The organism is Oenococcus kitaharae (genome assembly GCF_025758695.1).
In the GTDB taxonomy this organism is placed as follows: Bacteria; Bacillota; Bacilli; order Lactobacillales; family Lactobacillaceae; genus Oenococcus; species Oenococcus kitaharae_A.
Genome location: NZ_JANJQP010000001.1, coordinates 1 through 230,686, shown reverse-complemented (window position 1 = coordinate 230,686; position 230,686 = coordinate 1). Strand labels below are relative to the sequence as shown.

General features: G+C 42.8%; 232 protein-coding genes, 7 tRNA genes and 1 riboswitch (1 of these 240 cut by a window edge). Of the genes, 69 read left to right on the top strand and 170 right to left on the bottom strand.

The genetic code is table 11. The features are described 5' to 3' along the window. The 7 genes in view from NRF22_RS01195 to NRF22_RS01165 are tightly spaced (at most 36 nt apart) and all read right to left on the bottom strand, a layout consistent with a single transcriptional unit that may run on beyond the window. On the bottom strand, nucleotides 1-18 hold the beginning of the coding sequence (locus tag NRF22_RS01195; RefSeq protein WP_263778810.1) for a glycerophosphodiester phosphodiesterase family protein. It extends 735 nt beyond the left edge of the window; only the first 18 of its 753 coding nucleotides appear in the window; its start codon is at nucleotides 16-18; the stop codon falls past the left edge of the window. A gap of 36 nt (nucleotides 19-54) precedes the next feature. Then, a complete protein-coding gene (locus NRF22_RS01190; protein WP_263778809.1) occupies nucleotides 55-1,314 on the bottom strand; it encodes a glutamate-5-semialdehyde dehydrogenase in 1,260 nt (419 codons plus the stop codon). Further along, the gene (gene proB / locus NRF22_RS01185; RefSeq protein WP_263778808.1) at nucleotides 1,307-2,107 is read right to left on the bottom strand and encodes a glutamate 5-kinase; all 801 of its coding nucleotides are present in this window, start codon (nucleotides 2,105-2,107) and stop codon (nucleotides 1,307-1,309) included. The genes NRF22_RS01190 and proB overlap by 8 nt, the downstream gene beginning before the upstream one ends. Continuing rightward, nucleotides 2,094-2,870 carry a pyrroline-5-carboxylate reductase gene (gene proC / locus NRF22_RS01180; protein WP_263778807.1) on the bottom strand — a complete coding sequence of 259 codons (777 nt, stop codon included), beginning with the start codon at nucleotides 2,868-2,870 and terminating at the stop codon, nucleotides 2,094-2,096. The genes proB and proC overlap by 14 nt, the downstream gene beginning before the upstream one ends. A 9-nt stretch (nucleotides 2,871-2,879) precedes the next feature. Beyond that, nucleotides 2,880-4,223: a PFL family protein gene (locus tag NRF22_RS01175; RefSeq protein WP_263778806.1), complete on the bottom strand. Its 1,344-nt coding sequence runs from the start codon at nucleotides 4,221-4,223 to the stop codon at nucleotides 2,880-2,882. A gap of 11 nt (nucleotides 4,224-4,234) precedes the next feature. After that, on the bottom strand, nucleotides 4,235-4,507 hold the full coding sequence (locus NRF22_RS01170; protein ID WP_263778805.1) for an ACT domain-containing protein: 273 nt from the start codon (nucleotides 4,505-4,507) through the stop codon (nucleotides 4,235-4,237). Then, complete coding sequence (locus tag NRF22_RS01165) at nucleotides 4,504-5,364, bottom strand: bifunctional 5,10-methylenetetrahydrofolate dehydrogenase/5,10-methenyltetrahydrofolate cyclohydrolase (RefSeq protein ID WP_263778804.1); 861 nt, start codon at nucleotides 5,362-5,364, stop codon at nucleotides 4,504-4,506. The genes NRF22_RS01170 and NRF22_RS01165 overlap by 4 nt, the downstream gene beginning before the upstream one ends. 328 nt (nucleotides 5,365-5,692) lie before the next feature. On the opposite strand from NRF22_RS01165, the gene NRF22_RS01160 reads away from it, so the two are divergent. The 5 genes from NRF22_RS01160 (at nucleotide 5,693) to NRF22_RS01140 (ending at nucleotide 14,573) form a co-directional block, all read left to right on the top strand. Beyond that, nucleotides 5,693-10,216 (top strand): glycoside hydrolase family 70 protein, encoded by a 4,524-nt coding sequence (locus tag NRF22_RS01160; protein ID WP_263778802.1) that lies wholly within the window; start codon nucleotides 5,693-5,695, stop codon nucleotides 10,214-10,216. A 212-nt stretch (nucleotides 10,217-10,428) separates the two neighbouring features. After that, the gene (argH, locus tag NRF22_RS01155) at nucleotides 10,429-11,748 is read left to right on the top strand and encodes an argininosuccinate lyase (protein ID WP_263778800.1); all 1,320 of its coding nucleotides are present in this window, start codon (nucleotides 10,429-10,431) and stop codon (nucleotides 11,746-11,748) included. A 129-nt stretch (nucleotides 11,749-11,877) separates the two neighbouring features. After that, on the top strand, nucleotides 11,878-13,098 hold the full coding sequence (locus NRF22_RS01150) for an argininosuccinate synthase (protein ID WP_263778798.1): 1,221 nt from the start codon (nucleotides 11,878-11,880) through the stop codon (nucleotides 13,096-13,098). Then, nucleotides 13,099-13,776: an amino acid ABC transporter permease gene (locus NRF22_RS01145; protein ID WP_263778797.1), complete on the top strand. Its 678-nt coding sequence runs from the start codon at nucleotides 13,099-13,101 to the stop codon at nucleotides 13,774-13,776. After that, nucleotides 13,773-14,573 (top strand): substrate-binding periplasmic protein, encoded by an 801-nt coding sequence (locus tag NRF22_RS01140; RefSeq protein ID WP_263778796.1) that lies wholly within the window; start codon nucleotides 13,773-13,775, stop codon nucleotides 14,571-14,573. Before NRF22_RS01145 ends, NRF22_RS01140 begins: the two co-directional genes overlap by 4 nt. Before the next feature lie 31 nt (nucleotides 14,574-14,604). On the opposite strand, the gene NRF22_RS01135 is transcribed toward NRF22_RS01140, so the two are convergent. Genes NRF22_RS01135 through NRF22_RS01105 form a run of 7 tightly spaced genes read right to left on the bottom strand, consistent with a single transcriptional unit; the run spans nucleotide 14,605 to nucleotide 20,705 of the window. Further along, nucleotides 14,605-15,912, bottom strand: a complete 1,308-nt coding sequence (locus NRF22_RS01135; protein ID WP_263778795.1) for an FAD-binding oxidoreductase — start codon at nucleotides 15,910-15,912, stop codon at nucleotides 14,605-14,607. Then, nucleotides 15,905-16,750 (bottom strand): FAD:protein FMN transferase, encoded by an 846-nt coding sequence (locus tag NRF22_RS01130; RefSeq protein WP_263778794.1) that lies wholly within the window; start codon nucleotides 16,748-16,750, stop codon nucleotides 15,905-15,907. Before NRF22_RS01130 ends, NRF22_RS01135 begins: the two co-directional genes overlap by 8 nt. Before the next feature lie 5 nt (nucleotides 16,751-16,755). Beyond that, nucleotides 16,756-17,241 (bottom strand): FMN-binding protein, encoded by a 486-nt coding sequence (locus NRF22_RS01125; protein WP_263778793.1) that lies wholly within the window; start codon nucleotides 17,239-17,241, stop codon nucleotides 16,756-16,758. Between the two features lie 28 nt (nucleotides 17,242-17,269). Next, a complete protein-coding gene (locus NRF22_RS01120; protein ID WP_263778792.1) occupies nucleotides 17,270-18,682 on the bottom strand; it encodes a sensor histidine kinase in 1,413 nt (470 codons plus the stop codon). Nucleotide 18,683: 1 nt separating this feature from the next. After that, the gene (locus NRF22_RS01115) at nucleotides 18,684-19,370 is read right to left on the bottom strand and encodes a response regulator transcription factor (protein ID WP_263778791.1); all 687 of its coding nucleotides are present in this window, start codon (nucleotides 19,368-19,370) and stop codon (nucleotides 18,684-18,686) included. A 32-nt stretch (nucleotides 19,371-19,402) separates the two neighbouring features. Next, on the bottom strand, nucleotides 19,403-20,062 hold the full coding sequence (locus NRF22_RS01110) for a phosphatase PAP2 family protein (RefSeq protein ID WP_263778790.1): 660 nt from the start codon (nucleotides 20,060-20,062) through the stop codon (nucleotides 19,403-19,405). Beyond that, on the bottom strand, nucleotides 20,043-20,705 hold the full coding sequence (locus NRF22_RS01105) for a VTT domain-containing protein (RefSeq protein ID WP_263778789.1): 663 nt from the start codon (nucleotides 20,703-20,705) through the stop codon (nucleotides 20,043-20,045). The genes NRF22_RS01110 and NRF22_RS01105 overlap by 20 nt, the downstream gene beginning before the upstream one ends. A 209-nt stretch (nucleotides 20,706-20,914) precedes the next feature. Here NRF22_RS01105 and NRF22_RS01100 point away from each other — a divergent pair, with 209 nt between their 5' ends. Then, complete coding sequence (locus NRF22_RS01100) at nucleotides 20,915-22,912, top strand: ArnT family glycosyltransferase (RefSeq protein ID WP_263778788.1); 1,998 nt, start codon at nucleotides 20,915-20,917, stop codon at nucleotides 22,910-22,912. Nucleotides 22,913-22,938: 26 nt separating this feature from the next. On the opposite strand, the gene NRF22_RS01095 is transcribed toward NRF22_RS01100, so the two are convergent. Continuing rightward, nucleotides 22,939-23,967, bottom strand: a complete 1,029-nt coding sequence (locus NRF22_RS01095; RefSeq protein WP_263778787.1) for an alpha/beta hydrolase — start codon at nucleotides 23,965-23,967, stop codon at nucleotides 22,939-22,941. Between the two features lie 177 nt (nucleotides 23,968-24,144). Here NRF22_RS01095 and NRF22_RS01090 point away from each other — a divergent pair, with 177 nt between their 5' ends. Beyond that, a complete protein-coding gene (locus tag NRF22_RS01090) occupies nucleotides 24,145-25,122 on the top strand; it encodes a glycosyltransferase family 2 protein (RefSeq protein ID WP_263778786.1) in 978 nt (325 codons plus the stop codon). 171 nt (nucleotides 25,123-25,293) lie between these two features. Here NRF22_RS01090 and NRF22_RS01085 read toward each other — a convergent pair whose 3' ends face one another. The 33 genes from NRF22_RS01085 to NRF22_RS00925 form a co-directional block, all read right to left on the bottom strand. Then, the gene (locus NRF22_RS01085) at nucleotides 25,294-28,365 is read right to left on the bottom strand and encodes an MMPL family transporter (RefSeq protein WP_263778785.1); all 3,072 of its coding nucleotides are present in this window, start codon (nucleotides 28,363-28,365) and stop codon (nucleotides 25,294-25,296) included. A gap of 52 nt (nucleotides 28,366-28,417) precedes the next feature. After that, a complete protein-coding gene (locus tag NRF22_RS01080) occupies nucleotides 28,418-28,999 on the bottom strand; it encodes a TetR family transcriptional regulator (RefSeq protein WP_007746612.1) in 582 nt (193 codons plus the stop codon). Between the two features lie 93 nt (nucleotides 29,000-29,092). Then, nucleotides 29,093-29,653, bottom strand: coding sequence for a GNAT family protein (locus NRF22_RS01075; protein WP_318528695.1), 561 nt, complete (start codon nucleotides 29,651-29,653; stop codon nucleotides 29,093-29,095). 8 nt (nucleotides 29,654-29,661) lie between these two features. Continuing rightward, nucleotides 29,662-29,904, bottom strand: a complete 243-nt coding sequence (locus NRF22_RS01070) for a single-stranded DNA-binding protein (RefSeq protein ID WP_263778783.1) — start codon at nucleotides 29,902-29,904, stop codon at nucleotides 29,662-29,664. Nucleotides 29,905-30,152: 248 nt separating this feature from the next. After that, the gene (locus NRF22_RS01065) at nucleotides 30,153-30,560 is read right to left on the bottom strand and encodes a GNAT family N-acetyltransferase (RefSeq protein ID WP_263778782.1); all 408 of its coding nucleotides are present in this window, start codon (nucleotides 30,558-30,560) and stop codon (nucleotides 30,153-30,155) included. Nucleotides 30,561-30,691: 131 nt separating this feature from the next. Further along, nucleotides 30,692-30,775 (bottom strand) — tRNA-Leu (locus NRF22_RS01060). A 50-nt stretch (nucleotides 30,776-30,825) separates the two neighbouring features. Beyond that, nucleotides 30,826-30,899, bottom strand: a tRNA-His gene (locus NRF22_RS01055). Nucleotides 30,900-30,901: 2 nt separating this feature from the next. After that, a tRNA-Trp gene (locus NRF22_RS01050) sits at nucleotides 30,902-30,975 on the bottom strand. Between the two features lie 87 nt (nucleotides 30,976-31,062). Then, the gene (locus tag NRF22_RS01045) at nucleotides 31,063-32,034 is read right to left on the bottom strand and encodes an ROK family glucokinase (RefSeq protein WP_263778781.1); all 972 of its coding nucleotides are present in this window, start codon (nucleotides 32,032-32,034) and stop codon (nucleotides 31,063-31,065) included. Nucleotides 32,035-32,095: 61 nt separating this feature from the next. After that, nucleotides 32,096-32,800, bottom strand: coding sequence for a rhomboid family intramembrane serine protease (locus NRF22_RS01040; RefSeq protein ID WP_263778780.1), 705 nt, complete (start codon nucleotides 32,798-32,800; stop codon nucleotides 32,096-32,098). 59 nt (nucleotides 32,801-32,859) lie between these two features. Next, nucleotides 32,860-35,292: a phenylalanine--tRNA ligase subunit beta gene (gene pheT, locus NRF22_RS01035; RefSeq protein WP_263778779.1), complete on the bottom strand. Its 2,433-nt coding sequence runs from the start codon at nucleotides 35,290-35,292 to the stop codon at nucleotides 32,860-32,862. Beyond that, nucleotides 35,293-36,336 carry a phenylalanine--tRNA ligase subunit alpha gene (gene pheS, locus NRF22_RS01030; protein ID WP_263778778.1) on the bottom strand — a complete coding sequence of 348 codons (1,044 nt, stop codon included), beginning with the start codon at nucleotides 36,334-36,336 and terminating at the stop codon, nucleotides 35,293-35,295. It abuts the gene before it with no gap. A 233-nt stretch (nucleotides 36,337-36,569) separates the two neighbouring features. Beyond that, on the bottom strand, nucleotides 36,570-36,878 hold the full coding sequence (locus tag NRF22_RS01025; protein ID WP_007746620.1) for a winged helix-turn-helix transcriptional regulator: 309 nt from the start codon (nucleotides 36,876-36,878) through the stop codon (nucleotides 36,570-36,572). Between the two features lie 21 nt (nucleotides 36,879-36,899). Then, nucleotides 36,900-37,667 carry a TrmH family RNA methyltransferase gene (locus NRF22_RS01020; RefSeq protein ID WP_263778776.1) on the bottom strand — a complete coding sequence of 256 codons (768 nt, stop codon included), beginning with the start codon at nucleotides 37,665-37,667 and terminating at the stop codon, nucleotides 36,900-36,902. Next, complete coding sequence (gene yidC / locus NRF22_RS01015; protein WP_263778775.1) at nucleotides 37,667-38,692, bottom strand: membrane protein insertase YidC; 1,026 nt, start codon at nucleotides 38,690-38,692, stop codon at nucleotides 37,667-37,669. The genes NRF22_RS01020 and yidC overlap by 1 nt, the downstream gene beginning before the upstream one ends. A gap of 11 nt (nucleotides 38,693-38,703) precedes the next feature. Beyond that, entirely contained in the window at nucleotides 38,704-39,258 is a 555-nt protein-coding gene (locus NRF22_RS01010; protein WP_263778774.1) for a YceD family protein, read from the bottom strand. Next, on the bottom strand, nucleotides 39,255-40,388 hold the full coding sequence (locus tag NRF22_RS01005; RefSeq protein WP_263778773.1) for a nucleotidyltransferase: 1,134 nt from the start codon (nucleotides 40,386-40,388) through the stop codon (nucleotides 39,255-39,257). Before NRF22_RS01005 ends, NRF22_RS01010 begins: the two co-directional genes overlap by 4 nt. After that, entirely contained in the window at nucleotides 40,385-41,128 is a 744-nt protein-coding gene (locus tag NRF22_RS01000; RefSeq protein ID WP_263778772.1) for a class I SAM-dependent DNA methyltransferase, read from the bottom strand. Before NRF22_RS01000 ends, NRF22_RS01005 begins: the two co-directional genes overlap by 4 nt. A gap of 5 nt (nucleotides 41,129-41,133) precedes the next feature. Continuing rightward, a complete protein-coding gene (gene rsfS / locus NRF22_RS00995; RefSeq protein WP_263778771.1) occupies nucleotides 41,134-41,496 on the bottom strand; it encodes a ribosome silencing factor in 363 nt (120 codons plus the stop codon). Further along, nucleotides 41,497-42,066 carry a bis(5'-nucleosyl)-tetraphosphatase (symmetrical) YqeK gene (gene yqeK, locus NRF22_RS00990; RefSeq protein WP_263778770.1) on the bottom strand — a complete coding sequence of 190 codons (570 nt, stop codon included), beginning with the start codon at nucleotides 42,064-42,066 and terminating at the stop codon, nucleotides 41,497-41,499. It lies immediately after the preceding gene. After that, complete coding sequence (nadD, locus tag NRF22_RS00985; RefSeq protein ID WP_263778769.1) at nucleotides 42,066-42,719, bottom strand: nicotinate-nucleotide adenylyltransferase; 654 nt, start codon at nucleotides 42,717-42,719, stop codon at nucleotides 42,066-42,068. Before nadD ends, yqeK begins: the two co-directional genes overlap by 1 nt. Next, nucleotides 42,703-43,023, bottom strand: coding sequence for a YhbY family RNA-binding protein (locus NRF22_RS00980; protein ID WP_263778768.1), 321 nt, complete (start codon nucleotides 43,021-43,023; stop codon nucleotides 42,703-42,705). Before NRF22_RS00980 ends, nadD begins: the two co-directional genes overlap by 17 nt. A gap of 14 nt (nucleotides 43,024-43,037) precedes the next feature. Then, entirely contained in the window at nucleotides 43,038-44,192 is a 1,155-nt protein-coding gene (gene yqeH / locus NRF22_RS00975; RefSeq protein ID WP_263778767.1) for a ribosome biogenesis GTPase YqeH, read from the bottom strand. After that, nucleotides 44,179-44,700 (bottom strand): YqeG family HAD IIIA-type phosphatase, encoded by a 522-nt coding sequence (locus NRF22_RS00970; RefSeq protein WP_263778766.1) that lies wholly within the window; start codon nucleotides 44,698-44,700, stop codon nucleotides 44,179-44,181. Before NRF22_RS00970 ends, yqeH begins: the two co-directional genes overlap by 14 nt. Before the next feature lie 44 nt (nucleotides 44,701-44,744). After that, a complete protein-coding gene (locus NRF22_RS00965; protein ID WP_263778765.1) occupies nucleotides 44,745-45,707 on the bottom strand; it encodes a 3'-5' exoribonuclease YhaM family protein in 963 nt (320 codons plus the stop codon). After that, nucleotides 45,700-48,168 carry an ATP-binding protein gene (locus NRF22_RS00960; protein WP_263778764.1) on the bottom strand — a complete coding sequence of 823 codons (2,469 nt, stop codon included), beginning with the start codon at nucleotides 48,166-48,168 and terminating at the stop codon, nucleotides 45,700-45,702. Before NRF22_RS00960 ends, NRF22_RS00965 begins: the two co-directional genes overlap by 8 nt. Continuing rightward, entirely contained in the window at nucleotides 48,165-49,385 is a 1,221-nt protein-coding gene (locus tag NRF22_RS00955; protein ID WP_263778763.1) for a metallophosphoesterase family protein, read from the bottom strand. The genes NRF22_RS00960 and NRF22_RS00955 overlap by 4 nt, the downstream gene beginning before the upstream one ends. Nucleotides 49,386-49,428: 43 nt before the next feature. Next, complete coding sequence (locus tag NRF22_RS00950) at nucleotides 49,429-49,773, bottom strand: YlbF family regulator (RefSeq protein WP_263778762.1); 345 nt, start codon at nucleotides 49,771-49,773, stop codon at nucleotides 49,429-49,431. A 44-nt stretch (nucleotides 49,774-49,817) separates the two neighbouring features. Further along, entirely contained in the window at nucleotides 49,818-51,845 is a 2,028-nt protein-coding gene (locus tag NRF22_RS00945) for a transglycosylase domain-containing protein (RefSeq protein WP_263778761.1), read from the bottom strand. A gap of 2 nt (nucleotides 51,846-51,847) precedes the next feature. Further along, on the bottom strand, nucleotides 51,848-53,548 hold the full coding sequence (gene argS / locus NRF22_RS00940; RefSeq protein ID WP_263778760.1) for an arginine--tRNA ligase: 1,701 nt from the start codon (nucleotides 53,546-53,548) through the stop codon (nucleotides 51,848-51,850). Nucleotides 53,549-53,636: 88 nt separating this feature from the next. Continuing rightward, nucleotides 53,637-53,915 (bottom strand): hypothetical protein, encoded by a 279-nt coding sequence (locus NRF22_RS00935; RefSeq protein WP_263778759.1) that lies wholly within the window; start codon nucleotides 53,913-53,915, stop codon nucleotides 53,637-53,639. A 26-nt stretch (nucleotides 53,916-53,941) separates the two neighbouring features. Further along, the gene (locus NRF22_RS00930) at nucleotides 53,942-55,438 is read right to left on the bottom strand and encodes a Mur ligase family protein (protein ID WP_263778758.1); all 1,497 of its coding nucleotides are present in this window, start codon (nucleotides 55,436-55,438) and stop codon (nucleotides 53,942-53,944) included. A 44-nt stretch (nucleotides 55,439-55,482) separates the two neighbouring features. Further along, entirely contained in the window at nucleotides 55,483-56,619 is a 1,137-nt protein-coding gene (locus tag NRF22_RS00925) for an AAA family ATPase (RefSeq protein WP_263778757.1), read from the bottom strand. Between the two features lie 56 nt (nucleotides 56,620-56,675). Here NRF22_RS00925 and NRF22_RS00920 point away from each other — a divergent pair, with 56 nt between their 5' ends. The 5 genes from NRF22_RS00920 (at nucleotide 56,676) to gndA (ending at nucleotide 63,177) form a co-directional block, all read left to right on the top strand. Beyond that, complete coding sequence (locus tag NRF22_RS00920) at nucleotides 56,676-57,857, top strand: aminotransferase class I/II-fold pyridoxal phosphate-dependent enzyme (protein WP_263778756.1); 1,182 nt, start codon at nucleotides 56,676-56,678, stop codon at nucleotides 57,855-57,857. Beyond that, nucleotides 57,850-59,031: a pyridoxal phosphate-dependent aminotransferase gene (locus NRF22_RS00915; RefSeq protein WP_263778755.1), complete on the top strand. Its 1,182-nt coding sequence runs from the start codon at nucleotides 57,850-57,852 to the stop codon at nucleotides 59,029-59,031. The genes NRF22_RS00920 and NRF22_RS00915 overlap by 8 nt, the downstream gene beginning before the upstream one ends. A gap of 33 nt (nucleotides 59,032-59,064) precedes the next feature. Then, on the top strand, nucleotides 59,065-59,637 hold the full coding sequence (locus NRF22_RS00910; RefSeq protein ID WP_263778754.1) for a LemA family protein: 573 nt from the start codon (nucleotides 59,065-59,067) through the stop codon (nucleotides 59,635-59,637). After that, nucleotides 59,634-61,607, top strand: a complete 1,974-nt coding sequence (locus NRF22_RS00905; protein ID WP_263778753.1) for a DUF2207 domain-containing protein — start codon at nucleotides 59,634-59,636, stop codon at nucleotides 61,605-61,607. Before NRF22_RS00910 ends, NRF22_RS00905 begins: the two co-directional genes overlap by 4 nt. 136 nt (nucleotides 61,608-61,743) lie before the next feature. Then, on the top strand, nucleotides 61,744-63,177 hold the full coding sequence (gndA, locus tag NRF22_RS00900; protein ID WP_263778751.1) for an NADP-dependent phosphogluconate dehydrogenase: 1,434 nt from the start codon (nucleotides 61,744-61,746) through the stop codon (nucleotides 63,175-63,177). Nucleotides 63,178-63,239: 62 nt separating this feature from the next. Here gndA and arcA read toward each other — a convergent pair whose 3' ends face one another. Then, nucleotides 63,240-64,478, bottom strand: a complete 1,239-nt coding sequence (gene arcA, locus NRF22_RS00895; protein WP_263779260.1) for an arginine deiminase — start codon at nucleotides 64,476-64,478, stop codon at nucleotides 63,240-63,242. A 184-nt stretch (nucleotides 64,479-64,662) separates the two neighbouring features. Between arcA and NRF22_RS00890 the strand changes: the two genes are divergently transcribed. The 6 genes from NRF22_RS00890 to NRF22_RS00865 all read left to right on the top strand — a co-directional run bounded on the left by NRF22_RS00890 (nucleotide 64,663) and on the right by NRF22_RS00865 (nucleotide 69,870). Continuing rightward, nucleotides 64,663-65,403 (top strand): ABC transporter ATP-binding protein, encoded by a 741-nt coding sequence (locus NRF22_RS00890; protein WP_263778750.1) that lies wholly within the window; start codon nucleotides 64,663-64,665, stop codon nucleotides 65,401-65,403. Then, the gene (locus NRF22_RS00885) at nucleotides 65,400-66,515 is read left to right on the top strand and encodes an ABC transporter permease (protein WP_263778748.1); all 1,116 of its coding nucleotides are present in this window, start codon (nucleotides 65,400-65,402) and stop codon (nucleotides 66,513-66,515) included. The genes NRF22_RS00890 and NRF22_RS00885 overlap by 4 nt, the downstream gene beginning before the upstream one ends. Before the next feature lies 1 nt (nucleotide 66,516). Beyond that, nucleotides 66,517-67,167, top strand: coding sequence for a TetR/AcrR family transcriptional regulator (locus NRF22_RS00880; protein WP_263778747.1), 651 nt, complete (start codon nucleotides 66,517-66,519; stop codon nucleotides 67,165-67,167). Between the two features lie 70 nt (nucleotides 67,168-67,237). After that, on the top strand, nucleotides 67,238-67,702 hold the full coding sequence (locus NRF22_RS00875) for a nucleoside 2-deoxyribosyltransferase (protein ID WP_263778745.1): 465 nt from the start codon (nucleotides 67,238-67,240) through the stop codon (nucleotides 67,700-67,702). A 133-nt stretch (nucleotides 67,703-67,835) separates the two neighbouring features. Further along, complete coding sequence (locus NRF22_RS00870) at nucleotides 67,836-69,263, top strand: nicotinate phosphoribosyltransferase (protein WP_263778744.1); 1,428 nt, start codon at nucleotides 67,836-67,838, stop codon at nucleotides 69,261-69,263. Nucleotides 69,264-69,384: 121 nt separating this feature from the next. Continuing rightward, the gene (locus NRF22_RS00865) at nucleotides 69,385-69,870 is read left to right on the top strand and encodes a glutathione peroxidase (protein ID WP_263778742.1); all 486 of its coding nucleotides are present in this window, start codon (nucleotides 69,385-69,387) and stop codon (nucleotides 69,868-69,870) included. A gap of 49 nt (nucleotides 69,871-69,919) precedes the next feature. Here NRF22_RS00865 and NRF22_RS00860 read toward each other — a convergent pair whose 3' ends face one another. Both NRF22_RS00860 and NRF22_RS00855 read right to left on the bottom strand, forming a co-directional pair. After that, on the bottom strand, nucleotides 69,920-70,810 hold the full coding sequence (locus NRF22_RS00860; RefSeq protein ID WP_263778741.1) for an AEC family transporter: 891 nt from the start codon (nucleotides 70,808-70,810) through the stop codon (nucleotides 69,920-69,922). A 75-nt stretch (nucleotides 70,811-70,885) separates the two neighbouring features. Continuing rightward, on the bottom strand, nucleotides 70,886-71,839 hold the full coding sequence (locus tag NRF22_RS00855) for a DMT family transporter (RefSeq protein WP_263778740.1): 954 nt from the start codon (nucleotides 71,837-71,839) through the stop codon (nucleotides 70,886-70,888). A gap of 218 nt (nucleotides 71,840-72,057) precedes the next feature. On the opposite strand from NRF22_RS00855, the gene NRF22_RS00850 reads away from it, so the two are divergent. Next, nucleotides 72,058-72,318 carry a hypothetical protein gene (locus NRF22_RS00850; RefSeq protein WP_263778739.1) on the top strand — a complete coding sequence of 87 codons (261 nt, stop codon included), beginning with the start codon at nucleotides 72,058-72,060 and terminating at the stop codon, nucleotides 72,316-72,318. A 32-nt stretch (nucleotides 72,319-72,350) separates the two neighbouring features. On the opposite strand, the gene NRF22_RS00845 is transcribed toward NRF22_RS00850, so the two are convergent. Further along, entirely contained in the window at nucleotides 72,351-72,824 is a 474-nt protein-coding gene (locus tag NRF22_RS00845) for an S-ribosylhomocysteine lyase (protein ID WP_263778738.1), read from the bottom strand. A 351-nt stretch (nucleotides 72,825-73,175) separates the two neighbouring features. On the opposite strand from NRF22_RS00845, the gene NRF22_RS00840 reads away from it, so the two are divergent. Further along, nucleotides 73,176-73,463: a hypothetical protein gene (locus NRF22_RS00840; protein ID WP_263778737.1), complete on the top strand. Its 288-nt coding sequence runs from the start codon at nucleotides 73,176-73,178 to the stop codon at nucleotides 73,461-73,463. 109 nt (nucleotides 73,464-73,572) lie between these two features. Here NRF22_RS00840 and NRF22_RS00835 read toward each other — a convergent pair. Beyond that, nucleotides 73,573-73,656 (bottom strand) — tRNA-Leu (locus NRF22_RS00835). A 97-nt stretch (nucleotides 73,657-73,753) separates the two neighbouring features. On the opposite strand from NRF22_RS00835, the gene mscL reads away from it, so the two are divergent. Both mscL and NRF22_RS00825 read left to right on the top strand, forming a co-directional pair. Then, complete coding sequence (gene mscL, locus NRF22_RS00830; protein WP_263778736.1) at nucleotides 73,754-74,140, top strand: large-conductance mechanosensitive channel protein MscL; 387 nt, start codon at nucleotides 73,754-73,756, stop codon at nucleotides 74,138-74,140. Nucleotides 74,141-74,294: 154 nt separating this feature from the next. Beyond that, entirely contained in the window at nucleotides 74,295-74,960 is a 666-nt protein-coding gene (locus NRF22_RS00825) for a deoxynucleoside kinase (RefSeq protein WP_028291697.1), read from the top strand. A gap of 59 nt (nucleotides 74,961-75,019) precedes the next feature. Here the strand turns inward: NRF22_RS00825 and NRF22_RS00820 are convergent, their stop codons facing one another. From NRF22_RS00820 to metK, 11 genes are all read right to left on the bottom strand, one after another. Continuing rightward, on the bottom strand, nucleotides 75,020-75,856 hold the full coding sequence (locus tag NRF22_RS00820) for an undecaprenyl-diphosphate phosphatase (protein ID WP_263778734.1): 837 nt from the start codon (nucleotides 75,854-75,856) through the stop codon (nucleotides 75,020-75,022). A 9-nt stretch (nucleotides 75,857-75,865) separates the two neighbouring features. Continuing rightward, the gene (pepV, locus tag NRF22_RS00815; RefSeq protein ID WP_263778733.1) at nucleotides 75,866-77,284 is read right to left on the bottom strand and encodes a dipeptidase PepV; all 1,419 of its coding nucleotides are present in this window, start codon (nucleotides 77,282-77,284) and stop codon (nucleotides 75,866-75,868) included. 6 nt (nucleotides 77,285-77,290) lie between these two features. After that, nucleotides 77,291-78,967 carry a polysaccharide biosynthesis protein gene (locus NRF22_RS00810; RefSeq protein ID WP_263778732.1) on the bottom strand — a complete coding sequence of 559 codons (1,677 nt, stop codon included), beginning with the start codon at nucleotides 78,965-78,967 and terminating at the stop codon, nucleotides 77,291-77,293. Between the two features lie 29 nt (nucleotides 78,968-78,996). After that, nucleotides 78,997-79,917 (bottom strand): ABC transporter ATP-binding protein, encoded by a 921-nt coding sequence (locus NRF22_RS00805; protein WP_263778731.1) that lies wholly within the window; start codon nucleotides 79,915-79,917, stop codon nucleotides 78,997-78,999. After that, nucleotides 79,914-81,068: an ABC transporter ATP-binding protein gene (locus NRF22_RS00800; RefSeq protein WP_263779259.1), complete on the bottom strand. Its 1,155-nt coding sequence runs from the start codon at nucleotides 81,066-81,068 to the stop codon at nucleotides 79,914-79,916. The genes NRF22_RS00805 and NRF22_RS00800 overlap by 4 nt, the downstream gene beginning before the upstream one ends. Nucleotides 81,069-81,070: 2 nt before the next feature. Beyond that, the gene (locus NRF22_RS00795) at nucleotides 81,071-82,078 is read right to left on the bottom strand and encodes an ABC transporter permease (protein ID WP_263778730.1); all 1,008 of its coding nucleotides are present in this window, start codon (nucleotides 82,076-82,078) and stop codon (nucleotides 81,071-81,073) included. After that, nucleotides 82,078-83,001 (bottom strand): ABC transporter permease, encoded by a 924-nt coding sequence (locus NRF22_RS00790; protein WP_263778729.1) that lies wholly within the window; start codon nucleotides 82,999-83,001, stop codon nucleotides 82,078-82,080. The genes NRF22_RS00795 and NRF22_RS00790 overlap by 1 nt, the downstream gene beginning before the upstream one ends. Before the next feature lie 66 nt (nucleotides 83,002-83,067). Then, nucleotides 83,068-84,732: a peptide ABC transporter substrate-binding protein gene (locus NRF22_RS00785; RefSeq protein ID WP_263778728.1), complete on the bottom strand. Its 1,665-nt coding sequence runs from the start codon at nucleotides 84,730-84,732 to the stop codon at nucleotides 83,068-83,070. Between the two features lie 160 nt (nucleotides 84,733-84,892). After that, nucleotides 84,893-86,557 carry a peptide ABC transporter substrate-binding protein gene (locus NRF22_RS00780; protein WP_263778727.1) on the bottom strand — a complete coding sequence of 555 codons (1,665 nt, stop codon included), beginning with the start codon at nucleotides 86,555-86,557 and terminating at the stop codon, nucleotides 84,893-84,895. Nucleotides 86,558-86,788: 231 nt separating this feature from the next. After that, nucleotides 86,789-89,221 (bottom strand): leucine--tRNA ligase, encoded by a 2,433-nt coding sequence (leuS, locus tag NRF22_RS00775; protein ID WP_263778726.1) that lies wholly within the window; start codon nucleotides 89,219-89,221, stop codon nucleotides 86,789-86,791. A 220-nt stretch (nucleotides 89,222-89,441) separates the two neighbouring features. Next, nucleotides 89,442-90,608 carry a methionine adenosyltransferase gene (gene metK / locus NRF22_RS00770; protein ID WP_263778725.1) on the bottom strand — a complete coding sequence of 389 codons (1,167 nt, stop codon included), beginning with the start codon at nucleotides 90,606-90,608 and terminating at the stop codon, nucleotides 89,442-89,444. 187 nt (nucleotides 90,609-90,795) lie between these two features. Here metK and NRF22_RS00765 point away from each other — a divergent pair, with 187 nt between their 5' ends. Then, nucleotides 90,796-91,599: a hypothetical protein gene (locus NRF22_RS00765; RefSeq protein WP_263778724.1), complete on the top strand. Its 804-nt coding sequence runs from the start codon at nucleotides 90,796-90,798 to the stop codon at nucleotides 91,597-91,599. A gap of 1 nt (nucleotide 91,600) precedes the next feature. Here NRF22_RS00765 and NRF22_RS00760 read toward each other — a convergent pair whose 3' ends face one another. Further along, nucleotides 91,601-92,422 carry an HAD-IIB family hydrolase gene (locus NRF22_RS00760; protein ID WP_263778723.1) on the bottom strand — a complete coding sequence of 274 codons (822 nt, stop codon included), beginning with the start codon at nucleotides 92,420-92,422 and terminating at the stop codon, nucleotides 91,601-91,603. Nucleotides 92,423-92,556: 134 nt separating this feature from the next. On the opposite strand from NRF22_RS00760, the gene NRF22_RS00755 reads away from it, so the two are divergent. After that, nucleotides 92,557-92,808, top strand: a complete 252-nt coding sequence (locus NRF22_RS00755; RefSeq protein WP_263778722.1) for a hypothetical protein — start codon at nucleotides 92,557-92,559, stop codon at nucleotides 92,806-92,808. A 162-nt stretch (nucleotides 92,809-92,970) separates the two neighbouring features. On the opposite strand, the gene NRF22_RS00750 is transcribed toward NRF22_RS00755, so the two are convergent. Together NRF22_RS00750 and NRF22_RS00745 are read right to left on the bottom strand one after the other, a co-directional pair. Further along, entirely contained in the window at nucleotides 92,971-94,176 is a 1,206-nt protein-coding gene (locus NRF22_RS00750; protein WP_263778721.1) for a DNA/RNA non-specific endonuclease, read from the bottom strand. Between the two features lie 64 nt (nucleotides 94,177-94,240). Further along, a complete protein-coding gene (locus tag NRF22_RS00745) occupies nucleotides 94,241-95,248 on the bottom strand; it encodes a YeiH family protein (RefSeq protein ID WP_263778720.1) in 1,008 nt (335 codons plus the stop codon). A gap of 97 nt (nucleotides 95,249-95,345) precedes the next feature. On the opposite strand from NRF22_RS00745, the gene NRF22_RS00740 reads away from it, so the two are divergent. Further along, a complete protein-coding gene (locus NRF22_RS00740) occupies nucleotides 95,346-96,176 on the top strand; it encodes a LysR family transcriptional regulator (protein WP_263778719.1) in 831 nt (276 codons plus the stop codon). Nucleotides 96,177-96,261: 85 nt separating this feature from the next. Next, nucleotides 96,262-96,672, top strand: a complete 411-nt coding sequence (locus tag NRF22_RS00735; RefSeq protein WP_263778718.1) for a hypothetical protein — start codon at nucleotides 96,262-96,264, stop codon at nucleotides 96,670-96,672. Between the two features lie 33 nt (nucleotides 96,673-96,705). Here NRF22_RS00735 and NRF22_RS00730 read toward each other — a convergent pair whose 3' ends face one another. Next, nucleotides 96,706-97,608, bottom strand: coding sequence for a GNAT family N-acetyltransferase (locus NRF22_RS00730; protein WP_263778717.1), 903 nt, complete (start codon nucleotides 97,606-97,608; stop codon nucleotides 96,706-96,708). A gap of 70 nt (nucleotides 97,609-97,678) precedes the next feature. Further along, nucleotides 97,679-98,254 carry an NADPH-dependent F420 reductase gene (locus NRF22_RS00725; protein WP_263778716.1) on the bottom strand — a complete coding sequence of 192 codons (576 nt, stop codon included), beginning with the start codon at nucleotides 98,252-98,254 and terminating at the stop codon, nucleotides 97,679-97,681. A 151-nt stretch (nucleotides 98,255-98,405) separates the two neighbouring features. Here NRF22_RS00725 and NRF22_RS00720 point away from each other — a divergent pair, with 151 nt between their 5' ends. Both NRF22_RS00720 and coaBC read left to right on the top strand, forming a co-directional pair. Next, nucleotides 98,406-99,110 carry a type I pantothenate kinase gene (locus NRF22_RS00720; protein WP_263778715.1) on the top strand — a complete coding sequence of 235 codons (705 nt, stop codon included), beginning with the start codon at nucleotides 98,406-98,408 and terminating at the stop codon, nucleotides 99,108-99,110. A gap of 51 nt (nucleotides 99,111-99,161) precedes the next feature. Continuing rightward, nucleotides 99,162-100,358, top strand: coding sequence for a bifunctional phosphopantothenoylcysteine decarboxylase/phosphopantothenate--cysteine ligase CoaBC (gene coaBC, locus NRF22_RS00715; RefSeq protein WP_263778714.1), 1,197 nt, complete (start codon nucleotides 99,162-99,164; stop codon nucleotides 100,356-100,358). A gap of 4 nt (nucleotides 100,359-100,362) precedes the next feature. Here coaBC and NRF22_RS00710 read toward each other — a convergent pair whose 3' ends face one another. The 5 genes from NRF22_RS00710 to NRF22_RS00690 form a co-directional block, all read right to left on the bottom strand. Further along, a complete protein-coding gene (locus NRF22_RS00710; protein ID WP_263778713.1) occupies nucleotides 100,363-101,865 on the bottom strand; it encodes a MucBP domain-containing protein in 1,503 nt (500 codons plus the stop codon). 78 nt (nucleotides 101,866-101,943) lie between these two features. Next, entirely contained in the window at nucleotides 101,944-102,735 is a 792-nt protein-coding gene (locus NRF22_RS00705) for an energy-coupling factor transporter transmembrane component T family protein (RefSeq protein ID WP_263778712.1), read from the bottom strand. Then, complete coding sequence (locus tag NRF22_RS00700; protein WP_263778711.1) at nucleotides 102,728-103,618, bottom strand: ATP-binding cassette domain-containing protein; 891 nt, start codon at nucleotides 103,616-103,618, stop codon at nucleotides 102,728-102,730. The genes NRF22_RS00705 and NRF22_RS00700 overlap by 8 nt, the downstream gene beginning before the upstream one ends. Continuing rightward, entirely contained in the window at nucleotides 103,594-104,436 is an 843-nt protein-coding gene (locus NRF22_RS00695; protein WP_263778710.1) for an energy-coupling factor transporter ATPase, read from the bottom strand. Before NRF22_RS00695 ends, NRF22_RS00700 begins: the two co-directional genes overlap by 25 nt. Before the next feature lie 29 nt (nucleotides 104,437-104,465). Beyond that, a complete protein-coding gene (locus tag NRF22_RS00690) occupies nucleotides 104,466-105,065 on the bottom strand; it encodes an ECF transporter S component (protein WP_263778709.1) in 600 nt (199 codons plus the stop codon). Between the two features lie 253 nt (nucleotides 105,066-105,318). On the opposite strand from NRF22_RS00690, the gene NRF22_RS00685 reads away from it, so the two are divergent. From NRF22_RS00685 to NRF22_RS00670, 4 genes are all read left to right on the top strand, one after another. Then, nucleotides 105,319-106,377 (top strand): zinc-dependent alcohol dehydrogenase family protein, encoded by a 1,059-nt coding sequence (locus tag NRF22_RS00685; protein WP_263778707.1) that lies wholly within the window; start codon nucleotides 105,319-105,321, stop codon nucleotides 106,375-106,377. 158 nt (nucleotides 106,378-106,535) lie between these two features. Next, nucleotides 106,536-107,675, top strand: a complete 1,140-nt coding sequence (locus NRF22_RS00680; protein ID WP_263778705.1) for a cation:proton antiporter — start codon at nucleotides 106,536-106,538, stop codon at nucleotides 107,673-107,675. 36 nt (nucleotides 107,676-107,711) lie between these two features. Next, nucleotides 107,712-108,089 carry a fluoride efflux transporter FluC gene (locus tag NRF22_RS00675; RefSeq protein ID WP_263778704.1) on the top strand — a complete coding sequence of 126 codons (378 nt, stop codon included), beginning with the start codon at nucleotides 107,712-107,714 and terminating at the stop codon, nucleotides 108,087-108,089. Continuing rightward, the gene (locus NRF22_RS00670; RefSeq protein ID WP_263778703.1) at nucleotides 108,079-108,441 is read left to right on the top strand and encodes a fluoride efflux transporter FluC; all 363 of its coding nucleotides are present in this window, start codon (nucleotides 108,079-108,081) and stop codon (nucleotides 108,439-108,441) included. Before NRF22_RS00675 ends, NRF22_RS00670 begins: the two co-directional genes overlap by 11 nt. Before the next feature lie 31 nt (nucleotides 108,442-108,472). Here NRF22_RS00670 and NRF22_RS00665 read toward each other — a convergent pair whose 3' ends face one another. Both NRF22_RS00665 and NRF22_RS00660 read right to left on the bottom strand, forming a co-directional pair. Next, the gene (locus NRF22_RS00665) at nucleotides 108,473-109,207 is read right to left on the bottom strand and encodes a DUF4811 domain-containing protein (protein ID WP_263778702.1); all 735 of its coding nucleotides are present in this window, start codon (nucleotides 109,205-109,207) and stop codon (nucleotides 108,473-108,475) included. Next, complete coding sequence (locus NRF22_RS00660; protein ID WP_263778701.1) at nucleotides 109,204-110,706, bottom strand: MDR family MFS transporter; 1,503 nt, start codon at nucleotides 110,704-110,706, stop codon at nucleotides 109,204-109,206. The genes NRF22_RS00665 and NRF22_RS00660 overlap by 4 nt, the downstream gene beginning before the upstream one ends. Nucleotides 110,707-110,878: 172 nt before the next feature. Here NRF22_RS00660 and NRF22_RS00655 point away from each other — a divergent pair, with 172 nt between their 5' ends. Together NRF22_RS00655 and NRF22_RS00650 are read left to right on the top strand one after the other, a co-directional pair. Continuing rightward, the gene (locus tag NRF22_RS00655; RefSeq protein ID WP_263778700.1) at nucleotides 110,879-111,337 is read left to right on the top strand and encodes a MerR family transcriptional regulator; all 459 of its coding nucleotides are present in this window, start codon (nucleotides 110,879-110,881) and stop codon (nucleotides 111,335-111,337) included. A 55-nt stretch (nucleotides 111,338-111,392) separates the two neighbouring features. Then, nucleotides 111,393-112,310 carry a nucleoside hydrolase gene (locus NRF22_RS00650; RefSeq protein WP_263778698.1) on the top strand — a complete coding sequence of 306 codons (918 nt, stop codon included), beginning with the start codon at nucleotides 111,393-111,395 and terminating at the stop codon, nucleotides 112,308-112,310. 38 nt (nucleotides 112,311-112,348) lie between these two features. Here the strand turns inward: NRF22_RS00650 and NRF22_RS00645 are convergent, their stop codons facing one another. Next, entirely contained in the window at nucleotides 112,349-112,870 is a 522-nt protein-coding gene (locus tag NRF22_RS00645; protein ID WP_263778696.1) for a hypothetical protein, read from the bottom strand. Nucleotides 112,871-113,128: 258 nt separating this feature from the next. Between NRF22_RS00645 and NRF22_RS00640 the strand changes: the two genes are divergently transcribed. Then, nucleotides 113,129-113,782, top strand: coding sequence for an NAD(P)-dependent oxidoreductase (locus tag NRF22_RS00640; RefSeq protein WP_263778695.1), 654 nt, complete (start codon nucleotides 113,129-113,131; stop codon nucleotides 113,780-113,782). Nucleotides 113,783-113,846: 64 nt separating this feature from the next. Here the strand turns inward: NRF22_RS00640 and NRF22_RS00635 are convergent, their stop codons facing one another. Beyond that, nucleotides 113,847-114,401, bottom strand: coding sequence for an NADPH-dependent FMN reductase (locus NRF22_RS00635; protein ID WP_263778694.1), 555 nt, complete (start codon nucleotides 114,399-114,401; stop codon nucleotides 113,847-113,849). A gap of 72 nt (nucleotides 114,402-114,473) precedes the next feature. After that, entirely contained in the window at nucleotides 114,474-115,373 is a 900-nt protein-coding gene (locus NRF22_RS00630) for a magnesium transporter CorA family protein (RefSeq protein WP_263778693.1), read from the bottom strand. A gap of 151 nt (nucleotides 115,374-115,524) precedes the next feature. Here NRF22_RS00630 and NRF22_RS00625 point away from each other — a divergent pair, with 151 nt between their 5' ends. Next, a complete protein-coding gene (locus tag NRF22_RS00625; protein WP_263778692.1) occupies nucleotides 115,525-115,722 on the top strand; it encodes a hypothetical protein in 198 nt (65 codons plus the stop codon). A 37-nt stretch (nucleotides 115,723-115,759) separates the two neighbouring features. Here the strand turns inward: NRF22_RS00625 and NRF22_RS00620 are convergent, their stop codons facing one another. The 7 genes from NRF22_RS00620 to NRF22_RS00590 all read right to left on the bottom strand — a co-directional run bounded on the left by NRF22_RS00620 (nucleotide 115,760) and on the right by NRF22_RS00590 (nucleotide 121,686). Next, nucleotides 115,760-116,638: an N-acetylmuramoyl-L-alanine amidase gene (locus NRF22_RS00620; RefSeq protein ID WP_263778691.1), complete on the bottom strand. Its 879-nt coding sequence runs from the start codon at nucleotides 116,636-116,638 to the stop codon at nucleotides 115,760-115,762. Continuing rightward, nucleotides 116,635-117,075 carry a Fur family transcriptional regulator gene (locus NRF22_RS00615; RefSeq protein ID WP_263778690.1) on the bottom strand — a complete coding sequence of 147 codons (441 nt, stop codon included), beginning with the start codon at nucleotides 117,073-117,075 and terminating at the stop codon, nucleotides 116,635-116,637. The genes NRF22_RS00620 and NRF22_RS00615 overlap by 4 nt, the downstream gene beginning before the upstream one ends. 89 nt (nucleotides 117,076-117,164) lie before the next feature. Further along, entirely contained in the window at nucleotides 117,165-117,962 is a 798-nt protein-coding gene (locus tag NRF22_RS00610) for a metal ABC transporter permease (RefSeq protein ID WP_263778688.1), read from the bottom strand. A gap of 11 nt (nucleotides 117,963-117,973) precedes the next feature. Then, a complete protein-coding gene (locus NRF22_RS00605; RefSeq protein ID WP_263779258.1) occupies nucleotides 117,974-118,612 on the bottom strand; it encodes an ATP-binding cassette domain-containing protein in 639 nt (212 codons plus the stop codon). 84 nt (nucleotides 118,613-118,696) lie between these two features. Continuing rightward, nucleotides 118,697-119,611, bottom strand: coding sequence for a metal ABC transporter solute-binding protein (locus NRF22_RS00600; protein WP_263778686.1), 915 nt, complete (start codon nucleotides 119,609-119,611; stop codon nucleotides 118,697-118,699). Nucleotides 119,612-119,806: 195 nt separating this feature from the next. After that, nucleotides 119,807-121,204: an FAD-binding oxidoreductase gene (locus tag NRF22_RS00595; RefSeq protein ID WP_263778685.1), complete on the bottom strand. Its 1,398-nt coding sequence runs from the start codon at nucleotides 121,202-121,204 to the stop codon at nucleotides 119,807-119,809. Nucleotides 121,205-121,434: 230 nt separating this feature from the next. Further along, nucleotides 121,435-121,686 (bottom strand): GlsB/YeaQ/YmgE family stress response membrane protein, encoded by a 252-nt coding sequence (locus NRF22_RS00590; RefSeq protein WP_263778684.1) that lies wholly within the window; start codon nucleotides 121,684-121,686, stop codon nucleotides 121,435-121,437. A 123-nt stretch (nucleotides 121,687-121,809) separates the two neighbouring features. Here NRF22_RS00590 and NRF22_RS00585 point away from each other — a divergent pair, with 123 nt between their 5' ends. Together NRF22_RS00585 and NRF22_RS00580 are read left to right on the top strand one after the other, a co-directional pair. Continuing rightward, nucleotides 121,810-122,451, top strand: coding sequence for a dihydrofolate reductase family protein (locus tag NRF22_RS00585; protein ID WP_263778683.1), 642 nt, complete (start codon nucleotides 121,810-121,812; stop codon nucleotides 122,449-122,451). A 92-nt stretch (nucleotides 122,452-122,543) separates the two neighbouring features. Continuing rightward, nucleotides 122,544-123,056 (top strand): GNAT family N-acetyltransferase, encoded by a 513-nt coding sequence (locus NRF22_RS00580; RefSeq protein WP_263778682.1) that lies wholly within the window; start codon nucleotides 122,544-122,546, stop codon nucleotides 123,054-123,056. A gap of 4 nt (nucleotides 123,057-123,060) precedes the next feature. Here the strand turns inward: NRF22_RS00580 and NRF22_RS00575 are convergent, their stop codons facing one another. The 4 genes from NRF22_RS00575 to NRF22_RS00560 form a co-directional block, all read right to left on the bottom strand. Beyond that, nucleotides 123,061-123,465, bottom strand: a complete 405-nt coding sequence (locus NRF22_RS00575; RefSeq protein WP_263778681.1) for a VOC family protein — start codon at nucleotides 123,463-123,465, stop codon at nucleotides 123,061-123,063. A gap of 8 nt (nucleotides 123,466-123,473) precedes the next feature. After that, nucleotides 123,474-123,944, bottom strand: a complete 471-nt coding sequence (locus NRF22_RS00570; RefSeq protein WP_263778680.1) for an HIT family protein — start codon at nucleotides 123,942-123,944, stop codon at nucleotides 123,474-123,476. 79 nt (nucleotides 123,945-124,023) lie between these two features. Next, nucleotides 124,024-124,254 (bottom strand): glutaredoxin domain-containing protein, encoded by a 231-nt coding sequence (locus NRF22_RS00565; protein ID WP_263778679.1) that lies wholly within the window; start codon nucleotides 124,252-124,254, stop codon nucleotides 124,024-124,026. Between the two features lie 147 nt (nucleotides 124,255-124,401). After that, nucleotides 124,402-124,472: transfer RNA gene (locus tag NRF22_RS00560), tRNA-Cys, on the bottom strand. A 66-nt stretch (nucleotides 124,473-124,538) separates the two neighbouring features. On the opposite strand from NRF22_RS00560, the gene NRF22_RS00555 reads away from it, so the two are divergent. Next, entirely contained in the window at nucleotides 124,539-125,363 is an 825-nt protein-coding gene (locus NRF22_RS00555) for an HAD-IIB family hydrolase (RefSeq protein WP_263778678.1), read from the top strand. A 34-nt stretch (nucleotides 125,364-125,397) separates the two neighbouring features. Here the strand turns inward: NRF22_RS00555 and NRF22_RS00550 are convergent, their stop codons facing one another. From NRF22_RS00550 to typA, 7 genes are all read right to left on the bottom strand, one after another. After that, on the bottom strand, nucleotides 125,398-127,788 hold the full coding sequence (locus NRF22_RS00550) for a glycoside hydrolase family 31 protein (RefSeq protein ID WP_263778677.1): 2,391 nt from the start codon (nucleotides 127,786-127,788) through the stop codon (nucleotides 125,398-125,400). Nucleotides 127,789-127,825: 37 nt separating this feature from the next. Next, on the bottom strand, nucleotides 127,826-128,530 hold the full coding sequence (locus NRF22_RS00545) for a DUF624 domain-containing protein (protein ID WP_263778675.1): 705 nt from the start codon (nucleotides 128,528-128,530) through the stop codon (nucleotides 127,826-127,828). A 20-nt stretch (nucleotides 128,531-128,550) separates the two neighbouring features. Beyond that, nucleotides 128,551-129,432, bottom strand: a complete 882-nt coding sequence (locus NRF22_RS00540; RefSeq protein WP_263778674.1) for a carbohydrate ABC transporter permease — start codon at nucleotides 129,430-129,432, stop codon at nucleotides 128,551-128,553. 16 nt (nucleotides 129,433-129,448) lie between these two features. Next, on the bottom strand, nucleotides 129,449-130,348 hold the full coding sequence (locus tag NRF22_RS00535) for an ABC transporter permease (protein ID WP_263778673.1): 900 nt from the start codon (nucleotides 130,346-130,348) through the stop codon (nucleotides 129,449-129,451). Nucleotides 130,349-130,429: 81 nt separating this feature from the next. Next, nucleotides 130,430-132,079: an ABC transporter substrate-binding protein gene (locus NRF22_RS00530; protein ID WP_263778672.1), complete on the bottom strand. Its 1,650-nt coding sequence runs from the start codon at nucleotides 132,077-132,079 to the stop codon at nucleotides 130,430-130,432. A gap of 306 nt (nucleotides 132,080-132,385) precedes the next feature. Then, nucleotides 132,386-133,432, bottom strand: coding sequence for a LacI family DNA-binding transcriptional regulator (locus tag NRF22_RS00525; RefSeq protein ID WP_263778670.1), 1,047 nt, complete (start codon nucleotides 133,430-133,432; stop codon nucleotides 132,386-132,388). 159 nt (nucleotides 133,433-133,591) lie between these two features. Further along, on the bottom strand, nucleotides 133,592-135,427 hold the full coding sequence (gene typA / locus NRF22_RS00520) for a translational GTPase TypA (RefSeq protein ID WP_263778669.1): 1,836 nt from the start codon (nucleotides 135,425-135,427) through the stop codon (nucleotides 133,592-133,594). A gap of 108 nt (nucleotides 135,428-135,535) precedes the next feature. Here typA and def point away from each other — a divergent pair, with 108 nt between their 5' ends. After that, the gene (gene def, locus NRF22_RS00515; protein WP_007746785.1) at nucleotides 135,536-136,093 is read left to right on the top strand and encodes a peptide deformylase; all 558 of its coding nucleotides are present in this window, start codon (nucleotides 135,536-135,538) and stop codon (nucleotides 136,091-136,093) included. A 27-nt stretch (nucleotides 136,094-136,120) separates the two neighbouring features. Here def and NRF22_RS00510 read toward each other — a convergent pair whose 3' ends face one another. The 9 genes from NRF22_RS00510 to NRF22_RS00470 form a co-directional block, all read right to left on the bottom strand. After that, nucleotides 136,121-137,203: a C40 family peptidase gene (locus tag NRF22_RS00510; protein WP_263778668.1), complete on the bottom strand. Its 1,083-nt coding sequence runs from the start codon at nucleotides 137,201-137,203 to the stop codon at nucleotides 136,121-136,123. Between the two features lie 234 nt (nucleotides 137,204-137,437). Beyond that, entirely contained in the window at nucleotides 137,438-137,623 is a 186-nt protein-coding gene (locus NRF22_RS00505) for a 2-hydroxymuconate tautomerase (protein ID WP_007746789.1), read from the bottom strand. Continuing rightward, nucleotides 137,604-138,530 carry a YitT family protein gene (locus NRF22_RS00500; protein WP_263778667.1) on the bottom strand — a complete coding sequence of 309 codons (927 nt, stop codon included), beginning with the start codon at nucleotides 138,528-138,530 and terminating at the stop codon, nucleotides 137,604-137,606. Before NRF22_RS00500 ends, NRF22_RS00505 begins: the two co-directional genes overlap by 20 nt. A gap of 46 nt (nucleotides 138,531-138,576) precedes the next feature. Next, the gene (gene rplS, locus NRF22_RS00495) at nucleotides 138,577-138,963 is read right to left on the bottom strand and encodes a 50S ribosomal protein L19 (protein WP_263778666.1); all 387 of its coding nucleotides are present in this window, start codon (nucleotides 138,961-138,963) and stop codon (nucleotides 138,577-138,579) included. 98 nt (nucleotides 138,964-139,061) lie between these two features. Continuing rightward, nucleotides 139,062-139,811, bottom strand: a complete 750-nt coding sequence (gene trmD / locus NRF22_RS00490) for a tRNA (guanosine(37)-N1)-methyltransferase TrmD (RefSeq protein ID WP_263778665.1) — start codon at nucleotides 139,809-139,811, stop codon at nucleotides 139,062-139,064. Further along, nucleotides 139,801-140,304 carry a ribosome maturation factor RimM gene (gene rimM, locus NRF22_RS00485; RefSeq protein WP_263778664.1) on the bottom strand — a complete coding sequence of 168 codons (504 nt, stop codon included), beginning with the start codon at nucleotides 140,302-140,304 and terminating at the stop codon, nucleotides 139,801-139,803. Before rimM ends, trmD begins: the two co-directional genes overlap by 11 nt. Continuing rightward, nucleotides 140,273-140,806, bottom strand: a complete 534-nt coding sequence (locus NRF22_RS00480; protein ID WP_263778663.1) for a methylated-DNA--[protein]-cysteine S-methyltransferase — start codon at nucleotides 140,804-140,806, stop codon at nucleotides 140,273-140,275. Before NRF22_RS00480 ends, rimM begins: the two co-directional genes overlap by 32 nt. 45 nt (nucleotides 140,807-140,851) lie before the next feature. Next, nucleotides 140,852-141,139, bottom strand: a complete 288-nt coding sequence (gene rpsP, locus NRF22_RS00475; protein WP_007746800.1) for a 30S ribosomal protein S16 — start codon at nucleotides 141,137-141,139, stop codon at nucleotides 140,852-140,854. Between the two features lie 81 nt (nucleotides 141,140-141,220). Next, entirely contained in the window at nucleotides 141,221-142,081 is an 861-nt protein-coding gene (locus NRF22_RS00470; RefSeq protein WP_263778662.1) for a DUF3114 domain-containing protein, read from the bottom strand. A 31-nt stretch (nucleotides 142,082-142,112) separates the two neighbouring features. Between NRF22_RS00470 and NRF22_RS00465 the strand changes: the two genes are divergently transcribed. After that, the gene (locus NRF22_RS00465; RefSeq protein WP_263778661.1) at nucleotides 142,113-142,763 is read left to right on the top strand and encodes a prepilin peptidase; all 651 of its coding nucleotides are present in this window, start codon (nucleotides 142,113-142,115) and stop codon (nucleotides 142,761-142,763) included. On the opposite strand, the gene NRF22_RS00460 is transcribed toward NRF22_RS00465, so the two are convergent. The 12 genes from NRF22_RS00460 to NRF22_RS00405 form a co-directional block, all read right to left on the bottom strand. Further along, nucleotides 142,760-143,155, bottom strand: coding sequence for a DNA polymerase III subunit alpha (locus NRF22_RS00460; protein WP_263778660.1), 396 nt, complete (start codon nucleotides 143,153-143,155; stop codon nucleotides 142,760-142,762). The genes NRF22_RS00465 and NRF22_RS00460 overlap by 4 nt on opposite strands. Then, complete coding sequence (locus NRF22_RS00455; RefSeq protein ID WP_263778658.1) at nucleotides 143,133-144,428, bottom strand: Y-family DNA polymerase; 1,296 nt, start codon at nucleotides 144,426-144,428, stop codon at nucleotides 143,133-143,135. The genes NRF22_RS00460 and NRF22_RS00455 overlap by 23 nt, the downstream gene beginning before the upstream one ends. A gap of 61 nt (nucleotides 144,429-144,489) precedes the next feature. Beyond that, complete coding sequence (locus tag NRF22_RS00450; RefSeq protein WP_263778657.1) at nucleotides 144,490-145,323, bottom strand: XRE family transcriptional regulator; 834 nt, start codon at nucleotides 145,321-145,323, stop codon at nucleotides 144,490-144,492. A gap of 180 nt (nucleotides 145,324-145,503) precedes the next feature. Continuing rightward, nucleotides 145,504-146,694 carry an elongation factor Tu gene (gene tuf, locus NRF22_RS00445; protein ID WP_007746813.1) on the bottom strand — a complete coding sequence of 397 codons (1,191 nt, stop codon included), beginning with the start codon at nucleotides 146,692-146,694 and terminating at the stop codon, nucleotides 145,504-145,506. Nucleotides 146,695-146,852: 158 nt separating this feature from the next. Then, nucleotides 146,853-147,515, bottom strand: a complete 663-nt coding sequence (locus NRF22_RS00440) for a thiamine diphosphokinase (protein WP_263778656.1) — start codon at nucleotides 147,513-147,515, stop codon at nucleotides 146,853-146,855. Next, nucleotides 147,502-148,173 carry a ribulose-phosphate 3-epimerase gene (rpe, locus tag NRF22_RS00435; protein ID WP_263778655.1) on the bottom strand — a complete coding sequence of 224 codons (672 nt, stop codon included), beginning with the start codon at nucleotides 148,171-148,173 and terminating at the stop codon, nucleotides 147,502-147,504. Before rpe ends, NRF22_RS00440 begins: the two co-directional genes overlap by 14 nt. Before the next feature lie 45 nt (nucleotides 148,174-148,218). After that, nucleotides 148,219-150,165, bottom strand: a complete 1,947-nt coding sequence (gene pknB, locus NRF22_RS00430) for a Stk1 family PASTA domain-containing Ser/Thr kinase (RefSeq protein WP_263778654.1) — start codon at nucleotides 150,163-150,165, stop codon at nucleotides 148,219-148,221. After that, nucleotides 150,165-150,908: a protein phosphatase 2C domain-containing protein gene (locus NRF22_RS00425; protein ID WP_263778653.1), complete on the bottom strand. Its 744-nt coding sequence runs from the start codon at nucleotides 150,906-150,908 to the stop codon at nucleotides 150,165-150,167. Before NRF22_RS00425 ends, pknB begins: the two co-directional genes overlap by 1 nt. A 26-nt stretch (nucleotides 150,909-150,934) precedes the next feature. Then, a complete protein-coding gene (fmt, locus tag NRF22_RS00420; RefSeq protein ID WP_263778652.1) occupies nucleotides 150,935-151,885 on the bottom strand; it encodes a methionyl-tRNA formyltransferase in 951 nt (316 codons plus the stop codon). Continuing rightward, nucleotides 151,885-154,296, bottom strand: a complete 2,412-nt coding sequence (gene priA, locus NRF22_RS00415) for a primosomal protein N' (protein ID WP_263778651.1) — start codon at nucleotides 154,294-154,296, stop codon at nucleotides 151,885-151,887. The genes fmt and priA overlap by 1 nt, the downstream gene beginning before the upstream one ends. Continuing rightward, on the bottom strand, nucleotides 154,293-155,633 hold the full coding sequence (locus NRF22_RS00410) for a bifunctional metallophosphatase/5'-nucleotidase (protein ID WP_263778649.1): 1,341 nt from the start codon (nucleotides 155,631-155,633) through the stop codon (nucleotides 154,293-154,295). The genes priA and NRF22_RS00410 overlap by 4 nt, the downstream gene beginning before the upstream one ends. A 2-nt stretch (nucleotides 155,634-155,635) precedes the next feature. Then, nucleotides 155,636-156,250, bottom strand: coding sequence for a metallophosphoesterase (locus tag NRF22_RS00405; protein ID WP_263778648.1), 615 nt, complete (start codon nucleotides 156,248-156,250; stop codon nucleotides 155,636-155,638). A gap of 111 nt (nucleotides 156,251-156,361) precedes the next feature. Here NRF22_RS00405 and NRF22_RS00400 point away from each other — a divergent pair, with 111 nt between their 5' ends. The 4 genes from NRF22_RS00400 to NRF22_RS00385 all read left to right on the top strand — a co-directional run bounded on the left by NRF22_RS00400 (nucleotide 156,362) and on the right by NRF22_RS00385 (nucleotide 159,762). After that, a complete protein-coding gene (locus NRF22_RS00400) occupies nucleotides 156,362-157,660 on the top strand; it encodes an NCS2 family permease (RefSeq protein WP_007746829.1) in 1,299 nt (432 codons plus the stop codon). A gap of 134 nt (nucleotides 157,661-157,794) precedes the next feature. Further along, nucleotides 157,795-158,754: a thymidylate synthase gene (locus NRF22_RS00395; RefSeq protein WP_263778647.1), complete on the top strand. Its 960-nt coding sequence runs from the start codon at nucleotides 157,795-157,797 to the stop codon at nucleotides 158,752-158,754. A 24-nt stretch (nucleotides 158,755-158,778) separates the two neighbouring features. Continuing rightward, nucleotides 158,779-158,850 (top strand) — tRNA-Gly (locus tag NRF22_RS00390). 30 nt (nucleotides 158,851-158,880) lie between these two features. After that, nucleotides 158,881-159,762: a YitT family protein gene (locus NRF22_RS00385; RefSeq protein ID WP_263778646.1), complete on the top strand. Its 882-nt coding sequence runs from the start codon at nucleotides 158,881-158,883 to the stop codon at nucleotides 159,760-159,762. On the opposite strand, the gene NRF22_RS00380 is transcribed toward NRF22_RS00385, so the two are convergent. The 9 genes from NRF22_RS00380 to lysA form a co-directional block, all read right to left on the bottom strand. Next, nucleotides 159,745-160,293 (bottom strand): 5-formyltetrahydrofolate cyclo-ligase, encoded by a 549-nt coding sequence (locus NRF22_RS00380; RefSeq protein ID WP_263778644.1) that lies wholly within the window; start codon nucleotides 160,291-160,293, stop codon nucleotides 159,745-159,747. The genes NRF22_RS00385 and NRF22_RS00380 overlap by 18 nt on opposite strands. A 5-nt stretch (nucleotides 160,294-160,298) precedes the next feature. Beyond that, complete coding sequence (gene glyA, locus NRF22_RS00375) at nucleotides 160,299-161,543, bottom strand: serine hydroxymethyltransferase (protein WP_263778643.1); 1,245 nt, start codon at nucleotides 161,541-161,543, stop codon at nucleotides 160,299-160,301. Nucleotides 161,544-161,611: 68 nt separating this feature from the next. Then, nucleotides 161,612-162,796 carry an aminotransferase class I/II-fold pyridoxal phosphate-dependent enzyme gene (locus NRF22_RS00370; protein ID WP_263778642.1) on the bottom strand — a complete coding sequence of 395 codons (1,185 nt, stop codon included), beginning with the start codon at nucleotides 162,794-162,796 and terminating at the stop codon, nucleotides 161,612-161,614. Next, nucleotides 162,796-163,896 carry an aspartate-semialdehyde dehydrogenase gene (locus NRF22_RS00365; RefSeq protein WP_263778641.1) on the bottom strand — a complete coding sequence of 367 codons (1,101 nt, stop codon included), beginning with the start codon at nucleotides 163,894-163,896 and terminating at the stop codon, nucleotides 162,796-162,798. The genes NRF22_RS00370 and NRF22_RS00365 overlap by 1 nt, the downstream gene beginning before the upstream one ends. Beyond that, nucleotides 163,897-164,667, bottom strand: a complete 771-nt coding sequence (gene dapB / locus NRF22_RS00360; protein WP_263778640.1) for a 4-hydroxy-tetrahydrodipicolinate reductase — start codon at nucleotides 164,665-164,667, stop codon at nucleotides 163,897-163,899. Further along, nucleotides 164,664-165,542 carry a 4-hydroxy-tetrahydrodipicolinate synthase gene (dapA, locus tag NRF22_RS00355; protein ID WP_263778639.1) on the bottom strand — a complete coding sequence of 293 codons (879 nt, stop codon included), beginning with the start codon at nucleotides 165,540-165,542 and terminating at the stop codon, nucleotides 164,664-164,666. Before dapA ends, dapB begins: the two co-directional genes overlap by 4 nt. Beyond that, nucleotides 165,539-166,687: an N-acetyldiaminopimelate deacetylase gene (locus tag NRF22_RS00350; RefSeq protein WP_263778638.1), complete on the bottom strand. Its 1,149-nt coding sequence runs from the start codon at nucleotides 166,685-166,687 to the stop codon at nucleotides 165,539-165,541. The genes dapA and NRF22_RS00350 overlap by 4 nt, the downstream gene beginning before the upstream one ends. Further along, nucleotides 166,687-167,388, bottom strand: a complete 702-nt coding sequence (gene dapD, locus NRF22_RS00345; RefSeq protein WP_263778637.1) for a 2,3,4,5-tetrahydropyridine-2,6-dicarboxylate N-acetyltransferase — start codon at nucleotides 167,386-167,388, stop codon at nucleotides 166,687-166,689. The genes NRF22_RS00350 and dapD overlap by 1 nt, the downstream gene beginning before the upstream one ends. Then, nucleotides 167,381-168,664 (bottom strand): diaminopimelate decarboxylase, encoded by a 1,284-nt coding sequence (gene lysA, locus NRF22_RS00340; protein ID WP_263778636.1) that lies wholly within the window; start codon nucleotides 168,662-168,664, stop codon nucleotides 167,381-167,383. Before lysA ends, dapD begins: the two co-directional genes overlap by 8 nt. Before the next feature lie 55 nt (nucleotides 168,665-168,719). Then, a riboswitch (Lysine riboswitch) is annotated at nucleotides 168,720-168,893 on the bottom strand. A gap of 120 nt (nucleotides 168,894-169,013) precedes the next feature. Here lysA and rpmF point away from each other — a divergent pair. Beyond that, nucleotides 169,014-169,196 (top strand): 50S ribosomal protein L32, encoded by a 183-nt coding sequence (rpmF, locus tag NRF22_RS00335; protein WP_007746851.1) that lies wholly within the window; start codon nucleotides 169,014-169,016, stop codon nucleotides 169,194-169,196. Between the two features lie 75 nt (nucleotides 169,197-169,271). Here the strand turns inward: rpmF and NRF22_RS00330 are convergent, their stop codons facing one another. The 5 genes from NRF22_RS00330 to NRF22_RS00310 form a co-directional block, all read right to left on the bottom strand. Beyond that, nucleotides 169,272-170,933, bottom strand: a complete 1,662-nt coding sequence (locus tag NRF22_RS00330) for a formate--tetrahydrofolate ligase (protein ID WP_263778634.1) — start codon at nucleotides 170,931-170,933, stop codon at nucleotides 169,272-169,274. 80 nt (nucleotides 170,934-171,013) lie between these two features. After that, on the bottom strand, nucleotides 171,014-171,736 hold the full coding sequence (locus tag NRF22_RS00325) for a YebC/PmpR family DNA-binding transcriptional regulator (protein ID WP_263778633.1): 723 nt from the start codon (nucleotides 171,734-171,736) through the stop codon (nucleotides 171,014-171,016). 99 nt (nucleotides 171,737-171,835) lie between these two features. Next, nucleotides 171,836-172,681, bottom strand: coding sequence for a YitT family protein (locus NRF22_RS00320; protein WP_263778632.1), 846 nt, complete (start codon nucleotides 172,679-172,681; stop codon nucleotides 171,836-171,838). Between the two features lie 48 nt (nucleotides 172,682-172,729). Further along, the gene (locus NRF22_RS00315; protein ID WP_263778631.1) at nucleotides 172,730-174,349 is read right to left on the bottom strand and encodes an ATP-binding cassette domain-containing protein; all 1,620 of its coding nucleotides are present in this window, start codon (nucleotides 174,347-174,349) and stop codon (nucleotides 172,730-172,732) included. A 234-nt stretch (nucleotides 174,350-174,583) separates the two neighbouring features. Next, nucleotides 174,584-176,266: a glycoside hydrolase family 13 protein gene (locus tag NRF22_RS00310; RefSeq protein ID WP_263778630.1), complete on the bottom strand. Its 1,683-nt coding sequence runs from the start codon at nucleotides 176,264-176,266 to the stop codon at nucleotides 174,584-174,586. A gap of 181 nt (nucleotides 176,267-176,447) precedes the next feature. Between NRF22_RS00310 and NRF22_RS00305 the strand changes: the two genes are divergently transcribed. Both NRF22_RS00305 and NRF22_RS00300 read left to right on the top strand, forming a co-directional pair. Beyond that, entirely contained in the window at nucleotides 176,448-176,930 is a 483-nt protein-coding gene (locus NRF22_RS00305; RefSeq protein WP_263778629.1) for a GNAT family N-acetyltransferase, read from the top strand. 91 nt (nucleotides 176,931-177,021) lie between these two features. Beyond that, complete coding sequence (locus tag NRF22_RS00300; protein ID WP_263778628.1) at nucleotides 177,022-178,203, top strand: MFS transporter; 1,182 nt, start codon at nucleotides 177,022-177,024, stop codon at nucleotides 178,201-178,203. A gap of 21 nt (nucleotides 178,204-178,224) precedes the next feature. Here the strand turns inward: NRF22_RS00300 and NRF22_RS00295 are convergent, their stop codons facing one another. Next, entirely contained in the window at nucleotides 178,225-178,833 is a 609-nt protein-coding gene (locus NRF22_RS00295) for a LysM peptidoglycan-binding domain-containing protein (protein ID WP_263778627.1), read from the bottom strand. A 271-nt stretch (nucleotides 178,834-179,104) separates the two neighbouring features. On the opposite strand from NRF22_RS00295, the gene NRF22_RS00290 reads away from it, so the two are divergent. After that, nucleotides 179,105-179,578 carry a PH domain-containing protein gene (locus tag NRF22_RS00290; RefSeq protein ID WP_263778626.1) on the top strand — a complete coding sequence of 158 codons (474 nt, stop codon included), beginning with the start codon at nucleotides 179,105-179,107 and terminating at the stop codon, nucleotides 179,576-179,578. Continuing rightward, nucleotides 179,568-181,025 (top strand): PH domain-containing protein, encoded by a 1,458-nt coding sequence (locus NRF22_RS00285; RefSeq protein WP_263778625.1) that lies wholly within the window; start codon nucleotides 179,568-179,570, stop codon nucleotides 181,023-181,025. Before NRF22_RS00290 ends, NRF22_RS00285 begins: the two co-directional genes overlap by 11 nt. On the opposite strand, the gene NRF22_RS00280 is transcribed toward NRF22_RS00285, so the two are convergent. Further along, nucleotides 181,012-181,980 carry a S66 peptidase family protein gene (locus NRF22_RS00280; protein ID WP_263778624.1) on the bottom strand — a complete coding sequence of 323 codons (969 nt, stop codon included), beginning with the start codon at nucleotides 181,978-181,980 and terminating at the stop codon, nucleotides 181,012-181,014. The two genes, NRF22_RS00285 and NRF22_RS00280, sit on opposite strands and share 14 nt — an antisense overlap. Nucleotides 181,981-182,064: 84 nt before the next feature. Here NRF22_RS00280 and NRF22_RS00275 point away from each other — a divergent pair, with 84 nt between their 5' ends. Together NRF22_RS00275 and NRF22_RS00270 are read left to right on the top strand one after the other, a co-directional pair. Next, nucleotides 182,065-182,910 carry a metallophosphoesterase family protein gene (locus tag NRF22_RS00275; protein WP_263778623.1) on the top strand — a complete coding sequence of 282 codons (846 nt, stop codon included), beginning with the start codon at nucleotides 182,065-182,067 and terminating at the stop codon, nucleotides 182,908-182,910. Nucleotides 182,911-183,044: 134 nt separating this feature from the next. Continuing rightward, on the top strand, nucleotides 183,045-184,229 hold the full coding sequence (locus NRF22_RS00270) for an MFS transporter (RefSeq protein ID WP_263778622.1): 1,185 nt from the start codon (nucleotides 183,045-183,047) through the stop codon (nucleotides 184,227-184,229). Nucleotides 184,230-184,231: 2 nt separating this feature from the next. Here the strand turns inward: NRF22_RS00270 and NRF22_RS00265 are convergent, their stop codons facing one another. Beyond that, nucleotides 184,232-184,696 (bottom strand): MarR family winged helix-turn-helix transcriptional regulator, encoded by a 465-nt coding sequence (locus NRF22_RS00265; RefSeq protein ID WP_263778621.1) that lies wholly within the window; start codon nucleotides 184,694-184,696, stop codon nucleotides 184,232-184,234. Between the two features lie 92 nt (nucleotides 184,697-184,788). Here NRF22_RS00265 and NRF22_RS00260 point away from each other — a divergent pair, with 92 nt between their 5' ends. Further along, nucleotides 184,789-185,385, top strand: coding sequence for an NAD(P)H-dependent oxidoreductase (locus tag NRF22_RS00260; protein WP_263778620.1), 597 nt, complete (start codon nucleotides 184,789-184,791; stop codon nucleotides 185,383-185,385). Nucleotides 185,386-185,389: 4 nt separating this feature from the next. On the opposite strand, the gene NRF22_RS00255 is transcribed toward NRF22_RS00260, so the two are convergent. After that, a complete protein-coding gene (locus tag NRF22_RS00255; RefSeq protein WP_263778619.1) occupies nucleotides 185,390-186,193 on the bottom strand; it encodes an alpha/beta hydrolase in 804 nt (267 codons plus the stop codon). 133 nt (nucleotides 186,194-186,326) lie between these two features. Between NRF22_RS00255 and NRF22_RS00250 the strand changes: the two genes are divergently transcribed. Continuing rightward, a complete protein-coding gene (locus NRF22_RS00250; protein WP_263778618.1) occupies nucleotides 186,327-186,767 on the top strand; it encodes an iron chaperone in 441 nt (146 codons plus the stop codon). Nucleotides 186,768-186,826: 59 nt separating this feature from the next. Then, on the top strand, nucleotides 186,827-187,759 hold the full coding sequence (locus NRF22_RS00245; protein WP_263778617.1) for an AEC family transporter: 933 nt from the start codon (nucleotides 186,827-186,829) through the stop codon (nucleotides 187,757-187,759). Here the strand turns inward: NRF22_RS00245 and NRF22_RS00240 are convergent. The 3 genes from NRF22_RS00240 to NRF22_RS00230 all read right to left on the bottom strand — a co-directional run bounded on the left by NRF22_RS00240 (nucleotide 187,737) and on the right by NRF22_RS00230 (nucleotide 190,042). Beyond that, nucleotides 187,737-188,411 carry an NAD(P)H-hydrate epimerase gene (locus NRF22_RS00240; protein WP_263778616.1) on the bottom strand — a complete coding sequence of 225 codons (675 nt, stop codon included), beginning with the start codon at nucleotides 188,409-188,411 and terminating at the stop codon, nucleotides 187,737-187,739. The two genes, NRF22_RS00245 and NRF22_RS00240, sit on opposite strands and share 23 nt — an antisense overlap. Nucleotides 188,412-188,479: 68 nt before the next feature. Beyond that, nucleotides 188,480-189,166 carry a DUF975 family protein gene (locus tag NRF22_RS00235; RefSeq protein ID WP_263778615.1) on the bottom strand — a complete coding sequence of 229 codons (687 nt, stop codon included), beginning with the start codon at nucleotides 189,164-189,166 and terminating at the stop codon, nucleotides 188,480-188,482. Nucleotides 189,167-189,274: 108 nt separating this feature from the next. Continuing rightward, nucleotides 189,275-190,042, bottom strand: a complete 768-nt coding sequence (locus NRF22_RS00230; protein WP_412178713.1) for a 2-keto-4-pentenoate hydratase — start codon at nucleotides 190,040-190,042, stop codon at nucleotides 189,275-189,277. 816 nt (nucleotides 190,043-190,858) lie between these two features. Between NRF22_RS00230 and NRF22_RS00225 the strand changes: the two genes are divergently transcribed. Then, the gene (locus NRF22_RS00225; protein WP_263778613.1) at nucleotides 190,859-191,599 is read left to right on the top strand and encodes a M15 family metallopeptidase; all 741 of its coding nucleotides are present in this window, start codon (nucleotides 190,859-190,861) and stop codon (nucleotides 191,597-191,599) included. On the opposite strand, the gene NRF22_RS00220 is transcribed toward NRF22_RS00225, so the two are convergent. Beyond that, entirely contained in the window at nucleotides 191,596-192,891 is a 1,296-nt protein-coding gene (locus tag NRF22_RS00220) for a threonine/serine ThrE exporter family protein (RefSeq protein WP_263779257.1), read from the bottom strand. The two genes, NRF22_RS00225 and NRF22_RS00220, sit on opposite strands and share 4 nt — an antisense overlap. 274 nt (nucleotides 192,892-193,165) lie before the next feature. On the opposite strand from NRF22_RS00220, the gene NRF22_RS00215 reads away from it, so the two are divergent. Further along, nucleotides 193,166-193,576: a hypothetical protein gene (locus tag NRF22_RS00215; RefSeq protein WP_263778612.1), complete on the top strand. Its 411-nt coding sequence runs from the start codon at nucleotides 193,166-193,168 to the stop codon at nucleotides 193,574-193,576. Nucleotides 193,577-193,580: 4 nt separating this feature from the next. Here NRF22_RS00215 and NRF22_RS00210 read toward each other — a convergent pair whose 3' ends face one another. Continuing rightward, the gene (locus tag NRF22_RS00210; protein ID WP_263778611.1) at nucleotides 193,581-194,348 is read right to left on the bottom strand and encodes an NrtR DNA-binding winged helix domain-containing protein; all 768 of its coding nucleotides are present in this window, start codon (nucleotides 194,346-194,348) and stop codon (nucleotides 193,581-193,583) included. A gap of 183 nt (nucleotides 194,349-194,531) precedes the next feature. Here NRF22_RS00210 and NRF22_RS00205 point away from each other — a divergent pair, with 183 nt between their 5' ends. Beyond that, nucleotides 194,532-194,798: a CsbD family protein gene (locus NRF22_RS00205; protein WP_263778610.1), complete on the top strand. Its 267-nt coding sequence runs from the start codon at nucleotides 194,532-194,534 to the stop codon at nucleotides 194,796-194,798. Between the two features lie 119 nt (nucleotides 194,799-194,917). Continuing rightward, nucleotides 194,918-195,766 carry a glycosyltransferase family 8 protein gene (locus tag NRF22_RS00200; protein ID WP_263778609.1) on the top strand — a complete coding sequence of 283 codons (849 nt, stop codon included), beginning with the start codon at nucleotides 194,918-194,920 and terminating at the stop codon, nucleotides 195,764-195,766. Nucleotides 195,767-195,784: 18 nt separating this feature from the next. On the opposite strand, the gene NRF22_RS00195 is transcribed toward NRF22_RS00200, so the two are convergent. After that, a complete protein-coding gene (locus NRF22_RS00195; protein ID WP_263778608.1) occupies nucleotides 195,785-196,282 on the bottom strand; it encodes a GNAT family N-acetyltransferase in 498 nt (165 codons plus the stop codon). A gap of 36 nt (nucleotides 196,283-196,318) precedes the next feature. After that, the gene (locus NRF22_RS00190; RefSeq protein WP_263778607.1) at nucleotides 196,319-196,768 is read right to left on the bottom strand and encodes a GNAT family N-acetyltransferase; all 450 of its coding nucleotides are present in this window, start codon (nucleotides 196,766-196,768) and stop codon (nucleotides 196,319-196,321) included. A gap of 116 nt (nucleotides 196,769-196,884) precedes the next feature. Here NRF22_RS00190 and NRF22_RS00185 point away from each other — a divergent pair, with 116 nt between their 5' ends. After that, complete coding sequence (locus tag NRF22_RS00185) at nucleotides 196,885-197,445, top strand: hypothetical protein (RefSeq protein WP_263778606.1); 561 nt, start codon at nucleotides 196,885-196,887, stop codon at nucleotides 197,443-197,445. Nucleotides 197,446-197,542: 97 nt separating this feature from the next. Continuing rightward, nucleotides 197,543-197,941 carry a pyridoxamine 5'-phosphate oxidase family protein gene (locus NRF22_RS00180; RefSeq protein WP_263778605.1) on the top strand — a complete coding sequence of 133 codons (399 nt, stop codon included), beginning with the start codon at nucleotides 197,543-197,545 and terminating at the stop codon, nucleotides 197,939-197,941. Nucleotides 197,942-197,994: 53 nt separating this feature from the next. Here NRF22_RS00180 and NRF22_RS00175 read toward each other — a convergent pair whose 3' ends face one another. The 8 genes from NRF22_RS00175 to NRF22_RS00140 all read right to left on the bottom strand — a co-directional run bounded on the left by NRF22_RS00175 (nucleotide 197,995) and on the right by NRF22_RS00140 (nucleotide 206,038). After that, the gene (locus NRF22_RS00175) at nucleotides 197,995-198,630 is read right to left on the bottom strand and encodes an HAD family hydrolase (protein ID WP_263778604.1); all 636 of its coding nucleotides are present in this window, start codon (nucleotides 198,628-198,630) and stop codon (nucleotides 197,995-197,997) included. A 33-nt stretch (nucleotides 198,631-198,663) separates the two neighbouring features. Next, the gene (locus NRF22_RS00170; RefSeq protein ID WP_007746949.1) at nucleotides 198,664-199,167 is read right to left on the bottom strand and encodes a GNAT family N-acetyltransferase; all 504 of its coding nucleotides are present in this window, start codon (nucleotides 199,165-199,167) and stop codon (nucleotides 198,664-198,666) included. A 69-nt stretch (nucleotides 199,168-199,236) separates the two neighbouring features. Continuing rightward, nucleotides 199,237-200,175, bottom strand: a complete 939-nt coding sequence (locus NRF22_RS00165; RefSeq protein ID WP_263778603.1) for a sensor histidine kinase — start codon at nucleotides 200,173-200,175, stop codon at nucleotides 199,237-199,239. Next, the gene (locus NRF22_RS00160) at nucleotides 200,162-200,812 is read right to left on the bottom strand and encodes a response regulator transcription factor (RefSeq protein ID WP_263778602.1); all 651 of its coding nucleotides are present in this window, start codon (nucleotides 200,810-200,812) and stop codon (nucleotides 200,162-200,164) included. The genes NRF22_RS00165 and NRF22_RS00160 overlap by 14 nt, the downstream gene beginning before the upstream one ends. A 98-nt stretch (nucleotides 200,813-200,910) precedes the next feature. Further along, entirely contained in the window at nucleotides 200,911-202,914 is a 2,004-nt protein-coding gene (locus NRF22_RS00155) for an FtsX-like permease family protein (RefSeq protein ID WP_263778601.1), read from the bottom strand. After that, complete coding sequence (locus tag NRF22_RS00150) at nucleotides 202,915-203,673, bottom strand: ABC transporter ATP-binding protein (RefSeq protein WP_263778600.1); 759 nt, start codon at nucleotides 203,671-203,673, stop codon at nucleotides 202,915-202,917. It abuts the gene before it with no gap. A 115-nt stretch (nucleotides 203,674-203,788) separates the two neighbouring features. Beyond that, nucleotides 203,789-205,450, bottom strand: a complete 1,662-nt coding sequence (locus tag NRF22_RS00145; RefSeq protein WP_263778599.1) for a hypothetical protein — start codon at nucleotides 205,448-205,450, stop codon at nucleotides 203,789-203,791. A gap of 36 nt (nucleotides 205,451-205,486) precedes the next feature. Beyond that, nucleotides 205,487-206,038: a TetR/AcrR family transcriptional regulator gene (locus NRF22_RS00140; RefSeq protein WP_263778598.1), complete on the bottom strand. Its 552-nt coding sequence runs from the start codon at nucleotides 206,036-206,038 to the stop codon at nucleotides 205,487-205,489. Between the two features lie 128 nt (nucleotides 206,039-206,166). Between NRF22_RS00140 and NRF22_RS00135 the strand changes: the two genes are divergently transcribed. Further along, complete coding sequence (locus NRF22_RS00135) at nucleotides 206,167-206,952, top strand: SDR family oxidoreductase (protein WP_263778597.1); 786 nt, start codon at nucleotides 206,167-206,169, stop codon at nucleotides 206,950-206,952. Beyond that, the gene (locus NRF22_RS00130; RefSeq protein ID WP_263778596.1) at nucleotides 206,949-207,275 is read left to right on the top strand and encodes a nuclear transport factor 2 family protein; all 327 of its coding nucleotides are present in this window, start codon (nucleotides 206,949-206,951) and stop codon (nucleotides 207,273-207,275) included. Before NRF22_RS00135 ends, NRF22_RS00130 begins: the two co-directional genes overlap by 4 nt. A 42-nt stretch (nucleotides 207,276-207,317) precedes the next feature. Here the strand turns inward: NRF22_RS00130 and NRF22_RS00125 are convergent. The 4 genes from NRF22_RS00125 to NRF22_RS00110 form a co-directional block, all read right to left on the bottom strand. After that, nucleotides 207,318-207,389, bottom strand: a tRNA-Glu gene (locus NRF22_RS00125). Between the two features lie 58 nt (nucleotides 207,390-207,447). After that, nucleotides 207,448-208,743, bottom strand: a complete 1,296-nt coding sequence (locus NRF22_RS00120; protein WP_263778595.1) for an MFS transporter — start codon at nucleotides 208,741-208,743, stop codon at nucleotides 207,448-207,450. Next, nucleotides 208,712-210,016, bottom strand: a complete 1,305-nt coding sequence (locus NRF22_RS00115) for an alkaline phosphatase family protein (protein WP_263778594.1) — start codon at nucleotides 210,014-210,016, stop codon at nucleotides 208,712-208,714. Before NRF22_RS00115 ends, NRF22_RS00120 begins: the two co-directional genes overlap by 32 nt. Before the next feature lie 59 nt (nucleotides 210,017-210,075). Beyond that, complete coding sequence (locus NRF22_RS00110; RefSeq protein ID WP_263778593.1) at nucleotides 210,076-210,699, bottom strand: cell surface protein; 624 nt, start codon at nucleotides 210,697-210,699, stop codon at nucleotides 210,076-210,078. A gap of 352 nt (nucleotides 210,700-211,051) precedes the next feature. On the opposite strand from NRF22_RS00110, the gene NRF22_RS00105 reads away from it, so the two are divergent. Then, the gene (locus tag NRF22_RS00105; RefSeq protein ID WP_263778592.1) at nucleotides 211,052-212,032 is read left to right on the top strand and encodes a diacylglycerol/lipid kinase family protein; all 981 of its coding nucleotides are present in this window, start codon (nucleotides 211,052-211,054) and stop codon (nucleotides 212,030-212,032) included. Nucleotides 212,033-212,062: 30 nt separating this feature from the next. Here NRF22_RS00105 and NRF22_RS00100 read toward each other — a convergent pair whose 3' ends face one another. Both NRF22_RS00100 and NRF22_RS00095 read right to left on the bottom strand, forming a co-directional pair. Next, complete coding sequence (locus NRF22_RS00100) at nucleotides 212,063-212,893, bottom strand: aldo/keto reductase (protein ID WP_263778591.1); 831 nt, start codon at nucleotides 212,891-212,893, stop codon at nucleotides 212,063-212,065. Nucleotides 212,894-212,973: 80 nt separating this feature from the next. After that, nucleotides 212,974-213,582: a nitroreductase family protein gene (locus tag NRF22_RS00095; protein ID WP_263778590.1), complete on the bottom strand. Its 609-nt coding sequence runs from the start codon at nucleotides 213,580-213,582 to the stop codon at nucleotides 212,974-212,976. Between the two features lie 132 nt (nucleotides 213,583-213,714). On the opposite strand from NRF22_RS00095, the gene NRF22_RS00090 reads away from it, so the two are divergent. From NRF22_RS00090 to NRF22_RS00070, 5 genes are all read left to right on the top strand, one after another. Continuing rightward, the gene (locus tag NRF22_RS00090; RefSeq protein ID WP_263778589.1) at nucleotides 213,715-214,185 is read left to right on the top strand and encodes an Rrf2 family transcriptional regulator; all 471 of its coding nucleotides are present in this window, start codon (nucleotides 213,715-213,717) and stop codon (nucleotides 214,183-214,185) included. Nucleotides 214,186-214,293: 108 nt separating this feature from the next. Further along, nucleotides 214,294-215,073 carry a (S)-acetoin forming diacetyl reductase gene (locus NRF22_RS00085; RefSeq protein WP_263778588.1) on the top strand — a complete coding sequence of 260 codons (780 nt, stop codon included), beginning with the start codon at nucleotides 214,294-214,296 and terminating at the stop codon, nucleotides 215,071-215,073. Between the two features lie 100 nt (nucleotides 215,074-215,173). After that, nucleotides 215,174-215,665, top strand: coding sequence for a GNAT family N-acetyltransferase (locus tag NRF22_RS00080; RefSeq protein ID WP_263778587.1), 492 nt, complete (start codon nucleotides 215,174-215,176; stop codon nucleotides 215,663-215,665). Nucleotides 215,666-216,027: 362 nt separating this feature from the next. Further along, on the top strand, nucleotides 216,028-216,249 hold the full coding sequence (locus NRF22_RS00075; protein WP_263778586.1) for a hypothetical protein: 222 nt from the start codon (nucleotides 216,028-216,030) through the stop codon (nucleotides 216,247-216,249). A gap of 127 nt (nucleotides 216,250-216,376) precedes the next feature. Then, a complete protein-coding gene (locus NRF22_RS00070; protein ID WP_263778585.1) occupies nucleotides 216,377-216,691 on the top strand; it encodes a hypothetical protein in 315 nt (104 codons plus the stop codon). 179 nt (nucleotides 216,692-216,870) lie between these two features. Here the strand turns inward: NRF22_RS00070 and NRF22_RS00065 are convergent, their stop codons facing one another. From NRF22_RS00065 to NRF22_RS00005, 13 genes are all read right to left on the bottom strand, one after another. Next, the gene (locus NRF22_RS00065) at nucleotides 216,871-217,266 is read right to left on the bottom strand and encodes a DUF3021 domain-containing protein (RefSeq protein ID WP_263778584.1); all 396 of its coding nucleotides are present in this window, start codon (nucleotides 217,264-217,266) and stop codon (nucleotides 216,871-216,873) included. Nucleotides 217,267-217,277: 11 nt separating this feature from the next. Next, a complete protein-coding gene (locus tag NRF22_RS00060; RefSeq protein WP_263778583.1) occupies nucleotides 217,278-217,727 on the bottom strand; it encodes a LytTR family DNA-binding domain-containing protein in 450 nt (149 codons plus the stop codon). Between the two features lie 47 nt (nucleotides 217,728-217,774). Continuing rightward, nucleotides 217,775-218,635, bottom strand: coding sequence for an ABC transporter permease (locus NRF22_RS00055; protein ID WP_263778582.1), 861 nt, complete (start codon nucleotides 218,633-218,635; stop codon nucleotides 217,775-217,777). Next, the gene (locus tag NRF22_RS00050) at nucleotides 218,635-219,528 is read right to left on the bottom strand and encodes an ATP-binding cassette domain-containing protein (protein ID WP_263778581.1); all 894 of its coding nucleotides are present in this window, start codon (nucleotides 219,526-219,528) and stop codon (nucleotides 218,635-218,637) included. The genes NRF22_RS00055 and NRF22_RS00050 overlap by 1 nt, the downstream gene beginning before the upstream one ends. A gap of 191 nt (nucleotides 219,529-219,719) precedes the next feature. Next, nucleotides 219,720-220,400: an NADPH-dependent F420 reductase gene (locus NRF22_RS00045; protein WP_263778580.1), complete on the bottom strand. Its 681-nt coding sequence runs from the start codon at nucleotides 220,398-220,400 to the stop codon at nucleotides 219,720-219,722. Next, nucleotides 220,400-221,446, bottom strand: a complete 1,047-nt coding sequence (locus tag NRF22_RS00040) for an Atu2307/SP_0267 family LLM class monooxygenase (RefSeq protein WP_263778579.1) — start codon at nucleotides 221,444-221,446, stop codon at nucleotides 220,400-220,402. Before NRF22_RS00040 ends, NRF22_RS00045 begins: the two co-directional genes overlap by 1 nt. Before the next feature lie 232 nt (nucleotides 221,447-221,678). After that, a complete protein-coding gene (locus tag NRF22_RS00035) occupies nucleotides 221,679-222,287 on the bottom strand; it encodes a hypothetical protein (protein WP_263778578.1) in 609 nt (202 codons plus the stop codon). Further along, nucleotides 222,281-223,426, bottom strand: a complete 1,146-nt coding sequence (gene dgoD, locus NRF22_RS00030; protein WP_263778577.1) for a galactonate dehydratase — start codon at nucleotides 223,424-223,426, stop codon at nucleotides 222,281-222,283. Before dgoD ends, NRF22_RS00035 begins: the two co-directional genes overlap by 7 nt. 24 nt (nucleotides 223,427-223,450) lie before the next feature. Next, nucleotides 223,451-224,818 carry a PTS galactitol transporter subunit IIC gene (locus NRF22_RS00025; protein WP_263778576.1) on the bottom strand — a complete coding sequence of 456 codons (1,368 nt, stop codon included), beginning with the start codon at nucleotides 224,816-224,818 and terminating at the stop codon, nucleotides 223,451-223,453. Nucleotides 224,819-224,837: 19 nt separating this feature from the next. Beyond that, nucleotides 224,838-225,122, bottom strand: coding sequence for a PTS sugar transporter subunit IIB (locus NRF22_RS00020; protein ID WP_263778575.1), 285 nt, complete (start codon nucleotides 225,120-225,122; stop codon nucleotides 224,838-224,840). Nucleotides 225,123-225,131: 9 nt separating this feature from the next. Further along, nucleotides 225,132-225,617: a PTS sugar transporter subunit IIA gene (locus NRF22_RS00015; protein ID WP_263778574.1), complete on the bottom strand. Its 486-nt coding sequence runs from the start codon at nucleotides 225,615-225,617 to the stop codon at nucleotides 225,132-225,134. Beyond that, nucleotides 225,614-226,261, bottom strand: coding sequence for a bifunctional 4-hydroxy-2-oxoglutarate aldolase/2-dehydro-3-deoxy-phosphogluconate aldolase (locus NRF22_RS00010; RefSeq protein ID WP_263778573.1), 648 nt, complete (start codon nucleotides 226,259-226,261; stop codon nucleotides 225,614-225,616). The genes NRF22_RS00015 and NRF22_RS00010 overlap by 4 nt, the downstream gene beginning before the upstream one ends. Before the next feature lies 1 nt (nucleotide 226,262). After that, a complete protein-coding gene (locus tag NRF22_RS00005; RefSeq protein WP_263778572.1) occupies nucleotides 226,263-228,305 on the bottom strand; it encodes a BglG family transcription antiterminator in 2,043 nt (680 codons plus the stop codon). Nucleotides 228,306-230,686: the final 2,381 nt, after the last annotated feature.

Here is a 230,686-nt window from a genome sequence, read left to right as displayed (position 1 = left end):
AAAGACTAAAGTGTTCACCAAATCAGGATACCATTGATTACTTTTCTTGAAAAATTACTTCCGTGTCTCGCCGTGGCCGAAAACTTCATACTTGTAACTTGTCAATGCTTTAAGGCCCATTGGGCCTCTGGCATGGAGCTTTTGTGTGCTGATACCAATTTCCGATCCAAAACCAAATTCAAAACCATCTGTAAAACGTGTGGATGCATTTAGTATCACTACAGCGGCATCAATATCATTCATAAAAGCGGCGGCATGTGCGGGATCTTGGGTCAGAATTGCCTCAGTGTGATGAGTCGTATGTTTGCTAATCCAGGAAATGGCCTCGTCAAGGCTGCCCACTATGTGAATAGCCATAATCAGATCGTTATACTCTGTATCCCAATCCTCAGCACTAGCCGGAATAAGAGTCGGATCGAGCTGCCGGGCCTGTGCATCAGCACGAATTTCAACATCGGCCGCTTTTAATGCACTAACAATTTTTGGAAGAAACTCTTTAGCGATATTTTTGTGGATCAAGAGCTTTTCGGCAGCATTGCACACAGCTGGACTTTGTGTCTTAGCATTGAGAATAATTCCAATAGCCTGCTGCTGGTCTGCCGATTCATCAACAAAAATATGATCGTTGCCAGCACCGGTTTCGATCACAGGCACACTGGCATTTTCAACTACTTGATTAATAAATTGGCGTGATCCTCGAGGAATCAAAACATCTACGAAGCTTCTGGCATGCAGAAGCTCATCAACAGAAGCATGGCTGCTATCTGAAATTAACTGAACCATGTCTGGATTATAACCGAGCTTTGAGATGGTCTCTCTTAAGATGTGTGCTAAAAAGCTATTTGTCTGGATTGCTTCTTTACCGCCACGCAAAATGACTGCATTAGCAGACTTAATTGCTAATGCAGCAGCATCGATCGTGACATTCGGCCGAGCTTCATAAATCATGGCAACCACGCCCAGCGGCACGATTTTTTTCAAAATTTTAAACCCAGCCGCGGCCTGCCATTCTTGGTCTCTGCCAGCGAGCGGATCATCTATTCTAATAAGTGCCTGCAAGGATTCGATGATATTGGTGATTTTTTTTGAATCCAGCGCCAGTCTGTTTTGCATAGCCAGCGTTAAATCACGGCGATGTTCGTCTAATTCTTGCTGATTAACTCGCAGAATTTCTGCCTTGTTTGCCAAAATTGTGTCCGCAAAAGCACTTAAAATTGCATTTCTCTGAGCGAAATTCAAACGAGCCAAAGCAAGCGCCGCTGTTTTGGCTCGCTGCCCAATGTCAATCATTTGCGTATGTAATGTGTCATTCATGGCTAAACAAAGTACCGATGTCCTTACCAGAAAGCGCCGCCAAAATATCTGCCGGTTGAGAGCCTGATAACAGCAGCATTTCTTTATTATGCTTCAATAATAACTCAGCCGCTTTTAGTTTAGTCTGCATGCCGCCTTTCCCTAAATCACTCTTGCCTGAAGAAAGCGCCAAAATGTGATCATCAACAGATTTAACTTGATAAATTTTTTTAGCATCAGAAAAAAGATGCGGATTTTTATCATAAAGGCCATCCACATCCGACAAAATAATCAAGGCATCGGCATCAATGGCGTTAGCGACCATTGCAGCTAGACGGTCATTGTCGCCAAATGAATGCTTATGGTCCATCTCATCAACGGCAATCACATCATTTTCATTAATAATCGGAATAGCGTTCAGTTGCAGTAGTTCGCCCAAGGCGTTTAACATGTTATCCAGCATCTTGGGATTATCAAAAACATCGTAAGTGAGTAGAATTTGACCGGTCAGCTGGTGATAAAAAGCGAAGGTCTGGTTGTAAATGGCCATCAGATTTGCCTGTCCAATTGCAGCCAAAGCTTGTTGTTCCGGGATGGCAGCCGGTCGTTTTTTAAGCCCAAGTTGATTCAAAGCAACACCAATCGCACCAGAGGTCACAAAGATCACCTCTTTACCGGAATTCCTTAAGGCACAAAGCGTCTGAACAAGTTGACCGATAACAGGCAGATTGATCTTGCCGTTTTTTAAAACGATCGTCGATGTGCCAACCTTAACGACAATCCTTTTCCAATCTTTGCCCCTATTTTTGACCATAACCAGCCGTTTTTTTAATCGCTTTTTCAATCACGCCCACAAAATTGTCAGCTTCAAAAGAAGCAACGCCTAAAGCAGTGCTGCCGCCGGGCGATGCCACAGCTTTAATAACCTGATCAGGCTGCTGACTGCCTTTTTGAATGGCGGCCATTGATCCCAATACCATATCGGCCGCAATTTTGAGACTATCTTTTTTTGAAAGCCCAAGCTTGATTCCGGACAGCTGCAGTCCCTTTAAGAACAAAGCAGCAAAAGCAGGACCGGAGCCGGCAATCGCAGAAAAAGCCGGGAACAATTCCTCAGGCAATTCTGTTAGCGACCCGATCTTGGCAAAAAATGTGTCCACCAACTGTCTATCGTGATCACTTGCAGAAGGTGCCGCCACAACAGCTGTGGTTGACCTGTTAAATTCAGCGTTGATATTAGGCATGGCGCGCACAATTCTGGCAGCGGGCAGAAGATTTTGAAGCTGAGAAACAGTCGTTGAACCCAATAGAGAAACAATCAATCTGTCAGAAAACTTGTCTGTACCGATTGTCTGTATAATTGTGCTGAGCTGCTGCGGCAAGAAAGCAAAAACAAGCAGATCCGATTTTTCAATCAGTTCACTTTCAGAAACGGAAACAACACCAATCTCAGTAGATAATCGTTGTGCGGAATGCGGCGAGCTAACCAAAATTTTTTCCGGAGAGACACCGCTTTTAATTAGCCCCTTAATCATTGTCGCAGCTAAATGCCCGGCACCCAAAAAACCGTAAATCATATAACCTCCTTAATTTTTAAATGAATGAATCGGAGCAGGAATGTGCCCTCCTCGACTAATAAATTTCTCTGAAGACCGATTGATAACAGGCATAATCGGCGCGCGGCCAAGCAGGCCGCCAAAATCAATCTCGTCGCCAACGCCTTTACCCGGAACTGGAATCACACGCACAGCCGTGGTCTTATTGTTTTGTACGCCAATGGCCGCCTCGTCAGCAATCATAGCTGAGATGGTCGTGGCAGGTGTATCGCCCGGAATGGCAATCATATCAAGGCCAACGGAACAAACGGCCGTCATTGCCTCTAACTTGCTGATTGTCAAAGTACCAGCAACTGCTGCATCAATCATACCAGCATCCTCAGAAACAGGAATAAAGGCGCCGCTCAAACCACCGACCCGTTGGCTGGCCATGACGCCGCCCTTTTTGACTGCATCATTTAACAGCATTAAAGCAGCGGTCGTGCCTTGCGTACCAACTTGCTCTAAACCAATTTCCTCTAACACTTCAGCGACAGAATCGCCACGCGCTGGGGTCGGCGCAAGACTTAAATCAACAATGCCAAAAGGCAGGCCCAATTTTTGTGCAGTCAAAGTACCAATCAGCTGCCCAATCCGCGTGATTTTAAAAGCCGTGGTCTTGATTTTTTCAGCGACAACGTCAATCGGCTGATCACGAACCGTTTCCAAAGCGCGTTTGACAACACCCGGTCCAGAGACACCGACATTAATGACAGCATCATCTTCTGAAACACCGTGGAAGGCACCAGCCATGAAAGGATTATCTTCAACGGCATTCGCAAAAACAACCAGTTTGGCATTTGCCAGCGGATCTTGTTGGGCAATATCTTTGATTGTCTCGCCCATTTTACGAATGGCATTCAGATTAATGCCTGCTTTGGTCGAAGCAACATTAATACTAGACATTAACAAATTAGTTTTTGAGAGTACCTCTGGTAAACTTTCAATCAGCATTTTTTCACTCGGTGTTGTGCCTTTTTGAATCAGTGCTGAATAGCCGCCGATAAAATCAACGCCTACAGCAGCGGCCGCCCGGTCCAGACTATGTGCGATAGCTAATAATCCGGCATAATCAGAGTTTCCGGCCAGTAGCGAAATCGGCGTCACAGAAATTCGTTTGTTAACAATCGGCACACCGAAATCCCGCTCCAATTGCCTTGCAGTTGCCACCAAATTACCAGCTTTTTTAATGATTTTCTCGTAAACTTTTTCAGCCGTCTGCTGACCATTTGCACCGATACAATCTAACAAAGAGAGACCCATCGTGACAGTCCGGATATCAAAATGTTCTTCAGAAATCATCTGGATTGTTTCATTAATTTTTTTTATATCCATGAGTCCCTCGGCTAAATTTGTGAGATTGAATTGAAGATTTCTTCTCTTTGAATGTGGACAGTCACGCCTAATACCTCACCGGTCTGCTTGAGGCTGTTCTGCAAATCATCAAATTGGGCATCAATCTCAGTGATATCAATCAGCATACTCATCGTAAAAATAGTCCCCATCAAAGTCTGGGAAACGTCAAGGATATTGGCTTGTTTTTCGGCTAAGGTCTTTGAAACGCCAGCAATAATCCCAGGGCGATCCTTTCCTATGACAGTCACAACTGCTCTTTTCATCTAACTTCTCCTTTTTGCTGTAACGTCGCTAGTAAAAATGTGTGCTGAATCAAAGTGGCGATTGTCATCGGTCCGACACCGCCTGGTACCGGTGTAATCTGAGCCACTTGAGGTGCAATTTTTTCAAAATCAACATCTCCGACCGCTTTACCGGTAACTTTATTGGCACCAACATCAATCACTACCGCCGAAGATTTTAAATTAGGCAGATCAAACCAATTCGCCTTGCCAACTGCCACAACAATCAAGTCAGCGGATTCAGCCAATCTCTGTAAAGTCGCGCGACTGGTTTTGGAATGAGCCAATGTCACGGTCATATCGTGATTGGTCAAGGCAATACTCATTGGACGGCCAAACAAAACTGATCTCCCGATGACCAATGCATTTTTACCTGCAAAATCAAAATCATAATTTTCAAGCAGTTTGATCACACCAGCCGGTGTCGCAGGGATCAGGTAATTCTGGCTAGCATTTTCAAACAACAAGCCTTGATTTAAAGCAGACAAACCGTCCACGTCTTTTTGAATCGCGATCGCATTAAAAATATCGGATTCATTAATCGAGGCAGGCAGCGGCGATTGTACCAGAATACCGGAAATAGTCGGATCATCGTTTAATCGCTTAACCAAGGTCAATAGGCTGGCCGTTGTCCAAGAATCATCAATTTTGAATTCTTCAGAAGCAATACCAACCTGCTTGGCTCGTCTGATTTTCATAGCCACATACATGCTGCTGCCGGCATCGCTTTGATCGTAAATCGTCGCAAGTTTGACAGGAAAATCGGCCTGCTCGACAGATGTTTTCACCTTTTCAAGGATTTTTTTGGAGACACTTTTACCATCCAGTATTTGAACCATGCGTAAATTATCGCATATCAATCCAGTCTCAAAGGGAGAAATGTCATTTTTTCAAACAAAGCCTGGCTCGCCACAATATTAGCTCGTCCGAAATTGGCACAGATAGATTCAATATTAATTGACTAATAAATCATTGTAGAAAATTAAGTTATTTTTTTAACAAAAAATTAAGACTGTCTTTACTTTTCATTAAAGCTGTCCAATACTTTGACCTTTAAGTTTTGCATCTCTTTGTGGTTCAAAAAATGGGAACCTGCTGGTTCAAGCCCAGATGAAGGGACTCGGCTGAAGCTGATTCGGCCCATAAATGGAAAAGAGGAATTTTATAGTGGAAAGAAAGGCAAGAATAGATCGAAAAAAGCTCTATAAATCAGGAAAAAATTGGATTGTAGCCGGCACGACCGTTTTTATGATGGCTGCTGGCTCAAATCTTATCACGGTTCAGGCAGACGACTTGAATCAGGAAGACACAACTGCGCAATCAGTCGCTCCTTTGACAGCGGCCGCTGATCAAAGCGAGCCGACATCGCAAAGCGCAGAACAGCCGGAAACAGACGAGATCTCTCAAACTGTCAGCCCAACTCCAGCAGCAATCGTACCCCACTACGTTCAACAGGCGGGAAACTGGTTTTACATGGGCAGCGACGGCCAATTTGTCAAAGGCCTGCAGACCATTGACGGCAGTTTGCAGTTCTTTGATGAACAAGGCATTCAGATTAAAGGCAGTTTTGAAACAGTGGACGGCTCAAGCTATTATTTCGATAGTCAAAGCGGCAATGCTGTAACAGGCTTTAAAATCATTAATAATGACCTGCATCACTTCGAAGCAGATGGCAAGGAAACAGTCAATAACTATGCTACAGATAAGCAAGGCAACATTTTCTATTTTGATGACAAGGGTCAGATGGCAACCGGTCTGAAAACAATTCAAGGCCAAAGTTATTACTTTGATCAGGACGGCCACATGAGAAAAGGTTATTCCGGCGTTTTTGACAACCAAGTTCTCTACTTTGACAAAACAACCGGTGCATTGACCAACACAAATGCATCCAGTATTAAAGAAGGGCTCACAGCACAAAATGACGATTTTACAGCTCACAATGCCGTTTATTCGACAAAAAGCGAGAGTTTCACAAATATCAACGGTTATTTAACCGCTGAAGCTTGGTATCGGCCAGCCGACATTCTTGAAAATGGCACCGACTGGCGCGCCTCGCGTACTGATGACTTCCGCCCAATTCTGACCACTTGGTGGCCCGACAAACAAACAGAAGTCAACTACCTGAATTACATGAAAACTCAGGGCTTTATTGCCAATGATCAGGATTTCAAAATTGCTGATGACCAGCTTTTATTGAATCACGCCGCTCAATCTGTACAAGGTGCGATTGAAAAGAAAATCAGTCAGCAAGCTTCAACTGATTGGTTGAAAACACTGCTGCAGACTTTTATCAACCAGCAGCCTTCTTGGAATGAAGAGAGCGAAGATCCTGGCAGCGACCATCTACAAGGCGGCGCCCTCACCTTCGTTAACAGTCCATTAACGCCAGATGCTAATTCCAACTTCCGTTTGCTAAATCGGACACCGACAAATCAAACTGGAACGCCAGAATATAATACGGATGCGTCCCTTGGCGGCTTTGAATTATTGCTAGCCAACGATGTCGATAATTCCAATCCTGTTGTCCAGGCCGAACAACTCAATTGGCTTTATTATCTCATGAACTTCGGATCAATCACAGCCAATGATCCAGATGCTAACTTTGACGGCATCCGTGTTGATGCTGTTGATAATGTCGATGCTGATTTATTGCAGATTGCAGCTGCATATTTCAAAGATGCTTTTAAGAGTGGTTCAAACGATCTTACTTCTGATCAGCATCTATCTATTTTGGAGGACTGGAGCCACAACGATCCCGAATATATGAAAGCCCAAGGCTACCCGCAGTTAACCATGGACGATTATATGCACACACAGCTAATCTGGTCTTTGACAAAGCCGGACAACATCCGCGGTACAATGCAGCGTTTTATGGATTACTACTTAGTCAATCGCGCAAACGATTCGACTGACAATCAAGCCGTTGCCAACTATTCTTTTGTCCGTGCACACGACTCGGAAGTCCAAACAGTCATTGCACAAATTATTTCAGACCTGTATCCAAATTCCGGCAGCGGCTTGATTCCAACAGCTGATCAGCTGAAGGCAGCTTTTGAAGTCTATAACGCCGACATGAAGTCAGATGTTAAAAAATACACACAATATAACATTCCCAGCGCCTATGCAATGCTTTTAACCAACAAAGATACCGTTCCGCGTGTCTATTACGGTGATATGTACACAGACGATGGCGATTACATGGCAAACAAGTCGCCTTACTTTAATGCTATTAGTACCCTTTTAAAGGCCAGAGTCAAATATGCCACCGGTGGACAAAGCATGGCCGTTGATAAAAACGACATTCTGACCAGTGTTCGTTTTGGCCAAAATGCCATGCTGGCAAGCGACTTAGGCGATAATCAAACGCGTCAAGAAGGTATTGGCGTGATCGTCAGCAATAATTCTCATTTAAAACTAGCTGAAAATGATCAGGTTGTCCTGCACATGGGTGCCGCCCACAAAAATCAGGCTTTTCGCGCCCTACTATTGACTACTGAGTCTGGATTAGAGAACTTTGATACAGATCTTCAAGCACCGGTGAAATATACAGACGCAAATGGTGATTTGACTTTTACTGCAGCAGAACTGGCCGGCTATTTGAATCCAGAAGTTTCCGGATACCTATCAGCTTGGGTGCCTGTCGGCGCTGCTGACAATCAAGATGCCAGAACAACAGCTGATTCGGCCGCTAGTGTTGATGGCAGTGTGTATCATTCAAACGCTGCACTGGACAGCAACGTGATTTTTGAAGGCTTTTCTAATTTCCAGTCGATCCCGACCGCTGAACAGCACGACAATTTTACGAACGTGAAAATCACCGAGAACGCCGGTCTGTTTAAAGATTGGGGAATCACCAGCTTCCAATTGGCACCGCAGTACAGATCCAGCAGCGACAGCAGTTTTCTTGATTCAATCATTCAAAACGGCTATGCCTTTACCGACCGCTATGATTTAGGCTTTGATACGCCGACAAAATACGGCGATGTCGATGACTTAAGAGCGGCTATCAAAGCCCTGCATGCCAACAACATCCAGGTCATGGCCGATTGGGTACCCGACCAAATTTATAATCTGCAAAACCCAGAAATTATTACAGTCAACCGAACTGACTCCTATGGTCAGCCGATCGCTGGATCCGATTTGCAAAACGATCTTTACTTGGCTTATACAAATGGGGGCGGGCAGTATCAAACAAAATTCGGCGGCGCTTTCCTGGAGAAACTTCAGCAACTTTATCCAGATTTGTTTACGAAAACACAAATTTCAACCGGTCAAACGATTGATCCTAGTCAAAAAATTACTGAATGGTCGGCCAAATACTTCAATGGTTCCAACATCCAGGGGCGCGGTGCTTATTACGTCCTGCGCGATTCAGGCACAGATCAATACTTTAAAGTTGTTTCAAACGATGAAAACGAAGCTTTTCTGCCTAAACAATTGACTAATCAGCCTGGTGAAACTGGTTTTACCCAAGATGATCAAGGCATTATCTTTTTCTCGACCAGTGGTTATCAAGCCACAAATGCTTTTGTCCAAGGCGATGACGGCAACTACTATTATTTTGACAACACTGGCCATATGGTGACTGGGCCTCAAACGATCAATGGCCAGCACTACCTTTTCTTTCCTAACGGCGTTGAAGCACAAAATGTCTTTGTCCAAAATGACCGTGGCGAGACCTATTACTACGATCAAAGAGGCCGACAAGTTGCTAATCAGTATGTGACTGATACAAACGGCAATAGTTTCCGTTTTGACGAGAACGGTATCATGCTGGCAAATCAATTGGCTCAAATTGATGGCCATTGGCAATTCTTCAAATCCAGCGGCGTAGAGGCTAAAGATGCCTTTATTCTGGGCAGCGACGGCCGGATGCGTTACTTTGAGAGCGGCAATGGCAATATGGCTGTTAACGAATTCAAAGGCAGCGAAAATGGCCGCTACTATTATTTTGGTGCTGACGGGTTGGCTGTTACCGGTTTGCAAACAATCAATGGTCGTCAGCTTTACTTCGATGATCATGGTCAGCAGATGAAAGACGCCTTTTACACGAACCAATCTGGTCAGCGTTTTTACTTCAATGCCCTCACCGGCGATTTAGTTAAAGGCGATTTCATTTATACGAGTGCCTCCAGCAGTTTCACACCTGACGATAATACGGCCGGCAGTTATCAAGGCGATAGCCATCTTTGGTACTACGCTGATAGCCAAGGGCAGATTGTGACTGGTTTTCAAACGATCAATGGCCATTTGCAGTATTTTGACGATATCAGCGGACAAATGATCACAAATCGTTTCATGCGCCGATCTGATGGTAATTGGATCTATCTGGATGAAAATGGTGAGGCGGTGCGCGGCATGCGGGTTATCAACGGTCTCACTAATTATTTTCGAGATGACTTCACTCAGATCAAAGACGGATTTGCCCAGGATCCTAATAGCGGCGAAAAACACTACTTCAACGGTACGAATGGTGCAATGGTCACAAATGATTACTTCTCCCCAGACAAAATTCATTGGTATTATGCCGATGATAGCGGCCAGCCGGTCACTGGTTTTCAGAATATCAATGGTCAAGTCCAATATTTTGGCCAAGATGGTATCCAACTAAAAGGCGGTTCGCAGACGGATCCTGTTACACAACAGACTTATTATTTTGACGACAAGTTTGGAAACGGTCAAATCATTTAATTTTTCGAGAAAATGAAAAAAGTTTTAAAAAAATATTGTTTTCTTCTGAAAAGCATGTATACTAAAACTCAAGTTACATCATGAAGGCGAAATCATTCACAACTTCATTTATCTCTTCTAAACTTATCCGACGATAAAACAACTTTTCTTGTGCATTTGTTCGGCACGAAATTAGTTGTTTTTTTGTACTCAAAATTTAGGAGAATAGATAAATGAAATTATGGGGTGGACGTTTTGTAAAGTCCGAAGATCCGGACATGACCGCGTTTGATAACTCTTTGCCACAAGGCAAACTGATGTATCAAGAAGATATTTTAGGATCAATTGCACATGCGACGATGCTTGGCAAACAAGCCATTATCAGTCAATCAGATTCCGATGCCATTGTCGCAGGCTTAAAAGAAATTCTCAGTGAAATTAAAGCTGGCAGTTTGAAAATACCTGATACAGGTTTTGAAGATATTCATAGCTTTGTCGAAAGTGTTCTGACAGAAAAAATTGGCGCGGCCGGTAAGAAACTGCATACGGCACGTTCGAGAAATGACCAAGTTGCCGTTGATACAAAAATGTATATCAAAAACCGTCTGCAGGGTGTGATCTCAGAAATTGACCTTTTGATTCAAGCTTTCATTGATAAAGGCAATGCTAATCCGCAAATTATGCCAGGCTACACACATCTGCAAAAAGCGCAGACCGTGACTTTCAAATATTACCTCGGCGCCTATGCACAAATGCTAAAGCGGGATAAAAAACGGCTGTTAAACGCCATTGATGTCATGGACGAAAACCCGCTCGGATCTGGTGCAATCGCAGGAACAACGCATGACATTGACCGCCAGCTGACAACCGACCTGCTTGGATTTAAAAAACCCGTTGACAACTTTATTGATGGCGTTTCAGACCGGGATTACATCATCGAGGTTCTAGCTGATTTCTCTATCATGGCCATGCATCTCTCCCGCCTATCCGAAGAATTAATTATCTTCGCCAGTCAGGAATTCAATTATGTGGTCTTTGATGATTCGCTTTCGACCGGCTCTTCGATGATGCCGCAAAAGAAGAACGCTGATTCAGCAGAATTAATTCGCGGCAGTTCAGCCTTAATCATCGGCCAGCTGAACCAAATGCTGATCCTCATGAAAGGTCTGCCGCTGGCATACAACAAAGATATACAGCTGGATAAAGATACCTTTTTACCAGCCTTTGATCGGATTGAGCACATGCTGCTGCTGATGAAAAAAATTGTCCTGACGCTGAAACTCAATTCCAAGAAATTAACCGCGGCCGTGAAAAATGGTTTTCTCAATGCGACCGATATGGCTGATTACCTGGTTAAAAAAGGGTTGCCCTTCAGAGACGCTCATGGCGTCGTGGGACAAGCAGTCCTGATGGCTGAACAGGCTCATAAAAAATTGGAAGATTTGACCCTAAAAGAATTGCAGCAATGCAGCCCGATCATTCAGGACGATATCTATGAATATTTGGATGTCAGTCAGTCGATGACTAAAGGCATCAAAAAGGAGATGTTATGATTTCTCCCCTCTTAGCGGCTTGGATTAGCCGACGACGACGATGCCCAACTGAAAATTCAAGCGAGCCTGATTAAATAGGCGTTTTCAAAAAAATACTAAAAATACTTTATTCGTTATAAGGAGACTATTATGTCAAAGAAAATTGTTTTAGCTTATTCCGGCGGATTGGATACCTCAGTGGCTATCCCTTGGCTCGGAGATAAAGGATATGACGTCATCGCCGTTTCACTGGATGTTGGCCAGCACGGAAAACAGATGGATGCCATTCAGAAAAAAGCTCTGAAAATCGGCGCCGTTCAATCAATCGTGATTGATGCTAAAGATGAATTCGCCGATGATTTTGTCAGCAAGGTTATCAAATCAAACGCGCTTTATGAAGGCGAATACCCATTGCTCTCTGCCCTTTCCCGGCCTTTAATTATCAAAAAACTCGTCGAAATTGCTCATGAAAATAATGCCGTAGCGATTGCTCATGGATCGACAGGAAAAGGCAATGATCAGGTGCGGTTTGAAGCTGCGATCCATGCTCTTGATCCGGAAATGCATATCGAGGCACCGATTCGTGATTTCCAGTGGTCCAGAGAAGAAGAAATCCAGTACGCCCATACGCATGATGTGCCCGTGCCAATCAATTTCGACTCCCCTTACTCGATTGATGAAAACCTTTGGGGCCGTTCCAACGAGGCCGGCATTTTGGAAAACCCTTGGAATCAAGCCCCAGCTGATGCTTATGCTTTGACTGTTGCCGTCGAGGATGCGCCAGATAAAGCCGATTTTGTCGATATTGAATTCAAGAATGGCCTGCCTGTCGCCTTGAATGGACAGCAGATGAAACTATCTGATTTGATCAGCAAATTGTCTGTTTTAGCTGGATCACACGGTATCGGCCGGATTGACCACGTCGAAAACCGACTGGTCGGCATCAAATCTCGTGAAATTTATGAAGCACCTGCAGCGGCTGTCATCATGACAGCTCATAAGGACTTGGAAGATATCACCTTGGAACACGATGTTGCCCACTTCAAGCCAATCATCGAACAAAAGATTGCCAACTTGATTTATAACGCCATGTGGGTCTCACCGTTATTCGATGCACTGAATACTTTCATTGATGAAACACAAAAAGTTGTCAATGGCGTTGTTAAGATGAAGCTGTTTAAAGGCTCTGCCACCGCTGTTGCCAGAAAGTCGAAACACAATTCTCTTTACTCTGAGAAACTGGCCACTTATACATCGGCCAACTCCTTTGACGAACAGGCTGCAGTCGGCTTTATGAAACTGTACACGCTGCCAGCGACTGTTTACGAGCAAGTGAACCACGTTCATTCAAAAGAAAAAGAAGAAATTTAAATGATACCGGTTAGTCTGGCGGCTTTAGATTTCGCAAAAATGTGGCCATATCGCAAGATTTTTATCAATGGGTTGTTCAATACTTTGCAATTAACAATTTTAGCCTTATTGATCGGATTAGCACTAGGCTTGCTTTTGGCCCTGGTTAAAGTAATTAAAGTTCCTTGGCTGAGCTTGTTTGCACGCTTCTATACATCTGTTTTTCGCGGAACCCCGCTTTTAGTGCAAATATTTCTCATCTACTTTGGTGCTAAACAAATTGTCGGATTTAACGTCAATGCTTTTTTCTCAGCTTTGGTCGCCTTGTCTTTGAATTCAGCTGCTTATATCTCAGAAATTCTGCGTGGCGGCATCCAAGCTGTGAGCATCGGTCAGACAGAAGCGGCACGCTCACTAGGTTTTAATTATAGACAATCTTTCTTCTATGTTGTTCTCCCGCAAGGATTAAAATCTGTCCTGCCGGCCATGGTCAACGAGGCAATCAGTCTCTTAAAAGATACCTCTTTAGTATCAACAGTCGGTATGATGGACCTCATGCGTGCTGGCATGACGGCTCAAGGAGGTACTTACTTAGCCTTTGAACCCTTCATCATCGTTGCAATTGTCTACTACATTCTCGTCATGATTTTGACAAATTTTTCCAACAAACTCGAAAGGAATTTAAATCAATCAAAATGATTAAACGTTTTTCTCTCTTAATTTTTACGGCCCTGTTGGCCTTCACCACTCTATTCACACTTTCGAGCCAAGCCAAGAAACCTTTCAGCGGACAAACGATCAAAGTTGCGACAAGTCCAAATTTCCCACCCTTTGAAAATAAAGTCGTCGATTCGGCAGGTAATTCGAAAATCGTCGGTTTTGATATCGATCTGTTGAAAAAACTGTCAAAAGATTTGGGATTTAAATTCAGCTTACAAGAAACTGACTTCAGCGGTTTGATCGGCTATCTGCAGTCCAACCGTGCTGGCATGGTTATTTCCGGCATGACAGCAACTCCTGAGCGTGCAAAGAATGTCAATTTCTCAACACATTATTTCAACGCCAAAACTGCTATTCTTCATCCAAAAAATATCAAAATAAAATCCGCTAAAGATTTAAAAAATATGAAAGTAGCAGCCGTCTTTAACACACAGTATGTCGATCAGGTCAAAAAAATGGGTGCAAAAGTCACAGCACTAGACACAGGTACGCTTGTTGCACAAGATTTATGGAATGGCAGCGTTCAAGGTGCTATCATGGATCAAACTAAAGCACAAGATTTGATCAAAAGCCACAAAGGCTATAGCTACTACGTATTTACAAATAAAGAATTAAAACTGAGTCAGCCAAACACGTTCTCAATTGCATTTCCAAAGAACAAAGAGCCAAAACTTCAAAAAGCAATCAACAAGAAAATAAAATTATATAAAAAGAATGGGACGCTTAAAAAACTCGCCACAAAATGGATGGGCAAAAAAGTCGCCGCATATCAATGACAAACAAAAACCAAGCATATGCTTGGTTTTTTTAAAAGTTGAATTTTTCATAATAAATATGTCGGGCACGAATACCGTATTGGCGAAGCAGACCGCGATAACCAATCATCATCTGATTGGAGCCAGACATGAGAAAAGTCGCTTGATCACGAACCTTGTTTGGCACCATCTGAGATAATTTTTGCAAATTCAAGCGATGGATTGATTCAAAATAGTGGAAACGCGGATTATCTGCAGCTATCTTTTGCAACAGCTGCCGATAAACTAATTCTTTTTCATCTGAGACAGTCCAAATAAAATAAATTTCCTTGCTGCTCGCATATTGCATGGCCAGGTTAATCAAAGGAAAGGCACCTGTACCACCGGCCAGCATAACCACCGATTGGCCGTCAGCTGTTAATTCTCGCATGCGATCATCCAAAGTGCCGTATGGACCATCAATTCTGGCAGTCTCGCCAACTCGCAACTGGGCAATTCGGCCGGAAAAATCGCCATCCGCACGAATTGCTAATGTTACTTCACGAGCAGCTGCATCAAAATTAACAAAAGAAAATGGATGCAGTTCCTTCATGTCGGCTATTTCTCGAAAAGCAATGAAGAGATAATCCCCTGGGCGGTAGTTGTTTAAAATTCGTTGATGGCCTGAGTTGAATTTAAGTGTGATTTGTGTGATGCGCGATGCCAAGTGCTTAACTTGAACCAGGTTTGCCCGGCTATAGCCACGGAATTTGCGAATAAAGAAGATCGTATAGGCTGAAAAAACAAAGAGCGAGTATAAGATAAAAAGCCAGGCGAAGGACTGAATCTGCATAATGTAGCCAATCAGCAGAACATGAATAAAGACAAAGAAGGTCGCGACAATATTCAAACGGTGCAGCCAGATCGTGACCTCATGATGAAATAGATTCTTTTCAAAGAAACGCACAATCGTCCGTAAAAACTGGACACGTGCCGTTAGCCAATCACTCAAAAACAACAATGAATAGGCAGCCACGGCAATCATGATCCAGAGGCCTAAATCTCCAGTCAACTTGATTAAACCATCAGATGGCGACATTTTGGTATGCAAATAAGCTAAAACGATTAAACTCAAGCCAAGAAAAGCATGGACAAAATACATGGATGGCAATCCGATTAAGCGATCCAGCCATTTGGGTTTAGTGCTGACAAAAATAACAAACAGCATCCAGATATAGGCAATTGTGCCCAACTGAATACCGAGGATTGCTGAAGAGGAGCTTGGCAAGCCTAAAGCCAATGCCTGTAACAACGGCAGAGGCAATAGGAAGATAGCTGCTGACCAGAACAACCCTAATAAATAGTGATGACTTTTAAGCATAAATTAGCTCCTTTTGATCGACAATCCGATTATTCTGCCAACGTTCTGCGATTTTGCCATAGCTGATTCTCATACCAGAACCATCAAGTTCTTTCAGCCAACGATGATCCGAAATACTAGTGGTCGTGACCGCAGTTGCCCAAATGTCGGCTTCCGCCAAAGAATCACTAATCACGCTGCCACTGATAATATCGCTCGCTTGCGTGCCAATCGCGCGGTGTTGAGCAACATTAATCAGATGCTGACCACGCTCAACCGTTCCTGAACTAGCAATGGCACCAGACGTCATGGCCAGCTTGGCCATGATTTTTTTGGTATCGAATGGATCGGCGATTGCCAGCTGCCAGACCCAATCACTACCGGGACGAGTGGCAAACTGCATATCGCCGCCGCCAATTAAGTTTGCAGCAATAAAATCGTCTTCGGCCAGCAGTGCAAATAAAAAGTGTTTAGCAGCCTGTTCGATCGCCCAGCCTTTGACGAGACCAGTCGGATCATATTGTTGTGTGCCCAAATAATCAGCTGAAAATAAATGATTTGTTTTTTCCTCGGCCCAGCTGCTGATGGCATAAACGGTTTGAAAGTCCTGACTAGTGTTCTCAAACATCAAGCTTCCCTGATTAAAAGCTGTCAGCTCAGAATCCTCGCGAAATGGTGAAAATACCCGATCAATATGTTTCATATAATCGTGGATGGCTGACGACTGCTTTAGCACAAGTCTATTCGCCCTGGTTAATGGTTGTGCGACGATAACTTGAACCGTAAAAGGAATCGTCATTTCATGGAACACAACAGTCAGCATGGTCCGATTTTGAATTTGTTTTGAGTATAGCGACATGAGTATCATCCTTTAGACTGGTTTAAAGCGTTCTGCAGAGACTTCGTAAATCCCTGCCAAGTCTCAGTTGCACCACTGACGGCCTGAATTTTAGACGAATTAGCCTGAACCGATTCACTCTCATAAGTTGGCAAAGCAATTTGGCTGACTCTTTGGTCGTGTGGATTGGTATTTGGGTATTCGAGCGTACTGACACTGGCAATTTTGCCGTTTTTAATTAAAACGCGCACCCGAACTCTTCCCCAGCGAATACGAACCGCACTGCCTGTATAGCTCCCATCTCGGTATGCACCTGAAGATGACGGCACTGTTGAACTGCCGCTGCTACTGCTGACAGACGATGATGAAGCTGGAACCGCCTGGCTATTAGTGTTTGCCTGTGTTGTCACCGTGCGGGGATCAGCTTTTTTAAAGAAGAGCAGATAGCCATCAATGGCAATGGCCACTGCCAAAATAATACTGATAATAAATGCAGTTAGTTTTTTTAACATGTTTAATTTCCTTCACTACTTTTTTAAACTATCCCTGCAAAATCAGTTCAAAAATTGTTCCATGCGGGTGATTATCTGAAATACGAATCTGAATGTTTTGTCGATCGGCCAGTTTTTTGACAATGGCTAATCCCAGTCCGGAACCAGGTACCTGATTGCTGTGCGAGGTATCGACCCGATAGAAGCGCTCAAATATTTTCTCTCGTTCCTGAGGCGAAATCCCCTGCCCCTGGTCAGCAACAGAAATATGTGTCTGGCCCTCTTTCTGCCAGGCAGAAATGGTGATCGTAGATTTCTTCGGACTATATTTGCTGGCATTTTCCAGTAAAGCTAGCAGGATTTCCCGCAATTGTTCCAAATCAGCCTTAACATAAATGTCTGTTGGAAAATCAGTCTTGATTGTTTGTCCAAATGCAGCATTATCGCTAATATCAGCCAGCAATGCGCCAATATCAACGAGTGTGATCTCCAATGGATTTCCTTGTGCATGCGATAAATTCAATAAATTTTCGACCAAATGCTGCATCCGTTGCGTTTCTGATGAAATATATTTCAGAGAATCAGCAATAATTTCCGGGTGTTGTTTCCCACGACGTGCAATCAATTTCAAGTGCCCATTAATAGCGGCAATCGGCGTTTTCAATTCATGAGAAGCATCGGAGACAAATTGCTTCTCCAACTTTTCCTTTTCTGATAAAGCGTCTAGCAATTGATTAAAGGAGCTTGCCAATTCATGAACTTCAATCGGCGTGGCTGGCTCTGGCAAACGGTAATCAGGTTCCTTGCCGTCCCCTGTCAGATCCTGGCTGTTGTGCTTGATAGCTGTGCTGACTTCACTCAACGAGCGCGTTAAAGACTGAGACAGCTGCCAAACACGCCAAATACCAAATATCAGCAATAAGGCAATCACGATCAGAACCGTACTCAAAGTAATCTTGATAATATCTACGACTTTATATAAATTAATCCAGACCGTGAAATGGTTGCCGTATTGAGTTGCACTTTGCGTGAAGTAGAAATGATATGAGTCAAAATCGTACCAGGTTCTCATATCCAGCAGATAGTGTTTTGAAAAAAACAAGGCGTGATGCTTTTTGTTAGCAACGCGGGCAGCATGCTCGGAATAAAAAACTTTGTTTGTGTGTGATTGAGCTTTGATAAAAATTGTTTCATTATCAAAAACGTTGTTTCGCATCCAAATCCGCCAGTCGTGAGCCGAATCAATATTTGTCTTTTGTAAACTTTGCAAATATTGGCTAGCCTCTTGAGACTGATTCTGTACCAACTGATAACCCAGCACAGCTGGCAACGAAACACCCATCCCCAGCGTAATCATGACCAGCAAAAACATATAAGAGGAGGTCATAATGGCCGCGCTGCTGTTCTTTAACGGCCTGATTTTTTCAAGAAAGTTCTTAAAAGATTGTCTGATTTTCGTCACTTTAATCTGCTCTCAACACATAACCAACACCGCGTACGGTTTGGATTAATTTAGGTTGAAAATTTTTGTCGATTTTTTGACGCAAATATCTGATATAAACATCTGCTGTATTGTATTGGCCGCCAAAATCTTCACCCCAAACATTGTCCAGCAGATTGTCCCGGCTAACCGCCTTGCCCACATTTTCAATCAGATAAGTCAGTAGCTGAAATTCTCTTTGTGTCAGGTTGATTGGCAATCCTGCACGAAATACACGATGCGCGTCTAGATCCAAAATTAGATCCGCCACCTGAAAACGCCGCTTAGCCGGCTGCTGCTCGCGTCTGAGCACCACTCGCAATCTTGCCAGCAATTCTTCAATTTCAAAGGGCTTGGTAATATAATCATCAGCACCTGAATCCAGGGCAGCGACTTTATCACCAACATCACTTTTGGCCGTCATCAGAATAATCGGTACTTGGCTTTTTGACTTTCTAATCCGTCGCAGCAATTCCAAGCCATTTCGGCGCGGCAGCATCCAATCCAGCAAAATGACGCTGACACGATCGGCATTCTGCTCAAAAATATCAAAGCCGCTTTCACCATCAGTGGCAGTCAATACATCATAGTCCTCAAACTGTAATTCAGTTTTTAAATAAGCGACAATTGCTTCTTCATCTTCAATGATTAAAATAACAGGTTTTGTCACAATCAACTCCTTTTATGATTTTAAATTATTTATCAAACAGAAATACGTTCTGATCTGCTTAAAGGTTTTAATCCTTGTTTTGTAAAGGCTGCCATGCCCAAAGCAAGCAGCACGCTAGCCAGAACGTCGCTAGGAAAATGAACCTGCAGATATATTCGGCTCAAGGCAATAATCAACAGCCAGATAATTAATCCTATCCTAGCCATTTCCCGCATGCGTTGTTTTTTCAAGTTCGCGACCATAAAGTGCCAAACAAGAAAGACAAACAAAGCAGTGCTGAAAACATGGCCAGAAGGAAATGAAAATCCAGTATCTTTGATCAGCATCGTCACAGGCCGCGGCCGCCTAACCAGTTCCTTTAATAAGAAACAAACTGCGTTGCCAGATAATAAGAGCATGCTTGCCCACACAGCCTCAATGTATCGCTGTCTGCGCCATAGTACAAAAACAATAATCAAAAACGACAAGATAATCGAAACAGGCGGGCAGCCAAAGAAACTGATCACGTTGACCATTTTAATCAACGATGGACTGTGATTAAAACTTATCAAGCGTATCCCCTGTAGATCCAGCTGCCTCAAAAGACGGCTCTGAGCCAGCACAGTCAGCATCAAAATCGCAAATCCGCCAAAACCGATTAATAATTGGCTTTTGTCAAGCCTTGTTAAACGGTCAATCATGCCGGCCGTCACTTTTAGCTGCTGCCAAATGTGCCCTGAGCTGTGCCAGAAAAATCGGCAAGAGAGAAATCACAATGATCGCAATCATCACAAACTGGAAATTATTCTTTACAACGGGGATGTTGCCCCAGAAAAAACCGCTGAGAGTCATGATTAAAATCCATGAAACGGCACCGATAATATTAAATTTAGAAAAACTGCGATACGGCATTCTGCTCATGCCGGCTGTAAAAGGCACAATCGTCCTCACAATCGGAACAAACCTGCCAAGGAAAATAGCTGCCTTGCCATATTTAGCATAAAAACGTTCTGAGGCTTTCAAACTTTTTTCTTTAATAAGCTTTTTTAGTCTTGGTGATTTCGTAATCCGTTGACCAAAATGCCGCCCTAATTCAAAGTTGACAAAATCACCGAGGATAGCCGCAATAATAAAACCACAGATGATCCCTGGCAAATTCAATCCACCATCCAAAGCGGCTAAACTTCCTGATAAAAATAAAATCGAATCGCCCGGTAAAAACGGCACGAAGACGAGACCTGTCTCGACAAAAATAATTAAAAAAAACAGACTGTAAATTAGTAGACTATATGGCCCCATCAAACCTGGGAGCAGCTTGTTAACATTTAGAAGATTTAAAAAAAGTGCTGTTGCCAATCGCAGTTACCTAACCTTTCGATCAATCAACTGATTGATATCTTCAGTCTAATGGGCCTAACACAGATCTTCAGCCGCTTTTAGCTGAAAGTTTCATGAGATTTTATCAGATTTACAATTTTTGTTGATCCAGCCAAAATCTGATAAATCATCAGCAGATTATAGGTGAAAAACCAGGCAGTAAAAGCTAGAATGTTCGTGAGTCAGAGATGGAACGTGAAAAAATTAAAAAAATCGATTATATTTTACTGATTATTTTATGCCTAGCAGCATTTCTTTATCTCTTTAATTTGAATCGCATTGGCAATGCCAATCCTTTCTATACAGCAGCTGTCGGTTCGATGTCGCGAAATTGGAAAGCCTTTTTCTTCTCTTCCTTTGATCCAACTAATTTTATCAGTGTCGATAAGCCCCCGGTAGCACTTTGGATGATGGTTTTGTCAGCCAAAATTTTTTCTTTATCCGGCTGGTCGACGGCTTTACCAAGTGTTTTATGTAGTCTAGGCAGCATATTTCTATTGTTCAAGATCGTTCAAACAACTTTTGGCAATCGTGCCGGGCATATTGCGGCATTGTTGATGACTTTGACGCCAATTGTGGTGGCCGATGCGCGAAGCAACAACATGGACGCTGTCATGCTTTTCTTCCTGCTGCTGGCAGCACGACTGCTTGAAAAATTTATTTTGCAGCATCATTTTATTAATCTTATAGCCGCATTTGCTTCAGTCGGCCTAGCATTCAACGTCAAAATGCTTGAAGCTTTTATGATCCTGCCGGCAATGCTTTTATACTATTGGCTAGCAACAAACAATCAGCATTTAAAGAAAAAAGTAGTCGAACTATTAGCAGCATTGCTGACCTTACTAACTTTTTCCTTTGCTTATCCGGTCACCGTGGACCATATTCCGCAAAGCCAGCGCCCTTACGTCGGTTCCTCACAGAATGATTCGATGACAAATCTCGTTTTTGGATACAATGGCAGCCAAAGATTATTAGGTCAGACCAGCGGCATTTCAGCCAGCCATAGAGGTATGAAAAACAGTGTTTTTACTGCTAGTAATTATCCAACATCGTTAAAAAAACAGTCGCCATTAAAAGTCTTGCAAAGATTAGGACATCCGGGAAACATTGGTCAACCCGGTCCATTTCGACTATTCGATCTTGCACTGGGAACACAAATCAGCTGGTTTCTGCCTCTAGCTCTTTTCGGCCTGTTAGCTGCAACGATCCAAGGCATTCGTCTATTTAAAGCCAACCAACGCAAGCTGACCCAAAAAGGTGCTCAGACCATCTTCTGGGGCAGTTGGCTAATTTCAATATCGGCTTTTTTCAGTGTGGCCGGATTTTTTCACCCCTACTACACGAATATTCTTGCACCTGCCATTGCGGCCTTAGCGGCAATCCTTTTTATATCAGCTGAAAAGAATCAATTACCTTTCGGAATTGTGAACAAAGCAGCCGCACATATCGCCATGGCAGGTATTTTTCTAGCGACACTACTGCTGCAGAGCTATTTTTCTTGGTACTATGCCCAGTTTTTCGTGGTAATTTTCTTTGTCCTTGCACTCATAGTGAGCTTGTTTTGGATTAAATTTCCTGATAGATATAAAAAAACATTTCAAATTGCCCTGTTTGTAGCCTGCCTAATTCCCGGTTTATGGTCGACAGTGCCCCTGTTTGGCACTTCAGCTTCTTTCCCGGCCGCAAGCCCACAGCTGCTTTTAAAATACCCGGCGGATCGATTAATCAGCACTTACCTGGACCCAAAAAGATATATCGGTATCTCCGCAAGGCGATCGCAAAAAGCCAACGAGGCACGTAAGGATCTACTATCTTTTTTGAAAAGCAGGTATTCAGAAAACAGACAGTCTCGATACTTGTTTGCTACGATTAACGCTCCTACGGCTGCGCCATTTATGATTCAGAGTCATAAAGCAGTCATGGCAATTGGCGGCTATAACGGCACAGATCCAGCCATTTCACTGGATCGATTTAAAAGACTCGTTTTCGAACATAAAATCAAATATTTTTATTTTGGCAGCAGTGGTTTGCGTTCCTTGGATCCAAAGAGTCAAAACGCCAAAATTGCCGATTGGGTTATTGACCGAGGACGAGTCATTAAATCTGTTTCAGACAACCACCGAGATCCGCAGCATAAAAACCAACTATATCAAATCAATCAGACTCGTGACCGGAAAGCACTTTAATCCTGTCAAGCGAGTAAACGACCGGCCTAGTGAACAACTTTTTTCAGAAAATGAATTGCCCGATGCAAGCATCGCTGTCCATTAGCAGTATTTAAATCCAGTTGATATTCATGATTGACTTTGCCATATTGCGATTTTGGAAAAAACAAAGATTCATGATAAATATTTTTCCGTCGCAGAACCTGAATCATTTTTCTAGCATGTGTCTCAAAGGAAGCCGTATTGCCATCCGTCAAAAAAGTTGCTGGATATTTTTTCGTAACGAAATCAACCGTAGATGCCTGGCGTGCTGCAGCAGATCGCTGCCAATTTTTCTGGCCGATATAGGCCCATCCAATATCATTTACATATTTTCTAAAACTCGCAGGCATGTTTTCAGAAAGGCTCTTCAAATCATAAGGACCGCAAAAAAGCAGTGCCGCTTTGATTGCTGAGGGCTTGATGAGCTGTTTCATATGCATTTGCCGAGCTAATTTAGAATTTGTCTGAATTGCTGCATACTGCGATGCGATTTGTGCACCTGCCGAATCTCCTCCGATAATAATGTTTTTCAAATTGATCACCTGATTGACACCTGTTTGAGATTCCAAAAAACGATAAGCCGCATCAGCCTGCCGTAATGGAACAGGGTAATGAAAATCCGGTGCCGTTGAATAATTCAATGAAACAAAACTATAGCCCTGGCTAGCCAAACTCGGTCCCCAATAATCCAGCATGGCCTTATCGCCACCAATAAACCCGCCACCATGGAACCAAATAATCGTTCCTTGGATCGTTTGTTTTTTAGGATAGTAAATGTCCATCTGCAACTTGCCGGTCTTTTTGCCAGTCAAATAGGTAATGTTCTTCAACGAGTTTGTCTTAGCCAATACTGTTTGAAAATCTTTCGGCTGTTTAGGATGTTCTTGAGGAATTGCATTCAATAACATCACAAAAGGCCGTGGGGATAACTGAAAAGCCAGCCAAACACAAGCGGCCAGCAGAACAATAGCTGACAGAAATGACAGAACTATTTTTTTCAACAAGGAATGAGACTTTTTATTTTTTTTGGGCATAGATTTATCGTAGTTCAAGTGCACAAAATTATGATCTCAATGTGAAAAAAACGAAAACACGAATTAAATGAGATTCTATCATAATATTCACAGGTCTTCTCCCTTCTTGTCAAACTATAATCTTCTAATGTAAATGACTCAGCTGAGATGTTAACTGACAAGTCTTTGCAAAAAAATATGACAAAAAACTCTTTAACACAATCCCTACAAAAGCTCATGATTCTCATACCGGCCTATAACGAACAAGAGGTCTTGCCCGAAAGCCTGCCGATCTTACAAAAGATTATCCAGCAGCTGATTGATCGGCGGCTGATTGCCTCGGATTCCGGCTTGATGATTGTCAGCGACGGCTCAACGGATCAGACCTGGTCTTTGATTGAACAAGCACATGAAGCCGATGCCCGAGTGATGGGTGTGAAATTCAGCCGCAACTTCGGCCACCAGAATGCGCTGATCGCAGGTTTGACCGTGATGTCTAAACAGCAGCTGGCTGATTTTGTGATCTCTATTGATGCCGACCTGCAAGACGACCCGCAGGCCATTTTCCAGATGGTCGAACAGTATCAGGCCGGCTCTGAGGTGGTCTTTGGCGTGCGCAACAACCGGGATTCAGACAGCTGGTTGAAACGCGTATCAGCTGAAGCTTTTTACAGCTTATTAGGCAGGCTAGGCGTCCATCTGGTGCCGGAACACGCGGACTTTCGTCTCCTAGGCCCGAAAGCCATCACAGCCTTTCTGCAGTACCAAGAGGAAAACATGTTCATTCGCGGCATCATCCCGCTGTTAGGCTTTAACAGCAGCCGTGTCTACTATGCCAGGCATAAGCGCCTGGCCGGCAAGTCCAAGTACCCGCTGTTTAAGATGCTGAGCTTTGCTTGGGACGGGGTGACCAGTTTTTCCATTGCTCCTTTACGGCTGGTCTTGAGTTTGGGTGTCGGCTTTGCCCTTTTCGGCTTCGTGATGCTGATCTATACCCTGGTGACCAAACTCAGAGGCGTGACAGCCGCCGGCTGGTCTTCTTTGATGATTTCCATTTGGATCGTCGGCGGCTGCCAGATGATGGCCATCGGCCTGACAGGCGAATACATCGGCAAGATTTTCTCCGAGGTCAAACACCGCCCTCGGTATACGATTGAAAAAAAATTGCTGAAATGATCTCTCTTTAACATAGCTCTGCGATTCAACAGAAATCACGGCGTTGAAATTATTAATCAGATGAAACAATCCCAGCAGGGATGATTAGATCTCAGCGCGAACAAAGATTTTTTCGTATAAAAAATGAGTGGGCATTATCCACTCATTTTTGTCAATAATGAAGCATCGCGATTAACGTTCAAATTTTTTCATTGAAGCAAATTTACGTCTCAGCATCCAGTCACTGATCGTGATCACAGCCGGAATAAACATCGGAATTGTCACAAAGGCCAGAATCAGCAATCCAGTAATGACAACAATCGGTACCTGAATCAAGGTCAGAATGCCTGACGGAATCATAGCAGCAAAAGTACCACCTAAGATGACGACAGCCGACATAACAACTTTGCCAAGACGGTTTGAAGCAGAAACCAAACGCTCGACCGTACTACCTCTTTCCTCGTTGAAAGCCATCATGACGAAAATGGCATAATCCACACCCAAAGCGATCAGCATGATAAAGCTGAAGAAAGGCACGTTCCAGGACAACATATTTCTTCCCAAAAGCATCTGACTGATTTTTTCACCGATACCCAGGGAAACGAAGTAAGTACCTGCTAGAGAAGCCACAATCGTGACAGCGTAAAGTGTGGAATGTGTAATTAAAATCATAACCAGCGTGATACCGATCAGCATAATGATTGCAGTCCGCAGAAAATCAGAAGTCGAAATCTGCTGGAGATCAAAATTCTGCATACTGGTGCCCGTGATCCCTACTTTTGCGTGGTCTAGTCCAGATTCACTGAGTGAACGAGCCGTTACTTGTTTGATATGATTGGCAACGCCAATGGCCGGATGAGAAAAAGGATTTAATTTCAAGATGACCGTTAACTGTGTGGTCTTGCGATCCGGGCTCATATATTGATCCAAAGAACGCTTAAAGGTCTTTGAATGGAGGACTGAATCCGGCACGTTCAACCAGTCGCTAGAAGAATTACCGACCAGCCCTTTAACATAACTTTGTCCCTGATTTAACCCTTGGCCGACCTGGTTAAGGCCATCAGACGCACGATCCAAACCATTTTTAAGCTCGCGGCTGCGTGATGCCAAACCATCCAAAGCCGTCTTCATCTGCTGCTGGCCGGCTTGAATCTGTGCTAAACCATTTGTTAAATCGTTCGTGCGAGAAGCAATTTCACCTGCGCCACTAGCTCCTTGCTGCATACCTGATGACAATTGGCCAGCCCCGGTGCGCATACGAGCGATGCCGGATTGCATCGCACCAAGGCCATTATCAACACGCGTCAATCCGTTCTTCAAATCATCGATCTGAGAACCCAAGCCACTTAATTGCTGTAATTGATTTGGGAAATCTGCAAATGCCTGATTAATACGCTCTGCTTGGTCCACTGGAAGTTGTCCTGAAAGCACCGCATTCTGAATGATTGGTGTCAAAACTGTTTTCATCGCATTCAGTTGATCAATCTGAGCTTGTACCTGTTCACGCGAAGGAACCTCAGTTTGGTTTAACTGCGCCAAAATCTGGTCGACACCGTTTTTCAGCTGATCTGTACTAGCAGATAAAGTAGCTAAAGCATCATTCAATTGATTAGCTCCAGCGGCACCACTGGCCAGGCGGGATTGCAGTGTGTTTAAAGCCGCTTGAAGCTGGTTAGCGCCAGTGCTTAATTGGCCTGTACCGTCAATCAGGCGCTGGACACCATTTGTGTTGGTCTGTTGGCGGCCAAGCTGGTCACTAGCATTTTTCAAGCCATTATTAATCGTTGAAACGCCAGTCCCGGCCTGACCAATGCCAGAATTCAAAGTTTTCAGCTGATTATTCACATAGAGCTGATTAATCCGATCGCCTAAAGGCCGTGTCACGCCCATGACCGCACTGACATCTTTGTCATGTTTTAACCTATTTTGCAGCATATCCAAGGCATACAGCTGCTGGTTATTATCCAAACGTTTATCGCCGGAAATAATCAAAGTCATCGGCGATGAAAAACCAGCTGGAAAATGTTTTTGAATCAGATTAATGCCGCGTTTGGATTCATATTGATTAGGAACTTCCCATAAATCGTTAAAGTTCAATCGATTGGAAAACATCATCGCCACAGGTACAGCAATAATAAGAGTGGCCAATGCAGTGATGACACTATGTTTGACAGCTGTCGAAGTCAGCTCCTGCCAAATCTTAGAACCGCCTTCGCCATCAAAATTCTTAGACGGCCAATATAATCCGTGGCCAAATAAGCTCATTAAAGCCGGTGTCAGCGTAATTAGTACTAGCAAGAGGATCAGAACAGAAATTGCGACAGCACTTGTAGCTTGATAGAGGCTGAATTTTGCCAAAGCCAGTGTCGAAAATCCGATCAAGACAGAGGAACCGGAGAACAGAATCGTTTTACCAGCTGAGAACAGTGTTTTAACTGCGATTTCATTCGTAGTCTTCTCGGGATTTAAGCCCAGTTCTCTTTTAAATCTTGTGTAAAAGAGGATGTTATAGTCCGTTCCAATCCCGAAGAGAACCACCACCATAAAGACTTGTGTGAAGTTTGAAAACGGAAAATTGTAATTCTGTACAAGATTTGTGACCAAAGAAAACGAAGTCAGAAAAGAAATACCAACTGTCAACAGGCTGATCACGGGAATGATTGGCGTTTTGAAAACAAGCACAAGGATGATCAAGATGAAGACGATGGCAATCACTTCTGTTTTTTTAACACCATCCTGCGTGGCTGAAGCAAAGTCATGATTCACAAGGCTGCTGCCCGTCATATTCAAGCGCAAATGGTCGGCCTTGAGCGCTTGCTTAATTGCCGCGCTTCGCTGACTAATTTGGTTTTGATTAGACTTCACTGAAATTTGTACCAGCATCGTCGTCTGATCTTTAGAAGTCAGCTGCTGGCGGACAGATTTGCCATCCAAAAGCGACGTAATAGCTGTGATATGATATTTAGCCCGATTCCGCGACACTTTTGTAACCGAGCTGCGAATCTCAGAAATCTGCCGTTTGGTTAATTTTTTGTTCGCGCCGCTATTATAAACTGCGATGATATCGCTGCTAACAGGTTCTCCTGGATTTAGTTTCTTCTGCAAACGACGGCCTTCAGAAACATTAGCCGATCTCGGTACAGTAATCTGCCCCTTGTTTTGAACCAGCTGAGACACATTTGGTAAAGCAAAAACAGCAACAACTGCCGCCAGAACCCAAAAGATAATAATAAAAATACGTGTTTTTTTTAAAAATCTTTCCATTTTACGCTCCAATAAATGAATGAATGATCGTTCCTTTTTTAAACGAAAAAAACTACTTGCTTGAAACGGCCCGCCATGTCGCTTCTTCTAACGCATAAACAAAATCTTTCGATGCCGTGTACTTATGATTAATCAACAACTTTGAGATTGGAATCAAAGGCCCATATACCAATGACACAATTGATTTTGGATCCAGATCTACGACGTCGCCTCTTTGCTGCCCTTTATCAATAATCGTTGTAATAAAATTCCACAACTTATCAAAGCTCGCGTGACTCCGCTCATCTAGATATTTCCCTTCATCATGCAGATTAATGAAGACAAATGCCTGTGTATTATCGACTACATAGCCCCAAAGGCTTTGAAACAAGTGGTGAAACTGGATTCTTGTATCCATACCATTTGGAAAATCAGATTCCAAGCGCTGATCAAATTCAGTCATAATCCTAAAAAAGAGCGCGTTAACCAGAGCTTCCTTGGATGTGAAATAACGATAAATTGTCCCCGCTCCAACATCAGCAAGTGTTGAAATATCCGGCATTGTCGTCCCATAAAAACTTCTTTGAGAAAACAACTGCAAGGCCGCTTTTAAGATAGCCTCTTTCTTATTTACTTTTTTGATTGTCTCGGTCATATTTTCCTAAAAATGAAAGAATATTCATTCCTACTCAAAAAATACTAACACAATTAAATAAAAAAAGTCCAATTTAGAACTTTTTTCATCAATTTATGCTTTTTTGTATTCCGCAGCCAGCATCGAATAAACTTCTAAATTCCGATATTTGCCTGCCACAAAGTATTCTTCCCGTAAAGTGCCCTCATGCTGAAATCCAAGTCGTTTTGCTACGGCTCTGCTTTTGAGATTCTCGCTTTCTGCCATGATAATAATTTTGTTATAGGCCAGCTCGCCAAAAGCTATTTTGATCAACTGATGAAGCGACCGAGTGACAATGCCGCTGCCTTGACAGCTGCTCGACAACCAGTAACCGACCTCGGCACGGTGAGAACGCGAACTGATATTGTGCAGGTCAATCATACCAACGGCTTTGCCGTCTACCTCGATCGTCAGTTCTAGCAATTGGTTCTTCGCATTCTGCTGGCGGGCATAATCGATAAAATGCAGCTCATCCTGCTCATTATTTGTCTCCTTGGTCCAAGGCATCCAGCGGGATAAACTTTCTCTGTCCCGATTAATCTGCTCGATCAGATCCTTGGCCTGGCTTTGATCGGGAAAAAGCAGACGAACCCGATGTTGATTGATGCTAAACTCTGAAAAAATAAACAACACAAACTCCTTTAATATTTGAGATACTGACGACGATTTTTTGCGTCTTTATCTGCTAGTTCTTTGACATGCGGATACTCGCCTTGTCGAACACGACGCAGAAAAAAATTACCAGCCATAACACGATCACCAATATACAAGTTTCGCCAAGCTTCCTCACCATATAAATCAGGTAGGGAAAAAGTCGTACCCGTTTTTAAACTTTCCAACCGTGAATTAACTTTATGAAAAATCTGGTCTAGTTCTCTATTCATTTTGCAATCCTTAAATAGATCATACGCCATCGAAGAGATCCAGTTGACTTCTGCGAGCAATTGACTGAAAACACGTTTTTTTGTGGAGAGAGTACAACATAAAACACATATTTAACAGACCCAACAGAATAACTAATTATCTCCTCCCTACAACTTGGCTGATCTCTCAACAACAATCTGTGTGACACCATATCTAGTGTGCGGTCAATGCAGGTCTTTATCATCTCTGTATCTGTTTTCTCAGTATCTTAAATGATCCGCGTGTCGCTATAAAAAGCTTTCATACGATTTTTCGATAAATCTTGCAAACCTATTGCTTCGTAAAAGCAGTTGGTTGCCGGACTGTCATCAGTGATTAAAACCGTTTGCCCAACAGGATATTTTTTCATCAGCCGCTCAACAAGTTCACGGCCAATGCCTTCTCTTTGATATTTTGGAAACACCAATAAATCCTGGATGAACAAAATAGTCGTCTGATCCGTTACCCCTCTGACGAAACCTAGAAGTTCGTCCTCTTGCCAAGCAGAAATCAATACCGAATTCTCTAAGGCTTTGCCCAGCGTACTCAACTGATGCGTATAGGCAATCCAGCCAACTGCACCATAAAGATCCTCCATTTGCGCCATTGACGGTATCTTTTCTGTATATATGATCATGAACATTGCTCCTTTTGAAGTATTTGTTAAAGAATCAAGCTATCGGAATGTTAAACAAGAGCAACATGATAAGTTTCCTTTCAGTAAAAACTATATAAAAAAAGCACCTCACTATTATGAAATGCTTTATTTGCCGTCGGTGGGAGTCGAACCCACACGGTGTTGCCACCACTGGATTTTGAGTCCAGCGCGTCTGCCAATTCCGCCACAACGGCATTTGAATCACGAATATAAATTATAGCAAGAATCCTATGAAACTTGCAAGGGCGGTATGTGGGACTCGAACCCACGCGTGCCGGTACCACAAACCGGTGTGTTAACCAACTTCACCAATACCGCCATGGCAGGGATAGAGGGAATCGAACCCCCGCTAACGGTTTTGGAGACCGCTGTACTACCTCTATACTATATCCCTATATAATCAGTCCACTAAGCTCTGACACAAGCAAAGCCAACTGAATCATTCTACCAAATAATGACACGAATTTGAAGCGTGAAAAGCTTATTTTTCAATAAATTCTCTGGCCAGACTGGCAGCGCCGATCACACCAGCGTCATTTCCTAAAGCTGCCAAACGCAGCTGTGTCGATGAACGAACTGATGAAAAAGCATACTGTGTCCAATTAGCTTTGACCTTGTCAAGCAGGAAATCGCCTGCAGCTGAAACGCCGCCCCCAATGACAACGTAGGCCGGGTTCAAAATATTCGACAGAGCCGCCGTCGCATAGCCCAGATAATAAGCCATTTTGTTAACAACTTCATTGGCCAAAAAGTCACCGCCCTTGGCCAAATCAAAGACAATTTTAGAAGTCACTTCATCGCCGTTATCCAGCATTGCTTTCAGCTTTGAATCGCCCTCATATTCGTCAGCAAAATCACGTGCCAAATGAACAACACCGGTAGCTGAGCAATATTGTTCCAAACAGCCGTGATTACCACAGGTGCACAAATAGCCACCAGGTTCAACAACCATATGGCCAAATTCGCCACCGGCACCAAAAACGCCGCGAACCATTTGGCCATTTGCAATAATGCCGCCGCCAACACCAGTGCCAAGCGTGATAAAAGAGACATTAGGATCATTTTCCCCAGCACCCTTCCACTGTTCGCCAATAGCCGCTGAGTTAGCATCGTTGTCCATCGTGAAGTTCAAACCAGTACTTTTCTGAATTTGATCACGCACATGCTGAACATTTTTCCAGTTCAGATTGTAAGCTGCTTCAACAGTGCCCTTTTCACGGTTAACTGTTCCTGGAGTGCCCATGCCAATACCGATGATACGGTCACGATCTAGTTTCAGCAAATCCAGCCGTCCATTAATCGAATCAATAATATCGGGGACGATATGTGAACCATTATCTAAAATATTAGTCGGAACCGACCATTTTTCTTGAATTTCTCCTGTATCCGTTAAAATAGCAAACTTAATGGTCGTACCGCCAAGGTCGACACCAATTAATTTATCTTTAGCCATAATTACCTCATTAATAGATTAATTTTTTTTTTCAATAAACACAAGCGCTTTCAAATGATTCTCATAAAATTCTCATTCTCCAAGCAAAATAGGCAACCGGCAAAAGCAGCAGAATAACAGCCAAGATTCGAGCCGGCTGTTTGATGCGGCCATAAACCGAAGTTGGAAAATCAAATACAATGGCTAACAAACTGCCGGAAATCAATCCGCCGATATGAGCCCAAATATCCACGCTAGGATCGTTTAGATTACCAATTAGGTTAAAAGCTGCCAAGGCAGCAAAAATGATGAGCTGACGTCGAAAAACAAAATTATTGCGATTGTACCAGCCGCTCACAATCATGACGCCGAAAAGGCCGAATAATGCGCCTGATGCCCCAACGGATACAACGTTGGGATTAGGGTCAAAAATAAACGTTAACAGGTTTCCCCAAACTCCCGTGATCAAATAAATCAAAAGAAACTTCCCTTTGCCAAAAAGCTTTTCAACAAAAGGCCCTACAATCACCAGTGTCAGCATATTAGAAAAGATATGCATCAACGAAGCATGCAGGAAAATCGGCGTAAAAGCACGATACCACTCGCCAGAAAGGAAAAGGCTGTCAACACCGCCGCCTAGCAGCACTAAAGATTGGATCGAAGGGCCATTAATGAATCGGGAAACTAAATAAAAAACGCCGACCGGTTGCCCTGAGGACAAAATCAAATAACCATCAAACAAGATCTGCAGCAGGTAGATGGCAACTGTCAATACAAAAAGTGTCATCGTAACCGGCGGAAGTATACGCCAAATGGATTTTCTCATATCTACAAGCTTAGCAAAGATTATCTGGTCGTGACCCGCAATTGATCAAAAAGTGCTGTACTGATCCGTGCCATTGCTGCATTAACGATCTCGTCTGTCAAAGTTGCATCTGGATTAACAAACTGCAGGCGATACGAAAGAGATTTTTTCTGCTGACCCAATTCAGTGCCCTCATAGACATCCACCAAGTTAACCTGACGCAGATAAGAGCCGGCATTCTTGGTGATAATCGAAACAATATCAGCGGCCTGCAGGTTTTTATCCACTAGCAGCGAGAGATCACGTTCAATCGCAGGAAACTTGTCTAATGGACGATAATCAGTGCCATGCTGACAGCGGTCATGAACCAAATTACTATCCAATTGGAAAACAAAGGTCCGTCCCAGCTTATACTGGTCAGCTAACTGCGGATTAATTTGTCCGACAAAACCCAAATACTGATCATCTAGATAGACATCTGCCGTCTGCCCAGGATGCATCTCAGGCTGGCTTTGAGATTTTTTAAAAAGAATTTTTCCCTTTAAGTTCAGCTTGCTCAGTAATGCTGTTAGTAAACCCTTGATATCATAAAAATCATAGTTTTGATCGTTGTGCTGCCAATCAGCAGACGGTTTTCCAGAAATTACCGCAGCAATCTGCTGCTTTTCGATTGGCAGCTGATCAGGATCGTTATCCGGACGGCCATAAAAAACATCACCTGTTTCAAAAAGCCGGATATCAGATATCTTTCTAGCGGCATTATAAGCAGCTGCCTGAATTAATGTAGCTAAGACCGACTGGCGCATGACAGCGTGTTCTTGACTCATCGGATAAGCTAATTTGACAAGCGGACGGGCTTGAGACGTAAATTGTGACGCGAATTCAGTCGTGGTGAGCGAATATGAAATGGCTTGAGTTAACCCTAAAGCCAATAAAATTTCTCGAATCGAGCGGTCTAATTTTTGGTCTGCAGTTAGGCCCGATTTTTGGTTAACAGCCTGTGGCAGATGAGCCGGTATCTTCTCGTAACCATAAATACGGACGAACTCTTCAATTAAATCGGCTTTAATCGTAATATCCGGACGACGCCGCGGTATCATTACAAGGAAATTTTCACCTTCTTGTTCGAATGTAAAAGAGAGCCGCCGCCAAATATCTGCTACATCGTCAAGACCGGCCTGTGTACCCAAATAGCCATTAATATCACCTAATGAGATGGCGATCTGCTTTTCTTTGGCAATATCAGCTTGTGCTTCAATCACTCCTTGAGCGATTTCCCCACCAGCCAGGTCCTTAATCAGAGCTGCTGCATAATCCAAAGCTTTACGTGAGTTGCTGACATCAATACCGCGTTCAAAACGCTGGCTTGCTTGTGAGTGGAGATTAAAACGGCGAGCTGTTTTACGGATCAAAACAGGATTAAAAACAGCTGATTCTAAAACCACGTTGCTCGTATTTTCTGTCACTTCGGATTGTGAACCGCCCATCACTCCGGCCAGCATCTGCGGATCTTGGCCATCATAGACAACAATATCCTCGCCAGCTTTCAGTTGACGTTTTTCACCATCTAAAGTTGTGATCGTCTCGTCTGACGATAAAGCCACTCTGATCTCATGATGGTGTAATTGATCAAGATCAAAAACATGCATGGGTTGTCCCAAAAGCAGCATGACATAATTTGTCACATCTACTAAATTATTTATCGGGCGAATCCCGGAATTCCAAAGCCGCCGCTGCAGCCATAATGGGCTTTCCTTAACCGTCACGTGATTAACAATCCTTAGATAATAAGGATTTGCCAAAGTTGGATCGACACTAGCACTTAACTGCGAAGCAGCTGTTTGAGCAGATTCCTGTAAATCAAAGTCGATTTTTTTGAAGTCTTTTTCAAACAAAGCAGAAAATTCGTACAAATTGCCTCGAATCGACAGCATATCGCCACGGTTGGCCGTCAGTTCTGTATCAATCATCAAGTCGTCAATGCCCAAAACCTTCACAGCGTCATCGCCAGGCTGAACCTCTGAATCAGCTGGGAAAACATAGATACCGGCTTCATGCTTTTTTGGCGCAATGGCATCATCAAAACCAATTTCCTGCAGTGACACCAGCATTCCCTGACTAATTTGGCCATCCAGCTCAGTGGCTTCGATCAGCTTATTTTCTGGCAAATGTGCACCTGGCAATGCCAAAACAACCAGCTGGCCCTTGACCACATTTGGTGCGCCGGTGACAACTTGATAATCTTTCTTACCCGCATTGACAATCGTGATCTTCAAATGGGTCGAATTTTCAATTGACCGTACTTCCAGCACTTGCCCGACGACGAGTCCTGTAGATTGCGGAATCTGATAGCCTTTGTCCTCAACTTCTGTCGAAGTCAGCGCCAGTTTGTCAGAAATTTTTTGAGCATCCGCTTCATTGCTCACCGGAAAATCCGGCATAAATTCTTTGATCCAATTAACTGAAATTTTCATTTATTTGCCCACCTGACTGAATTGCTTTAAGAAACGAAGATCATCTAGATAAAAATTGCGAATATCATCGATACCGTATTTGATCATCGCAAAACGATCCGGGCCCAAGCCAAAGGCAAAGCCTGTGTACTCATCTGGATCAATATGAGCCATCTTCAAGACATTTGGGTGAACCATACCGGCTCCCAGCACTTCAATCCATTGAATATCTTCTGCCGGTGTATGTTCATCGACAATATTCCAACTGATATCAACTTCTAGACTCGGTTCCGTAAAAGGAAAATAGCTCTGGCGAAAACGCATGGCATGGCCTTTTCCGAATAGTTCATCGGTTAAAGCCTGCAAGGTGCCCTTTAAATCCGCGAGTGTAATCCCCTTGCCCACTACTAGACCCTCAACTTGATGAAACTGATGCGAATGAGTCGCATCATCGTTATCACGCCGATAGACTTTACCAGGACTGACCATTTTCAAAGGGCCAGTGGCAAAATCGTGCTTATCCATGGCGCGTGCCTGCATGGCTGAGGTCTGAGTCCGCAATAAAATATTTGGCGTCAAATAAAAAGTATCCTGCATATCACGAGCCGGATGGTCTTTAGGCAGATTCATGCGAGCAAAGTTAAATTCATCGGTCTCGACTTCCGTTCCGTACATCACTTGAAAGCCCTGACTGATAAAGTGGTCTTCGATCTGATCCTGAATCTGCTGAAGCACATGCTTCGTGCCGATGATCACTGTTTTTCCAGGCAAAGTTACGTCAATTTGTTCGGCAGCTAATTGACGATCAAGAATAGCCTTTGCTAAACGTGCTCTTTTGTCTTCGATCTGCTCTTCCAAATTATGTCGAATTTCATTGGCTAATTGGCCGACTAACGGCCGCTGATCTGCGGTCAAGTCTTTTAAGCCCTTCAAAATTTTTGTGAGGTCGCCTTTTTTACCTAACAAATGAACACGGATATCTTCAACTGCATCATCGGTTTTCGATAAACTGAGCTGCTGGATAACCCTTTCTTGTAAACTTTTTAACTTCTCTTTGATATCCATTTTCACCCTAACTAATAAAAAAATCCCTTATGCCATCAAGCATAAGGGACGAATTATCGTGTTACCACCCATTTTTTTAGGAAACAAATTTCCTAACTCTAGTTGTCAATAACGGAACAACCCGTTGGTGATTAACCAAAATACTCGAAAGTGAAATTCAGCCTTCACCACCACCGGCTCTCACTGTTCCGGTTCGCTTTGCGTGTCAGGACTTACTAGTCTTTCTCAAATTTTTAAATATTATTTGCTGCCCAGCTTGAAATTTCCGACATGAGCGGCCGCATCGAAAAACCTTTCTCGGTCAAACGGTAGCCAAATTTGCCATTATCCGGACAACAACCACGTTCAATAATACCAGCGTCTTCTAATTCTTTCAAACGAACTGTCAAAACACGGTCACTGCACGCATGTACTGTCCTAGATAGTTCCGTAAAATGCAAAGACCCATCTGGGCTATCAAGCAGTGTCTGAATAATCAAGCCATTCCACTTTCTTCCAAGGATTTCAAATGCTGATTCTGTTAATTCTAGTCTTCCGGCCATACTTACATATTATAAGCAAATTCAATTTAATGCAAACATTAAGATGCCGCCGGCAACAGCAACGTTCAAAGATTCTGCTTTGCCAAGGAAATTAATATGGAGATTGGCAGATGTCTTTTCCAATAATTCGGGATCCAATCCTTGTCCTTCATTTCCTAGAATGAGCGCAAAAGATTTTTCTGGTACAACTGTCTTGTAATCAACAGACGTATCAGAGAGCGTTGTTCCATAAACATCGTAATTATTTTCTTCCAAATCATCAATCCAGGTCGCCAGGTCGAGATCCTTAATGACTTTCAAATGAAACTGGCTGCCTTGCATAGCTCTAACAACTTTTGGACCAAAAGGATCCGCGGATCCCACAGAAAGAGCCACACCTACAAAACCAGCCGCATCAGCTGTTCTAACTAGGGTACCAACATTTCCAGGATCTTGAATACGATCTAGCAAAAGCCACTGGCCGGCATGCACGTACTTAGGATCGAAAGAATTATTAGGCAGGCTGGTCTGCGCAAAAATACCTTGCGGGTTATTTGTCTTTGCAATGTGGCGAGCAACTTCGTCAGTCACCTGAAAAGCAGGAACACCTTGCGGGACATCGGCCAAATGTTCGTCCATTTGTGCTTCAGTTGCAATCACAGCTTGAATTGGTGCTGCCTGGTTCAAAGCTTCTTGAACCAAATGCCAGCCATCCAATAGATAACTGCCTGATTGCTGCCTGCCCTTTGCCGTCTGAAGGCTGGTCCACAACTTAACTCTTGAATTCTGATTCGACGTAATAATTTCCATTATATTTTTGGCTTTCTGTGCTGTTTACCGGCATTTCTTGCACCGGTACCAGTGATTTTCTGAGACTCATTCCCTTTTTTATTATCTATATTATTAGCAAGTGTGTTAACCGCATCAGTTGCTGCCTGGCTACTGCCTGCTTTTGCTAATAAGTCATCAGCTACATTCTTAACTGTAAACTCTTTTCGAATTTTTTCTTGCAGACTTGGTCTGATTTTTAGCAGAATATAAGATTGAATTAATACGAAAAAACCACCAACCAAGAAGTACAGGCCTAAGGCCGCTGACTGAAAAATTGAAAAGAAGAAAATGGAAATTGGACTAATCCAGATCATGGTCTGCATTTGTTTGCGCTGAGCCTCTGGTGCCATTTTCAAACTGATCATGGACTGCCCAACATAAAACAAAGCCGCAATCACAGCAATAATCAGAGAAGGCCGATAAAGTGCGATGCCAAAAAAGTGGGCGCCGTTAAGCAGAAATCCAGGATTATAAGTCGCCGGGTTGATATGGTCAGTTGCCAACACACTAGTCGACAATCTGATCGCTGTATACAAAGCAGAGATAATCGGTAATTGAATCAGCATGGACAAAAAATTGATTCCGCCCATCATCGAAACATTATTTTCACGATAAACGGCCATCATCGCTGAGTTGATAGTCATTTTTTCCTGTTGCGTGCTGGCTTTTTTCATTGCCTCTTGGATCTTGGATAATTGTGGCTGCAGCATGGCCATTTTTTCAGCCTGAATTGTGCCTTGCCGTTGCTGATCGAACATGATTGGCAGCAGTACCAAACGAATGACGGCTGTAATAATAATAATCGCAAAACCAATGCCGTTCGTTGATTTAAAAACATCATTAGCCATCCAGTCCATGAAACCAACCATGTACTGGCCAATCCACTGCCAGGTTCTGCCGCTTTTGGTATAGCCACCAAAGACCAGCAGAATTTCCAATGCAATTAAAGCAAAAATAATCAAACGCCGAATTGACTGCCACATACTTGTTTTTTCTTTACTCATAAAATACTATTTTACCTATCTTTTTTATTTTCTGGTTCATCCGGGAAAAAATCACCAAGGCTTTGCGTTTGCGGCCCCTGCAAATCCCGTTTGGGCGCGACATAATTTTCATCGCTGATAATCTGCCAGCCATCTCCGGAAATCGGGTTATCCGCCGTTTCTTCAGGCGTGTAGGCCGTCATGGGCAAATCGGTGATAATGTTTTCCAGAATAATCGCATCGAGATCAATCTGATTCTTCTCAACGAGAAATACTTGTTCGCTCTGATCAAAAGTATCCAGTGTCTCTTCATCCTGCACATACAATTCACTAACTGGAATTTCAAACTGATATTGAACCGGCTTAAAACTGCGGGCAGAAGGCAGAACTGCTGTCCCTTTCAAGAGCAGATCCAACTTGATTTGATCATTCTTCTCATAACTAATTTCACCAGTCACATGTATTGGCAATAGATCCAGTAGACGGTCAGCAAAATTTTCTTTGGCGGGTGCTGATAAATCAACCTGCTCATCAATGACCAAGGGGCTTTGACGATATTTTTGTAATTGTTGAACTAAAAATTTCATTTTTGAATTGGTGTCCTTGCCACATCTTGCCCTTGCGGGACAGCCATAATCTGCTGGTAGACAAGGCCTGCTTTATAATCAATATTGAGTTCCTTAACGGCTCGTTTTTGATCCACATGGCTGATGGTTGGAAAGGCAAAATTTGGCTTGTTTTCATGAAGATAACTTCGCCCGGCATCATTAAAAGCCAGTAAGCGATGATAAGGATGATTCATCGCAAGATTCATTTGGTCCACTTTAATATTCATTAATATGTAAGCTAGAACGCGATGCAGACGTGCAAAAGTATACCGCTTTGACTTGATCATGGACAGAAAACTTTGAAAATCTTTCGGATTTTGTTCCATTGCCTGTTTGAAAAGATACTCCATCCCCTCACTAACCTGATAAATACCACGAAGCTGGCCGTATCCGTCTGTAGACAAGCGATACCTGAGAAGTTGAAACAATTCAGTCTCATATTCTTTAAAAACCAAGTTTTTCATGGGTGTATAAGCTGATGCATCCCCACCTTGGCTTAGAATATTTCGAATCGCAGTCGCAGAAGCGATTCTTTCTGTATTGGCTGTCTCGTCATGATAAGAGGCACCAATACGAGCTATTGTTTTCAAGGCTAGTCGATCTTCTAATCCTTGATTTACAATAGCACGCGCATAGCTGAAAGCCAAAATATCATTAGCATCTTCCAGATAAAAGCCGCTTTTTTTAGCTAGAGCCGCAGCAAAATTACTGGCATAAGTCTGATTCTTCGCGTCAAATTGCGCTTGTCCTTGATCATCAGGTGCCTGCCTAGCTAAAGTAATAAAATCAGTATCACTATGTTCAGCACCGCAAACAATTGTATCTACTTGCAAATCTGCTAATAATTTGACCGCACCATCGGCAAAAATGTCTCCCGACTGCACAGCATAATAGAAAGGCAGTTCAAAGACCAAATCCGCACCCGCCGAAAGAGCCGCCTGGGCGCGCTGCCATTTGTCGACAATTGCTGGCAAACCGCGCTGAACCCAGTTTCCTGACATCAGCACAATGACAATATCAGCACCAGTCAGTTCTTTGGCATGCTGCAAATGATACAGGTGACCGTTATGCAAGGGATTATACTCAGTTATCAGACCGACAGACTTCATGCTTTCTCCGCAGAAAAAAAAGCACGTGCCGTGTCTGGCCCGACCGGCTGCCTGCCAAAATCAGCCGAAATCTGAATATTGACAAAACCAGTCTGTTTCAGCATTTGTGTGTAATCAGTCAAAGGAAATGCTTGTTCATGATGAACTTCCCGCACCAATTTGAAAGCATCGAGGCGCTCATCATAAATGAAAAACTTCAAATCATGATCCACTGAATTTTTCTCATCGCCTGGAAAACTGCTCCACATAAAAATCTTCTCGGGATCATCGTCATTATTATACATGAAATTATCATAATGGACATTAACCTGGTAAGGTGTGATCACATCAAACAAAAAACGGCCGCCAGACCTTAAATGCCGATATACTTGTGTGAGAGCCTTGGCAAACTGCTGTTTATTAACTAAATAGTTTAATGAGTCGGCAAAACTTGTAATGAGAGGAAACTGATCAGGTATCCCCCAATCTGCCGTCATATCTGTTTGAATCAAATCTAAATGAACATCATTTTCTGCAGCGTGTTTAGCAGCAAGACCAAGCATTTGTTCGGACAAATCGATAAGTGTGACCTGATAACCGGCTTGTGATAACAAAACGCCCAATCTGCCGGACCCACCGGCCAAATCAATCATTGGGCAAGCAGTGCTGTGTTCTCTGACAAAAGCAGCCCACGCCTGGTATAGGTCAAGATCAAATAGCGAATCATAAAGATCAGCGAATGTTGAATAATTATCAGCCATCGTAACTAAAACTCAACCGTTACCCACTTAGAAACATCAATCGTTTTCGCATCGCTCCACAGGTGCTCTAATTTGTAATAATCTCTCTGTTCACTCGTAAAAAGATGGACCACGATATCACCGAAATCAATCAGGACCCAATCACCTTGGCTCAGGCCTTCTATCTGCAATGGCGCGCGGCCGGCTTGGCTTAACTGATCAATCAATTCATTTGCAATAGCTTTGACTTGACGGCCTGTATCTGCGCTTGCTATCACAAAATAATCCGAAATGAATGAAATGTTTTGAATATCTAAAGCGACAATCCGCTCCGCTTTCTTGCTATCAATTGCAGTGACAATTCTTTCCAGTAATTCTGTGTTTGTCAATTATTTTCCCCCAACCCAATGGTTATATGCATAAATTGTTTTCGGATAGACAGCTCGGTGGTTCCGAACCAATCTCGTTACTGAAAACTCAAGCTGCCAAGCAACACCGTCATCCAAAGACTGTTCGGTAACATCACGAGCGACATCTGTGTCGGCAAAGTTGCGGCCAAGCTCAAGAAAATCAGCCATAAACACGATTTTATCAAGCATCGTCATATTGACATCGGCCGTCGTATGACGTCGCATCGAATTCAACAATTCTTCGTCTTCAATACCAAGTTCGTCCTTAGCAAATTCTGCACCGACAACACCGTGCCAGATAGCACTATTCCAATTTTTTAAATCCGGATCCAGGTGTTTTTTGTCAATTTCAGCCAAAAAGTCATCTGCTGTGCGTTCTTTGGCATAATCGTGAATCAAACCGCCAATCCGGGCCTTCTCGATATCATAGTGATTGAGCTCTGCGAGATGAACAGCATACTCGCCGGTTCGCACGACATGTTCGAACCTTTCCCGAGACAAAGCTGCTTTTACTTCTGGGTAAAGTTGATCATATTTTGGATAAGCCATTACAAAAACCTCCCTTGGTACAAACCATATTCGGCAATATAAGCTGCAACAACATCCGGAATCAAATAGCGTACAGACTGGCGGGTCCGTAAACGGGATCTAATATCAGACGAAGAAATGTTTAGCCAGTTTACGTAAACCCAAATCGCTTGAAAATCAGAACTACGGGCAACACCCGGTTCTTCAATTGCAACAAGATGAACCAATTTAGTCAGTGACGAAACCTGATCCCAACTCGATATCTGCCTGATTAAATGAGCACCCATGATCAGGTAATAATCATTTTCTGGATGAGCCGTCGTTAATTTCTTTAAAACGCTGTAAGTAGACTGCTGACCGCCATCATGAATAGGAGTCAATTCAATATCAAATTTAGAATTGCCTCGAATAGCTAAACGAATCATTTCTGATCGCGTTGAGGGCTCAACAGCGTTCTCATGTGTTCCGCCAAAAGGCACTGCGTCCGGCATAAAGTAGACGCGATCCAAGCCCAACTGTGTACATACCTGTTCAGCGGCGATTAACTGACCATTGTGAATAGGATTGAAAGTCCCGCCAAAAATACCGATTCTATGCTTTTCTTTGAGGCGATCTAAGGCAGTCTGCGGTTGAGATAATGCTGTCATTGATGAAAAACTAGTGAGCAAGTTCATTTACCTCAAGAGAAATTTTTTGATAATCCGGATTTGTGGCTGGTAAATAAAGCAGCAGCGTGTGCCCAATTTTTTGGGCAACCGTGATCTGAGAATTTTTCTGAATAAAAGTGATCGCATCCTCAATATCGGAACTGCTATTCTGCTGCAGACTGATTTTGATCAATTCCCGGACACGTAGTGCATCCAGCACCTCTCCTAACCAGACCTTGCTCAAGCCATTTTTTCCTATACTAAAAACCGCTGGCAGTTGATTGCCTTGTGCGCGGAGATATCTTTTTTGTTTGCCTGATAAAATTTCCATTTCTTTTATTCTATCTAAATTTCGGCTTGGCGTACGGAAAAGGCCACACCTTTCGGTAAATGCAGGCGAATTGTCGTTGAATTACGGAAAGTCACCCACCCTAAGCCAGAAATAACAACATCCTGACCGGGTAGAATTTTGATTTCCTGACTAATCCAATCCATCACCGACTCAGTAATCGGCAGCAAAGTTTTGCCAGCTTGGAGCCTAAAGAAATCAGATGATTTTTCTGTTTTACCACGATGAAGCAGCAAATTATTTTCAAAATAAGCTGTGATTGAGATATTCTGTCGATTCAAGAAATCCATCCAGCCCAGTCCGCCAAAGAAGATCGTCTGTCCTGATTGTAATTGAAAAGTGCGCGCCTTGATTTCTTTATTCGGCAGCAAATACTTATAATCTTTGGGGCTGACAATGTGCGTCATTTGTGAGGCATGTATGATTCCCGGTGTATCGATAATCGCCGTTTTCTCAGTCAACGGGATGACTATCCTGTCTAGCGTCGTACCAGGAAAACGGGATGTTGTGATGACTGACCCGCTGCCAGACAGTGCTTTAATGATCTGATTAATCAAAGTAGACTTGCCCACATTCGTGACACCAACAACATAAATTTCCGGATAGTTGTCAAGATAGTCATTGATTTCATTTAAAAGTGTTTCACCAGCATCGCCTTTGTCGGCGGACAAAATAACGGTTTTAACGGCTTGAAGGCCTTGCTTTTTAGCCTCTCTTTGCAGCCAATCAGCTAATTTATGTTTTTTGACTGACTTGGGCAGAATATCAGCCTTATTACCGACGATCACGATGGGGTTATTACCGATAAAACGCGAAATGCCATTGATCATCGATCCGCTAACATCAAACAAGTCGATTAAGTAAAGAACAAGTGCCTTTTTATCAGCAATTGCCGATAAAATTTTCTGGAAATGCCCGGATTCAAGCGCCACTGGCTGAATTTGATTGTAATGACGCAGTTTAAAGCAACGCTCGCATAATAAATCAATTGGATCATCAGGCGAATTAAGTCCAGCCAAATAATCATGTAATTTGCTAGCCTTGATATATCCGGCCTGATCAGGATTTGTCGTTTGAAACAAAGAACCGCAGCCGATACAGGTGATACCTTCATCCAAGATTTGTTGAATCTGGTCATTATTTAGGGTCAATTAAATCATCCTCCCAACGAATTTCTTTGCGGCCGGTAACAATTTTAGCAATTTGACGATTGATTCTAGTCGGAAAACCATCTGTTTCCGTTAAAGGCTGTACCAAAACGCTGCGTACGCCAGCTAGATTGGATGCAATGATATCCGTAGTAATTTGGTCGCCAACCATAATAACTTCATCTTTAGAGAGATCAAAATCGCGCAATGTTTTTTTGATGCCGCGTGGTAGTGGTTTCCAGGACCAGGATTCAAATGGGACGCCCAAGGCCGTCACTGCTCTTTTGACTCGGGCAGTGGAATTATTGGAAACGACTATCAGATTAATCTTTGCCTCCTGCAATTTTGCATGCCAATCAAAAAAATCCAGGTCGCCTTCAGGCCTGTTCCACGCAACTAGAGTATTGTCCAAATCCGCTAAAACTGTTGTGATACCACGCAACTGGAGCGCTTTTGGGCTAATCCCCCAGACACGTTTGACTCGATAGGTTGGTTCAAATATCGTACGCATTAAATGTTATTGTATCAATTCCCCTCATAAGTTTGCTACTTGTCCTAGTTGCTATCATCGTCAGCTAATAAACCATCTTTGGGATGGTAATAAGATAAATTATCCGCACCAAATATTTTTTCTGAAAATCCACCGACTGCCGTTTTGCCGACAGCATCCGTGATCATTTGAATATGTGCATCGAGATCGTCCAATTTTGATAAGACATAGGCCTCTAATTCCTTGGGCGATTCTGGCGAACCGAATTCTGGTTTGTTGTGGTGGCTGATCATCAGGTGCCTCAATAGAATCATGTCTTCGGAGCTTAAATCGAAACCTAGTTCGGTTGCCGCCTGCACGATGATCTCATCACCAATGACAATGTGCCCCAAAAGCTGCCCTTCCATTGTATATTCAGTTCCAACCGGGCCAGAAAGTTCAACTACTTTACCAATATCATGGATTAAAGCACCAGCTAGCAGTAAGGAGCGGTTAATTTGCGGATATAAATCAGTGACTTTTAAAGCTAGTTTAGCAATGGAAAGAGAGTGAAAAGCCAAACCACCGCGAAAAGCATGATGAATTTTCTTAGCTGCCGGGAATTCATAGTAGGCATCTGCATATTTATTCAAAATATTGCGCACGACACGATTCCAAGTCGGATTAGTAATTTGAAAAAGCAGGTCATTGATTTGCGATTGCAGTTCTTTTCTAGAAATTGGCGAACTAATTTCGTAAATCGATGGATCGCTTGGTTCACTGTCACTAGCAAGACGAATATCCTGAATTTTTAATTGCGGTTTGCCCTGATATTCATCTTGAATAGCCGTGACATAAACAACTTTCCCAGCTATATAGTTCTCGCTATCCTGCTCGCTGGCATCCCAAATATTCGTCTGAATTTCACCGGAACGGTCTGTTAAGGTCAAGCGGATGTAAGGAGATCCTTTACTAGTGGATCGCTTTTCGGCTGCTTTGATCAGCAGATAAATACTATAGTTGTCACCTTTTTTATGTTCATTAAGCATTTGCCAGTGCTCCTAAGTCAATGATATTCGTTTCCATGAAATTTTGATCATGATTGGCAGTAAAATAAATGACTTGATATTTTTCAGCCAAATGATGCAGGATACGATCCATAACATCTTTTCTTGAAGCGTCAAAGTTGACAAAACTATCATCAATTAAGAAAGGCAGCGGATTTTTCACGGCTAGTGACTCAGCAAAAGCCAGCCTAAGTGCCACATACAACTGCTCCGAACTGCCCTTAGAAAGCTCATAGGCATAAAAATGATCGCCTTGGATGTTCGTAACCAGCAAAGCACGGTCCTGAAAAATAATCTCCCGATATTTGCCATCAGTCAGTTCAGAGAAATAGGATTCTGCCTGTTTTTTAATTTCAGGCATCCGTTCATGGCTGATTTCATACAAGCTTTCATTAATCCAACTGGCTGCCAGCCGGTTCGTGAAATAACCCTCTAATTCATTATTAATTTCAGTTTCCAAATCAGCCCGCTGCTGTAATTTATCTTGATAATCCTGATCACCGCTTAGACTCATCAATTGGGATTGAACAGTTAGCAATCCTCCATTTGCGTCTTGAATTTGTGCATCAAAGTTTGTCAACTGAGCTTTGGCAGCTTGAATCTTCAAAATAATCTGATCAATTCCTCCTAGCTGATTAATCTGTGCTTCTTTGTCAGCTGTGAGAACCTGTTCGATATTCTGTAAATGATCCTGCCGTTGCTGCGCCGATGAACGTGCTGCCAGCAGTTTTTGAAACTCGGAATAATCTGTCACTTTTAGACTGTCAAAAATCTGTCGCTGCTGATTTTTTAAATCATTTAGATGATTTTGCTGTTGTTGACGGTTGTCTTCAACTAAACGTTTTTGCTCGGCAGATAATGCGGCTGACCGTTTTTCATCCCGAATCTCATTTAGCAAAACCTGAATCTGGCCGACAAGCGTATCGTGGCTCTGAGCCGAATCCGGCAAGTACTGCTTTAACGGCATGGCCAATTTTAAAAGTGAATCAATCTTATAGAGCTGACCCTGCTTTTGTTTGACCAGCTGATTGAAATTCTGGACTTTCTCGTCATATTCCTGCAATTCTCTCTGAGACGAAGTGATCAGCGCCGGATCCGTCTGTGTACCATAACCGTATTTAGACAAGTCAACTGATTCTTTTTTTGGCCGTTCAAAAAATGCCAGTAAGCCACCAATGACTAGGCCGCCTGCGCCGCAGATAAAAAAAGGAAGTGGAAATTCAAGTGAAAGAAAACCGTAAACGACACCCAAAATTCCAGCAACTGCCAAGAAAAGGCCAATGATAAAGAAGGCTGATATCTTGATCTTTGGCTGAATGTTCAGGCCTTGCGGCAGCGGTTTTGGAATCGGATCATTAAACTTGTTTTTCAAATCAGCATGTAATTGATCCAGACGGCTGGAAAGGACTTTCAACTCGTTTTTGGTCTGATCGAACAAATTGTTGCCGGCAATGAGGTTTGGAATCGACTGATCCAAAAGATCTAAGTCTCTCTGGTTGTTTTTATAAATTGTTAAAAGCGGGTTTTCGGAAATTTCAGTTGAATGGTCGCTTCCTTCATCTAAATTAATGCCGTTAATCTGACCCTCCAATTTTTCGACTTGCGCCGCCACGCCATCTGTCAAAGCTGTAACTTGTGCGTTTGAAAAAGTCTCTTGATCAGATCCGCTCGCTGCAAGCTCATTTTTTTCAGCATATAAATCAGATAAATCAGCCAGCTTAGTGAATTGATCAACCTGGATCTGCAATTTTTTTTGTTGCTGCTTCAGTTCCTCTAATTGATGCGATAAGTGGTCTTTGTTCTCCTCGGCCTGGCGATACTTAGACAACTGATCAGACATAGCGCCGATCTGAGTATCAAGATCCTCATAGTCCTTAATGAGTCGATTGATCGGGCGTTTAGCAGTCTTGGCCACACCAAAACGGTCGCTAGCAGCCTTATCCAGCGCTCCACTTAATTGCTGCCAAAGATCTGCATTAACAGCCGAAAAACTTAGCAGGCGGTTTGACAAATCTTTCCCAGACAGATTCCTAATTTCATTCAATTGTTCTTGGTCAAAAGAAAAAATATCTTGAAAGCTGTCTTCTGTAAATGGTGCCAACAGCTGCTTTAATTGATCTTCGGGATGAGATGACTCGCTACCGTTAGGATTTTTGACAGTTAATTGAGACTGTGTTCTGCCTAAACGGGAAATTTCCCAAAGACCCTGGTCTTTTTCCAAGAGCAGGCTGCCACCATATTGTGCGCCATTATGCGGTTCATACAAATTACTGGCCTGACGCTTGTTTTGTGTAAATCCAAAAAGAACGCCGCTGATAAACTGGCGCAAAGTCGACTTGCCGCTCTCATTTTCCCCGTAAACAATCTGCAAATCATTTCTCAGATCAAGATCAAAATCTGAAAATTTTCCAAAACCAACTATATGGAGTTTTCTAATGATCATACGTCTGCCCTCTGTGAAATCAGCCTTTGTGCCGCCGACATCAGCTGTGCTTGAACGGCCGAGTCTGTAAAGTGGTCGATGATAAATTGTTCTTTTCGAGAAAACGTCTTAGCAATATCACGATTAAAAAGTTCGGCATCGAAAACATTTTCTTTTGCCTGCTGCCAAAAACGCGAATCTAGACGGTTGAATGGCTGTTTCTGCCCTGATTCATTGATATTGATCCGAATAACACATTGCTTAAAAGGCAGACTTCTTGAATTGATCAGATCAAGAAAACTTGAATCAGTTAGTTGCTCCCTGACTTTGTCGGATAAATTAAACGATAAATTCAAAGTCAAAATATTCAGCACTAATTTGTTCGTGTGCTTTGCCTGCATCACATCAGCGATCATGTCATTGAGTTTTGGCAGCATAGAATTATCCTCAACGGTTAGTGAAATCGGTTGAAAAATGAACTTGCTGGTTGGCAGAAACTTGGCGCTCAGATGCTGTTGCTGCTCATCTTCGTCAGAGACAAGATAAACGCCTTTCTCACCTGTTTCAGTTAAATCTAATCCTTGAGGATCTCCGGAATAAACAATAGCCGGGCTTTTAGACAGCACTTGACGAACATGAATGTGTCCTAAAGCCCAATAATCATAATTAAGCGCTTGCAGCTGGTCAACCGTAAATGGTGCGTATTGATTAGCAGCATTATCACCAAGACTGCCATGATACATGCCAATTTCATAGGCAACCGATTGATCCCGGGCAGGATATAAACTGACCAGACTCTCCTGCGGGTTTCTAACAGCAAAACTTGTTCCGGAAATGGCAATCCGTTTACCGTCCCAAGAATCGTGATAAAAAGTCTTTGCGCGGCCTCTTGGAAAAACATGAACGTTATCCGGCCAGAGAAAGTCCTGATCGGCATCCGACTGAAAATCATGATTGCCAAAGGACACAAAAGCAGCAATACCGGCTTGTTTGAGAGACTCAAATTGCTGGTTCAAAAAATTATAAAGATAAGCACTCTGCTGGCTAGAATCAAAAAGATCTCCGGGAAATAAAATGAAATCAACGTGATGGTCAATAGCCAAATCAATAACATTCTTAAAAGCCGAAAAAGTAGCAAAACTGATTTCTTTTCTAATCGGCAAAGGAATAGTTATTTTACGGTCAATACCATTAATCGTATTTCCTAAATGCATATCTGCTGCGTGAATAAATTTCATTTTCCCTCTTTATTTAAAAACCGGCCAAGCAAAACTGTGCCGGTTACTTCTTTGAATATAGTGCATTTAACGGTGCGGTGATCAACTCATTCACTTCGCCCAGCATATTATTTAAATTCTGCTCGAGGGCACTGAGATCTTTAATCGGCTGCAATTCTTGTGCTTTCTGAGCGGTTGATTGCCAGCTTTGAATCTGTTCTGGCTTTGGTTCTTGTCCTTGTTCCTGTAAACGCTGGATCTCCCGCTGAGCAGCTTGGAATTCCGTAAAAGCGTTATTGGACTCAGGGTCCTCTCTGACTTTTGCTAGTGCTCGACTAAGATCGGCAAACTCCTGAGTATCTTGTAATTCTCTGGCCATTAATTTGGCTTGGTCGTATAATGCTGTCATTTTTTCTCCTGTTTCTAATCAATTTTATCAAAGGATGGCTCGGATTACCGGTTAAATTGTTCTTGAATAAACTGTGATAGGTTCTGTCCAAAATCGTTGATTTTTTTACCAAATTGCTTAGCTGACTGCCCGATGCGATTAAAGAAAGCCAGCACCTGATCTGTCCAAGATTCCGCTCCAGGTTCCCCAAAAGGTGTTTTAGGCGAATTCGCAATGAATTGGGTCGTTTGGGCTTGAAAGAGCGGCCCCAAGGACTGGTTCAGCAAGACAGGCAGGGTTTTCCCTGAACTGGAAATGTCATATCCCTGCCAGGAAACGGTCACGATGTCCGGTGTGTAGGCAGCAGCCCAAAGGTCTTTGGATGCATTTGGAATGCCTGTATTATCAACATCTTCAGTTGTGCCTGTTTTGCCCGCTACACGATAATTAACCGGTGCTGCACCCGCACCAGTACCAGTCTGGTAAACACGAAACATCATATTAGTCATCTGGCTCGCGTCTGATGCGGAAATAATTTGTTTTTGAGAAACATCAGGATGACCGACAACTACTTTACCGCTGGCATCTAAAATCCGCGTAATATAGTGTGCCTGAGACATTCGTCCTCGATTAGCAAAAGCGGTATAAGCCTGGGCCATTTGCTGAGGCGAAACACCCTGAGACATACCGCCTAAAGCCAATGCCAAATTCTCATCACTCTTTTGAACAGGAAGACCAAATTTTTTGGCATATGCATAGCCGGTTTTAACACCTATCTTATTAAGCAGATAGACTGCCGGAATATTATATGAATGCGCAATGGCAGTCGGCATATCAACATCTGCCGACTGATAGCCTAATGCATTTTCTGGTCGGTATTTTCCTGGAAAAGTCATCACCTGATTTGGGAATAGACTGCTTGGTTGAAATCCACGGCTTAAAGCTGGTGCATAAACGACTAGGGGTTTGATCAAAGAACCTGGTGAGCGCCTGGCCTGAACAGCTCTATTAAAACCGCGAAAGACATGTTCCCCTCTGCCGCCCACAACGGCGAGCACGCCACCCGTCCGAGCATCTAGGGCAATTGAGGCAGACTGGTCATCGGCAATTGGAAAAAGAGCAGCATTCGCATAATCCATCTGCAAATCCCGTTGATCTGTCTGATCAAGTGTCGTATAAATGCGATAACCCCGGTTCATAACCTCCGTCTCGGTCAAGTGATATTTATTAATTGCCTCATTAATAACCGCATCAAAGAACCAGGGATATTGGTAATTCGTAGCATGATTAACAGACGGATTTTTAGCGCCAAGCGGCTGTTTTTGGGCTAAATCCGCATCAGCCTGGCTCAATTTCCGGTTTGCTACCATATTTTGAAGCACAGTATTGCGACGATTAGTGGCTAAATCAGGATACCTAGTTGGATCATAAATAGTTGGATTCGCCAGCATACCAGCAATTGAAGCAGCTTGCGAAACTGAAAGCTGTGAAACGGAGACACCAAAATAACCTTGAGCCGCATCAGCGACACCATAAATATTGTGGCCAAAGTAAGACGAATTCAGATACATGGCCAAGATTTGATCCTTACTGTAGTGCTTTTCGATCTCTATCGCTAGAAAAAGTTCTTTGAACTTGCGATTAAAAGTCTGCTGCTGCCCAAGATAAGCATTTTTGGCCAGCTGCTGCGTGATTGTCGACCCGCCTCCGGAAATATAATTCTTACCGCTTAATTTATTCCAGGCAAACAGGACTAGAGCTCTGCTTAGCCCTTTTACAGAAAAACCGGGTTCTCGGTAAAATTCTCGATCCTCGGTTGAAAGAACTGCATTCTTTAAATTCGGGGAAATGGCAGAAAGCGCCACTGTCTGCCCCTTCTGATCTGCCAACTGGCCCGCTTGGTTGCCATCCTTGTCATAAATTAGCGTCGGCTTAGCCAACTGATTTGCCAAATTACCAACATTAGCCAGCTTAGCCTGAGCAACTAAAAATACCGAAGCAGACAAAAAAATAAACAAAACAAAGACGATGATCCAGCGAACCAGCTGGAAACGATGGTTGACAGCTTTTAGTTTTTGCCATTTATTTTGCAAAATTACATTTTGTCTGGTGCAGCAACGCCTAATAATTTGAGGCCGCTCGCCAAAACATCCGCAACTGATTGAACAAGGGCCAAACGCGAGTTCAAATTCTTGTCAGCAACTAAAATTTTGGTGTTGGCATAGTATGAATTGAATTCACGCGCCAGATTCAATAGGTATTTGGCAATAATGCTGGGTTCCCTTAACTGCCAAGCTCTTTGAATTGCAGACCCGTACTCTGATAATTTAGAAACGATGCCCCAAGCTTCGTTGTCGACCAGGCCAATTTCCTGTGTACTATCAACGGACTGGTCTGCTTTTCTAAGAATACTCATAGCACGAACATGCGTATATTGTACATACGGCCCGGTATCGCCTTCAAACTGGACAATATCTTCCAAATTAAAATCGATTGCTAAATTACGATCATTTTGCAGATCATTAAAAATAACGGCCCCGGTGCCGACTTCTTCTGCTATCTGTTCAGCATTCTGCAGATTTGGATTTTTCTTAGCTATTTGTTCAGCGGCTAATTTGTGTGCAGCATCCAAGACATCCACCAAAGGGACGATATTGCCCTTTCTGGTCGACATCTTTTTGCCGTTCATTGTAATTAAGCCAAAACCGATATGCTCAATATCGTCTGCCCAGCCATCCCCAGCCAAACGCAAAATAGCCTTCATCTGTTCGAAGTGATCCTTTTGTTCTGCACCAACAACATATAAAGCTTTATCAAAATGATAGTGATCCTGTCGATAGATAGCTGAAGCTAAATCTCGTGTAATATACTGTGTTGCACCGTCGCTTCTTTTGATCATCGCAATCGGAAAATTAGCATCAGGAAGCAGTTTTGGCAGATCAACGATCTCAGCCCCTTGAGATTTAGTCAGCAGATCCTTATCTGCTAATAATTGAACAACTGCATCCATTTTATCGTTATAAAAAGATTCGCCATTCATGGAATCAAAAGTCACACCCAAACGATCGTAAATAGTTTGGAATTCTTTTAGAGAAACCTCTTTAAACCAACTCCATAACTTGGTCGCTTCTGGATCACCATCTTCCAGCTTTTTAAACCAGCGCCGTCCTTCATCCTTTAATTCGGGCTGTGTCTGTGCTTCATTATTGATACGCACATAAAGTTTAACCAACTCATCTACGGGATTAGCGTTGATCACTTGGTCATTGCCCCATCGCTTATATGAGGCAATCATGAGTCCAAATTGAGTCCCCCAATCTCCTAGAAAATTGATTTTAATTGTGTGATAGCCATTAGCTTGAGCAATCTTGGAAATTGCCTCGCCAATAACGGTCGAACGCAAATGGCCCATGCTCATAGGTTTGGCAATGTTTGGCGACGAGAGATCAATGACAATGTTTTTGCCGGCACCCTCCTGATTTTTTCCAAAATCAGCTTCGGTCAGAATCTGTTTGATAATTCGGCTGGTAAACTGGTCACGCTGTATAAAAAAATTAATGTAAGGTCCAACGGCCTCAATTTTCTCAAAACCATCCGTATTCAGCTTCTTTGCCATGTCTGCAGCAATTTGTTGAGGCGCTTGACGGAATTGTTTAGCCAAGGTAAAGGTTGGAAAAGCATAGTCCCCTTTGGCTAAATCTTTTGGCTTTTCGATTAATTGTGCCAGTTTTTCGCTACTTACTTGTTGGCTCAGTGCTTGATTCAGCTTTTCTGAGATAATCTGCTTAAAATTCATAACTTTAATTATACAGAGCCTTTCCGATTAAAAAAACCGCATTTGGCGGTTCTAACAATATTGTATGTGTCTAATAAATGTTTAGTAATCACGCGTTATCATCAGTCTCAGGTTTTTTAGGTTTGGGACCGCGCTTAATAATTTCAACAGAATCCATCGGCACCACTGCCCGATGATTCATCTCAGTAACTGTAATCTGATCATCTTTTTGGTTATCTGTAATCTCAATTAGAAGCGAATGTTCATAAATTCTTTCAACCTGCCCCGTGATCGGGTGCTGCAAGCCGCCATAAGGTTCAGCTAACAGCACATCGCCAACACGGAATCTTGAATTCTGTTCTGCTAATTCATTTGGTTTAAGTGGCATTTTTTCTCCTTAACCGTGCTATTCTATCAGATTTTCTCAATTTCAGCTAAATATTGCAAAGCTACCTTCCGATCACCAATATATGGCACATCGATACGATTGGTCTTTTGAAAAGCATCATCACCTTTCGCAGCCAGCAGCAGCAAATCCTTTGGGCCGGCCTGGTCAATAGCAAGATGGATCGCTTTTACCCGATCTAACTCTTCGTGCAATTCAACTTTAGGATTAGTAATTGCAGCCCGAATTTGATCGTTGATAACGTGCGGATTCTCACTGCCAGGATCGTCAGTCGTGAGGTAGGCGACATCAACCATTTCGCTGATGACTTGGCCAAACTGTGCTCGCCGATCTTCCCCTTTGTCTCCGGGAGAACCCAAAACGATGATGATGCGGCCGCCCTGGTGCTGAGACTTTAGAAAAGTTAGCAAGGTCGAGACCGACTGGCCATTATGGGCATAATCCACAATGATCAAACCATGTGATCTCGTCTTAATTTTGACCATTCTTCCAGGAATCTGCAAGTCGGCCAGTGCTTTTTTGGCGTTTTCCTTACTTGGATCAAAACCGATCGCTTCCAGCATCGTAATTGCAGTAACGGCATTATAAATATTAAAACTGCCCGGAATGTCTAATAAATATCTTGCCTCTTTATGATCGTGGCTAACTGTAAATAAAGATTGGTCCAAATCCGCTCGCTGGATGGTAAAAGTCACATCACTCGGATGCATTTCCGAAATCGAAAGCGCCTTGGCGCCGAATGAACGAGCATGTTCAATAAATTCCTGGCCATGGGCATCATCAATATTAGAAACAAATATGTCCGAATTTTCAGCCAGCATTTTTTTCTTTGCAATGTAATCAGCAAAAGTCGGATGCTCATTGACGCCGATATGGTCAGGGCTGATATTCAAAAAAGCGCCGACTTGAAAATGAATGCCAAAAACACGTTTCTTCAAATATGACTGTGAACTGACCTCCATGACCAAATAGCGATCACCCGCTTCAATTGCAAGACGCATATTTTTAAACAGTTCATAAGACTCTGGGGTCGTTAAATGACTTTTAAAACACAGCTCCGGACTGATGATTGTATCAATTGTCGAAAAAAGAGCCGTCTGATGGTCTGTTAATTGATCCAGCATGACATAAGCCATATACGAACTGCTAGTCTTGCCCTTGGTACCAGTGATGCCTAAAATAGTCAGCTCTTTTTCCGGATGACCAAAAAAAGCTGCTGATAAAGAAGCTAGCGCAATTTGTGAATCAGAAATAAGCCATTGCGGTTTTTTAGTATGGATGGGTTGGCTGCAGACAAAAGCAGAAATCTTTTCTAACAAATCTGCCGTCAGATAGTCCGCCTTAAAATCACCCTTGACGACAAATAAAGTACCCGTCTTGGTAACTTTTCGGGTATCAAACTGCAAGTCCTGAAAAACTGCGGGCATATTAGAAGTTTGTTTCAGCAAAACGCCCGCTTCTCTTAGGGTCTTGCCAACAATAAGACTTTCAAATCCTTCACTCATACTGTGACCATTGTAACGGTTTTTAAAGAGAAACCGGGTAAAAATCAACGACGGTGTTCAATATCAAAACCTGTGTAGGCTTGAATTGCATCCAAAGCCTGCAAATAACGCGCATAATACCCAGCTGGATCATTGGGCTGATTTTTAGCATCCAAAACAACCAATTTGTCGGTAAAACCGTATTGATTAATTAGACGCAATAATTCGCGGTGATATCTAATCGGATCAACAGCCTCGCCAGTTGCCCGGATGATCGTTCGTCTTTGATCGCTGAATGGCGGAATCACCAAAATGAGGTCAATTTCTTCAGCAGAAATAGTTGTATTATACAAATGCTTCAACTGCTCGCGCTCGCCTTCGTCTAGCAGCAAATTCGAATAGGCTTGCAAACTAATGGCATCACCATTAAAAATGGCCAAGCCGTTGTTGGCTGGGGAATTAATTTCCGTTGAATTAGCTTGATATTGACCTTGGATGATATTGAGGTAATCTTTGATATCCATTTCGGAATCAGCCACATTTGAGGCTTCTTGGTAAATTTCGGCAAAGTCATTAGAAAATGGCGAGTTCGCTGACCGTGCCAAACGTCTGATCAAGGTTGATTTTCCTGAATTGGCACCGCCCATGACGACCACTTTTTGTACGAAGTGCCGACGAAAGACACGATTAATGAAATCCCAATATTTCAAGGGATCCTGACGGATTTTTGTAGCAGAGATGTTTAGAATGGTACGGTCCATCAGCGAAACACTGTATTGCGGGTCATCCCCCAAACGTTTTTCAATCTCGTCTTTATAATCCTGTTCACCAGTATAAAAAATAATTTTTGCGTCCTTATTAACGATATTCCGTTTTACAATGGCGATCAGCTTTGCCAGCCAAACATCCCAGCCGTTGGGCATTTTTGGCATATGATCTTCATTGAGATAGTCAACTTTAATCTGCCATTCATCAGCAAAGGCCTGGCGCAGATATCGAAAACGTTTGCGAAGCGGTAGCCCGATTTTTTCACCTCGATCGCCAGTATAACCGGAAGTTACCACCAAAACGCCGTCATTTAGTGCGGCTGCTTTGTAAATCTCAGCCTGATGGCCAACATGCAAAGGCGCAAAAGTGCCAAAAAAAACACCGATCCGATCACCGGAAAGATCTTCTTTTTTTAGATTCGTGACATAATTCATCCCAATTATTCTAACATCGAACACGAGTTTCAGCTTGTCATACGTATAATAAAAATATGTCTAACTTCATACTTCCACTCAATAAAACCGTTGATCAATTGAAACGTGATCCAATCTTGGACTTCCAAGCCAAAATTCGTGATATTGAGGATTTAATTCAATTAACTTTTGGAGAACCCGGTTTTGCTGTTGATGACCGCATCAAAGCTGTCGCAAAAGTATCAATTGATCATGACCGCAGTCACTATGCCAATTCACAAGGAGAAACCAATCTCAGACGCGCAGCTGTGTCATACTTTAACCGCCATTTCGACATCCATTTAGGCGGAATTGACCAGGTTCTGGTCACACAAGGCGTCAGCGAAGGGATTAACGTTGTCTTCATGACGATTTTGGAGCGCGGCGATGGTGTGATTATTCCCGAACCAAGCTATTCGCCCTATTCTACCAGCCTAGCCTTGGCTGGCGGCGTGAAAGTAGCCTTGGACACGGCTCCAGATAATTTCAAAATCACACCTGCGTCTATCGAAAGAGCAATCGACCAGGCCACTGTTCCTGTTAAAGCCATCTTGATCAATTATCCAAATAACCCGACTGGTGTCACCTATTCTGAATCTGAGTTATCTGCCATTGCCGACACCTTGAAAAAACACCGAATTTGGGTTATTTCAGATGAAATTTATGCAGCACTGACTTACTCGGGGCAGCATAGTTCTCTTTATAGAATGCTGCCGGATCAGACAATTCTATTGACCGGTCTTTCAAAATCCCATGCCATGACAGGATATCGAATCGGTTTTATCTTTGGCGATGCAGCCTTGATTAAAAAAATGCTGACAGTTCACGAAGCGCTAGCGTTTGCTGTTTCCACTTTGAGCCAGGATGCTGCCTTTGCAGCTTTGACAGTTGGCGAAGATGTGCCTGAATATGCATTAAAAGCTTACAGAAAACGACGAGACCGCTTGGTTAAACAGTTAAAGCTACTTGGTTTTGAGCCAGTCAACCCGCAAGGTGCTTTTTATGTATTTGCAAAAATTCCAGCTGCTTTTGGAAATGATGGATATGATTTTGCAGTCCGTTTAGCCAATCAGGCAAAAGTCGCTGTATTACCGGGAGAAGCCTTTAGTAAAAACGCAAAAAACTATGTCCGAATTTCTTATGCCAGTTCGGATGCCGACTTAGATGAAGCATTGCAGAGAATGACAAATTATATTCAAGAAGGTGTTGACTATGTCTAATGAATTAAATCCACTCAGCCGATTGGTAGCGAGTATTCCCCACGATCCCATGCTGGATTTTTTGGATAAAGTCGGACCGGTCAAGAATTTAATCGACCTCGGTTTTGGCGACCCCGATTTTGCGGTTGGCCAAACAACCAAAGAAGCCTTCAAGCAATCAATCGATGCCGATCATTCTCACTATGCAGATGACCAAGGTATCCTGCCTTTGCGTCAAGCTGCCTGCCATTTTTACAACGATAAATATGCTTGCGGTATCCAAGGGCCGGATGATATTTTAGTCACAGTCGGTGCAGCTGAAAGTATTAACTTAGCTTTAATGGCTATTGTGAATCCACACGATGGCGTCATGATTGTTGAACCGGAATATTCACAATATTCAAATTCAGTTCTGTTGGCTGGCGGCCAAAAAGTACCTGTCGACACAGCCGCAAGCAATTTCAAGTTAACGCCGGAATTAATTCAGCAGACTTATGATCAGGCTGTCACTCAAGGGATTAAAGTCATCGCGATCATCGTCAATTACCCCAATAATCCGACTGGCGTTAGTTACAGTTTGGATGAATTGACTGCGTTGGCACATGTATTTGAGAAACTGAATCTTTGGGTTCTCAGTGATGAAATTTATGCTGAACAGACCTTTAAAGGCTCACACCATTCTCTTTATGCCATCATCCCTGAACGTACCATCCTGATTACGGGTCTTTCCAAATCTCATTCAATGACCGGTTACCGCTTAGGTTTTGTCATTGCACACGGCGCTGTCATGACAGCGATGAGAAAAATACAGGATACACTTGTCACTTGTGTTGCGACACCGATTCAAGAGGCAGCAGCAGCAGCACTGACCTTGGACCCGGATGCAGGTATAAAAACAAGAAGCCGTTATCTAACACGTGTCAGTAAAGTCGCTCATGCATTGACAGATCTTGGTTTTCAAGCTGATATTCCGACTGGCGCATTCTATGTATGGGCTAAGATACCAGACAAATTCGGCGATGACGCCTTTCCATTTTGTGTTGAGCTCGCACAAAAAGCCGGTGTTCAGATATTTCCAGGCTCTATTTTCTCGGATACTGCTAAAGCTTATGTGCGCATTTCATGTGCTGGTGCCGATCAAGACCTTGATACGGCCATCAGCCGCTTATCTGCCTATCTCAAAAAACTGGCATAACATGTTAAAATTATTGTTAGGAGGTTCTTTCTTATGCCTATTTGGTTAATTGTCATCCTGGTACTTTTGCTGCTGGTCATCCTTTATACGATCCTGACATACAACGGTCTTGTAAAAGGTAAAAATAACGTTCTTGAGTCCAGCTCAGCGATTGACGTCCAGTTAAAACGGCGAAACGACTTAATTCCCAACTTGGTTGAAACGGTCAAGGGCTACGCGTCCCATGAAAAAACTGTTCTTGAAGACGTGACCCGTGCACGAAATTTAAGCCAAGCTACTTTAGACCAGCAAGCCAGTCTAAATGATAAATTGTCAGCCTCTGATGGTTTGACAAATGCTTTGGGCCGCTTAATGGCCGTTGCGGAAGCTTATCCCGATTTGAAAGCAAACAGCAACTTCACGCAACTCATGAATGAATTGTCTAACACCGAAGATAAAATCTCTTATACGAGACAATTGTTTAATTCGATGTCAGCCAATTTCAACACCAGCATTCAGCAGTTTCCAGCAAATCTGGTTGCACAATCCTTTAATTTCAAGTCCTTTGAACTTTTACAAACACCTGAAAATGAAAAGGCAGTTCCTAAAGTTGATTTCAAATCATGACTAAAAAAACGATTTATCAAAAGCTGTTGTTGTTATTGACCGTTTTCGCAACGGTTTTTTTGTCTGGTGTTCTCGTTAATCACAAAGCTTCGGCAGCAGATTATGAGATTAGCCGCTATCAATCCAAGCTGGCTATCCACAAAAATGATAATATTGCTGATTTTTCGCAAGAGCTGACTTATCGTTTTGATGGCGAGCATAATGGCGTCTTTATTAATCAATTGGCCAATGCGAAAAATGAAAAAGGTTTTTCCATCACCTTAATTTCTCTCGAAGTCTTCAATGCCTCAAATAGTAGCTGGCAGGCATTACATCCTGCTAACGGCTATTGGACCATCGATGGCAAGAGCAGCGGATTCGAGCAGGATCCTTTCTATGCCCAGCTGATTAGCAACCCTGACGGTGCACAAGCGGGATCAGCAGCGGCAAAATCTCTGCAGGTCAAGCTTTTTGATCACGTTCTGCCAGGACAGGAAATCCGTGTACGTCTGGCTTGGCGTTTTACAAACCTAATCGCCGCTAATTCAAAAATTGATGAACTAAATTGGCTGCCTATCTCAAATTGGCAAGCTGATATTCGCAACTTCTCAATGCAGGTGCAGTTACCCGGCCGCGCAAAAACACTGAGAGCTTGGGTCCACACACCAGCTGGTGTGAACGGCAGAGTCGATGTAAAGCCTAAGCAAGGCCGTGTTTTAGTGAGCTCGCCCCTAATACCTGCAAATAGACGGCTGGAAATTCATAGTTACTGGAATAAGGCCGTGACACAGCTTCCGCCTCTGCATAAAAACAATAATCGCGCCTCAGAAATTCTTAAACAAGAGAGTGCCATTACCTTTCGTTCTCATGTCAGAAGCGGCATCGTATTGGCTTTGAGTCTCCTTCTGGCACCGGTTCTGCTGCTGTTGGCCGCAATTAAACTCATCCGAACCAATATACGATTAAAAAAGGATTATAAACTTGCCCAAGCTGCTGCCGGGGTTGACCGGCCAATCGTACATGATTTCGACATTCCTAATGATCTTGGACCAGCTGTGATCGCTGCCCGGCTTTCACCAGATGATTTTTCTAAAAGTGATCACGATAAGGGCAAACTGTTATCGGCAACCTTCATGGACTTGATCGCGCGTAAAAATGTCAAGATTAACTCAGCCAGCAAACTCAACTCCAAACATATTCTCTTCAATCTGGCCAATAAGAATGACGTAAAACCATTTGAAGACACCCTTCTTGCTACTTTTTTCGATGAAGAGAATGCAGCTTTTGATGCAAACCAATTGAAAAATGCCCAATCTAAAGTCAATAAAAAGATTCGTCGCAAATTGCCAAGCTTCGTTAATCAAATTAGTCAGGAAGCAGATAAGTTTTCGATTGTCGATCCAGAACAGACAGATATGGCCAAGAGTCGACAGAATTCAGCACAGGCTCTTTATATTCTAGCTTCACTTTTAGGCATCACGGCTTTGGTAGTTGCGGGCTTCATATTGCAAAGTGCCTATTTCTTTCTCTTTGTGGCAGCCTATCTCGTAATTGCAGCAGCTATTTATCTTGTTTTCCGACAAGCACCAAGTTTGTATTATACAAGCGATGGTTTCCAAGAAAAATACCGCTGGGATGGATTTAAAACGATGCTGCACGATATCGGACATTTTGATGCTAGGCAGATTCAAGACGTTGCTATCTGGGACCGCATCCTAGCTTATGCGGTGGTTTTCGATGAGGCCGAGCGAGTAGCCAAATACCTTCGAAGCAATTTAGCTGCCGACGAAATCAAGTCGTCAGTGACACCGCTGTTATTTGCCTACTATTATTTCCCAATGTGGCAAGTTGATAATAATTTCGTCAGCAGCTCAGCACCAACACCGAGTAATATCTCAAATGGCGGCAACTGGACCGGTGGCGGAGGCGGCTTCTCATCTGGCGGCGGATTTTCCGGCGGAGGAGGCGGAGGCGGAGGCGGTGCCTTCTAATTGCCTGATGCTGAGGGATTCTGATCGAAGATTCATAATCTCTGTGACCTAGTATTTTTTTTGAGATATAATTAAAAACGTAGTTGTGAAAAAGCTATCAAAAAATTTTCACAATTTCTAAATTGAAAGGAATTTTATGACTCAAGCAGATTTTGGTGTTGTTGGGATGGCCGTAATGGGCCGCAACCTGGCATTAAATGTTGAAAGCCGCGGTTATACCGTAGCTATTTTTAATCGTTCCCGCGCAAAAACGGACGATGTTATGGCAAAGCATTCAGAAAAGAAATTAATCCCTTCTTACACGATTGAAGATTTCGTTAAATCAATCGCAAAACCACGTCGAATCATGTTAATGGTTAAGGCTGGCGCTGGTACTGATGCTGTTATCGATGAATTGATCCCAATTTTGGATAAGGGTGACATCTTGATTGATGGCGGAAATACTTTCTTCAAAGATACAATCGCAAGAAATGCACGTTTAGCAGATTCAGGAATTAACTTTATCGGAACTGGTGTTTCCGGTGGTGAACTTGGCGCTCTGCAGGGACCATCGTTGATGCCCGGTGGACAAAAAGAAGCCTATGAATTAGTTCGCCCAATCTTCGAACAAATTGCTGCTAAAGCCACACAAGATGGCAAGCCATGCGTTACCTTCTGTGGTGAAAATGGTGCCGGACATTACGTCAAGATGGTACATAACGGTATTGAATACGGCGATGAGGAAATCATCGACGAAAGCTACAACATTCTCCGTCATGTTCTTGGTCTGTCTGTTGATGAAACAGCTGATATTTTCAAAGAGTGGAATAAAGGCGAATTGAATTCATACTTGATTGAAATTACTGCTGATATTTTGACTCGTAAAGATGATCTTGGATCCGGCAAGCCAATTGTTGATATGATTCTGGATCGTGGTAACAATAAAGGAACGGGCCGTTGGTCTTCTGGCGATGCCCTAGAAGTTCAAGTACCACAATCTGTTATCACTGAAGCTGTCTATGCTCGCTACATCTCAATGATGAAAGACGAACGTGTCGCAGCCTCTAAAGTTCTCAATGGCCCAGACAAAAAGGTCGAACTGCCAGCTGACAAAAAAGAATTGATCGAGGAAATCCGCAAGGCTCTGTTCTTCTCAAAGATCATGTCCTATGCGCAAGGCTTTGAACAATTGCGTTTTGCTGCTAAACAGTACGACTGGGACTTTGATTATGGTAAGTTAGCTCAAATCTGGCGTGCCGGCTGCATCATCCGTGCTGCATTCTTGCAGAATATCACGGATGCTTATGACAAGAAGCCTGACTTGGACAACTTGCTCTTGGATGATTACTTCAAAGATATTGCCAACAAGTATCAGGATGCCGTTCGTGACGTCGTTGCATTGGCCGTTAAAGCTGGTGTTCCCGTGCCTTCGATGTCTGCAGCGATCACTTACTTTGATTCTTACCGTTCTGAAGTTTTACCAGCTAACCTCTTGCAGGCTCAGCGTGACTACTTTGGTGCTCATACTTATCAGCGTGTTGACAAACCTTTTGATCAGTCATTCCATTATCCTTGGTATGCTGAAGCTTAATTCGTCAATAACCATTAAGCAAAATAAAAACGGTCTCCTTATGGGGCCGTTTTTTTTAATAATTAAATATCATCGCGGATCAAGGGCATCGTCATACAACGCGGACCGCCACGACCACGAGATAATTCACTCGAAGCTGTCTCAATCACTTTAATTCCATGCTGCTGTAAAAGTGCGTTTGATACATAATTGCGATCATAAGTGACCACAATTCCTGGTGCAATTGCTAAAGTATTTGAGCCATCCGTCCACTGTTCTCGCGGTGCCGTGATTAAATCACCAGCCCCTGTTGGAATCAAATCAAGTTCTGAAACTCCCAAGGCATTTTTTAAAACACTTTCCAAGTCTTGGCTATAACTAATCGTTAAGCCCTGTGCGTTATCAGCTGGATGCATGGTCCAGGTGTCTATTTTGCCGCCGGCATCTAAAATACCGGGGTGAACCGTAAACTGGTCAAAATTAACCATTGTTAAAACCGTATCTAGATGCATCATGGCGCGGTTTTCTGGAATTTTGATGGCAATCACAGTATCGAAATGTGATTGGCTGCTATTAATAAACAATTTTTTGGCTACATCTTGAATTGCCGCAGCACAAGTCCTTTGAGAAATACCGATTGCAAGAACATGGTTTGACAAAATGAGTTCATCTCCACCCTCGATATGTGTTTGATGATCACGATTCCGCCAGACTGAAAAGTCCTTCTTAGCAAAACTCGGATGATATTTGGTGACAGTTTCCATAAACATTGATTCGCGCTGGCGTGCAGCAAAAGTCATACGGTTAATTGTGATCCCCTTACCGATGGACGCTTGCGGATCACGCGTGAAATACATACTCGGCAGCGGATCGATGTAAAAGGGATAATCAGGGTCATCAACGGCACTCACTAAATCATTTGCTTTAACGTCCAGCTCATTTTTTCGAACACCCTCAATCAATTTACTGACCATGCGATCAGTATCCAGACTTAACAGATATTCTTTTAAGGCGTCGTGAATCGTTCCTGAAGCTTGACCAGCCTCCTGAAGATTTTTTTCTAGGAAGGCTGCTTTAATTTGACCAGCTGCAATGGCTTGACTAGTTAACTGCTCCAGATATAGAACCTCAGCACCGTTTTCCTGCAAAATTCCGACCAATGCATCGTGTTCTTTTTGTGCAATCGGCAGGTAAGGAATATCATCAAACAGCAGTCTCTTCATGATTGCCGGAGTCAAATTTTCGACCTCCCGGCCTGGCCGATGCACAATGACGCGCTTTAGCTTGCCAATTTCCGAAAATACGTGAATTGCCGGCATGATATTCTATCTCTCCCTTTTAATGACCTGCTAAACATATTTAATCCTACTCTGTAAACATCCCTTATCCGAGAAAACAATCAACTGGTTTGACGATTGGTCTAATTTTTGGCATTGTCATCTGTTCGTGCTACAATTCTATGTGAGTGAGTGGTCACTCACATTTTCAAAGAAAGTGAGTATTAGTATGACACAGATGATCAGTGTTGACGCGAGCCACGTTTATAAAACAATCAAAAGTCAGGTCTTACTAAAAGATGCTGGCATCCAGCTACACCCGGGACAGCTAATGGGCTTAATCGGCCCTTCAGGTGCTGGCAAAACGACTTTAATCAAAGCGATTATGGGTATGACGGCCATTGATTCCGGTCAAATCAAAGTGCTGAGTCAGTCAATGCCAAATCGCCCTATTTTAGCAAAAATCGGTTACATGGCTCAATCAGACGCTTTATACAATAATTTGAGCGGTTTGGAGAACATGCTTTTCTTCGGCCGTTTATTGTCTTTGAAAGGACAAGAATTGTTACAGTCAATTGATTACGCCGCCGGCATTGTCAATCTCACCCATGATTTAAAAAAGCGTGTCAGCAATTATTCCGGTGGTATGAAACGCCGTTTGTCGTTAGCAATTGCCTTATTAGCCGATCCGCAATTATTAATTTTAGACGAACCGACTGTAGGTATTGATCCGGCATTGAGCCTGCAAATTTGGCAGGAATTAAATCACCTGAAAAAGCAAGGCAAATCAATCATTATTACGACGCATATTATGTCTGATGCCGAACGCTGTGATTATTTGGCTTTAATTCGTGAAGGCCGCGTCATCACTGCCGGCACACCACAGGAATTAAAGCAGTTATACCACGTCAACAGCATCGAGGCCGTCTTTTTGGCAGCAGGCGAACAGAATAAGGAGAGTCAGAAATGAAAGCAGTGTTGGCAATTGTTAGTCGCGTCATTTTAGAAATGCGTCACGATAAACGCACGATCGCTTTAATGTTTTTAGCACCTTTGTTCATATTGACACTCATGTTTTTCTTGTTTAAAACGAATTCAGATAATCAAACTCAAGTAGGCTATGAAAATCTGGATAAGACTCTTTTAAGAGCTGTACAGAATAAAAATATCAAGCTGCGCCATTACGCCAGCGGACGTTCGGTTAAGGATTTAATCAAACAAAATAACCTGTCTGCCTTTATCAATCAATCCGGTCATCAGTTGACTGTGACCTATTCAAATAGTGATCTTTCGCAAACTGCCGTAGTTAGACAATCCTTGCAAGTGGCCAATACTAAAATTTTGGTCGCCCACCTAACCAAACTGATTCAGCAGGCCAAGGCTCAAAGCCAGCTTCTCCCTGGAAAAATGTCCGCCACTAAGCAAGCATCGCCCCAGCAATACAAAACCAAAAGCAATTATCTGTACGGAAGCCGCAATTCAACTTTCTTTCAAAGCTTCTTACCTGTTTTTATGGGATTCTTCGTTTTCTTTTTTGTCTTTCTAATCTCAGGTATTTCACTTTTAACTGAAAGAACTTCAGGAACATTGGATCGTTTGCTGGCCACACCAATTCGCCGCAGTCAAATTATTGTCGGCTATCTGATCGGCTATGGCCTCTTCGCCTGTCTGCAGACGCTGCTCATTGTGTTTTATGTCATTTCAGTATTAAAAGTCGAGATTCTCGGTGCTCTCTGGCTGGTCATTCTCATTGATTTGCTGCTGGCTCTGATTGCTTTGGCCATGGGTATTTTTGTTTCGACATTTGCAAGCAGTGAATTTCAGATGATTCAATTCATTCCACTGATCGTTGTCCCGCAAGTCTTCTTCTCCGGTCTAATCCCCGTCGACCATATGGCTGGCTGGCTCCAAGCAATTGCCCATATTATGCCGCTTTACTATGGTGCTTCGGCACTGACAAATGTCATCGAGAAAAATTGGCAGTTAGGCGATATCTGGCAATCATTGGCTATTCTCTGCTTATTTGCCGTTATCTTCATTGCTCTGAATATTGTGGGCATGCGCCGTTATCGGAGGGTCTAAAATGCCGGAAAACGATTTGCAAACAATTTTCGACCAAGTCTTACTGCAGATGCAGGATTTGCCGGAGAAACAGCAGCAGATTCTTAAAGCCAGCTTGGATTTGTTTGCCGAAAAAGGTTTTGATAAAACCAGCACTGCCGAAATTGCAGCGAAGGCTCACGTTGCCCAAGGTACTGTCTATCGGCGTTTTAAAAGCAAGCAAGATTTATTAGCAGCAGTGCTGACACCGATTCTGACAGAAGTTTTCCCTCGAGCAGTCCAAGAATTTGCCGGCCAAAATTTAAATCGCGATTACGATGACCTAGAACAGCTTCTCAATATTGTAGTCTTAGACCGCCTCACCTTCATTCAGGCAAACCACAAAGTATTGAAAATTATATTCACACAAGTATTAACTGATCCGCAGATGCTTGCGCTGTTAAAAGAAAAATTCATCGATACAATTATTGTTCAGGCTGAAAAACCAATACGTATCCTGCAAGCAAAAAAACAGCTCGTCGATTGGCCGGCGCATCGTATTCTTTCGCTGATCGCTGCCAGTATCTTTACGGTTGCAATTAGGATGATGTTATTCCCCAGCAGCAAAATTGATCTTGCCAGCGAGACGCGTTATTTGGTGATTTTCCTCAGTAAAGCTTTATCCAATTCATAAAATCACCTCAAAGGCCGCTAGCCGGGTAGTATAATAAAATTTGCAAACTTGAAACGAAAGGGTTATCTGCATGAAAAAAGTTTATTTCGCCTGTTCTTGGTTCACCGACACACAAGTCGAGAACATGAACAAAGGCATCAGCCTGATCAAGGAAAACGAGTCAATTAACTGGGCACAGTCCTACTACCCCTTAGATCATCAATATAAGGGATTGTCAGTGACAGAACACCCAGAACTGCTTAACGACAGTGAATGGCAAATGGGTACTTTCAACGGTGATGTCAACGGTATTAATACCAGCGACTTGGTTGTCGCAATGTATCTGCCCAATGAAGCTGACGAAGGTATTGCTTGGGAATTGGGTTACGCCTATGCCATCCATAAAGCAGTTGTTCTTGTGGTGCCGGATGGCGAAAATGAAGCCGTTAATCTGATGCCGGCAATGGGTGTCACGAAAGTCATCACAATCAGCCAGCTGAAAGATTTCGATTTTAATAATGTTGTTTACCAGCCATATTACGGTCCTGTTTATTAATTTTTCAAACAAGCATGCCACGACTCTTAATCGCCGGTATGCTTTTTTATAAGTTTTAAAAATTTTGAATCTGTGAAGCAACTTATAATATATTATTACTTGAATCAAATAACTTGTGAAAGAGGCTAATTATATGAATTTGTCAATGGTTACTGATCTTTATGAATTATCGATGGCTAACGGCTATCAGCAGACAATTCCCGATGAAGAAGGCATTTTCGATATCTTTTATCGCCGCGTACCGGATAATGGTAGTTTTGTCGTGACGGCCGGATTGGCACAAGTGATCGACGCGGTCGCCGATTTTCATTTTGACGAAACAGATCTGACGTATCTGGACAGCTTGCATCTCTTCACTGAGGAATTTCTGTCATTTCTGAAAGATTTCCATTTTAGCGGCGAAATGTCTGCCGTTCCCGAAGGCACACCAATTTTTCCAAGAGAACCGATTCTGACGGTCAGAGGCCCGCTGATCCAGGTTCAGCTTTTTGAAACACTCTTATTAAGCATCATTAACCATGAATCACTGATCGCAACCAAAGCGCGTCGAATAACTTATGCAGCTCAAGGCCGTCCCATCATGGAATTCGGTGCACGTCGGGCTCAAGGACCAATGTCTGCGACTTATGGCGCCAGGGCAGCCATTATTGGCGGCTGTGCCAGCACCTCCAACCTGCTGACAGCTAAGTTATTTGATGTACCATCAGCCGGCACGATGGCTCACAGCTGGATCGAAGCCTTTCCTAGCGAATTAGCTGCTTTTGAAAAATGGGCTGAACTTTATCCGGACAATTGTGCCCTACTCGTAGATACCTATGATGTCATCAATTCCGGTGTGCCGAATGCCATTAAAGTCTTTGGTGATCTAGTCAAGCAAGGCCACCAACCGATTGGTATTCGCATAGATTCCGGCGACATTGCCCATTTAGCTAAAATAGCCAGACAAAAATTAGATGATGCGGGTTTTAAAAAAGCCAAGATCACAGCCTCCAACGCCTTAGACGAGACAACCATTCAGTCCCTGCTGTTAAACGAAAAAGCACCGATTGATAACTTCGGTATTGGTGAAAAACTGATTACGAGCGCCAGCGATCCAGTATTAAGCGGTGTCTATAAATTAGTCGCGGTTGTCCATGATGGCCATCTGGTTCCAAAGATCAAGATTAGCGACAGCCGCGAAAAAGTAACGCTGCCGGGCTTAAAAAAAGTTTATCGCTTATACAACAAACAGACTCACGAGGCTTTTGCAGATGTGATTACACTCGCAGATGAAGAAATAACTGCCAATAGTCAGATTTCAGTCCGTTCGGCTGATCCACTAGACACTAGACAGCACAGTTCCTTGCGCGATTTTGATTTCAAAGCGTTGCAAACAACTATCTTTGACCAAGGAAAACCCGTTTATACTTCCCCAACCGTCAAAGAAATTCAGGCCGCGTGTCAAGCAGCGTTAAAAGAGCTTCCTGAAGAGAGTAAGCGGCTATCCAACCCCAATAAGTATCCGGTCTATATTTCAGAAGAACTTGCGCAACTGCAAGATCGGCTGATCGGCATCGATTAATTCTGCCTGCAGAGTGAAAAAGAAAAATTCACAAAGTAGTAAACTATTCTTTAGCGCAGCGTATTGAATAAATTCAATCATTGACGCCATCAATCCATCGGATTGATTCAAAGGAGAATATATGTCGATTTACGATTATGAAGTGACGTTAGAAAATGGCGAATCCTACAAGCTCGATAAGTATAAAGACAAGATCCTCGTCATTGTCAACACGGCCACAAAATGCGGCTTTGCACCACAGTTCAATGATTTAGAAGCAATCTACGAAAAATATAAGGATCAAGGTTTGATGGTCTTAGGTTTCCCTTCCAACCAATTCAAACAAGAGGTTGACTCAAGTCAAGAAGCAGCTCAGATCTGCCGAACAACTTACGGTGTGAGTTTTCCTATGCACGAAATTATTTCAGTTAACGGAAAAAACACATTGCCACTCTTTACATTCCTTAAGGACAATGCACCAGCTCCGGCCGGCAAAATGATTAAGTGGAATTTCACGAAGTTTTTGGTCGATGCACAAGGCAATCCCGTTAAGCGCTATGCACCAGAGACAAATCCTGAGAAAATGGTACCTGATATCGAAGCTTTGCTTAAAGCTAAAGCAGTCTAACGCATGAACAGCATTTCCAAATCCAACATGATTTTCGGAGATGCTTTTTTTATGCAAACAAACTGACCCAGGCGACTAGCGGAATCGTCAGCATACTGAGCAGCGTTGAACTCACGACATATTCCGAAGCACGCCTTCCCTGTCCCGAATATAATTCGGCTAAAGCTGTATTAATAGCACCAGCCGGCATGGCAGCTGCAATCACCATCACACCGAGAATAATTTGATTTTGGATGCCTAATTTTAAAAGCGGCACAAGTACCAAGGGCAGAATCACCAGACGAGTGAGGCAAAACTCATAGAGATCGAGTCGTTTGAATAAGTGCTTAAAATCTGTTTGCGCAAATAAGGCGCCCGTAATCAGCATCGAAAGCGGTGCCGTCATATTACCTAAGTTGCTCAGAGAATCGCTAATTGGGGATGCAATGCGGATACGGGCAAAAAAGAGCAGAAATCCCAGGATGGAGGCCGCAATGGCCGGTGTCAGCAAGAAGGACCGCCACTCGAACTTGGAGACGGATGAATATAGTTTGATACCCAAAGAAAATAGAAATAGATTTGAAAACGCGTTATAGGTCACCAACACAATCAGGCCCACATGCCCGTACAAACTGCCAATAATCGGGATACCGATAAACAGAATATTTGAAAAAGTACAGCATCCAACCCAAATATTTTTCAGATCAGCTTTGATTCTGAAAATTTTCGGCATCAGCAACGCTAACAATAGTGTCACAATCATAAACAGCAAGCTAATAACGGCCGACTCGCCAATGATCTGTGCCGTTTGCCAACTAAAGGGCATCTGACAGCTCATGAGTATTGCGCATGGCAGAGATAATTTCGTCAGCAAGCCTGATAATCCATTAATATGTATTTTTTTAATCCACCCAAGTTTGAGAAGCAAGAAGCCGAACAGCATAAAAATGATCAGCTCCATGCTTTCTCTAAATAATATAATGATCAAATCCAGTCCCTTACCTATCCAACCTCAGAATTCATCCTACGCCATTTCCTAAAAAAGCTTAATCAAAGCGACACCGGCAATCATCAAAACGATACCAGCAATTTGTGCCAAGTCAACCGGATTTTTCTTGGCGCCAAACCAGCCGAATTGATCGACAAGCATGCTGCCGGCAATCTGCCCCAACAATACCACAACCACAGTCAGGCCGGTCCCGATCAAAGGTACCAGATAGGCGTTTCCCAAGACAAATAAAGCACCGACCAAGCCGCCGATCCAAATCCACCAGGGTGCTTTTTTATGACCGGCAGCAGACAAATGATAGCCATGCTCAACAATCAGTACAAGCAGCCAAAGTACCACTGTACCGACAACAAAAGAGACTAGTGCTGATTTTATTGGAGAATGCAAAATAATTCCCAGGTGGCCGTTTATGGCTGTTTGGGTGGCACTGAACATGCCAATAACAATCCCGCTAACCCGCCAAAGCCACCGCAACAAGCGTTCACTGGATGGCAATCTGTCCTGCTGCAGGTCGGTTGCCTTTCTGCTGGCAAGCAAATCCCGCGCCGCCACAGCTAGAAAAACGCCGGCAAGCAATAAAAGTGCACCAACGACCCGTAAAAAACCTAAAGTATGTTTAGGCGAAAAAAACCAGCCAAAATTATCGATCAGCATACTCATGATAATCTGTCCGACAATCGGCATGATGACAGTCTGGACACTGCCCAATTTCGGAAACAATAGAATGTTGCCAGTCAGGAAAATAACGCCAAAAATGCCGCCGGTCCAAATCCAAAATGGCTGGTTAGCCGCTAGAGATAAATTAATACCGATAGCCCCTGAGACAAGCCAGCTGACAATCAGTAAAAATGCCGCCCCAATAGTAAATGAAATCATTGACGAAAGTAGTGGTGATGCTAGTAAAGCCCTGAGACGTGAATTAATTGCGGTCTGGATGGGCAGGCCGACACCGATAGATAGTCCAATTATGATTGCAAACAAAAGTTGATCTCCATTTTCTCCGTGATATAAAAGTTTGTGAAAAACAGTTGTAATTCTAGCACTTACAGCCTTTGTTAAGCAATTTACATTTATATTGCAAAAAATCCCTGTTCCCTCAGCATATGACAAAATCAAGGCAAAATGGCGAATTTTTTCACGTTTGAGTAACCTGCCTTTAACTCTTTTTCAATATAGGCTTTTTACAATGGAACTAGATTATGGGTGCAAAAATTATCAATTCAATAGGAAAAGTTGTTTACGATGCCTCTGATCCAGCTAAACAGATTGCTTATTATAATCTGATCGAGCTATTTGCAAATCGTTATCCGGATCAGGACTTAAAGAGCAACTACTTCCCGGATTTTTCTCAAGAGGCCTGTATGCTCAAGTACGCGGACTCGATTGAAAAATATGGTGTACCAGAACTCGTTTCAAAACTACATCGCTTGCAAAAACAAGCTAAAAATAAGACAAAATAAAGCCCCGTACATCGACAGGGCTGGCATTTATCTTAAACAACTTTTCTAACAAAGGGATCAGAGGAAATGCCTTGACTCAAAATGATCTTAGACCATTCTTTGGCGCTATGCAGCGAATGATCCTTGTAATTGCCGCAGGTCTTAGCACTAACGCCTTGAATATCAGAAAACTTGATCTTATCGACAATTTCCTGAAGCGTCGATTTAAGTGCTTTAGCTACCTCTTCGGTCGAATAAGTGTACCAGGAAATCATATGAAATCCCGTGCGGCAGCCAAAGGGTGAAATATCAATAATGCCGTCCAAGCGGTTACGCATTAAATCAGCAAATAAGTGTTCCAAAGTGTGGATACCAGCTGTTTCAATAGCTGTTTCATTTGGCTGTACCAAGCGCAAATCATAATTGGCAACCGTACCGCCATTTGGTCCTTTTTCTTCAGTGATCAAACGCACATATGGTGCTTTGACTTTTGTATGATCCAATGTAAAACTTTCAACTTCTGCCATAAAAACCTCCAATACAGTTAATGCCATTATACAATCTTGACCGCTAAAGAACACCCTTAGGACTGTTGACCTCTGAAAAAAAGAAGTTAATCGACACATAAAAAAACAGCGTTTCATCGCTGCTTTGATTTGGGATTAAAATTTATATATTTTTAAGAAAGTTTTTTCAGCTTGTTTCAGGGGGATTCAATATTTTAAAGGGAGGGTTGTTCCAAGAGCGATTAAATTGCAATCCGCCCTTGGAACACTTTTGATTATTCATGCGGCAGATTAAAAGAAGATTAAGACAGCATAAACTGAAAGTTAAGCACTGAACGCAACGACCATGTATCCTTAATAAGGAGGACAAAAATGTCAATAATCATTAGTTTTTTAATTCTGCTGCTGATTCTTTTTCTCTCTGAAAAATATGCTAAACCCTACAACATCTATATTGATACTGCAGCTATCATTATTTTCCTGCTTATTTTGGTCCTGCGCTTATGGTGGCTGTTTGTGATGACTGGTCTTGTAATTTACATTTGGGCCTACTTTTCCCGCCATCAACGACCTTCCTCGACTGATTATGAGGAGACTTTCGGTTCTGAGCAAGCACCAAAAGATGTTACACCCACAGATGACGATGAGAGCGACAAATAATGAGTCAATTCAGCAAAACACCGATAGATACGGTGCTAGCAATATTCGTGCAATTATAAGTAAAAAAAACACTGTATTAATTTTCATCAATACAGCGTTTGTCGATGTATGCCCCGAACAGGAGTCGAACCTGCACGAGATTGCTCTCACAGCGACCTGAACGCTGCGCGTCTGCCAATTCCGCCATCGGGGCATTAATACGCGACTTCCTTATTATCGCAAAAAAAAGGACAAAAATTCAATTTTTTTGCTATGATTTTCAAGTAAATTTAATTTTTTAGGAGAAATCGATGTTAAAAGAGTTTAAAGAGTTCATTATTCGCGGCAATGCAATCGATTTAGCGGTTGGCGTTGTTATGGGAGCCGCTTTTACTGCAATTGTTAAATCGATTGTAGATAATTTAATTGGACCGATTATCGCGATTTTTTCTGGCGCTGTTGACCTGTCTGCTTTGAAGTTTTCGATCGGTTCTGCTGTGTTCAGATATGGCCAGGTACTGAACGACATTATTAATTTTGTCATTGTTGGACTTGTGATTTTCTTGATCATTAAAGCAATCAACAAGTTCTTCAAGAAAAATACTAAAGAAGCTGTCAAAGAAGATCCCCAATTAAAGCTGCTAACTGAAATTCGTAATGAATTGAAGAAAAGCAATCAAGGTGCGAACAAGGCATAAACACTGTATAAAACTTGTAACATTTTTCAAGCGCTGTTATAGCGCTTTTTGTATATTGCAAAATTAAGTGCGTGGATAAATCCACAGACTTATCCACCCTTTTATGTTCGCCTAGATGATAAATTAAATAAGAAAAAACTGAAAGCGGGGAGATATGGTGATAATAACAGCAGGGATGATTGGTGTTGGAAAAACGACTTTAACAAAATTGATTTCCGACCATTTGGGCACAAAGCCTTTTTACGAACCGGTGGCTGACAACCCCGTGCTGCCTCTTTATTATTCCGATCCGAAACAATACGGTTTTCTTTTACAGATTTATTTTTTGAATCGGCGCTTTAGTATGATTAAGTCCGCCTTAGCGGATGATAACAATGTCTTAGATCGTTCTATTTACGAAGATGCCCTATTCACCGAGCAAAATCATTTAGATGGCAATATTTCTGATCAGGAAATGTCTGTTTACAATGAGCTGCTAGACAATATGATGTCCGAATTGCAGGGATTAAAAAAGAAAGCGCCGGATTTAATGGTTTATGCCGACACAGATTTCGACACAATTTTGTATCGTATTAAAAAACGTGCACGCCCTTACGAGCAATTCGAAAACAATCCGTCTTTGCGCGATTACTACCACAAAATGTGGGCTGCCTATAAACAATGGTTTGATGATTTCGATAAGTCACCAAAAATGCGCGTTGATCTCCAGCGCTGGAACTTAGAAGACCCAAAGAATCAAGAAGTCGTTCTTTCAATGATCGATGATAAATTAGCAGAAATTCGCGGTGGGAATCACGGCGCGAGTATAAAAATTGCCTAAACAAAAACAGCCTGTTAAGGCTGTTTTTTAATTGCTGATTAATTTTCAATAAAAATGCTTTAGTGAATAACACCCAGAAAACCGAAAATAACCACCACGACGCCCAATATGATTCGGTACCAGCCAAATGCCTTAAAATCATGCGTTTGAATGAATTTCAGCAACCATTTAATGACTACGTAGGCGATGACAAATGACACAACCATGCCTATAAGCAATACAGCAATTTGTTCACCAGAAAACATACCATGATCATGCAGATAAGAGCCAATCTTCAGAACTGAAACACCTAACATTGTTGGAATTGATAGAAAGAAAGAAAATTCCGCCGCCGCCTCACGAGAAACACCGATAGACAAGCCCCCTAATATCGTGGCCCCGGAACGCGAAGTACCTGGTATGATACTTAGTACCTGAAACAAACCAATCTTGATGACGTCGCCTAATGTTAAATGCCCAACAGTGCTAACACGCGGCTTGCGATTCTTTTGGAAATTTTCAATCAGAATAAAGGCAATACCATAAAAAATCAGAGCTGCCGAAACAACTTGCCAAGTCATCAAATGCTGATCCATCCAGTCATTCAGCAAAAAACCAATAACAACCGAAGGAATCACACCCACGACCACTTTGACCCAAGTTGCCCAGATATTAAAACGCTGTTTTTCAGTCTTATCGCTTCCAAACGGCCAGAGTCGACGCCAATAAAGCAGAACAACCGCAATAATGGCACCTAACTGAATCACATATTCAAAAGTCGTGGTGAAAGCTTTATCAGAAGAAAGCTTCACAAATTCATCAACGAGAATTAAATGGCCAGTCGAAGAAATCGGCAAAAACTCTGTGACACCTTCAACGATTCCTAAAATAATCGCTTTTAAAATCTCAAATAACATGTTCTCTCCTTAATCCAGGTTAGCCAACTCATAAATGGCTTGCGCATAAATCGAATCAGCCAGTTTTAAATCATCTATTTCAATATACTCGTTCGCTTGGTGCATGGTCGATTCTCTTTGCGGAAACAGAGCACCGTAACCGACGCCACGTTTCATCAAACGGCCGTATGTACCACCGCCGATTACCTGTTCGTGTCCTTTTTGACCCGTCTGTTCTTCATAAATACGCAGCAGGCTTTTAACCATTGGATCATCAGCAGGTACATAATGCGGCGCTTGAGCAAAACCCTTATTGGCAAATTCTGCCGAAATGCCCACGGGCCGAGTCGAATTGAGTCCTTTCAAAATCGCCGCATTGCTGGTGCTTTTTGGAAAACGGACATTGAGATTGATGTAACTGTCGGCATCTTGCTGAAAACGCATAATGCCGACATTCATCGATAAATCACCCATCAAATCATCATGAGACGCAATACCTAATTGGCTGCCCTTTGGATCTTGATGGGCAATACCGCCTAGATAAGACAAAAAAGCAGCAGCACTTTCTTTGAAACTATATTGGCTTAAGAAATCTGCTAGATAAGTACCGGCGTTTTCACCATCTTCAGGCCAAGCACCGTGTGCCTGCTTACCATTAACCGTCAAACTGATCTGCTGCCCGTCAATAGCAGCTTGTCCGCTCAAGACAGCGTGCTGTGATAAGAAAATTTGAAAATCCTGCGATACTTTTGATGGGGCTGCGGTCTGAATAGTCGCAATCGCCTTTCCAGGTACCATATTTGTCCGTTCACCGGCCTGAAACTTTAGCAGACGAACGTCTCCAGCATTACTGCCTTGAAAATGAATTTCATACTGTGCCAGCCCTTTTTCACCATTAATGATTGGAAACTCAGCATCGGGCGAAAAATCTAGCAAAGGCGCTGGTTCGTGCTTAAAATAATAATCCATGCAGGCCCAGTCGTTTTCTTCGTCAGTGCCCAAAATAAAGCGGACTTTATGTTTGAGAGGCAATGCAAGGTCGCGAACTGTTTTTAGCGCGTGATAGGCAGCCAAAGCTGGGCCTTTATCATCTGAACTGCCGCGGCCATAGAGGCGGCCCTGCTTTTCTACAGCAGTGAAAGCATCCGTTGTCCAGCCGTCTCCGGCAGGCATTTCATCAACATGGGCCAAAAGTGCAATATATTGATCGTCAGCCGATTCAGGTGCGTATTCAACATACCCGACCAAATTAGCCAAATTATGAAATTCAAAACCATCACGTTTTGCAAACTCGCCAAATTTAAGCAGGCCGTCACGCGGTCCAGGACCTAATGGTGCACCATCGGCTGCCCGACTGTCATCTCTGACAGAAACAACAGCAATCAAGTCTTTTAAATCAGCAATCAGTTGAGTCTGATTGGCCTGCACGGCTTCTTTCCAATTAGTCATATCAAGTTAATTCCTTTCTTTAAAAAAACGTGCCGGGATAAAACGCTGTAATAAATCATCGGCAACTTTTAATTTGACCAGCAGCCAGATACCAACTGCGCCGCCTGCTCCAACCGATGGAATCAGAATAATGATCTGAGCGAATCTGGTCAGTGGGAGAAAACTCTCAAGTCCCGCAACAACTAGCCAAGCAGTAACCAAAACTGCTATCGCAATGAGAACTGTTTTGAATAAATCATCCTGTGTGTCTGTGACATCAACCTGATAAAATCGTTTGATAGTCAAAGACAAATAACAGCAGCTGAAAACAAAACCAATTAAAGTACTTAGCATTGCGCCAGTAGCCTGCAGCAAAAAGATCATCGGCAATTGGAAAGCAATCTTCAAAATAAGGCCGTAAAGCAGCGACCTCACCGCTATTCTAGAATGATTCAAGCCTTGGATAATAAAAGCAAGAACTGTAAAAAAACCATAAAAAATCGCAACGACGGCATTCACTCGCAAAAGGCCGACCCCCGCTTGTAGATTTGGGTCGCTCGTTCCGTAAAAAAGAGTATACATAGGCAATGCTACGGCATAAAGACCAAAGGCACTGAGAAACATCGCGACATAAAACAAGCGATAAATATTTTTGATCTGTTTGCGAACGCTCGGCACATCCCGATTGGCATAAGCATTAGAAAGCATAGGCAGACTTGTTTCAGCAATTGCCCCAGCGATGGGCACAATGATCAGCACCAGTTTATTCGCATTCGCATTAAAACGTGCAAACTGCACAATTAATTCTTGGTCAGAAAAGCTGAAGAAACGGTTCATAGCTACAAAAAAAGTATATTGATCAATTAATTGATAAAAAGTGACCGCCGAAGCCACAATAACAAAGGGAATCGATTGTTTGAGAATATGTAGGATCAGCCTGCCAGCCTTAATGTGAATCTTTTTAAGCGACTGCTTGGCCTGCAAAATAAATTGGTTGCGGTGAAGTGAAAAAGCATATAAAAGATATAAGAGCCCCAGCAAAGCGCCCACAAAGGCGGCGAACGTAGACTGTATCACAGCCCCTCGCCAGTTGTCAGCGTTCACGCGCATGACAGCAAAAGTGCCAACCAGCATATAAACAATCCGGGCTAACTGCTCGATAATCTGGCTAATAGCGGACTCCTTCATCATTTGATTCCCTTGAAAAAAGCCGCGGAACATGGACATAATCGGAAAAACAAACACAGCCGGAACCAAAGACCATAATACCGGTGCCAAAGATTGATGCCCAGCAGCTAGGATCGGCGCCAAAAAACCCAAAATCAAAGCTGACAGAATACCTGTCAGCAGTGCCACTTTTAAGCCTTGCCAAAGCAGCCTTAAAGATGTTTGCGCTTCTGAAATGGCGTTGTAGTGCGCCACTAAATTGCTGATTGCTGTCGGAATTCCGGCTGTCGAGATCATCAAAAAGAGTGCATAGATCGTATAGCCCATATTAAACAAGCCATTAGCCTCTGTAGAATATCGGCCGATAATCATTGTCCAAGGAATGATATACAGCGCACCTAAGATACGCGAAAACAAATTGCCAAAACTCAGCCAAGCCGACCCCGCAACCAATTGTTTTTCTAAATTGCCAGCATGAGGTGTTGAAGACTCATGTGATTGTTTTTCCATATTTTCCAAAAGAACAGCTGTTTCCATTCTACTAAAGAAGTGCAATAAAAAAGCAGTTAGTCTTTAGAAAACTCAGCTGCTTCTTCATCAGTCGACAAAACAAAATGTCCAGGATGGATCTCATGCATTGTGCGCGGCTTCCCATCAGTCTCCATTACCGGATCGTAGTCAATCGGCTGCCTAGCTAACTCAACCTCAGGATCCGGAATTGGAATCGCACTAAGGAGACTTTTTGTATAGGGATGGATCGGATGCCCATAAACTTCATCAGATGTTCCAATTTCCAATATTTTACCCCAGTGCATGACTGCAATCCTATCGGAAATATACTTCACCATCGATAAATCATGTGCAATAAACAAATAAGTGAGCTTTTCTTCCTTTTGGAGTTTCTTCATCAAATTCACCACTTGGGCTTGAATCGAAACATCCAGAGCAGAAATCGGCTCATCAGCAATGATGAACTTCGGCCGCACAGCCAAAGCCCTTGCAATGCCGATTCTTTGACGCTGCCCGCCAGAAAACTCATAAGGATAGCGGCTGGCATGATCCTCGTTTAATCCAACTAATTTTAACAACCGTTCTACTTGAGCGTCTCGATCCGCTTTGTCTTTAGCTAAATGATGAATGTCGATACCCTCGGCAATGATATCTTTCACTTTCATTCTGCCGTTCAGACTCGCTTGCGGGTCCTGGAAAATCATTTGCGCATCTTTACGAAAAGTTTTGGCTTCAGCCGAAGATTGTTTTAAGACATCGTGTCCCTCGAACTTAATTTCACCACTTTGTGGTGTATACAATTTCAGGATAGTGCGTCCGATTGTTGTCTTCCCTGATCCAGACTCACCAACTAATCCAAAAACTTCACCTTCATAAATATCAAAACTGACATTATCAATCGCCTTGACTTCATTGGCCTTTCCAGGATTGAAGGATAATTTTAAATTCTTGACTTCGAGAATTTTTTTGTCCGTCATGCTTGATCCTTTCTGGCTAATTCAGCACCAGGCTTTGGGCTAGCCGTTTCTTTGGCTGTTTTTTTCCTGCCGGGAACACCGAATTTAGAAATTTTAGGGAAATTATCTTTCCCAGCAATTTTCTTCCACTTGGCCCAACGTTTTAAAATGGCTGCTGGCGGGGTCACTTTTGGCGCGCGCTTATCGAGCAGCCAGGTAGCTGCATAATGCGTATCGCTGATTTGGAAAAACGGTGGTTCTTCCTCATAATCAATGTCCAAAGCATACTTATTGCGTGCCGCAAAAGCATCACCCTTGGGCGGATCAAGCAGATCCGGAGGCGTACCAGGAATTGAAGAAAGCTCATCCGTTTCAATATCTGTCGTCGGCATTGAGTCCAAGAGCCCCCATGTATAAGGATGCTGAGGATTATAGAAAATTTCCTGTGTGGTGCCATATTCAACGATTTTACCTGCATACATGACGGCTACCTTATCAGCCATGCCGGCAACAACGCCTAAATCATGCGTAATAAAAATAATCGAAGAATCGATTTCAGACTGAATGCCCTTCATTAAGTGCAGAATCTGTGCCTGAATCGTGACATCAAGGGCCGTCGTTGGTTCATCGGCAATTAAAATGTCTGGGTTGCCGGCCAAGGCAATCGCAATGACGGCACGCTGACGCATCCCGCCAGACCACTGGTGGGGATAATCATCAAAATGTTCAGATGCATTCGGAATACCAACCTGTTCCATTAATTTCAAAGCACGGTCAGCAGCCAATTTATCATCGGCATTTTCGTCATGCAGCAAGATAACTTCCATAATCTGTTTGCCAATCTTCATGGTCGGATCCAAACTGGTCATCGGATCTTGAAAGATCATTGCAATTTCGCCGCCACGCAGTTCCTCAAACTCGTCTTCGTCAAACTTCAGCAAATCCTTTCCCTTATAGAAAATATTACCTGCCGAAATTGTTGCATTACCAGCGTTCAAGCCCATAAGTGTATGTGTAGTAACAGATTTTCCAGACCCGGATTCACCAACAATCGCGAGCGTCTGCCCCTGATATAAATCAAAGGAAACGTCACGAATGGCCCGAACCGTCCCCGCATAGGTATGAAATTCTACAGACAAATTTTTAACTTGTAATATCGGTTTTTCTGGCATCATCAATCCTCACTGCTTTTAGGATCAAAAGCGTCTCTTAAACCATCACCAAATAGGTAGAAAGCCAAAGAAATTAATACTAATACGGTACCAGGAATAAAAATAAGATACGGATAGTACTGCAATTGATCTCGAGCATCATTAATCATGGAACCCAAAGAAGATGTTGGTGGTTGAACACCAAGACCCAAAGCGGATAGAATCGCCTCAGAAGTAATAGACTGTGGGATCGTCATCATCAACTGAACGATGATCGTCGAACTGATATTGGGAATAATATGTTTCAAGGCAATTTTGAAGGGCCTTTCGCCTAACACGGTCGCGGCCAGAACATAATCCTGTTCCTTGACCGAAAGAGTTTGGGCACGAATTTGACGCGCCATATTGATCCAGCCGCTTAAAATCAAAGAAATAATAACTGACCAAATGCCGGCACCCAACAGCAAAGTAAACAGCGTCACAATAACAATGAAAGGTACAGAACTCAAAATTTCAATGATACGCTGCAAAACGAGATCGACCCATCCACCTTTCCAAGCTGAATAGACACCATAACTAACACCAATGATTAAATCTCCCAAAGACGAAACCAAAGCAATCGTCAAAGAAATACGCATGCCGACAATCACTCTTTTTGCAATTGAGCGGCCAGTCTGATCAGTTCCTAAGATAAAATTGCGTCCTGCAGGGACATTTTGATCTTCGTAAGGGTCATCGGAACCGTGTTTCCCCTGCCAACCGGGAATCGGCAAACCGGACTTTGGCGGCAGATTTTTATAAATTGAAATTTCATTGGGATTAAAACGATTGGCTTGGTTCTGACTCAAAAATGGAATCATAATAATCGTAAAAACAGAAATCACAATCAGAAACCACATCGAAATAATGGCTGCCTTGTTCTTTTTTAAACGCCGCCATGCATCCTGCCAGAAAGTCAATGATGGTTTTTCAATTTTTTCATTATCAGCACCAGCCTCGATACCGACAACTTGGAAGTTTTCCTCAGCCATTACTTATTTCCTCCAAAACGAATTCTCGGGTCCGCAATCGCAGTCGCAATATCGCCAATTAAAATCATCACCTGAAGCATCACCGTATAGACGATTGTGGTGCCCATGATAACTGGATAATCCTTTGAAGAAATTGAAGCCACAAATTGGTTTCCAATACCAGGGACAGAATAAATTGTCTCAATCAAAGCAGAACCCGTTAGCAGGCCAGCTGTTAAAGGCCCCAGTAGTGTTAGTACTGGAATCAAGGAATTTCGGATAGCATGCTTTAAAATCACCTGCCCCTCATTAAGTCCCTTAGCATAAGCCAACTGGATTTGATCAGAATCTAGGGTCTCTAATGTCTGCGAACGCGTAAAACGAGCAACAAAGGCAATTACGCCCATACCGAGGGCGAGAGTCGGCAGTACACTGGACATCCATGAATCCCAACCGGTAATCGGAAAAATAGGAAAATCAATCGCAAAGAAGACCATCAGCAGCATCGCCAGCAGAAAATCTGGCAGCGCGGTAAAAATCAACGTCACAACACTGAGACTATAATCTGTAGCAGTATTTTTTCTCATAGCTTGCCAAGTACCAACGTACATGCCTAGAGGAACGCCAATGATAAGAGCTTGAAAGCCTAGCTGCATCGAAACCGGCAGACGCTGGCCGATCATCAGCGAGACACTTTGCCCTGTATTAATGTAAGAAGTACCAAAGTCAAAATGCAGCGCATTCACCAGATACTGCCAGAACTGAACCAGGACAGGCTTATCCAACCCATATTGCCGGCTTAAAGCAGCAATTTGAGAGGCTGAGAGCTTTGGGTTATTAAAGGGGGAACCCGGCATCCAACGCATCATGATAAACGTTAGAGCCGTAACCACAAACACAGTTACCACCATCATTGCTATTCTCTTTAAGATGTATCTTGCCATACCTTCGCCCTTTTTTAAATTCAATATGTAGGAGAAAACCTCTTTGAGGTTTTCTCAAAAACAATGTTACTTAGCCTTACTTGCATTCCAGAAATAATATGGTGCACCAGATGAGAAGTACTGAATACCCTTCACATTAGATTTAGAAAGCGTTGCGGCGTTCATCCAATCAACAGGGTTAACAGCTGCCTGATCATACAGAATCTTTTCTGATCTGATCTCGTTTGAAATACGACTCTTGTTATTCAAAGCAAACTTGACAGATGCATTTTGGATCGTCTGGTCGTAAGCCTTATCAGTCCACTTGCCATCGTTATTCGGGCCATCAGTCACAAACATATTCAAGAAAGTCTGTGGTTCAGCATAATCAGCACCCCATGCGGTTAAGAGAACATCGAAGTTCTGGTTGATCGCATCCTGCAGACGCTGTTTGAAAGGTACGAACTTTTCTTTAATCGTTAAACCTGGCAACTGCTGCCATGATTGTTGGATCGTATCAACGGTCGGCTTGGTAGTCGAGGAATCAGCCGATGCTTCAACAGTCAACGTGAGTTTGGACATGCCAAGTTCTTTCATTCCTTGGGCAAACAAACGGCGTGCCCTTGCAATATTGTAAGTGTAAGAGGTTGACTTTGCTGCTGCTTTAGCGAAATCGCCATTCGTATCAGTTAATGCCAAGCCTGCCGGCGTCATACCTGTTGCAGCCGTATCCAAACCTTCAGAGATCGCTTGAGAAATGGAACGGCGATCCGTTGCCAAGTTCAAAGCCTGACGAATCTTCAAGTTGGTCAGTGCTTTAACAGTACCAGTCTGGTTATATTCGATGTAATCTGTCCGAGACTGGTTTTGAATCTTAAAGTCCTTAGCGTTCCGATACTTCTTAATCTGTTCAGGCGTACCGAGTGTTGTCTGATCAAGCTGGCCTTTGTTATAAAGCGCCAGTGAAGCTGTTGGATCCATGATAACTCTGAAATCAACACCATCATTTTTAACAGCTTTAGCATTCCAATAGTTCTTGTTCGGAACCAACTTAAAGCGTTTGTTGGAACCATTCCAACCAACGAAAGTATAAGGACCGCTATAAACTTGACGAGCAGAACTCGTGCCGACCTTCTTGCCCAATGGTGCAACAAACTTCTTGTCTTGAGCGAAGAACACTGGAAAGGCCATCAAGTTTTCAAACTGCGGCATTGGGTGTTCCAAAGTCACAACCAAGGTTGTACTATTTTCAGCTCTAATGCCCAATGAATTCAAATTCTTGTTCTTGCCGGAATTGATCGCATCAGCATTCTTAATGCCTGAATAGATATAAGCATATTGGCTCGCCGTCTTAGGGCTGACCGTGCGACGCCATCCATATACGAAGTCGGATGCTGTCAGTGGATCACCGTTGGACCACTTTAGACCCTTACGCAGATTGAATGTCCAAGTCAAGCCGTCTTTTGAGTGTGACCAAGTCTTTGCCAAACCCGCTGCAGGAGCACCATTAGCTTTTCTTGAAAGCAGACCTTGCTGCACGTTACCAGCAACTTCAAACGCATATTGATCTGTCATCTGAGACAAATCCTGCGTCGTCATATCAGTGGGCAAATACTCGTTCAAAGTATTCGTACTTGCTGATGATTTACCATTGCGTGTCACGCCATATACAACGCCGCCAATAACGACAACGGCAACGACTGCAGTGACGACAGCCTTCTTACCTGTTGACCATTTTTTCTTTTTTGCCATTAAATTTACTCTCTCCCTTTCAAAATTTTATCTTCCCTTAAAAGTGAAAATAAAATTGCATTATTATATGCGCTATTTTGCTAAAAAATCAAGTCACGAATTGTCAAGATTTAACAATTTAGGAGAATAGAAGCCGATACAACAAGGATTGAGAAATTTTTTACTTTGTCCGATGAGCGTCCATGTAGTAGTAACTGGCACCCGATGAGAAGAAGTGAATGCCTTTAACCTTCGGGTTGTGAAGCTGAGCTGAGTTGACCCAGTAAACAGGGTTAACAGCGGCCTGATCATACAGAATCTTTTCAGACTCGACTTCGTTTGCAATCCGCTTCTTGTTATTCAAAGCATATTTAGCAGATGCATTGGTGATTGTCTGGTCATATTGTTTGTTTGACCAGCCGCCATCATTATTTGGTCCGCCTGTGACAAACAAATTCAAGAATGTCTGGGCTTCAGCATAATCGGCATACCAAGCAGCTAGCATCACATCAAAGTTGTGGTTTGTCTGGTCTTGCAGACGCTGTTTAAATGGCACGAGCTTTTCTTTGACGGTCAAGCCAGGCAACTGCTGCCATGCTTGCTGAATCGTATCCAAACTTGGCTTTGCGACTGCAGAATCAGAAGTAGCTTCGATCGTCAGCGTAACGCTTGTTAAGCCTAATTCTTTCATGCCTTGCGCAAACAGTTTCTTGGCTTTAGAGACGTTATACGTGTAGTTAGTACCCTTGGCAGCGGTCTTGGCAAAGTCTGCGCCTGTATCTGTACGTGCTAACCCTGCTGGTGTGATACCAGTTGCGGCTGTATCCAGACCTTCGGAAATAGAGTCAGCAATACCGCTGCGGTCTGTCGCCAAATTCAGAGCCTGACGAATCTTCAAGTTGGTCAGTGCTTTAACTCTGCCAGTCTGGTTGTACTCGATATAGTTCAAACCAGATTGAGGGATAACCTGCAGCGCTTTAGAATTCTTGTACTTTCTGATCTGTTCGGGTGTGCTCAAAGTAACTGAGTCCAGCGAACCTTTGTTGTAAAGAGCCAAAGAAGCCGTTGGATCAGTAATAACACGATAGTTAACACCATCATTTTTAACCGCTTTAGCATTCCAGTAGTTTTTGTTTGGAACTAACTTAAAGCTCTTATTGGAACCATTCCAACCGACAAAACGGTACGGGCCGCTATAGACTTGGCGAGCAGAACTGGTTCCGACCTTCTTGCCCAAAGGTGCTTCAAATTTTTGATCCTGAGCAAAGAACACTGGAAAGGCCATCAAGTTTTCAAACTGCGGCATTGGGTGCTCCAAAGTTACGACCAGTGTCGTCGCACCCTTAGCTGTAATACCCAAAGAACTCAAGTCTTTATTTTTACCAGAATTGATCGCATCAGCATTCTTGATGCCAGAATAGATATAAGCGTACTGGCTGGCCGTCTTAGGGTTAACCGTACGACGCCAAGCATAAACGAAATCACGCGCAGTCAGCGAATCACCGTTTGACCACTTCAAACCCGGACGCAAATGGAATGTCCATGTCAAACCATCTTTTGAATGGGACCAAGTCTTGGCCAAGCCGGCTTTAGGACTGCCGTCAGGATTACGTGATAGTAGTCCTTCTTGTGCGTTTCCAGCGACTTCAAAAGCATAACTATCAGTCATCTGCGACAAATCCTGTGTCGTCATATCGGCACCAAGATATTCGTTAATAACGTTCGTTCCTGTCGCTGACTTGCCATTGCGCGTCACCCCATAAACGACACCGCCAATGACAACAACCGCAACTACGGCTGTAATCCCGACCTTAGCACCAGTCGACATTTTTTTCTTTTTTGCCATTAATAATCTCTCCTCCGCTTCTAATTTCACCATCACAGTGAAAATAAAATTGCGTCATTATATGCGCAGCAAAAGTCGAAAATCAAGTATTATGTCAGCTTTTCTAACAAAAAATACGTACTTTTCGTAGGCAGTTTTGACCTAAAAAGCCCAAAAAAGGCAACTGTAACCGCTTAATAAGAAATTATTACAAATAAAAAAGATTCTCATTGAGAATCTTTGACTGCTAGTTTATTTCACGACGATATTAATTATCTTTCCAGGGATTGCAATCACTTTAACGACCTGCTTACCTGCTAATTGTTTTTGAACTTCCGGATCCGCTTGAGCCAGTTCAGCTAACTCCTGAGACGATATTTTGACTGGACTCGTAATTTTAGATCTAACACGCCCATTAATCTGCACAGCCATTTCAATCTGTTCCTCTGCTAAAGCCGAAGAGTCGTAGGCCGGCCAGGCAGCATAGGTAATCGTTGCCTTATGCCCCATTCGCTGCCAAAGTTCTTCGGTTAGGTGCGGTGCAACTGGATTAAGCAATTGTAAAAAGGCATCCATATATTTTTTAGGCAGTTGATCATTTTTAAAACATTCGTTGACAAAGACCATCATTTGCGAAATCGCGGTATTAAAATGCATTGCCGAGTAATCGTCAGTTACTTTTTTAACCGTTTGATTATAAATTTTGTCCAGTTTGCCATTATTTTCATCAACAATCGCAGGATTAATACCTTCTCCGTCATCCGTAAAAATACGCCAAACACGATCCAGATAACGGCGAATACCGGCGAGGCTGTCAGTGTTCCAAGGCTTGGATTGTGTTAATGGTCCCATGAACATCTCATAGACACGTAACGCATCAGCCCCATATTCAGCCACAATATCATCAGGATTGACAACATTTCCCTTGGACTTAGACATTTTTTCATGATTTTCGCCAAGAATCATGCCCTGATTGACTAATTTCTGGAATGGTTCTTTAGTTGGCACAACGCCGATATCATATAAGAATTTATGCCAAAAACGTGCATACAGCAGATGCAAAACAGCATGCTCGGCCCCACCAACGTAAAGGTCAACATTCATCCAATACTTCAGTTTTTCCGGATCCGCTAGTGCTTGATCATTATGCGGATCAATATAGCGCAAGAAATACCAAGAAGAACCGGCCCATTGCGGCATTGTATTGGTCTCCCGGCGGCCCACAACACCGTCTGCACGTGTTACTTTCAGCCATTCCGTATCGTTTGCTAATGGCGATTCGCCATTGCCGGACGGCTTCATTTGTTCTTGATTGAGATGCGGCAGACGCAAAGGCAGCTGGTCTTCGGGAACCAAGGTCTGAGTGCCGTCTTCCCAATGAATCACAGGAATCGGCTCACCCCAATAACGCTGACGCGAAAAAATCCAATCGCGTAGTTTGTAATTAACCTGTCGATGACCAGCTTTGTTTTCCTGCAGCCAATCAATCGCTTTAGCAATGGCACTTTTTTTGTCCAAACCATCTAAAAAACCAGAATTGATATGCAGGCCATCCCCTGTATAGGCTTCTTTTTCAATATCGCCACCGGCAATGACTGCTTTAATTGGCAGCTGAAACTTTTTAGCAAAATCATAATCACGCGTATCATGTGCCGGCACAGCCATAATGGCACCCGTACCATAACTAGAGAGCACGTAATCAGCGATCCAAATTGGTAATTTTTCTCCGTTAATGGGATTAATCCCATAGGCACCCGTGAAGACACCAGTTTTTTCTTTAGACAAATCAGTTCGTTCCAAATCGGACTTGGAGGCAATCTTAGCCTGGTAGGCAGCAACCGCGTCCTTTTGTGCACTGGTCGTAATCTGTGAAACCAGCGGGTGTTCGGGAGCTAAAACCATATAAGTAGCGCCAAAAAGCGTATCAGGCCGAGTCGTGTAAACTTCGACTTGCGTGTTTTTGTGACCATGAACCTTAAAAAACACCGAAGCACCAACCGACTTGCCAATCCAATTACGCTGCTGTTCTTTGATCGCTTCGGGCCAGTCCAAATCGTCCAAATCACTAAGAAGCCGATCAGCATATTTGGTAATTCTTAAGACCCACTGCCGCATGGGAACACGGTAAACGGGATAACCGCCACGCTCTGTCTTTCCGTCAATGACCTCCTCATTAGCAACAACGCTGCCGCCTCCCGGAAAATCAGGCGCCCAGTTTACCATGACTTTGTCTTCGTATGCTAGGCCTTTTTTATAAAGCTGTTCAAAAATCCACTGAGTCCATTTATAGTATTCGGGATCGGTTGTATTGATTTCACGATCCCAATCATATGAAAAACCCAGCGATTTAATCTGCGTTTTGAAATGTTTGATATTTTCATTTGTGAAATCGGCCGGGTTGTGTCCAGTCTTGATTGCGTATTGTTCAGCCGGCAGGCCAAAAGCATCCCAGCCCATTGGCTGAAGCACGTTAAAGCCCAGCATCCGTTTGAAACGCGCCATAATATCTGTCGCTGTATAAGATTCCGGATGACCAACATGCAGCCCTTGTCCAGATGGATATGGAAACATGTTCATGACATAATATTTTTTCTTGCCGGAACTTTCCGGAGCCGTTTTGAAGGTCTTGTGTTCATCCCAATAGTTTTGCCACTTTTTTTCAATGGTCTTGTGATCGTAGCTCATAAATTCCTCTCTTTTCTCAAATGCCAGACAAAAAAATCCGCCTGTAAATAATCACAGGACGGATTTTCCGCGGTACCACCTGAATTCGCTGACGCGCACTCAATATTTTAATTAGTCTACCCTCAGCCGAGTTCAATTATCGAACATACAGACTCGCAATAACCGTCTGCTTCCTGCCATGTTTTCAAACCTAATACTGCTAATTGCTTACCATTATAGCTTACTTTTCAATTAAAGCCTTGATTTTGTCAACCTGATCCAATTTTTCCCATGGCAAATCAAGGTCTGAGCGCCCAAAGTGACCAAACGTTGCTGTCTGCAAATAAATCGGCCGGCGCAAATCAAGCTGATTAATAATGGCTAGTGGGCGAAAATCAAACAACTGATCAATAATTGCGTAAATTTGATCCAATGGCACTTTTTCGGTGCCGAAGGTATCAAGATTAATCGAGACCGGTTGAGCAACACCGATCGCATAGCCTACTTGAATTTCAATTTGTTCTGCCAAACCGGCTGCAACCAAATTTTTAGCAACATAACGGGCATAATAAGCACCAGAACGGTCCACTTTAGTAGCATCTTTACCAGAAAAGGCACCACCGCCATGATGGGCAGCACCGCCATAGGTATCGACAATAATTTTACGTCCGGTCAAACCCGAATCGGCTTGAGGGCCGCCCAAAGACCAAAGTCCAGCAGGATTAATAAAGAATTTCGTATTTTCATCGACCAGTTCATTAGGTAGAATCGGCGCAATCACATCCTCTGTGATACGTGCACGTAAATCTTCAAGCTCGATACCTTCAATATGCTGAGCTGACAAGACAACCGCAGAAATGCGTTTCGGTTTGCCATCATCCCCGTATTCAACGGAAACTTCGCCTTTGCCATCAGGACGCAAGTAACTGGCAGGACCACCTTTTTGACGGACAATCTTTAATTGTTTCATCAATTTATGTGATAACTGCAAAGCCAAAGGAATATAGTCGCTAGTCTCATTGTCAGCATAACCATAAATAATTCCCTGGTCGCCAGCACCGAGCTGATCAGGATCGTCATCTGCTTGACTAACAGCTTTGGAAATTTCTTTTGATTGTTCGACGATTTGATTGGAAATATTGACTGAATCATATGTAAACCCAAGTTTTGGTTCAACGTAACCAATATTTTTGATCGTTTGAGTCGCGATCTCACGTACATTGACATAAGCCGTGGTCGATAATTCTCCGAAAATCGACACATTACCTGTTGAAACCGTGACTTCAATCGCACTTCTTGCCATCGGATCCTGCTTTAAGACTTCATCTAAGATTGCATCGGCAATTTGGTCAGCAACTTTGTCCGGATGCCCAACGGCAACCGACTCGCTAGTAAAAAATTTTCTCATTATTCAAATTCTCTTTCCAACAAAAACAGACCGCAGGGCCTGTCTAGACCCTATCGTTTACCACAGGGGCACCTTACCAAAGCAGGTTGCCGGCAGATCATCGGGTGGTATCCCTAGCTGCACTCAAAATAGGTTTAACTGTTAATGTTAATTAAAGTGTAGCGAATTTCATTTATAATTGCTAATGATGGACTCGAAGAATTTGCAAAAAAATTTAGCCCACACAGATGCCGCTGCGAGAAGTTCGATGATACCAGCATCCGTGAAAAGCAATCACTTAAAGGGCAGAATATTTCCTCTGTTAATGACTTTATTGGCCTTTAACACGGCTTGGTGGCATTATTCTGATATTAATCTGGACATCAGCCAGTTGTTTGTGAGAAATAGCACCACTTGGCTTATACTCTTGTATACTGTGATGATCGCACTCGCATTTTTTGCAAGTTTTAGTCAAAACAGCTTTAAATTTTCCGGTTTGGTCCTAACTATTTTATCCGGTCTGCCAATCCTGTTCATAGGCAACCGGCTTGATTCTCGTGTTGCCGAGCTACTGCTGCTCATTTCGGCTTTCCTGCTGCTGCTGCAGATTCATGCCTTTAATTTAAAGTCTGTATACGGTATGCTGGCTTTTTCTTTTATGGCAGGTGCCGCTATCCCGACGGCTATCTTCTGTCTGCAAAATGGCCATGTCAACCGTGCATTTTTGTACTCTTTAATTCCACTCAGCATGACTTTCGCCTTCTTTTTAACGCCGATCTTCGTTCCCAAGGGCTTACTTAAAAGTGTTTTGTCCATGTTAATCGGACTGGCGTTAATTATTTATACGTTAACTGAAGCTGTGAATGTCTGGTTCTTTTTAAATCTGCTGGTGCTATTGGTCACCTGGGCCATTTTTATTAATCTAAAATTGAAAGCCAAATACCATTTGTCTATTTATCTCACGATGATGTTTCTGTCTATTTTGTTCTTGACAGCACAAATGAGTCTTTGAATCAGTTAGTCATCAGCAACTTGTCAATCATATCCAAAACACCATCATGATTATTGTCCAAATCAGTTTTCAAATTGATTTTTCGATGCATGGATGGATCCGCATTGGTCATCAAATAACCAGCCGGATAATTTTTCAGCATTTCCAAATCATTTTCATTATCACCAAAAGCCACCACTTGATCATCAGATACGCCCCAGCGCTGCTGCAAATATCTGAGTCCGGTGGCTTTATTTGTATTGGCCGCTAAAACGTCCACATTGCCAAAACCTGACCCAGTTGAATGAACCTCGTTGCCAAACACCTGCCGCAATCGACGAACCTGTTTGACCACATCGGCATTTTGCCATAGAAATGTGACCTCAAGAATCTTTTCACCCGCCTCCATCAATTTATCAATCTGTTTGATATCGTGATACCATTCAGAAATTGTCTTGATTAATTCAGGTGTCGCATGGTTGGACACATATGACCGGTATAGGCCGGTCAAAATAACAAAATTACCTTCGGAATCCGGATTTTCAGCATTCCAAGTGATAACCTTCTGAATCTGGTCATCAGATAGAAAGGCCGCATGCACGAGGGTATCCCGGTCGTATGAAGCAGCACCATTGGAAGAAACATAATTTATCTGATAACCGCGCTCTAAAATCGGTTGGAAAATCGACTGAAGATGAGAAAATTTATTTCCGGAAGCCGCAACAAATTTAATATTGCGTTTCTGCATTTCATCCAATTGCTCGCAAAAACGATCAATATCATAATTCTTATCGTCACTTAAAAAAGTGCCATCCATGTCGCTTGCAATCACTTTTAAATTCATGCACACCTCCAAAAATATATCGAATTATTTTAACACACGAGTTCGCGATTAATAAAAGTGTTCATGAATTAAAAAGTTTTCAGATATTGCCTTTAAGATCGAACATTAGTTCGTATTTATTCTAATATAATAGCATGGACGCAAAAATAATCAGTAACCAGGGCAGAATCATTTACGATGATCAAGATGAGGACAAGCTGATTGCCTATTATCATTTAAATGACTATTTTATGTCGCATCCGATTGGTCGAAAGACTGCAGATGCTTTCTACCCGGACTTCAGCCAGGATTCCTGGATTTTGAAGTATCCAAATATCATTGAACAATATGCACAGCCCGCTTTAGTCAAACGGCTGCACCAGCTCCAGCACAGCAATCCTTCCTAGATCAGCCACAACTATGGTTAGATTGTGCTAATATGATTTTGTAAGCGCTTGCTACTTTGTCGAACAAACACTTACAGCTTCAATTCAATTTAATGCTTGACCCGTAAGAATCAGTTCTAAAACTGTCCCTTCACTTCTTACGGGTTTTTATTTTTTTAAAAATTATGGTTCTGTCTTAGAATGCCGTTTGTGCTGGTCCAAAGCCTGCTGTTCCGTCATTTGGATGACACGCGATTTATTCGTATTGCTGGGCATGGCATCCTCGCTATACCAATAAACTGACGACTTGCCATTTCCCGTCACATATACAATACGTTGGTGAGGATCGGTAGAGGTATTAGGATTAGCAACTGGTTTGGAAGAAGAAATCACAGCTGCCTGCGAGTGGCCATTTGCTACAGTATTGACTGCCCGGCCGCTTTGATAATCTAATTTTGCGTTAGGACTCTGGTTGTTGAGATATACGAGCCTAGCATCGCCATTGCCTTCCTGCTCTTTTGCTGCATCCAATGTAATAGGCAAGGTTCTGCCTTGGTTATCAATACCGACATAAGCCAGACGAACTTGCCGAGGCACCAGCTCATTGCCTTGATAAAGCGGCGTCACTTGATAATCCAGATAATAATCAGGATGCAGGGACAACCAATTATCCAAGCCTTCTTCATAAAAAAGCATCGAGTCAGTATTTTCTACATCGGTACCAACATAGTTGCCAGTATTCAGCCAAGCAGTCTCAGCCACTAAATTCCGTCCCTCATCGTTAAGGCCGGAAAATTGATAACCAACCAAGTGGCCGCGGTTCATTAACCAGGCCATTTTTGTCTGTCCGTCATGACTTCTATAGAAGAAACGATAATTGTGCCAACCCGCAGGATCGTAATTTAAATATGGTTCTCTTTTTACAGCCGGTTCGTCACTATTGCGTAATTGAATATGTGAATTGCGTGCACGTCCTAAAGCGTCCAGACTGGCCAATTGGAGTTGTTTTTGATGACGAAAAGGCAAAGGTTTTTGGACAAAACCCTGAAAATCGTGGTTTTCATCTTTGACAACACTGACGGTCGAACTAGCGCTAGAAAATGTCTTCGATGACGCTTGTTTGCTTGCTTGAGACGAAGAAGACACAGTTGAAGAAAAGGCTTTGTCAGATTGATCAGCTTTTTTTCGAACTGTTGTCTGCGAGGGTTTATGTAAAGCTTGATCAGAATGACTGTCCGATAAGGCAGAAAGACTGAAAATAAACAGCAGCAAGCATGCAAAGATAACTAATCCTACATGAATTCGTCGAGCCTTCAATCCCGTTCTAAAAGCGGGCAAACAGCAAAGGCCTAGTACAATAATGGCAAACAGCAATAAAAATAGCATCATTTCCTCTAATAAAAAAATTATGCACTTTTATTAACAATCAAAGCAACAAATAATGTCAAAACATCTAGGCTAAGAGTAATTTAATCAGTAGAATCGCGCAAAGGGCTTGAAAAATCAAGGTCAAAAGACCGTAAGCTAAATACTTCTGTCCAGAAGCTTTAATCGTTTGCCATTTTAAGTTCAAACCAATACCGGCCAAGTTGACAACGCCAAAGAAACTAGAAATAGTCTTAGCACCGTCATTAACAAAATTTGGCAAAGACAGAAAAGAGTTGATTAGGACGAAAACAATAAAAGTCATCACAAACCAAGGGACCGACACTTTTTTAACTGCGTGAACAGCCACCTTTTCTTGTTCGCCTTGATCTTTTTTAGCCGCCATACGAGCAAACACAAAAACAACTACTGACAATAGAATCACGCGCAGCATCTTGAACAATGTCGCAAAAGTCACAACAGTCGGATTCACTAAAGCCGCAGTTCCAACAACTTGTCCGACAGACTGGACCGTTCCGCCAATTAAAGCTGAAATCAACAGATTTTGCTGACCAAACAGTGCCGGACCTAAAACTGGCAGAGCAAATAATAAAATAACCCCGCTCAAGGAAACGGTCGCGACTGCCGTACGCCTTTGATCATCGTCTGCACCAATGGCCGGAGCAACTGAAGCAATCGCACTCGATCCGCAGACAGCATTCCCGCTAGCCATCAGCATGGCTGATTTACTCGACACTCTAATCAAACGCTGCCCAATCCACATGACAAACAAAATCGTGGCCGTCATCTGCAGCACGATAAAAATAACACCTTGGATTCTTAAAGAAGCAATGGTCCGTAAAGTAACAGTCAGCCCCATCAAAGCAATGCCGATTTCGATTGGATACTTCTCAGCCCATTTCACGCCAGCCGACCATCTTGGCGCTGTAAAAATCGTATTGCCAACTAGAATACCCAGCAGCATTGCAATTGCTTCAGCTCCCAAATTCGGTAAAAAACGAGCCAAGAATCTTGCCGCACCAGACACAATTAAGGTGAGACAGATACCGCTGATCATATTTCTTTTAATTTTCATAAAAAAACACCAATAGCGTTATTGAAACACGATTGTATCCATTTGTAAAATAAATGTTTATAATGTTTACTATTAAAAATTTTAATGAAAGTGAGCCATGTTTAAACTATTAGAGAGTTTTATTGCCGTTTATGAAACACGAAATTTTTCCAAGGCTGCTGCGGAACTTTTTTTGTCCCAGCCAACGATCAGTGTGCGTATTAGCCGCCTCGAATCCCAATTAGATACAACTTTGTTTGATCGGAAAGGCCATACAGAAATTCAAGCGACAGAAAACGCTAAGCGTTTGTACCCAGCTGCTGTTAAGCTCATAGCAGACTGGCAGGCGGCGCAAAACATGATAGCTGATCATCAGCAGGCGAAGAAACTTTTTAAAATTGCTGCTTCCCATACAACGGCAACAACTCTGCTGCCAATGATTGTACGTGCTTTGATGCCCTATATTGATCAACTGCAGCTGGAAATCAGTTTGCATAACTCAGACGATATTTTGGCTATGATAGCTGAACACCAAGCGGACCTTGGATTGATTGAAAAGCCCAGTATTCAAGACGGTGTTTCCCGCCGTGAAATCGCCCGAGACCAATTAGTCCTGGCAGGCAACCTAAAAAGTCCTATCTGGCTGCTGCGAGAACAAGGATCCGGCGTTCTCCATTACACCCAACAATATTTACGCACGCAAAGTATCATACCGGAGCAAGTGATTCGCGTTAAAAGCAACACAATGATCGCAGCGTTGCTGGCAGAAGGCCTGGGAAAATCGATTATTTCAAAAGATACCTTAATTCCAGGCACGCCTTTTGTCGATATTGGTGAAGATTTTCATCGCTCTCTCTATCTGCTGACTCCTGAACACGCGCAAAATTCTGAAAATTCAGTCATCATCTCAAAGCTTTTGCGGGCAATACCAGACCATCAATCTCTATAAATGTTGCTTAACTCTCTTTTTTATCATGAAAAGTATGTTTAGAATGGAATTAGTTTTGATAAGCAAGTAATAAGGAGAAACAAGTATGGACGAAGCAAATCGATTTTTCAAATCACTTCTTTTTTTCATCAAACTTTTCCTAACAGTCGTCAGTCTTTGCATCACTTTTACGCTTGTTAGCCAAATTATCAGAAATTATTTATTCTTTTATCTAGTTGCAGCATATGGCGGCACTATTTTCGGGTTTTTCCCTTATCTGGCCGTCTTAAGCAGCTTGTTAAACATTTTCCAGCCTATTTGTCTTTTCATAGGATCGTCAAGATTCACCAAGACTTTCCTGTTTACGAGTGCCATCGTTAACTCTCTCGCTTTAATATTGCTAGCTCTTATTTGGCACCAAGTCTTCTTTGTCGCCTTCTTGAATATGATTATTACTGCGCTAGAGGTTGCAACTTTTTATTCTCGTGCTACGTTCGCTTATCAATCAAATAAATAAATTAACAGCTTGCCGATTAAAAAATATGCATTATCATAATTTTTCTAAATGCCACAGACCTTGCTCTGCCTGCAAATAAAAAATCTCGCTCTCATCTTTAAAATTAGCTTTACGATAGACATGATGTGCCGCTGGGTTATCACTCTCAACGGCCAGCTTAAAAGAATGATGCCGTACAGCTGCAAGTTGCTGCGTTAATTGAGCGATAAATCGACTGCCCAGTCCCTGACCTCGATAGTTCTTAGCGATAAACAACCCGAATAAATAATCATACTCACCAAAATCCACGGCACAATAACCAATCAACTTGCCTTGATAACGACAGACATAACCGCAGCTGCTATGAGACTGAAGATTTTCGGTTAAATAGCGGTTAGCTTCTTCCTTGTTACTATCTGGAAAAGCGTCTACGTAGGCCGGCAAAAGGGCCGGAATGTCAGCTGCCTGCAGTGCAGCCACATCAAGATCCGTATCCCTTTCATGGTGACTATTAACTTTTAGCGTCATCTGAAATTCACTCACGGGGTCGGCAGCCAGTTCTGTATTGGCTAAGAAATTTGGTGCGGCCGTTAAAAACGCCTTCTCGACCAAAAACTCGGCATCATGATAACCATATTGCTGCAAAACGGGCCGAGCCGCCTGCCACAATTGTTTGGCTACACCCTGTCGGCGCCAAGCCGGCACAACATTTAAGGTCACATCGACACTGCCGCTAGAATCTTCATCAGCGTAGAGTGTTAACAAACCAATTAGTTCTTGCCCATTCAGAGCCAAAAAGAGAGCCGGCATGTCCGAAAAATAATTGAAACGATTGCTTAAATAAGGATCGCGAAATGTCTGATCGTACTCGTGCACTTTGCTGATCAGATGTTGGACCGCCACTTCTTGTTGTGGATTAGGTTTTGTTGTTGAAATAATTACGATATTTTCTGCCATGATATTCCTTGACGAATAGCTTAACAAAAAACGGACCGAAGTCCGTTTTTCAAACATATTGATCAAAAAATTACTTTAATAACGTAAATCCGCCATTCCAGCTGATTTTTTCAGAGGCAGCCAAGGTCATTTGGAAGAAACCAATTTCTTCCAATTCTTTGGCACGCTTTAATGAACCTGCATCCACAACAGCCAAATTACTGCCGGATAAAGCTTGTGCAATAGTTTCCTTGGCCGCATCATGATCGGAAGCCAGCAGCACCGTGGTTGTTTGTGCATCTCCTATTTTTTTGCTTAACAAAGTCGAAGCAAAATTCGTATTGAAGCCCTTAACAATTTTTGCATCAGGCAATAGTTGAGCCAATTCCTGTGCTGCCGAACTATCAGTTGGGACTGTCAGGCTATCAAAGGTATCGAAATTCACTGGATTTGTAATATCGATGACGATTTTACCGACCAATTGTGCGACATACTTTTCGGCAATGTCTTTCAAAGCTGGATAAGGAACAGCTAAAACGACGATGTCCCCCAAGGTCTCCGGCCGATCACTATGTCCCAGATATGTCACTGCATTACCGCCATCAGCAAAATTTCCGCCGATCGCTTTGCCCATATTGCCTTTACCAAAAATTGTTATTTCTGTCATTAGAATTTACTCCTGTTTTTTATTTTTACTTACTATTTGATAGTAAGTCATTCATTACCAAAAGTAAATCGGATTTGATTGGAAATTTCAAAAATACGATAAAACTTCACTTCTCCTTCACAAGCGTGCTTATGATATGCTGCATAATTAAATGGTGCAGCAATTAACAGACGCAATTCTCAGAAAATATAAAAAAAATTGGGAAAAATTCTTCGTTATCGCCATCAGCGGTTCTGTTTCAGTTGGCAAAAGCACAATCGCCAAACAACTGGCTGAGTCATTGAAAAAAAGTTTTCCTGGCCTAACCCTATCGATTATGTCAGTCGATTCCTTTATTTATCCAAATCGTGTTTTACAAGAGCGCGGGATTTTCAACCAGAAAGGTTTTCCGGAAAGCTACGATTTAAAAGCATTGTCATCCAAAATCGCCGAGCTGCGATCTGGAAACGATCAGATCGAAATTCCCTTGTACAGGCAGGAAATCAATGATATTGATGCTTCACGGACTGTCATTGTAAAGCGGCCTAAGATTTTAATCGTAGAAGGCGTGACGGCTTTAAGGCTTAAAAAAACTGACTATGCCATCTATATTGATGCTGACGAAAAAAACATTTATCAGTGGTTTTTAAAACGGACTTTGTCTTTTATCCGGGAAAATCGGCAAATTCCAGGAAGCTTTTATTATTCCCTGTCAAAAAAACCTGTCACAGAAATTATGTCCTTGATCCAGCAAACATGGACACAAACAAATCTTAAAAACCTGAAAACCTATATTGAACCTCAAAAATCCAATGCTGACGCCATTATTCATAAAAAGCAGAATCATGAAATTGATCGGATTATATTTCAAAAATAGGGCGATTTTAAGCCGCGTATAATTGAAAATAGGATCAGTAAAGGAAAGCCAATGTTTCAAAATAAACATATTTTATTAATTGTCAGCGGCAGTATCGCAGCCTATAAGTCCGCCTATTTTTTAAGACTACTGATAAAACAAGGCGCTCAAGTGCGCGTGTCTATGACACAAGCGGCAGAAAAGTTTGTTAGTCCACTGACTTTTGCAACATTAAGCCGTTTTCCAGTACTCACTGATATTTTTCAGGCAAAAGATGGCAGTGTGCCACATATCGAATGGGCACAGTGGGCTGATTATATTTTCGTCCTGCCGGCAAGTGCTGATATCATCGCTAAAATTGCCAATGGCATCGCTGACGACACAGCCTCAACGATCATGCTGGCCAGCCAGGCCAAGAAAATCTTCGCGCCCGCAATGAACGATCAGATGTGGAATAACCCTGCCACGGTCCGCAATATTCAGCAGCTGAAAAGAGACGGTATTCTCATTATCGACCCAGTCGATGGCTTCTTAGCTGAAGGTTACGAAGCTAAGGGTCGTTTACCCGAACCCGAGGATATCTTAGAGCAAGCACAGATACGCCTTTTGGCAGAAAAGGGCTCTTTGCAAGGTAAAAATATCCTGATTACGGCTGGCGGCACGCGAGAAGCTATTGATCCAGTCCGTTATATCAGCAACCGGTCGTCAGGAAAAATGGGCTACGCACTGGCACAAGCAGCCGCTGAGGCCGGTGCCAAAGTCACTCTGATTGCAACTCAAATCCGCCATCTGCCCTATTCAGTATCTTTGATTAAGGTAGAAAATGCCCAAGAGATGCTGCAAGTAGTCCAAGAAAAATTCCCCCAACAAGATATTTTCATCTCGGCCGCAGCTGTTTCTGATTATCGGGTTGTCCATCCTGCCAAAGAAAAAATTAAAAAAACAGGAAAAAATGGCCTAACACTTGTTTTGCAGCAGAATCCCGATATCTTAGCCGATGCTGGTTCACACAAAACAGATCATCAATTCGTTGTCGGCTTTGCGGCGGAAACGCAGAATTTAGCGGCTTATGCACAGGAAAAACTGGTGAAAAAGCATGCTGATATGATTGTCGCAAATGATGTCTCAAGTACAGCATCTGGATTTAACAGCGATCAAAATCAAGTCACAATTTTTCAAAACAAAAAAGCAGCCATTAACCTGCCCTTGCAAAATAAGCTGAAACTAGCGCGCGGTATTATGGCTGAAATTTCAAATAGTATTCAATAAGCGATTATTCCCGCTTTTTTTTGATTTTCGTATAAACATAAATAGTGGCAAACACAGCAACTATCACAGCAGCGGTTTCTAAAATCGTCTGAAATATTTGTCCGACAATCGATAACTGCCCTTTTTTATGTTGATTAGTCAACAACAAAGTTGGCTCAGTGGAGCTGACAGAGGTTGTATTACCTAAGGTTAACTGCGAGCTCTGTAAGGCCGAAGATGCTGCAGCTGAACTAGATTTGTTTTTTTTAGAAGCAGCGACCGAACCGCTTTGCTTACTGGCTGGATCCGGCCGTGAACTCGCAGCTGTACTGCTATTAATTTTTGCATAGATAAAGACAACCAGCTGGCCCTGTTGACTCAGCTGACCACTTGTCTGTCCTCTAACTTCCTGAAAATAGTAGCCGTCAATATTTTTTCTAACCGCTGTATAACTATCACCGATCTGTCCCTGAATCAGGCTGCTTTGAGAAATACTCTGACCTCTAGCGTCAACATATTGGACTGTCACTGGTGCAGCTGCAGAGGATTGGCTATCGAAAGACAAATTAAAGAGAAGGCTAAACGGTCCAGTGAAACCATCAATTTGGATCGGTAATGATACACCGCCTTGATAACTGCTCCCTGATTCCCTAAAGGCGTAGTTCTGGTCGGACAAATCTCTATAAGATACTGAGTCTGGATTGTTCAAAGTAAAATCAATCTGAGTGCCGTCATCTGAGGGCTTAGCCGTGTAGGAAATATTTGAATCTGTAAATCCAGTCAAATGGCTGCCTTCACCCTGAATTTTCCAATTTTCATCCAGATTCGGGATACCTAAATTCGCAGTCGAAATTTGAAAATGACGATAGTTAGCAGGATTCAGGTGCAGAGCCGCATTCGAGCGCCAAATAGTCAACGGAGCGATCTCAATCGACTTAAATTCTTTTAGCGAAGCAAATTGAAAACCACTGGGAAAAATTAGTCGTAAATCGTGGGCCAAGACTAAGGTTGTCTTGCTTTGAAAATCTTTGGCTGTGCCAAACCATTGTGACCAAGAAAACGACCCTGATTTATTCCAAAGGGCTTCGTTATTTTTATCTGCTAAAACTTCAATGCGAATTGATCTAAAATATTCCAGCCCAGCTGTGCTCGTGATTTGCAGAAACTGATCAGTCGGAATCGTGATATCAGTGTTCGAACAATCAGCTAAGGTAATCGATCCAATTGGCTTACTCTTTCGAATGGTTTGGACAGCAATTTTTTGAATAACGGGATCAAGATTGAGGTTTTCGATTGGTGTGTTTTCATCCATCGCCGAATCAGTTTGACCCGGAGCTGGGGTCTGCGGTGCTAATGGCACAGAGGGTGCAGATGGTCTTGTGCTGCCTGTAGATTCAGCTTGTATAGACTTTGTTGGTAAAAATAGATTGTTTAATAAAAAAATCAGCAGGAAAAATAAAATCCATCGAAGAAGATTTTCATAGTTGAATTTCCCTTGTCTAGTTGTGCGTGCTTTTACCCAAATCATGGCCAACTCGAAATCAAGTGAGATACGATTATCGTTTATTCTAACAAAAAAGAATTTCAAACAATTTACAGCATTATTTTATCGTGTAATAAACAGCAGTAAAATAATCGGCAGCCATGCAGCCATAACAATCGTATCCACCAGCCGCCAATGCATCACACGGAAACGCGTACGCTGCCGGCCATCTGTATAGCCACGCATAATCATCGCAGCTGCCAAGTCTTCGGCACGTTTAACACTATTCAAAAATAGCGGTGCCATCACAGGGATATACATTTTCATACGATGCAGCAGAGATCCGCGATTGAAAACTGCCCCTCTGGATTTTTGTGCATCCAAAATACTGGAGAATGTGGCAATCATTGTCGGCACGAAACGCAAAGCAATCGAGAGAGTCAGCGTGATATCATCGACCGGTAATTTTAAAATTTTCAAGGGTGAGAGGAAAAAGGCCAAAGTATCGCTAATGGCAATTGGTGAAGTTGTCAATAAGAACACAGTCATCGCAACAAGAGCCGTTAAAAAACGGAGAAAAAAAATCACGCCGGTTTGAAGGCCCATCTGTGTCAGCTGTAAAAATCCCCAACTAAAAATAACTTGCCCGCCACGGCTGAAAAGCAGCTGAAGAACGGCCGTTAAAAAAATCATAAAAACAAAAAATCGAATACCGCGAAAGAAGAAGTTCAAATTCAGTCTGGCAAGTCTAATCGATAATAGACTAATAAGTAAAAAGAGAAACAGCCAAAGCCAAGAGGTTGTCAAAAGGTCCAAAGCAACGATCAACAAAACAGAAATCAACTTATTTCGCGCATCAAGATCGTGAATGAAAGATTTGCCAGGCATAAACTGGCCAAAAATAAAATCAGGCATGCGGCGTTGTTTCCTTTCCTGAGGGGTCTTGTGATAACGCTCGCTGTAAAAACGAAATCAGCTCTTTTTCACTAATGGGCAGCTTCTGGTTCGTGTATCCTGTCTTAGCAGCAAATCTGATGGCAAATGTGGTCACCTTCGGCAGGGCTAGGATTTTTTGAAAAACAAGTTCTTTTTCCTGGAACATGTCTTTGGGCGCTGCTTGTTTGACTAATTTTCCCTGCTGCATCAACAAAATTTGATCGGCGAATTCCGCTGCAGCGTCCATATCATGCGTTGCCATCAAAATCGTTAAATGTTTTTCCTGCTGCAATTTCTTAAATAATATCATCACGCGTTTGGCTGTCGAAGGATCCAAGCCTGCAGTCGGTTCATCTAAAAGCAGAATTTGAGGTTCAGTCGCTAAAACACCAGCCAAAGCCGCTAAACGCTGCTGGCCGCCGGATAAATTGATTGGCGATTGATTAAGAAGTGTCATATCAAAGCCCAACATCTCTAGTGTCTTTTTGGCAATCTGTTCGGCCGATGGCTTTGTTTGACCGAAATTTTCCGGCCCAAAAGCAACATCCTGCAGAACAGTTGGGGCAAACAATTGCGTTTCCGGAAATTGAAATAAAAAACCCACGTTTTTTCTCAAATCAGCCAAATCTTTTTCCGATGTCTTAGAGCTAATGATTTGATCGCCGACTATGACCTGGCCGCTGCTAGGCTTTAATAAACCGTTAATATGTTTTAAAAGCGTTGTCTTGCCGCTTCCTGTCTGTCCGAGCAAAGCTGTAAAAGAGCCGTCTGCCAGACGAAAACTGACATTTTTTAATAGCTGAAAAGCATTCGGTGTTTTCGATTGATAGCTGTAATTCACTTCTTTGAATACAATTGCCATAATTGATCTATCAACTCCTCTTCGCTTAAATAGCCCGATGGTAATGCTATTGATAAAGCCAATAAGTCGCGCTGAACTGTGCGGCTCAAGGGCAGTTCTATACCAAATCCTGACAGAGCCTGATCTTCAATGAGAATTTGCGACGGCCTGCCTTGTAAAGCAACGCCGCCATGATCCATCACAAGAATTTGATCGGCCAAAAATGTCTCTTCAATGTCATGCGTGACAGACAAAATCGTCATCCCAAAACGATTTTGAAGCTGTTTGACTAAAGCCAGTAAAGATTGTCTTCCTATCGGATCGATCATACTGGTTGCCTCATCTAAAATAATCAGGTCAGAATGTAAAGCCAGTACGCCGGCCAAAGCAACACGCTGTTTTTGTCCTCCGGATAAACGCGCCGGCTCCCAGTCGTAAAAATCCAGCATCCCCACATTTTCCAAAGCCTCTTTGACTCTCTGTTCCATGTGGCCACGGCTTAAGTCTAAATTTTCCAAGCCAAAAGCAACATCATCAGCGACAGTCGGTCCGACAAATTGATTATCGGGATTCTGCAAAACGAGACCGATATGCAAACGTATCTTGTCTACAGTATCTTCACTCAAAACCCGGCCAAACAGGCTAATCGCATCCTGTGATTTATTTTCTAATAGGCCAGTAAGAAGTTTGATCAAGGTAGATTTACCGCTGCCGTTTCGGCCAACAATTGTCGTCCAACTGCCCTTTTCAACAGACAGGCTGAGGTGGTCTAACGTCATACTATCGTGCTGAGCGTAGCGGAATGATAAATTTTTTACTTCGATCAGAGCGTCAGCCAATCTTATTCCTCCTGCTTTTTATAAGAACTTCAATCAGCTTTGTGGACATACTGATAGAGTGGTAATGCAATGACCGGTGTCACAATGGCAGCTAAAATAGCTTCTGGAATGCCATTAGTCCCAATGACAGTCAACAGCAGTCCGCCAATCAGCGAAGGATTAGCCACCCCATATGCACTAGCGACTTCCGGCGTGCGGTAAAACAGATAAATCATACCCAAAACCAGTACAGTATTAGTCAATGCACCCGCTAACCCAGCCAGCATCATAGCAAAGGCTTTTTTAACCCGGATCTTGGTTAAGAAAATAAATAAATAAGCAGCCACAATTGCGATCAGAATTCGCGGCAGAATAGCAATCAGTGGATTCGTGAAAATTAGCGGCTCAACCGGGCTGGTCGGGGCAGCAAAGGCACGAATTAACGAAAGCAGTCCCCAGACTCCGCCTAAAATACCGCCCGGCAAAGGTCCTAAGACAATTGCCGCAATGATGACCGTAATGTGAATGGTTGTCAAACTTAATGGCCCGATCGGAATATAACCGAACAAAGGAACGAAATTTTGAATCAGAATAAAGGCGATAAACAGTGCCAAAATAGCTAGTTTAAAAGCTCTGGTCTTTCTAATCATCTGAATACTCCTCTAGCATGGCTTTTTTATCATGCAGCCGCCTTGCCGCCAGTCTTGATGATCAAAAAGATCTTAAGAACCGGTCAATCATTATCATACAATATCCGAGATAGGCAAAACACTTCATATGAAGAAGCGGTTATCGGCTTAGCTGTCTGCGCCATGCTCGTCCAAACTTACCAGCCAATAAGTGATTTTGATTGTCATATTTTCAGACTATACTAGTGGCGAAAAGAAAAAATGGAGGGAAATCATGACTGAAAAAACAACATCGGAAATTAAAATTCCCAAAGAAATGGCTGCTTGGGAAATCATTCAAAACGGTCCAATAGTTGGTCCCACAGCACCGATTCGTTTTGTAAAACGGCCAGTACCCATCCCCGGCCCAGGTGAAGTCCTGGTCAAAGTGATTGTCTGCGGCATCTGCCGAACCGATCTGCATGTAATCGAAGGCGACCTGCCGATTCATCGTCAGAATCTGATTCCAGGCCACCAGATTATCGGCAAAGTGGTCAAAGAAGGACCTGGCGCCAGCCGTTTTGCGATTGGTGACCGGATTGGAATTCCTTGGCTGCGTCATACTTGCGGTGTCTGCAAATACTGCCGTTCTGGTCGAGAAAATCTATGTAAAAAATCAGTCTACACAGGCTGGGATGCTGACGGCGGGTACGCTGAGTATGCAACCGTTCCTGAAGGCTATGCCTACCGCATCCCTCATCAATTCGACTCGCAGGCAGCAGCACCACTTTTGTGTGCCGGAATTATTGGCTATCGTGCTTTGAAACGGGCGCAAATTCCCGCTGGTGGCAGTTTGGGTATCTATGGATTTGGCAATTCAGCACACTTGACAGCACAGTTGGCGATTGCTCAAGGTACACAGGTTCACGTCTTTACGCGGGGCGAAGATGCGAAAAAATTCGCTTTGAGTTTGGGAGCTGCTTCTGCGCAAGGTGATTTAGATCCATCACCCGTGCCTTTGGATTCAGCAATTATTTTTGCGCCAGTCGGTGACTTGATTCCGGCCGCCTTAACAGCTGTCGCACCAGGAGGTACGGTTGTTTCGGCTGGTATTCATATGAGCGACATCCACGACTTGAATTATGAAAAACATCTTTTTCATGAAAAATCTGTAACCAGTGTCGAAAGCAACACCCGCCGAGACGGTGAAGAATTCCTGACTTTGGCCTCGCGGCTGGATATTTATCCAACAATTCATAAATACGCTTTAAAAGATGCCTTAAAAGCGCTGATAAGAGTTTCTAAGGGCGATGCTGCTGGCGCTTGTGTGCTGCAGATAAGTTCCGAAAATTAAAACGCGTTATCAGCAAAGCCGATTACAAATCGCTTCATGATAGAATCAAAGTAATTAAAGATATATTTAGGTTGAAGCCGCTGCTTTCAAGAATTTTTTCTGGTTGGGTTACCAGGAATTTTTGATTGTCAGTGGTTTTTTATATTAAGGAGCGGAAAATGGCATTTTTAGGAATCTTATGTTTGATTTTATTCATGACAACGCTGGCTGGGCAGCTCAGTGCCAAAGCCAATTTGCCAGTCGTGATAGGCCAATTAATCGTGGGTGTTGTCATTGGGCCGGCCCTTTTGAATTGGGTTCAGCCGAATAACTTAACTCAAATATTTTCTGAAATTGGTGTTGTGATTCTCATGTTTATGGCCGGCTTAGAAAGCGATCTGCATTTATTGAGGCGTTTTATAAAACCAAGTCTGCTAGTTGCAGTGACAGGCATGTTGCTGCCACTAATCAGTTTTTATGCGATTGGTGAACTTTTTGGTCTGGACCACAGAGAAAGCCTGTTTTTAGCTTTAATTTTTTCAGCAACCTCCGTCTCCATCACAGTCGAAGTACTCAAAGAAATGAATCGCCTTAGCAGCCGCGAAGGCATTACGATTTTAGGCGCGGCCGTTGCAGATGACATCTTGTCAGTCATTTTATTAAGTCTAATTAGCGGCGATTCAGGCACATCAAACATTTTGAAAACGATCATCGGTCAAATCGTATTCTTTATCATCCTCCTCGCAGCAGCCCGTTGGCTGATTCCACAATTAATGAAATGGAGCGGCGTTTTTGATCTGCGTGTGTCTGAAGTCCTCATGGCTTTGATTCTGTGTCTTGCTTTTAGTTATCTAGCCGAACTGATGGGCCTTAGCAGTGTGATTGGGGCTTTTTTCTCAGGAATTGCCATCGGGCAGACTCCCTTTAAGCAAACTATCAATGAAGGTATCCAGCCAATCGGGTATGCCCTGTTTATTCCCGTGTTTTTCGTCAGTATCGGTTTAGATTTGCGATTAACCGGTCTTGTTCAGGATTCGTTTTTCTTTATTATCCTCACGATCGCTGCTGTACTCAGCAAAACACTGGGAGCGGCTTTTGGTGCGCGCCTGTTTGCTTTTTCTTATCGCAGCTCGCTAATGATTGGCTTTGGCATGGTATCGCGTGGCGAAATGGCTTTAATTATTGCTCAAATCGGCTTTCATAGTAAACTGCTCTCTAATGATCGTTATTCAGCCGTGATCGCTGCCATTTTTGCCGCCACCCTGATTGCGCCATTTTTATTAAAAGCAATCATCGGCCACCAACAACAAAATGTCTAATTGCTATAATTTGTAATTAATAGGGGAGGAGAAGTTTTGCTGAGAAACAGTGTCATTATTTTAATTTGTGCTTTTTTTGCAGGTGCTTTAAGAGAATTGCTGGAATTGTCTTTTCAAAGTCCCTTTCACTGGGTAACACTCGTCATTAATTTAACTGGGGCTTTACTGATGGGCATGACTTATGAATATGTCGAGCTCTCTGAAGAAAACAGCGGCATTTTCTCCTTAATTGTTGGCACGGGTTTAATCGGCAGTTTCACGACTTTTTCGACTTTTATATCAGAGATCTATGCTTTCATCAGGCAGCAGCAATTTTTGCTAGCACTGCTTTACCTAGTCTCATCAACTGTTTTTGGTATACTGCTGCTCATCAGCGGCAAAAAAATCGTCAGGGTCATGAAACATGCTGATTAAACTAACCTTTATTTCAGCCTTAGGTACTGCCCTTGGCGGCGAAGCTAGATACTTGATTTCGCGCTACCCGCACTTTGACCGGCTTTTTGGCTTTTCTCTGGCGACTATTCTGATCAATATTATCGGTTCTTTTTTGCTGGCAATTGTGTTAAACAGTTCGCTTTCCCTGCCTTGGCGAACTTTTTTCGGCAGCGGCATCATCGGCGGCTTGACGACCTTTTCAACTTTTATTTTAGAAACAGTTAACTTGTCGACCAAACGGCAACGCCAAAAAGCCCTGCTGTATCTTGTCAGCTCCGTATTATTATCTTTGGCAGCCTTCGCTTTTGCCGCTTGGTTGATGCACAAATAAAAAATCCAACCTTTGGCTGGATTTAAGTAAATTATTTTTTTAGTTGTGAAACAGTTTCTTGAATTAATTGCCTTTGAAAATCGGCAGCAAACTGTTTGCCCAAACGCTGTTGGGCCTGACGATCAGTTGCTAAAGCAGGCTGTTTAGCGATTGCTTCTTGCATATGTGTCTGCACGTAAGCCGCGGCCTGCGTCTTGGCTTGAGCTTGGAATTTTGCGCTGCCCATTTGCTTTTGTAAAGCTTTAGCTTGAACAGTCGAGAGACGAGGCCAAGATTTTGGCAAGTAAAAACGATTAACTCTGCGCGTCAATTCATGGCCGTTTCCGGCGATGCCGAATAAAAAGCGATTGAAATTAGAACGGTATTCCCAATGCGTTTCACTGGTCTGAAGTCGAGCTTTTTGAGAAGACACGGCTATCACACGGTTTACAGTCATCGAATTAGCCTGCGTATGGCTAGGTTTTTTCTGGTTAGCTTTGGTCGTGTAGATATAGACATTATCCTTGCCACTAGTACCGATCGGCTGATATAAAAGCAGACCAACTGGCATTTTACTGCCCGCTGAAGAATAAATGCGGCGAGTCTGCTGAGTCGTCACCTTTTGCAGACCAAAGTGATCATGATAATTGGCAGCTATAGCAGCTAAAGATAAAATCAGCACAACGCCTGAAATAAGAGTCAGTAAAGTTCTTGGGAAGAGACGGTCAATATAGATAAAACTCACGAAAAAAGCGACTGCAGAAAGAATCAGTAGAATTAAAATCATGCTTCACCCCCTTGAGCAAGCGGCTTTTTGGTGTCCTGTAAAGTATCTTCTGAAAAGATTCTATCCTCTTTATTTTTCATAAAGAAAGCAATCAAAAAGCCGGCAGCACAGAAAGCAACCGCAATCCAGAAGGCTGCATGATAACCTGACATAGTCGCATTAAAAGCCTTTACTTGATAAGCCAGAGGCGACGCCTTTAACAAACTCTGTTTTGGCATTTGATTGTTCGTCACATTGGATAAAACAGAAATCAATATCGCAGTCCCAATCGAACTGGCTACTTGACGAACTGTGTTATTAACGGCCGTACCATGAGCAATCAGATTCGTCGGCAGCGCATTCATACCGGCTGTCGTTGCAGGCATCATGACCATTGAAATACCAAACATGCGCAGTGCATACAAAACTGTGATGTAGATAACAGGTGTTGTCTGTGTGATCATCACAAAGGATAACGTCCCAGCTGTTAACAAGAAGAGCCCGGCAATCGATAAACGTTTTGCACCAATGCGGTCAAAGGCACGGCCGGTAATTGGGCTCATAACCGCCATCATCAAAGCGCCCGGCAGCAATGTCAGGCCGGAATGCAAAGCGCTCATATGATGAACAATCTGTAAATAAAGCGGCACGATCATTTCGACACCGACCATCGCAATCATCACTACCGAACTCAATGCCGTTGCAATTGTGAAAGTCGAAGATGAGAAGACACGCAGCTGCAAAAATGGTGTTTTCATAGCCAATTGGCGCCAGACGAATAAGATAATTAAAATCAACCCAACAATTAAGCAGGATAAGACTGTTTTTGAACCCCAGCCATCATCGCCAACTGACGAAAATCCATACAACAAAGCGCCAAATCCAGCTGTTGATAAGGCTAAAGACAGCCAGTCTAATTTTGGACGCGATGTTTCAATAACCGGCTTCATAAAGAAGAAAGCAGCCAGCAGCACGGCCGCAACAATCGGGATAATCATGCCAAACAAGTCACGCCATTGCCAGGTGTCAATCACCCAGCCGGACAATGTCGGTCCGATAGCAGGTGCAACGCCAATAACAATGCCGGCCATCCCCATCGCTGTGCCACGCTTATCAGGCGGAAAGATGGATAGCATAATATTCTGCAGCAAAGGCATCGAAATGCCGACACCGACAGCCTGAATCAGACGTCCAGATAAGAGAAAGGCAAAGCTCGGAGCTGCCCAGGCCATGATTGTGCCGATCTCAAAAATGGCCATCGATGAAATATAAAGCCACTTGGAGTTGAAACGGTTGGACAACCATGCTGAAACAGGAATCATAATACCGTTGACCAGTAGAAAGCCAGTCGTCAGCCATTGGACTGTCGAGGTCGAAATATTGAAAGCCTTCATTAAGGTTGGAAAGGCTGTTGCGAGGATTGTCTGATTGAGGACAGTACAAAACGTACCAACCAATAAGACAATGATCATCATCAAACGATTATAGGGCTGACCCTTAGAATCAATTGCTTTTGACATTGAAATACCTTCTTTCTTGTGTTTGTGATTTCTGCTCGTTAAAAATAACTAGTCAAATATACCGCTTTAGCAGATAGTTGTAAACATTTGTCATATCATCATTATGAAAAATATATTAATTCTAGGATTCGTAGTAACTTTAGCATGATAAAATAGACTCATTGGTACAGATATGAGCGACATACAAGCAGACACACAATTCAACGATTTTACTGATTTTCGTCCCTTAATTCAATCAATTGTTAAAGAAGATAAGGTCTTAATCGGAATTGCTGATCTTTCACAGGCGACCGGCGTTTCTCAAACACAACTACGCTACTGGCTGGAGAAAGGTTATATTATCAGCCGTGACGATCCAAAAAAGAAAAAGTTTTCCTATGGCACCGTCTTTCGAGTGGCCATCATCAAGCATTTGCAAGATGAAGGTTTCACACTGGCCGCAGCCGTTGCTAAAGCCGACCATCATTCAGCCGTTGTGAAAGCCTTTAAACATCTTGTCGCAGATCGTCTGAACGGCATTCAAGAGACCGATACAGCGACATTTATTGATTTTGGCAGTTTTGACCCCCAGCCTGATAAGCACCTAATCGCCAAAGTCACCGATACGGAGATACGTTTTCTCATCCAGTAGGCTCACAGTGTCTATAATTAAGAAAAGACGATAGGACTTAAGCGAGGCTGAAACATTGGCAGAGAAACACATCATTTTAGACTGTGATCCGGGAGTTGACGACGCTTTTGCAATCGTGGCCGCAATCTTAGACCCGACAATCAAGTTAGATTTAATTTCGACCGTTGCCGGTAATGTGAGCGTCGACCGAACGACGAAAAACGCACTTTATTTAGTACAGGATATGAAAGCCAAAGTACCTGTTGCCTCCGGTGCAGCTCGTCCTTTATTGCGCGAACTGGAGAGCTATGAACCCTGGTTTGGCGAAAGCGGGCTTGGTGATTATGCCAACGGTGATTTGGTGATTTCCGAGACTGATGAAAATGCCGTGGCCAAAATCTACGAAACACTAATCGAAAGTTCTCATCCAATGACCATCGTCGGGACTGGCGCCTACACGAACCTAGCATTGCTGCTGGTTGAACACCCGGATATTAAGCCAAAAATCAAAGAGTTTATCCTCATGGGCGGTACTTTGTCTCAGGGCAATATGTCCAGCGTCGCCGAATTCAATATTTATTGCGACCCGGAAGCTGCCGATTTGATTTATCGTTCAGGAATCCCGATTATTACGGCGGGTATTGACGTATCGCAGAAAGCGCTGATCCAATTTCAGACTAATGACCAGCTGGCTAGATTTGGTTTTGTTGGCGACAAACTTGCAACTTTATTGAAAGATTATGCCGAACGCCAGGAAAACGGATTTATCGTCTACGACTTAAACACAATTGCCTACTTGCTTCATCCGGAATTCTACAAAAGCCGCAACTACTATATTGCCATTCAAAAAGACGGGCCGGCGCGAGGTGCCAGCGTGGCTGATTTATCCGACCGCAGAGATACAAATGTCAAAGTATTGACCGATGTCGATAGTCAACAGCTAAATGGCTGGCTGATTAAAGAGATGTCTGCCCTGTCTAAAATCAACACATAAAAAAGCCTTCCTATCTGAGAGGCTTTTTAATTTAGTTATTAGAATAAAACAAAGCCGATCAGAAAACCCAAAATACTGCAGACAGCGCCCCAAATGATTTCCTGCATTGTGTGTCTTCCTAAATATAGCGAAGCCCAAATGACGATTACAACGGCGACCCCCAGCCAAAATCCATATCCCAGCCCCAGAGAAAAGCTAGCCATTAAATACGGTCCGACCGTGCCGCAAGTATGTCCACTGGCTCGAATGTGAAGGATTTTATTAAAAATTACGAGAAATATGGCTGAGATCAAGTAGGTCAGCAGCAGTTTAAAAGTCAGCACTTTAACTGAGAAGAACAGTGCGTACAAAAAAGCCACAATGTAGCCTATCGGATAAACGTAGAATGCAATTCGGCGTTTCCCTTCCGGCCCACGCCGCCGGACCTGCGGAATAAAGTCGGCCAATAGATAGGAAGCTAAAGGCAGGATAACCAGCAGTGCTAAAACGACAGTAATCTGATCTAAAGCAGTCAAAAGGCCAGTCATGTAAAAGATCACCATGAGATATACAGTAATCATTGGCGGTTCGCATAACGCTCGAATCAATTTCGCTAGATTTGTTAAAATTTTCGGATGAACGATTGGATGAATCATAGAAATAAACCCGCTTTCTCATCAAATAAATAATTGTTCAATGATTAACATATTAGTGCATCAGCAAGGAAAATCCAACCCTTTTATCGATCACATCTGAGAATAATGACAAATAATTGGTCATTGAAATAGCAATCGACTGATTTGGTTGCTATACTAAAGTAAGTAAAAAGGAGATCAAAAATGAAAATAACAGTAATTGGTGCAACGGGTATGGCTGGGTCAGCAATCGTCTCAGAGGCAGCCAAAAGAGGCCATGATGTCACTGCCATCGCACGATCAGCAGAAAAATTGGTTGATTTGAAGACTAAGATACCGAGTATTCAAACTTTGCTTAAAGATGCTTTTGCTCTGACAAAAAATGATCTATCAAACAGTGACGTCCTGATCGATGCCTTTGCCAGCAGCCCTGACAAGGCTTATCTGCATGTTGATTTAGCGGCCAAATTGATTGCTCTGCTTCGGCAAAGCAGCCAGCCGCGTTTATTCTTTATTCTTGGTGCTGGCAGCCTGCACATTAGTGAAGATCACCATCTAGTTGTGAAAGATATGGAAAAAGATCCACAAAACGATTCCTTTATTTCGGTACCGCAAAATCAATTAAAGGAACTGCAATTTTTGCAAAACGTCGATGATGTTAATTGGGTTGCTGTATCTCCTGCCGCTTCATTTCATGCTGGTGCTGCTACAGCTATATTAAAAGGCAAAGATGACCTGCTGTTTAATCAAGCCGGCCAATCCGAAACTTCTTCAGGAACAATGGCCAAAGCAATTTTGGACGAGATTGAACACGAAAATTATCACCAAACGCGTTTTACAATTGCTGATGGTGATTAAAAATAAAAAAAGTCGTGCGATGATGAGCTCGCACGGCTTTTTTAATATGAAGAGAAAACTACAATTATGAAAAGCGTTTAACTAAATCAGCAAAAGTATTGATAGCGGTTTGCAAAAAAGCGATTGTGCCCGGATTAGTTATTTTGAGATTATCATCCAAGAGGTTTCGGACGTTGCCTATGTACACCTCAGGTTGAGCGACCACTGGCATGTTCAAAAAGACCAAGGACTGGCGCAAATGATGGTTGGCACCAAATCCAGCAATGCCGCCGATAGAAACACTGATGATCAAAGCAGGTTTGCCATTCCAGACACTCTGTCCAATTGGCCGAGAACCCACATCCAAAGCATTCTTTAAGGCAGCCGGCATGGAGCGATTATATTCAGGTGTCGCAAAAATCACAGCATCAATATCAGCCATCTGCTGCCTAAAACGCTGCCAGCTCTCCGGAACCTTTTTTTCGTCATCAAAGTCCTGATTATAAAGTGCCAGATCCGAAATTTTCACGTTAACAAGTTCAAATCCTCCAGGCAGCAAGGCGGCTGCTTGTGTTGCAATGGCACGTGTATAAGACTTTTTTCTTAAACTGCCCACGATTAAGGCCACTTTTTTAGTCATGATATTCTTCATATCTCCTTACTTTTTGTAAGTTAAATATAACGCTAAAAAATAAGGAAATCAAGCGGTCTTTTATAAAGAATGGTGATGATGAAGATAGATGATTAATAAGAGCATTAAAATAACAGTCACGATTAACGAAATCAACCATGCTAGTGATCCTGCGGCCAGCGGCAGATGCATATTCATACCATAAAAACCGCTCACGATGGGCGGAATGGCCAACAGCAGCGACCAGACTGTCAAAAAACGCATAATCGCATTCAGATCATTATTAATCAAGCGATCATAGGCATCACTTAACTGCTCAACATTTTCCGATATCAAATCGATCAATCTGGTTGACTGGCGAACTGCGAGATTGAGTTTCCGAAGTTTGCGTGCAGATACCGTCTTGATCTGGACATGTGTATCTTTGAAAAAAGAATGGATCTGAGAAAAACAGTCAGCATTTTCTTTGACGGCCGAGCGAAGATAAACAACATTCCGATTCACTCTTGTCAGATTTTCAAAATTTCTGCTATTACGATGGGAACTTAAATGCGTCTGAATGTGTTCCGTTCGCTCAGACAAATTTGAAATGATATCCATATATTTGTTCAGGGTCAGAAGCAAAAGATCTAACAAAAACTCAGCACGATCGCCTTCCTGCTGTTTTAACAAATCCATGACGCTATCATGAATAAAAGTCATTTTTGAGGTCACAAACATCAGCATCTGCTGTTTGTGAAAAATGACAGAGATAGGCTCAGAATGCGATTTTTCACTGATCGGTACCCAGAAAACAATCACAGCATCCTCTAAGGAGTCTTCGCTTTCAATGCGCGCCGGACCATTCTTATCATCGACATACTCAAGCAATAACGGATCAATCTGATATTGATTTTCGAGCAGGTCCTTATCAGCTTGGGTATAATTCTCGACCAAGACGAGATCGAAGCGATGCCTGCTGTCAGATGAATATTTTTTCAACAAAGTCAGGACTCCTCCCGTTGTTTTAATTAACCGCGCAATAAGGATTTGTTTCTGGAAGCGCTTAATATTAGTTTAACCCTTGGCTGATAAAATAAAGCCATCGGCAGAAAACCGGTACAAGTATGATCATTTCCAAGGAGGAAGAGCCATGTCAGTTAAAGAAGATCAAGCGAATTCACTCAAGGAACACAAACAAATCCAAGCACCTGAGGCGGAAGACAAAGCAACCGCAGACCAATTAAAACTTGCTAAGGGCCAAAGCGATCAGCTGCTGAGCCAAGCCGAAAAGAAGCTCTACGCTTTAAGAAACGCTGCCAAAGATAAAATCAGCGAAATTAATAAATAAAAACCTGTAGATGAGGATGTCTCAAAATACAGGTTTTTTATTTTATATAACGATTCAACGAGGCCACAATATCAACCGCAACCTGCTGCTGATAAGCCGGGTTCTTGATATATGGAAAATCAAAATCGCTATCCATAAATCCCATCTCAATCAGGACAGCCGGACGGCGGTTATCCCGCAAGACTTGAAAATTACCATAGGCAATGCCGCGATCGTATAAAGGCAGATTGTGGAAACCCTGATCAAGACTAGCCGCGAGCTGGTCGGCATTATGATGATATTTAAAAACCTCATAGCCATAAGCTAAATTGCGCTGCCCTGCAGAATTAAAATGAAAGCTGATAAATAAGGTTGCCTTGACACGATTAGACATCGCCGGCCGTGCCGCCAGACTAACAGTTTTATCACTGTGCCTTGTCATTAACACACGAGCATGTTGAGCTTTTAACAAACGATAGGTCTTTAGAGCCGTTGGCAGCGTATAGTGTTTTTCCATTGCGCCGTCAGGTGCTAAAGTGCCGGAATCAATACCGCCATGACCAGGGTCCAGCACAATCGTACTTTCGGCTAAACGACCGCTCTTTGCCGCATCGTAACTCTGATCTCTTAAAAGCCAGGCAGCCACCCAGCCTTTGCTAGAAGCCGATCTTACATAATACCAATCCGTTTGTTGATTGCGTCGGAGAACGGTCACTCGTTGGCCTCTAGCCACACGTCGAATAATACGCGACCGCGGTGAAGGCGAAGCACACAAATTCACAGAGCCAGCCTGGACAGTCAATTGTAAAGAACGATGCAGCAGATAAAAAGTTCCTGCAGCCAGCAAAATCAGCAGTATAAAAATAGCAATCAACCATCGACGTCTTTTTTGGACCGACAAACGGTTGATGAATTTTTTTTGCCGCCAAATATTCAAACTGCCGCCGCCAAACAATCGGCACAGACACCGAAAAGTTCAAAGTCTGTTGAATTAATTTCGCAATCAGGAATTTGTTTTTGGAAATCAGTCAAATCCGGTCGTTTTAATTCAATCACACGGCGGCATTTTTCACAGATAAAGTGGCAGTGTTTCAGATTCTTGAAATCACATTGATATTTCACACAAAGGCCGTTTTTAAAATTACGTGTCTCAAGCACTGAAATTTTTTCGAGTTCCTGAACATTGCGATAAACCGTTTCATAACTCATATGTTTGTAAGTCTGACGCAAAAAGAGATCAATCTCTTTAATGGGCAGATAATAATCTTGTCGATCTGCTAAATACTGCAGCATATCGCTTCTTTGATTTGTAATTTTCAGGCCGTTTTTTTTCATGACCTCGAGTGCTTCGCCGATACCGACTGTCTTTATCATGCTGATATACCTTCTAAAACCATATAACTAATCCAAATGGCCTTCGTTTAAAACAATAACATAGCATTCTTATATGGGGCATCATCTTCCTATTTTTGCGCTTTGATGGTCTTGGCAAATAAGCTGGCCAAATAAAAGAAAGTTTCGATCGCTGCGATGAAAAATGTGACCGGCCAATTAGTTTCATAAGCCAGATACAGGCCAAGCCAAGTACCAACTAAGGAAAGGCCAATACTGATAAAAATCATAGCCGAAACAGAACGGGCGTAAAATTGTGCCGTATAAGCTGGCAATGTCAGCAAAATAAAAATCAGCAAAGCCCCAACAATTTGTGAAGCGACACTCACGCTTAAAGCCATCATGACGATGAAAATAATATTGATATAATTATTTTTTCTATCTGTAATTTGAGAACCAATCTGATCAAAAGAATCAAATTTCAAACGGCGATAAATCAACATCGTCAGAATCATGACAATCATAGAAACAACAATGATTTGGATCACGTTGCCAAAACTAATCCCGACGATACTACCGAATAAAATACTTGTTGTATAGGAAGCATTTTTGCTGGAAAAAGAAAGAAACAGAACGCCTAATCCCATAAATAAAGCCGAAACAGAGCTTGTTGCTGCATCCCTTCTCTGCTGATTAATCCCAATTCGACTGGCTAAAATTGAACTCAGAAAAGTGAATAACATCATCGACTGAAAGGGTGCCCATCCGATCCAAACGCCAAAGGCCGCACCGGAAAAGCCGATTTCAGAAAGTGTGTGAGCGAGAAAAGACAATTTTCTGGCAACCACAAAAACACCAACAATGCCGCATAAGATCGCGACAATCGTCCCCGCTTCGTAGGCATGCTGCATAAAATCTAACGATAACATGGATTCTCCTTTCAATTTTCAGCCAAATCGGCCACTTTACCGTACTTAAATTTGTCGGGGAATAATTCCAAATAATGTTTCCCGTACTTTTTGACCAGCGGCCAATCATGAGAGATGAAAATAATCGTGGTCTGATTGTCTTTGTTCAATTTAGTTACAAGATCCAAAACATCATATTTAGACTGCTGGTCAAGGCTTGCAGTTGATTCATCTAAAATCAAAAGTTTAGGCTGATTGAGAATCGCTTGTGCTAGGTAAGCACGTTGTTTTTCACCGCCGGATGCCTTGCCCATAATTTGTTTTCTTTTCTGCCAAAGATTTGTCTTTTCAAGTGCTTGGCGTACCTGTGCGCGTTCAGAACAGCTTAGCCAAGGCCTGAGAGAATGGCTTAACTTCAAAGCGACGAAATTTTCGATTGAGAGCGGGTAATTTTCTTCAATATTGCGAAACTGCGGGACATAACCGATATCATTTTTAGTCATTATCTCAGGATTGAGCCATATTTTACCGTCACTAGGAGTCAAGAGACCTAGCAGCAAATATATTAAAGTTGTCTTGCCGGTGCCATTAGATCCTAATAGACAAAAAAAATCTCCCTTTTGAATATCCAAGTTCAGATTTTCATAAAGGACACGATTTTTAAAGGTCATTTTCAAATTAACAAAAGAAATAATTGCTTGTGCTGCTTCTGTCAAATGTTTTTCTCCTTAGTTAGAAAAGGTCTAAGCCATAAATTACTTAGCTTCATTTTGAATCCGGCCTACTTGATTATACTGGCTGAGCATCCATTGTTTATAGCTCTTGCCTTTCGGTTTCGTTTCAGTCACTTTTAGAACTGGTACCTGATACTTTTTGGCTAGTCTGACCAGATTGCCGACGGTTTTATCAGTAGCCTGCGTATTTTGAACAAAAAAGGCAATTTTCCGTTTGCGGATATCCTGTTGCATGTTGGCAACATCCTTAGGCGCAGGGTCGGTGCCATCTTCAACAGACTTGGCAAATCCAGTGTTGTTCTCCTTATATCCAAGACTTGCAAGTGCGTAATCAAAGACCGGTTCGCTGACATCAACTAATTTACCATCGCTTTTTTTGCTCAATGCGGCGATTTTGCGGTTAATCGGCCGAATGTTGTTTTGAATATACTTTTTCGCATTTGCTTTGAAATAAGCTTTTTCACTCGGCTTTAAAGCTGCAAAATGTTTAGCCAGATAATTTGCAACTTTCGGCATTGTCTTGCGATTGTACCAAAGGTGCGGGTTATCACCGTTTTTGCGGTTCATAATATCTTCACCCACACGGATGGTCAGGGCACGCTTGTTATTCTGAGCTAGTTTTGACATCCAACTGTCATATCCGATACCATTATAAAGAAGCACATCAGCAGCATCGGCCTGCTTAGCGACATTAGTTGTTGGCTGATAATCATGCGGATCAATGCTGGTCTTTTTGATCACGTTTTCAACTGTTCCCTGATTGCCTAAAACAGCCTTAGCCACTTCACCATAAAAATCCACTGATGACAGCACTTTGATCTTCCCCTTAACTTCTTTTGCGTTAGCGGCCGGCTGACTGCCAAAAGTAAAAAACAAACTTAAGGACACAATTAATGCTGCGATTAACAAACAGACACTCTTAAAACTCTTAACCATATTCCCTCCAATTCCTTGCTTAAATAGTAAATATTACTAATAAATCCTAACATATAATTTATCAAAATAAGCCCGAAATAGTAATTTTTCCTCTTTTAAGCTGAATTTTTCATAAAAATCACGAGCTATTAACTTATTTCACAAAGATTTTTGGCAACGGCACTAAAAAACCGCCATCGGCAGGCGGTTGACTCTTTAATTAATTTTTCTTTTCGGATTCAAAATTCCCATGGGATCAAAAAGATTTTTTAACTGATGCTGAATGACATCAACATCGTCACCTAATTCTTCGTTGGTCCATAGGTTTTTTGACATACCGACCGCATGCTCGCCGGAAATGGTTCCGCCCAGCGCCAAGGTCTTATAAAATAAGCGGCGAATCCCTTCAATAACAGCGTCAGGCGGCGTTGGCTGGCCGTCCCAAAGCAGGCTCGGGTGCAGATTACCATCTCCAGCGTGCCCGGCCGTGTAAATATCCAGTGATAAGTCTTTGGCTGTCTGGTCGATAAAATCAGTCATCACAGCTAATTGCGATAATGGGACAGCCATGTCTTCCATAATGTGATATTTTGTATTGGCAAACACAGCCGGCAGCATGTCCTGGCGCAGCTTAACTAACTGTGCTGCTTTATTCGGATCATCAGTGACTGTAATATTCCAAGCTTCATGCTCTTTTAAGATTTTTTCAGAAATCTGCAGCTGCGTGTCGCTAGCGCCGTCAAAGCCAAAAATCAGCATGGCTGAACTGGCCGTCTTGGCATAATGACTGTCTTCATATTGATCCAAAGACTGAACCGTCTTGCCATCCAGAGCTTCCAGCATCGTCGGATACAGACCAGACATCCGTAAGGCCTGAACACCCTTAGCTAGTTTGGTCATATCATCAAAGAAAGCAATGCCGCGAATCGTTTTGCCATAAGGAATTGGAAACAGTTTAACAGTCACTTCTGTGATAATGCCAAAAGTGCCTTCAGAGCCGACAAAAAGCTGCGTCAAATCATAGCCGAAAGCCTGCTTCAGTGTCCGGCCGCCAAGCTTGATTTCATGGCCGTTTGTCAGCATCACTTTCAAACCTAGCACTGAATCTTTTGTCGCCCCATAGCGCGCACCGCTGAGGCCGCCAGCATTCGTCGAGGCATTGCCGCCAATTGATGATAAGGGTTTGGAGGCTGGATCCGGCGCATAAAACAAGCCTTGTTTGCGGGCGGCTTGATCCAAATCCTGATTAATGACGCCAGGTTCAACGACGGCTAATCCGTCGCCTTGGCTAATCTCGATAATATGATTCAGTTTGGCAACTGAAAGAATAATCCCACCATTGACACCGTCAGCGCCAATCACAGTACTCGTATCAGCGCCCTGCGCGACAATCGGCAAATGGAATTTCATGGCGGTTTTTAAAACGCCGCCGATATCGTCCTTGTCGCTAACGGCCACATAAGCAAAAATTTTGCCGTCAATCTGGTCCTGCGCCCGGCCATTTGCCGTATGTTCGTCCGCCATAAGGTCACCAATATGAATCTCAGCGTGAGGTGCGGCTTTTTTTAAATAATCAATCATCTCCTGATGACTATGAGCTGTAAATACTGCCATACTTAATATCCTTTCAAAATCAATTGCTGCATTTTTAGTTGGTTAAAAATCGGCCTTTAAAATAATAAACAACCATATGCTTACTAAAAGTAACAATAAATCAGTTTTACAACGAAAGCGCAAACATGTCAAGAAATAAAAGAAATTTGTTAGCAAATAATTCAAATAAAAGCAGTCAAAATAAAAACCAGCCCAATCAGTGGCTGGTTTTTAATGTAAAAAGAATTAGATTATTTATTACTCCTTGTCGTTAACCAAGAAACAATTAAGACGACAACGACTGCACCGATGATTGATTGGAAAACAGCTATCCCGGCAACATGCCAACCCCAATCTCCGAGAATGGATTCGCCAAGCCATGAACCGACTAAACCAGCTACGATATTAGCGATCCAGCCCATTGACTTGCCTTTACTCGTAATCGCACCAGCAATTGCGCCGATGATCGCGCCGATGATTAATACCCAAAGTAAATGAAGCATGATAATTCCTTTCCGGAGCTTTTTTATTGACCTCAGTTGGCCACAACTCTATTTTAACAAAAATCACAAAGTCACTCATTTCTCGGATTTGAAGGTCTTGTTGATCTTGCCAATATTGGACATTTGTATAATTTAAGTATTGGTAAGCGCTTTCTGTTTGCCAAAATAGATGACAAGGGAAAAATAAAAATGAGAAAGCTGGTTCTATTTTTACATGCTTCACTTGATGGTTTTGTAGAAGGGCCGAATGGTGCTATGGGTATCGGCTGGATTGCTTACGACGCCGATTTAGAAAAATATGCAGAAAAAGTTCTGAACACTGCAGATACTGTCATTTGGGGCCGCCGAACTTATCAGATGATGCATGATTATTGGCCGACTGTCCCGGCGAATCCATCAGCCTCGCCATATGAAAGACATCACGCTGATTGGATCGAACAGGTAGACAAAATTGTGTTTTCCAGAACACTTAAGGAAGTCGAATGGCATCACACAAGGCTCGTCCAAGATAATGTCAAAAAAGAAATCAATCGCCTGAAACAGCAGCCGGGTCAAGACATGGTGATACTCGGGAGCCCTAGATTGGCCCACTCTTTGATGGCACTGGATTTAATTGATGAGTATAAGATTACCATTTCGCCTGTTCTGATCGGCCAGGGACTGCCTTTATTTCAGGGTATTAAGAACAAAGTTGACTTAAAACTGCTTGAAAATCAAAGCTTTGATTCCGACGCTCTGGGCCTTACCTATCAGACGATACGGTAGAGGTATCGCAAACATTTTTTGTCTGTCATTTGCTACAATCAATGACAAAACGAGCTGGTCTTGCCGGCTAGGGACGGAAAACAATCGGTCAGATGCTAGAGATAAGATTCTTAAATGAAAATGATTTTGATCAATATCGGCAAATACGATTAGCTGCTTTGTTGTCGGATCCAACCGCATTTGGTTCAACTTATGAAGAAGAAAACCGTTATCCGGATCGGCATTTTAAAGACCGCCTCCAAAACAGTAATGGCCGCTTTATCGTAGGGGCTTTTATAGGATCTGATTTGATTTGTATTGCGGCTCTTAGAAGGCTAAGCAATCAAAAAGAGCAGCATAAAGCAGAATTAGTCTCAGTTTATTGTTTACCAGAATATCGCCATCGAGGTATGGCCCGCAAAACGATTCAATTCTGCATCGATCAGGCTCGTCAAATCGAGGGTCTGAGACAGATTCTGCTGGCCGTGTCAGCCAATAATCAACAAGCAATCAGTTTATACAAATCACTAAACTTTGCCAAATACGGCACCGAACCTGATTCTTTGTTCGACGGCAAAGAATATTTTGATGAAAACCTCATGATTCTCATGTTAAAAAACGACTAGTATTTTACTCGGCCACCGTGACTTCGACTTTGATACGGTCGGGATCCTCAAAATATAAGGCATAATAATTCTCGCCGCCAGCATAAGGATAACGGTCAGCATAGAGTTCTTTATAAGGCTGATCGGCCAGCTCTTGTCTTAAATCATCAATCTCATGCTTGCTGGACATATAAAAAGCCAAGTGATTCAAGCCAATGTACGTGCGATTGTAATTAAAAGCCAGTTTTTCCTGATCCGTTTGCACAAAGACCAAATAAGTGTCATCCAAAATGAAGCTGATGCCCTTATCCCACTGTTGATAGATTTTGTAATTTAGATGCGAGACTAACAGCCATGACCAGAATTTTGTCGTGGTCGTAAGATCGGAAACATAGATTTCAACGTGACTGATGAGGCCTTTTTTTGTCATAAAAACTCCTAGTTATTTGCGTCAGTCAGCAGGACTTTTTTCAAAGCTGCGGCAAGTGCGCTTTTCATATTGGATAATTCAGCTGGTGACGGTCGATTATCATCTGAAAACATCTTCTCTTTTGGCAGCCACCATACCGGGCCTGCGATCGGCATATCATTTTCTCGCCGCGGAAACAAATGCCAATGCAGATGGGCATTCCCGTTTCCCAACAATTCACAATTCATTTTTTCAGCGGCAAAAGCCTGAGAAACCGCCTCACTCACCAGGCTCATCTCGTGAAGAAACAAATCTTCATAGGCCCGTGGCAGAAAGTGCAGCTCTGTTTGGTGCTCTTTGCATAGAAATAAGGTGTAGCCCCTGAAAAACTGATGATCACCGAGGACAACATATCCCGTCTTCAATTCAGCGACAAAATAAGGATTTGTGCCCTCTTTGATCATGTCGATTCGGCGGCAAATTTCACAATTATCTGTCATGGCTGCTCCTTTGAATATAACAATATCATAAGCAGATCTGGGCCGAATCTAATCGAACGCTGCCATAAAAACGCGGAAATTATGATTCGAGCAGCTTTGCCAGTTTATCAGGTCTAAATCCAGACCAGCTTTCACCAGCAGCAACCACATATGGCGTTTGTTTGATGCCAAGAGCTCGTAACCATGCCAACTGTTTGGCATTCGACGGATCGCTGATATTAATTGAATCAAAAGGGATATCGCGTTCCCGCAGCCAGCGCATCGTGGCATGGCACTGCGGGCAATTGTCTTTAATATAGATCGTCAACATGGTTTTTATCCACTACTCTCAATATACAGATATTGAGAGTAGATTGTCGACCCAGTTCGATGTGAAATCCAATTATTCGAAACCTTCAAAGAGTATAAAAAAACGCTATATCAGCACTCACATAAAATGCAAATATAACAGTCAGAAAGGTGGTAACGGGAATCGGACCCGTGATAACGGTTTTGCAGACCGTCGCCTTACCGCTTGGCTATACCACCAAAAAGTCACCTTTAAAATCATAGCAAAAAGGACAGGTAAATGTTTTTAAACTTTATAATTTAAGTATGGACACGATTAAGCTATTCGCAAGTGATCTCGACGGTACCTTTGTGACCGACAAAAAGACCTTCGATACGAAATATTTCAAGAACACGATCGAACAATTAGCAGCAAACCAACAATTCTTTGTTGCTTCATCAGGACGGTCCTATAACGGAATCGCGATGATTTTCAAAAGCTACATTAAAAAGTATAACATCAGCTTGGTCTCACAGAACGGTGCTTCTGTTTTTGCGGACGGCCGCAACATTTTTCGTTCCGACATTGACCCAGACATTTTAGAAAAAATTTATGCAGCCATTCCCGAACTCAGCGTCAAACCGGACAGAATCATCTTCGAGGGCGATGATACAACCTACGCACCAGATTATCAAAAACAGGCCAATCTGGACAAAATCAGTTTCTACAATCCAAAAATGAGAACTATTCACCGTTTTTCAGAAATTAACGAACCTATCGAAAAGATCGCGATTTTTTGGCATGATAGCGATCAAAAACTCATGGCTGAAGAACTGATCGCGAAAATCAAAGTTCAAGGTGTCCGTGCCACCTCCTCGGGATATGGTTCTATCGACATTATCAATCGCGGCATTTCCAAAGCGATCGGCCTGCAGAAACTCGGCTCCTACTTGGGCCTGCATCATGACCAAATGGCCGCCTTCGGGGATGGCGAAAATGATCTGGAAATGCTTTACTATGTGGCTCATCCCTATGTCATGCCCAATGCTCCGGACTTCATCAAAAAAGAGTTTGCATGCGACCAAATTGCCTTGGCCGACAATAACCACGATGGCGTCTTAAAAACAATCAACCAAATCATTGCAAAATAAAACCACGATCGCAGATAGAATCGTGGTTTTATTTTTAAGCCAAATGCAAACTCACTTCACGAGCTCTACTTGGAACAGTCACAGTAACGGCCCCTTCTGATTGTGCCATATCACCAGTTTGGCCATCAATCTTCAAGTCCATCACCTGTTTTGCATGAATGACGAATTGGAAATGATCATATTGCTGAGCATATTGAGCTGTCGGCTCGCTAATTTGAATCGTTAACTGATCTCCCTTTCTGGTTTGACGAAAATTATACAGATTATAGACACCGTCACGATAATCAAAACTTTCGCCGTCGTCACGATAATGTTCATAAAGGCTTTGCCCATCACTGGTCAAAGGGTAAATATCTAGAGTTAGTTCTGTAATTTGTTTCTCGCCAACATAATTCTGTACAGGGTACAAAGGTATCGTACTTCCCTCTTTGACGTAAATCGGGCAAGTGTCCAAAGGTGCTTGTTTGACAATGTACTGGCCGCCTTGAAAGACTTCCTGTGTCCAATAATCAATCCAGCGATTCCCTTTAGGCAGATAAACGGTCCGCGCCTTTTGCCCTTGTGCCACGACCGGTGCGACAAGCAGATTAGAGCCGCTCATAAATTCATCATTAATTTCGTAAACAGCTTCATCATCTTGATAATCCAGCAGTAAAGGCCGAATCATGGCCAAACCGCTGCTTTCTTCGGCATGCATAATATCGTAAAAATAAGGCAGCAAACGGTAACGTAATCTAATGTATTTGCGATTGATTGACTCAGTCTGCGGATCAAAAGCCCAAGGTTCCTGATCTCGTGTAAAGACGCTGGAATGGTTCCGGAAGAGTGCCGTGAAAGCGCCTACCTGCACCCAGCGCGACAAAAGTTCGGCCGTCGCATCAAAACCAAATCCACCGACATCCGTGCCGCTAAAGGCCAAACCGCTCAAACCTAAATTCATCAGCATTGGCAGCGACATGCGCAAATGCTCCCATAAACTTTGATTATCGCCGGTCCAAACAGTCGAGTATTTCTGCGTACCAGCATAGGCTGCCCGCGTAATCACGAAAGGCCGTTTATTCGTAGCCGCTTTAATCCCTTCGTAGGTCGCTTTTGACATATAGTGCCCATAAACATTGTGAATTTCTCGATGATCCGTTAAACGGCCATCATTATTGAATTGCACATCATCTGGTAAAGGTCCGTTAAAACTGGCTGGTTCGTTCATATCATTCCACACACCGGCCACACCGTGATCGACGAGAATTTTTTGATTCTCGGCCCACCATTTGCGAACCGGCTGATTAGCAAAATCCGGATATAAAGCATCCCCAGGCCAGACACGGTTTACATAAGGCAAACCGTCTTTATCAGTTGCAAAGTAATGATTTTTAACACCTTGATCGTAAATGGCATAACCCTGATCCTTTTTAACGCCAGGGTCGATGATCGTGACCACTTTAAAACCCTTATCTTTCAATCTTTTCAACATCTGTTCGTGATCAGGAAACTTTTTGTCATCCCAAGTGAAGACACGATAGCCGTCCATGTAATCTATATCCAGATACAAGACATCACAAGGAATGCCCTTTTCCCGAAAATCGTCAGCGATCTCTTCTAAGCGCTTTTCCGGTGCATAAGACCATCGTGATTGCTGATAACCCAGTGTCCATAGCTGCGGCAGCGGCGTCCGGCCAGTTAAAAAGGTGTAACCGCCGACCACTTCTTTGGCTGAAGGACCATAAATAAAGTAGTAGTCGAGATTACCATCAATAGCGCTAAAAGAATAGTACTGACTATTTTCCTTGCCAAAGTCAAAAAATGTTTTATAGCTATTATCAAAGAAAATGCCATAAGCCGTCTTTTTTGTCAAAGCAATGAAAAAGGGAATCGATTTGTACAAACTCTCAAAGCTCTCAACATGGGGTTCTGGATTGTCCGTATTCCACATTTTATAGTGGTAGCCGCGCTTATTCAGATGTCCAGTTTTATCGCCAAGTCCGTAAAAATAGCTGTCAGGCTGCAATTGTTTTAGAACACGAATTTTCTGGGCTGCTTGTTCGGCTTCAAATTTGTGTCCTTCCTCAGCTGCGATATCCAGATCATTTCCGGTACCGCGACGGACAAAAGGCCGATCCTCGCCACGATAATCGGCACAAAGCAGGTTGCCGGTTAAGTCATAAATATCGACAATAAAATTATCGGCAACCACGGCTTTTAATTGACTTGTATAGACAAGCACTTGGCCGCCTGCAAAATCTGTCTTGATTTCACCTGGGGCCGGCTGTAAATTCTCGATGGCTTTAGATGGGCGCCGTTCTGAAGAAATTGGCGAGAAAAAATTGATAATTGATGGCGTAACCACCGTGACAGTCGCCTGGCCGTGTTCAAATTCAATTGAAACGACATTGTCTTTCACTTCGTAATACTTAATTTTTCCAAACATAAATCTGAGATAATCCTTTCAATTGAATTTTGTGAAACTATTTTGTTTGTATCTGTTGTGTGTCGTCAGCCCGTTTACTAATTTCTTTATCCAGACTTTTTTTGAAATAATGCGTAACTAAAAGCACACAGCTGCCAGGAAAGAGGATTGGCAGCAGCGGCGGAAAAGTCACCCATAGCAGAAAGGCAGTCCCTGCAACATCAATCATCATGAGAAGGCTATTAACAGGATGAGCCACCAGCATAAAAAAACTGTTAGCAGCATAAGCCCGATAGGATAACTGCTGATCCACAAGAAAACTGTAGAGGATCATAAAGAAAAAAGGCAGTAGAACCAGCAGCACAATGAAAATAACAGCTAGAAAAGCGAAGAACCGCGCATAATATCTCGCAGAAACATAGAAGATAATCAGCAAGCTCAAATTAATAAGACCAAAAATCAGGCTTTTCAAGTAATCGCGGCGGTAATAGAATAGCTCCGTTTTCCAGGATGGCAAATGATGGCCATCCTTAAAATATCTTCTAGCTAAAGCGAGTGTCGTGACAGTTGCAGGGATCGCTGATATGGGCATGAAAAGCAGGCCGCTAGCAACAGCCGTTTGCACCATAGTGCTATTTTTAGCCGTGAAAATCATGACCGCCAACAAGGCATAGGGAAAATTCAGCAGCCACCATACAGCCGATAAAAATAAAATCGGTGAGACAATATTAATAATTGTTTTACTCAATTTAACCCAATTCATTTATTTCCTCGCCTCAAAAATCAACCCTTGACTGATCCAATAATCAGTCCAGTCGTGAAGTATTTCTGCAAAAACGGATAAACAGCCAAAACCGGCAGAATTGAGACCACAATTTTCGCCGCATTCAAAGTCTTGTCTGAAACAGAAGCCAAAGCTTTCAATTGCGATGGATCGGTAATTTTGGTCATGTCAACATTTAATTGCTGAATATAAGTCTGCAAAGGATAATTTGCAGGATTGTTCATGTAAAGCAACCCGCTGAAGTAGTCATTCCAGTGGCCCACGATAGCAAAGAGGCCAATCGTCGCTAAGGCCGGTACGGAAATGGGCAGATATATTTTGAACAGGATTGTGAGTTTAGAAGCGCCATCCATCATAGCGGCCTCTTCCAAAGATTCCGGTACGCTTTTAAAGAAGTTCATCAGCAAAATCACATCGAAAATCGGCACAGCGCCAGGCAGGATTAATGCCCAAATCGTGTTCATTAGTCCCAAGCCTTTAACAACTAAGAACAGTGGAATCATACCTCCGGAGAAGAGCATCGTGAAAATCAGAATGTTCATATAAATATTGCGGGCTGCAAACTGTTTGGTCGTTTTCGATAAAGGATAGGCCATCAAGACACTGAGAATTAAATTCAGCGAAGTACCAATGACGACTCTTTCTATAGAAATGAGAAAGGAGCGCCAGAATTGTCCGTCTTCGAGCAGAAGGCTATAAGAATTCAAATTAAAATGAACTGGCAATAAGCCAACTTGATTCGCCGATGCCGCTGAACTATTACTAAATGAAATAGACACCATGTTCATCATTGGGACGAAGCATAATGCGGTCATGGCGAGCAGAAGCAGCCAAATAATGATATAAGATAAACGACTGCCGAATGATTTTGATCTAATCATATTTTATGCACCTCCCTTAAAAAATCCGCATGTTGGCAAATTTGATTGATAATTTATTCGCCGAAATCAATAGTACAAACGACACGACAGATTTCAGCAAACCAATAGCCGTAGCAAAACTGTATTGTTGTCCTAACAGGCCGACACGATAAACATAAGTATCAATCACATCACCAGTTTCATAAACAATCGGATTGTACAAGGCATAAATCTGATCAAAACCAGCGTTTAAAATATTGCCTAAATTCAAAGCTGAGATCAGCATTATTGTCGGCAAAATCCCCGGTAGTGTTACATGCAGCAGCTGTTTGAAACGATTAGCACCGTCCATCGCCGAAGCCTCATAAAGGCCCGGATCAATACCGGTCAACGCTGCTAGATAAACAATGGCACCATAACCGAAATTCTTCCACACATCTGTCCCGATCATGATTTTTCTAAACCAGTGGTTGCTGGCCAAAAACATAATTGGGTGCATACCAAGACCAGTTAAGAAGTTATTGATTGGTCCTGTGTAATCAAAAACGTTTATTACAATCGCAGCCACAACTGCCCAAGAGAGAAAATTCGGTAAATAAACAATCGTCTGCATTGTTTTTTTTGCCCACTTCAGCCTGATCTCGTTCAGAAGCAAAGCGAATATAATTGGCACAATCGTACCAAAAATAATTTTTCCTAAGGCAATAATGACCGTGTTTCGCAGAATGTTCCAGCTATCCGGAATTTGCAGCATATACTGAAAGTTTGCCAGCCCAACCCATTTAGAACCAAAAATTCCTTGGGCTGGCACATAATTTTCGAAGGCCATGACAATTCCCAGCATGGGAACAAAGCTGAAAATGACGAGAAATATCATCCCCGGTGCCATCATAAAGTGATAAGCTAATTGGCCAGTGCGGCCTTTATTTTTATGCATTCAAATTCCCTCTTTAATAAACTTTTTAAAATATGGATGCGGCTTGTACCGCATCCATATTAAGATCTAGAATTATCAATTCTATTTAACTGCTTGTGAAACTTCTTTTGTAATCTGAGTACCGCCTTGCTGATGCCATTGCCGAACAAAAGTTTTAAAATAACTAACAGGTTTTTGCCCAGTCACAATTTGCAGAAAGGCTTCGTCTTCCAATTTCTGAAGATTAGACCACTTCAGCTGCATACTCTTGGTCTGCCCGAAATAAAGGGAATCCACATTCTTGACCTTAGTTGTAGCCATTAGCTTAGCGCCAAGCATCCTAGACCAATAACTGCTTTTTGCATTCACAGGTGCATTTTTCGGATCTTTTAAATAAGTCTTAATAGCGTTATATGATGTTGTATCGTCCAAAGTCAGTGTTTTGGGATCTTTTTTGCCATCAACCGTTGCCTGCAAGTTTTTATACATTTGTGCGGTAGCATTGTCGAAATTTACCAAAACATTGATTGGTTTGCCGCCATCATAGCCACCCTGAACAAAGTCGACAACCGGCTTGTAATTTTTATCTTTACGAACAAGCCTGTCACTAAGAGCACTTACAATTTTCGGCAAAATTTCTGGGTGCGCATAACCCTTTTTAACAACATAAAACTCTGAATCCGGATCCTGTGTATAAGCACTAATCTTGCCATTACCTGTCTTAGAAATAATATATGGTTTCCAATCCGCTTTTGGATCCTTTTGCAGGGCACTATTGATTGGATAATCGCCAGACCACCAAGGACCAAAGAAAGCACCGGCTTTGCCGCTGATAATTAGAGATTCAATACTGTCTCGTACAGCCATCTGCGGATCGATCAAGCCTTTCTGGTACCAGCTAGCCAGCTTAGCCAATCCTTGTTTCGTTTGATTAGTCGTGGACCCATAGACCACTTTGCCATTCTGTTTAATCCACTGACGCGGATAAGAATTGTAAATGGAGAAAAGACTGTCAGCTACAAAAAGTCCGCCATATTCGCCACCAACTGATTTTGAAAGAGCCAAACCAATCGTGTTGCCTTTGCCATTATTGCCGGGATCTCTTTGAACAAAAGCCTGCAGAACTTGCTGGAGTTGGTCAACAGTTTTCGGTGCCTTTAGGCCAAGCTTATCCAGCCAGTCCTGACGAATCCAAAGCATAGTTGGGACATTGGCATTCTGAGTGGACGGCATTGCCATCAGTTTGCCATTAAAAGTCGCTTCCTTCAGTGCGCGGCCATGATAGGAGTTGTACATTGCTTTAATGTAAGGAGTCGTACTGCTCTTATAGACACTCGATAAGTCCTGAATCTCATTGTTGGCCACCAATTCCCTCAAGGTGTTCAGGTCGACTGACATAATATCAGGCAGATCGCTTGAGGCAACGGCCATTGAAACTTTTTGATTATAAGAATCACCAGTTTCAGCCTCAAATGAATCTTTATTCTGAATATTCAAAAGCTGCTTCAGATATTTTGTATAAGCATTTTTTTCATAAGTCGATCCCTTCGGAAGTTTCGGAATTCCCGGAGTTGACTTGCCGATTGTATATGTAATCGTTTTTTTGTATTTGCCAAACGGTTTCAATTGCTGTTTCGTTGCAGCTGCTGCTTGCAAATTGCCAGTAAAAGGATTCGGCAGGCCCACCAAGCCAACGGTGCTGCTAGCCAGCATAATGCCCGCTGCAATACCTGCAATTATTTTTTTCTTCATAAATTGTTCCTCCTCATTTTTCTCTCTGGGAAAAATGATCTTACCAATCTAAATCGCTTCATAAATCTGACTTTCATCTCTGATATCGGCATTAGGACCAAGGGTCTAGTCGGTTCAGATCAAATAACAGTAGTCCAACACCTTTCCCCATCACCCTCTCTCGTAATTGTGAGCTAGGTGTCACGTAACACCTAAACGACAAATACATACTACCATAAAAGTAAAGCGCTTACAATATCAAAACAGAGAATAAAAAAACACCCCTGAGTGTGTTTGAACCTGTTCCTTGAATTGCAATTTAAAAAATCATGGCAGAACTTCGGATGGTTTTGCCGTACTGCCCTGGACAATTAATTCCGTATTCAAGAGAATGTTAATTTTTCGTCCAACGTGTTTGCTCTGAATTCTTTCGACCAGATAGTCGACTGCCAGTACTGCTTTTTGATTCACGTTTTGACCGATTGTTGTCAATTTAGGCCGAATTTGTTCCGAAAAAATATTGTGGTCAAAACCTGTAATTGAAAAATCTCTGGGAACCTTGATACCGTTATCATAAAAGACATTGATCGCATCAACAGCCAGAAAATCCGAAGTAAAGACTAAAGCTGTATACTGTTTTAATTGATTGCGGCTGATTTCTCTCAAAAAAGCGTGACGTTTGTCTGCACGATAATCCAAAGCAAAAAAATCTTTTCGTTGGAAACTAATGCCGGTTTCGGATAAAGCCTGCTTAAAACCTAAGAAACGTTTTTCATCCACGCCAATTAAATGGTCGCCGTCGGCAAAGAAAGCAATTTTGCGATGCCCAAGACTGATCAGATATTTTGTAATGTCATACCCGCCTTGAAAATCCTGCAGCCCGACATTGATAAAATCATCATTCATATATGATTCATCAACATAAGTGTCAATGAAGGCCAAAGGTCTTTGCTGCTGCTGAATGAATTTTTTGGCATCATCCGGAAGAGAACCTAAAATAATCAGCCCTTCAATGTCCCAAGCAGTTGCCAAACGGAGACTTTCAGTGACGCTGCCTGAGGTATAAAGCATCATGAAGTAACCTTGCTTACGAATTTCTTCTTCAAGAAAACCAATAATTTGATCGTAAAAGGGATCAGAGACGATATTGACTTCGGCGCGTCGATCAAAATTCAAAATGACAGCAATAATTTTTGAGCCGTGGTGTCCTAATAGACGGGCGCCCATATTTGAAATATAATTCGTGTCCTTTAAAGCTGAACTGATTTTTTTGTAATTTTCAGCCGAAACCTTCCCCTTGTGGCCATGAATGACATTGGAAACTGTCGTTGGGCTTAAGTTAACAAGTTTAGCTATTTCCTTTATTGTTACCATCTATCTCATCGCTCCTGCTTCATTGAAAAATTCGTTTTCGAATATATAAAAAACAATAATGGATATTATTATTTTAGAAGAACAATGTTACAGGGACGATACTAAAAAGACAAAATAAAAGCCTTGAAGACAGCTAGTATCCTCAAGGCTTTATACCGGTTAGTTGCCCTTATGACGGCCAACTTTTTCACGTTCGTTAGTCTGCAGAATAATCTTGCGCAGACGCGTATGCTCAGGCGTTACTTCGACCAATTCATCATCATTCAAAAATTCAATTGATTCTTCCAAAGTTAGATGCGTTGGTGTCTTAATAATCGCAGTCTGATCCTTAGTTGAAGAACGGACGTTACTTTGTGCTTTCATTCGTGTGATATTGACAGAAATATCATTTTCACGCGAATTAGAACCAACAATCATGCCCTCATAAACTTCGGTACCAGGATCAACAAAGACAGTGCCACGATCCTCAATCTGCATGATCGCATAAGTCGTTACAGTCCCCTGGCTGATTGCAACTAGTGTGCCATTGCGACGTCCAGGATTCCATCCAGTGATCACTGGCCGGTAATCCAAGAATGTATGGTTATAAATACCGTATCCACGTGTTGAACTCAAAAATTCGTTAGAATAACCAATCAAACCGCGAGACGGTGCAACGAAGTGCAGACGTGTCTGGCCGTTACCTTGAGGTTCCATATTCAGCATCTCGCCTTTTCTTTCAGACAAAGCTTGAATGATGGCACCGGAGTATTCCTCTGGCGTATCAATCTGAACATCTTCAAAAGGTTCGCAGCGCTGGCCATTGATTTCACGATAGATAACTTTTGGACGGCCGGCCTGCAGCTCAAAGCCTTCACGGCGCAAGGTCTCAATCAGAATTGACAAATGCAATTCGCCTCGGCCAGAGACAGTCCAAATACCTGGCATATCAGTATCGTCCACACGCAGTGAAACATCAGTGTGAAGTTCCTGCTTGAGACGGTCTTCTAACTGGCGGGCAGTCACAAACTTACCCTCTTTGCCTGCAAAAGGCGAATCGTTCGTGCGGAAGGTCATCTGCAGTGTTGGCGGGTCAATTCTCAGTGGCGGCAAAGCCTCAGGATGATCAGCCGCTGAAACAGTTTCACCAACATTAATTTCTTCCATGCCGGAAACGGCGATCAAATCACCTGCTTCAGCTTGATTGATATCAATTCGTTTGAGTCCCAAAAAACCCATTAACCGTGTGACACGGAAATTCTTCCGAGACCCATCCAGTTTCATAACAGTGACATTATCACCAACTTTGATCTTGCCGCGAACAACACGGCCGATGCCAATACGGCCGACAAATTCGTTATAGTCCAGCATAGCCACTTGGAACAACAAGGATTCATCAGAATTATCTACCGGCGCCGGAATTGTCTTGAATACCGTGTCGAAAATCGGCTTCATTGTATGTTCCTGCTTGCTGACATCCGGTGAAAAGCTGCTCGTGCCATTCATTGCCGATGCGTAAATAACTGGGAATTCCAGCATTGAATCATCTGCACCAAGTTCGATAAAGAGATCCAGCACTTCGTCAACAACTTCCAAAGGACGGGCACCAGGGCGGTCAACTTTATTGATGATAACAATCGGAGTCAGGTGCTGTTCAAAAGCTTTTTTCAGCACAAAACGCGTCTGAGGCATCGTACCTTCAAAAGCGTCCACGACCAAAAGAACCCCATCAACCATGGTCATGATTCGTTCAACTTCACCACCAAAATCCGCATGTCCGGGCGTATCAACGATATTAATCTGCTTATCGCCGACTTTGATTGCAGTCGTCTTTGACAAAATCGTAATGCCGCGTTCCTTTTCAATTGGATTTGTATCCATTGCCCGATCAGCGATCTGAGTATGAGAGTCAAACGTATCCGACTGCTTGAGCATCTCATTAACTAAGGTCGTCTTACCGTGATCGACATGGGCAATAATTGCAATATTTCTAATATTTTCTCTTGTTTTTACCATTCGCAATCCTTTACAAACAAAAAGCCGCTTATGCAGCCACTGACATACTATGATACACGATAATTGGACGATTGGCTAGTCTGGTATACAATTGAAAATATGATATTAATGGAAGATATTGTACGTGATGGAAATCCGATATTACGCGCACAGGCAGCCCCCGTAACGTTTCCGCTAGATCCTCAAGTCAAGGAACTCGGACATCGGATGCTTGAGTTTTTAGAGGTTTCCCAAGATAAAGAAGAAAATGAAAAATACCATCTGAGGCCAGGTGTCGGACTTGCCGGCCCGCAAGTCGATAAATCCTTGCAAATGACAGCCTTGCTGATCCCCGCCTTAAATCCAGAAGAAGACCCGGCTCCTTACTTCAAGGGAATCGTCTTCAACCCGCAAATTACACGAGAATCAGTAAAAAGAGCCGCTCTTGAAGCCGGAGAAGGATGTCTATCCAAAGATGAGGATACACCTGGAATTGTGCTGAGAGCCGATAAAATTACCGTAGAATACGATGATGAAAGCGGCCAACACCACTCAATCCGATTGAAAGATTATCCAGCAATTGTGTTCCAGCACGAGATTGATCATCTGCGCGGTATCATGTATTACGATCACATCAACAACTTGGATCCTTGGACAGTCGCTGAAGATGTTGTCTTGATAAAATAAAAAGACCTGACGGTCTTTTTTTAATACTTATTTGATAACTGTACCTGCAAAACTCGGCATGAAATATCTTGAAATTGTCTCAACTTCAACGTTGCGGCCAGGAACCGGTGCAGCCACATATTGGTTATTCCCAATATAAATGGCAACATGGTAAGTAGCACCAGCATTTCCCCAGAATAAGAGATCGCCAGGTTTAGCTGCTGACACAGCATGTTTGGACACGTAACCCTCTTGTGAAACAGTATATGGCGTCATCGAAATGCCGGCAGCATGCTGGAAAACATAGGAAACCAAGCCGGAGCAGTCAAATCCAGCTGTCGTGTGGCCTCCCCAAACATAAGGAATACCTTGTCTTGACAACTGCAGAGCCAGATTAATAATCGCTGTTACAGTACCGCTTTGAGCAGAAACGCCCAATTTTGCCGGTGCAGCAGGTTTAACCGGCGCTGCACTTGCCGGTGTGCTGGCTGCAGCACTTGCAGCCGCTGCCGAAGAAGCATCGTAGGCACTTGCTGCAGCTGTCGCAGCTGCCTGACTGGCAGCAACTGATGAATTATAGGCACTTTGTGCAGATGACGCAGCAGCAGAACTAGCTGCTGCCGGTGCGCTGCTGACAGGTGCAGCCTGGCTATCTGCAGACAGCTTAATCTGGAGCACTTGCCCTATTGTGATCAGGCTCTTGCCACCATTTGACTGAAGCAGATCATTTACCTGCGCACCTGTATTCTGTGCAATCTGCCAAAGTGAATCACCGGCTTTAACCGTATAACTAATAGTCTTTGCAGATCCGCTGTTAGCCGCTGGCGCCGTTGCAACAGGGGCGCTGGATGATGCTGCGACTGCCTGCTGAGCTGGTGTAGCAGCGGCTGAAGATGCCTGATCAGGGACGTCGAGTGTTTGGCCGGCAACAATCAAATTTGGATTGACAATATTATTGCGGCTGGCCAATTCACTGACGCTTAAGCCGCTTTTTTGCGAGAGAGACCAGAGTGAATCACCGGCTTTAACCGTATACATTTTAGCCTGGGCAGCAACAACTGCTGTACCAGTAACGCTCAATGCAGAAATAGCTGTGAGCAATGCTTTGGATTTTAAAGAAGCTTTTTTCATTTTCTACCTCGTATGCTTCAAATTCTAGTCGCTTACGAGCCTCTTTGGGTTGCAGAGGTATTACAAAAAATTTCGTTTCCTTTTCAAACAAGTGTTTGGATTGAGTGGAAATTAATCGCGTTTTTTACGAACGTATGGTTGAAAAAAACTTTCTTGTAACATACAATTTTAATTTTTATTTAAAAAAAGTGCCTATCCGGCACGAACAAGCACTTTTTTAATGTTACATAATTGTTACATTTCTGATTTAAGAACACCGCCGACTGCGATATGATCTTTGCGGGACTCACGTACGACAATGTTGACCGCATCAGCTGATGCATTGGCGTCATTGACCATCACTTCCGTAATATCTTTAACAACCTTCTTAATCTGCTCAGCAGAACGCCCTTCCAGCATATCAATTTGAATGTATGGCATCTTCGTCCACCTTTCTGTTTTTAATATCTGCCTGTCTGTCCGCATCCAGCCAAAGGCCGCTGACAGATATTGTACTAAGAATATCAATAAAAGCATGCGGATCTATTTCTCGCACGATATTCTCCATATCATATAACTCTACGCGGTTAATTACCATCATCAGCGTCGATGACTGATGATGCGAAAAAGCACCAACCGATGGGAGTATCGTAATGCCGCGTACCAGCTCTTTTTGCAAGGTTTTCGTCAGTATATCGGCTTTTTCAGTGACAATCAAGGCTGTGAGCTTGCGCTGGCCGGTATAAATCGCATCAATCACCTGCCCGCTGGCAAAAATTCCGATTAACGTATACAAAGCATTCGGCCAACCGATAAACATGCCGGCAATCAGCACAATTGCCGCGTTAATCGTATTGCTGATCACACCCACAGAGCGCCCGGTCTTTTTCTGGACAATCATAGCAATAATGTCCATGCCGCCGGTAGAAAAACCAAAACGCATCGATAATCCCGTAGCCATGCCGACCAAGACACCGGAAAATAATGAAGCTAGCAAACTGTTTTTGGCAACGTCAATCACAGGCACATACAAAATCAGCAAAGATGTGAAAATAGAGTTGGCCGTACTGAGAATTGTAAAACGCGATCCGACTAGTTTCCAACCAATCACGCCGATAACCAAGCTGCTAACCAGTAAGAAAATTCCTGTATTAATCTGATAGGCAAATAAACGCCGGCTGGCTAAGGAAAGCAGCTGCGAAATACCATTGAAACCGCCCGTAAAAATATGGCTGGGCGTCAAAAACATATTCATTGCAATCACTTCTAAAAAAGCTGTAAACACGAGAATCAGCAGTTGTAAAAATAGCTGAGGAATTTTATTTTGAATTCTTCTAATCTTTGTCATCAATTTTCCCGATAAAAAAAGAGCTCTTCTGAGCCCCTTTCCAATATTACTTTGCGGCAGTCTTCTTGGCAGTGCCCTTAAAATTAAGGTTTTCCTTAATACGAGCTGCCTTACCGCGAAGTGCCCGCAAATAATACAACTTAGCACGACGGACATGACCGCGGCGAGTAACCTCGATCTTATCAACACGTGGTGAGTTCAGCGGGAAGGTACGCTCCACACCAACACCGGAAGAAACTTTTCTAACGGTATAGCTGGCCGTGATACCAAATCCCTTGCGCTTAACGACAACGCCTTCAAACAATTGGACACGTTCGCGTTCGCCTTCGACAATACGGGCATAAACCTTAACATTGTCCCCAGGACGAAAGTCTGGAATGTCGGTACGCAACTGTGACTGCGTCAGCTTTTCTAATAATTGGTTCTGTTTCATTTTATACTCCCAACGAAAACATTGATATTAAATACCTTGGCACAACAGCGCAATGTTAGTAATTGGCAAAAAATAGCCAAGTTGTATTGTATCAGTTTTCATCGCTTGGAATCAAGAGATTCCTCGTATTTTATATCATCTAGAAAGTCGCGTTCTTCATTAGTCAGCTGTTTATGTACTAATAGATCTGGCCGGCGCAGATAAGTCCGCCGCAAAGATTCTTTTAAACGCCAACGCCGGATTTTCTCATGGTCGCCGCTGATTAAGACATCCGGTACTTTCATGCCCTGAAAATCAGCTGGACGTGTATATTGGGGCTCCTCTAGTAAACCGTTTTGAAAACTATCGTCTGCCGCCGAATCAGCGTTGCCCAAAACATCGTCCAAAAAACGTACCGTTGCGTCAATAATCACCATGGTCGGCAGCTCGCCACCGGTCAAGACATAATCTCCTAGACTAATTTCTTCATCAACCAGCTGGCGGATACGATTGTCATAGCCTTCATAATGGCCGGAAATAAAGGTCAGGTGCTCGTATTTGGACAAACGCTGAGCTGTCTGATGGTCAAAACGCTTGCCTGCCGGATCAACTAAAATCACGTGCCCGCGGTCGCCTTGGTTATCAGCTTCAATGGCAGACATGGCAGAAAAAATAGGCTGCGGTGTTAGGAGCATCCCCGCACCACCGCCATAGACCAGATCGTCGACGTGCTTCTGCTTATTTAATGTATAGTCACGAAAATTCGTGACTTTAAAATCGATAATCCCTTTTTCCAGTGCCTTGCCGATCATCGATTGACGCAGCGGGTCAAACATTTCCGGAAACAAGCTCAGTACATCAATCTTCATCTAAGCCCTCCAGCAAGTCGATTATGACTTGTTTGGCATCCAGATCTACTTTTTTCACGACTTGATCAATGTAGGGAATGAGAATTTCTCTGCCATTAGCTTTTTTAACCGTCCAAACATCGTTAGCACCAGTATGAAAGCTGTCAACAATTCGGCCAACGAGGCGGCCATTTTCATCCACTGCTTTCAGACCGAGAATTTGAGACACTAAAAATTCCCCGGGTAATGTTTTTGGCTGAGAGATTGATTCGTCGACAAAAATATCCTCCCCTTTATACTGCTCGACCAAATTAATATCTTCGTATCCGACAAATGTCACAAGCCAGAATTGCTGGAAAGGCCGGCTGGATAAAACAGTTAATTCTTTATCAGCCACAAATAATTTGGCCTTTTTAGCAAAACGCTGATCGGGAAAATCTGTGATAACATCGACCTTCAATTCACCCTTGATGCCATGTGTATTAATAATTTTTCCGACTCGCAGTTTGGCCAACTCGTTCCTCCAATTCCAATAATGCTCGTTTAATGATGGCACCGTCCCGATACTGCCCCAATTCTCCAGACTGATGGACAATCCGATGACAGCCAATCACGACTTCGACAGGATTTTTGCCAACGGCACTCGCTACTGCCCGCACTGCTTTTGCTTGTCCAGCTCTATCTGCTAGGTCGCTATAACTAGTTCTGTGTGTGACCGTCTGCAAAGCTGTCAGTACTTGCCGGCTGAAATCGCTCAAAGACAAAAAATCCCAGTCAATCGACAAATCTACTTGCGTTTGACGACCGGCAAAGTAAGCTGAAAACTGCTGCTCGGCTGCAATATTTTTTTGTGGTGATGGAATACCGGCTTTAGTGAACCGTTTCCGAAAAGCATCCACAGCATCAGCTTGAAAAGTCGTGAAAATCAACCCTTTATCAGTGTAAAAATAACTGAATGACCAGTCTTGAAAAGGTAGTGACGCATAATAAATTTGTGGCTGGGCTTGCATTTTCATCTCTATTAAATCATACAAAAAATCCCGCCTGAATGGCGGAATTTCTCACTTAGCAGCTTTTTTAGCCGCTAATTTTGCCTCATGAACCTTCTTCATAAGACCAGCATTAGACAAGAAACTGCGAACAGTATCAGTCGGCTGAGCGCCCTTCATAAGCCAAGCGAAGATTTCATCTTCATTCAACTTAATTTCAGCAGGTGTAACGATTGGGTTATAGTAGCCGACTTCTTCGATGAAACGGCCATCACGGCGGGCACGGGAATCAGCGACGACAACACGGTAGAAGGGACGCTTCTTAGTTCCCATTAAATGCAAACGGATTTTAACAGACATATTTTCTCCTAGTAATTAATTACTGAAATATCATAAACCATCGAAATAACCGTGTCAAGGTTAATGACTTGACAAATGAATTCAATTTTCGTGTACGCTGCGCGTGAATTTCTTTGCCAGTCGCGCACTTCTTGTCTTAATCGCTGGCCACAGCAAACAGCCGCGTGAAAATTCTTTTAAATTCGGCGCACGATAAGTTTTCAAAAGTACTAAACGAAACTCCGGATCATAGTGTGAGACAGGTTCGATATCTAAATTGAAATGCCGGCTATGGTGATGGTTCCAAGTAGTAGTTTGATTAGCATGATAGTCATTGCCGTCAGCAAAATTAAAAGAAGCCCCATTAATAACCGCGCCTGGTTCCGGAGATAAGATAGTTAAAAAGTGCCCCTCCTCCGTTAAAATAAATTCTACATGAAAGTTGATGAGGATCTTGTAGTTAACCTTTTTTAGATAAAAACGCGTATGCCCGGCTAAATCTGGTCGCAATTCTTTTTCGTGCAAACGGGGGCTGCCAATAGACCAACGCTCCTTAGCAGCTGGGAAGGTCTTCAGATAATCGATGAGCTTTTGACGATCACTGGCTTGCCCTGACAGACTGCGAACGTAACTGACCAACCAGCTGTCGATCAAATACCTGAATTGATGCACACGTTGAGCCAAAACTTTTTCTGCCGAACTTAACTGCTGATCGAAAAGTCCCAAAGGAAAAGCTTGCTGAACTAAGTGCGCCAATTGCTGCCAAAAAGGGTCGGCTGGTGATAACTGACCATTAAAAAGTGCCTCCAAAGAAATCTGACGGATGTCGCTCCCTCTTTGAAAAACACTGGCATCCAGCATTCGGCGTAAAACAATCTGAGCATCCTGGCTTTTTTCAAACTGCCAATCTTGGATAAAACGCGGATCGCCGATTTTTATGAAATTTGATGGTTGTTTTGTCATGAATTAATACCGAAATTCCGTAATAAGAAAAGTGCTGATACTTTTCTTTATTTTGGGTGCCTGTATGGCTTCTTTCATTATGTGCTTAGCGGATCGGATTAATCGGCAGATCAGCCTAAGGGGCTTTTCTGTTTGCGACAACTGCCAGCATCGTTTGGATTGTCTGTCACTGATGCCGATCTTGGGTTGGTTGATTTCTATCGGACATTGTCGATATTGCCGCTGCAGCATTCCAATGAGCTACCCTATTTTCGAAGCTTGTTTTGGTATATTATTCATCGTATTTTCCGACCAGCTTGATTGGCTGATTTTAATTTGCCTGTGCTTATTTTTAAGCTGCGAAGATTTATACGATCGCCGAGCTCATGCCGCTATTCTATATCCAGTGATTATTTTCGAATTAGTCTGCCATTGGCAATTGGAAACAGTAGCCTCGCTGCTAGCCATCACGCTATTCTGCAGTTTTTTTATTTACTATCGGCGATCTATGGGCAGCGGTGATCTCCCGGTTCTGTTAATCCTTTACCTAATGGTCGAGCCAATCACTTTTGCGGTTACGATTTTACTCGCCAGTCTATCTGCTATTGCTTGCTGCTGCTTGAAAAAAGTCCAAATACTGCCCTTAATCCCGTTTTTAAGTGCTGCCGTCATTGTTGCCAGACTATTTGTATATAACAATTAGTTGATAATGCTGCAATTCCAGATGTCGTCATAAGCAACCACTTGTCCAGCGATCACAACGCCATCGTCACCATATCCTTGAACAAATCCCACAATCGTCTGAGCCACATAATGATCCTTGTTCTCTTCGGCCAGCTGCACGCTGACCTCTTTTTCGTTAGCAAAAGCGTTAAATAGATTAGCTGCAATCTTCTGGAAATCCATTTGTTTTTGTAAACGGCGTTTCTCGTTTGCCCGCCGGCTTTTAGCCTTTTTCTCGATCACGCGTGTATGATCGGATAAATAAAAGCCACCCCACTTCATCATGCCGCGATCGCGATAATTGCGGATAAACTGATCACGAATCCGAGGATCATAATTAGGATAAGGGTTACTCATAACTATTGCCGCCATTATGCCCGCCAACCAGTCCGGCCCGCTGGATGGCCGTACCGCCGGGTAGTGTTGACGATGCTTTGACCAATTTTGTAAAGCCGAATTTCAAACGCAACGAGTCGACAGTTTTGTCTAAAATTCTCTCCTGCATCTGACGTTCCGGTGTTCTGAAAAAATCCAGCTGCTCGAAATTATCCGGCAGCAGATCGCCAAAATAAACCGAAATATTGCGTATCTGATCGCCTTTCCAATTCGCTCGAAACAAATCAATCACAGTCTGATTGAGAATACGGCTTTCATTGGTCGGAATAATGCGCGTCTGCTTGGAAAAACCACCATCTGTATATTCATTGCCAACCCAGAGATGTACCAACCTGGTCTGCATATGGTGTTTGCGGATTCTTGCAGCTACCTGTTCAGAAATCTCTCTGAGTACGACCTCGATTTCCGAAGCCTTTGTATAATTTTTCGGCAAGACTTGCGAATTACCATACGATTTCTCTTTTGGGCGTGTCTTATCAGCAATCACGGCTCGGTCAATGCCCCAAGATAATAAATACAGCTGGCCACCAATGATGCCAAATTTATTGGTTAAATCATAGGGATCGTGATGTGCTAAATCCGCCAAAGAATGGATACCAATTCTTTCCAACTTTTTAGCCGTTCGGTCGCCAATGCTCCAGACCTTATTTAATTGATTAATCGGCCACAATTTATCCGGCACGGTCTCATAATGAATCTCCCCGACAAAAGTCGTGCTATGCTTGCCATAAATGTCCATCGCAATTTTAGCCTGTGTTAAATTATCGCCAATGCCGACCGTTGTATAAATGCCCGTCTTATCATGCACTTCTTTTTGAATGCGGCGGGCAACGTGCATGGGTGTATCACCGAATAAATGCCAAGATTGCGTCATATCCAAAAAACTTTCATCAATCGAGTAGATATGCAGATCCCGATTATCAACATATTCTCGATAAATGTCGTTAATTTGCGAATTAACATGGATATACAGATTCATACGCGGCGGCACCATTAACAGATTTTTAACGTCTTTGGGCAGATCCCGCAAACGACTGACATTAGATTTCAAGCCGTATAATTTTTTAGCCATTGGACTCGTGGCCAAAATCAGGCCGCCTCCGCCGACATTGGGCCCGGTAGAGACTACGATAATAGCGGCGCGTAAGGGGTTTAAATGGTATTCTTTAGCCTCCACGCTGGCATAAAAAGATTTACTGTCAATCGCAAAAATAACGCGGCGTTCTTCATTGTTAAAATAATTAGACATCTCCCTACTTAAAATGATACGAACACCTGTTCGTATGTCAAGAGATTAAAAAAAATCTCAATCATTTGTTCGTGGAAACAAACAATCGAGATTTTGATGACACATTTTGCAGCATACGGCCTAATTTCGGACTTGGCATAATTTCATAAAGACGCTGAGCAGCGATAATTGAGGCCGTTTTTTCTTTGTCCAGCATCCGCTCTCCAGCAATTTCAGCATCAATAATCAATAATTCTCCTAAGTGCCAGCTGGAATGCTCTGCATGCAGGATTTTAAAGGCCCGTCTTAAATATTTTTGTGCCTTCTCGGGGTTTTGATTCATTAAAGCATGTTCTGCTAAAGCTTGATACATACGTACATAGCCATGCATAGAACTGCTAGCCAGCTCATTGTTTCTGTCGTTTTTCGACAACAAAAATTCTTCAACATTTTGAAAACACACACTGGCTTTATAAAGATCATTTTTCTGCTGCCAAATTTGTGCCTTAATCGTATGAACTAAGGCGTGATATAAAGGATCTTTATCTTTGTCGGGAATTTGCATCAGCTGATCACACCAAAAAGAGGCATCCTCAATTTGACCGCTATGGAAGTAGGCTGAAGCCTTCAGATAAAGCAGCCGCTGCTTATCTTTGGGAAACACGAAATCATTCTTATTAACCTTTTCCAGGCCATCAAACACACGACGATAATGTTCGTTGTCCAATTCTTTTTGCAAATTATTCAAAGCCGAAGATGCTGGATTTATTGACATCACATCTTCAAGCGATAGATGGAGGCGATTCATAATCTCCTCTAAAATCCTCATACAAGGCAACGCGCCAAAGCATTCCAAAGAACTAATCGTTCCCTGAGACGCGATCCCATCCGCAAGCTGCATCTGGCTGAGTTGCATCTCTTTTCTCCTCTGCCTAAATATTTCTCCGTTAATACTAACCATAAATTATTCTTTCCTAACGACAAACTTAATTTATATGATCGTAACAAGGATTAAAAATATAGTCAAGCGTTGAACAATAATTAAATAAGTTAATAAAAAAATCGCTCTGCATAAGCAAAACGATTTTCAAATTACTTAGTCATCAATTTCAGAAACAGTGCCGGCACCAACAGTATGGCCACCTTCACGGATAGTGAACTTCAAACCTTTTTCAATTGCGACAGGCTTCATCAATTCAACAGTAAATGTTACATGATCGCCAGGCATAACCATTTCAACGCCTTCAGGCAATTCTACGACACCAGTAACATCAGTCGTATGGAAGTAGAACTGAGGACGATAGTTAGTGAAGAATGGCGTATGACGGCCACCTTCTTCCTTAGTCAAGATATAAACTTCACCCTTGAACTTCTTGTGGGTCTGAATCGAACCAGGCTTTGCCAAAACTTGGCCACGTTCGATATCATCGCGGTTGATACCACGAAGCAAAGCACCGATGTTATCACCGGCTTCACCAAGATCCAAAGTCTTACGGAACATTTCAACACCCGTAACAACAGTGTTCTTAACTTGATCTCTTAAGCCAACAATTTCAACAGTATCATTGATCTTAACAGTACCACGGTCGATACGGCCAGAAGCAACAGTACCACGACCAGTGATTGTGAAGACATCTTCGACAGGCATCAAGAATGGCTTATCGATATCACGAACTGGTGTTGGGATATATTCATCGATAACATCCATCAAGTGCAGAATAACTTTTTCCTGTTCAGGATCGCCTTGAAGAGCCTTCAAAGCAGAACCACGGATAACAGGAATATCGTCACCAGGGAAATCATATTCAGACAAAAGTTCACGAACTTCCATCTCAACAAGATCAATTAATTCTGGGTCATCAACAAGGTCAGTCTTGTTCAAGAAGACAACGATGTAGTTAACACCAACTTGACGGGCAAGCAGAATATGCTCACGAGTCTGTGGCATAGGACCATCAGTAGCAGCAACAACAAGGATAGCTCCATCCATTTGTGCAGCACCAGTGATCATATTTTTAACATAGTCAGCGTGGCCAGGCGCATCGATATGTGCATAGTGACGCTTTTCAGTTTCGTATTCAACGTGGGCAGTATTGATCGTGATTCCACGTTCACGCTCTTCAGGAGCGGCATCAATTGAGGCATAGTCTTGGGCTTGCGCAAGGCCCTTTTCAGACAATACCTTAGTGATAGCTGCAGTTAAAGTGGTTTTACCGTGATCGACATGACCGATAGTACCAATGTTAACATGCGGCTTAGTTCTTTCGTAATGTTCCTTTTCAGCCAATTTGGTTTCCTCCATTTTTTGTAGTTCATCTGATAAACGATGTAGGCTTAAAATTTTAAGCTTATACTTTATGGCAAATTGCACTAAAAGTAAAAAGCCTTAACTATTATACAAAAGTCAGCCTAAAAAACAAAATATCTTGCTTTTTTAAACTTTTGTTAACTATAGATTGCAATGACATCGCCAGCTGCAAAGCTAATTCTAACATCTTGGCCCTCAATAAACTCATTGGATGCAAAGACACAGGCTTTATCTGACGAAAAATCATGCAGTTCATACTTGGCAGCCGCAATTGAAAAGTGCTGAATGCCATTCAATGTTGCAAAACCCAGATATTTCTTCTGATAAAAATCAGAAATCACATAATCGCCAGCATGATAAAAAGTAACAATATTGCCAGCATCAAATAATCTAATCTTGGGCAGCAGCGGCGCATAACGATCCTGAAAAATATTCAGCAGATTATCCAATTCATGATCCAAACGGCCGCCGGTCATTCCGAACAAATTAATTGTTTGATACTCACTGATATCAAAATGACTTAGAACACGCTGCAAGGCCAATTCTGTATCAGTGAAATCTTTCTCCGGCTTTGCCTGCTGAAAATCATCGGCATTAACGTGTGCTTTCACAAAAGCCAGCTGGTCAGCCGTCAGCGAGTCAAAATCACCGATCGCAGTTAGAGAGGTTACCCCCTTTGTCACAAGATAATAAGAACCGGCATCTACGCCGATCCAATCAGCATCAGCAGCTAAAAAATCGGAAAAATTATCCGGTAAAACCGTTGTCGGCCCACCTGCTAAGATGTTAATCGACTTCAAAATCCGTAGCCTCAATCAGTTTTTTCACTTTGGCTGCTGGATCTACTTTGTCATAGACATATGAACCGGCAACAGCTACTGTCGTGCCAGCTTTGTAGGCTTCAACAATTGTCTTGCCATTCACACCGCCATCAATCTCAATATCAAAATTCAAGCCGTGACTCTTCTTGTAATCACGCAACTGAGCCACTTTTTCGATTTCTTCAGGCAGGAATTTTTGTCCGCCAAAACCAGGATTCACGGTCATCACCAAAACCTGATCAACCATATATAAGACAGGTTCGATCAAAGCAACCGGTGTACCCGGATTAATCACAACCTCAGCACGAGCACCAGCATTTTTGATCATTTGCAGTGCGCGGTGGATATGCGGCGTTGCCTCAACATGAACACCGATAATATCAGCACCAGCATCAGCGAAAGTATCAATGATCTTTTCGGGATGATTCACCATGAGATGAACATCCAAGGTTAATTTACTGCCGCTGGCCTTGATCTGTTTGACCCAATCAGGGCCATAAGAAATACTGGGAACAAAGTCCCCATCCATAATATCGATATGCAGATATTTTGCACCCGCGTTTTCGACTAATTTTATCTGTTCTCCTAAATTTAAATAATCAGCTGCCAAAATTGATGGCGCAACAATAACACTCATTTTTTCTCCTTTTTTTCAAACAAACAACAAATCCGCTGAGCGGCCTTAATTTGACGAACTACTGGATGAACTACTGGATGAACTACTATCCGGTGTGCCGCTGGAATAGATCAAGTTAATCGTATCAGTTCCGGGAATCACTTGTGACCCTTGTGCGAACGACTGGCTAATTAATTTCCCATTTTCAATCGTAGATGAACTTTGATAATTGATCGAAATAGAAACTTTGTTGCGGCTTCCCCAGCTTTCAGCTTGGTCACGCGTCATAGATGTGAAATTAGGTACTGTGATCTTGCTGATACTACGGGCAACTTGCAGGACAACCGCTGTGGTTGCAGAAATTTCAGTTCCTGCACTTGGATTTTGGCTGATCACGTCGCCATCGTTATAATCGCTTGTCTGACTATAATTAATTTGCAATTTGATACCATTTTGCGTCGCCCATGCTTGAGCACTGGACAAATTACTAAAGGTCGGCACTGTAATCTTGCGGGTTCCCCTAGAAACAGTGAAACGGACAGTTGTACGATAAGGATCTACTTTTTTATCCGCCGCAATTGATTGCTTGATAATCTGGCCATTGGGTACTGAGTTGGAATAACTTTGTGTCCGACGCACCTTGTAGCCCTGATTTCTCAAAACATTAGCAACAGTCGAATAATCAGAACCAACATAATCGCCAAAAGTTAATTTGCGTGCACCATTTGACACGATTAAATCAATTTTGGTTCTTTTAGCAACATGTGTCCCAATATTCGGGTCGGATTTAATAATCAATCCCTTCTTAATCGACCTGGAAGTCGTTCGGCTGATATTACCAACTTCCAGATTATTGGACCTGATCAGGCGTTCAGCTGTACTAAGCTGCTGGTTGCGTGTATTAGGCACCTGAACATCACCCGGCCAAAACATCATGACGAGTATAACACCAAAACCAATAACCAAAAGGCCGGCCAGAATCCAAGGCCAGATGCGATGCTTTTTTTTCTTCTTGCCAATTAACTGCGACTGGTCTTCACTTGAAGTTTCCGCCATTGGTTGAGAGGGGCTAGTATTTGGCGAGGTTCTTTGGATACCGCTGGCAACTTGTGATTTCAAATCTTCCAAAGGAATGACGCGTGTCTGCGCCTGATCATCGATAAATGGCGGGAGTTTAGCTTCTTTTGCACGACGAGGAGACAAGCTAGTTCGCAGATCATTTGCCATGTCTTCAGCCGTCAAGTATCGATTATCAGGGTTCTTGGCTGTTGCCCGCATAATGACATTCTCTAAAGCCTGTGGAATGTTCGGATCAAGTGCTTTGGCTGACGGCATCTGTTCAGAAGAATGCTTCATCGCAATCGAAACCGCTGTGTCCCCTTTATATGGCACCTGCCCAGTCAGCATCTCAAACAAAATCACGCCCAGCGCGTAAATGTCAGATTTATTAGTCGCCATGCCGCCGCGAGTCTGTTCTGGGCTGAGGTAGTGAACAGAGCCTAAAACAGCATTCGTCTGCGTCATGCCGAATTCACTGCGAGCGATTGCAATACCAAAATCGACTATTTTAATCGAACCGTCTTTGCCAATAAGAATGTTCTGCGGCTTGAGGTCTCGATGAACGATGCCGTGGTTATGTGCCATAGACACAGCCGAAAGAACCTGTTCCATGATATTAATGACCTGAGCATATGGAATAGGAAAATACTGGGCAATATAGGTCTTTAAGTCCATGCCGTCAACATATTCCATGGCTAAGTACTGCATGCCGTCGTAAGAACCGGCTGCCAATACTTTTACGATATTAGGGTGAACCAGTTGTGCCGCAGCCTGTGCTTCTCTTTGAAAACGGCGCACAAAATCCGGATTATCCTGCAAATCCAAACGCAGCACTTTAATCGCAACCTGCTGATTATTCTGTGTATCGGTAGCAAGATACACATTAGCCATGCCGCCTTCGCCGAGAGGACGGACAATCTGATATCTGTTTGCAAAAATTGAACCAGGGTTCATCACTTCTCCTCCGTGAATTGCGACATCAGCAGCACTGTCACGTTATCAAATCCGCTTTGCTCATTCGCCATACTAATTAATTGTGCCACCATTTCACTCAACGACTTATGTTTGGACTTAATGACATGCAGGATGTCTGCTTCTTCAACCTGCTTGGTCAAACCATCCGTGGCAAGCATGATAATGTCGTTATTCGTGACACGGTGTTCGGCAAACGACATCTCTGTCTGAGCATTTAATCCAAAGTAACGGGTAATGCTTTGATGATGGGGTATTTTATCCACCTCTTCTTGCGAAACCTGGCCGCGTTTTAACAGTTCATTGCCAAAAGAATGATCAAAAGAAAGCTGTTTTAAATTCCTGCCGTTAAATACATAAGCCCGCGAATCACCCAGATTACCGACTAAGACATCAGATTTAATCGCGATTGCCAGTACCATGGTTGTGGCCATTTTTGACAAATCGCCAAAACGTTTGCCGGCTTCCAAAATGCGGTGGTTTTCTTCCTTAGCCTTGCCGGAAATCCAATCCTGCGCCGCCTGAATGGATGAAATGTCCGTCTGCTGCCAGCCGAACCCAAAATTATTAACCACCATTTCCGCAGCAACATCACCGCCTTTTTCACTCGTGACGCCATCAGCAACTACGGCTAATTTGTACTGGCTTTTATTCGTGAAAATCCCGACAAAGTCTTGGTTTTCTTTTTTTCTTGTTCCAATATCACTTAAATAGGCGATTTGCATAAGTTATCCGTAATGTTATCGTAACATTATATCTCATTTGTCTTGCTGCCAACATTAAATGTTCTTCCCTGGCCATTTAAAAACGCAGCCACAGTCATCACTTTCTTGCCAGCCGGTTGCAAACGTTCCAGTAAAACGATCCTGCCATCGGCTGCTGTGATACCGAATTGTCCCTTATTTTTGATAGAAAGTTGTCCAACTTGTCCGATTTTATCGCCAACTTTAGCTGACAAGAGTTTGATCCTCTGATCTCCCAACTGAAAAAAAGCACCCGGGTGCGGTGAAAGCCCGCGGACAAGATTAACGACTTGCTCAGCAGACTGCCGATAAAAATTAATTCGCATCAGCTGCTGATCAATTTTAGGCGCTAAGGTAGCAAGCGAGTTATCCTGAGGCTGCCCTTTCGCCTCGCCTGTCACTAATTTAGGCATCGTTTTTAATAATAAATTGCATCCTAAAACAGCCATCTTGGCAAACAGACTTCCGGCATCATCCGATGCTTCAATGGCGAGCCGGTCAGTCGCGATCACATCCCCAGCATCCATTGCTTTAACCATATACATAATCGACACGCCAGTCTCTTTATCACCATTGATTAACGCCCAATTGATCGGCGCCGCACCGCGATAACGCGGCAGCAAGCTGGCGTGTACATTGATAGCAGCAATTTTGGCTGATTTCAATAATTTCGTTGGGATGAATTGCCCAAAAGCTGCCGTCACCAAAAAATCAGCTTGTAATGCGATCAATTCAGCCATCTCCGGAGAACCTGACAACTTTTCCGGTTGAAAGACCGGTAATTCATGAGCCACAGCCAGCTGCTTTGTTTGTGTCTGAAGTTTGACCTTTTTTCGACCAACAGGCCGGTCAGGCTGGCTGACAACGGCAACAACATCAAATGCCGGATCATCGACCAAACCTGCCAAAACACTTTTGCTAAAATCTGAAGTTCCAAAAAAAATTACTGAATTAGCCATTAGATAAATGATACCGGATCTCGATCAATACTTAAATAAATATCATGCGGCAGACGGTCGGAAAATACTGATTGCAGATCTGTTAATGTCCTTTCTAAATTTTCGTCCTTCTTGTATTTTAGGATAATTTGGAAATAGTAGCGATTACGTAATTTTGCAATGGCTTTCGGTGTCGGCCCCAGCATAATCGTTTGTTGTGCCAACCTGCCCTTAATAAAATCAGCTACGGCATCAATTGCCTGACTGGCCATAAATTGATCCGGCCCGTCCACGGCAATTTGCAGCGTGTAGAAATAAGGAGAATAATCCGCTAAATGGCGTAAGGACATTTCCTTTTTATAGAAACCTTCATAATCCTGTTTGGCGGCATACTGTATCGCATAGTTATCCGGATTAAAAGTCTGAATAATGACTTGACCGCTTTTACCAGACCTCCCAGAACGGCCGGCAACCTGAGTCAGCAGATCAAATGTCTTTTCACCTGAACGATAATCCGGCAGATTCAAACCAGTATCGGCATTGAGTACGCCGACTAAAGTCACTTCGGGAAAATCCAGTCCCTTTGCTACCATTTGCGTACCCAACAGCACATCATATTTCTGCTGGCCAAAATCACGCAGAATTTTTTCCAGGCTGCCTTTTTTGCGTGTTGTATCCTGATCCAAACGTGCAATTCGAACATTGGGAATCAAAGCCTGCAGTTTGGCTTCAATCTTTTCTGTGCCGCTGCCAACATAACGGATTTGAGAACTCCCGCAGACTGGGCACTTGGTCGGAATTGCAGTCTCGTAGCCGCAATAATGGCATTTTAAAGAATGACTGTCCATGTGAAGCGTCAACGACAGATTGCAGTTCGGGCAATGCGGCACGTAACCGCAATTTCGGCACATCACAAAAGAGGAATAACCACGGCGGTTTAACAGCAGAATTGTCTGTTCTTTTGTGGCCAAACGCTGCTTGACAGCATCTAACAAATCCGGGCTGAAATCACTGTCGGCGTGTTCTTTTTGCCAGACTTCGCGCATATCGACAATCGACACCGCTGGCAGCATTGCGCCGCTGACGGCTCGATGATCCATATGTAATAGCGTAAACAACCCCCGTTGGGCACGGGCTCGCGACTCCAAACTAGGCGTCGCTGAACCGAGCAAAGTCACAGCACCGTGAAAACGAGCCCGCCACAAAGCGACATCGCGCGCATGGTAACGGGGATTATCTTCTTGTTTGTAATTGCTTTCGTGCTCTTCATCAATAATAATCAAGCCGATATTGTCTAATGGTGCAAAAATAGCAGAACGCGTCCCAATCACAATCTTAATTTGGCCTTGCCGTATCTCCTCCCATTGATCCAAGCGTTGGCCATCAGAAAGGCCTGAGTGAATCAAAGCCACTGCATCAGAAAAACGCGCTTTGACTCGGCGAATCATCTGCGGCGTCAAAGCAATTTCAGGCACTAAAAGAATCGCGCTGCGCCCTTTTGCAATGGTTTTCTCTATTAATTGCAAATAGACTTCAGTCTTGCCCGAACCGGTGATCCCTTCTAGAAGAAAAGTCTCCTGCTTTTGGCTATCAATCGCCTGAGCAACCCGCTGGAAAACTTTTTCCTGATCCGGATTAAGAGCAATGGCCTGGCTTTTGGCGACTGAAATCGCGTGAACAGGGTTGCGCGTCACTGGCATCTGTTTGGCTGTCAGCCAGCCTTTTTTCTCAGCGGTTGTCAGACTAGCGGGTGAAATATCAAGGATTTCGGCCAGCTCTTTGGTCTGAAAATGATCGTCTGTGTGCTGCTGCAAAAAAGCCAATAATTTTTTTTGTGCTGCCCGATGCCCTTTGTCATCGAGCAAATTGGTCAATTGGTGTTCACTTAGTGCATTTGACAGGACTTTGACGGTCTTGGCTCTATTTTTTTTAGCGATGGTCGTGGTCTGCACGATTTTGCCTTGACTGATCAGCTGATTCAATACTTGCAGCTGTCTAGTGTCATATTGCTCAGGCAGAAAATTAATCTCATCCTTGTCTAAAAAGAACTGTTTTTTAATATCATCCGGCAGCTCACCGACTATTTTCAATCCTTTTAGATATTTGGCTTTAAAGGCGTTAGGCAGCATGGCTTGGATGACTTGGATACGATAAGAGAAAACATAACGGGCCAGCCAGTCCGAAAGTGCCAGCATTTCTTTGTTCAGTAAAGGTTTCTCATCAATAATTGAATGAATTTCCTTTAAGTCATAATCACTGTGGGATATATCCTGAACTGCAACCACAAAGCCCATCAAATCGCGCTTGCCAAAAGGAACCCGAACACGATGCCCGAGCAGATCAAAATCAATCAAATCTTGCGGAATTAAATAGGTAAAAGGCTGATTTGTCTGTTTTGTCGGCAAATCGACGATCACAGAAACAGTTTTCAATATATCTCCTTGAATGCATAATGAGCTTGGTAATAATTGGCCATCAATTCGCGCAAAATGCCGTGAAAATCAAAGGATACCTCGGCTGATTGCAACGAATGAAACCAAGGCAGAAAATAATAATGGTCCAAACTGGCAATTTCATAATGTGCATCAGGATCGACATCTGCTTTTTGAATGCCGAAAAATAGCATCTCACCAAAGGTATCGCCGCGAAAACCTGATCCATTTATATGCAGATTAAAAAGATGATCGCGCTGAGACTGGACCTCATCAAATAATTTTAGCAGGACGCTGCCGTCAATGTCGATTTTCATCGGATTGATTGTGTGCGGCATATCGGTTAAGAGTGAAAAGGCATTCAAGGGCCCTGCAGAAAGATCTTGAAGGAACATACCAGTTGACAGCATCGCAATCTGAGTATGAAAGTTGGCCATCAAAGCTTGGGCACAATCAGTTACCTGCTGCTTGCGGCTGCGTTTGGCCGGCAAAAATGCCATGACTTGATCCGCCAATAATTCTCGTCCCGTATGCTGCCAATTGCTAATAAAACGGCTTTCTGAAGCGACTTCCGGCAAATCTTCGAATTTAATCGTGTGTGCAGCTTGTGCAACAATGGCGTGATTATCAATTTCTAGCGTGACCTCGCCCACATTTTCACCATATTTCCCCGCCGCAGCTAATAAAGACCGATTGATGCGCTGGCCATGCGGCAATAAATGATGCGTATGAGCACCCAAAATAACAGAAAGCTCGTTAAAATGGTCAGCTAAAGCCTGATCAGTAGGAAGCCCCAAATGCGAAAGCAGAATACGGATGTCCGATTGAGCAGTTACCCGCTGCATCAAAGAAGGCAGGACATCAAGCGGCTGAACCGGCAGCCAATCGTTTAAGGGATAAGTAGATTCATAGGCCGCTGTCAAGCCGAAGGCCGAAAGTCGTGTACCGGCCGGCGTCACAAAAATCCGGTAAGCTTCTGCCCAGTCCGGCAATTGGCGATTGTTTTCTAAGATATTATCCAGTAAAACAGCAAACTTGCGCTGTGAATACAGATCTTCCATACGGTCATGCGGTAAGGCTAATCCCTCATTATTACCAATCGTCACAGCATCGTAGCCGGCATCGTTTAATAAGTCAGTATTGGCTTTGCCCCAACTGGCCTGCGTATTGGCATCAGACCGATCAATAAAATCGCCGATATCGAATGTCAGAACAAAGTGGCCCTGCGCCTGCAAAAAAGCCCGTCGCGTTTTTAGCCAGTTGGCAATCCTAGGCCAATGTTCAATATGGCTGTGCAAATCGTTTGTGTGCAGAATTGTAATGAATTCATGAGCCAAAATTATCGCCTTTTTGCAAAATCATCGGATTTTGCCTTGATCAAATATTCAATTTTCTCCATAGAAAGGGGTGCACCGAAGATTGGTTTCATTTCTTTGGGAAAATAATCAAAATCTGCAGAGTCAATGCCAACATTGATGTTTTCTTTAATATCAATCGAGCTGTGATGAATATGGCCATGAAGGTTGATACTATTTTTCGTGATACCGAAAATCAGCGGGTAATGTGTCAAAAAATATTGTCGATGGTCATATTTAAAGTAGGCGCCGACATCCTCGAAGGCAAATTTATCTGCACCATTTTCGGATTTGAAATTATGATTATTCAGATACTTGAAGAAATCATGGCTGTCATGGTTGCCCTTGACGAAAATCAGGTTGCCATGCAGATTTGTCAAAAGGTCCAGCATCGCCTCTTTGCTGCCTTGCCGATAGAAAACGCCGATATCGCCGCAATGATAAACCGTATCTTCCGGCTGAACAGTCTGATTCCAAGCGTCGACAATGGCATCATTCATTTCATTGACCGAAAGAAAGTGCTGCCGTTCAGGAGCAAAGTGGGGATGTCCTAATAGAGCAGTGTCAAAAAAATGTGTATCCGAGGTCACAAAGATCATAAACTAATCTTATCAATTTTCAGAAATATTCAAAATTTTCCTTTTTTAATGTGAAGAAATTAATTTAAATGTTCGTGTTTTCATGATTAATAATCTCCTCGTGGAGGAAAAATGGATCAATATTTCGAACTAAAAAAGAACAATACGACAATTGGTCGGGAATTCGTTGCCGGACTGACCACTTTCGTATCGATGGCCTATATTCTTTTTGTAAATCCGAGTGTGCTCGGTGCTGCTGGAATGAATAAAGGCGCCGTCTTTGTTGCGACTGGCCTGATTACTGCCATCGCAACTATTTTTATGGGGGTTGTGGCCAAGTATCCCTTCGCCATTGCACCAGGTTTGGGCATAAACGCTTTCTTTGCCTACTCAGTTGTTATTGGCATGAAGGTGCCTTGGCAAACGGCTCTGGCAGCGGTATTTATTGCCGGTATTTTGTTTTTTATTCTCACGATTTTCAAAATTCGTGAAATTGTCATCAATTCCATTCCAAAGGATTTAAAAGCCGCGATCGCAGCCGGAATCGGATTGTTTATTACTTTTATCGGATTTGAAGATGGCGGTATTGTTGCTGCTTCTAAAGATACGATGGTCACTTTGGGAAACTTTGGTACCCCAACGACTCTGTTAACCATTTTTGGAATCATCTTGACTTTTATCTTGTATGCACGCCACGTACCGGCTGCCATCTTCCTAGGCATGATTGGTACAACGATTGTCGGCATGCTCACAGGCTTGATCGGGCTGCCAACGGGGGTTATTTCCGCAGCACCATCACTTGCACCGACCTTTGGAAGAGCACTTGTTCATTTGGGAGATATTAATACACCTCAATTGTGGGTTGCTGTATTTACCTTCTTATTGGTTACTTTCTTTGATACTGCCGGAACTTTGGTTGGCTTGGCCAAAAATGCCGGTTTTCTAAACGAAAAAGGTGAAATTCCGCGTGTCGGCGAAGCTCTGATGTCTGATTCTGTCGGCATGCTGATTGCGCCTGTCCTTGGAACATCGCCAACATCAGCCTACATTGAGTCATCTGCTGGTATTGCCGTTGGCGGCCGTACAGGTCTAACAGCTATTTTCACCGGTATTTTGTTCCTGTTTTCACTGATTTTCAGTCCTTTGCTGTCGATCGTTACTTCGCAGGTAACCGCACCAGCCTTGATTTTAGTTGGTGTCTTGATGGCTTCCAACCTGGCTGATATCGACTGGAAAGATTTCCCAGTTGCTGCTTCAGCTTTGCTAGTCGCAATCGGAATGCCTTTGACTTACAGTATCTCTGATGGTATCGCATTTGGTTTTGTGACATACCCGATTTTGATGCTTCTGACTGGCCAAGGCAAAAAAGTAACGCCTGTTATGTACGCTCTTGGAATTATCTTCATTGCCTTTTTGATTCTTGTCAGATAAAAATCTGATAACATTAAATTGTTAAAAGTTCGTCAATAGACGGACTTTTTTTGTTTTTCCAATCATCGCGTCCATATCATTGTTGATTTCCGAACTAACTTGCGAAAATTTCAGAAAATTATTAACATAAATGCATGAGCCAAAACGAAGCGCAATACCTCAATCTCGCTAAAAAAATTCTCACAGAAGGCCATGAAAAAATGGATCGGACCAAGACAGGCACACGGTCTTTATTCGGCGCCCAGATGCGTTTTGACCTGCATGAGGGCTTTCCTTTATTGACAACAAAAAAAGTCTTTTTCGGCTTGATTAAATCAGAACTATTATGGTTTTTACGTGGAGATAATAATATCCGCTTTCTGCTGCAACACCATAACCACATCTGGGACGAATGGCCCTTTAAAAAATGGGTACAAAGCAGCGATTATACGGGTCCGGACATGACAGATTTCGGCCTAAGAGCACAAAAGGATCCTGTTTTTGCTGCCCAATATAATGAACAGAAGCAGATTTTTACCGATCGTATCTTGACCGACGATGCTTTTAATCAAAAATTCGGCAACATCGGGGATGTTTACGGCAAACTCTGGCGCAGCTGGCCTGATAGCCAAGATAACGGTGTCGTTGACCAGATCAGTCGTTTGATTAGTGAAATCAGAACAAACCCCAATTCCCGACGCTTGATCCTGACAGCTTGGAATCCTGAGACAACGCCTTTCGCAGCTCTACCATCTTGCCACGTTCTCAGCCAATTTTATGTTGCCGATGGCAAACTAAGCCTGCAGATGTACCAGCGTTCCGGTGATTTCTTCCTCGGCATTCCCTTCAATATTGCCAGCTACTCTCTTCTGCTTTCGATGGTTGCAGCGCAAACCGGCTTGCAGGTAGGTGAATTTATCCACACAATCGGTGACGCACATATTTACAGTAATCACATCGAACAAATCAGCGAGCAGCTTACCCGGCCGATGCATGAACTGCCCACCTTAAAATTAAATCCGCAAGTCAAATCAATTTTCGATTACCAAATGGCCGACATTAAAATCGAAAATTATATTCATGAAGATCCAATCAAAGCTCCGGTAGCAGTTTGATATAATAGTCAGCGGAGCTTTTTTGCGAACATAGTTCAGTGGTAGAACGCCACCTTCCCAAGGTGGAGGTCACGGGTCCGATCCCCGCTGTTCGCTTTATCAGTCAGGCTTATTTATACTGGATACATGATCTCATCTCTGAAACAAATTAAGGCGCTGAATCTGCTCGCCTATACAGTCGGCTGTGCTTTTTACGCCCTTTCTCTTATTTATGTCAACATTCCCAATCGTCTGGCCGAAGGCGGCGTCACCGGTGTCACTTTGATATTCCGGGCACTGTTCTCAATCGATCCAGCGATTACGAATATTCTTTTTAACTTACCGATTCTGGTCATCGGCTATCTCAAATTGGGCAAACGACAAATTATCTCAACGCTTTACTGTATTTTAATGCTGTCTTTTTGGCTCTGGCTGTTCCAGCGATATCCAATTACGATTAATTTAAATCACGATCCGCTCATTTCGGCTTTACTCGCCGGTCTTCTTATAGGCATCGGTTTAGGGCTTGTCTTCCGCTTTGGTTCCACGACTGGCGGATCCGATGTAATTGCCCGTATTATCGAACAAAAATTCGGTGTGACGATGGGAAAATCGTTATTTGCGATTGATGCAATCGTTCTGGCCATGTCCTTGGTTTATCTCGATCTAACGCAAATGATGTACACGCTGATCATGTCTTTTGTTTCAGCTAATGTGATTAACTTTATTCAGGACGGCGGATATTCAGCTCGAGAATTCTTGATTTTCTCAAAGTATCCAACCGAAATTGCTGAGCGAATCATGTCAGAATTAGAGCGCGGCAGTACCTACATCGACATTGAGGGCGGATATAAAAAAACAGCTGCTAAAGCTGTTTACGTGGTTGTCGATCCCTCAGAAGTTCGTCAAGTTAAGGAAATTATTAATGAAATTGATTCAAAAGCCTTCGTATCGATTCGCGTGGTCACTGAACAAGTCGGTGAAGGATTTACTTTCCTAAGAAAAAAGCGCTCAATTTTCGGGCGCTAAAATTTGTTGGATTCTGACATCGAGTTTGTCAGTTGGGATAGTTGCCAGCAACTGATCGTTTAAAGCTAAAGAAAGCGTTTTACCGCTATAATCCGATAAGTAACGGTCATAGTAACCAGCCCCGAATCCCAAGCGTTTACCAGTCTTTGTGAAGGCCAGACCTGGCACAATCATCAGATCGATGTCATTCTTCGAAAAAGCTTTGGATTCCTCCGGTTCGGAAATTGACATCTTACCTTTAATGATTTTTGTTGTTTCTGTAAATTCAACAAAGATCATTTTTGTATCAACGATTTTCGGCACAAAAACGTGTTTATCCAGTTCCCAAGCCTGCTGAATGATCGGACGCGTAGATAATTCAAGCGGCAGACTCAAAGTAATCGCAATATTATCACTCGACTGCCAATCAGGATTTTCAAAAAGCTGGCGATATAAAGATAAAGATTGCTCTTTTTTTGCGACAGGGTCGATTGCCGCCAAGCGTGCTTTTTGTTGATCACGCAATACTTTTTTGTCTTCTATCACTGTCATAACATTCAAAAAGGATTTGAATCGAAAGGAAATTTGTCCATGAAGTCAAAGACTTCCTGCTTGATTTGTGCCAAAGCCGCCGTATCGCCAGCATGATGAATGGCGCGCATAATAAACTGCTCAATCTGCAGCATATCCGCTTCCTTCATACCCTTAGTCGTCATCGCTGGCGTACCAATCCGAACACCAGAAGTAACAAATGGTGACAGTTTCTCATTAGGCAGCGCTTCTCTATTCAACGTAATCGAAACAGAATCTAATAATTCCTGCGCCTTTTTACCAGTCAAACCGGTCTTAGTCAAATCCAAAGTAAACATATGGTTATCCGTACCGCCTGAAACGACACGAATATCATCTTCCTTAGAAAATGCATCAGCCATTGCCTTGGCATTCTTGATAATCTGAGCCGAGTAAGTCTTGAATTCCGGCTGCAAATCTTCATAGAAAGCAGCTGCTTTCGCTGCGACAACGTGATCCAAGGGGCCGCCTTGAGAACCAGGGAAGACAGCTGAATTAATTTTCCTTGCATACTTCTCGTCAGCTAAAATCATGCCGCCTCGAGGCCCGCGTAATGTCTTATGTGTCGTGGTAGTGATGACATCGGCCAAACCAACCGGGCTAGGATGCAGGCCGGCAGCAATCAGGCCAGCAATGTGTGCAATATCAACCATCAAATAAGCACCGACTTCATCGGCAATATCGCGAAAAGCCTGAAAATCAATCGTCCGCGAATAAGCCGAAGCACCGGCAATAATTAATTTTGGTTGAAACTCTTTGGCTTGTTTTAAAATAGCATCGTAATCCAGCAGTTCGGTTTCTGGATCGACTTTATATGATTCGGCTTGATAGAGCTTGCCAGAAAAGCTCACGCTGGCACCATGCGTCAAGTGGCCACCGGAATCCAAATTCATCCCGAGAATTTTATCTCCCGGATGCAAAAAAGCCATGTATGCCTCAAAATTGGCAGTCGAGCCTGAATGCGGCTGGACGTTAGCATAGCTAATCCCGAAAAGTTCCTTGGCACGTTCAATGGCCAGATTCTCAGCAATATCAATGTACTCGTTGCCGCCATAATAGCGTTTGCCAGGATATCCTTCGGAATATTTATTCGTCAGAACACTCCCTTGCGCCTGACGCACGGCCTTAGAAACAAAATTTTCAGAAGCAACCAGCTCGATATTGTGCTTCTGCCTCTCTTCTTCGCCTAACACGGCTTTTGATAACTCAGGATCCAAAAAATTTTTTGCCATCTGCACTCCTCAAAACTTTTTCAGTCTAACATGCTTAAAATTATTGCGTCACGAATTGGTTAAGAAAACTAACAAGGGCTTTTAGCCAAATATTTTTGCAAGCGTACCAAAGCTTCTTTTAAATTGCTTTCAGAAGCCGCATAGCTCAAACGCAGATAGCCTTCACCGCCAGGTCCGAAACAAGAACCGGGAATCACCCCAACCAAAGCTTTATGTGCTAACTCACGTGCAAAAGCCACATCATCTTGATTCTGGTCAGCCGGAATTTTCAAGAAAAGATAAAAAGCACCATCAGGAGCCGCGACATCAAAGCCCAATTTTTTAAATTCAGGAATTAAAAAGTCACGCCGTTGCTGATATTCGGCCCGCATCTGTTCGGTGACAGCGTCACCTTCGTTCAAGGCTGCGGTTGCGCCAGCCATAGCAGGATTTGAAACGGCTGTAATCGCAAATTGATGAATCTTGACGATTTCTGAAATCAGCTCTTTTGGCGCTGCAACAAAACCGATTCGGTCACCAGTCATGGCGTGCGATTTGGAAACACCGTTTAACACAACCGTCTGTTCAGGCAGAATGCTGCCAATTGAGATATGCTGGCCGACATAATTTAGAGTCGAATAAATTTCATCTGAAACAACCAGCAGATTTGTTTTAGCAATCACATCAGCCAGCTGCTGCAGCTGCTCACGGGAATAGTCAACGCCAGTTGGATTGTTGGGATAAGTCAGCACAATCGCACGGGCATTAGGATGCTGAGCAATCGTTTCCTGCAATCGCTGGGGCGTCAGGACGAAATCAGTATCATTTGTCGGGATATAGACCATTTTTGTATGGTTGACATGTGCCAGTTGTTCATAGAGCGGATAGGCCGGTGACGGTGCCAGCAGTTCATCCCCTTCTTTTAAAATCGTCGACAAAGTAGCAAAAATCGCTTCAGTGGACCCAACAGTTGTCAAAATTTCCGTATCCGGATCAAAATCTAATTGGTAGTTGCGCTTTAAGAAATCAGCAGCTGCCTGACGGAATTCTTCCGAACCTCGTGCAGTTGAATAATGCGAATGATTTTTCTGGATAGAATCTATCATCGCCTTTTTAACCAAATCCGGTGCATTAAAATCCGGTTCTCCCAAAGTCAAACGCAGCAGACCGTCAATCTGGCGGAATTCCGTGTCGATGGCACGAATCTGGTTCACTTTGATGTTTCTAATATCTGGACGAACGTTTTCGATCAATCCTTTTTTTAATTCTGGCATCAGTTCTCCTTAAATAATTCATATGAAGCTTCAGGATCATCCACATGAAGCAAATCTCTTTTAACCAACTCTTCGGCAATCTGTACAGCATTCCAAGCAGCACCCTTTAGCAAGTTATCAGACACGACCCACATCCAGTAACTGCCGGGATTTTCATTGTCAGCACGGACTCGGCCAACAAAAGTCTCTCGTTTTCCGGCGGCGTTAATCGGCTGCGGATAAAGTTGTTTGGACGGATCATCTTGCAAAACAAGGCCAGCACCATCTGCAATTGCTTTTTGAATTGCTGAAACAGAAGCTTGGTCACTATCAGCTACCTGAAAGTAAACTGATTCGCCATGACTGACCGGTACAGGCACACGCACGCTGGTTGCGGTCACCTTAATTTTATCGGAATTCATGTCGTCAAAGAAAATTTTCTTTGTTTCATGAATCATTTTCCACTCTTCATGGGTATAGCCGTCATCTTCAAAAACATCAATCTGCGGCAGTAAATTAAAGGCTAGCGGATAATGCTTGTCCGCCGACTTGACTGGCAGAATATGTGCCTGCATCTCTTTTTTATCCAGATAGTCAGCGGCTTCCTGTTCCAATTCATTCCATCCCGATTGGCCCGCACCAGAAGCAGCTTGGTAAGTGGAAACAATCACTTTATCAACGCCGAATTTATCAAAGACCGGCTTCAAAGCAACGACCATCTGAATCGTCGAACAATTCGGATCCGAAACAATCCCTTTGTGATAGCTCAGCGCCTGTGGATTGACTTCAGGGACAACCAATGGCACGGCTGGATTCATGCGAAAATACGAGGTATTGTCAACACAAACAGCACCACGTTTGACTGCTTCTGGCAAAAAATGTTTGGAGACTGAACCGCCAGCAGAAGACAGAACTAAATCAATGCCGTCAAAAGATTCCGGCTTGGCTTCTTCAACTATGTATGTCTGTCCTCGAAAAGTCTGCTGTTGGCCAGCCGACCGAGAAGTAGCCAGCAGTTTCAAAGATTTAACCGGGATGGTTGATAATGCCAACTGTTCTCTCATGCGGCTGCCGACTGCACCCGTAGCACCCAAAATTGCAACATTGTATTCTTTTGCCATTTATTTTAACCCCATTATTTTATCTAAGCCGACTAGCAGAGTTGTCTGCTGATCGGCATTTTTAATTGCTAATTGTACGCCTGGCATAAAGGATTTGCGATCCAAGCTATTTTGTGCAATCGACAAAGTTTCATATTCATTAGCGAAATTAACTGATTGGTAGGCAACGTAGCCAGCTTGGCGTTTTGAAATGATTTGAATGCCATCAACTAAATTACTTTGTGATTGATCATCTAAGCGGCTGTCATCAGGCTTGGTTGTCGCTGCACCTGCTTGAGCGAGTATCGCAGCCGTCATTTTCGCCGTGCCGCTGGGAGCATCAACCTTGTCAGGGTGGTGAATTTCTTCAATGCCGACATTGGACATAAATTTCGCTGCCAAACTGGCAAAATACATCATCAAGACAGCCGAGATACTGAAGTTCGGTGCAATAATACCGCCAGTCTTTGCCTTTAATGCTGCCTGCTGCAGCGTTTGGATTTGATCATCAGTCAATCCGCTCGTACCAATGATCGGATGGATGTGATGTGAAATTGCCCATGAAGCGTTTTGAAAGACAGTTTCCGGCCGCGTCACGTCCAGCCACAGATCATAATCGCCTTGGATCTCATCTAATTTGTAAAAGATTTTTGTCTCAGCGGGAAAAGCTGATTGCGTAGACGGATGATGCAGCAAAACAGCTGACAGCTGCCAGTCATCATGTTCGACGATTAACCGCTGAATGGCCTGACCCATTTTTCCAGCCGCACCGGCTAAGAGAATTGTTTTCATGCCTGCAGTACCCGCATAATTTCATCAGTCTGCGCTGCAGTTAAGGGCAGAATCGGCAAACGCGGCTTACCTACGTGAATACCCATCCGCTCATAGACGGCTTTGACTGGCGATGGCGACGGATGACTGAATAAAGCTTTCACTCTTGGATTGATATAACGGAAATCAGCTGCGGCCTGTTTCATATCACCACGATCGACAGCTGCAAACATATTGACAAACTGCTTGGCATAAAAATGCGAGACAACTGAAATCGTCCCAGCACCGCCCAGCACGTAATTCAACAACGCTTGGCCATCCTCACCTGTGAAAATCAGAAAATCTTTTGGTGCATGTTCGATTAATTCCGACATATCATAATCGGAATTGCACTGTTTGACCGCAATAATATTTGGATGTTTAGCTAATGCCAGTAATGAATCGACAGTCAGACCGGAAATGCTGCGGCCTGGAATATTGTAAATAATGACAGGCAGTGGGCTAGCATCAGCAACAGCTTTAAAATGCGCGGTCATGCCGTCCTGATCAGGTTTGTTGTAGTAAGGCGTCACGATCAGAACGGCATCGATTCCCTTAATCTGCCCGACTTCCTGCGTGAAGCTGATCGTTTCGGCCGTATTATTTGATCCCGTCCCGACAATCACCTTTGCCCGTCCGGCAACAAAGTCGACCGTTTTTTTAAATAAGGCAATCTTTTCATCATGTGTCAGCGTCGGTGCTTCACCAGTCGTCCCTGAGACGACAAAGCCTTGGACACCATCGGCCAATTGCGAATCAATCAATTTCTCATAAACTGCAAAATCAATCTCATTCCTATCGTTAAAAGGCGTGATAATCGCAGTCAATAATTTTGTATCTGCTAAAATATTTGTCATTTTTCCATTCTCGCTGTCAGAAAACCAGTGATAGCTGTAATCCCCTTTTCAATAGCTGACTCGTCTGGTGATAAATGATCGGAATGTAATGTATGTTTTGGATCATTTACGCCTAACCAGCACATGGTTCCTTTAAACTGGTTGGACAAAAAACCAAAATCTTCTGCGATCATTGCCGGTTCGACAATTTTGAAGTCGACGTTATCAGCTTGTTCCATATACTTAATAAAAAAACTGCTGCTTGCTTCATCGTTGACCACAGGCATATAACCGCCTTGTCGGAAATTGATTTTCAATTCCTGGCCAAAAGCGTCAGCAACTCCTTGTGCGATCATGCGAATATGTTCTGTCATGACCTCCATGCCCTGCTGTGTGAAGCTGCGGATAGTGCCTTCGATGTCAGTCTGTCCGGCAATAATATTCATAGCTTGGCCGGCATTGAATTTGCCAATCGTGACCACGCCGCCTTCAATTGGATCGATATTACGGGAAACGACCGTCTGAACACTAGTCACAAAATTAGCTGCTGCAACAATTGAATCATTCGCTCTTTGCGGATAGGCCGCATGGCCAGATTTTCCGACAAAACTGATCCGCAATTCATTAGATCCGGCAAATAGCGTCCCTTGACGGCTGCCGATCTGACCAGCTGGCAATTGTGGATTCACATGTAAAGCATAAAATTCATCCGGTTTATAATCACCCTGAAAACCACCAGCATCAAAGAAACGTTTGCCACCAAATTCATTTTCTTCAGCCGGTTGGAAGAAAATCAAGAGATTATCAGCCGGCTGATGTTCAGCAAAATAAGACAGAATTCCAAGAGCAACCGTCATGTGAAAATCGTGGCCGCAAGCATGCATGACGCCATCGTTTTGACTGGCAAAAGGCAATCCCGTTGCCTCTTTAATCGGCAAGGCGTCAATGTCAGTCCGCCAGCCCAAAGTCCGCTTGGGGTTAGATCCTGCGATACGCACGAGAATGGCCGTCGGTACTTCCGGAATTGTTTTGATTGAAAGATGGTCCTGAGGCAAACGGGCAATTTGTTTTAACAAGAAATCATGCGTATGAAATTCCTGCATACCGATTTCTGGATCTTCGTGTAAATGACGGCGAATCTGAATTAACTCTGCTTCACTTAACATTAAAGCTGCCTCAAAGCGTCAACCAGTGCTGTCTTTTGCTCAGTCTTGGCATCAATCTCTTTGATCACACGAGCAGGCACACCCGCAACGACTGTATGAGGAGCCACGTCTTTAATCACTACTGCGCCAGCACCAACAACGGCACCTTCGCCAATTTGCACGCCTTCTATCACAACGGCATTGGCACCGATCAAGACATTATCGGCCACACGAACCGGCTGAGCCGAGGCTGGTTCAACTACCCCGGCTAAGACAGTCCCAGCACCAATGTGACAATGTTGACCAACAATCGCACGGCCGCCGAGCACTGCACCCATATCGATCATGCTGCCTTCGCCGATTTCAGCACCGATATTAATCACAGCACCCATCATAATCACAGCGTGATCGCCAATTTTCACCTGATCGCGGATAAAGGCGCCAGGTTCGATACGGGCATTGATATTTTTCTTGTCCAGCATTGGGACACCAGTATTGCGGCCATCGTTTTCGACAACGTAATCCTGCGGATCCAACGCAGACAGCAGCGGTTTGATATCCTGCCAATCACCAAACAGCAAACCAAATCCATCGCCAGCAAATTGCTTAACATCCTGAGGCAGTTGACCAGTCAACTGGCCCTTATAAGTCACTTTCACCGGCGTCTTTTTCGGTGCGTTCGCGATAAAACTAATAATTTTTTCTGCATCTAATTCAGTCATTTCCTATCTCATAATCTAAATCCAAATGAGTAATGTCAGCCATGCTCTCACGCTTGACCACTAGTTTTGCCTTGCCATTTTCGACAAAAACAACAGCCGGGCGCGGGTTTCGGTTATAGTTGGATGCCATAGAATAGCCATAGGCTCCAGTTGCCAGGATTGCCAGCAAATCACCAGGCTGGGTCTTAGGCAGCTTCTGCTGCCAAACGAGAACATCGCCGGACTCGCAGTATTTACCTGCGATCCGCACAACTTGTTCGCTGGGCACGTCTGCCTGATCGGCTAATACAGCTTCATATTCAGCTTGATAAAGAGCTGGTCGAATATTGTCGCCCATGCCGCCATCAACTGACAAATAAGAACGAATGCCGGGAATATCTTTGCGGCCGCCGATTGTGTATAAAGAATAACCAGCCGGTCCAACAATTGACCGGCCAGGCTCGATCCAAATTTCCGGAAGTTGGATTTTGTAAGTCTTTGCTGCTTGTTTGACTGACTGACAAATCAGATGAATAAAGTCGGAATTAGGAATCGGATCATCTTTTTCATTATATTTAATGCCAAAACCGCCGCCCAAATCGATGATCTCAGGCTGGAAATGCCAATCGCTAGCTGTTTTGACCAATAGATCAGCCAATTTCGAATAACCATTTGTCTCAAATATCTGAGAGCCGATATGAGCATGCAAACCGCGAAGATGCAGATATGGTGAGGCCATAATCCGATCAAAAGCTTGTTTGGCCTGGCCGGAAATCAAATCGAAACCAAATTTGCTGTCCTGCTGGCCTGTGGAAATAAATTCATGCGTGTGTGCTGAAATACCGGGACTGATTCGCATAAGAACATCCTGCGTCTGATCTTTGGCACTGAGAATCTCTTCTAGCAGCTCAATTTCATGGAAATTATCGACGATAATGGTCCCGATATGACGATCGATGGCTGTCGATAATTCGTCAAAGGACTTGTTATTGCCATTAAAAGCCACTTTCTGCAAGGAGAAACCAGCTTTCATGACAGTGGCTAGCTCGCCGCCAGAAACCACGTCACAATGGACTTTTTCAGCCGCAAGCACATCGTACATGGCAACAACCGAAAAAGCTTTACTGGCGTAACTGATTTCATAGGCAACATTTTCGGCCTGAAAGGCCTCTTTCATCTCGTGAATCGTTTTTCGAATTTGACCGACATCATAGACATACAAGGGCGTTTGAAAACGTTTGGCGATCTCGCTTGCTGGCAAACCGCCGATATAAAGTTGATTATTTTGAATTTGCATAATAAAAACCTCCGTTTGCTAAACTAAACAAACGAAGGCTTACGCTGAGTCGTTTGTCCGTCCTAGCACTCCACATTGCTGTGACAATCCGTGGCCTATTGAGCCGCGTCTCAATCATACAGTGCCCGCTAACGCTGATGACTTCGGCAAAGTCCCTTTTCGTTATCCGATCCCTAGCGGGGAATTTCCCGGAAAACTACTCGTGTCCCATGCAACCTCTATTACGGATGATAGGTTAAGTGTATCATAAGAATAAAAGCGCGGAAAGTTATTCCTGAGATTGATTAGAGCTTGACTTTCGTGTGTTTTTTTGGGAAACTAAGATAGTTATTCAGTAAAGGAGCACTTCATGGCTGTTATCTCAAATAAAAATTCTAAGTCACATAAGCGCAACCGCCGCGGCCACATCGCTTTGGAAATTCCTAATATCGTTTTAGATAAGACGACTGGCGAATACACAGTAGCACACCGTGTTTCACCAAAGGGACTTTACAAGGGCCGCCAAGTGATTGCTGCAGCAAAACAAAAGTGATTTTATAACAATCCTATCGGATTGTTTTTTTTATACAAAAAGAGCTTGCCCTCTTAAGGCAAGCTCTTTTTTTAATTAACTCAGGCCCGTTATTTGGCCATTTGCATCAACATCGATTTTTTCAGCCGCTGGCACTTCGCCCAAGCCCGGCATCATCAAAACTTTGCCAGCCATGGCAACAACGAATCCTGCACCAATTTTCGGAATAAAGCGGCGAATATGAATCGTAAATCCACTCGGCGCACCATGGATTTTGCTATCATCGGTCAAACTATTAGGTGTTTTAGCAATCACAACTGGTAGCTTGTCCCAGCCGTTAGCCTTCAATTCGGCTAAATCAGAGACAGCACGGTCAGACAATTCGTAATTCTTGCCGCCATAAATCTTTTCGATAATGGTGGTCATCTTGTCTTCAATGGTGTCGTCAGCGTGATATAAAGGCATAAAGAAATGATGATTATCAGCGGCGGCAACCACTGTTTTAGCTAACTCCAGCGAGCCTTCAAAACCATCGACAAAGCTTGTGGCGATCTCCATCTTCAAACCTTTTTCATTCTCGACAAAATCCTTAACAGCTCGGATCTCTTCCATATCGTCGCTGGCAAATTTGTTCAAAGCCACAACCACAGGCTTGCCGTAACGGGTCATTGCATCCAAATGACGGTTCAAATTGCCCAGCCCTTTTTTAACTGCGGCGACATCTTTTTGTCCAAGATCAGCTAAAGCAACCCCGGCATGGAACTTTAATGCTTTGATGGTGGCGACCAGCACAACAGCGTCAGGTTCTTTTCCCAAAACCGGCACTTTGACATCCATGAACTTTTCGCCGCCCAGATCAGAACCGAAACCTGCTTCTGTCACAGCGTAATCAGCTAGCTTCAAAGCTGTATCCGTAGCAATCACAGAATTGGTCCCTTGAGCAATGTTAGCAAATGGCCCGCCATGAATGATGAAGGGCGAATGTTCCAAAGACTGGACTAAATTCGGATTAATCGCGTCTTTTAAAACAGCCGCCAGCGCACCGGCAACCTTTAAATCAGACACAGTCACAGGCTCCCCTTTAACATTTAAAGCAACGACAATCCGGCCCAGGCGCTTCTTCAAATCCGACAAATTCTTGGACAGCGTTAAAATCGCCATTATCTCAGAACTAGCCGTAATATCAAAACCAGAATCGCGCTCAGGACCGTTAATTTTGCCTTTGCCCAGGGTGATCTGGCGTAAAGCACGGTCATTCATATCCAGTACTCGGCGCCAAAAAATGTTATCCGGATCAATCTGCAACGCGTTGCCCTGGTGCAGATGATTATCCAAAACTGCCGCCAGCAAATTATGAGCGGCGGAAACAGCGTGAATATCACCGGTAAAGTGTAGATTAATGTCATCCATTGGAATCACTTGGGCAAAACCACCGCCGGTCGCACCGCCTTTTAAGCCGAAAACTGGTCCCATTGAAGGTTCACGCAGAGCACCAATCGCAGATTTACCTAAACGATTAATTGCATCAACAAGGCCAATCGTAACAGTGGTCTTCCCTTCCCCAGCCGGCGTCGGGTTGATTGACGTAACAAGGATCAATTTGCCTTGGCGTGGTGCGTTTGCAAGGCTGACAACATCGATTTTCGCTTTGTCGTGACCGTAAGGGATCAGCTGTTTTTCAGATAAACCAATTTGCTGAGCAATTTCTGTGATCGGCAATTCCGTGGTATCGTGCGCTATTTCAATATCTGACTTCATGAGTCCTATTTTAGCAAATTGTCAAAAGATAACATAGACGAACAAAAAAATACCTGCCTGGGCAAGTATTTTTTTAGTCTTTAATCAGCTGTTGTATAGACAGCCAGCACGTCATCGTTGTCTTCTAATTCATCGACGAGTTTTTCGAATTTTTCTTGATCTGCTTCCGGCACATCTATTGGATTTTGCGGGATCATTGTAATTTCAGCTTCAGCCAAATCGTAACCTTTTTTGACTAGTGAATCTTCGACTGCAGCGAAATCAGTCGGATCCGAATAAATTTCAAAAGCCTCATCTGAAGTCTGAACATCTTCTGCACCAGCATCAATCGCATCTTCCATGACTTGATCTTCCGTGATTTCCGGATGCTCCTCGCGATCGATCACAAAGTGGCCGCGACGATCGAATTGGAAACTGACAGATCCCGTCGTGCCAAGAGAACCACCGTGGTGACTGAATGAATTTCTCACAGTCGAAACCGTGCGGTTGATGTTATCTGTCGATGTCTCTACTAAGACTGCAATGCCGCCTGGCGCATAACCTTCATAGGTAGCTTCTTCAAATTTGATGTCGCCAGCACCAGTCGCTTTATCCAAAGCGCGCTGGACATTATCTTTTGGCATATTGGCCGCTTTGGCCTTGTCCATGACAAGACGCAGACTAGCATTAGCAGATGGATCAGCACCGCCAGCCTTGGCTGCAACATACAAATCGTGACTTATTTTCTGGAAAATTTTTCCACGTTTAGCATCCTGAGCATTTTTGCGGCCTTGGATGTTGTGCCATTTACTATGACCTGACATATGAACTCCTTTTTATCAACGTAACGATTTTATTATTTTTCGCGTTAAAAGGCAAGTTTAGCGCACTCATTGTATTATACAGCTATTTGAAACGGACGCTTAACCATAAATACCTGTAATCCCGCCGTGAACTTCTGCGATATTACTGCTGGTAATAAAAGCTTTTGGATCGAGCCGTTTGACCTCACGGATAAAAGTCCGATAGTCGGCATTCTTGACAACCACAATCAGCATTTCTTTATCATCTTTGCTTTTCCCGCCGACTACCTGCAGAATCGTAAAGCCATGATCAAATTCATGTTCGATTAATTGCTTAATTTCCAATAGATGCGTCTCGCTCATAATCGAGAACATTTTTTTATGGTCAAAACCGCTTTCGATATAACGCATAACAATTGTCGTAATCACTTGAGAAAAAATCGCGAGAAAAAAGGCATTTGATCCGCTGACGAAAATATTGCAAATGATAATTAAACCATCAATGATTAACAAGCCGACTGAGGTATTCAGATTAAAAAACTTCTTTAAAATCATCGGCGGCACGGTTGATCCGCCGGAAGAGGCACCAACGTGATAAAGCAGCGCAATACCAAAGCCAAACACACTGCCCGCGATCACCATGGCCAGCAAAGGATCGTCAACCAGTTTGGCGGTTGGCGTCAGCCACATGAGCAAAGGAATCGCAAAGGATCCGAATACAATCTTAGCGATCACTTGCCGTTTCAAGAAAATAAAAGCCAGGCCGATCATCAGAAAATTAATCACCAAAACCGACAAGGCACGGTTAAAATGAAAGGCCTTATCCAGCAGAATGGCAATACCTGTCGATCCTCCAGCAGCAATCCCTGCCGGTACATAGAAAAAATTCAGGCTGAGGACAATCATCTCTAAAGCGGCCAGCATGACAAGCCACTGGAGCCATTTGTGCTTTTCAAGCAGATTCATTCTTTAAGCATAACAAGAAAAGCATTTCCAGGCAGAGAGCCTAATGAGCTAGTTGACCGGACTGATTTTACCGGCTGACAATTGCAAGTGCTGAACATGATTTGCTCGAATTTGATCTGTGTCATAGTGATGGGCAATTTCGATAATCGTCTGTGGCAAACGATAAATGAGATCGCGCAATTTTTCAGAATTTTTCTCATCCAAAGCTGCCGTGACTTCATCTAACAGTAATAAAGGCCGTTTTCTTAATAGCGCTCGCGCAATCGCAATACGCTGTTTTTGACCACCGGAGAGATTCTTGCCGCCTTCGCCACACTGATAATTCAAAGGATCATCGCCTAACTCATTAACCAAGTTAACTTCCTTGAGACTGGCCAGCAAGGCTTCGTCGGAAAAATTCTGTCCTAAAGTCAGATTTTCTTTGACGGTATCATTGAAAACCCAATTGGTCTGCGTGATATACGCAAAGTCGTTTTCATGAATCTGCTGGCCGCCCAAGGTAATTGAGCCGGTTTGGACGTCCAATTTGTTCGTTAGCAGATTCAAAAAAGTTGATTTGCCGCTGCCGGAATCACCGCTCAAAAGCAGTTTGCCGCCATAAGGCAGCGATAGGGAAACATCTTTTAAAATGGGATGGTTTTTATAGGAAAACGAAACATCAGCAACAGATAAAAGGGGCTGATCAGGCAGGCCAAGCGCTGAACTTTCTTCCGGCATCAAATCAGGAATAATGCCCTTACGCAAAGCCCGCGTTGTCTTCATCCCGGCATAATACTGAATCCCCGTGCGAACTTGTGTGGCAACATTGCCGCCAGACAAAGCCAGAGTTGCGATCGCGCTGATCGTCACGCCAAAGAGCTGGTATTGGCGAAAAAGTAAGCCGATCAAAACAGGCCCGAGAAAAGAAATAATAATCATGAGCCAGGAAAAATACTGCGTGAAAAATTGACGGTTGTTTAAGGCCAGATAACGGTTTTCGCTCTCATTCAGTTTGGCATCGTTGGCCGCCAGCATCGTCTTTTCGGCCCGAAAATTTTTGATGATGTCAATGCCGGCGAATATTTCTTTAACTTGGCCCAGATAATGCTGATTGGCTTTTGACCAGTCAGATGAATATTGATCGAGTTTCTTATTATCGAATAAAGTCGGGATCATGATTGAAAAGCTTAAGATCACATCAATCAGGCCAAGCATAGGATTGACGCCAATCACAAAAACTGAGGAAGTAATAATGGCAATGATTGAAAACATGAGGTTGGATAGATTGCTAAAGTAGCGCTGCTCGATCTGTTTGGCATCAGCTGTGACCTGATTTAACAGCTTGTCAGCATCTTGGTGAACATAATCAGTCTGAAAAGCGTTTTTCATGAAAGCCTGCTTCAGTGCCACATTCAGATATTTGATCGCACGATTCTGCAGGAGAATGAAAATATACAAGCTCGTGTAGACGGCGAAATAAATCAAGACGAAACGCAGAACGAAGAGAGCTGGGCTGGCAACACGTGTCGTCGCAATCGCGGTTATCTGCCCAATCGCATAGCCGGAAATGACGCCTTCCAAAGAAGCGATAACCGCAAAGATGATAATCAAGATCAGCAGCGAAACCGGCAGCTGAGCAAGTACCCACTTCAAACCAAGATTTTTATTAGGATGCCCTTTATTTTCCATAATTGCTTTGATTATATGCCTCAATCATGTGTATCGAACAATAAATAAGCAAAAAAATCAATTGAAAGTTATCAGAAAAATCGTTATAACCAGTTGTATTTTTTGGCAATCTGAATTGCTGCGACCCGATTGGCCGCTTGAAGTTTATCTAAAATGTGTTCCTAGTGCTCTTTGTCAGCAATCAACATGACATTTGTCACAAAAAAGGTTCCCAATCGCGGGAGCCTTTCACATTCACTCATATAAGAAAACTTTGCTTTCATAAGGACGAAGTAGTGCTGGATCCTGGCCGCTATCAGCGTAATTGCCAATCAGCAGTTTGCCGGCTGCCTGCTGATTATAGTCGCGGCGAATATTTCGTTTCGTGAAATTGCTGATTACGAGCAGCTGCTGGCCTTGATAGCGGCGGAAATAAGCAAAAGCCTTGTCGTCGTGGAGATCTAATTCTTCAAAACTACCCAGCGAGATCAGATCAAAATCATGTCTTAAAGCAATTAGTTTCTGATAATAGTAGAAAACAGAATCCGGATCGGCCAAAGCTGATTGCACATTAATCTCCGGATAATTCGTATTCAGGGTATACCAAGGTTGCCCTTGAGTAAATCCGGCATTAGCGGAATCATCCCACTGCATGGGCGTTCTGGCATTATCGCGCGACATGTTTGCCAGATAAGCCAGCATCGTCTTACCGTCAACCAAGCCCTCTTTATCGACAAATTCATGATAGGCATTTAAAGATTCCAAGTCCTCGTACTGCGACAATTTCGTTAAGTGCGCGTTAGTCATGCCTAATTCTTCGCCTTCGTAGACATACGGTGTCCCTTGCATCATGTGCAGCGTCGTTGCCAGCATTTTAGCTGCCCTGACGCGATACTTAGGATCATCTGTTGCAAAACGCGAAACAGCACGCGGTTGATCATGATTATTCCAATAAAGACTGTTCCAGCCTTTGCCGTCCAAATTCGTTTGCCAACGAGAAAGAGTCTTTTTTAAATCGAGCAATTTGACTGGCTGATCATGCCATTTTCCTAAACGTCTGTCAGGATTGGCGGACAAACCAACATGCTCAAATTGAAAGACCATATTCAATTTCTTAGCATCCAACCCAGCATATTTAATCGCCGAAGATGGTGTCGCGCCAGGCATTTCGCCGACAGTCATGATGTCATAATGTGAGAGAACCTGATCATTCATTTCCTGCAGAAATTCCTGCAAACGCGGGCCGTTAGCAACCAAAGAACCGGCATCACCAAAAGCTGCCCCATCTGCCTGAGGCGCATCCGGCAGGCCTTTAGGCTTAGAAATCAGATTAATCACATCCATTCTAAAACCGTCAATTCCTTTATCGAGCCAAAAACGCATCATGTCCCAGATACTTTGACGCACAGCCGGGTTCTCCCAATTCAAATCAGGCTGGCCCGATGCAAAAAGATGCAGATAATATTGTTGTGTCTGAGCATCGAAAGTCCAAGCTGATCCGCTGAAAAAAGACCCCCAATTATTTGGTTCAGTACCATTCTTAGGATCACGCCAAATGTAATAGTCGCGATAAGGATTATCCTTGGACTTCCGGCTTTCTTGGAACCAATGATGCTGATCAGAAGTATGGTTCACAACGAGATCCATTAAAATTTTTAAGCCGAGTTCATGAGCCCGGTCCAATAATGTTTGAAAATCCGCCATCGTCCCGTAGGCTGGCTGAATTTGGCGATAATCGCTGATATCATAACCATTATCTTGATCAGGCGACTTGTATATCGGATTCAGCCAAATCACATCGGCACCCAATTTTTTAATATAAGGCAGCCTGCTGGTCAGACCCGGCAAATCACCAACACCGTCACCATTACTATCCTGATAGCTGCGCGGATAGACCTGGTAAACAACCGATTTTTGCCACCATTTTGTCTCTGCCATCGCATCCTCTTTTCTGATTCTGGCCTTGGCCAGCGTCTCAAGCAACCGTAATCGCTTACATTTTCAAGTATAAAATAGCCTAAAAACCATTGCAAGAAAGACTTACAGCTATTTCAGATCTAATCTTTCGCTGCTGCCATTCGCTGCATCTGTTCGGATCATTTCTTGTTATGATATCCGCATGGCAAAAGAAATGGCAGCAAAACTGGCTTTAAGATTAATGACCAGCACAGAATTTGATCAATTCGTTTCCAAGGCAATTAAAGATTACGCCGTTGACAAAGTCCAAGCAGGCAGCTGGCTAGCTGATGAAGCAATGAAAAAATCTGAAGAAAGCTTTAATTCGCTTCTGCCCCAAGACATTAACAGTCCAGACAATTATCTATACAGCATCATTTTCCAAAAGGAAAAAATCGGCATCCTTTGGATGGCCAAGCTTAAAGACCAGCCGGATACAATTTTTATCTATGACTTTGCAATTGATGACGCCTTTCAAAATCAAGGATTCGGAAGCAAAGCACTTGTCTTGGCCGATGAAGAAGCCAGAAAATTATCTTTCAAACACATCGCCTTGCACGTTTTCGGCCGAAATGCACGTGCTTTGCACGTTTATCAGAAAAGTGGTTACGGCATTACGGATATCAACATGCAAAAGGACCTGTAGCCCGCATAGGCTTGCCTAAAAGACTGATATCATGCATGATTAAATCATATTGTCTCAAAGCTCCAAAAATAAAAATCATCAGCTGCCCTTAATGCTGAGCCCCGCCGTTTCGCAATTAGGTTCGGCGCTCTATATTTTAGGACAGAACTGGCTGGTCGTGAGATCTACAGGAACCACGAGTCTGCTTGGTATTATCGAAGCCGTCGGCGGTGTCGGCTTCTTTTTGGGTGACCTTTTTATCGGTGAACTCGTTGACCACCACAATCGGAAAAAAGTTCTCCTGTGGACTGATCTTTTGTCTGCTGTCATTTGTTTTTTTGGAAGTTTCCTTATTAATAATGAAAGTCCGCAGGCATGGTTGCTAATCCTAATGACCTTTACCTTGAATTTCCTCTTCACGATTAACTACCCGGCCGCCAAATCAATGGCACCGGAAATTATGGCCGGCAGCAGATTACAGCGTTTTAATGCCTTGGCAAACATGGTTTTTAACTTTGCCAATATTATTTCACCTTTGATCGGTGGTTTATTGTTGTCAATTAAAAGCATTGATTTTAGCGAGTTCGTTTTGATAAACGCAGCTTCTTTTCTCGTGGCCGCCTTTTTAAACTTTTTGATCCAATACTCTTGGCCGCAGGACAATGTCGATCGCAGCAGCACCAGTTTCGTTCAGGACATTGCCAACGGATTCAAATATGTGTTTAAAAATAAAAATCTGTTTCAATTTATTCTATCCATGGCAATCTTCAATTTCTGCAGTGCCGGTTGTCTGCTGATCGCACCTTATATCGGCAATCATTTTTTTGGCGGCAAGGCAGTCAACTACAGTATCTTTTTAGCCGTTAGTGCCATTGGCGGCTTAATCGGCGGCAGTCTTTTAGCTATACAAAAACAAGCCGTTTCCAGCCAAACACTTTACCGTGAAATTATACTGGAAGGACTTTCTCTTTTGGTAGCTGGGCTGTTCCTTCCAAGCAGTTTGATCGTTTGGTTCATTTTGGCTTTTATGATTGGTTTGATTCAGTCGAGATTCTTCAGTATCTCAATTACGCTGATTCAAAAAGAGACGGAAATTGCTTATTTGGGACGCATTTTCGGCTTGACCTTTCTTTTTTTTGATGGCATTCAACCCTTAGGAAGTTTGATTTTCGGCTATTTGATCAACAGCTGGCGGCAATATACCTATAGTTTCATTGGTGCCATGCTGCTACTGTTTTTCTGCCCATTTTTGCTGCACAACAAAAACAAGCAAAATAAAAACGCAGCCGTTTGACTGCGTTTAGGCAACTTATGATTACCAGCCGCCAGTGGTTGGAACATTCTGCCAGCCGCCGTAACGGTTGCTAGCATACCAATTAGCAACTGCATCTTGATGAGCTGGACTGAAATCAGAAACAGACCCGCCAACCGCAGCAACACCGGCTGCCCATGTACCACGGGCGAATTGATAGGCACCCAGGTAACCATTGCCAGTAAAGGTATTGTAATTGTTACCCGATTCTACCTGACGACGGCGCAATGCATTTGAACCAGTCACTGCAGGCTGATAACTCCGAACCGGTGCTGCCGGTACATAAGTTTGTTGAACCGGGGCCTGATAACGGGGAGCAGGAGCTGCCGTTTTAGCCGCAGGAGCGGCAGGTGCCTGATTGGCTGCAGGCGCTGCTGCTCCGGCAGCGCCGATTGAAAGGCGGCTGCCAGTATAGATTAAGTTGATATTTGCAATCTTATTTGTTTGTGCGATTGTCGAAACGCTCGTATTAAATTCCTTGGCAATTTTAGATAAAGTATCGCCGGATTTAATTGTGTAGATCGTGTCAGCGTTGGCACTAATCACTGAAAATGAAAGCGCGGCTGCTGATGTAAGAATAATTGTTGTGAGTTTTGCTTTAAGATTTGGCATATATTCAATGTAACTGAGACAGTTTGCATGAGTTTTGTACTGGGATTAAATTAATTACTCTTTTTTTACATCACTAAAGCCACAGTAATTAGTGAGACTTTGTCGCAACATAGTCATCGATATTTAACGCAATTGCAATCTAAGCAGAAACTTTTTTGTAAAATATCCTGCATTTCAAAAACGCACAATTCAATTTGTGATCGTTTACATACACAAATGATAATCGTTTGTATGCTAATATTGTTACAAATAAACGCTAAGAGGTATCAAAATGAACGCGACGCAACAGCTTCCAAAAAAAATCCAAATCACCTGGTTCGTGCACGCCTGTGCTAATTTAATCCTTTCTCTTATTATTCTTGCTGCCATCTACCTAGCAGGGCACGCCTGGCATTGGCCAATCTGGTTTGTGTACATCATTACTACTGCAATTGCACTAGGCACGATTAGTGAACTGGTTTCTATTCCCTATCGTTATCGTTTTTGGCAATACCGTATTACTGAAGATGCCGTGGAAATGCAATCCGGCTTTATTTTTCGCAAACGCATTGCCATCCCCATCTCACGTGTTCAAAATGTGACACTTTCTGCCGGCCCGCTATTGCAATGGCAGAAAATGCAGAAAGTGGCCGTCGCAACCGCTTCGAGCACGCATACAATTGACGGTTTAGACAACGCTAAGGCTGAAAAACTTCGTGATCAGATCATGGCACTTGCATTAGGGGCTTTAGATCATGAAATCTGAGCATCTTCATCCCCTTTCGATTGTGATTTTCATCGGCCGAGTGATTAAACAGCTGTATATTGTGCTCGGCCTGCTTTTGTGGGATGTGATCGCCAAGAATCATGTCAATCCATGGATCTATTTAGGCATCGTTCTATTGATTATCGGATGGGGAATCGTTCGCTATATTTGTTTTACTTTTGCTTTTGATGAAAACGGCCTTACGATCAATTCGGGTCTTTTTATACGCCGCCACGATCATATTCCCTTCAGCCGGATCCAGACAACTCAGCATAAACAATGGTTTTTCCTGCAGCCGTTCGGTATTGAATCATTATTGATACAGACCGCTGGCCACGAGGATAAAAAATCTCAGACGGAATTACCGGCTGTTTCAATTAAAATTTCCAATTTAATTGATCAGCTTTACCAAAATAAAGAAAAAACTGATTCGGATCTTCCTATTGCTAATCAATCCGATCAGGCAAACCAAATACCTGATAATTATGCGACCAGCACGCAAGATTTATCAAAATATGCGCTGACTTCCTTTACGATCTTTCCGGTGCTGGGTGTATTGATGACCTTATATTCGCAGCTGGATCAATTTCTGCCAAAACGCTTTTTAAAACCCTTTGAAACTATCCTGAATCACTTGCGTCTTAACGACTGGCTGATCGTTGTGACAGGTCTTTTGCTGCTTGGCGCCGTTTCATCCTATCTATTGATCCTCCAGCGTTATTATCATTTCGTCCTGATCAAGAAAAATAACAAGCTGACAACCGTTCGTGGTTTGTTTCAACGCCAGACGCTCGGATCTTCACTCAAGAAACTCCAGGCAGTTATCATTGAACAAAATATCCTGCGTCAATGGTTTCATTTGGCGACAATTAAAGCAGTTGTCGCATCTGAAGCGGGCAGTAAAGACCACGATGATGACAATTTCATTATTACACCCGTGATTTCTGCAAAAGATGTACCAAATCATCTGCATCATTTTTTTAATTGGATTCCAGCTAGTTTTCCTGAGTTAGATCATCTGCCGAAGGTCTGCGACTGGTATTTTGTCCGCAATGCTGTCTGCTTATCACTTATTCCGGTGGCGCTTTCAATCTATTTTTGGCATCAATGGGGCTCTGTTTCCTTATTACTGCTGCCAATTTCGATATCACTGGGCATCTATAAGGGCCGAAACACAGCTCTAGCCCTGCTTTCAGATAATCAAAGTCTGCTGTTGCAGAGCGGATATTGTTGGACCAAGAAAACTACGATTCTACAGAGAAAAAATATTCAGTCACTGGTCTGCAGGCAAACCATTTGGATGACTGGCCGGCATTTAACGCACTTATGTGTGAATGTTCGCCAAGGCGACGGCAATCAAGAAGTTCAAATTCGCTATTTATCAGATGCAAAGGCACTGGCTGTTTACCATTGGTATTTACAAAAACCCGATTCTAAAAATCAGTGAAAGTTACCTTTCCTGTAAGGGCATCAATGCTGGTTTCTGCCATTAGCGGCGTTGTCAGCATCGGCACTGCGTGGCAGGAATCGTAATCATAGATAATCGGTATTTTTTTATCAGCGAGTACTTCTAATAAGATATCAATTGGCCGCCGGCCGGATCCACAGTCGTCAAAAGCAGCATGTTTGCCAAGAACAATGCCGCCAACTAAGTCGAAAATACCGGCATTTTTCAACATTGCAAAATTCTTTTCGACTGTGGCCGCGTCTTTTTCCGCATCTTCGATAAAAAGAATATCTCCCGATTGAATCTTGGGAAAAAACTTTGAGGACAAAATCCCGTATATCGTATTCAAATTACCGCCGATCAGACGGCCCTTTAAAACTGGTGATCCAATATAAGACCAATGATTTGACCTTCTTTGTTTGGGCTTTTGAAATTCATTCCAATTCAAAGCCTCGTCACTCCAAAAAGCTGGTGCCGGCAAGCTCACACTTTCGCCTCTTTTAGCGAAGGCAATTTTGGCAAAAGCCTCCCAAGTCTCATCGACATAAGGCGGCCATTCACCAAAAGACGCTACTAAAGCAGGACCATAAAGTACGCGACAATTAGATGCTTGACTGGCAACTGCCAATAAGAGTGCCGTTGCATCAGAATATCCAACAAAAGTTTTTGGATGGCTGCGCAGATAATCAAAATCAATATCAGACAAAATTGAGTTCGTGTTGCTGCCGCCGATCGTTGACATGATGATATCAACATCATCCCGATGGATCAATTGGTTAAGTTCCGCTGCCCGCGCCTGAATCGATCCCGACCGGTAGAAATCTGATTTTCCAGTTAAAGACCCAGCAATAAGTGTGATCCCTTTATTTTCAAGATATGTTTTTGCCCGCTGAAATCTGATTGGCGATAAAGCCGTAATTGCTGTTGATGACGAAAAATAACCAATAGTTGTCATGACCACTCCCTTAAAATATATTCAGCATAGCGCAGAAGAGTTGAGAAAACTATTTTATAATCGAACTAATCGGAGGACTTACATATGAAATATAAAATCGCGGTATTATCGGACAGCCACGGGAACGCCAGTGCTTTGAAGGCGGTTCTTGATGATGCCAAAGAGGCTGGTGCAGATGAATTTTGGTCCTTAGGCGATATCGCATTTGGCGGAGCCGGGTCCGAAGAATGTTTTCAATTATTAGAAAGTGTTAATACCACTCAATACTTAATGGGCAATTGGGAAGCAAGCTACAACGAAGTGATGGATAAGTCGCAAATAGATTTATCAGATCCGGGCGACGTTTATTTTTTGATGCTGGCACGCTATGATTACCAGCGTTTTTCCAAGGGACGCAACGACCAGCTAAGGACTTTGCCTATGACGGCTCGCAAACACATTTTGGATCGTGTTTTTTCGCTCTCGCATAACTTGCCCAACAAAAATTTCGGTCACGAACTGCTGGCAACCGCCGATCAGAAAAATTTTGATCAGATCGTAACAGACCCAACAGTGGATGCCGCGCTTTTTGCACACATCCATATGCCTCTATGGCGTTATACGAGCAGCGGCCAACTTGTGCTGAATCCTGGTTCTGTGGGGCAGACTTGGTTCACGCGGCCACATTTTCTAAGAAATCGTGATGCCAGTTATCTACTGCTGACAATCTCCGAAAAAGGAATCATCGATTTTGACTTTCGTCGAATCCCCTTCGATATTGAAAAAGAACTGGCTTTTGCGAGCGCCAATGGCTATCCTTACGTAGACTTATATCAGAAATTATTGACGACAGGTTACGCCTCGACTCACGACCAAGCATTATTGGCCAAAGTTAATCAGGAACGAGGTTACAAAGAATTAGCCGCTGAGTTTGTTCATAGCCTTCCCTAATTCCTGCTGAAAATCTTTTCAAGAAACGTCAAAAGAACTATCATGCAATATATAACTAATTTTTCACCTTATCAAACGAAAATAAGACGTTTGAAAATTACTGATAGTTTTTTGACATAATTGAAAGGATTTTTTTGGCCAAACGAACCTTTAGGATAAATTTAATCGTACTTTGGATCGGCTGTTTTATCACGAACTTGGGAAATTCAATGACAATGCCCTTTTTGCCGCTCTTCTTCCGCCAACTCGATCCCGTGAATACGAAAACTTTGACATTGTTAAGCGGCATCGCATTTTCCATCACATTTCTAGCCAAGGCAATTGTTTCGCCTTTTTGGGGTCGTTTGTCCGACAAAAAAGGACGTAAGCTCATGTGCATCCGGGCTTCCGGTGTCATGGCCTTAACAATTACAACGATTGGTTTTGCCGGCAGCATTTGGCAAGTCATTGTCCTTCGTGCGATTCAAGGTGCCTTTTCAGGCTATATCAATAACGCAACGGCCCTGCTTGCTGGTATAACTTCTGAAGATCATCGTGGACACGCCTTAGGGTTGTTAGCGACGGGCAGTGTTTCTGGCACTTTAGTGGGCCCATTGATTGGCGGCGTGATCGCTGAGTTCTGGGGCTACCGTTTATCTTTTTATATCATTGGTTTTTGCATGTTTGCGATCACAATTTTGACCCTGATCTTTGTCAAAGAAAATTTTCATGCCAACACGAGCAGCAAGCAACTAGGCATTCTACAAACGATCAAATCAATTCCGCACCCAAAATATATTCTTGCCATGATGATCACAACTATGTTCATTCAAGTAGCAGTTACGACGATCACACCAATCATCAGCTTGATCGTCGGCCACATGATGACCAGCAGCAGCGGTGTCTCTTTGATGAGTGGAATTGTGGCAGCCGCCCCCGGTATTGCAACTTTGATTGTTGCCGAGCGTTTTGGCCGTTTGATTGACCACGTCGGCCCTTACAAAGTTTTAGTATTCGGACTTATTTTTGCCATGATTTGTTTTATTCCGATGGGGTTTGCTCGCAGTGTCTGGCTGCTGGCTTTTTTGCGTTTTCTGGTCGGCATTTCCGATGCTGCTCTGCTGCCTTCAGTGCAGACGGCAATGGCACAGGTTCCTAAAGAGATTTATGGCCGTGTATTCAGCTACAGCCAATCATTTGAAGCCAGCGGTGATATTGTTGGGCCGATGCTGGGATCATTCTTCGCCAACCAATTCGGTTACAGCAGTATTTTCTTTGCCGCAGCCGCCGTCATGCTGCTGAATTTCGTGATTGTTCGTGCTAATCGCCGTGAGGCTTGAGGCTATGTTTCCCTGAGATCGTTAACCCGCGCAATAAAATCAGCAATCAGTATCAGTTGATCATGCGTATATTTTTCAGCTAGGCGTTGTGTTCGTGCATCCATCATTTGATGATAAGCAGCATGATATTGCTGAATGCGCTTGCCAGATGCAGACAATTTCACATAAGACTCTTTTTTATTGTCCGCGTGATGATACTTCGTCAGCAAAGACAAGCGGCCCAGCTTAGCAATAACTTTTGACACAGCCCCTTGCGACAAAGCCAAAGTAGAAACTAGCTGAGACAATGACGAATCTCCTTCAGGATTTATCTCGCTTAAAACCTCCAGATCTGTCAAGGATAATTGGCCGCTAATCGATGATAAATCCCTGGGCCCTTGTAGTAATAAATATTGTTTAATCTTCGTCTCGACATCATGATCGCGGTATCGGCGTAATTCATTTGCTATTTTACTGATCTCATCCATTTTAAATTCCTTGGAATACATATTGACTTTCATAGGTTTCTGAACAATAATAATTATATTCCAAGGAATATAAAAAGAAAAGGAGCAGCAACATGCAAGCTGTTATTATCTTAGATCATCCCTATGATTTTTCCGTCAGCCATAATCAAGTTCATCGCCGTGCCTACTCGGCCGCTCTAGCCCAGCGTGCCTATGATGATTTAACCGACGCCGGTTATGATGTTGATTTAATCGATTTGGAGAAAGATCATTTTGACCCTGTCATGCACGAAAAAGACCTGGTCCGTTGGCGCAGCCAAGCCTTTGTTGACCAACAGAGTCACGACTACTTTCAGCGTTTGCAGCGTGCAGATGAAATTGTCTTCATTTTTCCAATATGGTGGGAAATGATGCCAGCTTTGACAAAGGGCTTTTTTGATAAGGTCTTCGCCAAAGGAGAAGTTAAAGTTGTGAATGGACAGCGGCAGCTTTTCCAGAAGAAGACGAAAATTCGCGTACTGACAGCCATTGGAACGCCTAACTTGATCTACAAATGGCATTATGGCAATCCAATCGGCAAGATGCTGCAACGCGGTGTCTTTGCAAAAATTGGTTTAAAAGATTTTAAAATTAAAAACTTCAATGCTGAAGATGAAAAAGAGAAAAAACGCCTCTCGGATTTGAACAAAGTCAAAAAAGTCTTGTTATAGCAGCTTAAGAGAGACGTTTTTCTGTTTTGTAATCAATCGGCAGCCAGTTCAATACGTCTTCAATTCGCCGGCTCCAGTAGTACCAGTCATGTTCGCCATGATTCGTGTGGTAATCAATATCGTAGCCTAATTTCGTCAAACGGCTGACGGCTTTTTGGTTGGCTTCATAGAGAAAATCTTCTTGACCGACCCAGTTGAATAATTTTGGCAATGGTCCTTTTTTGGCAGCTTGTTTTTCGGCCAAAGCAAAAATATCATTTTCAGATCCTGAAAAACGGTTCAAATCCCCGAAAATTCCCCGCCAATAGCTAGGTTTTTCCATCTCTAGAAATCCGGGATAATTGGTATCCTCAATTAAAGCACCCGATAATGAGGCCGCATAGGAAAAGTAATCAGTCGCAAAAGCTAATTTGTAAGCACCATATCCGCCCATCGAAACACCGGCCACGAAATGTTTCTCACGTTTTTTAGAAATTTGTGGAAACAAGCTGGCGACTTTGACTGGCAGTTCCTTAGCGAATTCATCAAAATAATTTAAGCCGTAAGTCGTATTTGCATACCAGGCCAGGCTCGTGGTTGGCATGATAACTGCCAATTTAGTCTGACGCAACAAGCGCTCAATCTCAGTCTTTCGCTGCCAATCCAGCTGATTGCCTGACATGCCATGCAGCAGATATAAGACGGGCAGGTCCTGTAATTGGTCGTTGGTCCAATCCGGCGTATAGCCTGACTGTTCAGGCAGAATCACGGCCATCGGCTGGTTCATACCCAATACCTGAGAATAATAATTCAACTCCAAAAAAGCCATGTTCCTCCTATTGCGGCTGTTTAACTGCTAATTCCTTCTTTATTATCACTCAAGCAAGCCATTTGCCATCATGATTTAAAAAAAATCATCAGCAAGATATAATTGGTTTATTCGCTGTAGAGGAGAATTGCAAATGGCTGAAAAAACAGGTTTTTCTGATTTTGAAAAAGAAGCGATGCGCGACCGGATTGAAGAACTGCGGCGCGAGCAAAGCAACAATAAAGATCCGAAAAAAGGTGAAGCTGATGTCTTGGAAAAAATCTCCGAAATGACAGGCCAAGAGGCCAACATTGCTTTAAAGCTGCATCGTTTAGTACATAAAATTGCCCCACAATTACGAGCGAAAACTTGGTACAGCATGCCGGCTTACTGCAATCCGGACGGTAAAGTCCTGCTCTTTTTTCAATGCGCCACTAAATTCAAATCACGTTACAACACGCTCGGTTTTAGCGACCAGGCTCATTTGGATCATGGCACATTGTGGCCGAATTCTTTTGCTTTAACAGCATGGACAGCCGTCACAGAAGCACAGGTCAGTGAGCTGATCCAGCGTGCCCTCACCCCAGTCAAATAAATGGCTCTTTGAGCTATGATGAAAGGTATGTTTTTTAGTAGATATCCAGGCCGCCTTTCATGAGCACAGCCTTGCTTAATAGACAGATTTTGCTAATGTTCTGCCTCATGCTGGTTGGTTATTTAATTAATCGTCTGGCCTTTATGCATCCACAAACAGCTGATGATTTGACAAAAATTTTATTGAATATCGTCTCACCCTGCTTGATTTTAAACGCTTTTCAACAGCCTTTTTCCAGTGATCGCTTAACACAGCTGGCCTTAGCCAGCCTCGCAATGCTGCTTTTTTATTTATTGGAAATCCTTGTCACGCAGCTGCTTTTCAAATCTGTGCAGGACCCGAATTTAAAAAGGGCCGCTAAGTACGGCAGTGTCTACTCAAATGCTGGATTTATGGGCGTTCCCTTAGCCAGCGCGCTTTTTGGGCAAAACGGCGTCTTTTTTGCAGTCGTTTCTTTAGCAGCTTTTAATTTGTTCAACTGGACACATGGCAGTGCTTTATTCCAAGAAACGACTTCCCCGGCCGACAAAATCAAAAAGATTTTGTTAAATCCAAACATCATCACGATCGTGTTTGGCCTGATTATTTTTCTGACTCGCTTCCAGCTGCCAAAAATTGCCTCAGCAACCATCGCTGCCATCAGCACGATCAACACACCCTTATCCATGATCATCATCGGAAGTAGTTTGGCAACAATTAAAATCAGAAAAGAAATCACTAACCCCTATGTTTGGTTTGTGATTCTGTTGCGTAATCTCTTATTTCCAATCGCAGCCATTTTAATTTTGCAGGCCTTGTCGGTGACAAACACAGCTTTCTATACAACAGTTTTAATGGCCGCCTGCCCAACAGCAGGATTGGTAGTGTTGTTTACGATCCAAGCTAAAGGCAATCCCTCTCCTGCAATCGCAATCATGGGCCTGTCAACGATTCTCAGCCTTGTGACAATTCCAGCGATTTTCTATTTGGCTAATTGGTTGATGGCCCTTTAATAATTGGCATACTGGCCGGGTCATAGATACCAATATCTGCCACTGTAACTAAGCCGGCCAATTTTCGTCCCTGTTCTGTCGCCATGGCCAGCTTGTTGTATGACATCGTGACAGTTTCATCCGCTTGAACGGCCGTGCCCAGGACTTTCCCATCATCGGCGTGCAGGCCGCTGGCAATATCCACTGCCATTACGGCCGCTGGACTCGCGTTAATGCGATCAACTGCTTGGGCAAATTTGCCTTTAATATCTCTAGACAAACCAACACCGAAAATCGCGTCGACCAGGCAGGTATAACTAGCAAAGTCCTCTTCATCAATGCGATCTTTAATCGGTACACCGTAATTTTCTGCAATTTTGAATTGCAGTTGAGTTTGTTCGGAAGCTTTGTCAGGATTGCCCAAAAACCAAATAGTCACGGAAGTGCCTCTTAGATAAAGCAGTCGAGCCACAGCGATACCATCACCACCGTTATTCCCGGACCCGGAAATAACCAGCACCTTTCTCAGATTAAATGCCGGGCTTCTAAGCATCCTGTCATAAACTGCAAGAGCTGCTTTTTCCATTAAAACAGCCGAGGGAACACCAATCTGATTGATTGTAAAATCATCAAAAGCTGAAGCCTGTTCAGCAGAAATATATTGTCCTGTCATCAATACCTCATTGTATAACTGGCTCAACCAAATAAAAACGCCCCAAGAATTATGGGACGTTTTTTATATCAGGCATCGTTCGGCAAAACGGTGTTCTCATCAGTAGTCTCTGCTGATCCTGTCTGGCCAGATAAATGATTATAAAAATTGGCTAATGTCAGGTTAATATATGGTGCCACCCAGATGGATGCAATACCAAGAGTGACCAGCACCAGCATTCCCCATAAAATGAAACTCAAGTATAGAACGAAGTAATCTGCCTTATAACCATTCATCAATTTCCGGCTCTCAGTGATCGCCTCAAGGTAACCAATCGGGTCATTATTATCCAAATGATCACGATAAATATAAAAGGCTTGCGAATAAGAAATTGATTTGATGAGGCCAGGAACGATGAATAAAAGCATCCACAGCACAGTAAACATCAGTTGCAGCAGCGAAATACAGATAAAGCCAATAAAGTATTGACCGTTTTCAAAAATACGAAAGGACTTCTTAAAGGACTCAGTAAATTCAATCGGTTTGCGAAGGCTATCCATGGCAGTCAGCATGGCTCCCGTGAGCAAAAAACCGCTAATAATACCAAACAAGCTGGAAATACTGTCCCAATTCGTCCACACATACATTGGTGATTGCACATTCGATCCTGCTGATAGCCAGCTGAAAATCAAAGCGGGCAAAAATAACAGCAAAAAAAATGGAAAGTGTTGATTGAGTAGTGTCTTAGCCTCTTTTTTTAAAGCACGTCTTTCCAAAATAGCCTCCTTCAATAACCTATTCATTCATTTTAACGTATCTCTGCCAAAAAGATGGCCAACATAAAAAGTTCTCGACTTGCAAGAACTTTTCAACACTCAGATAAATTAATTTTCCGAAACAGTCACGGATACTTCACCCAATCCCTGGTCAAATGTCGCTTGCCAATGTCCGGCTTTCAAAGATTCTGGCAGCAGGAAGGTTCCGCTAGAAACGCGCTGACCAGCTTTTAACTGCATCCCCTGCTCTGCTAATTTGCTTGTCAACCAGTGCAAAGAATTCAAGGGATTGCCTAGTACTTCTGAAGATGCGCCATCCTTGACTTTTTTATCATTAAAGAACAATTGGCATTTTACATGTGCTAAGTCATCAACCCGATTAAAGAGCTGATCTGTATCAGTTTCGTGACCATAGACTACATATCCGCCTACCGCCGCGTCTGCCATGACCATGTGCTTGGATAAGCTTGGGAACCAGTCCGCGAAACGAGAGTCCGGTACTTCAACGGCTGCTGCAACTTGCGTCTTATGCATCAAATCCTCTAGTGAATCTTGACTGGACAAATCCTCTTTAGCCGTAAAAAGCATCTCCACTTCCGCCAACGGTGCCATTAGCTGCTGCTGTTTCAAATTTGCTGGCGACTTCAAAAAATGGCTGGCTACTTGAGCACCATAAAGTGGTGAATCCGCGTCAAACATATCCTGTGTCTGCTTACTCGTCAATGAAACTTTGTATCCACCAACTTTTTCATTTTTCAATTCTGTTAACTGCCTTTGAACACGATAGGCACTCTGGTCATCAGTGACAAGCCCTTTAAAATCCGACTCTTTTAGTGCTTCATGTGATTGGTAAGCCTGAAATAAAGCGTCTACCATTTTTGTTTCGTTAACAGATAATCCTTGATAATTTTCTACTTCTTCGGTCATAATTTTTTCTCCTAATTTTTAACTATTTTAATTTTTTTAATTACGCCTGCTCGATGAGAGGCATTTGCTAATAATTCGAATCAGACTCCTTCTAATATCAGCTTTATCTTGATCTTCACTTGAACCCATAATGTCAGATTCCATTTGCCTCACCACCTTTAGAAAAATTATCGTAAATAATAAAAAAACGCCCTCAATCGTACACGAATGTACAATTAAGGACGCAATAGCGCGATACCACCTTATTATCACAATCCTGTCACCAGAATTGCCTCACGCGTACGGCAAAATGCGATACGCTGGCACGATAATGGGTGCACCCAATGACACCTACTACGCGATAGCGATTCGGCACATAGCTCAGAGACGATAATCAGAAATGATTCGGTACTGCTTTTCATCAACCAGCAGTTTTCTAAAACCAGAGTCAAACCCAAAAGTTCTCTTCAACGCTCTAACTATTTAACGATTGACATTAGCTTACACAGAGAATTTGATCATGTCAACAAGAAAATTTAAAAAAATCAATATTTCACATAATCACAAGAAACCGTCCCAATTTCAAAAATTCCAGCAATTGATAAAATAGACTTGTTAGATGAATTTTTAATGAGGTTTGTCAATGACAAAAAAAGGAATTAAAACAGCTTCGGCCGAAATAATTGAAAAAGTCAAAAACAGAATTAAGAAGAAACCCAAAAAACGACAGCAAAGTAAAAATACAAAACATAATTGACGATTTTAAGAAGAAAAGAAGGACCGAAAATGGTACTTAATGCTCAAGAAGCGCAAATGACACCAATTAAAAAACTCGTTGACCCTTGGGACAATGAGCAAGTTAGACAGATTAGAATTATCCCAGAAAATGACCCCCTTGTCTCACTGAATTATTTTCCCGAAAAAATCATCATCAGCCCCCAATATTTTATTCAAGGATTAGACGGTGCCCTGCCCGACCTTTATGCACGCGAGCGTGTTTATCAGCAGTTATTAAAAGCTGCGGCTCTATTGCCTGCCGGCTATAAATTTGTCATTTTTGATGCTTGGCGCAGTATCGCGACTCAAATGGCTCTCTTTGAAAAAATGAAAGGCTTTGTCCTCAGAGACCATCCTGATTTCGATGACAAACAAGTCACAACAGCAGCTAGACGGATTGTAGCTTTGCCAGCAACAGATATCGAAAAACCATCCCCACATAATACGGGTGCCTCATTAGATTTAAGTATTGCAGATGCTTCCGGCCGGCTTTTAGACATGGGCGGCAATTTTGATGATGCCGGTGCTTACAGCAGAACAGATTTTTACGAAGATCACACGGATACGCCACAAGACCAGCAGGCACAAGAAAACCGCCGGCTGCTCTATCAGTTGATGATCACGGCTGGTTTTAGCAATTATATTGAAGAGTGGTGGCATTTTGATTACGGCAATCAAAACTGGGCTTATGCTCTAGGCAAAGATCATGCTTTATTTGGTGCAGCCTCGCCAAAATTCCCTTGGATCTAATCCGAGTAGCGCCATCTCTTATCCATGATCAGCCGTGCAACAAAAAGACCCATCGGTAGGAACATGATAATTAAAATTGCCTGAGTTAGCCAGGTGGCACCGGCCGAAATATGATTCAGCCCGATATAATACATGGCACGATAAATATACAAGCCTGGCACCATGATCACAATCGCTGGCACAGTCAGACTAATTCGAGGGAATCCGGTCTTACGATTAATAAAGGAAGCCAGCATGCCAGCAGTTAAAGCACCGGCAAACGCCGCGGCCGCTGCTGGAATATTCGTTAAATCAACCAATTCCAACCGCAGCGTATTTGCGACAGCACCAATGCAACCAGCTAAAAAGGCCATTCTCCAAGGGCTGTTGAACATCATCGAAAAGCCATAGACACCACAAAAACTAGCCGGAATCCGCAGCAGCATCAGCTGCCAATCATTGAGGCCCAAAGGCAGAAAGTTGCCCGGCGCAAAATGGACCAGCAAAGCAACCAGCCAGCCAACCAAAGTAGCCACTAGAGTAATCATTAAGGCATAAGTCAATCGCTCCAGGCCCGAACGCATATCGGACTTGGACATATCCAGCATGCTCGTAATGAATGGGAATCCCGGGACGACAAAGAGCATGGCGCCAATATAGCCGACTTCATGCTGAGGTGCAATCATAAAAAAGATACCAAGTAATTTAAAAATACCCAGATATGACAAGCTGGCCAAAGCGACGCCTGCAGCCGTGCAGGCCAATGTTGTAATGTGATGGTCGATCAGTTTTCGGCGCAGCAAGTTTCCCATGCCAGCGCCAATAAAAGAGCAGATCATCTCGACAATCCCGCCCCCAAGTAGGAAAACGAATCCGCTGCAGGCCAATGCTGCCGCAAAAGCAGCCTGCCAGTAGGAATAGTTACCGGGTTTTCTTTGAATCGCATCCAGTTGTTCATGAATTTCACGGACAGATAGGGGCAGACTTTTTTCTTCAAAATGGTCGACAAAACGTTCCATCTGATCCAGTTTGTCTGTATTCACACCAGTCGTCGGCAAAGACAGTACCTGCGTATAGCTGAGATTATCGCTGAAACAGGTGTATTCGATCGAAATGAGTCCGATATCTGCCGAACATGTCAGCCCCAGGCTGCGTGCAATCGTATTCATGGCCTCGCGTACGCGCCAGGCACCGGTCCCACATGCCAGCATTAAAATACCAACACGCCCAACGACCGATGATCTATCTTCTAGGGCAGCCGAGGCTGATAAACTATCTCGGTTTGCAACAAAACGCCCCCAATGAATCGTCATGTGGTGATTGGGCAGATTGCCAGTATTTTTACGTATGATTTTATTTCTTTTATTAAACATCTCTCTCCGCTAGACGTACTAAAAATAAAAAACTGCTTGCCCATTAAAAAATGGACTACTCACAGGGACTCATTCTAATGCCAATTTCGACGAATAATGACGCAAAAACAAGAAAAAACGTCCGTTTTCGCATCATTAGATGGTCGAAATATTAAAAAAGCACAAAATGGCAAAAATAAATATAATGAACACTAAGACCCCAAGGAGCACATTCATGTATAATGGCAGACCGTTTCTGCAGATTTTTATTTTCTTAAAAAAATTTTTAATCGCCACAGTTGCCCTACAACTGGTTTTTTCGCTGATCGTCACGAATATTCAAGAATTCCCTATCAGTGATAACCGTAATCTCATTTCGACTATTTCGATTTACACAGCCATTTTCATCGCGCTGCTAAACACTTTCCAAGGCATCTGTGTCTTCGTCGATGTTAACCGCCTTTTCAGAATTATTTATGTGGTCAGCTGTTATCTGAGCAACGCCTTAATTGTCACCGTCTGCCTTGTTAATCTTCAGATATCAAATTTCATGTACGCTGGCATCGTTGCCGGCGCGATCGGTTTGTCCCTACTGTCTTATGAATTTTATACAAAGAAGTCTGCCATGTTCGATGAAACTGATTAAATTGCTACTCGATCAAATAAGATAAATGGTAGAGCTTAGCCGGCCGGCCTTTATATCTGCTATTGCTGGTGCCAACTTCTTGGAATAAATGCTGATGTGTTTTTTTGAAATTAGAATTATCAATCTTATCAATCGGCAGCTGCAAAAAGGCGGCAAACACTGATCGTGCTTTTTTGAGCGTAAAAGTATCACCTAAAACCAGCAGAATGTTTGGCTGGTAATCCAGTTTGTTTTTAATTCTCTGACAAGCAGCTTTGACAATCCATTCATGGTCAAAAGCTAAGTCCGTCTGAGGCGACAAGGCATTTAGATGTTCGTAGTAGACAGCTTCATCATCCTCTGCGGCTGTATAAAAACGCGATTGGCCATGTGTCAGGCAAAAACGGCCTTTATGTGATGAGAATGAGAACCAGTGGGCATCCAAGGCACCATAACCAGCCTTTAGCTCAGGCATTTCCGGCAGAAAAGTCATATAGGCCAAAGATAAAACACGCCGATCCGGCGCACGCAGTTTATTCGTAAAAGTGCCTAACTGTTCCGTATGGACACTGGATAAATTTAAACCGATTTTCTCTTTGATCAAACGCAGCACAGCTGTCTCGCCGCTTTCCTGAGTCCGCATAAAAGTCTCTGGCAAGGCCCAATAATTTTCATAGGGTTCGTCTGCTCGTTTGACTAACAATAGCTGCAGCTGATCATTTATTTGATCGTAACTCCAAATTACATTCGTAATCGTGATATATGGTCGTTCGAGAACCGTTGTTTCCAGCACAAAACACCTCTTATAACTAATTTAATACAAACACAGCCAGCTGACCGAAAAAAGTGGCAAGGCCGATCAAAATGCTGGTCTGCCTCATCAGGGTAAGCGCTTAATCTTGATTTAAAGCGCCTTTGATAGGATTAAGTCATCGGCAATTAACCGATAAACTACTATTTTCCAGGAGGAGAAGCAATGTCATTGAAAGATAAAGCAAATTCACTCAAGGAACAAATCGCCGGAAAAGCTAAAGAGGCTGAAGGCAGAATCACTGGCGACAAGGCCAGAGAGGCTCAAGGAAAAGCTCAAAGCACAGTCGGCGATCTGAAAAGCAAGCTGTCTGATGCTAAAGATGCCGTCAAAGATAAAGTTGACGACGTCAAGGATGACTGGTCCAAGAAAAAAGATCAGTCAATAAAAAAAGTCGATGAGGCCGAAAGGCAACAGAAAAAACACGATTAAAATTAAATAAGAGAAAAGGTCTTCGGGCCTTTTTATTTTGTCCATTAATAGACTGCCAGCAGCAGGGCGCGATAGATATGCTTTAGTTATAAACTTAATAAAGAGGCCCAAAACAAATCATGAATCTGCTCTTTTCGATTACAGATAACTATGTCCATCAGTTGGAAACGACACTCTTTTCAATCAAGTGCAATAATGTAAAACAACAGTTTGAGGTTTATGTCTTGCTGGCTGACACTGAAAATTCTGATAATCTGACTGACCTGAAATCCTTTTGTCAAAAACTCGACATGATTCTGCATCTGATCCAAATACCAAACAGCACTTTTGCTAAAGCACCGAAAAGCCAGCGCTATCCACGGACAATTTACTATCGTTTGATCGCACAAAATTTTCTGCCCCAGCAAATGGACCGCATTCTTTATCTGGATTGTGATCTTCTATGCCTGAATCCTTTCAAGGATTTTTACGAATCTGATTTCCAAGATAACTTATACATCGCGGCTAGTCATACAGAAAACATTAAAATCGGTCGCACTTTCAACAAAATCCGCCTTGGCAACTATGATGTCGACAATTACTTTAATTCCGGTGTCCTGCTGATGAATTTGAAATTAATCCGTCAGCAAGTTAACATGGCCGATATTTATCATTACATCGACAGCAACAGCCTGCAGCTGTTTTTACCGGATCAGGATGTCTTGAATGCCCTATACGGCGATAAAATCAAATCCGTAGCTGACGTGCTTTACAATTACGACACACGTTATTTCAGTGCCTATAAATTATTAAACGGCGGCACGACGGATCTGGACTGGGTCGTGCAAAACACGGTTTTTCTGCACTTTTGCGGTCAGGGAAAACCCTGGCACAAATCTTATTCCGGCAAATTCGCGGCTCTTTACAAATATTATCAATGGCTGGCGCAAAGAGATGTTCTCGCCTATCCCGATCCTGTGACAGATTAATGTGCCCGAGTCAGCTCTTTATAATTGCTTATACATGAGTTTCCCGGGCTGATTATGGCCATCTATCGTCAACAAAAGTGGATAGTCACCGGATATTTTAAATCCAAATTTTTCATACAAGCGTATCGCTCGTGTATTACTGGTTAAAACATCCAAATAAATTACAGACAGCTGCCAGTTTTGCTGGACATAGTTAATCACTTTTGCCATCAACGAACTGCCAATCCCCTGCCCCCAGTAATCTTCATCAACACTGATGGCTAATTCGCCTCTTTTTAAATACCTGGGCAGCAATCTTCGACTGATAGATGCTAAACCAACAATTTTCTCATCGGTAATGGCCACAAAAGAAATATTGCTGTCGTTGTTGCCCAAATGGCCTCGCATTTTGTCAGGGCGAAAACGCTGCTTCACATCCGCCGTACTAAAACTAATGTTGGATGTCTGTCCCGCAACCTTAAGCAAATACGCATACCAATTATCAACATCGTCTACATTTAAAGGTCTAATCAGCATTTTGCACCTCGAATTTCTTCATCCTGTTCTTGCTTATTATAGTGTCAAGGCCATCTTATAATCATCAATACCCAAGCGCGAATCGTGATAACGCGGCCCGATATCTTTAAATGCGTTTTTTAAATAGAAACCATGTGCACTGGCGCGTGCCGTCAGCGTGACGTTTGTATAGCCGGTTGTTTTTAAATCTGCTAAAACAAATTTCAGCAGCTTGCTACCCAATCCTTGTCTTTGAAAATCCGTACGGACTGCAAAGGCAACAAGACAAGCTGTCGTTGGCGAAAGCGCGTAAACACTCATCGTTGCCAATAATTCATCTTCAAGCAAAAGACCGTAAAATTGATTGTCTTTTTCAATCGCCAGCTCCGCTCGATTAAGTGTTTTGCCAATCGGCTTGCGTAAAACATCATTTCGCAAAACTAAATTCTGCTCATAATACTGCTTGTCGCTGCTGTGAAATTTAATTTGTTTAAAATTATCCACCATTGTTCCTGCTTTTCTTTTGGATTGTTGCCCAATATTGTAACAAAACCCATTAATCCACCCGGCAAACAAATCTCATTAAGGATATAATCTGCATTATCTAGGCAAAGGGAGGCTCAATGAATTCTTCATCCATAACTGTCTATCTCCAGCTATTTGGCTTGCTGCAAATTTTTTTCTTGTTCCTAGGCGCATTGAATATCATCTGGATATTCAAAATTAGTGCCCGATTCAAAAAAATCCGTTCCGAATTCAAAGAAGCAGGCAAAGAAATGCCCAACGCTGCCAACAGTCCGATTGTCGGTAGGATTGTCTTAAGCCGCCAACGAAAATTGAAAATCACCCAGCTTATCACGATAGCTGGAGGCGTCATGTTCCTGTGGGTCATGTTAACATCCCCCGATAAAACTTCGCCAACATTTCTTGTTTGGCCCTTAGGCTTTTTCAACTTCGCTTTTATTATGAGCTGCGTCTCTTCCTGGATAAATCTCAATTTTCTGCACACAACGGAAATCTGGACCCAGCAATCAAAAGAAAACTCTTTTGGGTTGAAAGATTTAATCCTTAATAATCGCAAACGCATGAAGCGCGTGGCCATTATCACCCCAATTTGCCTGCTGATTGATTTGTTTCTCTACGCTGGATTGATTTATTATATTTTGACTTTGTTCGGTAAATAGGCAGGAAATTGCGCTTCTTATTTCGCCAATTTTGCTGAATAGATTTCAATCGCTATAATAAGCTTAGTTACTTATTAAATGTTAGGAGATCATGAATATGGCAATTTTAACTGAAGCAATGAAAGATATGGTCAAAAATCAGTTTTGCTTTTTAGCAACAGCTGATGCAGAGGGGAATCCACAAGTTGGGCCAAAAGGGTCTATGCACGTCTTGGATGAGACTCATCTGATTTATTTTGAGCATACCTTCCGGCAGGCCTTTAACAATCTGACCCTAAACGGCCGGGCGGCTGTCGCTGTCGCTGACCGTCAAGCACAGAAAGGTTTTCGTTTCGAAGGGACAGCTCATATTCATGAAGGTGATGACTATGCCAACAGCATTCTATCGAAGACAAAAATATTCGATCGCTTTCCACGTGCGGCTGTTGTTGTGATTGATGTTGAGCGTATCTACAAGCTAGACAACACTTTGGAAGCTGGTATCCAGATCGCTTGATTAAAAGAGATTAAAGAAAAAACCGCCAAATGGCGGTTTTTGTGTAGATACTTTTACAAAATATTCTTTAACTGCTCAATGCGGTCAATCGTCACATCGCTGTGCCAGCTTTCATTTTCTGCTTGAAAACGACCAAAGCCTTGCTTGATTCGAATGGTCATGAAACCCAATTTTTTAGCCGGAATAATATCGTTATCTACACGATCTCCGATATAGATAGATGTCTTGGCTTGTGCGTGAGTGGCGGCCAAAGCCGCCTTGAAAATGGCTGGATCTGGTTTCTTAGCAGCAAGATCAGCTGAAGAAATAATTGAATCAAAATAGTCCAGCAAATGAGCATCTTTAAGTCGCACAGTTAAACCCGGAATTTGATTTGCAATAATACCCAGTCGATAAAAACTTTTTAAATAGGCGAGCGTTTCTATCGTCTGCGGATAGGGCTGCTCTAACTGCGGTTCCCAGTCGGGTTTAGCTAGTTCTTTTGTGAAACTACGCCAAGTACTGTATAAAGGCCTAGGCTGATTTGTACGATAAGCGTGCTCAATAATTTTAGCGTAGGAACCACTTGTGATTGAAACGCCATGAGCCTGCAATTTTTGTTCACATAAGGCAAAGTGCCTGGCATAACTGTTTGTTTCGTCAATTAAAGTTTCACCAACGTCAAAAAAAATCCACTCAATTGCTTTCATAGAATCATTTTGGCACAAAGAAAAGGATTCAAATCAATCTTTTATTTCCTGTTTGAAAATACCCATGATAAAACTGTCATGGTACTGTCCGTTAGCAAAAAAATGTTTGCGCAGCCTGCCCTCTTCAACAAAACCGAGCTTTTTGTAAACGTGCAAGCCGCGAGCATTATCAACATCAACAAATAAATAGACTTTGAACATATTGATCATATTGAAGGCATAATCCAAGCCTTTTCTCATTGCGACCGTTGCCAACCCTCTGCCGCGAAAAGAGCGATCAATGATAATCTGAATTTCAGTCGTGCGATGCAGAAAATCAATGTCGACTAATTCAAGAATGCCGGCAAACTCGTCATCGACATCAACGACAAAACGCCTTTCGCGTTCATCATGAATATGTTTGTCATACAAAGTGGTTAATTCATCCAAAGATTCATAAGGCTCTTCGAACCAAAAAGCCATCGTGGCCCTCTCATTATCCAACTGATGAATAAAGCCTAAGTCTTTTCGTTCCAGCGGCCGTAATTTGGTGACCATACTATCTCCTCTTATCGTTTATAAACATATTTTAAGCATAATCAGCATGACGAAACGGGTCAATTGCCTTTAACTGGCTTTCTTTTGTCCGATAGTAACCACCGTCCCCTGATTAATCTGGGAATCGACATGCACAGTCAGTGATAAGTGATCGGCCACTTCTTTTACCAAAAAGAAGCCTAGACCAGTTGCTTTTTGAAAGCGACGGCCGTTATAGCCCGTAAAACCATGGTCGAACAAACGCGGCAGGTCCTCTTTTAAAATACCGATCCCTGTATCTTGAATTTGGATCGCATCCGGCCTAATCGTAATCACAACACCACCGCTTTTCGTATATTTAACGCTATTACTGATAATTTGTTCCAGCACCAAAGCCAGCCATTTTTCATCAGTCGTCCACACAGCATCCCCATCAATTTGAACACGCAGATTCTTTCTAATGAATACAGGTGCAAATTTACGCACCACCCTCTGTAGCAAAGCTTTTAATGGAACCTTAGTAAAACGGTAATCCGTCTGCTGATGATTCAAACGCAGATGGTTTAACAATAAATCCAAATAATTTTCTAATTGAAAAGTCTGTTCCTTGATATCATCAGTCGTGAAATCGCCAGTCTGCCCCATCAAATCCAGCACGGACAGCGGCACTTTCATTTGATGGCTCCAGATGCTGACAACATCGGTCAACTCCTCGTCAAATTGTGTGATACGCGCAAGCTTTGCTTCGTAAAAATCTTTTTGTTCAGCCAACAGCCGCAGCATATCAGCTTCAGCCAACGATTCAGCTTTCAAGTCAACTTCCGGCACCAGTTGACGCACTCTTTCTGCATGCCGGCGGCGAAATTGGTAGTAACGATAAAGGACAAACAAAATTAAAATCGTCATGCCAAACAGTAAGGCCGACCAAAGTATCTCAAGCGGCACATGACGCAAATAAAATGTCGCACACATAACAGCGATAAAAGCCAGCAAACTGAAAAACGCTAAACGATTTTCACGCCAAAACATAACCAACTCCGCGAACTGTCCCGATATAATCAAAACCAATTGTCAGCAGCTTCTTGCGCATACGGGCAATATTGACCTGCAAAGTGTTGGCATCAACGTATTCATCAGATTCCCACAGCTTTTCCAGCAAGATTTCCTTGGTGACAGTTTGATTGGGATGCTCAAATAAAGTACGCAGCAGTTTGCTTTCAGTCGGTGTCAACTCAATACGGTCACTGCCCTTTTTTAGTTCCGAGCCCGCCAGCACGAACTCTTGAAAAGCCAATTGTGTTTGGGAAAATTGGTAAGTCCGCCGCAGCAAGGCATTGATTTTTGCCTGCAGTAAGTCAATCGAAAAAGGCTTTGTCACATAACCATCGGCACCCATATTCATTGCCATGACTTGGTTCATGTCATCATCTGCCGAGCTGAGAAACAAAATCGGCGTCGTTGCCTGTTTGCGGATTTCCGCGGTCCAATAAAAACCGTTAAAATACGGCAGCTTGATATCCATCAAAATCAAGTCTGGCCTTGCGGCAGCAATTTCCTGGGCAACGCTGCGAAAATCCTGCACGGAAAGCAGCTGATAATCGTTAAAGGCAGTCTTGATCTGTTTGACGATTGCTGGATCATCTTCAACAATAAATACGATTGCCATATTTTTTCTCCCCTGTGCTTTGGATACATTTATTCTAATGATTTTCAGCTGATCGGACAAATAAAAAAGCTAGGCCGAATTCGGGATAGCTTTTAAGATCATCTTTCAACAAGCCGGTAATAGACTCTGCTGGTCTGTTTGAAAATCAGATAATAAACAAGGGCGACGACCGCAATTGTGGCAGCACTGGTAAGTAATAATAAGCTCAATCGAGTTGGTACAAAGAGACCAAGCAATTTTTGGATCATCACAAAAGCAAAAGCAAAGTGGCAAACCGCGACAACAATTGGCATGAAGAAGACCAACAGGACTTGTGAACGAATTGTCTGGCGTACCTCCCGTTTGCTCAAACCGACTTCTTGGAGAATCTCGAAACTGCGCTTGTCTTGTTCTCCCTCAGAAATCTGCTTGTAGTAAATAATCAGAGCTGTGCCCAGGACAAAGGTGAAACACAGAATTAAACCAATAAAGAGGAAAGCACCAGCAAAAGACATAAGCACCTGACGTGTCTGATCATAACGCATCACGTTTGGTGGTGTTCCCATGCCGCTTTCCAGCTGCGATTTATCAGAAATCTTACGAATCGGCTGGTTGCTGCCATTCAGACGATAGTCCGATAGTGCTTTATCCAGTTTGACTGCATTTTTGGCAGATAAATCCATGCTGATTGTGCTTTGGAAATGCAAATCTGAATTAAGGCTGTTTCCTCTTTTTCCGGATTGGTCTAAGATAGGCTGAACTTGTTTTTCAGAATTAACAATTAAAAGCAGCCAATTAGAAGCCGTCAGGCTGCGAGTCGGAAAGTTGCGCATACTGCTGATTTTTTCTTTGATATGAAAGCGATGCTGCCCAAAAGTAATCTGTTTGGCGTCAAAATTACCGATTAAGGGAAAAGCGATTGCCTGATTATCGGATAACTGGACTTTTTTGCCAGTTAGCTGCGTATACATATCAGCTGTCATGAAATTAATCGCAGTCAAAGTCGAAAAACGCTGGATGGTCTTAAATTTGCCTTGTTTGATTGACCCATAAAGGCTATCCGACATACTATAAGCAATGCTGTTTTTCAACGGAATGTTATTTTCCTTGGCAACTTGTCCGATTAAAGATTGGCTCTTAGGTAAGGTCGTATTAAAATTAATCATTGTATTGCGAACGAAACTGCCGCGCAGAAAACCGTTAATACTCGTATATAAGTCAATCGTCGTCGCCAGAGTCACAAAAGTCATTGTGACTAAAATCGTGATATTAGCTAGTCCGACGGCGTTTTGCTTCATGCGATAAAGCATGCTGGAAACGGTAATAAAATGTTTCGGCTGATAATAATACTTCTTGTTTTTCTTGCGGCGTTTTAAAAGCCAAATCGTAAAGCTCACATAGAACAAGAAAGTACCAGCAATCACAAATAGAACTGCGATAAAAAATTTGACCAAAGCATCCAGCGGCGAAGCAACTGTGACAGCCATATAATAGCCGATAGCGAGAAAGATAATGCCCAAAAAAGCCAAGACGACACGTGCTTTCGGTTCTTTTTCACCGCGGCTTTCATTCTTTAGCAGTTCCAAGCTGGACTGACTTTTAATCGTGACGGCACTGATTATCATGAGCAGCAGATAAATAAAGAGAAAAGCGATTGTGATAGTCACGATTGCTGTCGGGCTCCACTGTAAATTAAAGTAATTCGTACCCAGAATATTAGCCAAAATCAAGTAAAGGAATTTAGCTAGGATCACGCCAAGAGCACTGCCAATAACAACAGTTACGATCAGCATCATGAAGAGTTCCAAAACAGCAATACGGATGATCTGCTGTTTTTTCAGACCCAAAATATTGTAAAGGCCGAATTCCTTCGTGCGCCTTTTCAATAAGAAACGATAACTGTAAATCATAAAAACCGTCGCGAAAATCAGCAGCACAATTAAGCCTAAGGCCAGCATCATTGCAGCGTTTGACGCACTCCGAACCTTTCTCAAGCTGGGGCTGAACAAAATACTGGCAATCGTCAGATTCATGACAAACATGACTATACTTGATAAGCCAAAAGGCAAAAAAGTACTCAGCGACTGACGAATATTGCGGCTGGCAAGTTTCAAATAAAACATTTACTGCACCTCGGTTCCGAGAATATTCGTCATCGTCAGACTGATTTCCTGCATGAAGGCAGGCACTTCCCGATCAGCACGATAGAGTTGATGAAAAATACGGCCGTCTTTGATAAACAGGACGCGTTTGGCATGTGCGGCTGCCATCGCCGAGTGTGTCACCATCAAAATGGTCTGGCCAGCCTGATTAATTGATTCCAGCAAAGACAATAAAGCCTCGCTATTTTTAAAGTCCAGCGCCGCTGTCGGTTCGTCTGCGAGAACCAATTCCGGTTGTGTGATTAAGGCACGTGCAATTGCCACACGCTGCTTTTGACCGCCGGATAGTTCAAAGGGCTGTTTATTTAATAGGTCTGCGATATTTAATTTTGGTGCCAGCCGTGCTAAACGCTGTTCCATGACGTCAGCTTTTTGTCTGCCTAAAACCAGCGGCAGAAAAATATTATCGCGTACAGACAAGGTATCCAGCAGATTGAAATCCTGGAAAATAAAACCGAGATGTTCACGCCGATAGACAGCTAACTGGTTTTCTTTGATTTTTGTGATATCCTGGTCGTTTAGAATTACGGAGCCCGAAGTTGGCTTTTCCAAAGTTGCTAGTATATTCAGCAGCGTCGTCTTCCCTGATCCGCTTTCACCCATGATCGCAATATATTCGCCTTTGTCGACGCCAAAAGCCACGTCTTGTAAAGCGGTCGTCTTCTCTTTGCTAAAACGCGTCTGAAAAATTTTCTGTAAATGATTAACTTGCAGCAGCATATTTTTTATTCCCCTTATCGCTTAGTTGCCAATAAATCGAGTATACAGGGCTCGCCAGTCGCCAGTCTGACATTGGTGCGGAAAAAGCTGACAATTTTGTCAGCTAACCGGTTGACTAGTTGCGAGAGCTCTTAAAAATGCGATGCCTTGCGATCAACAAGATGGCAGCAACGGCAGCAAGCAGCCAGGCAAAACTAGCAAGCAGAATAGAAAATCTTTGCAGAGCTGTCTTTTTATAGGTGAGAAGGTAAGTACCCTGGCCTTTGGGAATTCTAGCCGCCACATAGCCCTGATGCGAAAACACCTTAGCCCTTTGCCCACTGCTAAGCGTCACACGATAACCGTCATAATAATATTTAGGGAAAATAACGGTCGTTGTTTGCGGAAAATGATATGCCTGATAGATGGTATCCCCTATCTCTGTGGGAATGATGGTGGTTTTACCAGCTGCTACTTGTCTGGTCTGAAAATGTTTTGGCGGTTTATCATAATTAATCCCATTTGGTACGAACTCTTCGCCACCACCGATAATTTCATTGCCATAACTTGAGAATTGCTGATCAGTTGTCGCGTGTATGCCCATATTCTGAAAATTTGCTAAAGTCTTAAAATTAAATGTCACTGTCAGCAAAACTGATAAAACCATTAATCCGACTTGATACTTTGTTTTTCCGGCCAGCACTGTCAGCAGCAATACAGTAAATAAAGTTGCAAAAGTTAATAGACGCCATTCGAATTGGATCTTGGCAAGCGGCGTCTTATCGGCAAATGACCAAAATAACAAGTTACTAGATAAGACGAAAAAAGACGATGCAATGAGGAATAATTGACGAGTTCTGACGACCATCCTGCCAAAATGCAGCCCAGCATAAATTAGCGTTATGACCAGAATCGGCCCAACATTGGGAGCCAAATTCTGCCAGACGCCAGCACTGTTTGAAAAAGAATTGCTTATTAGCGAGCCCAATGAATAAGACAAACCCTGAGGAGCCATCCTATCCTCGCCCATGAACTGATAACCGCTGTCCATCATCTGCTCCATAATTGGCAGAATGACAGATGCTGACAACGCAACCGCCAGCATGTAGGCGGCTGTTTGCCGATACAAAAAACGCAGTGAATATTTCTTTTGCACAAGCAGCAGCAAATTAAAAATAATCACAATACCTACAATCATGTAGACGGATAAAAAATGAATGTTTGCAATAATGCCAAGCGCGATCCCCGTGATAAAAACACCATATTTTTGATCCGTGACAAGTCGATAAAAGCCTAAAAAGAACAGCGGCACAAAGGAATAGACCATCGCCTCGCCCAGAGCGCCTCGAACAAATAAATCAATCGCATAATAGCTGCTGGTCGTATATAATACTGCCGCAAATAGTGCCTGCTGCCGTTTTTTAAAAAAACTGAGCGCACAATAATAACTAATCAATGCCGTCGCCATCACATAGACGAGAAGCAGACCATAGTAAGAGGCAATGAAGCCAAAGCCGAAATAGTAAAAAATAACAAAGGGCAGTGTCCACAAAGATGGATAGAACAGATCAGCCGCATAGCCGTAACCTCTCGCCATCGTACCAAAGACCATCGGATGAAAATCAAAATGAGTCGCAACCGCCTGATAAAACATGAGCAGACGATTCTTATGAAAAAGAAAATCATCCTGGTTATAGATTTTATGAACAAACAAATAAGGCAGCAGGACTGAGATGGCCACAACTGTCAAAATCAAAATATCATGCCCACGGAAAATGAAAGCTCTGATTTTTGTCATTACTCAATACTATAAATCGCAAACATTGCTCATATCTTAAAGCAAAGCCTTAATCGCCGGCAAAACAAACTGCCACATGTTTTCAAATTGCCCCTTAAAATCCACTTGCCCCCAACTTTTTGAGAATGCCGGCGCAGTGAACCAGGAAAAAGTCATGATAATATTACTTGCCGCCTGCTCCGGTAGACCGGTCAAAGTGACTAATTTAGTATTTAAATCCTGCATATGGCGAGCTAACAATGCTTCATCGTTATCGACGTAAGTCGTATATAAGGCAAACATTTTCGGATCATTGACAAAGCTTTCATACTTGGCACGGCTCAAAGACCAAAGCCAATCATGAATCAATGGTACTTTGTCTGAATATTGGCCAGCATCAAACGAGAAAGTCTCTGATAAAATCGTGTCCAACCATTTAATCGATAGAGCACCCCACAAATCTTTTTTGTTTTGAAAATATTTATATAAGGCTGCATGAGAAGTACCTAGCCGCTCAGCGACATTCGATAATGAGACTTTTTCCATCCCCGAGGCTTCAATCATCTGCTCGGCAGTGGTTAAAATCAATGTTTCGGATAACTTTTGCATGTCCCTATTTTAGCATAGGAGTTACAAAAACAAAAAAATGTCAGTGACAACCATTGACTTTTGTAACTTCAAATATTAAGCTGTTTTTAGTTACAAAAAATAAAAGTTGTAACCTTATCGGAGAAAAAATGCAATTATCAAATAATATCATCTTAATCACAGGCGGAACATCCGGCATCGGCTTGGCCTTTGCCAAAAAATTGATTGAATTAGGCAATACTGTCATCGTGACCGGCCGTTCTCAAAAGAAGATTGATCGGGTCTTATCTGAAAATCCTGGCTTAGTTGCTTTGACAGCGGACGTTTCAGATCTGGATTCGGTTAAATCACTGGTGCAGACAATGACAAAAGATTATCCAAAGCTGAACATAGTCATTAATTCGGCAGGAATTATGCGTCCCGAAGACCTATTTGATCCAAAGCTTGCACCGGAAGAGCTCACTGAGGAGATTGATATTAATCTAAAAGGTACTATTTGGATGGATCAGTTATTGCTGCCCCTATTGAGTGCACAAACAGAATCCATGATCGTCAACATTACATCCGGACTGGCAAATCTTTCCATGCACGCCACGCCAACTTATTCGGCAACAAAAGCCGGTTTGCGTATGTTTACAAACGCCTTGCGTTTCCAGGCAAGCAGACAGGCGCCCGGGCTGCACATTGTCGAACTTGTACCGCCTTTGGTGCGTGGAACCAGTCTTGAAGCCAATAAAAATATTCAAAATCAAGGCATCACAACTGATCAGCTGGTCACAGCCGGTATCGCCGGAATGGCCAAGAACAAAAAACGCATCAACGTCGCTCAATCCAAAGCAATGCAATTGATGGGACGCAGTTTTCCAATGTTCTTTGAGAATCGCATCGCAAAGTCAATGACGAAAGCAAATCAGAAAGCAGGGCAAAAAGCATGACAGCAATTCCTCAGGCAATTCATTCATTTATCACAGCAACCAACGAGGCCAACGATACAGCATTCGTTAACGCCTTTACACCAGACGCTTATCTTGAAGATTGGGGACGCGTTTTTAGCGGGCACAATGGTGTCGCTTCTTGGAATCGCAGTGACAATATCGGTAAGCACAGCCATTTCGATTTCGTCTCGATCAAAGACGGTTCCAAAAGCGATGAATATATTGTTACCTTAAAGGTAACCGGGGGCGGCTATAATGGCACCAGCGACATGGCAATGACGGTTGCCGGCGACAAGATCAGCCGTTTAATTATTGGTGCTTAAAAACAAAAAAACGTTACAAGATTTCTTGTAACGTTTTTTTAGTAGCTCGATCGGGAATCGAACCCGAGATTTCGCCGTGAAAGGGCGACGTCTTAGCCGCTTGACCATCGAGCCAAATGGTCAGTGTCGCAATGAAGCAACGTAAATATAGTACGGGAAAACGAGCCGAAGGTCAAGCCTTTTCTGAATTTTCTTTGACAGTAACCAAAAGAATCAGCCCCAGCAGGAATAAAATAGCCATGCTAAAGGCACCAATTTGGACATGTCCAGAAAATTGGGCTGTCACACCAAAGAGAAATGGGCCGATAATCGCGGAAAATTTACCAAAAATATTGAAAAAGCCAAAAAACTCCGAAGCATGTTCTTTGGGGAGCAGTTTGCCAAAATAGGAACGGCTCAAAGCCTGAATGCCGCCTTGAGAAGTTCCCACCAGCACCGCTAAAATCCAAAATTCTAGAACAGAATTAATAAATAAAGCGTAGCAGACAATTAAGAGGTAGATGCAGACACCAACAATCAGCATGCGTTTTGTCCCTACCCGTTTGCCCAAATAACCATATAAAATCGAAAATGGAAAGGCCAGCAGCTGAACAACCAGCAAGACAATCAATAACTGCGACGGTTGAATCCCGACTGCTAGACCAAATGGCGAAGCAACCGTAAAAATCGTGTTAACACCATCAATGTAGAAAAAATAAGCTAGCAAAAACACAGCCAGTTGCCGATACTCCTTTTCTTTAAAATGTTTCACGGTCCCTGCAATTTCCTGAACGGCCGAGCGGAAAGCATGCTCAGGCAGGGGCAGGCTGCTTTTTTGCCTGACATTCTGCCAAAATGGCAGCGTCCAGAGCAACCACCAAATTGCGGCAATCAAAAAGGCCGCATAATAAGCTGTGTTGCCTTTTAAAAGTCCACTAGCTACCATACCGTAAAAAACCGAAAAAGGCAGGAGACCGCCCATATATCCCCAACCGTAACCAGCCGAACTCACCTTATCCATGCGATCATCAGTCGTGACATCGATTAAGTATGAATCGTAAAAAATATTGCCGGCTGAATAACCGATATTAGCAATCACAAAAATTCCAAGAAGCAGCCAGAAACGCTGATCCCCTGCCAAAACCAGAGCAGCTGTGGCTGTAATCCCAATGATTGTAAAACTGCTGAATAATTTTCGTTTCATTCCTGCGAAATCTGCCAATGCACCAAGCAGAGGTGCCAAAAAAGCAACCAATAATGTCGAGATGGAATTAGCATAAGACCAAAAGGCTGCCGAAGACGCTTGCGAATACCCGCTGTTTTGGCCGACCGACATTAAAAATATTGGTAGAACAGCCGTGACGACAATAATGCCGAAACTGGAATTAGCCCAATCATATAAAATCCAAGACCATTCACTTTTATTTAACCGCCTGTTTTCGACTGCTTTATCCTGCTTATTTGAAGACATCGTCGATTGTGCTGCCATCAATTGCCTCCTTGAATTGAAGCCCGAGTATGCGTGCAAAAGTCGGTGCCTCGTCAATTAGACGGGCCTGTTTGACGGTGTGCCCTTCTTTAATACCGGGTCCGGACAAAATCAGTGTTGTCTGATAATCTTTTTTTGCTGGCAAAAAACCGTGGACAGCGTGATAACGATCCGTCTGACCAATCGTCCTTGGATCAACTTCTTCGATTAAATTGTTAACAGCCGCTTCATCGGTGAAATAATAACCCGGCTTGGCCTCGACCATTAAATCCGCATTGGCATCAGCGCCCATTTTGACCAGTTCATCATGCGTGTAGACTTTTTCAACACCCGCACCGGCATGATCTTTAATCAAATGTGCGATTCCGGCGGCCTTTTTTGGATCTTTCAGATAGATATAGGTCGACCCGTCTGTTGTCTTAGCTAGCACCTGCCAGTCTGTAATGATGCCTTTATTGGCATCATAGTCCAGCCAAGAATTTTGTTTGAACAGATAATTCAAATGGATCATGCGACTGACATTAATTTGATAGTGATCACCTAAAACGACAATATTCGTCTCGTTAAAGCGGCCGTCTTCTTTGAGTGCCTCAATCATCAAACCAAGATGTGTGTCCAAGCGCGACAAGGCTGCCAATGCTTCCGGTGATTCGACGCCATAATGGTGACGCATTGAATCCAAATCTACCAAATGAATCAGGGTCAGATTCGGAAATTTGTGTCTCAGTGTCCAGACAGCCGATGCTGTGACAAAGTCATCCAATTGCGGCTGTGAAATACCATGACGCATTTTGCCAAACAACGAATTCATGTGAATCGTAAAAAAAGGCGAGCTAGCGCGAAAAGACTGCGTATATTGATTCTGCCAAATTCGATTAGGAAAAATTTCAGCAATATTATATTTAATGGCCGGGCTGCCTGCCGTAACAGGCCACAAAAACGCTGCCACAGTCATCTTATTTTCATGAGCTAATTGGTAAAGCGTCGGTTTTTTAATATACTTAGCCCACCAATACCAATCAGGCGATAGCCCGCGGGATAATTGCGTCAGCGTATTATTCACAATACCGTGCCGACTGGGATAGTCTCCTGTCGCAATTGTCGTATGGCTCGGATAAGTCAGGGTCGGATAGATGCCAAATACTTTTTCGACATGCGTGCCACTATCAATCAAGGCTTTTAAATTCGGCATTAAATCCAAATGGTTCTTTGTATCCAGTTCTCCCAAAGCGTCAAAAGAAACTACCAGTAAGTGTTTCTGATCATTTAGCATAGTCATATTCTAAAACAGGACGAAAAAAAATGCTCCAATTCAAGAAGCATTTCACTCATTTAATACCAGCCGTAAATACGATGGTGCTCAGCTGCGGCTTCCCACGATCCATAGCGTGCCGCAACATAACGATCTGCTGCCGAACCCGAATAGCCGCCGTAACTAGCTGCAGCCTGTGAACCCATTTGGAACAAGCCCTGATATTGGCCGTTAGCTGCATTAGGATTGCCACCGGACTCGATTGATTTAATCCATTCTTTGGATGCATTTCCCGTAACGCCGTAACTGCCGCTTGATGCAGCAGAATTGACTTGATAACTGGTTGGACGAACTTGGGCAGCCCGTTGAGCTGCTGCTCTCTGTTCGGCTGCGCGTTGTGCTTGTGCCTTTGCCTCAGCTGCTTGTTTGGCTTCTTGGGCTTTTTTTTGTTCAGCCTCTTTCTTTGCTGCTTCTTGTGCAGCAATTTTTTTATCAGCTTCAGCTCTGATTGCAAATTGATCGTTAATCGAATTTTGTTCAACAACATGAGCCGAAGATAAACTATTTATTTGTTTTTGGAATTTGCCCTGACCATTTAAAACTCCCTGCGCAGTGGTGATAGTCGAGGCCTGGAAATGTCCGGACATGACGACTGCGGCCAAGATCATAGATCTGGCAACAGTATTGACGGTAATATGTTTCATTGCAAGAACAATGTTCCCGCCCGAAAATTACTGCAAAATATCATTTAGATTGTCTTTTTGTAACACAGGTTTTTAATTGTATATAGCAATAAGCCTTAAAAAAGGGATAAACTTTTGTAATATTTGAACTTAAGACTATTTTTCACTTTAAACTTTTTTAATAAGTTAAAACAAACAGCGAATTATCACCCACTTGTAATATACAAATTTATAAAAAAAGGGTCAAAATTGCTTTTTTGTTCAAAAAAAATCAATTTTTTTAACTCAGATTAAGTACTCATTTGCGTTTTCCATCCGATAGGACTGTGTCAAAATAGCACTTTCAGCAGTTAAAAGCATACAATTAAGAATTATGCGTGCACATTTTTATGCAATCGTGAATCAGCATGCCGGTAATTATCGAGGTTATAAAATCTGGCAGCAGATTCAAGAACACATGATCGGGATGAATGTTCGTCTATCCGTCCTGCTTTCTGCCTACCCTGGCGCACCGGAAGATCTGGCTTATGATTTAGCCAGCAGTCTCCCAGACAAAGAGTCAGATGTCGTTGTCTTGGCTTTTGGCGGCGATGGCACGCTGCATGAAGTCCTTAATGGCCTGATTGAAGCTAAGCGCCAATATCCGTTGCCGTTAGCCTATATCCCTGCAGGCTCTGGCAATGACTTTGCTCGCGGCGCTGGACTGAAATCAGCGAGTCACTGGAAACAAGGCCTTTCTGACCTCTTACGGACGACACATTCCCAACCGATCAATATCGGTAGTTATCAGCTACAAGACAATCAGCCTAAGCGTTTCTTTATGAACAGTTTTGGCATTGGTTTTGACGGTTCTGTTTTAAAAAGGGCTAATCAATCCTCCTACAAAAATCTATTGAATCACATTGGCTTGGGCGCAATTAGTTATTTGATTGCAGCTGTGTTTACCATTTTTCAAACCAAGGGTTTCTCAGCCAAAATCCAAGGACTGGATCTGACTAAAAGCTATGCCAAAGCCTATCTGATGATCGTCACCAATCATCCCTACTTTGGTGGTGGTATTAAAGTAGCGCCGGATGCAAAACTGCATGAAAATAATCTGAAATTCGTGCTGTTTCAAAGACACCATCTGTTCCAAATCATTATCGACATGCTGGCAATTATTTTCGGCGGTTTTCAATATCATATGAAAGCTGTTGATAATGCTTTGTTAACACACGATTTTACGATTGAAGTCAACAGCAGGCAAACTGCACAAGTAGACGGCAAATCAATCGATCAAGAAAATTATCAGGTTCATTTTTCCAGAAGCAGCTACCCTTTTTGGCTGCCGGAGACAATCAATAAAAAACGCTGACAGTTTTCTGCCAACGTTTTTAATAAATTTTTAAAACTCTTCATACTCGGCTGGATCCTGATTATCGCTTCGGCCATCGGGTTTTGTCAGACTATTAATTATCGACATATCACCATCTGAAATCACAAAGTCGAACAGGTCCATGTTGCCGAACTGACGTGCCGGAGACGATGCTTTAGGAATCGGCAATGTTCCCAATTGCACTTCCCAACGGAGAATCAGTTGGCCGACATTTTTATTGTATTTAGCTGCTAATTTAATTAACGTATCGTTTTTCAGCATTTGACTGGCACGTCCTAACGGGCTCCAGTCTTCAGTCAAAATATTGTGCTTTGTGTCATAATCGCGCTGTGATTGCTGATTGAAGTATGGGTGGAGCTCAATTTGGTTAATTACAGGCATAACGCCTGTCTCTTTTTCCAACTTGTCTAAGTGTTCAGGCAGAAAATTGCAGACCCCAATCGAGCGAATCAAGCCAAATTTCTGAGCTTGAATCAGTGCCTGCCAAGCTTCGACATATTGGCCGCGCTTAGGATTAGGCCAGTGCAGCAGATACAGATCGTAATAATCCAATCCTGCTCGATAAAGTGATTCCTGAATCGTGCTGATCGCATCTTGAAAGCCATAGTGCCTGCCTGGTAATTTAGAAGTAATAATCAAGTCGGCACGATTGATGCCAGCCCGTTTAACAGCTTGACCTAATGCGCCTTCATTTTCATAATTAAAAGCAGAATCCAGCAAACGATAACCAGCCTGAATGCCGGAAACAATCGTATTCACCCCTTGTGTACCGTTCAGCAGGTAAGTACCAAAACCAACTTTAGGCAAACGCAATCCGTCGCTTAATACATAATTTTCCATGAATTTAATGCCTCCATGACCCATATTTTAGTTGAAGGAGCATGTCAATAGACAAAAATCACAAATAATTGGTCTAAATTTTAGTTATAGCGTACTTTAAAACGCAGATCATCTGCCAGATAATCTTTATCGTCAGCCGGTGCTTCAATAGACCCAAAAGGCATTTGTGCTCTTAAAATCCAGCCGTCGGGAACTTGAAAGGCTTGTTTGATCTGATCATCAATTAAAGGATTGTAGTGCTGCAGACTGGCTCCTAGCCCAACATTAGCCAAGGCTGTCCAGACATTGATTTCAGCTCCGCCTAGCCCCTGTTCAGACCAATCTCGGAAATTATCTTTATAAAGGGTAAATTGTGCCATATCTTTTTCAATCGTCGGCTGATCCGAGAAATAAAGAATTGTACCAAAACCAGCCTTAAAAGCGTCAATCTTAGCCTTTGTCTGCTCATATGCCTCTTGGTTGGGTACTTCTGCTTTCAAGCGTTCTGCGATAATTTCCCAGACCAGATCAGATGACTTGCCAAATAAAATGATGGACCGCACAGTCTGGTTATTAAAAGCCGTTGGCGATTCTTTAATGACTTGCTCAACCAAATCCGTAATTTCTTCTTTGCTGTAATTGACGTTCTTTCCGATAGTCCGAATGGAACGCCGGCTTTTCAATAATTCAAGGTAACTGTGATCAATCATACTGATAGAATCTCCCATATTTTTAGATTAAGATGTTACTTTTTTTATAACATGTTAGATTCTATGCCTGCCAATATCACTTGTCAATGAGCTTCAAAGAGCCTTGTTGACAAAGAATGTGTTATATAATAAGTGACAACTATTAAGGTGAAAGAAAGGATTATGGCTAATACACAGCTTTGTGATGCCACTCATGTGCTGGCTTATATCGCAATCAACAACAAATCCCAAGTTAAAAGTGCTCAAATTGCAGAAAGCCTCCAGACTGCCCCTAGTCTGGTAAGACGTATTATGAGCCGTTTGTCCAAAGCGGGCCTGATCAATACCGTACAAGGCGCGACTCAGCCTATGTTGTCCAGGCCGGCAAATAAAATTTCGCTGCTGGATATCTATTTGGCCTTGGATGAACACCCTGAGCTTCTTAAAATTGACCAGCATACCTCGCCGGATTGCCCGATCGGCAAACAAATTCCGACTATTGTTCACCACTATTATGACGAAATACAAAACGCTGCACAGGCCAAAATGGCTGTGATTTCCTTGCAAGATATTGTTTCCGACATCAAATTGTCTAGAAAACAATCAATTGCAGAGACTAAATAACAGACTTTGGAAATTTTCATTTAATACATTGTGAAATTTTGCCTTTTTTGCTATAATTGCACTTGTGATTTATTGTACATTAAGGATTTAAGGAGAGCTAAAGGAAAAATGTCGGATAAAGTTGCAGTTGTTACGGGCGCCGGTCAAGGTATCGGCGAAGCCATCGCTAAGCGTTTGGCAAAAGATGGTTTTAAAGTTGGTTTGGTCGGCCGTCACGTTGAAAAAGTCGATGCAGTCGCCAAGAGCATCAATGATGAATTTGGGGCCGACACAGCCTTTGCAGTCAAGGGCGATGTTTCCAAGCGCGATGAAGTTTTCGCTGCTGTCGAGAAAATCAGCGACAAATTCGGTGATTTGAATGTGATCGTAAATAATGCCGGCGTTGCACCAACGACACCGATTATGGAAGTCACTGAAGATGACATGGAATGGACATGGAAAATCAACGTTGACGGTGTCATTTGGGGCACACAGGCCGCAGTGACAGCTTTCAAGAAGTTTAACCATGGTGGTAAAATTATCAATGCCACTTCACAAGCTGGTGTTCAGGGTAACCCTAGCTTGACTGTCTATGGTTCAACCAAATTCGCGATTCGTGGTATCACGCAGACAACTGCCAAAGAACTTGCAGCTTCCAATATTACGGTTAATGCCTATGCGCCCGGTATCGTTAAGACACCTATGATGGAAGACATTGCCCACGAAGTTGGCCAAAATGCTGGCAAAGACGACGAATGGGGTATGGCACAATTTGCCAAGGGAATCGCTTTAGGCAAACTATCCGAGCCAGAAGACGTTGCCAGTGTTGCTTCATTTTTGGCTGGGCCTGATTCAAATTACATCACCGGTCAGACAATCATTGTCGATGGTGGTATGGTATTTAACTAATTTTCTGATTGAAAAAGCCTGCATGCGCGGGCTTTTTTGTTACGTTCTTTTTTAGATGCGGTAAGATTTTATAAACGAGATAATCAAAAACGAGTAGAGCATGCAGATAAGAGACATTCAGGCTAGAGATGATGCGCCTTTAAAAGCCATCATCCAAAATAATTTAAAACACTTCGCACTGGACATCCCAGGAACCGCATACTTTGATCCAGAGTTGGCTCATTTAAGCCGTTTTTACGCTGCGGCCAAAAATCGTGCCTACTTCGTATTAACGGATGAACAAGACAACGCGCTTGGCGGCTGCGGGATCGCCGAATTCGATAGCACGCATCATATCGCCGAACTTCAAAAATTGTATTTATCCGATCAGGTAAAAGGCCAACATTATAGTTACGATCTGCTGCATCAGGCCTTGGTTTTTGCCAAGCATGCCGGCTATTTGTCCGTCTATTTGGAGACGCATCATCGTTTAAAAGCCGCCGTACATATCTATGAAAAGCTCGCCTTTAAAAAATTGCCCGCTGCCTTGTCGGGTTCTTTGCACAACAGCATGGATCTGTTTTACATGAAAGATTTGACAACCTTTGCATAATAAAAAAACAACCCCACCAGCAGTGACGAATCATATGGTTTTACCCAACTCTTCAAGACTGTGAACATTTAACGAACAACTGATTCTAAAGCAATGACGCTCCATTGATCACGTCGCTAAATGCTGATGAGATTGCTCCCGGGTCCTTTGAGATCCAACTTTGCTCATTCGCGAAATCTTTAACAGTGAATCCAATCACCGCTTGTGATCTCCTTGACCCTGATTTAATTATAACAGCTTTCGTCGCTTAATGAAAGCGCTTTCTAAAAAATCTTCCTCTTCTCTTCCTTTAATATTCCTTTAGGCTGCCTTTGATAAAATGAAGCCGGTTATTAATCTAATCAAACACAGAGGAGTGCAATATGTTTAATCTCATCAAGGATTTATTAAAGGACAATGATCATGTGCTTGTCACTTTTACAAATGGCCAATCTCGTGAAATAAAGAAAATCGATCAGTTGCCTGATAACACAAATATTTTCAAAAGCACCGATACGGCAGATTACAAAGTTTATTTTCGTGAAGCAAGCATCGTGACAATTGTACCTGAAGCCAAGCCCACTCAAATCGATCCATTAATCTAAAAAGCCAAATTTGGAAGGGCTTTTTTATTTAGTCGTCTGTCTTTGCCATTTTGTGACGTGTTTATAAACAGTTAATTTTCATTTTGTATGTTAAAAACCGAGTATTTTTTTAAAGCGTGGAGGTTTTATGAAAATTGATAATTACGTCGCAGAAAATGAAAAGAAACAAACAACAGCCAAACGAATTAAAAGCCTTAAAATGATGAGCAAATTCGCCATTCTGGCTTGTTCGCTTATGTATATTTCCTATATCCCACAAATTATGTCCAATTTCTCCGGGAATCCGGTTTCACCCATTCAGCCTGCTGTGGCCACGATTAACGCAACTCTTTGGGTGGCCTACGGCTGGTTAAAAACTTACAAAGATTGGCCGGTCATCATTTCAAACGCACCCGGCATCCTTTTCGGATTAGTCACTTTTGTAACGGTTTACGTGCATTAACGGTTCCTGTTAGGTGGTTAAAAAAGTTATTTTTTGAGATATTTTTAGAAAATTATCATCAAAATATTGTATTATCCACCCACTTTATGGACATTATTCCTAAAAAATGAAAACAGATCAATTTTATCTAAAGTCATGTTCAAACTTTTTTACGTGCCAATAATCGCGATGAACTCGCATTATTTTGTATGATGCCTACTTTGTAATTTTCGGTTAATAGCCAGCACATCTTGATTGATTTGTGTGGTCACAACAACCCATACGCCGATATAAATAATCACAAATGTCAGCCACCACATTTCCCAGGAATTGATTAAAAAGTGATTGACTAGGCTGTAGACGAAAACAAGGGCAGCCGTTAGAACAAAATGAATCACCAACTGACTGGCAAAATTTAAATAATCGTCTAATTCGAAAATCATCGAAACAAGACCGATCGAAGCACCCATAAGCAAGGTGCTGACGATTTCCAGTTTTGAAAAATTCACCGATCCGGAGAAAAGTTTGCCAATCAAATAAATTGATGATGCAAAACCAATCCCGATTAAAATATATCTGATAACTTTTTTCAACATGAGGCTCCTGGTCAAATCCCTAATTTATGTTTCAAATTAACAAGATATCTTCTGCTGATCGGCAATTTCTGACCATTAGTCATAACTGCGACCGGATTGCCGATAAAAACAGTTTCCAAGGATTGCAGAAAATTAAGATTGATGACTGTGGCACGACCGATTTGAATAAAATCACTATCTAAGTGCTCTAAAATTTTATAGAACCTACCACGAGCCGTCAGAACGCTTGCGTCGCTCGTCACCCTCAATTCATCATGAAACACCTCAATAAACATAATATTTTTCTGATGAACCACTCTAACGGACTCGCCGTCATTAAAAGACAAAATGTCGCTAATTTTGTCGTACTTGTCCAAATAATCGTTGATTTTTTGAATCTCGGCCGTATATGCCACTGCTTCGATGACGATATTAACTTGATTGGCCGGCAAGGTTTTATTGGGTAAAAAAGAAATATGCAAATCGGCCTCCCTTATAAAATAAAGTCATTATAAAACACTTGCGGCGCTCACGCCTGTCTGCTGTTGACCCAACGGTTCTTGGCAAGCACTAGCACTAAGGCAATGACCGTCACAGCCGCTAAGACAATAAATTCTTGAGTAAAGGTGGTCATAGATTCCCATTGATAACCAATGCCCAGCATTTTTTTAAACAAGGCCAATTGCCCTTCTTTGACATGGCGAAAAGAAACGGCTATCTGGGGCTGCATTAAAATTCGTCGAAAGAGAGACGCTGAATAAGCGCCAGGATAAAGCTTAATCAAGTTTTGAGCAAAAGCTGGCAGTGTGCCGATGGGAATATAAATACCTGCTAAAAATCCTGAGGCTGTTCCGACAATGGATCCAATAATGGACAAAGTTGTTACTTTTTTGACAAAAGAAATAATCACAAGATTCAAGGCTGTTGCACACAATCCGTTCAAAAAAATAATTGCTATCAAAGCTGGCAATGTCCTTAGTCTTATTTGAATTTTGTCGGCAAAACTGAAATAACCGGCAGCGACCAATAACACAGCCAGTTGCATAATCACCGCAATCAAGACTGCGCTTAAAAAATAACCCAATTGAATCCAAGCTGATTTGGTTGGCGTGACAAGAAAATCCTGCAGCTGATGCCCTTGCCGATCACGGACTAACTGTTCAATGGCATTGAGACTTGCCGTCGTCGCTGTGACAGACATCATGCCGCCTATGAGCCAAGGATCAAGTAATTGAATCGCATCAGGCAGATGCGACCAATTCTTTTGCATGCCGTTTTTCAAAAAAACAAGATAGAGTCCCAGCACGATCAAAGCACTCATCAGTGAAAAAAGAACGCTGGCTCGGTTTCTAAAATACAATTTAAGATTTCTTTGCGTGATGGCCAGCATTAGCGGATCTCCTTTCCTGTCAAAGCCATAAACATATCGTCAATCGTACCTGGACGGAATTCAAAATTTTTAATTTTATCGGCAAAATCCGATAATAAATGAATCGCGTCTGCAGTGTTATCCACTCGCACAACAATTTTTGAATCAGTCAGCTGGCGGCTAAACTGTTTGGGCAGCTGCTGATTGAGTTGCGCCAGTTCATCAGAAAAAAGTGTTAATTGGCTTTTTGCAAAACGTTTTTTTAAATCTGCAGCTGTACCCTGCGCGATGATCTGACCATGATCAATGATATCGACTTGATCAGCCTGTTCAGCCTCTTCTAAGTAATGAGTTGTCAAAAAGATCGTCATCCCCTGTTTTTTACGCATTAATGACAGCATCTGCCAAATCAAGCTGCGCGTTTGAATGTCCAAGCCAGTCGTCGGTTCGTCCAAAAAGAGAATTTTAGGCTGGTTAATCAGAGCTCGGGCAATATCAACGCGCCTTTTTTGCCCGCCCGAAAGCGAGCCGTATTTTTGATTCTGAAAGTCCTGCGCATGCACTTGATGAATCAGCTCAGATACGCTGCTTTTGGATTGTCCTCGATATAATTTCCAACGAACAAGTAAATTTTTCCGGACCGTTAAATCTGCATCCATGACACTTTCTTGAAAAACAACAGCAATCTGTTCGCGAATTTTTTCTGGCAGCTGTTGACCATTGATTTCAATACTGCCAGCCGTCGGTTTTAAAAGAGTTGTCAGCATCTTAATCGTTGTCGATTTTCCGGCTCCGTTTGGGCCCAAAAATGCAATCAAGGAACCGCCATTTTTAATAGTCAAATCTATGCCTTTGACCGCTTGACGATGACTGTAGTTTTTCTTTAATCCTTGTACTTTTAACACGTCTATCATCCACACATCCTCCGTCTCTTTGTGACAAGAAAAAGTGTAAACAACTAGCAATGCTGAAAAGGTTCGCTGCCGATGAGTGGTCGAAAAAGGCCAATAAGCGGTTAGAACAAGGACTTGATTGCATTATTCTAGCGGCAAGTCTTGTCTTTTTAGGCAACAAAAAAACTCAGACAAAATGTCTGAGTTTTAGTTTAAAAAGAATGTTTTTTGCTGCTTTGAAGGATTTTTTTGCCAAAATCCGTTTCAAAATAGTGATCAATCGCGTTTAGCAATTCTGCTCGATTAAAATCGGCGCCAAACACGTTCGTTCCGGGTTCTAATTTAATCCCTTCAGCGAGCGAATCCAAAATCACAGGTTGAAAACCTAGTCGTTTCACAATCTCTGCCACGACTGCGCGGCTTGGCACATCATCAGCGGCTACAGCGATGGCTTTTTTCGGATCTGACTGGTCAGCATAATCAAGCAGGTCATGATAACCCATATGATTAAAAGCTTTCACAACATGGCTTTGATTTAAATGAGCTTGCACCATTTCGCTCGTCGACAAGACGGGGTCTTGAAATTCAGGATGCCGGCCATCAGTCTCCCACCAATAATTCATGGCGTCGATCACAATTTTATTTTTGAAAAGTAGCGGGTCCAGTGTTCGATACTTGCCCAAAGGAAATGCCAGAATCACAACATCAACTTGTCCAAGCAGTTCTTTTGCTAGCATCAAGTGAGCTTGGGGCAGCAATATGTCAGCAGTCAGCGCAATTTTATCTGTTGTACCGGAGCCAGCAATGTAGACATCATAACCGGCCCTAACAGCTAATTGGCCAAGCACCGTACCCAGTTTGCCAAAACCTAAAATCCCCAATTTGTCTGCCATTAGTAAACTTCCTTTTCGTCCTTTAACAAGAATTTCACTCTTGGAATCACTTCATTGGCGTATAAAGTAATCGTTTGCAAACGCTCTGCAATTGTCTGCTTCCCGGCACCATATACCAAGTCAAAACGCTGCAGCTGCAGATTTTTAATCACGTGGGCAATTTTTACGGCAACAATTTCAGGCGTTCCGACATACATGGAGCCATTTAAAATTTCTTGCTGAAACTGTTCTTCTGACATCGCGGCCCAGCCTCTTTCGCTTCCTATTTTGTCTAACATGGCACGAATCGTCCGCCAAGCGCCATTAACAGCCTCTTCGTTATTATTAGAAACAAATCCGTGCGAGTGGATGCCAACAGGGCCGACTGTCGTACCCAATTTTTCAGCGGCTCGGTGGTATAAATCAATGTAAGGCTTGAATCTTTCAGGTGCTCCGCCAATCACAGCTAAAACCACCGGAAAACTGTACCTGGCAGCTCGAATGATTGATTCCGGAGAACCACCGACCCCAATCCAGGTTTCGATATTACCTCCGGCCGTCTTTGGGAAAACGTCAGCATTTTTTAATGGTGCACGCATTTTTCCTTGCCAAGTCACTGGTTTTTCTGATAAAAGCTGTTTGAAAAGAGCCGTCTTTTCTTCAAATAGTTCATTATAATCGGTTAAATCATAGCCGAAAAGCGGAAACGATTCCGTAAAAGAACCACGGCCCAAAATAATTTCCGCCCGGCCATTAGAGACAGCATCAAGTGTCGCGAAACGCTCAAATACTCTGACCGGATCCTCGGAACTCAACACAGTCACGCCAGAAGACAATTTGATGCGTTTGGTCTGACTGGCAATCGCAGCCAAAACCATTTCAGGACTGGAAATCGCATAATCCGGCCGATGGTGTTCGCCCAAGGCAAAAATATCAACACCAAGCTGGTCCGCTAAAATGCCTTCCCTTTGGACTTGCCTGATTGCTTGCGCATAAGTTGTTAATTGGCCCTTGTCATCAAAAGCTAAATCACCAAAGATATCCAAACCGAAACTGATTGTATCCATCACTAGTGCTCCTTTTATCTTACTTTTAGTAAGTAAACCATATACTAACGTTGATTGCAAGATACGCAGATTTTTGACCTGCAATGGTTTTGCATTTGATGCATGATCAAGGTTCTCTGCAAACGTCATTGGCAACAAACATAATAGTTATAACCTGTCATACCGGCATTTAGGCACAAAAAACCGCCATACCGGCGGTTATACTTTCGAAATATTTTGATCATAAAGGCCATTATTCAACACGGTTTTTTGACCTCTGGTTTTGTCTAATAAATCTATTCCTACTTGGCCGTGTCCTAATCGCTGCTAAACGCTTAGCTTCAATATTTCTCTTATCGCGCTCTTCTAACTCTTTTAGTCTCATATATTCATCAGCATGTAAGAGCTTTGTTTTTTTAGGCAACCTTTTCTTCAGAAAAGATTCTAATATCTCTGCAGCTGTGTCAAATATGATTGAATAGCTGCCACCCTTTTTAGATTCAAAGGTAAGCATGGTGCACTGACGAATTCTTTCAATGATGACTTGGTCATATCGCTCATAATCGCTAGCATTGCTTACCGATCCATAAGTAATCACTTTCGACTCTCCCAAACCTTGGTGATAAAATGCAACACTGAAAAATATAGCAGCTATTATAAATGACTGAATGTTCTTTTCTAAAACCGGACTCCAAAATAACCAAATGAGTGATGCAGAGGCTATCGAAGCTAAAAACAATTTCAAACGAGAGTTTTTTGCTCGAATAAGTAATAATCGTTGTTGTCGAAATTCGAAATACAAGAGTACTATCAACAGGAATAACGTAGCTATCAAATTAATCATAATTGCAATTCCTACCACTCAGCTATTGTGCCATCATAGTTCTTCCATTTAGGATTGGTCCAAACAAGCCCTTCTTGAGCAACTTCTTTAATTTTGTCTTCATCCATATCAATACCAAGCCCCGGGCCTGTAGGGAGTTCCACATAACTATCTTTATATTGAAAGATTTCTTTATTTTTAACAAAATCCAGCAGATCAAATCCTTGATTATAATGGATTCCCAGGCTTTGTTCCTGAATAAAGACATTCGGTGTGCAAGCATCCAGCTGCAGTGTGGCAGCCAAGGCCACAGGGCCATAGGGTGCATGCGGTGCCACGGCCATATCATAAGCTTCGGCCATGGCGGCAATTTTTCTTGCCTCAAGGATACCGCCGCACATAGCTACATCCGGTTGAACAATATCGATTGCCCCTTGGTTAAATAGTTCTTTAAATTGCCAGCGTGTATACAAGCGCTCCCCGGTGGCAAGAGGAATTGAGACCTCGCGTGCAATATCGTCAAAAGAATCCCAGTTTTCTGGCAGCACCACCTCTTCAAGAAACATGGGATGGTAGGGCTCTAGAGCCTTAGCCAGGACTTTGGCCATTGGGCGATGAACACGGCCATGAAAATCAATCCCAATCTCTAAAGCATCCCCAACGGCGTCTCGGATAGACTTAACGCGGTCTACCACAGCCGTCACCTTGTTATAAGAATCAATATAATGCAATTCAGATGTTGCGTTCATTTTAATCGCTGTAAAACCGAGATCCACGCGTTTCTTAGCTTGTTCAGCCACATCGCTAGGACGATCGCCGCCAATCCAGGAATACACGCGAATCTTATCGCGAGCCGGACCGCCGAGCAGTTCATAGACTGGCACACCGAGCGCTTTGCCCTTAATATCCCAAAGCGCCATCTCTAGTCCAGAAATAATCGTGCCATTAATTGGGCCGCCTCGGAAAAAGGAACGGTGCATTTCCTGCCAAAGCTTTTCAATCTGATTGGGATCTCGGCCAATCAGTGTACGGCCAATCTCATAAGCACCACTGACAACTGTTTCTGTTTTGGTGCCGGAGATCATCTCGCCCCAACCAGAAATGCCTTCGTCAGTCATCACTTTGACAAAAATCCAACGAGGCTTAACTTTGTAAACAATCACATCTGAAATCTTCATAAAATTAAATCTTCTTTCTTTCTCTTATGCTTCTGTTGTTTGAGCATTCACACTGGCATTCACATGTTTAATCCCATCGAAGTAGTACCAAACAACGGCAAAGACCAACAGCAGAATTGGAATTAGAATCAATTGGTTGGTCGTAAAGGCAAAGTAAACGGCAAAACTTTGGATCATTGACGTTGCCGCGAAAGATGAGATAAATAACGAATTTGTACCCAACTTGATTCCAACTGATTTAGCAATGGCAGTTAGAACTGGCGCCGTGGTTGTTCCGCACCACAATAACGAGGCCGTAACTGCCAACCCAATAATGATATTTTTAAGTAAATTACCATTAGTGAGAGCGACAACCATGGCTACTCGAAATGGCACAACGGCCAAGTCTGCAAATGGTAATACACTGTTTCCTGGTAAAACTAACGCCATCGCAATCGTCAGTGGAATAATGATCAAGGCTGTTGTAATAACATCCTGATTTCCAACTACAACAGCAGCATCCAATCCGATAAATAATTTACGACCTTTAAAACGCTTTTGAGACCACTTTTGGGCAGCCTCCGAAATTGGCATCAATCCTTCCATGAAAAGGGCAGTCATTTTAGGAATTAACACAAGTACTGCAGCCATGCTAACCCCCAATTGAAGAACTTGCATTAAGTTATAACCCGCAAGCGCACCAATAACCATCCCAATAATCAGTCCCATAATCATAGAGTCCCCGAAAAATCCGAGATATTTCTGTGCATCACGAATTGAGAATTTGGCCTTTCTGAAGAATGGGATTCGATCAAGCAGCCAGTTGAGCGGCCAGGCGATGACTAGTGAAGACAATGCCGAAACTGTTGGTAATGAAACACCAGGAATATGAAAGAAATTTTCAACCATCGGCTGTGACCAATCTGCTAACTTAAAAGTGATCAGAGCCATCACAACTGATGCACCTACTCCTAACCCAATGTTCTTTGTTACAAAGAATACCATCACTCCCACGATTGCAACGTGGTGATAATTCCAAATATCGACATCCAAAGTATTAGTTCGCTTCAATATTAATAAAACAATGTTGACAAGCAATATGGCGAAAATCAGTAGAGCAATAATTGGTGATGCCCAAGTGATCGCTGCTATAGAACCCCATCCAACATCCAAAGCATTTAAGTGAACACCAGTACGCTCCACCATTGCTTTGGCAGCTGGGCCCACATTTGTTGTCATAAAATCCAAAATGAGCTTAATGCCCGCAAAACCGATCCCTAAGGTCAGGCCAGATTTAAAACCTCGACCAATATTCAGACCGAAAATAAGACCAATAATAGTAATTATGACTGGCAGCAAAACCGTTGGGCCGGCCGCAATAAGCCAGTTAAAAACATTCATTACATAGTTCATTTGTTATTTTCTCCCGACGTTATTTTTTCTGGGTAATGTCGTAAATTTCGTTAAGTGTTTGTTCGGCACCGATACCGGTTAATAAAGGCATACCTTTCACATATGGAACGCCTTTAGTTTGGCCACTGAATTCGCCTGTCGTAACTAATAAATCATAATCTTGGATCTTGCCAGGTACTTCCATCAATTTCGTTTGCGTTGTCTCTGCTTGAACGCCCTTAGAAACTAAAAATCCTTTAATTTTTGAAGCTACCACAGTAGAGGTAGCAATCCCGTTTCCACAAGCCACTAATATCCGAATCATTTTTTTCTCCTAATTTTCCTTTAATTCATTTGTCAGTAATATCGGTGTGATCAATTGTTGCAGCTGGTCAGATGTTGTTGCATCTAAAATTTTTTTCCTAAGTTCTTCATTTTGAATCAAAGAAACAATTCTTTGTAACATTTCGACTTGACCATGCGGCTCGCTAATCGCCATCATAATAATGATTTCTACATCGAGGGTCGATTTAACATCTTCCATATTGTGAAAAGAAATCGGTTGTTCCAATGTGCCAACTGCTAGCGATGTCTCATTTACTAAATTGTAATCAGCATGTGGGATCGCAACTGCAGGTTTGGTAGATGGGAGCCCAGTCGGATACTCATCTTCTCTCTTGAGAATAGCCGCTCTATACTCAGCCTTAACTTTGCCTTGTTTATAAAGTTGATCTGCAAGGTATGTTAAAGCCTCATTTTGCGTGTGAAACTTTAAACGGGGCAGCAATAAATTTTTATCTATTACTAAATCAACTGTCAATTTCTCGATACCACCTCTCCATATGTTTTCAGTGTTGCGACAAAGGACGCTAAGGATTCAGATAGACCAGTAATATTGTTTGTCAAAAGATCTTCACGATTAAACATGTTGGAACCAATACCAAGATATTTAGTACTATGACTCAAAAATTCTTGAGCATTTCTAGAGGAAACACCCCCCACAGCCATTAATCTCAAATCTCCAAGTGGGGCCTGAATGGACTTAAAAAAATCTGGTCCAACGGTAGTTGCTGGGAATATCTTGACAATATCCGCTCCTGAATCAAACATCCTCATGGTTTCACTCGGCGTCATTGCAGCGGGAATAGCAAGCGCATTCTTTTGATGTGCCAAATCAATGATGGTTTTTGTAAATGCCATTGGGCCAAGAAGAAATTCCGCTCCCGCGTCAAGTGCTTGCTTTGCTTCCCCTAGATGCAATACCGTTCCGGCACCAATATGAATTCGGTTACCAAACTTAGCCTGCCCCTCTTTGATGATCTCAATTGCATGATTTGTGTTCATGGTCACTTCGACAGCAAAATACTTTTCGTAACCAGACATGGCTTGCATAATTGAATCAGCTTGTTCTTTTGAATAGCCACGCATGATAATTGTAAAAATAGGGTATTCATCAATTTGCATTCTATTTCCCCTCTCCTCTTTTAATACTCGCTTGAATCAAATTTGTCACTACTTGAGGATCCTTTGCCGAAACGATTTGAGTCATTGCCTGACGATCCGTTCCAAGCGCGGCCAGCTGTTCAATCGCGCGAAGATGCTTGGTTGTATTTTTGATAGCAATAGGCGCAATTACGGAAATTTGTTGTCCATTTGGAAAAATTGTCGGTTTACGCAAAACTAAGAAACCAAATGCATCTTTCAGGACACCATTTTCAGGTGTTGTATGAGGGATGGCCATTTGGGAACCTAAAAAACTATAATTTTTCGTAGATGCCGTATTACTTAAGATCACCTGCAAATATTTTTCAGTCACAATATCTTTATCAATCAGAGGTTGAGTGGCCATGCGTACAGCCTGGTCCCATGTCAGATCTTCATTGGCAACTTGAATTAAATTCGGATGAATATATTCTGATAAATTAGGAAGTAGTTCAATATTCTCTCGCAAGCTACGTTGACCTGAAAACATTTTTTTCAAATCTGTCTCCAGACCTTCAATGTCTAATATTTGAGTGTACTTCCTAGCTAGCCGCAGAATTTTATCTACGGTAATTGTCGTATCGTGAATGCCTAGATCATTAAGGACCTGGTATCGAAGCTGCAACGCTGAATTGGAGGACATCACTGGCTGAATAATATACTGTTTTGCATCCGTATTCAAAGGAACTGTGGTAAAAACCAAATCATAATCATTGGAGAACGATTCGAACTCTCTTGCAGAAGTAGCTGATAAAAAACTAATTTCTGGAAAAAGACTAATCAAATTTTCAAACATCAATTTGGCGGCAATAACACCGTTCGTGCATACAACTGCAGCCCTTTGTTTGATAGGAACAGCATCGCTCGGCTGTACAAGATCCCCTCCGAAATAAAATGCGATTAAATCAATTTCTTCATCCGGAAATGGTCGACCAGTCAACTCCTCTAACGGCAAAATACTTTTGCGAATCGCTGACGCTAGAACCTTATGTTGAGGATCATTCGGCATGACTTGCGAAATGCCTATCTCATTCAAATGCAATTTGTATTTCACACGATAGACGGCCGGGCGTAAATGAGCTAATAGCCGCTTTTCAAAATCAAGTTTATCGTGAATCTCTAACAGCGTCTGCTTCTCAAAATTTGCGATCATTTCCTGTGTGGCCTTTAAAATAGCTATATCGGAAAGTGAAAAGTCTCCTTTTATAGTATTCGCTGAAAGAAAAATGATTGATAGCCATTCAACGTCAGATTGATCAAAGACCCAATTTGGATCTAAAATGTCGCGAATAATTTGAAATTCACATGTGTCAGCAATTTGATTAAAAAAATACTTTGGATTACTTACCCTTTGTGATCTATTTCTAGTAATGTGCATGAGCGAAACATAAACCAAATAATTAAAAGCATCATCCGAATATGAGACTCCCACCTTGCTTTCAACTTGATGAACAAAATGAATCAACCTCTCGATGTTTAAGTCAGCTAAACGAGCAATTAATATTCGGCCATCCAAGTACTGCAAGAGATCAGACACGGCTTGGTTAATTAGTATCCGCTGTGATAGTTCTTCACCTCGAATAAAATAACCTAGCTGCCTCGTATAGGCTAAAACTAAGTTTTTTTCTCCTAATACTGATCGAATATTTTTTAAATCATTAGCAACTGTTGTTTTACTAGCATTGACGAGATTTAAAATGTGTGCCAATGACAAAATTTTAGAACTAGTCAAAATTAACAACACAATCAAAGATCTTCTCTGTTCTGCATCATGATAGACATAGCCAGATGTTCTGGATTGAGGATGATCAATAAAAAAAGTTTTAACTTCTCTTGGAATGACAAATGTCCCTATAGAGGTTCGAGAAATCAAGGGTAAGTGATTATTCAGCAATTGGGAGTTAATATTCTTCACAGAATATGATAACTGCCTGCGAGTAAGGTCAAAACTTTTCTCTAACTCTGCACTTTTTAAATCAGGATGCTGAACCAACTCAGTTAGGACGATCAAATCTCGTTTATTCACGAACTCACCCCCCATAGGAACAACTTAATTATATTTTGAATATATTGATAGTGTATGCGCTTTCTTTCCAATTTTTGTGCACTGTTTCTCAAAATAGTGAACAGAATTGAACTGCCGTGACTAAAAGAGCACTCAAAGCGCTCATTGGTACTTTCATTTCATGTATCAAAACAATTGTTAGATGGTATGAGGCATGCAACTAGTTGCTAATGACCTAACTTTCATGCTTGGCGATATTTTTTTATGATAACGCTTACATACATATTAATTCATAGTACAGAAAGATGGGAACGCAAATGTATTGGTCACACGGAGGCGATGGCCCTATTTTAGGGTGGTAAATGTGGTAAAAGTTAGTGGCATTTATTGGCATGCTATGAGTAAGCAATGAATGTCCACAAACCTTTTTATACCGGCATTTAGGCACAAAATAACCGCCATGACGGCGGTTATTCCCAAGGACACCAGATTTGCACCTAGTGCCCCCTCCCGGATTATCAAACGCCTATATAAAGGCACTTTATATGATTTTGTGGCAAATATGTGGCAAAATACAAGTTCTCAATTTGAACGGGGCTTTTCAAATCTTGTGTTTTTCGATATATTCATCAATATCTTTAACTTGCCACATCTTGCGATTTTTCATTTCATAATGTGGAATCTCTGCAAATATGCCATATTCATATGAACCGGCTTTTCTTTATGAAAATAATATTTTGTTGCTTCCGTTATACTAAGCAATGTATCTGGATTTAAATTTTTAAAATCTCGCATGATATTCCAAATTGTAAGTGTTAAATAGAATCCAAGGCACAAAAACTCCCAGTGATCAGCTGGGAACCAGATACTAGAGATATCTACTTGGATAATTACACTCTGTATGCGTTGAGGGGGATAACGATTGATAGGCGCCTATCTATTATAAGCGTTTACATTTATTATACTAAAAAACACTTATTAATAAGTTGTGAGTGCTGCGCATTATGAGAGGCTGTGTCCTCAATGAAAATTAAAAAATGCCCATCACAATTAAGTCATGGACACTAAACAATGCTTGAGTTTTATGGGTGTAAGGGTTTGCACTCCCCTACGCACTTGATTATAAAACAAAACCTTCTATTTTTATCGAAGGCCTGGCCAATTTGTCCGATGCTCATTTCGTTTGTTGTAAATAGCTTAAACGGAAGTATGGCACAACCTAAATATAGAAAAACTCCCCAGCGATTCACTGGAGAGTTTTTCGATCCCCGCCTTTTCATTAGTTCGGATCACATGAAAACTGAAATAGCACTAAGACTAATTTAGTTTTAGGTAGTAACTACCCGTATTCAATTTTACCAGAACATTCGCTAACAAACCCGCCATTGTATGATGGACATTTCTACAAGCCAACTATCAAAAAATAAATAAAAAACAACAAGGCATGGTTCCCTCAACCATCATTATAGAAAAACCCACCATCGATAGTGGGCTGCATTAATAGAGTTAGGTAACCTTGAGGACCTGCACCTGTCCTCAAGATTTATTATATTAAAAAAATATCTATCACAATCAAGATAAGCACCAGAAAAGCTGTCAATTTCTTTGGAATCTTCGTTTGGGAGTTCTCTGACAGGAGGTCGTATCAAAAAGCCTTCGACTTTTCATCGAAGACAGCTGTAAATTTTTGTGTTGCTCATTTATCGGTGCAAGCACCTTGGATAAAAGTATCATGTGGCTAAGACGCAAAAACTCTCCCTGGCAGTTGGGAGAGCTGTAAGTGCTATATATGACTTATCACAGTAAGCAAAAAATATGAGTTTCAGGCACTTATGAAAGCGCCTACATTTATTATACAAAAAACAGCCCCTCAACAGTTTCGAGTCATTTGGTTCTGCCCAAAATCTCTAGCTGTGCACATTTCAATGAACGTTGATACCAAAAGCTTGCGCTCCAATATAGCCGTTACATAAATGCTGAAAGGACTGCTTCCGGGTCATCTGAGATCCAATTTGCTCATACGAGAAATCTTTCTTAGCGGCCAATGGCTGCTCCTTATGATCTCTTTAACCCTATTCATATAATAACACGATTCATCATTAAAAGAAAGCGCTTTCTAAATTCCAAGGACAATCAAAAAGTCCCCGCATAAAGCGAGGACCTATCATAGCGTGAACTATGGATAAAGATATTGGATATCGACCATGACATCCATGGATCATTATATACGATAAACATGTTTGATATCTATAAATAAACAAAAAGCACCCGGATATTTCCGAGCACTGATAGACTTAGTTTGAAGTGATGGTGCTTTCACACCAGAATTTAGTATACAGGTTTAACTAGCTAGTTGACACAGGTAGCCAATGTTAACAGACATAACTTCACTAAGCTGTTCA

Coding starts and splice junctions, on each gene's coding strand:
- NRF22_RS00365 (WP_263778641.1), bottom strand. CDS start 163,896: ATGGCAAAAGAATACAATGTTGCAATTTTGGGTGCTACGGGTGCAGTC.
- NRF22_RS00690 (WP_263778709.1), bottom strand. CDS start 105,065: ATGATTAGAAAGACCAGAGCTTTTAAACTAGCTATTTTGGCACTGTTT.
- NRF22_RS01090 (WP_263778786.1), top strand. CDS start 24,145: ATGACAAAAAACTCTTTAACACAATCCCTACAAAAGCTCATGATTCTC.
- proC (WP_263778807.1), bottom strand. CDS start 2,870: ATGATTTACGGTTTTTTGGGTGCCGGGCATTTAGCTGCGACAATGATT.
- NRF22_RS00205 (WP_263778610.1), top strand. CDS start 194,532: ATGTCATTGAAAGATAAAGCAAATTCACTCAAGGAACAAATCGCCGGA.
- pepV (WP_263778733.1), bottom strand. CDS start 77,284: ATGACTAATTGGAAAGAAGCCGTGCAGGCCAATCAGACTCAACTGATT.
- NRF22_RS00175 (WP_263778604.1), bottom strand. CDS start 198,630: ATGAAAGCAATTGAGTGGATTTTTTTTGACGTTGGTGAAACTTTAATT.
- NRF22_RS00865 (WP_263778742.1), top strand. CDS start 69,385: ATGTCGATTTACGATTATGAAGTGACGTTAGAAAATGGCGAATCCTAC.
- NRF22_RS00195 (WP_263778608.1), bottom strand. CDS start 196,282: ATGCTGATTAGACCTTTAAATGTAGACGATGTTGATAATTGGTATGCG.
- NRF22_RS00720 (WP_263778715.1), top strand. CDS start 98,406: ATGGTGCAGCAATTAACAGACGCAATTCTCAGAAAATATAAAAAAAAT.
- NRF22_RS00645 (WP_263778696.1), bottom strand. CDS start 112,870: ATGATTACTGTATATCTCATGGTGATCTTTTACATGACTGGCCTTTTG.
- NRF22_RS01100 (WP_263778788.1), top strand. CDS start 20,915: ATGGAACGTGAAAAAATTAAAAAAATCGATTATATTTTACTGATTATT.
- NRF22_RS00220 (WP_263779257.1), bottom strand. CDS start 192,891: ATGACGATTCATTGGGGGCGTTTTGTTGCAAACCGAGATAGTTTATCA.
- NRF22_RS00325 (WP_263778633.1), bottom strand. CDS start 171,736: ATGTCAGGTCATAGTAAATGGCACAACATCCAAGGCCGCAAAAATGCT.
- NRF22_RS00020 (WP_263778575.1), bottom strand. CDS start 225,122: ATGATTCGGATATTAGTGGCTTGTGGAAACGGGATTGCTACCTCTACT.
- dgoD (WP_263778577.1), bottom strand. CDS start 223,426: ATGAAGATTTCAGATGTGATTGTTTACAAAGTTAAGCCTCGTTGGATT.
- NRF22_RS00120 (WP_263778595.1), bottom strand. CDS start 208,743: ATGGCAGCACAATCGACGATGTCTTCAAATAAGCAGGATAAAGCAGTC.
- NRF22_RS00540 (WP_263778674.1), bottom strand. CDS start 129,432: ATGATTAGATCAAAATCATTCGGCAGTCGTTTATCTTATATCATTATT.
- leuS (WP_263778726.1), bottom strand. CDS start 89,221: ATGAGCTACGATCACAAGACCATTGAAAAAAAGTGGCAAAACTATTGG.
- NRF22_RS00165 (WP_263778603.1), bottom strand. CDS start 200,175: ATGTTTTGGCGTGAAAATCGTTTAGCGTTTTTCAGTTTGCTGGCTTTT.
- NRF22_RS00160 (WP_263778602.1), bottom strand. CDS start 200,812: ATGGCAATCGTATTTATTGTTGAAGATGATCCAGCAATCGTCAAACAG.
- rpmF (WP_007746851.1), top strand. CDS start 169,014: ATGGCTGTTATCTCAAATAAAAATTCTAAGTCACATAAGCGCAACCGC.
- NRF22_RS00820 (WP_263778734.1), bottom strand. CDS start 75,856: ATGTTATTTGAGATTTTAAAAGCGATTATTTTAGGAATCGTTGAAGGT.
- NRF22_RS00150 (WP_263778600.1), bottom strand. CDS start 203,673: ATGCTGCTGCAAGTTAATCATTTACAGAAAATTTTTCAGACGCGTTTT.
- NRF22_RS01020 (WP_263778776.1), bottom strand. CDS start 37,667: ATGGAAATTATTACGTCGAATCAGAATTCAAGAGTTAAGTTGTGGACC.
- NRF22_RS00510 (WP_263778668.1), bottom strand. CDS start 137,203: ATGAAAAAAGCTTCTTTAAAATCCAAAGCATTGCTCACAGCTATTTCT.
- NRF22_RS00155 (WP_263778601.1), bottom strand. CDS start 202,914: ATGTTTTATTTGAAACTTGCCAGCCGCAATATTCGTCAGTCGCTGAGT.
- NRF22_RS00380 (WP_263778644.1), bottom strand. CDS start 160,293: ATGACAGTGATAGAAGACAAAAAAGTATTGCGTGATCAACAAAAAGCA.
- NRF22_RS00065 (WP_263778584.1), bottom strand. CDS start 217,266: ATGTTGAAAAAAGTTATCAGATATATTTTAATCGGGATTGGTTTTGCA.
- NRF22_RS00760 (WP_263778723.1), bottom strand. CDS start 92,422: ATGAATTTAAAAGTGATTGCAAGCGACATGGATGGCACTTTTTTAAGT.
- NRF22_RS00385 (WP_263778646.1), top strand. CDS start 158,881: ATGATCTCATCTCTGAAACAAATTAAGGCGCTGAATCTGCTCGCCTAT.
- NRF22_RS00425 (WP_263778653.1), bottom strand. CDS start 150,908: ATGCAAATCGCCTATTTAAGTGATATTGGAACAAGAAAAAAAGAAAAC.
- rpe (WP_263778655.1), bottom strand. CDS start 148,173: ATGAGTGTTATTGTTGCGCCATCAATTTTGGCAGCTGATTATTTAAAT.
- NRF22_RS00025 (WP_263778576.1), bottom strand. CDS start 224,818: ATGAACTATGTAATGAATGTTTTTAACTGGCTTATTGCGGCCGGCCCA.
- NRF22_RS00480 (WP_263778663.1), bottom strand. CDS start 140,806: ATGAAAATGCAAGCCCAGCCACAAATTTATTATGCGTCACTACCTTTT.
- NRF22_RS00400 (WP_007746829.1), top strand. CDS start 156,362: ATGGATCAATATTTCGAACTAAAAAAGAACAATACGACAATTGGTCGG.
- NRF22_RS00845 (WP_263778738.1), bottom strand. CDS start 72,824: ATGGCAGAAGTTGAAAGTTTTACATTGGATCATACAAAAGTCAAAGCA.
- NRF22_RS01070 (WP_263778783.1), bottom strand. CDS start 29,904: ATGAATAGAGAACTAGACCAGATTTTTCATAAAGTTAATTCACGGTTG.
- NRF22_RS00590 (WP_263778684.1), bottom strand. CDS start 121,686: ATGCTTCATTTACTTTGGGTATTAATCATCGGCGCGATCATCGGCGCA.
- NRF22_RS00850 (WP_263778739.1), top strand. CDS start 72,058: ATGGGTGCAAAAATTATCAATTCAATAGGAAAAGTTGTTTACGATGCC.
- NRF22_RS00405 (WP_263778648.1), bottom strand. CDS start 156,250: ATGATCTTTGTGACCTCGGATACACATTTTTTTGACACTGCTCTATTA.
- fmt (WP_263778652.1), bottom strand. CDS start 151,885: ATGGCTAATTCAGTAATTTTTTTTGGAACTTCAGATTTTAGCAAAAGT.
- NRF22_RS01135 (WP_263778795.1), bottom strand. CDS start 15,912: ATGCTTAAAAGTCATCACTATTTATTAGGGTTGTTCTGGTCAGCAGCT.
- NRF22_RS00870 (WP_263778744.1), top strand. CDS start 67,836: ATGAATTTGTCAATGGTTACTGATCTTTATGAATTATCGATGGCTAAC.
- NRF22_RS01085 (WP_263778785.1), bottom strand. CDS start 28,365: ATGGAAAGATTTTTAAAAAAAACACGTATTTTTATTATTATCTTTTGG.
- NRF22_RS00525 (WP_263778670.1), bottom strand. CDS start 133,432: ATGGTAACAATAAAGGAAATAGCTAAACTTGTTAACTTAAGCCCAACG.
- NRF22_RS00500 (WP_263778667.1), bottom strand. CDS start 138,530: ATGACAAAGATTAGAAGAATTCAAAATAAAATTCCTCAGCTATTTTTA.
- NRF22_RS00860 (WP_263778741.1), bottom strand. CDS start 70,810: ATGGAGCTGATCATTTTTATGCTGTTCGGCTTCTTGCTTCTCAAACTT.
- pknB (WP_263778654.1), bottom strand. CDS start 150,165: ATGAACCCTGGTTCAATTTTTGCAAACAGATATCAGATTGTCCGTCCT.
- NRF22_RS00180 (WP_263778605.1), top strand. CDS start 197,543: ATGGCAATTTTAACTGAAGCAATGAAAGATATGGTCAAAAATCAGTTT.
- NRF22_RS00980 (WP_263778768.1), bottom strand. CDS start 43,023: ATGGAAATTTTATCAGGCAAACAAAAAAGATATCTCCGCGCACAAGGC.
- NRF22_RS00140 (WP_263778598.1), bottom strand. CDS start 206,038: ATGCAAAAGTTATCCGAAACATTGATTTTAACCACTGCCGAGCAGATG.
- NRF22_RS00570 (WP_263778680.1), bottom strand. CDS start 123,944: ATGACAGATAATTGTGAAATTTGCCGCCGAATCGACATGATCAAAGAG.
- NRF22_RS00785 (WP_263778728.1), bottom strand. CDS start 84,732: ATGGCAAAAAAGAAAAAATGGTCAACAGGTAAGAAGGCTGTCGTCACT.
- NRF22_RS00700 (WP_263778711.1), bottom strand. CDS start 103,618: ATGGCAATTGTATTCAAAGAAGTGAATTACAGCTATCAATCGAAAACA.
- yidC (WP_263778775.1), bottom strand. CDS start 38,692: ATGAGTAAAGAAAAAACAAGTATGTGGCAGTCAATTCGGCGTTTGATT.
- NRF22_RS00250 (WP_263778618.1), top strand. CDS start 186,327: ATGGCTGAAAAAACAGGTTTTTCTGATTTTGAAAAAGAAGCGATGCGC.
- NRF22_RS00145 (WP_263778599.1), bottom strand. CDS start 205,450: ATGACAAAAATCAGAGCTTTCATTTTCCGTGGGCATGATATTTTGATT.
- NRF22_RS00450 (WP_263778657.1), bottom strand. CDS start 145,323: ATGCAACTCAGCCAGATGCAGCTTGCGGATGGGATCGCGTCTCAGGGA.
- NRF22_RS00910 (WP_263778754.1), top strand. CDS start 59,065: ATGCCTATTTGGTTAATTGTCATCCTGGTACTTTTGCTGCTGGTCATC.
- NRF22_RS00635 (WP_263778694.1), bottom strand. CDS start 114,401: ATGACTAAAAAAGTGGCCTTAATCGTGGGCAGTTTAAGAAAAAAGTCT.
- NRF22_RS01045 (WP_263778781.1), bottom strand. CDS start 32,034: ATGGCTAAAGATAAATTAATTGGTGTCGACCTTGGCGGTACGACCATT.
- NRF22_RS00665 (WP_263778702.1), bottom strand. CDS start 109,207: ATGATTTTAATTCTACTGATTCTTTCTGCAGTCGCTTTTTTCGTGAGT.
- NRF22_RS01175 (WP_263778806.1), bottom strand. CDS start 4,223: ATGGATATAAAAAAAATTAATGAAACAATCCAGATGATTTCTGAAGAA.
- NRF22_RS01095 (WP_263778787.1), bottom strand. CDS start 23,967: ATGCCCAAAAAAAATAAAAAGTCTCATTCCTTGTTGAAAAAAATAGTT.
- NRF22_RS00260 (WP_263778620.1), top strand. CDS start 184,789: ATGCAAGCTGTTATTATCTTAGATCATCCCTATGATTTTTCCGTCAGC.
- NRF22_RS00085 (WP_263778588.1), top strand. CDS start 214,294: ATGTCGGATAAAGTTGCAGTTGTTACGGGCGCCGGTCAAGGTATCGGC.
- NRF22_RS00305 (WP_263778629.1), top strand. CDS start 176,448: ATGGCAAAAGAAATGGCAGCAAAACTGGCTTTAAGATTAATGACCAGC.
- NRF22_RS00320 (WP_263778632.1), bottom strand. CDS start 172,681: ATGAATCTGCTTGAAAAGCACAAATGGCTCCAGTGGCTTGTCATGCTG.
- NRF22_RS00170 (WP_007746949.1), bottom strand. CDS start 199,167: ATGGTCACCAAATTACGGCCGCTGGAACGAAAAGACTTAGGCTTTATT.
- NRF22_RS00265 (WP_263778621.1), bottom strand. CDS start 184,696: ATGGATGAGATCAGTAAAATAGCAAATGAATTACGCCGATACCGCGAT.
- NRF22_RS00370 (WP_263778642.1), bottom strand. CDS start 162,796: ATGCCAGAATTAAAAAAAGGATTGATCGAAAACGTTCGTCCAGATATT.
- NRF22_RS00275 (WP_263778623.1), top strand. CDS start 182,065: ATGAAATATAAAATCGCGGTATTATCGGACAGCCACGGGAACGCCAGT.
- NRF22_RS00670 (WP_263778703.1), top strand. CDS start 108,079: ATGCTGATTAAACTAACCTTTATTTCAGCCTTAGGTACTGCCCTTGGC.
- NRF22_RS01130 (WP_263778794.1), bottom strand. CDS start 16,750: ATGTCGCTATACTCAAAACAAATTCAAAATCGGACCATGCTGACTGTT.
- NRF22_RS00580 (WP_263778682.1), top strand. CDS start 122,544: ATGCTAGAGATAAGATTCTTAAATGAAAATGATTTTGATCAATATCGG.
- NRF22_RS00960 (WP_263778764.1), bottom strand. CDS start 48,168: ATGATCATTAGAAAACTCCATATAGTTGGTTTTGGAAAATTTTCAGAT.
- NRF22_RS00905 (WP_263778753.1), top strand. CDS start 59,634: ATGACTAAAAAAACGATTTATCAAAAGCTGTTGTTGTTATTGACCGTT.
- pheS (WP_263778778.1), bottom strand. CDS start 36,336: ATGGATATCAAAGAGAAGTTAAAAAGTTTACAAGAAAGGGTTATCCAG.
- NRF22_RS00460 (WP_263778660.1), bottom strand. CDS start 143,155: ATGGCGGCAATAGTTATGAGTAACCCTTATCCTAATTATGATCCTCGG.
- NRF22_RS00780 (WP_263778727.1), bottom strand. CDS start 86,557: ATGGCAAAAAAGAAAAAAATGTCGACTGGTGCTAAGGTCGGGATTACA.
- NRF22_RS00805 (WP_263778731.1), bottom strand. CDS start 79,917: ATGACGGACAAAAAAATTCTCGAAGTCAAGAATTTAAAATTATCCTTC.
- NRF22_RS00840 (WP_263778737.1), top strand. CDS start 73,176: ATGTCAATAATCATTAGTTTTTTAATTCTGCTGCTGATTCTTTTTCTC.
- NRF22_RS00330 (WP_263778634.1), bottom strand. CDS start 170,933: ATGAAGTCAGATATTGAAATAGCGCACGATACCACGGAATTGCCGATC.
- NRF22_RS00795 (WP_263778730.1), bottom strand. CDS start 82,078: ATGGCTGAGGAAAACTTCCAAGTTGTCGGTATCGAGGCTGGTGCTGAT.
- NRF22_RS00470 (WP_263778662.1), bottom strand. CDS start 142,081: ATGACAAAACAACCATCAAATTTCATAAAAATCGGCGATCCGCGTTTT.
- dapD (WP_263778637.1), bottom strand. CDS start 167,388: ATGACTGAATTAGATGCAGAAAAAATTATTAGTTTTATCGCGAACGCA.
- NRF22_RS00825 (WP_028291697.1), top strand. CDS start 74,295: ATGGTGATAATAACAGCAGGGATGATTGGTGTTGGAAAAACGACTTTA.
- NRF22_RS00185 (WP_263778606.1), top strand. CDS start 196,885: ATGAATTCTTCATCCATAACTGTCTATCTCCAGCTATTTGGCTTGCTG.
- NRF22_RS01140 (WP_263778796.1), top strand. CDS start 13,773: ATGATTAAACGTTTTTCTCTCTTAATTTTTACGGCCCTGTTGGCCTTC.
- dapA (WP_263778639.1), bottom strand. CDS start 165,542: ATGACAAATATTTTAGCAGATACAAAATTATTGACTGCGATTATCACG.
- NRF22_RS00875 (WP_263778745.1), top strand. CDS start 67,238: ATGAAAAAAGTTTATTTCGCCTGTTCTTGGTTCACCGACACACAAGTC.
- proB (WP_263778808.1), bottom strand. CDS start 2,107: ATGGTCAAAAATAGGGGCAAAGATTGGAAAAGGATTGTCGTTAAGGTT.
- NRF22_RS01000 (WP_263778772.1), bottom strand. CDS start 41,128: ATGGCTGATAATTATTCAACATTCGCTGATCTTTATGATTCGCTATTT.
- NRF22_RS00505 (WP_007746789.1), bottom strand. CDS start 137,623: ATGCCATACATTCAAATTGATATGCTGGAAGGGCGTTCTGCTGAGCAG.
- trmD (WP_263778665.1), bottom strand. CDS start 139,811: ATGAAGATTGATGTACTGAGCTTGTTTCCGGAAATGTTTGACCCGCTG.
- NRF22_RS00455 (WP_263778658.1), bottom strand. CDS start 144,428: ATGTCTAATTATTTTAACAATGAAGAACGCCGCGTTATTTTTGCGATT.
- NRF22_RS00555 (WP_263778678.1), top strand. CDS start 124,539: ATGGACACGATTAAGCTATTCGCAAGTGATCTCGACGGTACCTTTGTG.
- NRF22_RS00080 (WP_263778587.1), top strand. CDS start 215,174: ATGCAGATAAGAGACATTCAGGCTAGAGATGATGCGCCTTTAAAAGCC.
- NRF22_RS00110 (WP_263778593.1), bottom strand. CDS start 210,699: ATGAAACATATTACCGTCAATACTGTTGCCAGATCTATGATCTTGGCC.
- NRF22_RS00800 (WP_263779259.1), bottom strand. CDS start 81,068: ATGCCAGAAAAACCGATATTACAAGTTAAAAATTTGTCTGTAGAATTT.
- NRF22_RS00240 (WP_263778616.1), bottom strand. CDS start 188,411: ATGACAGGACAATATATTTCTGCTGAACAGGCTTCAGCTTTTGATGAT.
- NRF22_RS01170 (WP_263778805.1), bottom strand. CDS start 4,507: ATGAAAAGAGCAGTTGTGACTGTCATAGGAAAGGATCGCCCTGGGATT.
- NRF22_RS00595 (WP_263778685.1), bottom strand. CDS start 121,204: ATGGCAGTATTTACAGCTCATAGTCATCAGGAGATGATTGATTATTTA.
- dapB (WP_263778640.1), bottom strand. CDS start 164,667: ATGAAAACAATTCTCTTAGCCGGTGCGGCTGGAAAAATGGGTCAGGCC.
- NRF22_RS01010 (WP_263778774.1), bottom strand. CDS start 39,258: ATGAAATTTTTAGTTCAACAATTACAAAAATATCGTCAAAGCCCCTTG.
- NRF22_RS00950 (WP_263778762.1), bottom strand. CDS start 49,773: ATGACAGCATTATACGACCAAGCCAAATTAATGGCCAGAGAATTACAA.
- NRF22_RS00535 (WP_263778673.1), bottom strand. CDS start 130,348: ATGCATAAAAATAAAGGCCGCACTGGCCAATTAGCTTATCACTTTATG.
- NRF22_RS01040 (WP_263778780.1), bottom strand. CDS start 32,800: ATGACACTTTTTGTATTGACAGTTGCCATCTACCTGCTGCAGATCTTG.
- NRF22_RS00925 (WP_263778757.1), bottom strand. CDS start 56,619: ATGAATTATGTCACGAATCTAAAAAAAGAAGATCTTTCCGGTGATCGG.
- NRF22_RS00660 (WP_263778701.1), bottom strand. CDS start 110,706: ATGTCAAAAGCAATTGATTCTAAGGGTCAGCCCTATAATCGTTTGATG.
- NRF22_RS00935 (WP_263778759.1), bottom strand. CDS start 53,915: ATGCCACTTAAACCAAATGAATTAGCAGAACAGAATTCAAGATTCCGT.
- pheT (WP_263778779.1), bottom strand. CDS start 35,292: ATGAAAATTTCAGTTAATTGGATCAAAGAATTTATGCCGGATTTTCCG.
- coaBC (WP_263778714.1), top strand. CDS start 99,162: ATGTTTCAAAATAAACATATTTTATTAATTGTCAGCGGCAGTATCGCA.
- NRF22_RS00625 (WP_263778692.1), top strand. CDS start 115,525: ATGTCAGTTAAAGAAGATCAAGCGAATTCACTCAAGGAACACAAACAA.
- NRF22_RS00705 (WP_263778712.1), bottom strand. CDS start 102,735: ATGCCTGATTTTATTTTTGGCCAGTTTATGCCTGGCAAATCTTTCATT.
- mscL (WP_263778736.1), top strand. CDS start 73,754: ATGTTAAAAGAGTTTAAAGAGTTCATTATTCGCGGCAATGCAATCGAT.
- NRF22_RS00655 (WP_263778700.1), top strand. CDS start 110,879: ATGAGCGACATACAAGCAGACACACAATTCAACGATTTTACTGATTTT.
- NRF22_RS00045 (WP_263778580.1), bottom strand. CDS start 220,400: ATGGCAGACAAATTGGGGATTTTAGGTTTTGGCAAACTGGGTACGGTG.
- NRF22_RS00095 (WP_263778590.1), bottom strand. CDS start 213,582: ATGATTGATCACAGTTACCTTGAATTATTGAAAAGCCGGCGTTCCATT.
- rplS (WP_263778666.1), bottom strand. CDS start 138,963: ATGAAACAGAACCAATTATTAGAAAAGCTGACGCAGTCACAGTTGCGT.
- NRF22_RS01025 (WP_007746620.1), bottom strand. CDS start 36,878: ATGGCCGGAAGACTAGAATTAACAGAATCAGCATTTGAAATCCTTGGA.
- NRF22_RS00745 (WP_263778720.1), bottom strand. CDS start 95,248: ATGAAAATTAAAAGAAATATGATCAGCGGTATCTGTCTCACCTTAATT.
- NRF22_RS00930 (WP_263778758.1), bottom strand. CDS start 55,438: ATGAGTGAAGGATTTGAAAGTCTTATTGTTGGCAAGACCCTAAGAGAA.
- NRF22_RS00810 (WP_263778732.1), bottom strand. CDS start 78,967: ATGGAAACAGCTGTTCTTTTGGAAAATATGGAAAAACAATCACATGAG.
- NRF22_RS00115 (WP_263778594.1), bottom strand. CDS start 210,016: ATGCTAAATGATCAGAAACACTTACTGGTAGTTTCTTTTGACGCTTTG.
- NRF22_RS00790 (WP_263778729.1), bottom strand. CDS start 83,001: ATGGCAAGATACATCTTAAAGAGAATAGCAATGATGGTGGTAACTGTG.
- argH (WP_263778800.1), top strand. CDS start 10,429: ATGAAATTATGGGGTGGACGTTTTGTAAAGTCCGAAGATCCGGACATG.
- NRF22_RS00605 (WP_263779258.1), bottom strand. CDS start 118,612: ATGACCTTTAAAAATCGTGTCCTTTATGAAAATCTGAACTTGGATATT.
- NRF22_RS00130 (WP_263778596.1), top strand. CDS start 206,949: ATGACAGCAATTCCTCAGGCAATTCATTCATTTATCACAGCAACCAAC.
- NRF22_RS00255 (WP_263778619.1), bottom strand. CDS start 186,193: ATGGCTTTTTTGGAGTTGAATTATTATTCTCAGGTATTGGGTATGAAC.
- NRF22_RS00735 (WP_263778718.1), top strand. CDS start 96,262: ATGGACGAAGCAAATCGATTTTTCAAATCACTTCTTTTTTTCATCAAA.
- NRF22_RS00970 (WP_263778766.1), bottom strand. CDS start 44,700: ATGCGTACGATATTTGAACCAACCTATCGAGTCAAACGTGTCTGGGGG.
- NRF22_RS00575 (WP_263778681.1), bottom strand. CDS start 123,465: ATGACAAAAAAAGGCCTCATCAGTCACGTTGAAATCTATGTTTCCGAT.
- NRF22_RS00880 (WP_263778747.1), top strand. CDS start 66,517: ATGCCGGAAAACGATTTGCAAACAATTTTCGACCAAGTCTTACTGCAG.
- NRF22_RS00135 (WP_263778597.1), top strand. CDS start 206,167: ATGCAATTATCAAATAATATCATCTTAATCACAGGCGGAACATCCGGC.
- NRF22_RS00395 (WP_263778647.1), top strand. CDS start 157,795: ATGAGCCAAAACGAAGCGCAATACCTCAATCTCGCTAAAAAAATTCTC.
- NRF22_RS00915 (WP_263778755.1), top strand. CDS start 57,850: ATGTCTAATGAATTAAATCCACTCAGCCGATTGGTAGCGAGTATTCCC.
- NRF22_RS00315 (WP_263778631.1), bottom strand. CDS start 174,349: ATGGAAAATAAAGGGCATCCTAATAAAAATCTTGGTTTGAAGTGGGTA.
- yqeK (WP_263778770.1), bottom strand. CDS start 42,066: ATGGCTTATCCAAAATATGATCAACTTTACCCAGAAGTAAAAGCAGCT.
- NRF22_RS00600 (WP_263778686.1), bottom strand. CDS start 119,611: ATGGTTAAGAGTTTTAAGAGTGTCTGTTTGTTAATCGCAGCATTAATT.
- NRF22_RS00610 (WP_263778688.1), bottom strand. CDS start 117,962: ATGTTATCGTTAGATTTTATGCAGCATGCCTACGAAGCGGGGACGATT.
- NRF22_RS00040 (WP_263778579.1), bottom strand. CDS start 221,446: ATGGATACAATCAGTTTCGGTTTGGATATCTTTGGTGATTTAGCTTTT.
- NRF22_RS00565 (WP_263778679.1), bottom strand. CDS start 124,254: ATGTTGACGATCTATATTAAAGACAATTGCCCGCAGTGCCATGCCACG.
- NRF22_RS00280 (WP_263778624.1), bottom strand. CDS start 181,980: ATGACAACTATTGGTTATTTTTCGTCATCAACAGCAATTACGGCTTTA.
- NRF22_RS01190 (WP_263778809.1), bottom strand. CDS start 1,314: ATGAATGACACATTACATACGCAAATGATTGACATTGGGCAGCGAGCC.
- NRF22_RS01080 (WP_007746612.1), bottom strand. CDS start 28,999: ATGACCGAGACAATCAAAAAAGTAAATAAGAAAGAGGCTATCTTAAAA.
- NRF22_RS00215 (WP_263778612.1), top strand. CDS start 193,166: ATGTATAATGGCAGACCGTTTCTGCAGATTTTTATTTTCTTAAAAAAA.
- gndA (WP_263778751.1), top strand. CDS start 61,744: ATGACTCAAGCAGATTTTGGTGTTGTTGGGATGGCCGTAATGGGCCGC.
- NRF22_RS00100 (WP_263778591.1), bottom strand. CDS start 212,893: ATGGAAAATTATGTATTAAGCGACGGATTGCGTTTGCCTAAAGTTGGT.
- argS (WP_263778760.1), bottom strand. CDS start 53,548: ATGAATTTTAAGCAGATTATCTCAGAAAAGCTGAATCAAGCACTGAGC.
- NRF22_RS00710 (WP_263778713.1), bottom strand. CDS start 101,865: ATGATTTGGGTAAAAGCACGCACAACTAGACAAGGGAAATTCAACTAT.
- NRF22_RS01005 (WP_263778773.1), bottom strand. CDS start 40,388: ATGAAGTCTGTCGGTCTGATAACTGAGTATAATCCCTTGCATAACGGT.
- NRF22_RS00890 (WP_263778750.1), top strand. CDS start 64,663: ATGACACAGATGATCAGTGTTGACGCGAGCCACGTTTATAAAACAATC.
- NRF22_RS00740 (WP_263778719.1), top strand. CDS start 95,346: ATGTTTAAACTATTAGAGAGTTTTATTGCCGTTTATGAAACACGAAAT.
- NRF22_RS01165 (WP_263778804.1), bottom strand. CDS start 5,364: ATGGTTCAAATACTGGATGGTAAAAGTGTCTCCAAAAAAATCCTTGAA.
- nadD (WP_263778769.1), bottom strand. CDS start 42,719: ATGAACTTGCTCACTAGTTTTTCATCAATGACAGCATTATCTCAACCG.
- NRF22_RS00755 (WP_263778722.1), top strand. CDS start 92,557: ATGGACGCAAAAATAATCAGTAACCAGGGCAGAATCATTTACGATGAT.
- NRF22_RS00300 (WP_263778628.1), top strand. CDS start 177,022: ATGCTGAGCCCCGCCGTTTCGCAATTAGGTTCGGCGCTCTATATTTTA.
- NRF22_RS00730 (WP_263778717.1), bottom strand. CDS start 97,608: ATGGCAGAAAATATCGTAATTATTTCAACAACAAAACCTAATCCACAA.
- NRF22_RS00750 (WP_263778721.1), bottom strand. CDS start 94,176: ATGATGCTATTTTTATTGCTGTTTGCCATTATTGTACTAGGCCTTTGC.
- NRF22_RS00680 (WP_263778705.1), top strand. CDS start 106,536: ATGGCATTTTTAGGAATCTTATGTTTGATTTTATTCATGACAACGCTG.
- NRF22_RS00725 (WP_263778716.1), bottom strand. CDS start 98,254: ATGACAGAAATAACAATTTTTGGTAAAGGCAATATGGGCAAAGCGATC.
- NRF22_RS00685 (WP_263778707.1), top strand. CDS start 105,319: ATGACTGAAAAAACAACATCGGAAATTAAAATTCCCAAAGAAATGGCT.
- NRF22_RS00920 (WP_263778756.1), top strand. CDS start 56,676: ATGTCTAACTTCATACTTCCACTCAATAAAACCGTTGATCAATTGAAA.
- NRF22_RS00225 (WP_263778613.1), top strand. CDS start 190,859: ATGGTACTTAATGCTCAAGAAGCGCAAATGACACCAATTAAAAAACTC.
- rpsP (WP_007746800.1), bottom strand. CDS start 141,139: ATGTCTGTTAAAATCCGTTTGCATTTAATGGGAACTAAGAAGCGTCCC.
- NRF22_RS00615 (WP_263778690.1), bottom strand. CDS start 117,075: ATGATAAAGACAGTCGGTATCGGCGAAGCACTCGAGGTCATGAAAAAA.
- NRF22_RS00765 (WP_263778724.1), top strand. CDS start 90,796: ATGGACTCGAAGAATTTGCAAAAAAATTTAGCCCACACAGATGCCGCT.
- NRF22_RS01065 (WP_263778782.1), bottom strand. CDS start 30,560: ATGATCATATATACAGAAAAGATACCGTCAATGGCGCAAATGGAGGAT.
- NRF22_RS00070 (WP_263778585.1), top strand. CDS start 216,377: ATGAAAATTGATAATTACGTCGCAGAAAATGAAAAGAAACAAACAACA.
- NRF22_RS00200 (WP_263778609.1), top strand. CDS start 194,918: ATGAATCTGCTCTTTTCGATTACAGATAACTATGTCCATCAGTTGGAA.
- NRF22_RS00310 (WP_263778630.1), bottom strand. CDS start 176,266: ATGGCAGAGACAAAATGGTGGCAAAAATCGGTTGTTTACCAGGTCTAT.
- NRF22_RS00640 (WP_263778695.1), top strand. CDS start 113,129: ATGAAAATAACAGTAATTGGTGCAACGGGTATGGCTGGGTCAGCAATC.
- NRF22_RS00955 (WP_263778763.1), bottom strand. CDS start 49,385: ATGAAATTTATTCACGCAGCAGATATGCATTTAGGAAATACGATTAAT.
- NRF22_RS00530 (WP_263778672.1), bottom strand. CDS start 132,079: ATGAAGAAAAAAATAATTGCAGGTATTGCAGCGGGCATTATGCTGGCT.
- NRF22_RS00290 (WP_263778626.1), top strand. CDS start 179,105: ATGAACGCGACGCAACAGCTTCCAAAAAAAATCCAAATCACCTGGTTC.
- NRF22_RS00010 (WP_263778573.1), bottom strand. CDS start 226,261: ATGCAAATTGATGAATACCCTATTTTTACAATTATCATGCGTGGCTAT.
- NRF22_RS00105 (WP_263778592.1), top strand. CDS start 211,052: ATGCGTGCACATTTTTATGCAATCGTGAATCAGCATGCCGGTAATTAT.
- NRF22_RS00545 (WP_263778675.1), bottom strand. CDS start 128,530: ATGAATTGGGTTAAATTGAGTAAAACAATTATTAATATTGTCTCACCG.
- NRF22_RS00190 (WP_263778607.1), bottom strand. CDS start 196,768: ATGGTGGATAATTTTAAACAAATTAAATTTCACAGCAGCGACAAGCAG.
- NRF22_RS00230 (WP_412178713.1), bottom strand. CDS start 190,042: ATGGTAGACGCTTTATTTCAGGCTTACCAATCACATGAAGCACTAAAA.
- NRF22_RS00055 (WP_263778582.1), bottom strand. CDS start 218,635: ATGCTGGCCATCACGCAAAGAAATCTTAAATTGTATTTTAGAAACCGA.
- NRF22_RS00350 (WP_263778638.1), bottom strand. CDS start 166,687: ATGTTAAGTGAAGCAGAGTTAATTCAGATTCGCCGTCATTTACACGAA.
- glyA (WP_263778643.1), bottom strand. CDS start 161,543: ATGGCAAAAAATTTTTTGGATCCTGAGTTATCAAAAGCCGTGTTAGGC.
- typA (WP_263778669.1), bottom strand. CDS start 135,427: ATGGTAAAAACAAGAGAAAATATTAGAAATATTGCAATTATTGCCCAT.
- NRF22_RS00965 (WP_263778765.1), bottom strand. CDS start 45,707: ATGCTTAATGAACATAAAAAAGGTGACAACTATAGTATTTATCTGCTG.
- NRF22_RS00050 (WP_263778581.1), bottom strand. CDS start 219,528: ATGATAGACGTGTTAAAAGTACAAGGATTAAAGAAAAACTACAGTCAT.
- NRF22_RS00285 (WP_263778625.1), top strand. CDS start 179,568: ATGAAATCTGAGCATCTTCATCCCCTTTCGATTGTGATTTTCATCGGC.
- NRF22_RS00245 (WP_263778617.1), top strand. CDS start 186,827: ATGAGCACAGCCTTGCTTAATAGACAGATTTTGCTAATGTTCTGCCTC.
- metK (WP_263778725.1), bottom strand. CDS start 90,608: ATGAGAAAATTTTTTACTAGCGAGTCGGTTGCCGTTGGGCATCCGGAC.
- lysA (WP_263778636.1), bottom strand. CDS start 168,664: ATGCAAATTCAAAATAATCAACTTTATATCGGCGGTTTGCCAGCAAGC.
- NRF22_RS00075 (WP_263778586.1), top strand. CDS start 216,028: ATGTTTAATCTCATCAAGGATTTATTAAAGGACAATGATCATGTGCTT.
- NRF22_RS01145 (WP_263778797.1), top strand. CDS start 13,099: ATGATACCGGTTAGTCTGGCGGCTTTAGATTTCGCAAAAATGTGGCCA.
- NRF22_RS01150 (WP_263778798.1), top strand. CDS start 11,878: ATGTCAAAGAAAATTGTTTTAGCTTATTCCGGCGGATTGGATACCTCA.
- def (WP_007746785.1), top strand. CDS start 135,536: ATGGAAGATATTGTACGTGATGGAAATCCGATATTACGCGCACAGGCA.
- NRF22_RS00885 (WP_263778748.1), top strand. CDS start 65,400: ATGAAAGCAGTGTTGGCAATTGTTAGTCGCGTCATTTTAGAAATGCGT.
- NRF22_RS00295 (WP_263778627.1), bottom strand. CDS start 178,833: ATGCCAAATCTTAAAGCAAAACTCACAACAATTATTCTTACATCAGCA.
- NRF22_RS00550 (WP_263778677.1), bottom strand. CDS start 127,788: ATGTTTGGAAAAATTAAGTATTACGAAGTGAAAGACAATGTCGTTTCA.
- NRF22_RS01125 (WP_263778793.1), bottom strand. CDS start 17,241: ATGTTAAAAAAACTAACTGCATTTATTATCAGTATTATTTTGGCAGTG.